Consider the following 230,686-nt stretch of genomic DNA (forward strand, 5'->3'; position numbering starts at 1 on the left):
ACTTCATCAAGGCGTCGGCGGCGTAGATACCGGCCGGTCCTGCGCCCACGATCGCAATGCGCAGTGCACGATTCGGAGCACTCATTTCTCGTACTCCGCGACGAACGGCGTATCGACGCCGAGATCACCGACCTTGGCGGCGCTGCCCGGCGACCCGAGCGCCGCGTCCCGGCCTGGTAGCGGAAGGTCGAAGAACGCCGCGTTGGCGGTGATGAAACCTTCTTGCCCGGCAGGGATGTCGTCGTCGAGGTAGATCGCCTCGACCGGGCAGACCGGTTCGCACGCACCGCAATCCACGCACTCGATGGGATGGATGTAGGCCATCCGGTCACCGGTGTAGATGCAGTCGACCGGGCATTCCTCCACGCAGGCGCGGTCCATCACATCCACGCAGGCGGCTCCGATGACGAAGGTCATGGCTGTAGGTCCTTCTCGTTCGGCTCGCCGAGCGCGGCGAGGATTTCATAACGCAGCCGGGCGAATTCGGGCTCGAATCGGGCGCCCGGCGCGCGCGGGCAGTCGATCTCGATGACCCGCTGGATGCGCGCAGGCCGCGGGGTGAGCAGCACGATCCGGTCGGCCAGCAGCAGCGCCTCGTCGACATCGTGGGTCACGAACAACACCGTTGTCCGCCGCTGCTGCCACACCGAGATGAGCAGGCGCTGCATATCGGCGCGGGTCTGCGCGTCGAGCGCACCGAAGGGCTCGTCCATCAGCAGCACCCGCGGCTGTGCAGCCAGTGTCCGCGCCAGCTGCACGCGCTGACGCATGCCGCCCGACAGTGCGCCGGGAAGATGGTCACCGAAGTCGTCGAGTCCCACCAGGTTCAGCAGCTCCTGCGCCCCGGCACGGCGGTCCCTGCGCGGCACGCCACGCAACTTCAGCGCGAATTCGACATTGCGGCGAGCGGTCCGCCACGGCAGCAGCGCGTCCTCCTGGAACACCATCGAGCAGTGCTGCGCCGCCGCGCCGCCGTCGACCGAGACAGTGCCTCCGAGGGGAGGCAGCAAACCCGCCATGGCCCGCAGCACCGTGGACTTGCCGCAGCCGGAGGGGCCAAGCAGCACCACGATCTGTCCGGCCTCGATATCGAGATCGACCTCGGCGGCGAGGCTTTCGCCGTAGGCGATGCGCAATCCATCCAGCCGCACCGCGGCGCCGGCGCTCATCGCTGCGCCCTGGGCAGCCACCGGTTCACCCGGCGCCCCGCCAGTTCGACCAGCCAGGCGGTGAACCAGCCGAGCAGCCCGATGGTGAGCATGCCGACGATCACCCCCGGATAATCCAGCAGGCCGTAGGACTGCCAGGTGAAGTAGCCGATGCCGAACTGGCCGGAGATCATCTCGGCGCTGATCACGCAGATCCAGGCGACACCCATCGCGACCGACAGCCCGGAGAAGATGCCAGGCAGCGCGCCGGGCAGGGCGATCTGGAACAGGATGTCGCGCCGGCGCGCGCCGAGGGTGTGCGCCGCCTCCTCCCACACGCGGGGCAGCGCGTGCATGGCGTGGATGGTGCTGACCGCGACCGGAAAGAATGCCGCGAAGAAGGTGATGAATACGATGCCCTGTTCGCCTGTCGGGAACAACAGGATCGCCAGCGGCACCAAGGCGATCGCCGGGATCGGCCGGAACACCTCGAGCACCGGCCGGACGAGTGCGCTGACCACCGCGGAGCGACCGACCGCCATCCCGATCAGCACGCCGGACACGGTGGCCAGGCCGAAGCCGACCAGGATGCGCCGGGTGCTGGAGACGATGTCGCGGTAGTAGCTCGCGGTGCCAAGCTGAGTCCGGAAGGATTCGAATACCGCAGTGGGCGTGGGGATCTTGTCGAAACGCAGCCAGAGCACCACCTGGTAGGTGGTGAGCAGGTGCCAGGCGAGCAGTAATGCCACGAGTGGAATGGCGGTCAATGTCGCCTTACGCGCCTTCGGCGGCATCGTGACGCGGGTGGACCGACTCGTCGGCGGTGTGCTGATCTCGGGTGCCACGACGGGCGCGGCAATGGTGTCGGCGGAAACGGTCATGGTGAGCCTCCTGGTCTCACGTGACGGATCTAGCGGGCTTTCAGCGCTGCCTGGTAGTCGATGACCGCACTGCCCGGATGGGCTGCGGCGTACTGCTGCGCGTCGGCCCTGATCGCGAAGGGCAGCAGCCGATCGTCGGGCCCGGCGGCGGGATCGCTGACCCAGGTCGCGGTCGCGGCGAACAGCCGCGTGCCGGTGGCATGGTCGGGGACATAGGCGGCGCGCACCGCGCCGCCCTTCGCCTCGATCTGCCGCAGCAGGCAGGTCGGGGTCCTGGCGACCGCGGTCGCTGTCGTGTCGGCAAACCACACCTCCGAGGCGCCGGCGAGACCGTCCACTGCTCCCCCGCACACGCTGTCGGTGCCCGCGAGCGGCGCAGGTGCGGCTGTCGAGGCACGGGCGGTCTCGTAGCCTGCGCCGTAGACGGCACGCACGTACCGGTCGTCGACGAACTCGCCGAGGTTCAGATCCGAGAGCGCGCCGAGGCTCTTCAGGAACGGCAGCAGTGTTCCGAGGGCGTCGACCTGCTGCGGCTTGATGGTGGGGTCGAAGCTGACCAGACCGTTCGGGCCGTTGTAGAGGTACACGACCTCGGCGGGCAGTCCGGTGATCTCGGCGACCCGCAGCGCGGCAGCGAGGGGATGCTGATTGAGGTAGTCGGTGGTCTCGCGCTGCGCGGTCAGGAACGCGGTGACGACATCGGGGTTTTGCGCACCGAACCGCTCGTTGGCGACGACCGCGTGGAAGGTCGGAATGCCCGCGCTGCCACCGTCGTAGAGCAATCTGGCCTTGCCGTCGTGCACCAGTTTCTGTGGCCACGGCACGAATTGGGCAAGGGCCCCGACTTGGTCGCCCTGCAGCGCCGAAGCGCCGACTGCCGGGTCCTGGCCGAGCAACTTCACGTCGTCGAGGGTCATCCCCGCCGCCGAGAGACCGGTGGCCAGCATGCCGTGGGCGGCCGACCCGACGCTGGTCGACACGATCTGCCCGCGCAGATCGGCCAGGGTAGACGCGGGCGAATCGAGCGGCACCACGATCTGATTCAGCGATCCGCGCAGGTTGTAGCCGGTGACGGCGATCAGTTCGGACTTCACGTCGGCGTGGTCGCGGGTCTTGGAGCCGTTGACCAGAATCGGCGCGTCGCCCATCGAACCGATGTCGACCTGGCCCGCCAGCATCTGCGCGGTCAACGGCGGGCCCGCGGCGAAGTCCTTCCACTCCACCTTGTAGGTCAGGCCCTTGGCCTTGCCGAGCTCGGCGAGTTCGGCTTCGAAAGTGCCGCGGTCTCGCAGCAGTGTGCCCGCGGTGACGGTGTTGATCGTCTTGGACTGGTAGCCGATGTTCACGGTGACGGTCTTGCCGTCGTCACCGGCGCCGCAGCCGGTGGCCAGGGTGGCGACCGCGGCGATGCCGAGCAGCAGCGCGGTCAGGCGTAAGCAGGTGGAGCTCATGGTCGTCGATCCGTCTTCTTCTAGCGCAACAGGAACGGGATGTTGACGGTGACGGCGCCGACCGGGCAGCGCGCGGCGCACGGCCCGCAATACCAGCACTCGTCGACGTGCATATAGGCCTTGCCCGAATCCGGGTGGATGGCAAGGGAATCGAGCGGACACATGTCGACGCACAGCGTGCAGCCGTCGATACAGGTGGCCTCGTCGACCGAGACGGGGACGTCGAGACGGGCATTGACCTGGGCCATCAGAGTTCCTTTCCAGAGTTGGCGATGCCGATGCGGGCGAAGGCACGGACGTCGGCGTCCGGGTCGTCGAGTGCCTGCTGCAGCGCCGTGGTGATGTCACGTCGCTCGGCGATCCGCTCGGCCAGTGCGCGCACTGCCGCCTTGCGAACGTCGAGGTTGGGATCGGCGACGGCCGACAGCAGTGGCGCCGCCGCGAGTTCGGGATCGGCCGCGGCGAGGGCGATCGCGGCAGCTTGCCTGACCTGCCAGGTGGGATCGGTCATGGCCGCGGCGGCGACGGCGGCGGCATGCTCGTCGCACCCGGTGCCGGCCAGGCTTGCCAGCGCGGCGGCGCGGACCAGCGGTTCCGGATCATCGGCCAGCACGAGCAAGGTGACCGCGCCGCGCGGATCACCCACGGCCGCAATGCCTTTCGCGACGCCGATGCGCACGTTCTGGTCCTCGTCGGCCGCCGCGGTGGCAAGTCCGTCGATCGCGTCGACCGAGGTGAGCCCGCCGACGACGGTGCGGCGGACCGCCACGTTCGGGTCGGCCAGCCACCCGATCAACTCGGTGGCGGTCACCCTGCGGTGCCGCCACAGCGCCTCGATCGCCGCGGCGCGCACGGCCGGTTCGGGCGCTGTCACGCAAGCTCGCAGTGCCGCATCGAATTCCGGACCGGCCACCAGCACTTCGAGCAGTTCGGTGAGCAGCCCGATCGCGGTGTGCCGCACGTCGACATCGACATCGACGAGGGCGCCCGCAATGATCGGCGCCGCCTCAGCCCACGCATCGGTGGTCTCACTCAGTACCGACAGCGCCGTGCGGCGCACCTCCGGATCGGTGTCGGTGAGGAACGGGGTGAGCTCGTCGAGTTCCGGGCACTCGTCGGCCAGGTCGAGCAGCGTCAGCAGACGGGCGCTCATCGGGCACCCCACGCGCCGACGAGTTCCGGCGCGGCGACGTCGGCGACGCCGTCGGGGCGGACGAAGCCGCGTACCGGCACGATGTAGGGCGCAACCGGCCTGGTGCGGAACTCCATCGCACCGGCGGCACCACGGTAGAGGTTGAGGTGGCAGAACCAGTCCGCGTCGTCGCGGGCGGGCCAGTCGGCGCGCTGATGGTAGAGACCCCACCGGCTCTCGGTCCGGCGCAGCGAGGCGCGGGCCGCCATCTCGGCGCAGTCACGGATGAAGGTGACCTCGGCGCAGCGCATGAGTTCGTGCGGAGTCTGCCCGCCCATGGCGGCGATGTCGGCCTTCATCCGGTCGAATGCCTCCACGCCGAGCGTGAGGTAGGACTGCGCTTTCGGCGGCTGCAGATAGTCGTTGACGAAGCGGCGCAGCTTGTATTCCACTTGCGGTTGCGGCGGGCCGTCGAGGTTGCGCAGCGGACGGTAGATCAGCTCGTGGGCGGCTTCGATCTGGTCGGCGGGCAACTCCGGATGTGTCGCGCCACGGGCGAAGACACTCGCGTGTTCGCCGGCGATGTCGCCGTAGACGAAGGCGCCGATCATGTAGTTGTGCGGTACCAGCGCCATGTCGCCGGCCGCGTACAGGCCGGGCACCGTGGTCGCGGCATGCTCGTCGACCCACACGCCGGACGCGGAATGTCCACTGCACAAACCGATCTCGGAGATGTGCATCTCGATGTCGCCGGTGCGGTAGTCGGTGCCGCGGCCCTCGTGGAAGGTGCCGCGGGTGGGGCGCTCGGTGGTGTGCAGGATGCCTTCGATCTCGCGGATCGTGGCATCGGGCAGGTGGCTGAGTTTGAGGTAGATCGGGCCGCGGGCACTGTCGAGTTCGCGTTTGACCTCGGCCATCATCTGCCCGGACCAGTAGTCGCAGTCGACGAAGCGGTTGCCCTCGGAATTGACCTGATAGCCGCCGAACGGGTTGGCGACATAGGCGCACGCCGGCCCGTTGTAGTCCTTGATCAGCGGATTGATCTGGAAACACTCGATGCCGGACAGTTCCGCACCGGCGTGATAGGCCATGGCGTAGCCGTCGCCGGCGTTGGTCGGGTTCTCGTAGGTGCCGTAGAGATAGCCCGAGGCGGGCAGGCCGAGCCGACCGCACGCGCCTGCGGCGAGAACAACCGCGCCCGCCGAGATGGTGACGAATTCGCCGGTGCGCGTGTCGAATCCGACCGCACCGACCGCGCGCCCGTCGACGGTGAGTACCCGCACCGGCATCACCCGGTTACTGATGGTCACCTTGGAGCGCACGTCCCTGGCCCGCAAGGTCCGGTACAGCACCTTCTTCACGTCGCGGCCCTCTGGCATGGGCAGCACATAGGACCCGGAGCGGTGGACCTTGCGGACCGCGTAGTCACCGTGCTCGTCCTTCTCGAACTTGACGCCGTAGCCTTCGAGCCGCTGCACCATCTCGAAACCACGGGTCGCCGTCTCGTAGACGGTGCGCTGGTTGACGATGCCGTCGTTGGCGACGGTGATGTCGGCGACGTAATCTTCCGGGCTGGCCTTGCCTGGCACCACGGCGTTGTTGACGCCGTCCATGCCCATGGCGAGCGCGCCGGAGTGGCGCACGTGCGCCTTCTCCAGCAGCAGCACGTTCGCACCGTGGCGGGCCGCGGTGAGCGCGGCCATGGTGCCCGCGGTGCCGCCGCCGACGATCAATACGTCGCACACGAGCTCTCGCCGGTCGGTGAGCGGTGGAATCTGCATCGGGATCAACCCCTTTCGTTGGTGTCGCGGGCAACAGTGCGCCGCGGGGTCACCGGGACGCGGTCCAGCCGCCCGGAGAGGGAGAACCGGTCACCGCGATAGCGGATGTATTCGAGATCGACGGGTCGCCCGGAATCGGTGTAGGTGAGCCGTTCCAGGAACAGCAACGGCGAACCCGCGCGGACCTCGAGCAGGCCCGCGACCGTCGGATCGGTGGCGACCGCTTCGATCGCGACAGCGGCCGAGCCGAGCGGCAACCCCAGTTCGGCTTCGAGCAGACCGAAGACGTCGCACCCGGTGAGGTCCTTGTCGAGCAGCGGAATGCCGACATCGGCGGTGAGATAGCTGGCGTCCAGCGACAGCGGAGCGCCGTCGAGGTAGCGCACCCGTTCCAGGGCGACGACCGGGTCGCCGGGTTCGAGCTCGAGCCGCTCGGCGACCAACGGCGTGGCCGGTACAACCTCGGCGAGCAGGACCCGGTTCACCACCCTGTCGCTGCGGGTCTCGAAGGTTTCGGCAAGGCCGCGCAGCCGGTCGAGGCCCTGCACCGCCTTGTCGGCGACCACGAAGGTGCCCGCACCGGGTACCCGGTCGATCAGGCCCTCGTCGCGAAGCAGCGTCAGCGCGTCACGGACGATATTGCGGCTGGTGGCGAAGTCGGCGGCGAGCTGGGCCTCGGCGGGCAGCGGCCGGTTGCCGTAGACGCCGCTGCGGATGCGGGCACGCAGGATGTCGCGGATGCGGCGGGCCGGCGCGCTGCGTCTGCCCGTACCCGGATCGGGTGGCCGTGGCCGCGCCGAGGAGGAGGGAGTGGCTGTCATGCGGCAAATGCTGCGAACGCCTCGTTACGACGGACGTTTCGGGCAATTACCGGTTGGTTACGCCAGTTCCTGATCCGTCGCCGGACGCTCTACCTGCGACGATGCCCGCTCACCCGGCAGTCCCACCACTGTCGTGCGAGCGATCTCGAGTTGTGCAGCGCGGTCGACGAGCAGTTCACCCGGGCCGGACGGCGGCGTGTTGCGGCGCCAGATCGCCCGGAACTTGCGGGTCAGGCGGGCAGCGTCGGCGCAGGGCACGGCCACCAAGGCCCCGGTGGCCAGGTCCGGCGCGGCGATCAGACGGCTCAGGACGGCCGGAGCCATGCCGGTTCTGGCGGCGGCGACGATCGCCGCGGCCGATCCCAGTTCCGCGGCCGGTCCGGTGGGTGTCGCGGCGGTGCTGAGCAGGTCCCAGACGGTGTCGCGGGTGCCGGAGCCGGGTTCGCGCCACAGCAGTGCGGTGCCTGCCAGTTCGGCCAGGGCGACCGGGGTCGTGCGGCGGGCCCACGGGTGGTCCGGCGCCACGACGACGACCAGGTCGTCGGTGCCGAGCACCCGGCTGCCGAGGCCGGCGGGCGGATGCGGGCCCTCGACGAATCCGAGGTCGGCGACACCGTCGCGCACGAGGGCCGCGACCTGGGTCGAGTTCTCCACTTCGAGGGAGATCAGGACCTCGGGATGATCGGTGCGCAGTGCGGCCAGCCAGTGCGGAATACGGTGGTCGGCAATCGTTTTCGAGGCGGCGATGCGCAGGCGCGGGGCCTGGGCCGCGCGCAGGCGGTCGACGTCGTCGACGAGGTCGCGCACGGCGGCGAGGACGGTCCGCGCGTGGTCGACGACGGCGCGGCCCGCGTCGGTCAGCGCGGAGCCGGTCGGCCCCCGGTCGAGCAGTTTCACCCGCATCCGGCGTTCCAGCGCGCTGATCCGCATGCTCGCCGCGGGCTGGCTGATGCCGTGCCTGCGGGCGGCGGCGCCGAGGCTGCCCAGTTCGGACACCGACACGAGGAGGTCGAGCACCTCCAGATCGGGGGCTCCGGGTGGCAGCGTCATGCGCCGATTATGGGTGAGGCGTCGCTGTCGCACCGCATCAGGCGTCATCCGAGCGGAGTCGGTGGCGCAGATTCTTCACCACGCCGTAGAGGGCGACGACCGGTTTCAGCGGCATCCATTCGCCGAATCGGTACTCCCGCCCCGGGACGAGGCGCACGGCCAGTTCCGGGCTCTGCTCCGCGAGATAGTCGCGGCCCGTCGCGGCGTGGGTGGGCAGGGAAACGATCTTGATCCGGTCGACATCCTTCAGATATGGAATCGCGAAAGCAATGTTCTCCCAGGTGGATCGGCTCGAATCCTCGAGCGCGAGTTCCCCGCGATACCCGCGCGCTTCCGTCGCGTACTCCGCCATCAGCGCGGCTTCCGGTACCGGCCCGGCGCAGGCTCCCCCGCACAACACGAGGCGGGCCTCGGTCGCGCCCGGATCGATGGAACGCAGACCCGCACGGACCCGCCACCGATTCATGGCATTGGCGCGTTCACCGGTGTTGCGATAGCCGAGGACGACGACAGCCTCGGACCCGGCGCGCGTGGGCCCGACGCCTCGCCGGGACGCGCGCCAGTTCGCCCATTCACCCCACAGCATCAGACCGATACCGGCGGCGATTGTCAGCCGGGTTCGTTTCCGCACCTCTCCAGCAAAGCACACCACCGATCCCGGATCCCATAAGCCAGCTTTATGAGCCCCTCCGAAACCGGCCTCTACCTCGCCTTCTTCGGCGCAGCGAAGGTGGTGGAGTGAACCGAGTACGTACCTTCGCCCCCGGACTGGCCCTCGCTGCCCTCGTGGCCACCGCGGCGGTGCCGGCAGGCAAGGCACTGCCGATGATCGGTGCGCCCGTGCTGGCGCTGGGCGCGGGCGCAGCCGCCGGGATCGTGCTGCGGCAGCGGGAGGCCACGGATGAGCTGTTCGGTCCCGGGCTCGAAGTCGCGCGGCAGCGGTTGCTCGGTCTGGCGATCGTGTTGCTCGGGCTCGGGCTGCCCTTGGGGTCGGTGCTGAGCGTGGGACGGGAGACGGCGGTCGTGCTGATCGGGACGCTCGTCGTCGGCGCGGTGGCGGCGTTCTGTGTCGGCCGGATGCTGGCGGTCGACCGGGAATCGGCGACGCTGGTGGCCGTGGGGACGACGATCTGCGGCGCGTCCGCGATCGCGGCGGCCACCGCGGTGCTGCGCCCGGACAAACAGCGGGTCGCCTACGCGCTCGGCACCATCTTCGTCTTCAATGTCGCTGCCGTGCTGGTGTATCCGCCGCTCGGCCGCGCGCTCGGCCTGTCGCAGGAAGCCTTCGGTCTGTGGGCGGGAACCGCGATCAACGACACCTCCTCGGTGCTGGCGGCGGGCGTCGTCTTCGGCGCTGGTGCGGCGCATTTCGCGGTGATCGTGAAGCTGATGCGCAGTCTGGCCATCATCCCGCTGTGTCTGGGCCTGCACGTCGGCCGACGTCACCTCGTCGAGGAGACCGGCGCACCCGCGGGTTCGCTGCGCCAGGCCTTCCCCCTGTTCGTCGTGCTGTTCCTCGCCGCGTCGATCGTCGCCGGTCTCGGCATCCTGCCCACCGCGCTGACCACGCCGTCGGCCGCGACCAGCAGCTGGCTCATCGCCGCGGTCCTGGCCGCCATCGGCACCTCGCTCAGCATCGAGCGCCTCCGCAGCGCGGGCATCCGCCCGCTGGTCCTCGGTGGCGCGCTCGGCCTGATCCTCGGCGGCGCCAGCCTCGGCCTGATGTACCTCACCGGCTGGTGCTGAACCGCTTCTCGATCGCCGCCGTGATCGCGTCCGGTTCGTGTTCCTGGATGAAGTGCCCCGCGCGCGGCAGCTCGACGACGTCGACGTCGGTGAAGCTGGCACGCATGCGCGGGAGGTAGGCCTTCGGGCGGAACGCCATGTCCCGCATCCCCCACACCAGCAAAGTCGGCTTGCCACCGAGCAGGGCAGGCACGTCCCGGGCGAGCTGGTCCAAGAGCGGGCGGGCGGCGCGAATTTCGTCGGGCGTCGCGGCGAGTCCGATCCGAGCTTCCGGGCTCGGCTGTACGGCGCGGTAGTGGTCGGCCTCGGCCGCGGTGAGTGTGCGTCCCAGTTCCGCGAGCAGGACGCGCTCGACGAGGAAGTTCTGCTGGAGGATCCGCCGCTGCATCGGACCGCTGCTCATGATCCTGCTGAACGCCCGATTGGCCAGCGCTTCGGTCGGCCAGAACAAGGTGTTGCCCAGGACAATCCCCCGCACCCGATCCGCCCGTGCGGTGGCCGCGCCCAGGCCGATGGGTCCGCCCCAATCGTGTCCCATCACGACGAAGTCGTCGAGCCACAGGTGATCGATCAACTCACCGAGGACCGCGGTGTGCTCGGCGATGGTGTAGCCGTAGCCCGCGGGACGTTCGGACAATCCGAAACCCGGATTGTCGACGGCGATACACCGGTACCGGTCCCGCAGGTTCCGCACGATGTGGCGGTAGACAAAGCTCCACGTCGGAGCGCCGTGACAGAACAGGATCGGCGGTCCGGTCCCCTCGTCGATGTAGTGCACCCGGCCTGCGGACGAGTCGAACCACCGGGATTCGAACGGGTACAGATTCCTGTCGGGAACAAAGTCGATCAGCATGGGCCCTCCCTCCCGATGTCAGACTACATGGGGTGCACCCAGGCGGACGGTAGGCCCCACCGAGGCTCGTTTCGGCTGAGTTCTGTTTCGCCCGAAGGTGTTTCGAAGAGACGGACGTGTGGGGCGACGCCACAGTGTCGCCCCACACCCGGCCTACATTCGCGCGTTGACCGCGTTCATCACCGCGTCCAGTGACGCCGCGATCACCGACGTGCTCCGGCCGAAGGCCCAGCCGGTCCGGCCGTCCACCCGGTATTCCAGGTAGCTCACGGCCGCGCTGTCGGCACCCTCGTCGACCGAATGTTGTGTCAGGCCCAGGATCTCGACAGGGTGGCCCGCGGCGGCCAGCGCGGTGGTCACCGCGTCGACCGGGCCGACATCGCGATGGACCGAGCGCAGTTCGCGACCGTCGATGTCCAGCACGATCTCGGTGGCGCCGTCGGTGATGTGCCACCGCGCCAGCACAATGCGCGGTTCGGCCACCGTGTAGGCCTGTTCGAACAGCGTGAACAGCTCCTTGGCGGTGACCTCGGCGCCGGTGTCGTCGGTGCGCTGTTGCACCCGGCTGGCGAGGTCGATCTGCAAGCGCCGCGGCAGGTCCAACCCGTACCCGGTCTGCAGCAGGTAGGCGATGCCGCCCTTGCCGGACTGGGAGTTGACCCGGATCACGGCGTCGTAGGAGCGACCGATGTCGGCCGGGTCGATCGGCAGATACGGGACCTGCCAATCCATGTCGCGCTCGGCGACTCTGGCTTCAGCCGCGCGGGCGCGATGGTGGGCCATCCCCTTGCGGATCGCGTCCTGGTGCGTTCCGGAAAACGCGGAATGTACGAGATCGCCCACGTACGGGTGCCTTTCGTGCACGGGCAGCCGGGTGCAGTACTCGACCGTGCGGCGGATCTCGTCGATGTCGGAGAAGTCGATCATCGGGTCGACGCCCTGCGCGTGCAGATTCAATGCCAGGGTCGCGATGTCGACATTGCCGGTGCGTTCACCGTTGCCGAACACGCAGCCCTCCACCCGCTGGGCACCGGCCAGGACGGCCAGCTCGGCGCAGGCGATGCCGGTCCCCCGGTCGTTGTGCGGGTGCACCGACAGGATCACCCCGTCGCGGCGCGCCAGGTTGCGGTGCATGTATTCGATCTGGTCGGCGTAGATGTTTGGTGTCGCGACCTCCACTGTCGCGGGCAGATTCAGGGTCACCGGCCGCTTCGGTGCGGCCTGCCACAGCTCGGTGACCGCGTCACAGATCTCCAGGGCGAAGTCGGGTTCGGTCAGGTTGAACACCTCGGGCGAGAACTGGAAGCGCACGTTCGGCAGGTCACCGGCCTCGGCGAGGACCGCGCGGGCGCCGTCCAGAATCAGCTCACGCAATTGCCCGCGATCCTTGCCCAGCACCACCTCCCGCCAGACCGGCGCGGTGGCGGTGTAGAGGTGGATGACCACCTCGTTGGCGATGCCGCGCACCGATTCGACAGTGCGCTCGATCAGATCACGCCGGGCCGGGGTGAACACGACGACGGCCACATCAGGCGGCGCGATCGGGGTGTGCGCCAGCAGCCGGACGAAATCGAAATCGGTCTGCGAGGCGGACGGGTAGCCCACCTCGATCTCCTTGTACCCCATGGCGACAAGCAGTTCGAAGAACCGGCGCTTGCGGTCGGGATCCATCGGTTCGGCCAGCGCTTGATTGCCGTCGCGCAGGTCGACCGGCACCCACAGCGGAGCGGTGGTGATCCTGGCGTCCGGCCAGTTCCGCTGTCCGGCAGGGACTTCCACGCGCCGGTGGACATCGCCGTAGCGGTGTGACGGCATGGCCGAATGCCGCTGCCGATTCCAGGCGGGCGCGCCGGTGGCGACGGCGCCCGCGGGGGTTACCAGGGTGGGAAATGCACTCATGACTGTTCTGCTTCCTGGCCACGACGGGCCACGAGATAACGGCGACCGGCCACGACAGAGCCCCACGGCGGGGCGGCCGGTCGGTCAGGCCCCGCCGTGGCGGCCGAGGAGAAGCGCGGTGTGCGTCATGATGGGTACACTTCTACCACAACTCCTCAGACAAGTAGAGAGGTCTTTCGGTGGTATCGCAGGTACGGCGTCAGCCGCTGGCCGCACAAGCGGCTGAACTCCTTCTCACGCGGATCCGTGCCGGTGAGTGGCCGCTTGGCCACCGATTGCCCGGCGAGACCGTGCTCGCCGTCCAGCTGGGCGTCGGCCGGTCGACGTTGCGCGAGGCGATCCGGGAGCTGGCGGGCAAGGGAGTACTCGACAGCAGGCAGGGCGCCGGTGTGTTCGTCACGGCGCTCGATGTCACCGAGGATTGGGATGTCGTCCTGCGCGGCGCCACCATCGCCGCGGTGATCGAGGCGCGCATCGCCATCGAGGCCGAGGCCGCCGCGCTGGCGGCGCGACGGCGCACCCCCGCCGATGTTCGTGCCATCCGCCGCGCGCTGGCGGGGCGTCGCGCCGACGGGCAGACCGTGGCCGAGCATGTCGATGCCGACATGGCCTTCCATCGCGCGGTGATCGTCGCCGCCCACAACGACGTGCTGACCCAGCTGTTCGACAGTTTCCTCCCGCGGCTGCGCCTGGCCATGATCGACATGCTCACGCTGCGACCGGTCGCCTCGGAGCAGGCCGACCACGCCGCGCACGAACAGCTCGCCCAAGCCGTCGCCGATCGGAACCCCACGGCGGCAGCCGAATTCAGCCGCACCCACCTGTCCGCATTGAAGGAGGCTTTCGCATGACCGGCGTCCCGGTGATCGAACTCGACGAGGTGACCTTCCGCCGTGAAGGTAAGAAGATCATCGACGGCATCTCGCTGACCGTGCGGGCAGGCGAGCACTGGGCGTTGCTCGGCCCCAACGGCGCGGGCAAGAGCACCCTGCTCGGTTTCTGCGGCGCCGTCACCTTCCCCACCACCGGCACCGTGCGGGTGCTCGGCGAACAGTTCGGCCGGGTGGAGCTGGCGCGGCTGCGCCGCTCGATCGGGCACGTCAACCCACGGCACCCGCTGCGCTCCGCGCTCACCGTGCGTGAGGTCGTCCTGACCGGCATCACCGCCACGATCGACACCCCGATGCGCTGGTCCCCCACCCCCGGCGACCTGGCACGAGCCGACGCGATCATCGAGACCCTCGGCCTGTCCGGCAAAGCCGAGGAACTCTGGCCGACCCTGTCCCAGGGGGAACGCGGCCGCACCCTGATCGCCCGCGCCCTCATCAGCGGCCCCCGCGTCCTGCTCCTGGACGAACCGTCCACCGGCCTCGACCTGGCAGCCCGCGAGCAACTGCTCACCACCATCGACACCCTCGACCAGACCCACCCCGAAGTGGCATCGATCCTGGTCACCCACCACCTCGAGGAACTCCCGACCACCACCACCCACGCCCTGCTGATCGCCGACGGGCACACCGTCGCCGCAGGCCCCGCCCCGGACGTCATCACCACCGACCACGTCTCCACCGCCTTCGACCACCCCATCGACGTGCGCTACGACGGGGGTCGCTGGAGCGCCAGGGCACGCTGACACCCACCATGGCGGGGGTTACGATCGCGGGGCATCACGTTGTCGGCACGGACAGGAGGATGTCATGAGAATCGTTCACCGGATCGTCGCCACCGCGGGTGTTGCCGTGGCCTTGACGCTGGCCACCACGGGCATCGCCGCCGCTCAGGAGGCCGAACCACCGAAATCGCCACTGGTGGAGTTCATCGAGTCGTGGCCGCCGGCGCCGCAGGGCTGCGATCGCGTCTGGGATCCGATCGAAACCGTCGTCGAGGATTACGTTCCCGAGCCGGCCAAGGCCGCGTTCGACGCCTTCGACGATTGGTGCGAGGGCCAGGAAGACGTCTGACACGCTGGGTCCGGTGTCAGCCGGATTCGAACGGGTCGTCGCCGAAATCCAGGTCGGCGCCGAGTAGTTCGTCCGCGCGGGCCAGGGCGCGGTCGAGTTCGTCGGTGACGGAGTCCATGATCGAGATGCCGTCGAGCATCTCGGACAGTTCGGCGCGCAGGGCGTTCAGTTCGGCGACGGCGGGGTCGACGGTGGTCCAGGCGACGGTGTCGCGCCACCAGCTGTCCCGCTGAATCCAGGACCACACGATGTCGCGAACCAGCAGCGCGTCGGTGGTGAAGAGCTGGCGGTGATCGGCGCCGTCGACGTGCTCGAGTTCGTAGGTGCCCTCGTCGAGGTAGCGGGCCTGGATGTACTCGGTCTCGGTGCGGGTCAGCAGGAGGAACGGGTGGTCGGGGGCCGGATCGGGGGCATCGGCGCCGAGGTCGGCCGGATCGACGGCGCGTGGCGCGCCGGAACCGTCGCCGAGGTGGACGACGACCTCCGGCGAATCGTCACGGTAAGCACCCATCGGGCCAGTGTGCCGGATCGAGGGCAGCTCAGGACAGTGGTACCGATGAATCCGCGCCGGTCGCGACGTCTACATCGACAGGTACAGATCTGTCGACAGGAGGTTCCGGCTGTGAACGACACCGAGGTCAGGGCCGCGATCGCGGCGCAACGCGCCGAGACGGCGGAGTTTCTCGCCGGATTGGACGAAGCGACGTGGGATGCGCCGACCCTGTGCGCCGGCTGGCGGGTCCGCGAGGTCGCTGCGCATCTGAGCATGCCGTTCCGGACATCGCTGCCGCGCTTCCTGGTCGGCATGATCGCCGCTCGCGGCAACTTCGACCGGCTGGCCGACCGCGCCGCCCGCGCCGACGCCGCGCGGATGAGTTCGGAGGAACTCGTCGCCGCCATCCGGGACAACACCGCACACCCGTGGAAGCCACCGGGCGGCAGCGGATACGCGAGCGCGCTCAGCCACGACGTCATCCACGGCCTCGACATCACCGTCGCGCTCGGTCACACCGAACCGGTGCCGCTCGATCGGATGCGCCTGGTTCTCGGCGCCAACACTCAGCGCTCGCTCGACTACTTCGGCGTCGACCTCGACGGAATCGCCCTGCAGGCAACCGATCTCGATTTCCGCCACGGCGCGGGCGAGGTGGTCTCCGGCGCAGCCCAGGACCTGCTGCTCGTGCTGTGTGGACGCACCCTGCCCCCTGGCCGCCTGCACGGCGCGCCTGCGGCCAGGTTCACCAGCGGCTGACGAAAACGACCTGCGGGCCGCCGCGGTGCGGAGTACCGTCGCGCCGGTGACGTGGACAGCACCCGAACTCACGCCGACGCGGACCCTCGTCGGCGCGGCGGAACGCCCGATGCTGCAGTCCTGGTTGGACTTTCACCGCCAGACCTTGCTCGGCAAATGCGGCGGCCTCGACGCCGACCAGCTCGCGACGCGATCGGTGCCACCGTCGACACTCTCCCTGCTCGGGCTGGTCCGCCACCTCACCGAGGTCGAGCGCGGGTGGTTCCGGGTGTCGGCGGCAGGTGAATCCGTCGAGCCGGTCTACGGGTCGGTGACCGAGCCCGACGCCGATTTCGACGACCTCGCCGCGTTGCCCGCCGAGGACGTCTTCGCCGCGTTCCACGCCGAGGTCGCCGCCTGCGACGCGGCCGTCGCCGAGCTGCCGCTCGACCATGTCTTCCATGTCCCGTGGCGCTCCGACGGCTACACCCTGCGCTGGGCGTATCTGCACATGATCGAGGAGTACGCCAGGCACAACGGCCACGCCGATCTGTTGCGGGAGCGGATCGACGGCGTCACCGGCAGCTTCTGACCCCGGTCAGCCGGTGACCACCTCGGGGGTCAGCTGGTCGAGATCGTCGATCACCACAGCGGCCAGCGCCAGCGCGTCGGGCGCCGGCGGGAACTCCGGGCGAGGATCGGCGATCACGCGCATTCCTGCGCGGTGCGCGGAGATCAGTCCGTTGGTCGAATCCTCCACGGCGGTACAGTCCTTCGGATCGACGCCGAGCCGCTGGGCGACGGTGAGATACACATCGGGCTCCGGCTTGCCCCTGCCGATCTCCTCGGTCGACAGGATCGCCGAGAAGTACTCCAGCAGACCGGATTTCGACAGCACCAGGTCGATGAGAGTGCGCGGCGAGGAACTGGCCAGGCCGAGCTTCCACTGACCGGCGCATCGCTGCACCGCCTCGACCGCGCCAGGCAGCAACGGCACGTGATGCGCGTACTTGTCGGCCATCAGGTCGATGACCTTCGTGGCGATGTCGTCGAGCGGCATGGCGACGCCGAGATCGTCACTCATGCAGGCGGCCCACTCGGTGGTGGTCATGCCCATCATCCTGCGCTGCGAATCCGGTTGCCACCGGCCGCCTTTGCGGTCGACGTAGTCGCGCCGGACCTGTTCCCAGATCGGTTCGGAATCGATCAGCACGCCGTCCATGTCGAACACAACCGCCGCGATACCCATGCGCTCAGCCTTTCGCCGTTCCTCCGCCGGGCACCACGCGGGCGCGCCGACTCTTCCGGTACAGACCTGCTCGGTGATCGGCACCCAGCCTAATAGAGGCGGGCCCGCGGCGGTGAGTCATGTCACGAGCGCGCGCCGAAGTGGGACACCGGACGCGAACATCCAGCTCGGCAGCGATAACGTGTTGCATATGGACAATACACAGGTCGGCAACTCGCTGCCGGACGCAGAGCACCACGAAGGCGGTTTCCGGCCGGTCGCCGAGCTGATCCAGCAGCGCAAGGAAGCGAAGCTGGACCAGACGATCGGCGGCCCGCACTACGGGGAACTGATCGAACAGGTGCGCGAGCTGATGGACCGCGTGCGTCTGATCAACCCGTCCGACGAGCTGGCCAAGGACACGATCGCGACGCTCGAGCAGCTCAACGCCCGCCTCGACGCTGCGGTCGTGGACGAGTGGTCGGCGCCGAGCTGGACCCGCACCGACCTGCCCTCGCGCGGCAACATCACGCTGCCGCCGTACACGGTGGACAGCGCCGACGTCGACGGTGTCACCGCCAAGCTGACCTTCCGCACCTTCCACCTGGGCGGCAACAGCGCGGCGCACGGCGGCCAGATCGGCGTCGCCTTCGACGATATTCTCGGCATGACCGCCGCGGTACACACCAAGGCCGTCACCCGCACCGCGTCGCTGACCATCGACTACCGCTCGATCACCCCGCTCAACCGGGAGCTGACGATCCGCGCGTGGGTCGAGCGCACCGACGGCCGCAAGGTATATCTGCGGGCGACGATGCACGATGGCGAGCGCCTGTGCGCGGAGGCCAACGGGCTGTTCATCCTCCTCAAGCCCGGTCAGCCCTGAGCTCCTCCGGTCACCGGGCGACATTGCGATCGACGTGATCCGAATGTCGCCCGGACCGGCCGGGGTGGCGTAATAGCGCCGCGCATCGCGATCGCCGCAGGTCCCGGCGGCGGCCGTCCGGCGTAGAAACATCCCCTGAATTCGAGCCCGTTTCGCACTGGGCTCCGGCCCGCATAAGGGCCGCTATCGTCGCTGTTCATGCAGGTCAGCGAGACAACCGCAGCCGCGGAACCCACTCCGATTCGAGGCCAGCGCGCCGATCGGGCGCGCCGGGTGGCCGACATCCTGCGCCACCAGATCCTGGCGGGCGCGGTCGAGGGCGCGCTGCCCGGCGAGCAGGAACTCGCCGCCGAGCACGACACCTCCCGCAACACCGTCCGCGAGGCGCTGGCGCTGCTGCGCGACGAGGGCCTCATCGATCGCGCGCCGAAGGTCGGCACCCGGGTCGCCGCCCGGAAATACGATCACGGTCTGGACGCGCTGCTCGGCTTGCAGGAGACGCTCAAGGAGCACGGCACCGTCCGCAACGAGGTGCGCGCGGCGACCCACATCACCGCTCCCCCGGCCGTCGCGCGCAGACTCGGTCTCGCGCCCGGCGATCGCGTGGTCTATATCGAGCGGCTGCGTTTCCTCGCCGATCTGCCGCTGAGCCTCGATCTCACCTATCTCGCGCCCGATGTGGGCGCTGCCGTGCTGGCCAACGATCTCGAGACCACGGACGTGTTCGTCCTGCTCGAGCAGGTCACCGGCCAGTCCCTCGGCGCGGCCGAACTCGCCCTCGAAGCGGTGGCGGCCGATCCGCACACCGCGACGACTCTCGACACACCGGGGGGCGCTCCGCTGCTGATGCTCGAGCGCCTGACCCACCTCGACGACGGCCGACCCGTCGATCTCGAGTACATCCGCATGCGCGGTGACCGCATCACCATGCGCGGCAGCCTCACCCGCACCGCACCCGAATGGAAGGTCCTGTAGATGGCACTGGTCCCCCAGCGTGCCGACGTTCCCGTGACGATCGACGAATCGCTGTGCATCACCGGCTGCACCCTGTGCGTCGATATGTGTCCGCTCGATTCCCTTGCCATCCACGAGGATTCGGGCAAGGCCTACATGCACGTCGACGAGTGCTGGTACTGCGGGCCGTGCGCGGCCCGCTGCCCCACCGGCGCCGTCACCGTCAATATGCCCTATCTGCTCCGTTGAACCCGGGAAATCCACGCATGAAGATCACTCGTCTCGTCCCCGCCGTGCTCGCCGTCGCGCTCGCCGCGGCGGGCTGCTCCCTCGAAAACTCCGATGCCGCACCGGCGGGCACCGTCAAGGTCGTCGTCGGCTATCAGTCCAAGACCATCAACACCGTCACCGCCGGGACGCTGCTCAAGGCGCAGGGCTACCTGGAGCAGCGGCTGCAGCAGATCACCGATGCCGGCGGCGCGAAGTACCAGGTGGAGTGGCAGGACTACGACACCGGTGCGCCGATCACCGCGCAGATGGTGGCCGAGAAGATCGATATCGGGTCGATGGGCGATTACCCGTTGCTCATCAACGGCTCCCGGACCCAGGCCAACGAACGCGCGCGCACCGAGCTGGTGTCGATCACCGGCTACAACCCCAAGGGTGCGCTGAACATGGTTGTGGTGCCGAATGATTCACCGGCACGGTCACTCACCGATCTCGCCGGGCAGAAGATCTCGGCCAGTGTGGGTTCTGCGGGCCACGGCACGCTCGTGCAGGCGCTGACCCGGGCGGGCATCGACCCGGCCAAGGGTGTGGAAGTGCTCAATCAGCAGCCGCAGGTGGGAGCGACGGCGCTGGAGTCGCATCAGGTGAGCGCGTTGTCGCAGTTCGTGGCGTGGCCGGGTCTGCTGGTGCAGCAGAACAAGGCCAAGCTGCTCTACGACGGCGCCGAGCTGAACGTGCCGACCTTCCACGGTGTGGTCGCGCGCCGGGCCTACGCGTCCGAGCACCCCGAGGTGCTGCAGGCTTTCCTGGCGGCGCAGTTGGATGCGACCGCGTTCCTCAACGAGAAGCCTTTCGAGGCAGCAGATCTCGTGGCCAAGGGATCGGGTCTGTCCCCGGAGGTCGTGTATCTCTACAACGGACCTGGTGGCACGAGTTTCGACACCACGCTCAAGGCGAACCTGATCGCCGCGTTCAAAGACGATGTGGCCTACCTGAAGTCGATCGGCGACTTCGCCGACCTCGATATCGACGCGTTCGTGCAGGACGGTCCGCTGCGCAAGGCCTTCGCCGAGACCGGTCGTGGCGACTACGACACCGCGCTGGCATCGCGGGTCAATCCGAGCAAGGTCACCGGCACCGATCCGATCTGCGCTGTGCCGGTGAACGATCCGGCGCTGGCCGGTGAGATCTGGGTCGACGGCGCCGACAAGCCGCAGCCCGCCGCGAACCCCGGCTGCCTGCTGCGGGCGGTGCAGGCGGCCGAGGCGCAGGGCAAGACGATTCGCGCGGTGTACGTTCCCGATGCCGAGCTGGGCACCCGCTGGTTCGCCGACAAGGCGATCTGGCTGCGGGACGGCACGCAGTATCTGCCGTTCACCACGCTGGCCGCGGCCGACCGCTACCGTGCCACTCATCCCACCGCCGCCCCGGTCTCCTACGAGCAGGCTGTGACGGAAGTGCGCGGATGAGCGCGGTTACCGGTGCTGCCGTCGGGACGAAAGCCATCCCGTCAGGCGCCACAGCATCCGACGAGACCGGTTTCCGCACCACCGATCTCGCGGTCGAGACACCGGACGCCGACAGCGTGTCCGGGAGGTCGGCGTGGGTGTCCCGGGTGATCCGGGTCGCGTCGGTGGCGGTGGCCATCGGCCTGTGGCAGCTGCTCACCGCGAGTGACGTGCGGGCCGGGCTGCGGTTCGACACCCTGCCCACCGTGACCGAGATCGTCGCCGAGTTCGGCGAGCACCTCGGCACCGGTCAGTACTACCTGGATGTGGCGCAGTCGCTGATCCGGATCGTCACCGGGTTCGGGCTGGCCGCGGTGATCGGTGTCCTGGCGGGCATCGGCCTCGGCCGGTCGCGGCTGCTGGCCGATGTGTTCGGTCCACTCGCCGAGCTCGTCCGCCCGATTCCGGCGATCGCGCTGGTGCCGGTGGCGATCCTGCTGTTCCCCAGCGACGAGTCCGGGATCGTGTTCATCACCTTCACCGCCTCGCTGTTCCCGGTGCTGGTGAGCACCCGGCACGCGACGCGGACGCTGCCGACCATCTGGGAGGACGCCATCCGCACTCTGGGCGCCACCCGGCGCGAAGTTCTGACCAGGGTCGTGGTCCCCGGCATCCTGCCCGGGGTGTTCAGCGGTCTGTCGGTGGGTATGGGCGTGGCCTGGATCTGCCTCATCTCCGCCGAGATGATCTCCGGGCGGCTCGGGATCGGCTACCGCACCTGGCAGTCCTACACCATCGTCGACTACCCGGCCGTGTTCGTCGGCATGATCACCATCGGCGTCCTCGGCTTCCTCACCTCCGGAATCGTCGAACTGGCAGGCCGCAGGGTCACCCGCTGGCTGCCGCGAGAGGTTGCCTCATGACCACGACCACCGCCGCGCCCACCGGCTCGGCAGGCATGCGCTTGAGCCTGGAATCGGTGCGAATCAGCTACGGCGCCAAGACCGTCGTGCGTGACCTCGATCTCGAGATCGCGCCCGGTGAGATCCTGGTCCTGGTCGGCAAGTCCGGCTGCGGCAAGTCGACGCTGCTGCGGGCGATCGCCGGGCTGCGGCACCCCAGCGGCGGTGCCATCCGCGCCGACGACGACACCGTGTCCGGACCGTCGGCCGATCGCGCGCTGGTCTTCCAGGACGACGCGCTGCTGCCGTGGCGCACCGCCCGCGCCAATGTCGAACTCGCGCTGCGCCTTCGGGGCGTTCCGCGCGGTGAGCGGGCCACGCGGTCGCAGCGCTGGCTCGACGAGGTCGGGCTCACCGGGTACGCCGACTATCTGCCGCGTGATCTGTCCGGCGGTATGCGCCAGCGGGTGCAGCTCGCCCGCAGCCTGGCCGGTGCGCCGCGGGCGGTCCTGATGGACGAGCCGTTCGGCGCGCTCGACAGCCAGACCCGTGCGGAGATGCAACGCCTGCTCGTCGACACCTGGCGCGCCCACCCGACCACGATCGTTTTCGTCACCCACGACCTCGACGAAGCGCTGCTGCTCGGTGACCGGATCGCCGTGCTCGGCGACGGTGCGCTGCGCGCGGTCGTCGAGGTGCCCGACCCGCGCGAGCCGGTGGACCGGCACGCGCTACGGGACCGAATCCTGGAGTCATTGTGAACATTCCCGACCTGTCCGACCGCATCCGCCTCGACTGCGATGTGCTCGTCATCGGCGGCGGCACCGCGGGCACGATGGCCGCGCTCACCGCCGCGGAGTCCGGCGCGAACGTGCTGCTGCTGGAGAAGGCGCACGTCCGCCACTCCGGTGCGCTGGCCATGGGCATGGACGGTGTGAACAATGCCGTCATCCCGGGCAAGGCCGAGCCGGAGGAATACGTCGCCGAGATCACCCGCGCCAACGACGGCATCGTCGACCAGCGCACCGTGTACCAAACGGCGACACGGGGTTTCGCGATGGTGCAACGGCTCGAACGCTACGGCGTGAAGTTCGAGAAGGACGAGTACGGCGAGTACGCGGTGCGCCGGGTGCATCGGTCGGGGTCGTATGTGCTGCCGATGCCCGAGGGCAAGGATGTGAAGAAGGCGCTGTATCGCGTGCTGCGCCAGCGCACGATGCGCGAGAAGATCCAGATCGAGAACCGGCTGATGCCGGTGCGAGTGCTCACCGAGAACGGACGCGCCGTCGGTGCGGCCGCATTGAACACGCGCACCGGCGAATTCGTCGCGGTCGGCGCGAAAGCGGTGATCCTGGCGACGGGTCCGTGTGGCCGGCTCGGGCTGCCCGCCTCGGGCTATCTCTACGGCACCTACGAGAACCCGACCAATGCCGGCGACGGGTACGCCATGGCTTACCACGCCGGTGCGGAGCTGTCCGGGATCGAGTGCTTCCAGATCAATCCGCTGATCAAGGACTACAACGGTCCGGCGTGCGCCTATGTCGCGAATCCGTTCGGTGGCTACCAGGTCAATGCCGAGGGTGAGCGGTTCGTCGACTCCGACTATTGGTCGGGACAGATGATGGCGGAGGTGAAGCAGGAGATCGAATCCGCGCGCGGGCCCATCTATCTCAAGGTCTCGCACCTGCCGGACGAGACGCTGTCCACCCTCGAATCGATCCTGCACACCACCGAGCGGCCCACTCGCGGCACGTTCCACGCCAATCGCGGCCACGACTACCGCACCCACGACATCGAGATGCACATCTCCGAGATCGGTTTGTGCAGTGGGCATTCCGCGTCCGGCGTGTGGGTGGACGAGAACGCCCGCACCACGGTGCCCGGACTGTATGCCGCGGGCGATCTGGCGTGCGTGCCACACAACTACATGATCGGCGCGTTCGTGTACGGCGACCTGGCGGGTACGCACGCGGCGTCCACGCTGACCGAGGTGGCGGCGCCCGCCGAGCTGCCCGAGGACCAGCTCGCCGCCGCGCACGAACTGATCTACCGTCCCCTGCGTCGGCCGGAGGGTCCACCGCAGCCGCAGGTCGAATACAAGCTGCGGCGTTTCGTCAACGACTATGTGGCGCCGCCGAAGACCGCGGCCAAGCTGTCGATCGCGGTGGAGACCTTCGAGCGCATGCGCGGCGAGGTGGAAGGGATCGGCGCGCGGACACCCCACGAGTTGATGCGGGCAGCAGAGGTGTCGTTCATCCGCGACTGCGCGGAGATGGCGGCGCGCAGTTCGCTCACGCGCACCGAATCCCGGTGGGGGCTCTATCACGACCGGGCCGATCTGCCCGAGCGTGACGACGAGTCGTGGAACTTCCACCTGAATCTGCGCAAGACCGCCGCGGGTGAGATGGAATTCGTGAAGCGATCGGTGGCGCCGTATCTGGTGCCGGTGCCCGGCCTGGACGACGTGCCCTCGGCCGAGCCGATCGTCGAGGTGATCGCGCAGCCCGAGCTGGTCGGGACCCGGGCGCCGCAGCAGGACGCGCCGGTGCGCAGTCAGCCGGTGGCGGCCTCGCCCTCCTCGCCCCGGCTGGTCACCCTGCTCGCCCTGGATTCGCCTGCCGTCGACGAGGTTTCGAGCTACCTCACCGATCCCGATCCGGTCGTGCGGGTGGCCGCGCTGTCGGTGCTCACCGAGAACACACCCGACGGGTTCGCCGACGAACTGGTACGCGCGCTCGGCGACGAGGCCGCCTCGGTGCGCCGGGCCGCGACCGAGAGCCTGCGGGAGCTGGTGGAGGTGCTGCCGGGCGCGGGTGCGCTGGCCGGGCACCTCGGTTCCCCGGATCCGCTCGTGCGGGCGACCGTCGTCGACCTGCTGCGAGCGCTCCGGGCCGGATCGGCGGCGGAATATCGTGCGGCACTGGGTGATGCCGATCATCGGGTCCGGATCGAGGCGGTGCGTGCGCTCGTGTCACTCGACGACGCCGAGGCGGTGGCCTCCATCGCCGGTGACGTGAATCGGGAGGTGCGGATCGCCGTCGCCCAGGGTCTCGCGTCGATCGGCGCGGATGGGGTCGAGGTGGTGCGGGTACTCACCGGCGATCCCGATCCCCTGGTGCGGGCCGCCGCGCTGACGGCCTACGCCGCGCTGGGTACCGGCGCCGAGGATGTCACGGAATTGATTGCGGCGCTGCGTCATTCGGCCTGGCAGGTGCGCGTCGGCGCCGCACGCGGCTTGGCCGGCGCCCCGCCTGAATCGGCAGTGCCGCCGCTGACCGAGGCCCTGGCCGACCGGCACCTCGACGTCCGCAAGGCCGCTGTTCTGGCGCTGGCGACCTGGCCCGCCGACGACCCCGCCGTAGACGCGTTGGAGACCGCGATTGCCGACCCGGACGCGGATGTTCGCGCGTACGCCAGGCGTGCCGTCATCGCAGCAGGCCGCACACCAGGCGACCCGACCCGGGCCGCCATGCTGACCGAAGCGCACGCGTGACCGGCGCCGCACCAGGGCCGTGCCGTAGCACCGCTGCGGCACGGTCCCCGCTCGGGCGCACGGCCCATACCAGGCGCCGGGCGGGCGACAACGGTCGCTCGGCGGCGGGCGGTCTCGGTCTGTCGACAGTCCGCAATGGCGCATCGGCAGCGCCGGGATCGAGGTCGACCGGTCTGTCGTGCGGTCCACACGCCGGTCCCGTGGATGCGATCTCACCGATGTCTGACCAGGTCACAGCCCTGCTGTGCCCGCGCCACAGCGTCGGTGATCCGCGGCGTCGATAGGCTGGGTCGCATGAGCGCACTCTCCGGCACATTGGTGACGGTCGCCGAGGACCTGGACACGGTGACGACGGTCGGCCACGAGGACGATCCCGCCGAGGCGGGGACGTCGGCCGAGGCGGTCGCGCGGCTGTGGGCCTCGGTGCGCGACTGGTACGCGATGGGGACGACTCCGGCGATCCAGGTGTGTCTGCGCCGCAACGGCAAGATCGTGCTGAACCGGACCATCGGCCACGGGTGGGGCAATGCGCCGAGGGACTCTCCTGACGCCGAGAAGATCCTGGCTACACCGGACACCCCGTTCTGCGGGTTCTCGACCGCGAAGGGTGTCGCCGCCACGGTGATGTCCATGCTCGTCGAGCAGGGCGCGTTCGCACTGAACGACCCTGTGTGCGAATACATTCCGGAGTTCGCCTCGCATCGCAAGGACCGGATCACCATCGGGCACGTGCTGTCGCATTCGGCGGGTGTCCCGTTCATCACGCCGCCGTACAAGGGCAGCGACGTGGTGCCCGACGAGGCGCTGGCCGTGTCGGCGCTCGCCGATCTCGTGCCGAGCTGGCCGCCGGGCCGGTTCCGCGTCTACCACGCACTGACCAGCGGACTGATCCAGCGTCTGCTGGTGCAACGCGCCACCGGCAAACGGATGCGGGAGCACCTTGCCGAGCAGGTGCTGGTTCCGTTCGGGTTCCGCTGGAACAACTTCGGCGTCGACCCGGCTGATCTCGGCAAGGTCGTGCCGAGTGTGAAGACCGGTCCGCCGCCGTCGCGGCTGTCGCTGTTCCTGGCGCGCAAGGCGCTCGGCGGGCGGATGGACAAGGCGTCAAAGTCCGACAACGACGCGTTCCTCACCGCCGAACTCCCCTCCGGCAACCTCGTGACCACCGCCTACGAGCTGTCGCGATTCTACGAAATCCTCACGCGGGGTGGCGAACTCGACGGCATCCGGATCATCGAGCCCACCACGCTGTTCGATGCGATCCGACCGGCCGACCGCATACCGGGTGCGGCGGGCCGGGTCAGCCGCGCGGGATTCGAGCTGGGCGGGCGACGGTCGAAGTTCGGCCGCGACACCCGATTCCACTTCGGCCGCAGCGGATTGACGACACAGTACGGCTGGGCCGACCCCGAACGCGGGCTCGCGGGCGCGATCCTCACCAGCGGCAAAGCGGGCACCGACATCAACCGCCCCTCGCAGCTGGTCGCGCAGGTGTCCGACACCCTGCCGCGGCTCGACCGCGCACCGGAGTGGCTGAGCCTCAGGTGATCGCGGCGATGATCGCGCGCGCGACCCAGTCCGCGTACCGGTCCACAGACCAGCCCCTGGCGAGCACCAGCCGCTCGTAGGTGTCGATGGCGAGGTAGTTCCACAGGACGTCGCGAACCTCGTCGAGGTCGATCCCCGCCCGGAGCTGCCCCGTCTCGAGCAGATGCCGCCCCAGCATGGTCATCCCGACCAGGCCCTCCTCGGCCAGCTTGTCCCACACCGGGGTGAGCGAATCGTCGACGTGGCGACCGTCGCGAATCAGGAACTGCACCTTGGCCGATCGCGCCTGCCGCTGCGCCAGGCCGTGGACGAACATCTCGATCTTGCGGCGCACGTCCGGCTCGGCGAGCATCGCCTGCTGTTCGGGCCGTAGATAGACGGGGACGTCCTCGTCGTCGCCCGCGATCACCACATCGAACACGGCCTTGGCCAGCGCCGCCTTCGTGCCGAACGCCTTGTACACGCTCTCCGCCGACACGCCCGCCCGCTCGGCGACCGCCGCGATCGTCGTCGACCGGAACCCGTCGCGCTCGAACAACTCCTGCGCCGCGACCACCATCGCGTGGCGACGCGCCCTTGCCTGCGCACGCCGCCCCGACGCGTCATACCGCCTCTTGACTTCGGTCATCACCGGTCCAATAATTTTAGATACAGTCCGACTTTACCCAAATTGGAGTTCTATCACAGACGGAGCGTCATCATGAACACCATCAGCCCCAGGGTCGTGGCCGACGACCTGACATCCGTGGCGATCCGCGGCATCCACCTCATGGTCGACGGCAGCGTCGCCGACCTCGCCGAGGTCACCCATCCCGACGGCTTCACCCGGGAACGCAAGGCGGCGCCGCCGTGGGCCCGCGGAAGCGGCCCCGAGGCGATCCACGCGCTGGCCGAGTGGCTGCGCGACGCCTTCACCGACATGTCCTACGACATCCATGCCACGGCCGTCGAGAACGACCTGGTGACCGTCTACGCGACGATGCACGGCCGCCAGATCGGCCCGTTGGTCTTCTACACCGAAGACGGCGCGGTGGACAACGCCTTCCCCGCCACCGGCAAGACCTTCGCGATGACCGAATCGCACTGGTTCCGCATGCGCGACGGCAAGATCTTCGAACACTGGGCCAACCGTGACGACCTCGGCATGGCCAGGCAACTCGGCTGGCTGCCGCCCTCCCCGGTGTTCCTGCTGCGATCCATCCAGCTCGAGCGGCGTGCGGTCCGCGAGGTCCGCTCCGGCCGCTGATCAGTCCATGGCGACCCTCAGAACGGCTTGGTGGGCAGGTACTTCCCGTCGAGGGTGATGACGGCGCGTTCGCCGCCCTCGGGGTCGGCGACCTTGCACACGTCGAGCTTGAAGTTGATCGCGCTGATGATGCCGTCGCCGAACTGCTCGTGCACCAGCGCCTTGAGGGTGGTGCCGTAGACCTGCAGCATCTCGTAGAAGCGGTAGATCGTCGGATCGGTCGGGATGCCGCCGGGGATCGAGCCGCGGGTGGGGATCGTCTGCAGCAGGGTCGCCGCCTCGCTGTCGAGGCCGAGCAGCTCGGCAACGGCCACCGCGGACGGCGCTGGCAGGGCGTGCTGGCCGAGGACAGCGGCAGTCACGAAGGCGACCGACAGGCCAGCGGCGTCGGCGATCTCCTGCCAGGTCAGGTCTTTCGCCGTCTTCGCGGCGACCGCGGTGACGGCCAGGGACTGGCGGGCGGAGGGGTCGAATTGTGCGTGCACCATGATGTGCGTTTCCATTCTTCGGGATTCAGGCGGCTGGGGTGGTCGCGGAGTCCGCACCGTCGACCACGGTCACCGTGCCGGTGCCGATGTCGAACACCCAGCCCTCGGCGACAAGGGCACCGTCGGCCAGCGCGCGGGTAACGGACGGGTGGGTGGCCAGATTCGACAGCTGCGCAACGACATTGGCGCGCACGAGCGTCGACACGGGATCGGCGGCCCCAGCGCCGACGCGGGCGGCAGTGGCATCGGTGTGCCGCAGCCATTGGGCGATCGTCGGAAGCGCGCCGAGATCGTGACGCTCGGCGACCGCGGTCATCGCGCCGCAGCCGGAATGACCACAGACGACGACCCGCGAGACACCGAGCACCGCGACCGCGTATTCGATGCTGGCGGCGATCCCGTCGCCACCGGACGCATAGGCGGGCACGAGGTTGCCCGCGGTACGGATCACGAACAGCTCGCCCGGCTCACTGGTGGTGATCAGCTCCGGGACGACGCGGGCGTCGGAGCAGCTGATGAACAGCGTGTGGGGCGTGTGGGGCGTGTGGTTCGTCGCCAGTTCGGCGAAAAGCGCTGCCTTGCCGGGGTAGACGTCGTGCTGGAAGTGCGTGACGCCGCTCGCGAGGTCGGTCATGGATCGCTCCCTTCGGTGGGTGCCGGCTCGGTGTTGCTGTTCGAGATCCAGCCTGCCCGTCAGGGGTTATAGCGTCCAATACCTGGTTCCAACCGTTTCGATCGGTGTCATCTATGGCGCGAACTCGCCCGCCGTATCCTGGGCGATCGCGGCGAAGGCGCGCGCGGCGGCCGAGTGATAGGCGGTGCCGCGGCGCAGCAGTTCCACCGTGCGGCTCGGCAGCGCGGGCTCTAATGCGACCGGACGCAGGTCGGGGTGCGCGCGGGCGATCGCATCGGGCAGCACGGTGCCGAGCGTGCCGCGGCGGGTGAATTCGACGAGCGCGCTGATCGAGTTCGCTTCGATCGCGATGCGCGGCGCAACACCGCAGTCGGCGAGATAGTCGTCGATGTAGGCGCGCGTCGCGAAGTCGCGGCTGAGCAGCGCCAAGGGCTGGACGGCGAGGTCCCCGATCGGCAGCGCCCCCGCGTGCGTGGCCAGGGCGTGGCCGGCGCCGACCACCAGGCTCAGGTCCTCGGTGAACAGGGCAGTGCAGTCGATGCCCGCGGTGTGGGTGCCACTGAACGCGATACCCAGATCGAGGGTGTCGGCGAGCAAGTCCTCTTCGAGCCGGTCCTGCGTGGTCTCGGTGACCGCGACGGTGACATTCGGATGCGCCCGGTGGAACCGGTCCATCAGCGGGCCGATGAGGTAGGCGGTGATCGTCGGCGTCATCGCCACGCGCAGGTGCCCCCTGGTCAGATCCTGCACATCGTGGACGGCACGTTCGCCCGCCTCGAGGTCGCGCAACGCATTGCGCGCGTGCTCGGCGTACACCTGACCGGCGTCGGTGAGGCGCACCGTCCACCCGGAGCGATCGAGCAACTGCACGCCCAGCAGCCGCTCGAGCTGTTTGATCTGCTGCGACAGCGTCGGCTGGGAGATGTGCAGCGCCTCGGCCGCCCTGGTGAAGTTCCCGTGGTCGGCGACGGCGAGCAGGTACCGGATATGACGCAGCTCCATGGTCACCAGGATAGATAGCGACTATCGAATCGACCGGGACCGCAAGACGGCCGCTATCGCGTGCCGGAAACTACGCGGGATCGACGACGACCACTGTTCCCGTCGGTGCGTCCAGCAGATCTATCGTGCGGGCGGCGGCCGAGTCGACATGGATGCGCGGATGTTCCGGCTGAGTCGACTCGTAATAGGTTCCGGGGCCGTAGAACTGGCCGTAGCGCACCACGACGCCGCCCGCGTCGAGCACCGCGGCCTCGTGCGCGGCGATCACCGCGCCGCGCCCAGCGGGCGGCTGCCAGGCGATGCTCTGGGCGAGAAAGCGTTTCGCGCCTGCCGCGGCCGCGGCGGCGAGCAGATTCGCGGTGCCCTCGGTGCGGATGCGTGCGTTCGCCTCACCGGAGGTCGCCAGATCGGCGACGTCGTCGGGGAGGTCGGTGAGCTGGTGCATGACCAGGTCGGGCGCGAAGTCGGTGACGGCGGCGGCGAGGCCGGGCGCGTCGTAGACGTCGTGCACGATCGGGTGTGCTCCGGTGGCGCGGATCGCTGCCGCCTTGGCCGGGGAGCGCGTCAGGCCTGCTATCTCGTGGCCCGCGCCGATCAGCAGCGGCAGCAATCGCGTTCCGATGACGCCCGTGGCGCCTGCGAGAAAGATACGCACGCCCCGACTTTAACCGGAGCCGCACGCCACGGGCCGGGAGGTCAGGCTCCGATCACCGCGTTCATGATCGTGCCCGCACTCGTCGCCACGGCGCCGCCCGCCATGGCACTGGCGATCATCTTCGGCGACTGCAGACCGCCGCCGTTCCACTTCTCCCAGGCGAATCGTCCGCCGCCGTAGGTGATGGCGGTGACGCCGGACAGCAGGATCATCCAGGTGAAGTACCGGCCCAATTGCAAGACCTTCTCCGCCATCGGCGGGGCTTCCGGCGTGGGATTGCCGACCTGCGCGAGAACGGCGCCGTCCAACACAGCCAGGATCATGCTCACGATCGTGCTCCTTCGTCGGTTGTTCGTGGTGAAGCCGATGTCGAGAACTCGTGACGCGGTAGAGCCCAGATCTATTGAACATTCAATCTCAGGCCGCTTCGATGGCGTGCCCGACACTCCGCGACGAACATGACCGCCGTCACACCTGTCGGGCCGTGTCGTCGTCGCGCCCTGCCCCTACTATCGAAAGCGCGGGGCTTGTCCAGAATCGGCGCGACGAGGCGCTGACCACCACCTTCATCGCTGAGCGCGCGCAGCGCGCCGCATCTACCGTACCGCGAGGAGGGGCAAATGGCTTTCCTGATTTCGTTGATCTTCGCGTTTCTTCTGGTGACCGCAGCTGTAGTAGCGGCCTCTTACGCGACTGTTTTTCTGACCTATTGGTTTGAATCTCGCCGGATCCGTCGCGATCGGTCGGGTCCGCACCCCGCACACTGATCTGTGCCCCGCTATGGCGATGCCCCGCGACCCGACATCGGTCGCGGGGCATCGTCGTCGAGCGGTCAGTACGGTTCGAGACCCACCTGCGTGGCGATCACCGCCGCTTGCACGCGCGACTGCACGCCGAGCTTGGTCAGCACCCGCGAGACGTGCGTCTTCACGGTAGCTTCGCCGATGTGCAGGCGGCTGCCGATCTGCTGGTTCGACAGTCCGGCGCCCAGACCCGCGAGCACCTGCCGTTCGCGGTCGGTGAGGGCGGACAGGTCGGGTGGGGCGAGGGCCGTCGCCCTGGGCAGCGCGGCGATCACCGCGCGGGTCACCTTCGGGTCGAGCACCGCGTCGCCGTCGGCCACGGCGAGGACGGCGCGAACCAGTTCGTCGCCACCGACGGATTTGAGCAGAAAGCCGCTCGCGCCCGCCGCGAGCGCACCGAGGACGTAGTCGTCGATGGCGAAGGTGGTGAGTACCAGCACCTTCGCGGTCGTTTCGGCGACCACCGCCGCGGTGGCCTCGAGCCCGTCGACGCGCGGCATGCGCACGTCCATGAGCACCACGTCGGGACGCAGCGCACGGGCCTGCTGGAGCGCGGCGACGCCGTCGCCCGCCTCGCCGACGACCCGGATCTGCCCGGACGATTCGAGCAGCATGGTGATGCCGGCCCGGATGGTGGCGTGATCGTCGGCCACCACGACTGTCACCGTCATCGGTCCCCCAGCGGAATCCGCGCCCGCACCCACCAGCTGCCGTCTTCGGCACCCGCGGTGAGGGTGCCATCCATGGACTCGGCGCGAAAGCTCATGTTGCGCAGTCCATTTCCCTGTCCTTCGGGCTTCCCTGGCTCGATCGGATTCGAGGCCGTCACCACGACCCGGTTGGCGTCGCGGCGGACGTCGATCGCCAGCGGCGCGCCCGGTGCGTGCTTGGTCGCGTTCGCGATCGTCTCGCCCAGGATGCGGGTGATCACCGCTTCGACGGCGGTGGGCAGTGGCAGGTCGTCCTGCCGTCGCAAGGTCACCGCACCGCCCGCGGCGTGGGCGGCGTCGATCAGCCCGTCGAGGGAGGAGAGCCGGGCCGTGACGGCGGTGTCGTCAGGTGCGGTCAGCAGGTCGATCGTCGCGCGCATCTCGTCGAGCGCGGCCAGGCTGCCCGCGCGAATCGACTGCAGGACGGCGGTATCGCCCGGATTCTTCTGCGCTACCTCCGCGAGGATGGCGACCGCGGACAGGTGGCCGGCCACCGTGTCGTGCAGATCCCTGGCCACCCGTCGGCGTTCGTCGCCGAGGGCGGCGGAGCGTTCGGCGTCGCGCGCCGCGAGTTCGGCGCGGGCGGCGTTGCGTTCCACCCCGACCATGCGGCGGGAGGCGCGCACGGCCCGCGCGTAGCCCAGCGGCGACCAGGTGAGCGCGACGCCGATCAAACCGACGTACAGCGCCGCTCTGAGCCCGAAGACTGCCATCGCCAGCAGGGAACCGCCCGCGGTCACCAACACCGCGAACCAGCCGACCACCGCACTCAGCCGGTCGGAGCCGGTGCTGACGGCCAGGAAGATCACGTCGGTCAGGGCGATCCACAGCGGCAGCGACGGTCCGAACACGAAATCGCCTGCCAGCAGGGCGACCATCAGCCCGAAGGCGAGAGCGGGCCTGCGTTGCGCGGTCAGCTGGATGGCGAATGCCGCGCACAGCAGCGCCACTTTCACCGGCGACGGATACAGATCGCGTTCGATGACGATCGACCAGCCGCCCGCGGCCCACAGCAACAACCCGACCAGGAATACGCCGACGGCGGCCGAGGTCGAGCTGTCGAAGGCGTCCGCGAGCCGGTCCATGGGCGTGCGGGACGGGGGCATGCCCCATTTCAGCACACCGCCGCCACGCCCCGGGTCCCCCGAAAGACGGACCACCCGCGCGCCACCAGCGGGACGACAGCGCACGGGTGTGCCCGGCACAGTAGGGAAATGGACGAACTGAACAACCCCGTACTGCTGACGATCGCCGCGTGCGAGGTCGGTTTCTGGGTGCTGGTGGTGGGCGGGTTGCTGCTGCGCTACGTGGCGCGGCTGCGGCGCGCCGGCCTGGTGACGCTGGCGCTGGTTCCGGTGCTGGATGTGGTCCTGGTGGTCGCGGTGGCCATCGATCTGCACCGGGGCGGCGAGGTGGGTTTCGCGCATCGGCTGGCAGGTATCTACCTGGGCTGCACGGTGATGTTCGGGCATCGGATGATCGAGTGGCTCGACGCGCGGTTCGCCTATCGCTTCGCGGGTGGACCCGCGCCGGTGAAGGTGCCGAAGGACGGTCCGGAACGCGCCCGCAAGGAGTGGGCCGATTTCGCCCGGTGGCTCGGTGCGGCCGCCATCGCCGGCGCGCTCACCCTCGTGCTGAGCTATACGGTGGCCGACGCCGAGCAGCGCGAGCAGCTCATGGGCGTGTTCGGCAGCCTGGGTGTGATCACCGTGATCTGGCTGCTCACCGGGCCGGTGTGGGTCGCCGGGTCGAGCCGGAGCTGAGGACGCGCGGTGTCCCGGGACCGCATTCGGTACCGGGGCTTCGTCGGTTCGGACTCAGACGGTGGCGTTGTCGGTGACGGCCGACCCGATCCACGGCAGGACCGCGGAGCGCACGTCGACGGTGCGCGGCAGCAGGCCGTTGGCGGCGAGCAGGTCGGCGGCGCGCTGCTGTTCGTCGAGGAATTCCTCGCTCACCGGGTGCACGCCGAACGGGCGACCGCGCAGCGCGGCTTCCCAGGCGTCCAGGTCGGCGGGTACGCCACGGGACTGCGCGTCGTCGACGAAGTACTGCGCCGCCGCGCGCGGGTTGGCGGTGATCCAGGCGTCGGATTCCTGCAGCGCCGCCAGCACCGCCGCTACCACCGCTCGGTTGCCTTCGGCCAGGTCGCGGCGGGTGAACCACAGCGACGGGTGGCTGAACACCGAGGCGGTGTCGACCAGCGTGCTCAGCTCGGTCGCGGCCTCGACCTCCCGCAGGCCGGGGTAGGTGCCGACCCAGGCGTCGAGGTCACCCGACAGCAGGGCGGTGCCGCCGCCGCGCACGTCGACGTCGACCGGCTCGATATCGGCCCAGGTCAGCCCCACCTGGTCGAGCGCGAACAGCAGCAGCGTGGTCTGCCACGAGCCGTGCGCGATCCCGACGCGCTTGCCCTTCAGGTCGGCGGCGGAGGTGATGCCGCTCGCGGCCGTGGCCACCAGCCTGCCGTTCTCCACCCGCGGGCCGGAGATGCCGAGGTAGACGATGTCGCGCTGGTTGGCCAGCGCGGTCAGCGGCGGGGTGAAGCCGGTGCCGATGATGTCGTAGCCGCCCTCGGTGAACAGCCAGTCCGAATGCTCGCCGGGCAGATCGGTTTTCGGGTCGACGCGCTCGGCTTGGGGCAGGGCGCGCAGGTCGACCCATTCGACGTCGGGCAGCAGCCGCTCGAGGATGCCGCGGTGGCGCAGCACGAACAGCGAGTTGTTGTGCGGGAAGTATCCGACGCGCGGGCTCATCGCGCGTCTCCGATCAGGCCGAGACGACGGGCCTCGTCGGCAAGGCCGCTGCGGCTCCACTGCACCGCGAGGTTGGACGGATCGAATTCGACCGAGCCGCCGAGGGTTTCGGCGATCGCCTGGTACTGCGCGCCTTCTTCGAGCAGGACGACGAACTTCGCCAGCTCCAGCAGACCGGCCCGGCCGAGCACATTGGCGCCGCCGTTGGCCTCGAAGATCGCGACCAGGTGCGGGTCGGTCTCGAGCTTGCTCAGGATGAAGTCGCCCGCGCCGATGGTGCGGTCGATGTGCGGCGGGATCTCCCGGGACAGGGTCAGTCGCTGCGAGGCGGCGTAGCGGATCGGGAGGGTGCGGTGGGTCTGCGCCCAGCCGCCCAGCCACGGGGTGTGGATGTGCACGACGGAGGTGATCTCCGGATGCGCCCGGAACACCTTGGCATAGCCGGTGACGAACCCGGCGGATCCCGTGCCGGACAGCACTTCTCCGTCGAAGGTGGCGATGACGGGTTCGACGGTGCGCTCGGCCGCCCACGGGCCCGGCTCGTTGAGGGCGACGGCGATCTCCTCGCCCGGCACCCGTTCGACGAAGTTGACGGTGCCGTTGCCGGTGACGGTGCCGGTCTCGCGGAACACCCGGAACGCGGTCTCGGCGTCGCGGGTCGCCGCCTCGACGAAGGCCGTGACGGCCTCCGGCAGACGGGTTTCGGTGGTGGTCATCTTCGAACTCCTGCGGTTATCGGGCCGTCGCGAGGACGGTGTCGGTGGACGGGGTGGTGAGCCGGGAGCGGCCGAGCAGGGGCAGCACTTCCTCGCCGACCCGGTATGCCTCTTCCAGGTGCGGATTGCCTGCGAGGATGAAGGCGTCGACGCCGAGGTCGATCAGCTCGTCGAGCCGCTGCGCGACCTGTTCGTAGCTGCCGACGAGGCCGAAGGCGGGGCCGCCGCGGATCAGGCAACCCGCACCAGACATTGGGCTGGACTTCCAGATCGCGGTAGCCGGTGATGGTTTCGGGCACCCAGCCGGTGATCCTGGCCGCGCCGACCGAGTCGCCCTGCGCGGCGCGGTTGGCGGCGTCGCGGTCGACGAAGGCCCAGCCCTTCTCGATCTCGGCCCAGGCCGCTTCCTCGGTATGGCGGGCGACGATGTCGATGCGCACCGCGAACTTCGGTGTGCGGCCGCGGTTTTCGGCATTGCGACGGACGCCGTCGAACTTGGCGCGCAGATCCGCGAAGGGCTCGAGCCAGGACAGGTAGTAGTCGGCGTGGCGGCCCGCCGCGGCCACCGCGGCGCCGGAGGATCCCGAGAAGTACACCTCGGGGAAGGGCTGACCGGCCAGGCCGGGCGGGAGCGCCGCGCCCTCGGCACGGAAGAAGCGGCCGTCGTGGTCGAACGGTTCGCCATCCCACACGCCGCGCAGGACGTCGAGGAATTCGCTGGTACGGGTGTACCGGTCGTCGTGGGAAACCTTGTCGCCCCACCACAATTGGGCCGGTCCCCCACCGCCGCTGATGATGTTGTAGACCAGCCTGCCGCCGGTGGCGCGTTGCAGGCTCGCCGACATCCTGGCCGCCTGCACCGGGTGCAGGAAGCCGGGCTGGAAGGCGACCATGAAGCGGTAGGTGGTGGTCTCGGCGGCCAGCGCGGCGGCGACGGCCCATGGGTCGTCGGTCACCGGGAACGACGGCAGCAGGCCGCCGAGGAAGCCCGCCGATTCGGAGGCCTTGGCGACCGCGGCGACATGGTCGAGGTAGCTGTACTCGTCCAGTACGCCACCGCGGATGGCCGGGGCGATATTGCCGGGACCGTAGCCGCCCGCATTGCCGCGGTTGTAGCGGCGCGGGGTGCGCAGGGAGGCGTGGTCGCCTTCCATGCCGATGCGCCAGTAGACGTCGATGGTCATGCGGTGAGCTCCTGCGCGGTGGTGAGGGTGTGGCCTGCCGGGTCGGCGAGGAACAGCAGGTGTTCGCCCGCGCGGTGGATCTCCTCGATGTGCGGGTGACCGGAGAGCACGAAGGTCTGCACGCCGGCGATCTCGTAGACCGCGAGCCGGCGGGCCACCTGCTCGTAGCTGCCGACGAGGCCGATGCGCTGGTCGTAGCCGAGCGCGTCGAAGCCCGCCCAGCGGCCGTCACCGAGGGCGTGCTCGGTTGCGGCATCGGGGCGGCCCAGCTCGTCCCATTGGCGGTGGACCCTGGCCCAGGCCTCGTCCTCGGTCTCCCTGGCGATGATCGGCAGGTCGAGCGCGACGCGCACCCGGCGCCCGGCCGCGGCGGCCCGCTCCCCCAGTTCCGCTGCGGCACGGGAGATTCCGTCCGGCTCCTCACCGAAGACGTGGACGTCGCCGTGCGCGGCCGAGAGCTCAAGTGCCGCTTCCGAGGTGCCGCTCAGGTGGACCGACGGGAAGGGCAGACCGGACAGGATGCCGCGGAAGCCGCCATCGATGACGTCGTAGTACTGCCCGGCATACTCGAATCCGGTGCCGGCGAATCCCGCTGCACCGACCTCGGTTTCGTTCCAGACTCCGCGGGCGACGGTGAGGAATTCGGCAGCGCGCCGGTAACGCTCGGCACCGTCGACGAGGTCGCCGCGAGCACGGGCCTCCTGGGCATCGGTGTCTACGGCGAGTCGCCAGTTCAGCCGGCCGGCCGAATGCCGCTGCAAGGTGGCCGAGATCTTCGCCGCGTACACCGGTGTGCCGAACGCGGGCTGGAATTCGACGGTGACCTGCGTGTATCGGGTGGCGCGCAGGGCGGCGGCCGCCACGATCCAGGATTCCTCGCCGAACGGGTCATAGGGCGCGAGCACGCCGTCGAAGCCGTTCAGTTCCGCGGCGTCGACGATCTGGGCGAGATCGTCGAACGGGCCGAATCGGCCGGGCCGCACGTCGGTGGCCTCGGTGCGCGGCGCCTGCGGGCCGAACCCGCCGCGCCCGCGGAGTTCGGGCAGGGCACGCCGACCGTCGCCGCGGCTGGGCAGTTTCCAGACGAACTCGGTCATGCGGGTACCCGCTCGGCGGCGACGAGTTCCCGCGCGCGAGCCAACGGCTCGGGGGCGGCCCAGGATTCGAGATCGAAGTCCGCGGCCAGGAAGCCGTGGGTGTAGAGGAACTGCTTCTGCACGCCGAGCAACTCGACGCGTTCCTCGGTCAGCGACGGGTGCAGACCGCGATGGAACTCCTCGCCGTAGGCGGCGACGACACCTTCGGGGCCGGACAGCGTTTCGCGTTGCAGCACCGCGCGGACACCCTCGAGATCACCGGCGGCCCAGTCGGCGGCGCGCAGGGTTTGCGCGAGGAAGCCGACGACGACCTCGGGTCGCGATTCCAGCAGATCCGCGTGCACGGTGATCGGACGCGGGGTGCCGTTGTTCACGCGCAGACGCTTGGTAGCCGAAGCGTCCAAATCGACCGCGACACGCAGTCCGTTCTCCTTCGCCACCTCCTGGGCGCGCGCGCCCTTGACGTAGATGGCGTCGACCTTGCCCGCCAGCAACTCCTCGACACCCCAGGTGGTGGACCGTCGCGCCGTCTGGATCTCGGTGCGTACCTGCGGATCCCGCTCGACCTCGAGTTCGGTGACCCGCACGTCGGCGAGGGTCAGCCCGGCCGGGCGCAGCGCGTTGGCGAAGCCGTGCAACGCCATCGCCCGCGGGAAGCTGCGGGCCTGATCCTGTGCCCAGGCGGGCACGCCGATCCGCAGCCCGGCCAGACCGGCGGCGTCGGCGACCGGCGAGTCGGGGCCGACCAGAATCGCCTGCGATTCGTCGATCCAGGTGAGGCCGATCAGCCGGGTCGGCGAGCCCTGCGCGCGGGCGGCCAGCGCGGGCACATTGCCGCCCTCGCGGATCAGGCCCGACAGGTCGTGCAGGAAGTGGTGACCTGCGAGTTCGGGGCCAGCGTCTTGCAGGACGCCGAACTCGAGGCCGGCGTTCGCCGCGGTCTCGCCGAGCCAGCCGAGTCTGTGCGCGAGACCGCTCGCGGTCGGCACGGGGCAGCGGGTGTACCACAGGGTTTCGGTCATGACAGGCTCCTGGTGTGTGGTCCGACGCCGAGCTGGGCGAGGAATTGCGTTCGGTAACCGAGGGTTTCGGGTGCCGCGTGATCGCGCGGCCGGGGCAGGTCGATGACCTCGTCGACGGCGAAGCGGCCGTGGTCGAGGATGATCACCCGATCGGCGAGCCGGATCGCCTCGTCGACATCGTGGGTGACCATGAGGACGGCGGGCCGGTGCCGGGCGACGAGATCGCCGACCAGGTCCTGCATCTGGAGCCGGGTCAGCGCGTCCAGTGCGGCGAACGGCTCGTCGAGCAGCAGCAGTTCCGGTTCCCTGATCAGTGCCCTGGCCAGGGCGGCGCGCTGGGCCTCACCGCCGGACAGGGTGGCGGGCCACTGCCCGGACTTGCCGTCGAGGTGCACTTCGCTCAGTGCCCGCAGACCGGCTTCCCGCTGCGCCTTGGTGCGGCGCAGGCCGACGATCACATTGGCCAGCACCCGCTTGGACGGGATCAGCCGGGGCTCCTGGTAGACGGTCGTGCGGCGGGCTGGGACCAGCACTTCCCCGGCATCGGGTACCTCCAGGCCGGTGAGCAGGCGCAGCAGGGTGGTCTTGCCGGTGCCGCTCGGACCGAGCAGCACGACGAACTCGCCGCGACGGATGGTCAGGTCGACACCGTCGAGAACGGTCTTGTCGCCGAAGGCCTTTCGCAGTCCGGTGATCGAGACCGCCACCGGCGCCAGCTGCCGTACCGGCGCGGCTGTTGTCGTGGTCATCGGATCGCCACCTGCTTCCGCCATGGCATCGCGTAGCGTTCCGCGAGCCGCACGAGTGCGTCGAACACCAGACCGAGCAGCGCGTAGAGCACCACGCACAGCACCATGTAGTCGGTGCGGTTGTATTCCTGGGCCAACGTCACCAGGTAGCCGACGCCCTGCTGGGTGCCCACCTGTTCGGCGGCGATCAGGCCGGTGATGCTGATCGACAGGCACACCCGCAGCGCCATCAGGATGCCGGGCAGCGCGGCGGGCACGATCACCTCGGCGACGAGCCGGGTGCCGGTGAGCCCGAAACTGCGGGCCGCCTCGACCATCTTGCGGTCGACATTGCGCACCCCGAGATAGGTGTAGGCGTACATGGGTGCGGTGGTCGCCACCGCGATCAGCAGCACCTTGTACAGCTCGTCGATGCCGAACCAGGAGATGAACAGCGGCACCAGCGCGAGGAACGGCACGGCGCGCACGATCTGCATGGTCGAGTCGACCAGCTCCTCGCCCAGGCTGGACAGGCCCGACAGCAAGCCGAGCACCAGCCCGACGGAGACGCCGATCGCGACGCCGGCGGCGGCCCTGCCGAAGGAGGCGAGCGCGAAATCGACCAGCTGACCGCTGTCGAGCAGTTCCAGGAACGCCGACCAGACCGCGCCGGGACCGGCGATCACGCGCGGCGAGATCACGCCGCTCGCCGACCCCGCCCACCAGGCCAGCACGATGGCGGCGGGCAGCGCGGCCCGCAGGCCCAGCGAGAGCCACCGGGGCCGCTGCCCGGTCACCCGGGCCCGCGGCGGCGCCAATTCGAGGGTGGTCATGTCAGTTTTCCTTCAGCGCGGCCAGCTGCTCCGGGCTGAGCTTGGACCGCAGGTCGTAGAAGATGTCGGCGGCGGTGATCCGGCGCGTGATGACACCGTTGTCGGCGAAGGTGTTCACGACATCGGCCAGGTCGGCGGCATCGGAGTCCGCGGGCAGGCGCGGCACGGTGACCTCGCCACCGACCCGGACGGCGTCGGCGAGGCGATCACCGGTGAGCGCGCGCGGCCCGGTCTTCTCGAAGACGTTCTCGAAATCGGCGGGCGCGGCCTTCTGCTCGGCCGTAAGTCCTTGCAGCACTTCCAGATACTTCGCGGCGACGTCGGGGCGCTGTTCGAGGACCTCGGTGCGGAACACGACCACGGTGTTGTCGTTGGAGCCGATCGACTTCTCGGTGGCGATCTCGCGCGCCCCCGCCGCCTTGGCCTCCTGGTACGGGACGAGGAACGAGGCCCAGGCGTCGACCTTGCCGGTGGCGAACGCCGAGGCGGCGTCCTTCTGCTGCAGCGGCACCCTGGTCACCTTGTCGGCCGGAATCCCGGCCTGCGCCAGGGCTTTCAGGGTGATGTACTCGCCCTTGCCCGCGGGATTCACCGCGATGCGCTTGCCCACCAGCCCCGCCACCGAGGTCACCCCGGACTCGGGACCGACCACGATCCCACTCTGGTCCTGGCCTGCCGGATCGGCCACGGCGACGATCTTCACGCCGACGTCCTTGGACAGCGCGCCGACGACGGGGCTGAAGGCGGCGCCCGAGACGTCGAGTTCCTTGGTGTTGAACAGCTTCAGGTTGGAGCTGAAACCGGGTGTGGTGCTGACCCATTGGATCTTCGCGCCGAGCGGAGCCAGCGCCGTGTCGAAGGTGCCGTCGCGCTTGCCGACCGCGAGCGGTCCGGTATTGCCCGGGTCGGTCACCTTGAGCACGAACGAGGCCTGGGCACCCTGTTCGGGCGTGGAGCCGGAGCCACACGCCGCGACGAGGGCGACGACGGGGGCGATCGCGAGGGCGATCCGCGAGAAGGCCGGCAGCCTGCGGGACATCGGGGCTCCTGTTCGGGGAAGGGCGGGTGATGCCTTCGCAGCGTAGGAGCGGCGATGGCACCGAACGAGGTATGTCTTTCCAGGGATCGGAAAGCTTGACAGGGAGTAACCAGGAGATCTATGGCGAATCCTGGGGCGTGGCGCCGGATTCCATTCCATATATCGGAAAACTCGTGACGATTTCCGTCGAATGCCTGTGTTACCGTCGGCTACGTGGAGACCTCCAGCGTGCAGAGCGTGACCCGGGCCCTGTCGGTACTCGATTGCTTTCGCGGCGGCGAGGAACGGGGCGTCTCGGAGGTCGCGCGGGCCCAGGGTCTGGCGGTCAGCACCACCCACCGCCTCCTGAGCGCTCTCGTCCAAGCCGGATTCCTGGAGAAGGACGCCGAGTCGAGTCGCTACCGGATGGGCGGCGCCCTGGCCGAATACGGGCAGATCGCCTACCGCCAGCACAAGATCTACCTCGCCGAGCCCTACCTCGAACAGCTCGCGGCGACGACCGGAGCCACCGGCTCGGTGGCCACCCGCCACGGCATCCACGCCGTGCTGCTCGGCACCAGCCGGTGGCGCGAGAGCGACGGCCACGAACTGCAGGGCGTGCGACTGCCGCTGCACGCGAGCGCGCTCGGCAAGGCGCTGCTGGCCTGGTCCGACGTCACCGACGACGAATTGCGTTCCCTCCCTTACGAAGAGGGCACGGAGCGGTCGGTGTCGAGCGCTGCGGAGTTGCGCGCGGAACTGGTCGCGACGCGGGCGCGTGGCTACGCGTTCAACGATCGCGAACTCGATCCCGGGTACCGCACCGTCGGCATGCCGATCCTCGACGCGCAGGGCCGCTGCCGTTTCGCGCTCGGTCTGCGCGGTCCGGTCACGCTCATGATCGACGAGCGGGTGCCGTTCTTCGTCGAACTCGCCAAGGTGACCGCCGCCGATATCGCGGCCACCTTCGCCGCCGCCGCGGACTGACCTCGTGAAGGAAGCGACGGTGGCGACCGATACCGCACGCCCCGCGGTCGGGCTGCGCTCCGAGCGCGGCGCGATCCTGGCCTCGCTGATGATGTCGACGAGTCTGGTCGCGCTCGATTCGACGATCATCGCGACCGGCGTGCTGACCATCACCACCGATCTCGGCGGGTTCGCGCTGTTCCCGTGGTTGTTCTCGATCTATCTGCTCACCCAGGCCGTCACGGTGCCGATCTACGGCAAGATCGCCGACACCGTCGGCCGTAAACCGGTGATCCTGTTCGGGATCGCGGTGTTCGCGCTCGGCTCGCTGCTGTGCGGGCTGGCGACGAACATGGTGGCGCTGATCGTGTTCCGGGCGATCCAGGGCATCGGCGCGGGCGCGGTGCAGCCGACGACGATGGTCATCGCCAGTGACCTCTACACCCTGCCCGAGCGCGCGAAGGTGCAGGGCTATCTGGCCGGTGTGTGGGCCGGGTCCGCGGTGCTCGGCCCGCTGCTCGGTGGTGCCTTTGCCGATTTCGCGAGCTGGCGCTGGATCTTCCTGGTCAACCTGCCGTTGGCGGCGATCGCCGGAATCATGCTGCTGCGCAACTTCACCGAGACCGCGCCGCGCGGTCCGCGCCAGTCGGTCGACTATCTCGGCGCGGCACTGCTCACCCTCGGTGCGGGCGCCTTGATCCTCGCACTGCTCGAGGGCGGCCGGTCGTGGGCATGGGACTCCCCTCTGAGCCTGGGGTTGTTCGCGGGCAGCGTGGTCGTGTTGATCGTGTTCGGGTTCGCCGAGCGCCGGACCGCGAATCCGATTCTGCCGCTGTGGATCTTCACCCGGCGCGTGGTCGTCGCGGCGAGCGCGGTGTCGATGCTCATCGGCGCGATCGTGCTCGGCCTCACCTCCTACGTGCCGACCTTCGCCCAGGGTGTCCTCGGCACCAGCGCGACGATCGCCGGGCTGACCGTCGGCGCACTGACGATCGGCTGGCCGATCACCGCCTCCCAGGCAGGGACGCTGTACCTGCGGTTCGGCTTCCGCACGACCGCGCTGATCGGCAGCGCGATCGCCGTTGTCGGCTGTGCCGCCCTGCTGCCGATCGGCGCGCAGGCGAGCCCGTGGCAGATCGCGGGGACCTGCTTCCTCATCGGCGCGGGCATGGGCCTGGTCGCCAATCCCACGCTGATCGCGGCGCAGACCAGTGCGGCGTGGTCGGAGCGCGGCGTGGCGACCTCGGCGACCATGTTCGCCCGATCGATCGGCAGCGCGGTCGGTGTCGCGGCGTTCGGCGCGATCGTCAATGCCCAGGTCGGCGGCGTCGATCGGCCGGATCCCGGCGAGCTCGCCCACGCGATCCACCTGGTGTTCGTCACCCTGCTCGTCATGGCGGTCGCGTTGTTCGCCGCAGCGGTGATGATGCCGGGCGCACGGACGCCGACAGGACCCGAGCACACGATGGACTGACACGGATACCCTTGCCACGCAAGCACATTCGGCAGTTCCCGATGGTCGCGAGGTCGAGGTTCCGGTATCGTCGAGGTGTGTCGGGGACCGGGGATTCCGCTGATCAGGCTGCTCGTAGCGCACGACGAGCGAGTTCGTTCGGTGCGCAGGCCGCCGTCTATGCCGAGCATCGGCCGGACTATGCGGCGGCAGCCATCCGGTGGGCGCTGGAGCCACTCGGCGCGAAAGAATCTTCCGCCGTGCTGGATCTGGGTGCCGGTACCGGCAAGCTCACCGACGGGCTCTTGGCGGTCGGCGCCGATGTGGTCGCCGTCGAACCCGACGAGGCGATGCGTGCCGAGCTCGTCCGCCGGTATCCGTCGGTGACCGCGCTGCCCGGTACGGCAGAAGCGATTCCGCTGCCGGACAGGTCGGTCGACGCCGTGGTCGCGGGGCAGGCGTTCCACTGGTTCGACCAGGCACGCGCGTTCCCCGAGATCGCCCGGGTGCTGCGGCCGGGTGGCGTGTTCGCCGCGTTCTGGAACACCGAGGACAATCGCGTGGCGTGGGTGGCCGGGCTCCAGCGCACAATGCGATCGGATGCGTCCTTCCCACCGCCCACGGCGGACGAGGAGCTCCCCGAGCATCCGCTGTTCGCGGCGTTCGAGCGGGCGGAGTTCCCGCATGCGCATCGGCGGACGGCTGATTCCCTGGTACTCACCCTCGGCACGCATTCGCACACCGTGGTCATTTCCCCGGAGCAGCGCGCCGCCCTGCTCGGCAGGATCCGGGACTACCTGCGCGCGACACCGGAGACCGCCGAGGGCGAGTTCGACTATCCGCTGCGCACCGAGGTGATCCGCGCGGTACTGCGCGGATCACCCCAGCACTGAGCGGTCAGCTGGCGCGTTCCTCCAGTCCGCGCACCACGTCGACCACCTCGCCCGGGGCGAACTCGACGACCCGACGCACCCGCGAATTCGCCACCGGCGCCAGGTCGACGACGATCGGGGCGCCCGCGCCTGCATGAACGATCGCGGTGATCCGGTCTTGCAGGAAACCGCCGTCGGGGACGGCGACCCGGATGACGTCGCCCACCGTGAGCGCCTCGGCGCGGACCGGGCCGCCGAAGGCGGCGGTGGGGTCGAAGGTGCCGCAGCGGGTGTGCCCGGTGGTCGCGCCGAGGCCGCGTTCGGCGATGGTCCACCACACCGGCGATTCCGGTTCGCCCGCACCGACCCGCGCGTGCCAGGCCAGCACCCGGTCGCGTTCGGCCTCGGCGGCCGCGCGGGTCTCGTGCAGCGAGACCTGACGGCGGACCGGGGCATTGCGTGACCGCGTGGTGCCCGCCGCGCCGTCGATCACCAGGATCCAGCGGGCGCCGACCGCGTCGTCACGGCGGGCCGAGACCCGTTTGGCCAACGCCAGTCCCGGTGTCGCGCCCAGCTGATCGGCGGCCTCCTCGATGCTCTCGACCAGCCCGAGCGCACGCAGCAACTCGGCGACCGACAGCTCCGAGGTGCCCAGTTCCTGGGCCAGCGCCGTCATCGGTGTGCGCCTGCGCCAGCCGATCCGGGCGCAGTGCTCGTGCCGGGTGAACCACAATCCGCTGCGGTTGCGGCGGTGATGGTCGACCACCACCGCCCACCAATCCCACTCCGGTTCGGCGACCAGCCGCCCGCGAATCCAGCGTTCGCGCTCGCCCGTCGATACCCGTTCCTCCGGTGGCACGAAATTGCGGAGGGCGGCGCGCACCGCGGATTCGGTGCGCCCCACCGTCCGTGCCGTGCGCGCCAGATCGGCCCCGGCCCGCAAGTCGTCGGCCAGTATCCGGTATTCCGATTCGCGCCAGGTGGTTCCATGCCTGCTCGGTGGCAGCAGATCGCCACGGTCGATGTCACTCATCCCGTGCCCCCGTTCTCGCACCGCCCGGCCACACTCGCGCCGGGCTCGTTTGTGTGACCCTTCGACGATACCGGTGGGGTATGACAGAAAACGCTTGTCTGCCAGCGGCTTTCCAGCAAACGGGGGTGTGGCGGCTAGCCGGTGTGCACGAGCTCGCGGCGGCCGAAGGCGTAGTAGCCCCCGCACACCAGCGCCGCCCACACCGCGCCGACGACCAGCGCCGTGCGGCCACCGTCGGTCCACAGCAGCAGCACGACGACCAGGCCCAGGAATCCCAGTGCGGCCCAGTTCGTCACGGGCGCGCCGGGCAGCCGGTAGTCGCTGGCGGGCAACTCGCCGGCTCGTACCTTGGCGCGGTACTTCAGGTGGCACACCAGGATCACGCCCCAGACGACGATGATGCCGACGGTGCTGACCGAGGTGATGTAGGCGAAGGCCTTGTCCGGCGAGATCACGTTCACCACGACGCCGATCACCATCGCGCCTGCCGAGGCGCAGATGCCGGTGAACGGCACCGACTGCTTGCTCAGCGCCGCGAACCGCGCGGGCGCCTCGTCGCGCAGCGCCAGACTGCGCAGCATCCGCCCGGTGGAGTAGATGCCCGAGTTGCACGACGACAGCGCCGCGGTGAGCAGCACGAAGTTGATGATGCCCGCGGCGGCGGGGATGCCGATCTGCTCGAACACCTCGACGAACGGGCTGCGGCCCGCGTGGAAGCTGCGCCAGCTCGCCACCGACATGATGACGACCAGCGCGCCGACATAGAACAGGCCGATGCGGAACGGCAGGGTGTTGATCGCCTTGCGCAGGGTGGCCTTCGGGTCGCGGGCCTCCCCCGCCGTCACGCCGACCAGCTCGACACCGACATAGGCGAACACGACGATCTGCAGCACCAGCAGGGTCTGGCCGAAGCCGTGCGGGAACACGCCGCCGTCGGCCCACAGGTTGGTCACCGTCGGATCGGCGGCGTGGCCGAAGCCGAAGACGAGCACGCCGATGCCGATCATGATCATCGCCAGGATGGCGGTCACCTTGATGGCCGAGAACCAGAACTCGCCCTCGCCGAAGATCCGCACCGAGATCAGGTTCGCGGCGAACAGCACCGCCAGCACCACCAGCGCGGTCACCCACTGCGGGATGTCGAACCAGTACTGCACGTACTTGCCGGCGACCGTGATCTCGGCCATGCAGGTGGAGACCCACACCGCCCAGTACGACCAGCCGGTCGCGAAACCGGCGAAGCGGCCGAGGAATTCGTGCGCGTACTCGGCGAAGCTGCCGGAGACGGGACGGTAGGTCAGCAGCTCACCGAGCGCGCGCATGATGACGAAGATGGCCAGGCCGGCGGCCAGATAGGCCAGGATCAGCGACGGTCCCGCCTGCTCGATCGCGGCGCCTGCGCCGTAGAACAGGCCGGTGCCGATCGCGCCGCCGATGGCGATCATCTGGATGGTGCGCGGGCTCAGGCCGCGCGAGTACCCCTCCGATTCGGCTGTCGGGGCGGGCGCCGGTACGGCTTCGGTGGATAGGCCGGTGCCGTCAGCTGACATGGATTGTGTCCTTCCGTCGCGTCGATCAGTGCTGCACGCTACCGTCCGGTAATCGTGGCCGGGGTCACCACCTCCGGCAGGCGGAAATACCGGCAGCTCGGCGCGGGTTGGCCCTCACGGGGGTTGTTCACTGTCGAGGAGGCTCATGAGCGCGGTCACGCTGTCGGTTCTGGATCTGGCGCCGGTGCAAGCCGACGCGACCGCGGGCGACGCGCTGCACGCGACGACGCGGCTGGCCAAGCACGCCGAGGAGCTGGGCTTTCGCCGGTTCTGGGTGGCCGAGCACCACAACATGCCCGGCATCGCGAGCGCGGCCCCCGCGGTGGTGCTGGCGCATCTGGCGGCCTCGACCTCGCGGATCCGGGTCGGGTCGGGCGGGGTGATGCTGCCGAATCATCCGCCGCTGGTGGTCGCCGAGCAGTTCGGCACCCTCGAGTCGCTGCATCCGGGGCGGATCGATCTGGGCATCGGGCGCGCGCCCGGCACCGATCCGGTAACCGCGCGGGCGCTGCGGCGCAACGCCGAGGGCCTGGCCGGTGATTCGTTCCCCCGTGAGCTGACCTCGCTGATCGGGTTCTTCCGCGGCGCCGATCCCGACGGCATCGTCGCCAGTCCGGGCCGCGACGCCGAACCGCAGGTGTGGCTGCTCGGTTCGAGCGGCTACAGCGCGCAGGTGGCCGCAGTGCTCGGGCTGCCTTTCGCCTTCGCCCACCACATCGCCCCGGACAACACCGCGGCCGCGCTCGCGCTTTACCGCGACCATTTCCGGCCGTCGGAGACACTCAGCGCGCCGTACACGATCGTGGCCGCCTCGGCGATCTGCGCCGACACCGACGCCGAGGCCGACCGGCTCGCCGCACCGCGCGACCTCGCCTTCGCGCAGCTGCGCGCGGGCCGTCCGCAGGCGCTGGCGACGCCGGAACAGGCCGCCGCCTTCCCCGGCAGCGACGCCGAACGACGCTTCGCCGCGCAGCGCAAGGCCGGTCAGCTGCAGGGCTCCCCGGACACAGTGCGCGCGCAGGCCGCCGACCTGCTCGCCGCCGCCGCGCCCGACGAGCTCATGCTCAACACGCTGGTCTACGACATCGACGCCCGGATCCGTTCGCTCGAGCTGACCCGCGACGCGATCGGCGGCTGACCCTGCTCAGCGCAGCCGGAATCCCCTGGCGGCCAAGGACTCCCGCAACCGGTCACGGCCGTTCAGCGAGGCCCTCGACGCCAGTCTGGCCAGAACCCGCTCGGTCCAGGAGAACGGCAGCCCCTGCTCGGAGTAGATCTCGCCGATCCGCTCCTCGTAGGCCGCGACGGACTCACGCTGACCGGGCAGATCGTAGGTTTCCTGGTGCAGCACGGCCGCCTGCGGCAGTCGCGGCTTCACCCGCGTGCCCTCCGCCGGGTCGGGATGCCCGACGACGAGACCGAAGACGGCGAAGACGTGCTCGGGCAGGTGGAGTTCGGCGGCCACCCGTTCCGGGTCGTTGCGCAGCGCGCCGATGTAGACGGTGCCGAGCCCGAGGGACTCGGCGGCGACCACCGCGTTCTGGGCCGCCAGGGCCGCGTCGACGAAACCGACATAGCTGGACTCGAGATAGTCGGCGCCGTCGAGCGGGGCGCCGTGATCGTCGGCGAGTTGGCGCAGCCGGGCGAAATCGGCCGTCCACACCAGCAGCACCGGCGCCTGCACGATGTGCTCCTGCCCGCCCGCCACCTCGGCCAGCCGGGCCTTGCGCGCCGGATCGCGGACCTCGATCACGCTCCACACCTGCAGATTCGACGAGGACGCCGCGGACTGCGCGGCCGATACCAGCAGCCGGATCGTCTCCGGCGAGACCGGGTCGGGCAGGTAGCGGCGCACCGACTTGTGGTCGTGCAGCACCTGCAACACCGGATTCCACTGCGCGGGGACCTCGGTCGACGGGTCGCCGTAGCGCTGCTGCACGGGGTGGACGGGGCTGGGTGCGGTCTGCGTCATACCGCCATCGTCGGACACCGCCCGGTTCGCGTCTGCGGTAACCCTCAGCGTGAACCGAACACCGGCCGATCGATACAGTAAAGCTGGGTAACCCGCCGACTGGCGGGACGAGGGAGTGCGCAATGGGCAAGGTGTTCGACCGGATCGACGACAAGTTGCGGACCTTCATCGCCGAACAGCCGATGTTCTTCGTCGGCACCGCGCCGTCGGAAGGCGGCCACGTCAACGTCTCCCCGAAGGGGTATCGCGACACCTTCGCCGTGATCGACGACCACACGATCGCCTACCTCGACCTGTTCGGCAGCGGCTCGGAGACGATCGCGCACCTGCGCGACAACGGCCGGATCACCGTGATGTTCTGCTCGTTCACCCGGACCGCCCGCATCCTGCGCCTGTTCGGCACCGGCCGCGTCGTGCGTCCCGACTCGGCCGAATTCGCCACGCTGCGAGAGCATTTCGGCACCGGGCACACCGGCATCCGCGCGGTCGTCGCGGTCTCGGTGGACCGCGTCGCCGACTCGTGCGGCTGGTCTGTCCCCTACCTCGACCTCGTCGAGGAACGCTCGATCCTCGACGAGGCGCACACCCGCCGCACCGACGCCGACTTCGCCCGCCGCATCGCGGGCGACAACTCCGTCAGCATCGACGGCCTGCCCGCCCTGGAACCCGATCATCCGCTGCCGTCCCAGGTTTCGCACGAGCACACGCCCGACGCCGTGGACAGCTAAAGTGCGGCGGTGAACACCGGATCCGCCAGCTCGCTGCTCGACCGTCTCCTCGCCACCCAACCCGCACCCGAATGGTGGCTGGTGCTCGTCACCGCCGCGGTGGCACTTGTCCTGGTCGGCTACCGGCCCCTGTGGCGGCTCACCCGGGCGGCGGTGACCGTGGTCCACGAGGGCGGGCACGCGCTGGTCGCCCTGCTCACCGGGCGCAGGCTGCACGCGATCACCCTGCACACCGACACCTCCGGACTCACCGTGTCCAGCGGCAAGCCGACCGGTCTCGGCATGATCCTCACCGCGGCCGCGGGCTATCCGGCCCCGGCGGCGCTGGGACTCGGGTACGCGGCGCTGCTCGGGACCGGCCGGGTGACGCTGATGCTGTGGGCGACGCTGCTGATGCTGGCCGCGGTGCTGGTCAAGGTCCGCAATATCTACGGCCTGCTCACCGTCGCCGTACTCGGCGCCCTGGTGTTCGGCGTGTCCTGGTTCGGCACCGATCTCCTGCAGGCGGGTTTCGCCTACCTGGCGGCGTGGTTCCTGCTGGCCGCCGCGGTCCGGCCGGTGATCGAACTGCAGCGCAGCCGCCGCAGGCAGCCGGGGCGCACCGATTCCGATGCCGATCAGCTGGCCCGGCTGACCCATCTGCCCGCGCTGCTGTGGGTGCTGTTCTTCACCGCACTGTGCCTGGCGGCGCTGGTCGTCGGCGGCGGGCTGCTGCTGGCGCCGGTCGAGCAGCTGCATCCGCTGCTTCAGCGGTGAGTGGCCCGCCAGGCGTCGACTATCTCGGTCACCAGCACCGTCGGCGGTGCGAGCGCGTTGAGGGTCACGCCCACCTCGTCGGGTTCCAGCGGTTCCAGCGTCTCGAGCTGTGAGTCGAGCAGGATCGTCGGCATGAAGTGGCCGAGCCTGCCGGTCATCCGGCGCAGCAGCTCTGCCCTGGTGGCGGCCAGATGCACGAAGTACGCGTTCGGCGCGCCCCGGCGCAGCCGGTCACGGTAGGAGCGCCGCAACGCCGAGCACGCGGCGACGCCGCCGGACTCCTGGTGCCCGCCGAGCCAATCGGCGACCGTGTCGAGCCATGGCCACCGGTCCTCGTCGGTGAGCGGGATGCCTGCCGCCATCTTCTCGATGTTCTCGATCGGATGGAAGTCGTCGCCTTCGGCATAGGGCACGTCGAGCCGCGCGGCCGTCAGCGCGCCGACCGTCGTCTTGCCGCACCCGGAGACGCCCATCACCACGATGACGGGTTGCACCACATCGACCTCCTCGTCCGAACCACGGGTCTACAGGCTCACATACCGCGCGGGCAGTGAGTCCGGGAAACGCCGTATCGGACCTGGATCCGGTGCCGGTCAGGGAATCGGGCGGTCGGTGGGCAGGTTGACGAAGCTCGGGTCGGCGGGGTCGAGGCGCAGATGCTGGGGCTCGAGTCCCGTCGCGTTCAGCATCGGCCGGAACGGCAGCGCCTTGGGCGCGTTGCCCGCGTAGACATCGATACGCAGCCGGTGTCCGGGCGCCAGCACCGCCTGGGTCGGGATGATGGCGACATCGATACCGGTGGGCGCGCCGGGCACCACGGGCAGCAACTGGTCGAGGGTGAGCGGATTGAACGGGGCGGTGAGGTCGCCGTTGACCGAGCGCGCGCTGCGTCGTTCGTCGATGGCCCGCATGGACGTCGTCAGCTGGCCGGTGGTCAGCACGGTCGAGGTACCGTCGGGCGCGACATCGTTGACGGTGACGTTCCAGAAACCGTCGGTGGAATCGTGGACGGTGTTGAGCCGCACATTGATCGGGCCCGAGATCACCGTCTGCTCGGTCAGCGGTGCGCTGGTGAAGGTGAGCGCGTTGCGCTCGGCGATCCGGGAATCCTTCGCGCAGGTGTCCAGCGCCGCCGCCATCCCGGCCGACCCCTGCGCCGCGTCGCGCGAGCACAGGTTGCTCAGACCCGGTGCGACGGTGAGGTTTTCGGCCTCGGTAGGACCCGCGGCGCTGAGCGAGCCGTCGTGCAGGCTGTCCTCGGTGCTGCCGCTGGGCGCGGCGGACAGGTAGACGCGACGATGGGTGACGCCGGGCATCGGGAACTCCGGCAGCGTGATCCAGCTGCCGCCCTGCTGCTTGACGGTGACGGGACCGAACTCGTCCACGCCGCTGTCGATGTCCTTGAGCCACTTGTCGAACCACGCGCGCTGCAGCACGTCCAGCCGCGGCGGCGCACCCGGAACACCGGTTCCCGCACCGGGATTGGCGTGATAGGTATCGCCGACGACGAGCTGTTTGTGACCGGCGGGCAGGGGGATCTGCTCGTAGAGTTTGGTCGCGCTGTTGGCGAAGATGTCGTGCCAGCCGCCGTAGACGAAGGTCGGCACGGTCACCTTCTCCGGATGCCCCATGATCGCCTCGCGGAAGGCCGAGGTGTCGTCGAGCGCGCCGTCGAGCGCGGGCGGCATGTTCGACAGCGACGGGGTGAGCAGCGCCTGGGCGAGCAGGTCGAAGTTGGTCGTCGGATCGGCGAGCCGGTCGCGGAACCAGGTCCAGTCGAAGGAGCCGTCGGCCATCGAGGCGACATCGGGCACGAACTTGAGCTGGTTCACCGAGTTCAGCCACATCGGCAGGAAGGTGGTGCCGACGCCGCCGCCGGGCGCGACCACATCGCGCATCAGGTCGCTACCCGGCTCCACCGGGAAGATCGCCTGCAGTGCGGCGGGCGCGTCCTCCGCGGCGCGCAACTGGTTGATGCCGGAGTAGGAGCCGCCGCTCATGCCGATGCGCCCGTTCGACCACGGCTGCCGCGCCGCCCAGTCGATGACCTCGCGGGTGTCGAGCTGCTCGCGGGCGCCGAGGGTGTTCCATTTGCCTTGGGACAGACCGGTTCCGCGCACATCGGCGACGACGACGGTGTAGCCGCTGCCGATGAGTTTGCGGTCGACGCCGAGCATGGTCTGGATCATGCCGCCGTCGAGCGCCTGCATCAGATCACCGAAACCGCTGATCGGGGTGGCCGACAGGTTCAGCCTGCGCACGATGTCGACGGCGGTGGTCTGCAGGCCGGGGATCGCGGCGGCCGATTCGATCAGGCCGGTCATCAGTTTCGAGTACGGCGTGAGACTGACGATCGTCGGCAGCGGCTTCTGCTCGATCACCCCCGCCGCGTCCGCGGGCCGGTACACGTCGGCCTTCAGGACGACGCCGTCGCTCATGGCGATCTCGACGCCGCGCTCCACCCGGACCTCCGGGTAGGCGCCCGGCCCGTCGTGTAGTGCCGTCCAGCGTGCGGCGGGCGTGTCGGCGGGTTGTCCCGCCGCCGGACCGCCGCCACATCCGAGCACGACTATCAGCGCGAGGATCGTCACCAGCATCCGGACGAGCCCGCGTTCGGAACCTCTTACCGCCATAGTGTCGCTCCCCGACCGGTTCGTTTCCCGTTGACCTAGCCACCGCACGATCGGCGCGGAAACTGTAACAGCGGTAACGACCTGAATCGTCGAGCCTCGGCCCGCTCGGACTGTCGCAGTGAACACGCATTGTTCCAGTTCAGCGGGTTGCCGGGTTGCGCGCGGAGGCTCGCGGGTGTCGGTAGCTGGTGGTTGACTGGGCAGATGCCGGCGCGGTTCCGGCCGGCTTCCATCCCATTCGCCGAGGAGGACGTTCGACAATGCCGACACGTGACGAAGCTTGGCCGCAGGGCACCCCGTGCTGGATCGACTGTCAGGTCGACGACCCCGCCGCCGCCCGTGACTTCTACAGTTCCCTGTTCGGCTGGGACATCCAGGACAGCCCCGCCGAGGCCGGCGGGTATCTGATGGCCACGATCGACGGCAAGGCTGCCGCCGGCATCGGCCCGAAACCCGAGGGCATGCCGATGCCGTCGGCGTGGACCACCTACTTCGCGGCCGACCGCGCCGACGAGATCGCCGAAAAGGTAGGCAAGGCAGGCGGACAGGTGTTCATGCCGCCGTTCGACGTCCTCGATGTGGGCCGCATGTTCATCGGCTCCGATCCGACCGGCGGCGTGTTCGGTGTGTGGGAAGCCAAGGCGCACACCGGCGCCGGGGTCTACAACCAGCACGGCGCCTACTGCTGGAACGAGCTGCACACCTCCGGCTACGACCAGGCGCACGAGTTCTACAACTCCGTATTCGGCTGGCACTACACCGAAATCGGTGACGGCGAGAGCTTCACCTACTCCACGTTCGCGCTCCCCGGCCAGACCGACGGCGTCGGCGGCATGATGGACGCGTCCGCGCTCGGCACCCCGACCTACTGGCTCACCTGGATCCAGGTCGACGACGCCGACGGCACCCTGGCCAAGGCCACCGAGCTGGGCGCCTCGGTGATCATGGGCCCCGACGACAGCCCGTTCGGCCGGATGGGCATTCTGCAGGCGCCGCAGGGCGAGGTCTTCGGTGTCATCGATCCGGCGAAGGCCGTGGGCGAGGTGCCCACCGGCGGAGCCTGACGACGGACTCGGGGCATGCGCCGCGCCATCGCGCGACACGTGCCCCGAGACTCTTGCTTATGGTCTGCCACCGGCGAACCATTGACTGTGCGGTGGCTGCCGTCGCGGGCCGAGGGCGCTGACGCGCCCCTGGTGGACCACGACACGTCGGCCCCTCCGGACGACCAGGAGAACGTCATGTCTGCCATGATCCGCAAGAATTTCGATGACCCAGAGGAAACCCGGCCCTTCGAGCAGGACAAAGGCAGGCTCGATCTGGTCAATCTCGACAGTGGCCCGGTGGGCCGGGCGGTGTTCGAACCCGGCTGGCGATGGTCCGAGCATGTCAAGCCGATCGCCCAGACCGACAGCTGCCAGGCTCCGCACATGGGCTACTGCCTGTCCGGGAAGCTGGCGGTGGTCATGGACGACGGCGAGCAGCAGGAATTCGGCCCCGGCGATCTCATGGTGGTGCCGCCCGGCCACGACGCCTGGGTGGTCGGCGACGAACCCTGCGTGATGCTCGACTGGCAGGGTGTCGCCGACTACGCCAAGCGGTAGTTCCTACGGCGTCACGATCGCGAAGTTCGGGTCCGGCTTGTCGATCAGGCCGGGCAGCTTCGCGAGCACGGTGGCATCGCCGTCGATGACGATGTCACCATCGAGCACGGCCTTCTTCAGATCGCCCCCGCCGGCCAGGCTGCGGATCAGCACCGGCCGGGCGAGGGTGACGGTCGCCTCTGGTGCGGGCAGTTGGTCACCGGGGAACCGGTCGTAGTGGACGAGCACACCGTTGCGCAGCTCGACGCGGTGAATCCGGTTGCCCTCGTCGCTGATCCGCCAATCGGTGGTCATCCGGACCTCCCAGGCCTTCGGGCCATCGATGCGCAGCGACATCGCGTCGAACACCTGATCCACACTCAACGCCGCGGCCAGCGCGGCGGAGTTCGCCGCGGTCGGGGTGCCGAAGGACCCGTGCCGCAGTTCATGGGCGCCGCTGAGGTAGAAGTTGCGCCAGGTGGCGTTCTCCGAGCCGTAGGCCAGCTGTTCGAACGCACTGGCCTGCAAGGCCTTCGCGGTGTCGTTGCCCGGGTCGGCGAAGATCACGTAGTTCACCAGCTGCACCACCCAGCGGAAGTCGGCGGCGTCGTAGGCCCGCTGCGCGTGCTGGAGCACCGCGGCCGCGCCGCCCATCGCCTCGACGTGACGGCGGGCGTTGTCCACCGGCGGATGCTCCCAGAGATGGGCCGGGTTGCCGTCGAACCAGCCCATGTAGCGCTGATAGACGGCCTTCACGTTGTGGCTGACCGAACCGTAGTAGCCCTGCGTCGACCACGATGCGGTGAGCGCGGGCGGCATCGTGATCATCTCGGCGATCTCGGCGCCGACATAGCCCTGGTTCAGCAGCCGCAGCGTCTGATCGTTGAGGTAGGCGTACATGTCGCGCTGGAGGGAGAGGAATTCGACGATGCGGTCGGTGCCCCAGATCGGCCAGTGGTGGGAGGAGAACACCAAGTCCGACCGGCGGCCGTAGCGAGTGATCGAATCGGTGAGGTACTTGGCCCACACGTGCGGATCGCGGACCAGCGCACCGCGCAGGGTGACGATGTTGTGCATGGTGTGCGTCGCGTTCTCGGCCATGCACAGGATGCGGCGGTCGGGGAAGTAGAAGTTCATCTCCGAGGGCGCTTCGGTGCCCGGGGTCAGCTGGAAGACCATCCGCACACCGTCGACGGTCTCTTCTTGATCGGTGCGGACGACGTCGAGGGTGGGCGGGATGAGGCTGATCGTTCCGGTCGATGTGGTCTGCCCGAGACCGGCTCCCACCTGCCCCTTCGGGCCGCGCGGCAAGGCGGCGCCGTACATGTAGGCGGCACGCCGCGCCATCGCGGTGCCGGTGTAGATGTTCTCGGCGACGGCGTGCTCGAGGAAGCCCGACGGCGCGATCACCGGGCAGCGGCCTGCCGCGACGTCCTGCGGCGTGATCACCCCGTAGCTACCGCCGAAGTGATCGACGTGGGAGTGCGAGTAGATCAGACCGGTGACCGGACGATCTCCGCGATGCTTGCGGTAGAGGGCGAGGCCGGCGGCGGCGGTTTCGGCGGAGACGAGCGGGTCGATGACGATCACGCCGGTGTCGCCTTCGATCAGCGTCATGTTCGACAGGTCGAGGCCGCGGATCTGATAGAAGCCCGGCGCGATCTCGTAGAGGCCCTGCTTCACGGTGAGCTGGGCCTGGCGCCACAGGCTCGGATTCACCGACTGCGGACAGGATCCGGCGAGGAAGTCATAGGACTCGGTGTCCCACACCATCTTTCCGGTCGGATCGGTCACCGTGCCGGGTTCGAGGGAGGCGATCCAGCCGCGGTCGGCGTCGGCGAAATCGGCGGTGTCACCGAAGGGCAAGGTGTCGGCCAGGGCGCGGTTGGCGTCCGCGATCGTCTTCGTGGGATCGGTCTGTGTCCTCGACGGCGCGATTCCGGCCGCTTCGTCACCGCAGCCGCTGACGGTCATGCCGACAGCCAGCGCCGCGGCCGCCCCGGCCCCGACGCCGAGCATGCCGCGTCGCGACACTGCGAACCGGTCCGCGTTCGTACCGTCCACCACTGCTACCTCACTCAGGCGATCACTGTCCCGCCATGGTCGGCGGTGCGACGGGCGCCGCTATTGCAGCATAACTGCAATAGCTGAGTTACGGCTGAGCAATCGGCACAGCGGCCAGCTGGATCTCCAGGAGCAGCCGGTCGGCCGGATCGGCCAGGTCGATGCCGAGGACGGCTTCCGCCCGGCGCAACCGGTACCGCAGCGTGTTCGGGTGCACGCGCAGTGCGGCCGCGGCCGCACTCACCTCGCTGTGCGCCCGCAGGTACGCCCGCACCGAAACGCGCAGTTCGGCGGCGTGCTCGCGGTCGTAGTCGTCGAGCGCGGCCAGGCGCGGATCGTGCAGTGGTGGTCGGTCGCGGACGAGTTCGAGGATCTCGGCCAGCAGGACCGCGGTCCGTGCTTCGGCCAGCGTGCTCACCCGGCTCCCCGACGAGGCGGCGGCCGGGCTGTCCAGGACGCGGTCGACCTCTGCGCGGGCGCCCGCGACCGCGGTCAGCCCGGCCACCGGCGCGGCGACCGCGGCCCGCACCACCAGGCCCCGCGCCTGCTCGAGTTGCGCGACCAGGCGGCGCACCCAGGAGCCGACACTGTGTTCGGAGTGGTACGACGGCAACAGCACATAGACCCGGTCGCCGATCGCTTCGGTCACCGAGTCGTCCCGGAAAGCGCTGGCGTGCAATCGGATCAGGCCGCTCGATGCCGCCAGACCGGCGACGGGACCGATCGCCGCGATCCCGATCACCGCGGCGGGACCGGTGGTCGGCAGGTTCAGCGCGGCCGCCACCGACGGCACGTCGACCCCGTCGCCGTGCGCGCCGAACAGCCTGCGCACCAGCAGCGCCTCGGTCGACGGTGCGTCCAGGCCGCGGGCGATGATCCGCGCGGCGACCGCCGAGGCGCCGCGCAGCACCTGTGCCGCGTCGGGTCGCAGCGGCGCATCGCCCTGTTGCAGCCAGATGGTGCCGAGCATGCGCGCAGGTGTGCCGCGCCGGATGCCGACAACGAGTCGGCGGCGGATATCGAGTTCGGGATGTTCGGGCACGTCGACGACCTCGTCGCTGCGCCGCACCCGGTCGAACACGCCCCACTCGCGCAGAATCCGCAGATAGTCGCTGGGGCCCTCCCTGCCGAGGATGGACCGGATGCGCAACTGGTCGGCGGAGGCATCGGAGGCGGAGTAGGCGAGCACGTGCGACTGCGGGTCCTCGATGGACACCATGCCCCCGGTCTCCTTGGCGACCACCTGTGCCAGCCCGAACAGGTCGGTGTCGGGGGCGAGCAGGTCGTGGTCGTCGGCGGCGGCGCGCTGGCCGGGTGAGCGGGCCAGCATCCGGCGCACCAGCGGGAACACCTGATCCCAGCGGGCCTGCCGGTGCAGGTGCACCAGCGCGACGCCCGCCTCGGCGGCCGCGGCGCGCACCGCGGGAGAGTCGTTGGCGCTCTTGGTCATCAGTACGCGGGGCCGCTGGCCGGGATCGCGGGCGGTGATCTCGCGCAGCCACCGCTCGGTGGCGTCGGCGTCGACTCCGACGAGCAGGTACACCTCCGGCAGCGGGCCCTCGGTCTCGAGGTGCTCGGGGAGATCGGCGGGCTCGGCGAGGGCGACCGAGCGGACCGGCACCGACTCCCCCGCCGGCGCGTCGACGAGGGTGGCGACGGTGTGGTCGAGCGCGGCGAGCAGCTCGCCGAGCGTGGTGGCGCCGTCGGGCATCGCGCACCTCCGATTCTTTGGCCGATCAGACAAAGCTTCGAATGGTTCTTCATCCGATCAGACGATTATGACCGCTGCGCAGCGGTGTTGACTACGTCACATCCCGCACCCACCACGACGCAGGAGCCGCCTTCATGGACGCCATCGCGACCACTCCGCCGCCGGTCAACGAGCCGGTCGGCACCTTCGCCCCGGGAACCCCGGAGCGCGCACGCCTGCAGACCGCCCTCACCGACCTGTCCGCGACACCCACCGAGATCCACCACGTGATCGGCGGCCGCCACCTGCGTGGCGACGGTCCGCGTTTCGACGTGGTCCAGCCGCACCGGCACGCCGCCGTGCTCGGCACCCTGCGCGATGCGGGCGCCGCCGAGGCCACCACCGCGGTCGAGGCCGCCACGGCCGCCGCCCCGGCCTGGCGGTCGATGTCGTTCGACGATCGGGCCGCGATCTTCCTGCGGGCCGCCGATCTGCTCGCCGGTCCCTGGCGGGAGAAACTGTCGGCCGCGACCATGCTCGGTCAGTCCAAATCCGCGTATCAGGCCGAGATCGACGCGCCGTGTGAACTCGTCGACTTCTGGCGGTTCAATGTGTCCTTCGCCCGCCAGATTTTCGCCGAGCAGCCGATTTCGGCGCCCGGAGTGTGGAACCGGATGCAGTACCGGTCGCTGGAGGGGTTCGTCTACGCGGTCACGCCGTTCAACTTCACCGCCATCGCGGGCAATCTGCCCACCGCGCCCGCGCTGATGGGCAACACGGTGGTGTGGAAGCCGGCCAGAACGCAGGCCGTCGCCGCCTACCTGACCATGCAGCTGCTCGAGGCCGCCGGTCTGCCGCCCGGGGTGATCAACCTGGTGCACGGACCCGGACCGGAGATCTCGGACGTGGTGCTCGCCGACCCGCGACTGGCCGGAGTCCACTTCACCGGGTCGACGGCCACCTTCCAGCACCTGTGGCGCGAGGTCGCGCAGCGGCTCGACCGGTACCGCACCTATCCACGCCTCGTCGGCGAGACAGGCGGCAAGGATTTCGTCCTGGCGCACCCCTCGGCCGACCCGGCGGTGCTCACCACCGCGCTGCTGCGCGGCGCGTTCGACTATCAGGGGCAGAAGTGCTCGGCGGCCTCGCGCGCGTTCGTCCCGCGCTCGGTGTGGGCGGCGATGTCGGAGGACCTGATCGAGCGGACCGCGGCGCTGCGCTACGGCGACGTCACCGATTTCACGAATTTCGGTGGGGCACTGATCGATCGGCGCGCGTTCGACCGCAATACCGCGGCGCTGGAGCGGGCGAAGGCGACGCAGGGACTGACCGTGGTCGCGGGCGGGCACGCCGACGACAGCGTCGGCTGGTTCGTCGAACCGACCGTCGTCGTCGGTGACGATCCCACCGACGAGATCTTCCACACCGAGTACTTCGGCCCGATCCTGGCCGTGCACGTCTACGACGACAGCACCCCGGCCGGTTTCACCGACGCCATGGACCTGGTCGACCGTGGCAGTGCCTACGGCCTGACCGGCTCGATCATCGCCGAGGACCGCGCCGCGATCACCGCGGCGACCGAGCGGCTCACCTTCGCCGCGGGCAACTTCTACATCAACGACAAACCGTCCGGCGCGGTCGTCGGCCAGCAGCCGTTCGGCGGCGGACGCGCATCCGGCACCAACGACAAGGCGGGCTCGGCGCAGAACCTGCTGCGCTGGACCTCCGCTCGCACCATCAAGGAAACCTTCACCCCGCCCACCGACCACCGCTATCCGCACCAGGCGCCCGAGACGGAGGCCCGCTGATGTCGGCACTGTTGCGCTCGACCATGCTCGCCGCCGCCCGCTCACCGCGGCTGGAACGGACCATCACCCGGCTGCCGGTCAGCCGGGATGTGGTCGCCCGCTTCGTCGCGGGCACCACCGAGGACGACGCGGTGCGCGCGACCGAAACCCTGCTGCGCTCCGGCCGTTTCGTCAGCATCGATTATCTCGGCGAGGACACCACCGACCTGGCAGGAGCGGAAGCCACCGTCGTGCACTACCGCGCGCTGATCGCCGCGCTCGGCCGACTCCCCCAGGCGGACGTCGCGACGGGAGACGTTCGGCCGCTGGAGGTTTCGGTCAAGCTCTCGGCGCTGGGTCAGGCGCTGCCGCGCGACGGGCACGCGATCGCCCGTGAGCACGCCCACCAGATCTGCACCGCCGCCGAGGCCGCGGGCATCTGGGTCACCGTCGACGCCGAGAACCACACCACCACCGACTCGACCCTGGCGATCGTGCGCGACCTGCGCGCCGAGTTCCCCTGGCTGGGTACGGTGCTGCAGGCCTACCTGCGCCGCACCGAGGACGACTGCCGGGCGCTGGCGGGCCCGGGGTCGCGAATCCGGTTGTGCAAGGGCGCCTACGACGAACCCGAGTCGGTGGCCTTCCTGCACCGGGCCGAGGTCGACGCGTCGTATCTGCGCTGCCTGGCGATCCTGACCGCGGGCTCGGGCTATCCGATGATCGCCTCGCACGACCCGGCGGTGATCGCCGCGGCCGGGGTCGCGGTGCAGTCGGCGCAGCGCAAGACCGAGGAATACGAGTACCAGATGCTGTACGGCATCCGCGCCGACGAACAGCAGCGACTCGCCGACGCGGGCAACCACGTTCGCGTCTACGTCCCCTACGGTGACCAGTGGTACGGGTATTTCATGCGCAGACTGGCCGAACGGCCTGCCAATCTCGGGTTCTTCCTGCGCGCGCTCGTCGGCGGGCGCGGGTAACGACCGGCTGTCCATTCGGGCTCTACGGCTGAACAATATTCACTCTCGGCGCCCACGGTCGCGGCGTGGCGGTGTACTCAGATCCGTGCATCGCGATGTGGCGGTGCGCGCCGACGGAAGGAACGCGAATGTCTTTCGCAGAGTTGCGCGCCCAGATGTTGCGCCGCAAACCCCTCGTCGAGGTCGAGGACGAGATTCCGAGCGACGAACGGCTCGCCAAATCGCTCGGCCTGTGGCAGCTCACCGCCATCGGCGTCGGCGGCATCATCGGTGCGGGCATCTTCACCCTGGCCGGGTCGGTCGCCCATTCGGTGACCGGGCCCGCGGTGCTGATCTCGTTCCTGATCGCCGGTGTGGCCAGCGCGGCGGCGGCGCTGTGTTACGCCGAGTTCGCCGGCATGGTGCCCAAGGCGGGCTCGGCCTACACCTACGGCTATGTCTCGCTCGGTGAGCTGGCGGGCTGGTTCATCGGCTGGGATCTGCTGCTGGAATACATCGCGGTCGCGGCGGTGGTCGCCATCGGTGTGTCCGGATACTTCGGGTTCCTGCTCGACCAGGTCGGGCTGACCCTGCCGGAATGGATGCTCGGCGCGCCCGACACCGGTGACGGACGGGTCGTCGATCTGTTCGCGGTGCTGTTCTGCCTCGGCACCGCGTGGGTGCTCTCGCGCGGAATCGCCAGCGTCGGCCGGTTCGAGACGATCGCGGTCGGGATCAAGGTGGCCCTGGTGGTGCTCATCGTGGTGCTCGGGGTGTTCCACATCGACAGCGCCAACTACGACCCGTACTTCCCGTTCGGCGTCGGCGCCGTGTGGACGGGTGCGGCGACGGTGTTCTTCGCGGTGTTCGGCTACGACGCGATGAGTACCGCGGCCGAGGAATCGGTCGACGGGCGCAAGCATCTGCCCAAGGCGATCATCTATTCGCTGGCCATCGCGATGGTGCTCTACGTGCTGGCCACGCTGGTTCTCACCGGCATGCAGAAATACACCGAGATCAGCCCGACCAGCGGCTTCTCCACCGCGTTCGAGTCGGTCGGGATGCCCGGCGTCGCCAATATCATCGCCGTCGGCGCGATCGTCGGCATCATCACCGTGGTGCTCACCTTCATGCTCGGCGTCACCCGGGTGTGGTTCGCGATGAGCCGCGACGGACTGCTGCCGGAGTGGTTCGCCAAGACCCACCCGACCCGCAAGGTGCCGACCAGGGTGACCTGGATCGTCGGTGTCGGCGCGGCGATCCTGGCCGGCGTACTGCCGATCAACACCGTCGCCGAGCTCACCAACATCGGCATCCTGATGGCCTTCATCGTGGTGTGCGTGGCCGTGATCGTGTTGCGGCGCACCAGGCCCGACGCGCCGCGCTCGTTCCGGCTGCCGTTCATGCCCGTCATCCCGCTGATCGGCATCGGGTTCTCGGCCTACCTGATCTACTCGCTGCCGTGGGAGACATGGGTGCGGTTCCTGGCTTGGCTGGTGGTGGGTCTGGTCGTCTACTTCGGCTACTCACGCACGCATTCGGTGATGAACCGGACGGCGCCGCAGCCGAGCGAGTAGGCAGGCCACGGACGGTCTGTGCTGTGATGGGCCGATGAGGTCAGGGCACGAGGTCGAGGCGGCGGACGAGCCGGGGGCGCGTCCGCCGCGGCGGCGCCGCGATCCGGCGAAGACGCGCGAAGCCATCATCGTCGGACTGCTCGCCGCGATCACCGAGGGCGATTTCGCGCCGACGACCCGCGAGATCGCCGCTCGGGCAGGTACTTCCGAGCGCAGCATCTTCGTGCACTTCCCCGACCGCGATGCCCTGCTCCTCGCCGCGACCGAGTACCAGTCCGCCACGGTGGAGGCCTGCCTGGTGACACCCGATCCCGAACTGGCGCTCGCCGAGCGGATCGCGATCGTGGTGCGGCAGAGCGGTGCGATCTTCGATCTCCAGCGCACCCCACGCCTGCCCGGTCTGCAGGAATCGCGGTCGGTCGCGGCGATCGACGCGCGCATGCGCCGCACCGACGAACGCATCCGCGCCGTCCTCGCCGCGCACTTCGCCCCCGAACTCACCCGGCCCGACGGCACCATCGACGACGAACTGCTCGACCTCATCGATGGCACACTCGCCTGGCCGATGCGCCACCACCTGCAGGACCGGCGCGGGCTGTCGGGAGCCCAGGCCTCGGCGGCGCTCGAGCGGGCGTTGCGGCTGCTACTCGCTCAGCGCTGACTCCGGTCGCACCAGCACCCGCTTGAGGATCTTGCCGGTCTCCCCGCGCGGCAGGGCGTTGAGGAACGTCACATCGCGCGGGACCGAGAAACGGCTGAGCCGGTTGCGGATGTAGGTCCGCACCATGTCCGAATCCAGGCCCGCCCCTTCGCGTTTCACCACGAACGCGGCCAGCCGCTGACCGAACTCCCGGTCGGGGACGCCGACGACGGCCACCTCGGTGATCTGCGGCAGGTTCGCCAGGGCTTCCTCGACGGGTCGCGGGAAGACGTTCTCGCCGCCGGAGATGATCATCTCGTCGTCGCGGCCGGCCACGAACAACCGGCCCGCGGCGTCGAGATAGCCGAGGTCGCCGGTGTCGAGCATGCCGTCGGCCTCCTCCGGCGGCGCCGCGTTGACGTAGCCGTCGAAGAGCATGTGATTGGCGACGAAGATGTGCCCGGTGGCGCCGACCGGCACCGGCCGCAGGTCGGGACCGAGCACGGCCACACGGGTGCCCAGCGGCGGTCGGCCCGCGGTGGTCGGCGAGACCCGCAGGTCGGCGGGGGTGGCGACGCTGGCCCAGGAGACCTCGGTCGAGCCGTACACGTTGTAGAGCACGTCGCCGAAGGTGTCGAGGAAGCGCAGCACGGTGGCCCCGGCCAGGGGGGCGCCGCAGCTGACGACGTGCCGCAGGCTCGACAAGTCGAAGCTCGCGCGCACGTCACCCGGCACGTCGAGCAGGCGCTCGACCATGGTCGGGACCACGATCAAGGTGGTGATCCGGTGCTGGGCGATCGCCCGCAGGCAGTCGAGGGCGTCGAAGCCGTCGGTGAGCACCACGGTGGCGCGCAGTGCGGTGCTCAGCTGCAATCCGGCCAGGCCCCAGGTATGGAACAGCGGCGCCGGGATGAGCATGACCTCTTCGACCCGCAGCGGAATCCGCGACAGCAGCGCGGCGATCGTGCCGAAGCCCTTGGCGTGCGGGCGGCGCGCGCCCTTGGGCGAACCACTGGTGCCCGAGGTGAGCACGATCAGTCTGCCGGGATGCGCCGGCACGGGGAAGTCGGTGTTTCCCGACGCGATCAGGCCGTCGACCGTGGTGCGATCCGGGTCCGGCGGCAGATCGTCGGTGGTGTATCGCGGGACGTCGCTGTGCAGGTAGCGGATCAGCGTTTCCAGCGGCCCGTCGACGAAGACCGCGCTGAGCCGGTGCCGCTGCACGATCTCCTCGATCCGCCGCCCGGACAGTCCGGCATTGAGCAGCGCCACGTCGACGCCGAGTTTGCCCGCGGCGACCATGGTTTCGACCATGCCCGCGTGATTACGGGACAGCAGGCCGATCGCGTCACCCGCGCGCAGACCCAGCGCGTGCATCGCTCCGGCGAGCGCGGTGGACCTGGTGTCGACCTCGGCGAAGGTGCGGGTGCCGCGCGAGTCGATCAGCGCGAGCCGATCCGGCGCGTGCGCCGCGCCCGCGGCGTATCCGCCCGCCAGATTGAAGCCCCACTTCGACAGGGAGCGAAGCTGTTTCACCATCGAGATGGGTTCGGGACGCATCAGCCCGGTCGCCGCGATGCTGCGTGCCACCCCGGCGTTGCGCCGGATCATCGAGCGTTCGGCGTTGACCACCACCGAGGATCGGGTGCCCGCGATGACGTCGGCGGTGCGGCGCAGCCCCGCCTTCACCCAGTCGGTGACCGTGGAGTTGCTGCGTTCGCCGAGCAGCGGGTGCACTCTGGCCGCGGCGAACAGGGTGATGTCGAGGCGCGTGCGCTGCTCGTCGCCGCGCAGCCGGACCGAGGCGAAGCTGCCCAGCGCCGGGCTGCGCAGTTCGAAACTCTCGTACCAGCGCCCGATCACGAGGACGAACTCGTGCGTCTCGATCCCCGCGGCGGCCGACCCGACCCGCACCTGCCACACCACCGACCCGTCGGGTCGCTCGACCCGTTCGCAGCTGCCGATGCCGGTGAACATCCGCGGATAGCTCTGCGGATCCAGCAGGACATCCCACAGTGATTGACGCGCGATCGTGAAATCCGCGGTGACATCGATGACGTCGGTGACCAAACTCCGTGCTCTTCCCGTCGGCCTGTTCGACCAGCTCGGTCGGCGGGCAAATATGGGCGCCGCGATCGATACCGTGGCGCGGGTCGTCACGCTACCCGTCCGTGCCGCTCCTCGATCAAGAATCAGACAAAACCGGTGGTTCGGGACCGCTTCAGCCGGAGTTTGGTTGCCGGACACACCTCACGACGTTGCAGATGTGAAACTCTCCAATTGCTTGCACCCCACCCGAGGATGCCGAAGTATTGCTGGCAGTACCGACCCGATCTGCATGAGTCGCCGCGACGAGCGGCGCGACTAGCGAAGAGGTGTGGACATGACAGCGAGCTGGCCAGGTAGTTCGATGAACTCTTTCGATGACATCTTCCAGCGATTCTTCGGCTCAGGAATGTCGGCGAAGCCACCCGTGCAGCGGATCGACCTGGGCAGACTCATGACCGACAACGCCAAATTGCTGATCGGCTCGGCACGCGAGGCCGCCCAGGAATGGGGCAATCCCGAGATCACGCCAGAGCATCTGCTCTACGCCGCCACCGAATCCGAGCCGGGCCGCAGCATCGTGGCCGAGCTCAGCCTGGATCCCGACCAGGTTGCCGAGCAGATGCAGGAGTACCTCGACACCGGTTCGCCCAGCGAAGACGACCTCGCCGACATCACCCTCAGCCCCGGCACCAAGCTGGCGCTGCGCGCCGCCCAACGGCAGGCCGCGCAGTCCGGCAGCAGCTACATCGGTCCCGAGCACGTCCTGCTCGGCATCGCCTCGCTCCCCGACTCCGTGGCGGCCCAGGCGCTGATGGCAGGCATCGCCGCCACCCAGAGCGGCAATACGTCCGGCCCCGCGACCACCGGCGCCCCCGCCAAGCGACAGCAGCAGACCGACACCCCCACGCTGGACGAATACGGCCGCGATCTCACCGCGGAGGCCCGCGAAGGTCTCGTCGACCCGGTCGTCGGGCGGGCGCAGGAGATCGAGCAGACGATCGAGATCCTGTCGCGGCGGCGCAAGAACAACCCCGTGCTGATCGGTGATCCCGGTGTCGGCAAGACCGCGATCGTGGAGGGGCTGGCGCAGCGGATCGTCAACAACGACGTGCCGTCCACTCTCGCCGACCGTCGCGTCATCGCGCTCGATGTCGGCACGCTGGTCGCGGGCAGCAAGTACCGCGGTGAGTTCGAGGAGCGGCTGACCAAGATCCTCGACGAGGTCCGCGCGCACAAGGACGAACTGATCGTCTTCATCGACGAGCTGCACACCATCGTCGGCGCCGGTGGCGGCGGCGAGGGCTCGATGGACGCGGGCAACCTGCTCAAGCCCGCGCTCGCCCGCGGTGAACTGCATGTCGTCGGCGCGACCACGATCGACGAGTACCGCAAGTACATCGAGAAGGATGCCGCGCTGGAGCGCCGGTTCCAGCCGGTGATGGTGTCGGAGCCCTCGGTGGAGGACACCATCGAGATCCTGCGCGGGCTGGCCGATGTCTACGAGGAGCACCATCAGGTGCGCTACTCCGACGAGGCGCTGATCGCGGCGGCCCAGCTCTCCGATCGCTACATCACCGATCGGTTCATGCCCGACAAGGCGATCGATCTGATCGACCAGGCCGGTGCCAGGGTGCGGCTGCGTTCAGGCACACCCGATCCGGAGGCGAGGGCCAAGGACGAGGAGATCGCGCGGCTGTACCGGGAGAAAGACGCCGCGGTCGACAACGAGGACTACGAGAAGGCCACCGCGATCAAGGCCGATATCGCGGCCAAGGAGCAAGAGCTCGAGGAATCCGGCGTGCGGGCAGGCGAGCCCGAGGTCGGGGTCGTCGACATCGCCGAGGTGATCTCCCGGCAGACCGGTATTCCCGTCGCGGATCTCACCGCCGAGGAGAAGCAGCGCCTGCTCCAGCTCGAGGACGTGCTGCACAAGCGGGTGATCGGGCAGGACGAGGCGATCGTCGCGGTCGCCGAGGCGGTGCGCCGCGCCAGGGCCGGACTCAAGGATCCGAATCGGCCGATCGGGTCGTTCCTGTTCCTCGGGCCGACCGGTGTCGGCAAGACCGAACTCGCGAAAGCGTTGGCCGAGGCCGTCTTCGGCGACGAGGACCGGCTCATCCGCTTCGACATGAGCGAGTTCCAGGAGAAGCACACGGTCTCGCGTCTCGTCGGTGCCCCGCCCGGATATGTCGGCTACGACGACGCGGCGCAGCTCACCGACAAGGTGCGCAGGCAGCCGTACTCGGTGATCCTGTTCGACGAGGTCGAGAAGGCGCACCCGGATGTGTTCAACGTGCTGTTGCAGTTGCTCGACGACGGCCGGGTCACCGATTCCAAGGGCCGCACCGTCGATTTCAAGAACACGATCGTCATCATGACCTCCAACATCGGCTCGGACCTGATCTTGAAGGCCCCGGAGGGCGATCTGGAGGCGATCACGCCGCAGCTGATGGAACGGCTGCAGCAGCATTTCCGGCCGGAGTTCCTCAACCGCATCGACGAGACGGTGGTGTTCCACCGGCTCGACAAGTCGCAGCTGGAACGGATCGTGAACCTGATCCTGGACAAGACCCGGCGCATGCTCGCCGCCCAGGACATCGAGCTCGACATCAGCGAGTCGGCGGTGGACTGGCTGGGCGACCGGGGTTTCCAACCGGAGTTCGGCGCCCGTCCGTTGCGGCGCACGGTGCAGAAGGAACTCGACAACAGGATCTCGCGACTGCTGCTCGACGGCGGGCTGGAACCGGGAGCGACGGTGAATGTCGGCACCGCGGACGACGATCTGGTCGTCACCGCCGTCGCGCCGGCTGGTGGCGCCGATACCGATGGCGCCGAACCGAAGTCGCACTCGAAGAAGAAGTCGGGGAAGAAGGGCGAGGACAAGAAGCTCGCCCCGTCGAAGAAGTAGACCCAGACGGCGGTGACCCGGTCCGCGTGGACCGGGCCACCGCCGTGTTCGGGTCAGCCGCCGGTGACCACGCAGGACTCGCCGAACCGGTAGCCCCTGCCGACGCTCACATCGGCGCCGCGGCCGACGCCGCCCTGCAGTGCCGCCAGGCTGTGCGGTCCGCTGCTCGAGGGCACCCAGTCGATGCTGGCGGTGCCGTCGAGCGGGACGACAACGGCCAGCAGCGTGCCGTTGTCGTAGAAGGAGACAGGTTCCATGTCGACGCTGAGCCGGGCCACCAGATGGTGGGTGCAGCCGGTGCCGTAGTTGGTTGCCATCCCGACGCTGAGTCCGGGGTCGACCGTCAATTGCGAGACCGCCGCGGAGGCGGACGGTGAGCCGATCGTCATGGCCAGCAACGCCGTCCCGGTGGCCGCGAAGGCGAAGGCGAATTTCCTGTCACTCATATCTCACGTCCTTGTGCTGCGGGGCCGGCCGAACGCGAGGCCGGCGAGTCGTGCTCAATCCTCGCCCCATCGTGGGGGCGATGGTGGGAGAACACACGAAACGTTTGCTGCTCGCCAGGCCTCGGTCCGGACGGCTATCCCCGCGACCAGAGTGCGGGCGTGTTCGGCGGTGTCCAGTTCGGGTCGTGGACGGTGTGCGCCTGCCTGCAGCTGTAGGTAACGCCCTGGTAGGTGACCTTGTCACCGATCGCGTAGGTGGAGCCCTGCCGCCACGACGTCGTCGCAGGCGCGGTGGTCGTCAGGTGGTGGGTGGTCGTGGTGGGTGGGGTGGTGGCCTTCCGATGTTTGCCGGATGTTGCCGGGACGCGGCACAGTTGGCAACAGGACCTCTTACCGAGAGTAGGGCTTACGGCTCGGCGACGGGGCTGGCGAACGTTGCGCGACTTCCTCGAAATTCGTCCGTTCCTCGGCTCAGGTGAGGATTGCGCACCCCGTCACGGTGCCGCGGGTCAGCGCGGGGTGACCCGGAGCGGCAGGCTCGCGTGCCGCCGGACGAACAGGCTCGGCACCCAGCGCGGCGGTGCGTCGTCGTCCAGGGTGAACCGTTCGGTGCGCTCGAGCAGCAGGGTGATCGCGGCCGTCGCTTCGAGGCGGGCCAGTGCGGATCCGATGCAGAAGTGCGCGCCCGCGCCGAACGCCGCGTGCGCCCGTCCGCGAGGCCGCTCCAGGTCGACGACATCGGGCGCGCCGAACATCGCCGGATCGCGGTTGGCCGCGCCCCACAGCAACAGCAGGTGACTGCCCGCGGGGAGCGCGACGCCGGCCAGCTCGGTATCGGCGACGACGTGCCGGTGATGGCCGCGGAACGGCGACTCCACCCGCAGCGCTTCGTCCAAGAACGCGGGCACCAGCTCGGGACGATCCCGCAGTCGCGACTGGAGGTCGAGGTCGGTCGCCAGCAGGCGGGTCGCCGAGGCGATCAGACCGGCGGTCGACTCACCGCCGGCACCGACCAGCTGCACCACGATCAGCACCGCCTGCTGCTCGTCGATGCGCCCGGCGGCCAAGGCCGCGGCGAGCACATCGATCAGCGCTTCCGGCGAATCCTGCCCGGCCGCACGCTCTTTCGCCGCAACCACCGCCTGGTAGGCGTAGTTGGCCAGTTCGGCGGCCGAGGTGATCAGCGCCGCCATCCTGCCGTCGGCGACGATGCCGCCCAGCATCTCGGTGGAGTCGTACGCCCACGACAGCAGCTGCGGCACATCGGCGCGCGGGAACCCGACGAGTTCGGCGATCAGCGCGAGCGGTAGCCGGTCGGCGATGCCGGTGGCCCAGTCGATCCGGTCACCGTCGAGCTCCTCGGCCCAGAGCTGCTCGGTGAGCGCGGTGACCACGGGCCCCAGGGTGCGAACCCGTTTGGCCAGCGCCGGGCCGACGATGCCGCGATGCGCGGAGTGCACGGCACCGTCGGCGGTGGCCAGCACGTGCACGGCCTGTCCGGTCGAATCGAGGTCGAAGGTCACCGGCGCCGCTCCCGGTTGGGCGACGAGCACCCCGGTCAGATGCGAGGAGAAGTCCGCCGTCCGCGCGGTGGCCTCGGCGACCGCGGCCCACGACGCGACGAGGAAGAAGTCGGTACCCGGCACCCGATGGACCGGCGCGTGTTCACGCAGCGTCCGATACAGGGGGTAGGGGTCGTCGAGCACCGCCGCATCGAAGAGATCGATCGCCCCGAGATCCGTGGTCATCGCCGCCGCCTTTCCTGGTCAGGTTGTCGGCCCTCACCGTGTCCCGGGGCGAACAGGAGGTCAACCGCCGTCTCACCATGAGACCGCCTGCACACCCGGCGCACCGGCGACCCATATCGCGAAAACACGATCTTCCAGCACTGACTCGGGTAGACAATTTCGAGAGAACGTCTCAGCCTGAGACAGCGAAGGAGCTCCCGATGACCGCCGACTGGCTGGCAGGCGGCGACCGCCGCACCGTCGCGATCGACCGGATCGAACGCGCCGCCCTCGCGCTGTTCCTCGAACGCGGCATCGACGACGTCACCGCCGAGGACATCGCCGCCGCCGCAGGCTGCTCCCGCGCGACGATGTACCGCTACGTCGGCGGGAAACCACGCCTGGTCCGCGCCGTCATGGTCAGGGCCGCGGGCACGGTCGTCGCCCGCGTCGAAGCCGCCGTCGACCAGGTGCCCGCGGGCCGTCGCCCGGTCGAGGCGATTCTGGCCGCGGTCGCCGCCCTCCGCGCCGATCCGGTCCTGCGGCAGTGGCTGATCCGGCACCGCTCCCCCGACACCGACGAATTCCTCGCCGAGGCACCCGAACTCGGCCGCATCGCGACCGCACTGACCCGCATCGCCCCCGACGATGCGGCCGCGGCCTGGATCGTGCGGGTCGTGCTCTCGCTGCTCACCTGGCCACTGCCCGATGCCGCGGCCGAACGTCAGCTGGTCGAACGGTTCGTCGGCCCGGCCCTGCGCGCCCGCTGAGCGCGGATCAGGGCATCGGCAGCGGCGGCGTCTTCGGGAACTCGACCGGCAACGCGGCCAGCGACCGGTGGAACGGCCCGGGCCGCCACACCAATTCCTCGGCGGGCACGGCCAGCGTCAGCTCCGGCAGCGCGTCGAGCAATTGGTCGATCGCGTCCTGCACGATCAGATACGCCACCGACTTGGCCGGGCAGCCGTGCGGGCCCGCGCTCCACGCCAGATGCGCCCGGTTGTCGACCACATCGCGCCCGGCGATGGCCGGATCGTTGTTGCAGGCCGACATGCTGATCACGACCGGTTCGTGCGCGGGCAGCCACATCTCGTCTACCAGGATCGGCTGACGCGGATAGGTCATGCAGAAGTTTGCCAGCGGCGGGTCGGTGAAGAGCACCTCGTCGAGCGCGTCGCGGGTCGACAGGCTGCCACCGAGCACATTGCCCGCGAAACGATCGTCGGTGAGCATCAGCCGCAGCGTGTTGACCACCAGGTTCAGCATCGGCTCGATGCCTGCGCCGTAGAGCACCAGCAGCTGGTGCACCATCTCCTCGTCGGTGAGCGCGGCCGGGTGGTGCAGCAGCCGGGTGGCGACGTCGTCGCCCGGCTCGCGCTGCCGCAGCGCGACCAGGTCGGTCAACGCGGAGGCGAGCAGGTTGTTGCCCGCTTCGGCGTCGTCGCCCTCGAAGATCTGCGCCATGCCGGTGGCGACCTGCGTCCCGATCTCCGGCGTGCAGCCCAGCATCGAGTTCAGCGCCTGGAACACCAGCGGAAACGCGTACTGGCTCAACAGGTCCGCCGAGCCGGTCGCGCAGAAGCTGTTGATCAACGGAATCGCGAACTGCTCGATGGTGGCGTGCATCGCGTACAGGTCCACGCCGGCGATACCGGCGACATTGGCCTGCCGGTACCTGGCGTGCTCGGCGCCGGTGGTGCGCAGCGCGGCCGGCCGGAACTGCAGCATCGGCAGCACCGGGCAGTCCTGCGGGATGGTGCGCTGCCACGTCCGCGGATCGGCCGGGAAGTGCTCGGGATCGTTGAGGATCCGCACCGCCGTGTGATATCCGATCACCAGCGTCGCGCGGATTCCCGGCGACAACTCGACCGGCACCACCGAACCGAACCGGCGCCGCATCTCCCGGTAGGCCGCCTGGGGATCGGCGGCGAACTCGGGCGCGTACATCGGCACCCGCTCGTCGGCCGAGAGGTCCACCGTCATGACGCGTTGGCTTCCTGCCTGCGGAACAGGTACTCCGCCAACGTGATCAGCGCACGCATGCCGTGGTCGCGGCGGCGCGCGTCGACGGCGACCACCGGCGTGTCCGGCGCCAGGTCGAGCGCCTCACGCACTTCCTCGAGCGGGTAGCGCCGGAAGCCCTCGAACTCGTTGACCGCCACCGCATACGGCACACCGCGCTGTTCCAGCGCCGAGAGCACGTCGTCGGCCTTCTCGATGCGCCGGGTGTCGACGAGCACGAGCGCGCCCAGCGCGCCACGGGCCAGCTCCTCCCACAGGGGGGCGAAGCGTTCCTGGCCGGGCGTGCCGAAAAGGTACAGCGCCAGTTGCGGATTCAGGGTGATCCGGCCGAAATCCAGTGCGACGGTGGTCTGCACCTTGGTGCCGAGCCCGGCCATGTCGTCGACGCCGATGCTCGCCTCGGTGATCGTCTCCTCGGTGCGCAGCGGCCTGATCTCCGAGACGCCGCACACGAACGTCGTCTTGCCGACGCCGAAATTGCCTGCGACCAGGATCTTCACCGACCGCGTCACGGTCTCCGCGACGTAGTCGACCTCACCCCGCGATGGCACGGAGACCATGCAGCACCTCCTTGATCAACGCGAGCTCCGGCTTCACTTCGGCCGGAGTCGGGCACTGTAGATGTCCGCTGTCGAGCAGATCGGACACGATGATCTTCACGACCGACGCGGGCAGGTCCAGATACGCCGACAGCTCGGCGATGGACAGCGCGCCGCGGCGACTGGTGAGCGCGAGTACCCGGCGCTCGTCGGGCCGGTGATCGGGCCGCGCGTCGGCGGCGGCGCGGACCAGGGTCACCAGATCCAGTTCATGCGCGGCCCGGACCCGGCCGCCGGTACGCACATACGACCTGACCAGGTCGGGATCGCGCCTGCCGCGACTCATTACCTGCCACCGTGGCGCGGCGCGCTGCCGATCTCGTGGCCGACGCGCGAGGCCAGTTCGTTCATCCGGTGCGCCACCAGCGCGACGTCGACGTCGGCGGTGGTGGCGACGCCTAGGAGCGCACCGACACCGGCCGCGGTGATCATGATCATGCCCTCGTCGTACTCGGTCATGTTCTGGCGCACGGCATTCGACGATCCGCCGCAGAACTCGCCGAGCGCCTTGCCGAGCGAGCGCAGGCCGGAGGCGGCCGCGGCGAAGCGTTCGGCGTCGTCCTTGGCCACGCCACGGGAGTGGGCGATCCGCAGTCCGTCATCGGACAGCAGCACCGCGAAGCGGACGCCGGGGATCTCCAGATCCTCGAGCAGCCACGCAAGGCGGTTCGTGCTATCGGCTACCGGTGTGCTCATCGGCTGTTCCTTCCGTGGTTCGCTCGGCCGCAGCGAGGCGACCGCTGCGGGAACCGCTGTGCCAGGCAGCGGCGAGGTCGGGGCGAGCATGCCCCGATTCGGTGGGCACCCCCGCCGAATCCGGCGCGACCGGCCTGCGGCGGCGCTTGGGCAATCCCCCACTGGTGATCTCGTGCACTTCGGCGCGGGGCCCGTCGGCCTCGACCGGCACCGGTACCGGAACATGCGCAGGCGCGGCCAGTTCCGGCTCCGGCAACCGCGGCGCGGCACCGCTGACCAGCAGTGCCGAGGGCACATAGACCATGGCCCGCATACCGCCGAAGATGTTGGGACCGTCGACGTGGACGGAGAACCCGTAGCGCCGCGCCAGCGCCGCGATGCCGGGGAACCCGACCTTCGGCGCCGGTCCGAGATCGTGGATGTCGACCGCGCGTTCACCGCTGAGCACCTGGCGCGCGTCCTCGAGCTGCTCCGGGCTCATCCGCATGCCCGCGTCATCGATGATGACGGTGACGCCGTGATGCCCCTCCTGGAAGCCGATCTCGACGAACGACGACGGCGGCGAATAGCGCAGCGCGTTGTCGAGCAGCGTGGCCAGGGTGTGCACGAGCGGTTCCACCGCGCGGCTGATCACGACCCGATCGGACTGCCCCGACCGCACGCGCAGGAATTCCCTGACCCGCCCGGTGGCGCCGCCCGCCACATCGGTGAGCGACTGCTGCGGCCAGCGGCGGCCCGGCAGACCACCGGAGACGATCACATAGGACTGCGCCTGCCGGATCATCTGCTGCACGGTGTGGTCGATCCTGGTCAGCGTCTCGTAGATGGCGTCGTCGCGATGCTCACGCAGCGCGGCACTCACGACCTGCCCGAGGTCGGTGCCGAGGCTGACCACCGAGGTGCCGAACGAGCGCACCGCGGCGCTGGTGGCGGCCCGCGAGGACGCCGACAGCTCGGCCTGCGCCTCGTCTTTGGCGGCCATGACCTCGTTGAGCCTGCGCTGCTCGCCGTAGCGTTCGACCATCGCCCTGGTCTCCTCGGAGACCACACGCAGATCCTCGGCGTGACCGGTGGCGATCATCTGCAACACCTGGCCGACCTGCGCATGCTGCAGTTCCACGGGCAGATCGACAGCCACCACGGGGATTTCGTGCCTGCGCACCGCGTCGGTGATCGAGGGCAGCGTCGTCTGCGCCAGCTGGATCAGCCCGTTCTCCAACGCGACACGCTCACGGATGGCGGCGTCGGCGCGCAGTCGCTGCTGGCGCTCGTTGCGCATGGCAAAGACCGTCACGGCCAGCGCGAGCAGCAACAGCGGCGCTCCGATGACGAGTAACAGCACCGCAATTCCTGAGTTCATCAGATCTTTCGTCGTCGTCGACCACACCACGCCCTGGCCGGTGGGCCCTCACCGGCCGGCCCGGGAGGCATTCGCCAGGCAAGCCTCGCTGCCGGCGACCCGCACACAGTAGCAGTACCATGATCGATTGCGATGTGGATCATTGTGTCCGCCTACAGAATTCCCCTCCACGCTCCTGGGCAGGTGATCTATTCTGGTTTGCTATGCCCTGGTCCGGTCGAGGCGGAACCTCGGGTACCGGATACCATCCCCGGGTGGCGAAACTGAAGCTCTCCGTCGATGTCCCCGTCCCGCCGGACCAGGCGTGGGCCCACGCTTCCGACCTGCCGGCGCTCGGCGACTGGCTGACCATTCACGAGGCGTGGCGCGGCACCCTGCCCGAGGACCTCACCTCCGGCACCGTCCTCGTCGGCATCGCCCGTGTGAAGGGCTTTCGCAACAAGGTCACCTGGACCGTGCGCACCGCCGAACCGCCGCGGCGCCTTGCGCTGACCGGTACGGGCATCGGCGGCACCAAGTTCGGTCTCGGCCTGCTGGTCGAACCGGCGGGCAGCGGGTCCAAGGTCGGTGTCGACATCGATCTGGGCGGTGCGCCGCTGTTCGGCCCGATCGGTTCGGCGGTCGCGAAGGCGCTGCGCGGCGATATCGAACGGTCGCTCGAAGCCTTCGTCAAGCTCTACGGCTGAGTCGCGACCCGAAAGCCCGGGCGGAACACCAGGTTCCGTCCGGGCTTTCGCTGCGGGAGGGGTCAGACCAGCGCGACGGCTTCGGCGTCGACCGGCGCCTCGGGCTTGCTCCGCGGCAGGAAGAACGCCGGGATCAGTGTCAGCGCCGCGAGAATCACGGTGACCCAATAGGTATTGCTGAACGCCTCGGCGGCCAGTTCCAGACCCTGCTCGATCACCGACGGCGGCACCTGCGCGGCGATGTCCGGTTGGGCGTTCGAGGCGATGCCGATCTTGGCCTCGGGGTGGTCGTTGAGCTGGGCGGCCAGCACGACCGACATCGTCGCCGTGCCGATCGAGGCCGCGGTCTGGTTGATGATGTTCATCAAGGTCGAACCGCGCGCGACCTGGGCGTGCGAGAGCGTCTGGATGGCGGCGGTCATCACCGGCATCATGGTGCAGCCCATGCCCAGACCCATCACGAACAGCGCGGCGCCGATCATCAGGTAGGACGTGTCGGCGTGCAGCTGGGTGAACCCGGCCAGGCCGATGGTGATGAAGGTGATGCCGAACATGACGATCTTGCCCGGCCCGATCTTGTCGACCAGGAAGCCCGCGATCGGCATCGTCAGCATGGCGCCGATACCCTGTGGCGCCATGAGCAGGCCGGAATCGAAGGCCGTCTCACCGCGCACCTGCTGCAGGTAGTTCGGCAGCAGGAAGCCCGCGCCGAAGAACGCCGTCGCGAACAGCGACATGGTCAGCACCGAGAAGCGCAGCGACGGATTGCGGAACAGGCGCAGGTCGATCAGCGGATGCTCGGTGCGCAGCGCGTGGAACACGAACGCCACCAGCAGCACAGCTCCGATGATCGCCGGGATGAGCACGCGCGCGGCGAGCACCGTGCCCTTCTCCGGAATGGAGGAGACACCGAACAGGAACAGCGCCAGGCCGGGTGAAGCCAGCAGCATGCCGAGGAAGTCGAACGACTCCGAGGGCTTGGGCTTGTCGGGCGCGAACACGATGTAGGCCAGGATCAGGGCGACCACACCCAGCGGCAGGTTGATCAGGAAGATCCAGTGCCAGCTGAACGAGTCGATGAGCCAGCCGCCGAGGATGGGGCCGCAGATCGGGCCGAGCAGCATCGGCACACCGAGCACCGCCATCACGCGGCCGATCCGCTGCGGGCCCGCGGCGTGGGTCATGATCGTCATGCCCAGCGGCATGAGCATGCCGCCGCCGATGCCCTGGATGACGCGGAACGCCACCAGCGATTCGATACTCCACGCCATCGAACACAGCACCGACCCGATGATGAAGAAGGTCAGCGCCGCCATATAGAGGCGTTTGGTGCCGAAGCGGTCGGCCGCCCACCCCGTCATCGGGATGACCGAGGCCAGCGCGAGGGTGTAGCCGGTCATGGTCCAGGCGACGACCTCGACGGAGGCCTGGAAGTCCGCCATGAATGTCGGAATCGCGACGGTGACCACGGTGATGTCGAGGATCGACATCACGGCACCGAGGACGACTACGCCTGCCACTTTGAGTACGGCGGCATCCAGCTTGTCGGAGGTGGGATCGGCGGCGGCGCCGATATCCGGAGGTTTCGTCACCGCTTGAGCCTGGCATCTTTCGCGGGCGAAGACCAGCGAAATTTATTGTTCGTAATCGGCGGCCCGCAGTGCCGCCGCCGTCGAATCGGGCGAAGCGGGCAGAAGCGGCAACCGGACCGCCGCACTGGGGATCTGCCCGCGTTCGGCCAGCACCGCTTTGATCACCGTCGGGTTGGGTTCGGCGAACAGCGCGGCGCCGAGCGCGTCGAGGCGATGACCGATCTCGCGGCCCCGCGCCGCGTCACCGGCGAGCCAGGCGGTAACCAGCTCGGCATACTCCGCGGGCGCGACATTGGCCGCCGCGAGAATGCCGCCCCGCGCGCCGAGCGCGAGCAGGGCCGAGGCGAAGCGGTCGTCGCCGCACAGCACCGTCGTGCTGGATCCGGCGCGTGCCAGCAGTTCGACACTGGCCGCGTCGACACCGCCTACCGAGTGTTTGAAACCGGCGATGTTCGGAATGTTCGCGAGCCGCACCAGCGTCTCGCCGCTGAGCGGGCGCGCGGTGCGGTAGGGCACGTCGTAGACGTAGAGCGGGGCCCGGCTGGCCGCCGCCAGCGCGGTAAAGTGCGCGACGACGCCCTCCTCACTCGGGCGCACGTAGTACGGCACCACGGCGAGCACACCCGCGACCTGGTGCCGCAATTCGCCGACAGCCCTGACCGATTCCGCGGTCGCATTGCCGCCCGCGCAGACGATCAGCGGCGCGTTCCGTTCGGCGCACACGGCGGCGCAGAGGTCCAGGACGCGGTCCCGTTCATCGGCGGTCAGCGCCGAGGGCTCGGCGGTGGTGCCCAACGCGACGAGTCCGGTCGCGCCCGCGTCGAGGACGCTGTGCGCGTGCCGCTCCAGGGCAGCGGGCGCGACGGCGCCGTCGTGGGTGAACGGCGTGATCATGGGGACGAACAAACCCTGCAGCGCTGTCATGGTTCCTATGGTCGAGCCGCCGACACATCAGGTCCAGTTCACATTCATGATGTCGAACGTAAGCTGAACTGATGCTGGATGTTCGCAAGCTCCGCCTCCTGCGCGAACTCGCTCACCGCGGCACCATCGCCGCGGTCGCCGACGCGCTCAGCTACACGCCGTCGGCCGTGTCGCAACAGCTCACCGCGCTCGAACGCGAGGCGGGCGTGCCCCTGCTGGAACGCACGGGTCGCCGCGTCGCTCTCACGCCGGCCGCGCACCTGCTCGTCGGCCACACCGAAACGATCCTCGCGGCCCTCGAACGCGCCGATGCCGAATTGGCAGTCGCCCGAGACGAACTCGTCGGAACCCTGCGCATCGGCGCCTTCCCCACCGCCGCCCGCGCGCTCCTGTCCCCCGCCCTGGTCGCCCTGAGCACCGACCACTCCCGCCTCGAACTCACGGTCACCGAGATCGACCCGGCCGAGGTCCCCGACGCCCTGCGCGCGGGCGCCCTCGACATCGCCCTCACCCACGACTACGACCTGGTCCCCGCCACCCCCGATCCCGCCATCCACACCGAGCGCCTGCACACCGAAACCGTCTACCTCGCCACCCGAAACCCGCTGCCGGACACCGAACCTCTCCGCGCCCAGCGCGAATCCCCGTGGATCGCAGGCACACCCGGCACCCTTTGCCACACCGTCGCCCTCCGCGCCTGCCAGGCAGCGGGTTTCACGCCCCGCATCCGCCACCACGCCGACGACTTCGACACGGTCCTTGCCTTGGTCGCCGCAGGCGCGGGCACTGCGATAGTCCCCGCTCTCGCCCTGCACACCCCACCCGACGATGTCGCCCTGACACCTCTGTCGACCCGCCGCCACACCCACCTCGCCTACCGCAGCGGCACGGCCGCCCACCCCGCCATCGCCGCCGCACGCACCGCTCTACGCTCGGCAGCCCGAGCAGCGGAACACAATTCGTGGAGCGACACGAATTCGGACCATTAGATCCGCCCGGCCCGAAGCCACCTGCGGCCGGCCGCGCGAGGACAGCTCAGGCGGTCTTGTCGCGCTGGGAGGTGCGCTGGCGGGTGCGGGTGGCCGAGACCGGGTCGATGTCGGGCATCGACCACTGGGCCGAGAGGGCGAGGCTGGGTTCGCGGCCGGACGCCACGTGCCGGTAGGCGATCTCGGCGGCGGCGTCGGGGTCGCCCGCTGCGATGGCCGCGTAGAGGGCTTCGTGTTCCGCGCACTGGGTGCCGGGGTCGCGTTCCTTGGTGAGGTGGAACAGCCAGCGGACGCGGGATTCCAAGGGGCGCAACAGGGATTGCAGGAGTGGGTTGCCGGAGACCTCCACGATGCGGGCGTGGAAGCCGGCATTCGCGGCGGCGATCGCGGCCTGGTCGCCCGCGGCGGTGGCCTGGCGGGCGGCGTCGAGTTGGTCGCGCAGGGCGGCTAAGTCGGTGGGTTCGGCGCGTTCGGCGGCCAGGCGGGCGGCGAGGACTTCCAGACTCTCGCGCACATCGAACAGGTCGCGCACGTCGGCGGCGGTGAACGGGGCGACGATCGCGCCCTGACGCGGCACGATGACGACCAACCCCTCGCGCTCGAGCATCTGCAGCGCCTCGCGCAGCGGGATCCGGGAGATCGCCAATTCGGTCGCGAGATCGCGTTCGACCAGCCGCTGCCCCGGACTCAGCCGCAGGTCGACGATCCGGTCGCGGAGCTCCTCGTAGGCCCGGTCCCGCAGCGACTTCTTCGCCGGTTCCGCCGACACCGCACCACCCTTCCGCGCTTGCACTCCCACCACGGTAGTACCGCCCGCCGCGAGCGAGCGTTTCTTACGTTTCGGTAATCCGCCCGTCATCCGGGGGCCCCAGGCTGACACTTAACGGTATACCGCTAAGTGGCGGTTCGTTCGATCAAGGAGTACCCCGTGCACAAGTCCACTCGGCGCGCGATCGCCTTCGGCTCGGCCGCCCTGGCCGCCGCTGCCCTGCTGTCGGCCTGCGGAACCTCCGACACCGCCGCGTCGGGCGGCAAGCTGAAGGTCGGCGTCTTCTTCCCCGGCTCGCTCTCGGACACCGGCTTCATGCAGTCGGGGTATCTCGGCTACCAGCGCGTCGCCGACAAGCTCGGCGACAAGGTGGAACTGAGCAAGGTCGAACAGGTCGCCGCCAGCGACTACCAGCAGGCCCTGGTCCGGTTCGCCTCGACCAACGATCTGGTGATCTCGCTCGGCGGCCAGACCGACGCCGACGTGCGCAAGGTAGCCCCGCAGTTCCCGAACGTGAAGTTCGTCGAGATCGGCGGCCCCGCCGATGCCAAGCCCATGGCCAACCTCGCCTACTACGACCCGGAGCAGGCCGAGGCCGAGTTCCTCAGCGGCGCGGTGTCGGCGGCGGGCGCGAAGACCGGCGCGGTGGCCTTCGTCGGCGGCGTCGAGCTGCCCGCGATCGTCAACGCCGCCAATGCCTTCGGCAACGGCGCGCGCTTCGCCAAGCCGGACGTGAAGGTACTGACCCCGCAGTACGTCGGCGACTTCAACGACCCGGCCAAAGCCAAGCAGGCCGCCCTGGCCGACTACGGCGCGGGCGCGGGCGCGCTCGGCCAGATCGTGAACCTGGGCAAGGCGGGCATGGAGCAGGCCGCGACCCAGGCCGGCGCCACCCTGGTCGGCGGACCGATCCCCGGCGACTGCACCAACCCCGTCTACCTGGGATACGTGCACACCGACATCGGCGCCGAGGTCGAGTACGCCGTGAACGCCGCGCTCGACAACTCGTGGAAGGCCGAGAACGTGCGCTTCGGTCTCACCTCGCCCAACCACGGCACCGACTTCGTGCTGTGCAGCAAGGACGCCGCGGTCGCCGACGCGCTCGCCAAGGCGAAGACGGCCCTGTCCACCGGCGCGGTCGAGCCGTACTGACCGCCATGAACACTCCCGCATTGACCCTGCAGGGATTGGGTAAGAGCTTCGGTGACGTGCGGGCCCTGCACGATGTGGACGTCACCGTCGAATCCGGCACCGTCCATTGCGTTCTCGGCGAGAACGGCGCGGGCAAGTCGACGCTGTGCAATCTGGTCTTCGGCGGCTACCGGCCCGACACCGGCCGGATGACGCTGGGCGGCACCGAGTTCCGGCCCGACTCCCCCGCCGCCGCGATGGCGGCGGGCGTGGCCATGGTGCACCAGCACTTCAGCCTGGTCACCACGATGACCGTCGCGGAGAATCTGCTGCTCACCCAGCGGGGTGTGCGGATGCGCCGCGCCGAGCTGACCGACCGGCTCGACCAGATCGCCCAGCGCTACCGGCTGCGGATCGACCTGGATCAGCAGGTGGCGACGATGCCGGTCGGCGCACGGCAGAAGGTCGAGATCGTCAAGGCGCTGCTGCGCGATCCGTCGCTGATCCTGCTCGACGAGCCGACCGGGGTACTCGATCCCGCCGAGATCGACGCGCTGATCGACACCTGCCGCGCCGTCGCCGCCGACGGCAAAGCGGTGGTGCTGGTGACGCACAAGCTCGGCGAGGTCGCCCGGGTCGCCGACGCCGCGACCGTGCTGCGGCGCGGCACGGTCGCCGGTGGCGGGCGGATGTCGAACACCGGCATCGCGCAGCTGCTCACCGCCATGGTCGGCCGCACCGCCGCCGACCTCGATCCGACGGTGGCCGCGACCCTCGGCTTCGATACCGCAAGGTCGGCAACGAAAGTCACACCCGCGCCGGAGACGGCGACGCCGGTGCTGTCCGTCGACGGCCTCACCGCGCATCGGGCCGACGGCAGCACCGCACTGGACGAGGTGCGGCTGCGTGTGCGGCCCGGCGAGATCGTCGGCATCGCCGGTGTCGAAGGCAACGGTCAGAGCGAACTCGTCGCCGTCCTGGCCGGGAGCGCACCGGCCGTGGCGGGCACCGTCACCCTCGACGGCACCGACATCACCGCCGCGCGCCCCGCCACGCGCACCGGCCTGGGCCTCGGTGTCGTGCCCGAGGATCGCCATCGCGACGCGATGGTCGCCGACATGACCATCGCCGAGAACCTCTTCCTCGGGCAGCTCGGCAGGTTCCGCCGCTTCGGGCTGCTCGACAAACGCGCCATGGGTCGCGCCGCGCAGGCCGAGCTGGAGCGGTTCGACGTGCGCGCCGCTGGTCCGTGGGCGCGCATGGGCGCGCTCTCGGGCGGCAATCAGCAGAAGGTGGTGCTCGCCCGCGAGCTGTCCACCGAGAACCTGCGCTGCCTGGTCGCCGCGCAGCCGACGCGCGGATTGGATATCGGCGCGGTCGATTTCGTGCTGACCCAGCTGCGCCGCGCCGCCGCCGACGGCTGCGGTGTGCTGGTGGTGTCCAGCGAGGTGCCCGAACTGCTTGCCCTGTGCGATCGGGTGCTGGTCGCCTATCGCGGCACGCTCACCTGCCCTGTCGAGACAGCGGATCCCGCTGCGGCACAACAGATCAGCGAACTGATGATGGGAGTGTCGGCATGAGCGCTGTCACCTCGAGCAGAACGACAGGCCCGCACCGGGTCTCGCTGCGCCGCTGGGCACATCAGCCCGTCGTCGTCGCGGCCGTGGCGATGATCGCCGCCGGCGCGGTCGGGCTGATCCTGGCCGCCTTCGCGGGCGCGGCGCCCGGCGCGACGATGACCGCGCTGTGGGAAGGCATGTTCGGCAGCGGTTATGCCGTGGGCGCTTCGCTCAATGTCGCCGCCACCTTGATGCTGGTGGCCGTCGGCTTCACCATCGCGCACCGGGCGGGCCTGGTGAATGTGGGCGGTGAGGGCCAGATCTGCGCGGGCGGGATCGCCGCCACCGCCATCGGCACCACGCTGACCGGCGCTCCTGCCGCGATCACCCTCCCCGCGGTACTGATCGGTGCGGCGGCCGCGGGCTGGCTCTGGGCCGCGATCGCCGCCTATCTGCGGGTCCGGCGTGGCACCAGCGAGATCATCACCACGCTGCTGCTCAATTTCGTCGGCCTCGCCATGGTGCTGCTCGTCGTGCACGAGCCCGCGCTGCTGCGGCAGCCGGTGACCTCCTCGGAAACCCTGCCGCAGTCCGAACAGCTCACTCCCGCCGCGCAGCTGCCGCTGCTCGGCATCGAACGCTCCCCCGCGACCATCGCGCTGTGGATCGCGGTCGTGGCCGCGCTCGGCACCGCGATCCTGGTCCGCCACACCGCGCTCGGCACCCGGTTGCGCGCGGTCGGCCTCAATCCCGACGCGGCGGCCAGACTCGGCCTGCCCGTGCAGCGGCTGCGATTCCTCAGCCTGTCGGCTGCGGGCGCGTTCTCCGGCATCGCGGGCGGATTGCTCGTCGCCACCGCGCCTTTCGTCCTCGCGGAGGGCTTCTCCTCCGGATACGGGTTCTCCGGGCTGGTCGTCGGGCTGCTCGCCCGCGGCTCGCTGGCCGCCGTCGTCGCGGTCTCGCTGCTGCTCGGATTCCTCGTCTCCGGCGGGATCAACCTGCAGTTGGCCGCGAATGTGCCCGCGTCGACCATCAGCGTCGTCGAGTCGCTGATGATCGTGTTCATCGCGGGCGCGGCCCTGTGGACCCGATCGGTGCGCAAGTCCGAACCGGCTGCCCCGCAGGCTGTTTCCCCGATCGATACCGCCGACCTGGCAGGAGCGCCGCGATGAGCCTCGACACGGTCACCGACATCGCCACCAGCGGTATCGGTTTCACCCTGCCCATTCTCGTCGCCGCGAGCGGCGAACTGGTCAGCGAACGCGCGGGAGTGCTCAATCTGAGCCTCGAGGCGATGATGCTGACCGGCGCGTTCGCCGGCGTGCTCGGCGCTGTCACCACCGGGTCACCGGTTCTCGGCGCGGTCGCCGCCGTGGCCGCCGCGCTGATCTTCGGTGCGCTGCAAGCGATCTGGAGTGTCAACTTGCGGGCCGACCAGATCGTCGTCGGTATCGCGAGCAATGCGCTGGCGCTCGGTGCCACCACCTACGGCGCGCGGCTGCTGCTGGCCGACGGCAAGGGCCACGGCGTCCCGGGTTTCGACGCGCTGCGCATTCCCCTGCTGCACCGCGTCCCGGTCATCGGGCCCGCCCTGTTCGGGCAGACCGCGCTCGGCTACCTGTGCATCGCGGTCGTGGCCGCGCTGGCGTTCGTGTTCTCCCGGCGCACCAAGCTGGGCCTGGTGATCGACGCGATCGGCGAGGACGCCGTCGCCGCCGACCGCACCGGGCTGTCCGTGCGGGTCGTCCGCTACGGCTGTGTGCTGCTCGCCGCGTTCGCCGCGGGCTTGGGCGGCGCGCAACTGGCCCTGTCGGAGGTGCATTCGTTCAGCGACAACATGACCGGCGGCATCGGCTATCTCGCCGTGGTCGCGGTGATCGCGGGCCGCTGGCGCGCGCTCGGCGTGATCTGGGCGTCGGTGTTCTTCGGCATCGCTCAAGCACTGCAGTTCGCGCTGCCCGCGCTCGGTGTCGACGTGCCGTTCGCGCTGCTGGTGATGCTGCCCTATCTGATCGCGATCTTCGCCGTCAGCGGTCTGGTCGGCAACAGCCGCTCACCGCGCGACCTGACCGTCGCCTTCGCCCGAACGTCCTGACCCGCGCTTTTCGAGGAGCTCCTGCGTTGACTCTGATCCTGTCGCATTCCGAGGTGACCGCCGTGCTCGACCGCGGCGAAGTACTGGCCGCGGTCGAGCGGGCCCACGCCGACCTCGCGCTCGGCACCGCGCTCGTCCCGGCGCCGCCGGCGATCACGCTCGGTGGAGCGGCCTTCGTGCCGATGGTCGCCGCCGCCGAATCCGCCGGGGCGGCCGCGGTGAAACTGCTCGCCGACCTGCCAGCCAACCGCGATCGCGGGCTCCCGGTACAGCGGTCGGTGATCGTGGTGACCTCCGCGGCCGACGGCAGCTGTGAGGCGCTGATCGATGGACGGCTCGTCACCGCGGTGCGCACGGCCGCCGCCAGCGCGGTGGCGACGAAACACCTCGCACGGCAGAACAGTTCGGTCCTCGGACTGGTCGGGGCGGGCGGCCTTGCCGTCGAACACACCCGCGCGATCGCCCTGGTCCGAGAGCTGAGTGCGGTACTGGTCTGGTCGCGCTCGGCGGAGACGATCGCACGGTTCCGCGCCGCCGTCGCCGATCTCGGTCTCGAGGTGCGGGCGATGGCCGGACCGGAGGCGGTGACCCGCGCGGCCGACATCCTGTGCACGCTCACCCCGTCACGGGAACCGATCGTGCGGGGCGCGTGGTTCGGCGACGGCCTGCACGTCAACGCGGTCGGCGCACCACCGCGCGCCGACCACCGCGAGGTCGACGGCGAAGCGATGCGCCGCGCGAGCGTGGTCGTAGACTCGGTCGGTACCACGCTCACCAAGTCCGGTGACACGCTGCTCGCCCTCGCCGAGGGTGCGATCACCGAGGCGGCGGTGCGCACCGAACTGGGTGAGGTCATCGCGGGCCGGGCGCCCGGTCGTGTCGGCGACGGCGACATCACCCTGTTCAACTCGGTCGGCATCGGCCTGCAGGATCTGGCCGCCGCCCGCCTGATCATCGACAGGGCTCGCGCCAACGGCATCGGAACGGAAGTGGACCTCGCGACATGACCGCACTCACCGAGATCGACATCACCCACCTGCGTCGCGCCATCGACCTCGCCGGTGAGGCGTCGGCGCGCGGTGACCGCCCCTTCGGGGCGGTCGCCGTCGACCGTGCCGGCCGCGTGCTCGCCGAGGGCGCGAACGCGGTGAGCACCAGCGGCGATGTGACCACCCACGCCGAGCTGGTCGCGATCACCACCGCCACCGCGGCGGGTCAGGCCGAGGCGTTGCGCGGCTCGACCGTCTACGCGAGCGGCGAGCCGTGCCCGATGTGCGCCGCCGCCATGGTGTGGGCGCAGGTCGGGCGGATCGTCTTCGCCGCGGCGGCCGCCGAGTTCGGGCAGATCCTTCCCGGTAAGCCGACTTTCGCGCTGACCTGCGCCGACCTGGTCGCCACCTCGAACGTCCCGGTCGAGGTCAGCGGCCCGCATCTGGGCGAGGAAGCCCTAGAGGTCTTCCGCGCCGCCGTCGCGGGCTGATCCACCGATCACCGGACCGGAACGGACTCCCCGCCCAGGTCGCGCTGTTCCTCGATCGCTTCCGGGGTGCCTGGCACCTGGGTGCCGCGCAGCGAGACGCCCTTGGTCTCGATGAGGAAGTAGGCGGCGATCAGGCCGACCAGGCAGGCGCCGAACATGTAGTACGCCGGGAACAGGTGATCGCCGGTGGCCTCGATGAGCGCCTGGTTGACCACCGGTGCGGTGCCACCGAACAGCGAGGTCGCCACGTTGTAGCCGATCGCCACGCCGGCGAAGCGCACGATCGTGGGGAACATGGCCGGGAAGGTCGCCGAGATGGTGGCCAGCTGCGGCGCGTAGAGCAGGCCGAGGATCGCGAAGCCGACGATGGCACCGGTCAGCGAGCTGCCGATCAGCTTGTACACCGGGATGACCATGATCATCAGCGCCGCGCACGAGAACATCCACATCGGCCTGCGGCCCACCCGGTCGGAGAGCGCGCCGAGGAACGGCAAGGTCACCAGCATGGCGATCTGGCCGATCAGCGGGACGAGCAGCGCGTCGGATTCCTCCATGCCCAGCGTCGTTCCGAGGTAGGTCGGCGTGTAGCTGAGCAGCGAATAATTCACCACATTCAGCGCGATCACCAGGCCGAACAGGGTCAGGATGCAACGCAGGTATTTCGTCACCAGATCGCGGTAGACGCCGGTCACCTCCTCGGTTTCGTCCTTGCTCTCGACCTCGCGGAATACCGGCGTGTCCTCCACCCGGTTCCGCAGGTACATACCGATCAGGCCGAGCGGCGCCGCGATGAGGAACGGCAACCGCCAGCCCCACGATTCCATCGACGAAGCGTCGAGAATATTCACCAGCAACAGGGCGACAAGATTGCCCAGCGTGAATCCCGCCAGCGTGCCGACTTCGAGAAAACTGCCATAGAAGCCGCGTTTGCGGTCGGGCGCGTATTCGGCCATGAATGTCGCGGCGCCGCCGTATTCGCCGCCCGCGGACAATCCCTGGATCATGCGCAACAGGTAGAGCAGGATCGGCGCGGCGATGCCGATGGCCTCGTAGCTGGGGATCAAGCCGACCGCCAGGGTCGAGGCCGCCATCAGCACGATGGTGGTGGCGAGCACGCGTTTTCGGCCGATCCGGTCACCCAGCGGCCCCCAGATCATGCCGCCGATCGGCCTGATCAGAAACGACACCGCGAATCCGAGCAGCGTGTAGACCACGCTCGATCCCGTCCCGTCGCCGGGAAACAACGACGCGGCGATATAGGTCGCCAAGTAGGCGTAGACACCGTAGTCGAACCATTCGACCGCATTTCCGATCGCCGATGCACCGATGGCACGGTGCAGCACCGATTTCGATTCCTGTGACATCCACAAACCTCTCGTCGTCGCCCCCTCGGGCTACCCGGCTATTTCGCCGGGCAAACGTTGCGACTGTGCGAAGAAGGCCCGCGCAAGCCTCTACACTGCGGAAATGGCGCTGCAATTCGGGGTATATCTCCCGCCGTTCGGCGAGCTCGCCGATCCGCGCGTGCTGGCCGAGATCGCGGCCGAAGCGGAGTCGGCCGGCTTCGACGGCGTCTTCGTCTGGGATCACGTGGCCCGCCCGCACCAGCCGGGGCTCGCCGTATGCGACGCCTGGATCGGGCTTGCCGCGATCGCCGCCGCGACCAGCACGGTGGCGTTCGGCCCGCGGATCACTCCGCTGTCGCGCAGGCGGCCGCAGGACGTGGCCCGCGAGACGGTCGCCCTCGATCTGCTCAGCGGTGGTCGCCTCGCCCTCGGTGTCGGCCTCGGCTCCGAGGCGACGGGCGAGTTCGCCCGCCTCGGCGAGGTCGCCGTGCCGCGCGAGCGCGCGCAGCGTCTCGACGAGGCACTGAGCCTGCTCACCGCGCTGTGGTCGGGCGAGGTGGTGCACCACGACGGCCCCGCCTACCGGGTGGACGGACTGCAGTTCCTGCCCCGCCCGGTGCAGCGCCCCCGGATCCCGATCTGGGTGGCGGCCCAGTCCGTCCGGCAGGCGCCGCTGCGACGGGCCGCTCGCTACGACAGGCTGTGCCCCGAGGCGAGTCCGGAACAGCTCGTCGAGATGCTGGCGATCATCGCCGAGCACCGGGGCGATCTGACCGGATTCGAGGTGGTGCTCGCCGCGGCTTCCGACCGCGAGCGTGATGCCTACGCTCGCGCGGGCGCCACCTGGTGGCTGACCGAGCTGCCCGTGATCTGTTCACGCGCCGAGGCGCTGGCCCTGGTCCGCCGCGGCCCCGGCTGACAGCTCAGGCGAGGGCGGCGAGTTTGCCTGCGAGAACCGACTTTTCCCGTTCGTTGCCGCAGAGCCGCACCGCCTCGGTCAGCGCGTCACGCGCCTCGTCGGTGCGGCCGAGCCGGGTGAGCAGCTCGCCCCGAACACTCGGCAGCAGATGCGAGTTCGCCAGCGACCCGTCGACGGCCAGGCCGTCGACGATGGGCAGCGCGGCGGCTGGCCCGTCGGCCATCGACACCGCCACCGCCCGGTTCAGCTCGACCACCGGTGACGGGGCGAGCCTGCCCAGCGCTTCGTAGAGCAGCACCACCCGCTCCCAGTTCGTCGCCTCGACCGACGGTGCGACAGCATGACATTCGGCGATCGCGGCCTGCAGTCCGTACGCGCCGAGCCCCTTCCCCACCTCGGCGGCCTTGGCCAGCGCGGCCCGGCCACGCCGGATCGCCGAACGATCCCAGCGGCGCCGATCCTGCTGTTCGAGCAGCACCGGCTGCCCGTCGGGACCGGTGCGGGCGGGGAACCGCGCCGCGGTCAGCTCGAGCAGCGCCAGCAGTCCGTATACCTCGGCTTCGTCCGGCATCAGGCGAGCAAGTACCCGCGCGAGCCGCAATGCCTCACCGGCGAGGTCGAACCGGATCAGATCGCCGCCCGTGCTGGCCGACGACCCTTCGGTGAAGATCAGGTAGATCACCCCCAGTACCGAGCCGAGCCGAACGCGGCGTTCGGCCGCGGGCGGCACCTCGAACGCGACCTCGGCCGCGCCGAGCGTCTTCTTCGCCCTGGTGATCCTGGCCTGCACGGTCGCGGTCGGCACCAGACAGGCCTTGGCGATCTCGTCGCTGGTCAGACCGCCGACCACGCGTAATGTCAATGCCAGCCGGGCTTCCCGCGACAGGACCGGGTGACACGAGATGAATATCAGTGCGAGCACGTCGTCGTCGATCTGGTCGGGATCCCACAGCACGTCCCCGTCGCCGCGGACCGGGTCGGCGACCTCACCCCCGGTCAGCACGCCACCCTCGCCGAGCGTCCCGGCGAGGGTGGCGTAGCGGTCGTCGAGGGCGGCGCGGCGGCGGAAGGCATCGATCGCGCGGCGCCGCCCGCAGGTGAGCAGCCACCCGGCCGGTTGCCGTGGCACGCCGTCGCGCGGCCAGGTCACCAGGGCCTCGGCCAGCGCCTCCTGCGCGAGATCCTCCGCGAGCGCGAAATCGCCGGTGTAGCGCGCGAGCGCACCGACGATCCGCGCCGACTCGATCCGCCAGACAGCGGCCACAGCCTCCCTGCCGGAATGCGGCATCGCCGACGTCAGAGCTGGCCGGTGGCCTCGCGCCAGGCCCGCTCCCTCTTGATCCACTCGTTGTCCTGCGGGAACTCCTCGATCGATGGCACCCGGCGGATCTCGATCTTGGAGCCGGACCCGCCCATCGGGGCCCGCTTGGCCCATTCGATCGCCTCCTCCTTGGAGGCCACGTTCAGGATGTAGTAGCCGCCGAACAGCTCTTTCGTCTCGCCGTACGGGCCGTCGGTGACCACCGGTGGATCGGAGCTGTAGTCCACGACCACGGTGTCGGCCGCGTCGTCGAGGCCCTCGGCGGCGACGAGGACACCGGCATTGATCAGTTCGTCGTTGTAGCGGCCCATCATCTCGAGCATCTGGTCGAAGTCGACGTTCTGCCACTCGGCGGCGGCCTCGTCGGTGGAACGCATGATCAGCATGTACTTCATGGTGTGTCTCCTCGGGTTGGTGTGTTCGTTCATCCCTAGGTCGAACGGCGAGGCCACCGATCGACACCGATCGACAATTTGTTTCCCACGAGTACTCCGCAGCCTACGACGCGGACGACGAGACGTGATACATCTCGAACAGACCTGTCACGCGACGCTGCGGACGGGCACGGAAACAAGGAGTCAATCGTGAGCGCAGTCCTCGTCGAACAACGCGAGCATGTGCTGGTCGTCGTCATCAACCGGCCGCAGGCCATGAACGCGGTCGATGCCGAGGTGAGTACCGGGGTGGGCGAAGCGCTCGAGCGGGCCGAGGCCGACGCGGGGATCAGGGCCGTGGTGCTCACCGGCGCGGGTGAGCGCGCGTTCTGCGCCGGAGCCGACCTGAAGGCGATCGGCCGCGGCCAGGGGATTCTCGCTCCCGGACACGAGGATTGGGGCCTGGCCGGATACGTGCGCCACCCCATCAGCAAGCCGACGATCGCGGCGGTGAACGGCTTCGCCCTCGGCGGCGGCACCGAGCTCGTCCTCGCCAGCGACCTCGCCGTCGCCGCCGAGACCGCCACGTTCGGCCTGCCCGAGGTGGCCCGCGGCCTGTTCGCGGCCGCGGGCGGCGCCTTCCGGCTGCCCGAGCAGCTGCCGCGCAAGGTCGCCATGGAGATGATCCTGACCGGCGAGCCGATCACCGCGGCGCGGGCGCTCGAGCTCGGTCTGGTGAACCGGGTCGTCGCGGCCGAGCAGGTGCTCGACGCCGCCCTCGAGCTCGCGGACCGGATCGCGGCCAACGCGCCGCTGGCGGTGCAGGCGAGCAAGCGGGTCGCGCTCGGTCTGGTCGACGGCAAGATCGCCGACGACGCGGCCTGGGACCTCACCAACCGCGAGATCATGGGTGTCGCGCGCACCGAGGACGTCCGCGAGGGCACCCTCGCCTTCGCCGAGAAGCGCAAGCCCAACTGGCAGGCCCGCTGACCGCGATGCGAATTCTGATTCTCGGCGCCTCGGGTTTCGTCGGCGGCGCGCTGCACGCGCAGCTGGGTGCACGCCATGACGTCGTCGGGACGAGCAGGTCCGGGAACGGCCTGGTCCCGCTGGATCTCGCCGATGCCGATGCGGTCCGCGCGCTCGTCGCGGACCGCGTCGACGTGGTGATCCACGCCGCCGGGATCGTGGATCTGGCTACCGCCCAACGGGATCCGGAGGCGGCCTACGCGGCGAACGTCGCGCCGATGGCCGCACTGCTCGACGCGATCGACGACGCGGGCGCGAAACTGGTGTACCTGTCGACCGACAACGTGTTCGACGGCACGCGGGAGTACTACGACGAAATCGCGCTGCGCACACCGATCAACGTCTACGGCTGCACCAAGGCCGCCGCCGAGCAGCTGGTCCTCGCCCGCGCCGGACACCTCGTCGCCCGGCTCCCGCTGGTCTACGGCCGCAGCCCGCGCTCGGACAAATTCCTCGCCCGCTTCACCGCCCCGACCATCGAGGCGCGCACCGATATCGTGTGCAATCCGCTGTATCTGCCCAGCCTGGCGCCCATGCTCGAGCACCTCGCGGACGAGACCGGCGTGGTCCACCTGGCCGGTGCGGAGACGGTGAGCCGCTACGAACTGACGACCCGCGTGCGCGACCGGCTCGGCGCGCCTGCCCGAATTGTGCCCACCGACAACGATTCCGCACCACCGGACTGCCCGCGACCACGGCGCCTGGTCCTGCGCAGCGTCCGGCACACCCTCACCGGACCCGGGATCGACGCCGCCCTCGACGACCTCATCGGCCCTGCGCCGACTCCTCCGCCTGCGCGCTGATCGCCGTCCCCATCCACCGGCGCAGATAGCGCCGCAGTTCCTCGTCGCCGCGCGGCGGATTGCCGGGCGAGAGGAAGAACGACTGCATGGTGCGCAGGGCGTATTCGACGAGTCCGCGCAGCGCCGGTTCGTCGTATCCGTAAGCCTCCCAGTCGACATCGAAGCGCCGGATCATCGTCATGCCGAAGGCCTGCGCCTCGTCGGAGGTGAGGCTGTCGGTGTGCAGGTTCGAGTACGAACTCGACAGCAGGATGCCCAGGTGCGGGGTCTGACGGACCTCGGTGAGGGTGTAGACGACGGCTTCGATCATCGCGTCGGCCGGGTCGGCGAGCCCGCGAACATGCGCGGTCAGCCGGTCGAGGAAGCCGTCGACCGAGGCGATGGCCGCGGCCGTCATCAGGGCGTCGGCGCTGGGGAAATACCGGTAGACGGTCTGACGGATGACCCCGAGCGATTCCGCGACGTCGGCGATGCTGATCTCCGCCCCCGTCCGGCCGATGAGATCTACTGCCGCGGCGATGATCCGGCGCGCGGCTTCCGCATCGTCCGCCGGCGGACTGCCACCCCATCCACGTCTGCGCGCCACCGGGTGGACGCTAGCACAGCCCCAGGTCACGGCGAATTCCGCGAAAGTTATCATACACTCGAAGGCTCGTGCGTATGATTGCCTCATCACCCGAGCGGCAGGCACACGCCCGAACAACGAGGTACTCCACCGTGACCGACCTTCATGTCCGCAAAATGGACTTCGCCTTCTCCGACTACGACGTGCCGTTCCTGTGGAATCCACAGAACCCGGCGTTCTCCTCGATGGCCAATGCCGTCTCGTTCCTGGCGATCGGCTTCGAGAAGATGATCGTGCAGCTGATCACGCAGGCGAAACCGCAGATCACCGACCCCGAAGTGGCCGAGGAAGCCGACGCATTCATGCGTCAGGAGGGCCAGCATTCGACGGCCCATCGCCAGCACGTCAAGGCGCTGATCCGGCGCTATCCGGGTCTGCAGCAGACCCTGGACGCGGTGATCGCCGAGTTCGACAAGCTCACCGCGAGCACCCCGATCAAGTACCGCCTCGCCTACACCGCCGATCTCGAGGCGACGTTCACGCCGGTGTTCAAGCTGATGCTCGACAATGACTCGACCCTGTTCGCCCCCGGTGACGACCGGGTCGCCTCGCTGTTCATCTGGCATTTCGTCGAGGAGGTCGAGCACCGCAGTTCGGCGCTGATCATCTTCAACTCGGTGGTCGACAGCGAGCTGTACCGGATGCGGGTGGCGCCCTCGATCTTCCGGCACGTCCTGCAGGTGATCCGCGTGGCCTGCGAAGGCTTCAACGAGCATGTGCCGCTGGCGGATCGGCAGGTCGACGCGTTGTCGATGTTCGCGAACTACCGTCGCGGGCAGACCCTGCGCCGGCTGTTGCCCGGTCTGAAGCCCGCCGACAACGGCACCATGCCGCGCGCGTTCGACGATCTGGGCCTGGGTGAACAGCTCGTCGCCCTTGGCGGCATCATCCGCAGCCAGATGCCCCGGCACAATCCCGCGCACGAGAACCTGCCCGCGCTGGCCGACGAGTGGTTCCGCCGCTACGACGAGGGCTACGACGTCACCCGTTGGTACACCGCCGATTCCGTCAGCTCGTAGGAGGCAGCCCGATGGCCGAACACTGTTCACCCACCTTCGCCGAGCTCGCCACCCAGCTCGGTTTCTCCTGCGAGGAAGCCGGCGGTCTCGTCGAGTTCCGCAGTCCCTTCGCGCTGGAGAACTGGACGCTGCCGGTTCTCGAGATCACCATCGTGCTCGGTGCGGTGCTCGCGCTCTGGTACGCGATCGTGCGCCTGCGCCGCCACGGCGACCCCACCGATCTGGTGCTGTGGTTCGGCGCGACCGCCTATCTGTTCGTCATCGAGCCGCCACTGTATTTCCCGGCCGCGTTCGGCATCGAGGACCACGTCGACACGATGTTCGCGCACAACGTGTTCACCGTCGACTTCCTGTGGGGCCGATTGCCGATCTACATCGTGGCGATCTATCCGCTGATGGCCACGCTGGCGTTCGGGATCGTCCGGATGCTCGGCATCTTCCGGCAGTACGGTGTGCTCGTCGGCGCGATCTGCGTCGGCTTCGTGCACCACGCGTTCTACGAGATCTTCGACCATCTCGGTCCGCAGCTGCGGTGGTGGGAATGGTCGGTCGACAATCCCATCAACCAGCCGATGTTCGACGCGGTGCCGATGGGCAGCGTGGTCGTGTTCGCCGCGCTGTGGCCGATGTCGCTGGCGTTCTGCGTGCAGTACTTCGTCGGCCGCCAGGTCGATCAGGGCCGGAACTTCTCCGGCGTCGAATTGGTCTGGCGCACAGTGGTGATCGGCCTGCTCGCCTCGGTCGGCACCTTCCTGCTCCCGCTGCCCGCGACCGTGCTCGGCATGAGCAGTACGACGGTGCGAGGCGTGGTCTACGCGCTGGAACTGGTCGTGCTCTCCGTCGTCGCCGCGGTCGTCATGGTTCGCCAGTGGAGGCGGCTGCGCCAGGATGGCGCGACGGGTCCGCGCTATCTGAACCCGTTCGTCCAGCGCTACGCCATCGTCTATCTGGTGGTGATGGCCGTCCTCTGGATCACGGCCCTGCCGGCGTTCTTCGACGCCGTCGACGGTGAGACGAGCAACGGCGATCCCATCGGAAATCTCTGGTACACGCTGGCCTGCTTCGCCATCGCCGTGCTGTCGGTGCTGGCCACCTTCACGCTGCCCCGCGCAGGCGACGACGCCGCCGCGCCGGAGTCGGCGAACGCGGCGGTCACCGGCTGAGCCCACGCCGCCCGCCCCGGGAGTTCCAGGGCGGGCGGCGGATCTCCAATGCCCCTGCGGGCCATGGCCTTCGGTGGGATCATGGCCTCGTGACAGGCATGGCGGAAGGTGCTGCTGTCGTCCGGGTCGGCGCGAAAGCCGCAGGCCCGCTGCGGCGCAGACTGTTCCCGGAGACCTCCGACCCGGCGCTGGCTCGACACGCCGACGAACTGGCGGGCAAGGTTCGGCGCCGGGAACGAGAACTGCGGGCTCAGCTGAGCGCGGCACCGTCCGATGTCATCGCCGTCGAGATCACCGTGGACGCGAAGGCCGTCGACGGCGCCGTGCAGGTCACCGGCCTCACCGAGCATGTGCGGTCGCTCCCGGAGCCGCGGCGGGTGCTGATCCACGGCGAAGCGGGCAGCGGCAAGACTGTCGCGGCCACCTACCTGACCCTGGGGCTGCTCGATCACCGCGACGAGGTGGCCGACTTTCCGCGCGCGAACGTCGCCGTTCCGGTGCGGGTGAACGCCGCGGGCTGGAATGGCAGGCAACACTTCTCGCGGTGGTTGATCGAACGGCTCGGCTCCGACTACGGACTGCATCCCCGGGTGGCGAAAGCCCTGGTCGAATCGGAGCGCATTCTCCCGCTGATCGACGGGCTCGACGAAATGGACTCCGTCGAGGCCGCATACGAAGCGCTGCGCAAGCTCAGCCGTGAGCCATGGAAAGGCAGGCAACTGGTAGTCCTGTGTCGCACAGAGGACTTCGAGGACCTTCGCCGGCACGCCGCCGACGCACGCCTCGCTTCCGCGGCCACGATGGAAATGCGGCCGTTGACCCATCGACAGACCATCGGCTACCTGGCGAGTCAGCAGGCCAAGGACCACGTGCCCGACGATGCCTGGACCGACGTGATCGACCGGATCGAGCACGCGCCGACCGGTCCGTTGGCGACCGCGCTGCGCACGCCATGGATGCTCGCCCTCGCCGTCGTCGCCGAGCAACACGACGCAGGTATCGGCACCAAGCTCACCCGGTTCGACGACGCCGACGCCATTCGCAACCAGTTGCTCGCCACACAGGTTCGCGCGGCGGTGGCAGGCACGAACCCGGAGGGAGAATTCGAGGACTACACCGAAGCGAACGTCACGCAGTGGCTGGCGACGCTGGCCCATCGACTCGACGACCGGGCGACCGCCGGTCAGGACGGCACCACGATGCAGCTCGACGAGGTCTGGGAGCTGGCCGGACCGATCCGCTGCCGCGTTCTCTACAGTCTGGTGTGCGGACTGATCGCGCTGCTCGGCCTCGTACTGTCGTTCCTCGCACCGGCGCCGGAGGGGCCGACGTGGCTCGACGCGGCGGTATGGACATGGCTGCCGCTCCTCGCCTTTCCACTCGCAGTGATGGTTGTGACCAGTGGTCCCGCGGACGTCCAGGCACGTCGTCTCGCCTGGCGCAGACCGGGGCGCGCATGGCGGCACGTGGTCGCGAGACTGACGGAGCCGATCGCCATCGCGCTCTGCGTCGCGGTGATCTGTGCTGTGGCGGTGGTATTCGGCGGCATGACCGGCCGCGACGCTCTGACGATCGCGGCGCTGGCGGCCCCCGGATGCCTGGCCTACGGGTTGGTGAATGTGCTGTCGGTCGACAGCGACGAGATGTACGAACTGGTCATGCACGAAACTCGCCTCCTCCGCGACGACGCGACGGCCGCCGTGGTCATCGGTGGACTCACCGCGGCCTCGATCTGGGGTGGCGTCGTCGGTGCGGACCGACTCGGAGGCGAGCCCGACGGCAGCCTTCTCACACCGCTGTACACGGCCGGGTACCTCGGGCTGATCGTCACCCTGCTCTACGGCGTCGCCACCGGCCGCTACCTCACCGCCATGGCGCTCTTCGCGATGACCGGTTCCTTTCCCGATCGCCCGGCCCGCTTCCTCGACTGGGCTCGCCGGGGTGGCCTGCTGGGTGTCTCGTACGCGGCCTATCAGTTCCGGCACGAGACCTTCCGCGAGTGGGTGAAGGCCAACGCCCCGAGGCCGCCGGACACCCGGCCCGCGCCGAACGCCGTCCGCGCGCGGGCCGAGCGGTGGATGTCGGCGATCCGGGATCGAGTGCGGCGGGCGGCCTGACCTACGCGCCGGAGTAGTCACCGCCCGGCACCACAGGTCCGGGGGACATACACGGCTCCGTACCATCGACCTATGAGCGTCACCGACCACACCGAGCGCACGGCCGACACCAGCTCGTCCGAGACCGGGACGCAGACGGCCACGCCGGAGAAGGTCGTGCGGCGGCGGCCCAAGAACCGGCGGGCCCAGATCGCCGCGGAGGCCGCGTCCGCGTTCGGCGCGCACGGGTATCACGGTGTGAGCATGGAGGACATCGCAGGCAAGCTCGGGATCAGCTCGGCCGCGCTCTACCGGCACTACCGCAGCAAGTACGCGCTGTTCCGGGAGGAGCTGTTCCGGCTCGCCGATGTCACGGTGGCGGCGGTGACGCTGCCCGAGGACGCGACGCAGTGGTCACCGCAGGAACGCCTCGACCATGTCATCGACGCCGTCATCGCCAAAACCATCGGCAATCGGTCGACGACCGCGCTGGTCCGCTGGGAACGCCGGTATCTCGACGAGAGTGACCGGCAGGCCCTCGACGACAAGTTCGCCGAGGCGGTTCGCCTGCTCGGCGGCGTGGTCCGTGAGCTGCGTCCCGAACTCCCCCGCGACGACGTCGCCGTCCGATCCGTGGCGGTGTTCAGCGTGGTCAGCAGCATCGGCGACCACCACGCGACCCTGCCGACCAGACTGCTCACCCCCCTGCTCGCTTCGACCTGCCGGGCGCTGATCGATGTCGACCTGCCCGCGCCGGAGCCCGCGCGCCCGCCGGCCGAGCCCGACACCGGATCGCCGTTCATGCACGAAGTGCTGCTGTCGAAGTCGGTGGAACTCTTCCATGAGCGCGGCTACCAGAATGTCAGCGTCGAGGACATCGCCACCGCGGCCGATCTGGCCACCGCCTCGGCCGTCTACCGCTACTACCGCAGCAAGAGCGACCTGCTCGCCGCGGCATTCCGCCGCGCCGCCGATATCGTCTCCGGCGCGATCGGCCCGGCGGTCGCCGCCTCGACCTCCCCCGCCGAAGCCCTGTCGTCGCTGATCGACATGTACGTCCAGGGCTCCTTCGCCGAGCGCGCCCTCACCTACGTCTATTACGCCGAATTCGGCAATGTCGCCGCCGAGGACCGGGTGACGCTGCAGCACATCCAGCAACTGGTCATCGCCGAATGGACCAAACTCCTGGTACAAGTCCGCCCCGAGCTGACGGAAGCCGAAGCCCGCATCCTCGTCCACGCCGGCTTCGCCCTGGTCGTCGACCTCGGCCGCGCCTTCGGCAACGAGGGCGTCGCCCCCCAGAACCGCGTCGTCACCCTCCACCGCACCACCCTGTTCGGCCACGCCTGACGACAACTCGCTGCCGCTCCGGCGTGGAGCGGCAGCGAGTGCCGGTGCGAGACAGGGGGTTACAGGCCCAGGGTGCGGCCGATGATGTCGCGCTGGATTTCGCTGGTGCCGCCGAAGATGGTGGAGACCAGGGCGCCGCGGACATGCTTTTCCATGTCGAACTCGCGGGCGTAGCCGTAGCCGCCCATCATCTGCATGCCCTCCAGTGCCACCCGCTTGCTGGTCTCGGTGGCCTTGAGCTTGGCCATCGAGGCCTCCCTGGCGAGCACCTTGTTCGGGTTGGCGTCGGCTTCCCTCGCCACGCTGTAGATCAGCAGCTTGGTGCACTCGATCTCGGTGGCCAGGTCGGCCAGGCGGTGGCGCAGCGACTGGAACGAGCCGACCGGCCTGCCGAACTGCTTGCGCTGGGTGACGAAGGCGATGGTGTCCTCGAACGCACGCTCGGCGGCGCCCAGGCTCATGGCGGCCAGGATGAGGCGCTCGAAGTTGAGCCCGGTCATCAGCTGACGCCAGCCGTTGCCCTCCTCGCCGACCACCGCGTCCTCGGGCAGCACACAGTCGGTGATGTACAGGTCGTTGGTCTCGGTCTGGTTGCCCATCAGCTCGATCGGGGTGATCTGCAGGCCGGGGGTGTCGGCGGGCACGTGGAACATGGTGAGCCCCTCGTGCTTTCCGCCCTCCTTCGAGGTGCGGGCCACGAGCAGGATGTTCTCGGAGATGTGGGCGTTGGAACACCAGGTCTTCTGCCCGTTGATCAGCCAGCCGTCGGCGGTCTTGACCGCCTTGGTCGACAGGTTGCCCACGTCCGAGCCCGCCTCGGGCTCCGACATCGAGATCGACTGGGAGGCACCGCGAACGATGCCGCGCAGCACGTTGTCCTTCTGCGCCTCGGTGCCGAACTTGGCGTAGGCGCCACCGGTGATCAGCGTCGGACCGATCGCCCCGATCGGCAGCATGCCGCGCAGGCTCTCCTCGAGCAGGATGCACATGTCGACCATCGAGGCCGCCGACCCGCCGTACTCCTCGGGAATCGTCAGACCGAGCCAGCCGAGCTCGGCCATCTTCGCGTACACGCCGGGGTTGTGCTGTTCCTTGTCGTGCTCGGTCAGCGCGTCACGCTGCTCCCGAGTCCCCGCCTCACGCTTGGCGAACGCGGCCACCGCCGCGGCGAAATCCTTTTGTTCCGGGCTGAATTCGACGCCCATACTGTCCCTCTTCTTCCGTGCTGATCGATGGTTGGGTCTACTTGGCTCGCCCGAAACGGAACGCGGTGAGCTTGCGCACCGTCGACAGTGTCGACTCGGTGCGGGCGAACGACAGCAAGGCCATGCCGGGAATCTCGAAGCGCTGTCGCGCGATCGAGTGCGGCCGGGTGAACCCGAGCAGGCCCGCGGCGCCGTGGATGCGGCCGATGCCGGACTCGCCGACGCCACCGAAGGGCAGCGCCGGGATCGCCGCGTAGGCGGCCGGGCTGTTCACCGAGGTCGCGCCCGCACGCAGCTTGCGGGCGATCTCCATGCCGCGCTTGCGCGAGAACACCGACGATGCGAGCCCGTATTCGGAGGCGTTGGCCAGCTCGATCGCCTCCTCGACATTGCGCACCGCGCGCACGGTGAGCGTGGGACCGAAGGTCTCCTCGCGGACCGCCGCGGAGCCCTCGGGCACGTCGAGCAGCACGATCGGGCGAACGAACGGCGCCTTGATCGACTCGGGACCGCCCACCAGCGCGGTGCCGCCCTTGGCCAGCGCGTCCTCGAGGTGGCCTGCGATCACGTCGACCTGGCTCGGCAGCGTCATCGGGCCGTAGGAGGCATCCGGACCCGAGCCCGGCGTCAGGCCTTCGACCCGCCGGGTGAGCTCGGCCAGGAACTCGTCGAGCACCGACGCCACGACGTAGCAGCGCTCGGTGCCCACGCAGGTCTGGCCGGAGTTCGCCATGGCCGACCAGGCGATCGCGTCGGCGGCCGCGGCCACATCGGCGTCCTCGGCCACGATCGCCGCGTCCTTGCCGCCGCACTCGAGCACCACCGGGGTGAGCCGCTGCGCCGCGGCGGCCATGATCCGCTTGCCGGTGGCGGTCGAGCCGGTGAAGGCCACCATGTCCACACCGGACTCCACCAGGGCCCGGCCGGTGTCGCCCGGGCCGGTCACCACGGTGAGGATGCCGTCGGGCAGGTCGGGGTTCGCCTTGGCGAAGGCGGCGGCGAACCAGTGGCCGACACCGGTGGTCAGCTCACTGGGCTTGAACACGACGGTGTTGCCCGCGGCCAGCGCGTACGCGATCGAGCCGTTGGGCGTGTAGACCGGGTAGTTCCACGGGCCGATCACGCCGACCACGCCGTGCGGACGCTGCTCGATCACGGCCTCGTGATTGGCCATCATCAGGCCCGGCCACACCTTCTTCGGCCCGAGCACCTTCTGCGCGTTCTCGGCCGCCCACGCGAGGTGTTCGACGGCGGTGATCACCTCGAGGTAGGCGTCGTCGGCCGTCTTGCCGTTCTCGGCGCTGATCAGCGCGCAGAACTCCTCGGCGTGGTTGACCAGGTGCGCGCCCCACCGCAGCAGCGCGCGTTTGCGATCCTTGAATCCGAGTTCCCGCCAGGTGTCCGCAGCCCGTCGCGCCAGGGCGACGGCGGCGCCGACGCTGTCGGCGTCGTCGATCGGCCAGCTGCCGACCTGCTCACCGGTCGCCGGGTTGGTCGTCACCAACATCGGCACGGAAACAGTTGCGGTAGTGGGGGTTTCGGTCATCCTCGACCATCCTTCAAGTAGCCCGGTGGCGGTATTGCGACACTCCGGCCGCACAGGTCGTCCGGAGATCCGGCGGCCCGCGCGACCTATTGACACGGTATGTCAGCGGCCGCTAAGTTAATCGTGATTCTCATTAAGTTAATCACGATTCTCGCCGGTTGCAAAGAGCCGTTCAGGTTTTCATCGCTACCGGCGAGAATCGTCGAATCCGGAGGGAGAGCGCGATGCTGCGCACCCGATTCACCGAGGCATTCGGTGTCGAGCACCCCATCGTGCAGGGCGGGATGATGTGGGTCGGCCGAGCCGAACTCGCCGCCGCCGTCTCGGAGGCGGGTGGCCTCGGCATCATCACGGGTCTGACCCAGCCGACGCCGCAGGCGCTGCGGGAGGAGATCGCCAGGACCAGGGATCTCACCGACAAGCCGTTCGGGGTGAATCTGACGATCCTGCCGTCCATCACTCCCCCGCCATACGAGGAGTACCGGCAGGCGATCATCGACGGCGGGGTCCCGATCGTGGAGATCGCGGGCGGCAATCCGGCCACCCACCTGCCCTTCCTCAAGGATGCCGGGATCAAGGTGCTGCACAAGTGCACCAGCGTCAAGCACGCGCTCAAGGCGCAGCAGGTCGGCGTCGACGGCGTGAGCATCGACGGTTTCGAATGCGCCGGTCACCCCGGCGAGAACGACACGCCCGGGCTGGTGCTGATCCCCGCCGCGGCGCGTGAGCTCGAGATCCCGATGATCGCCTCGGGCGGCATCGCCGACGCCCGCGGCCTGGTCGCCGCGATGGCGCTGGGGGCGGACGGGGTGAACATGGGCACGCGGTTCCTGTGCACCGTCGAGTCGCCGATCGCGCACTCGGTCAAGGAGAAGATCGTCGCCAATACCGAGCTCGACACCAAGCTGATCTTCCGGACCATGAACAACACCGCCCGGGTCGCCGACAATGCCGTCAGCCGCCAGGTCGTCGAGATCGAGCGCGGCGGCGGCACCTTCGCCGATGTGCGTGATCTCGTCGCGGGTGCGCGCGGGCGCAAGGTCTACGAGGACGGCGACGTCGACGCGGGAATCTGGAGCGTCGGCCAATGTCAGGGCCTGATCCACGACATCCCCACCTGCGGCGACCTCGTCGCGCGGATCGTGCGCGAGGCCGAGGCCCTCATCGCGGGCCGGCTGGCGGGCACGATCGTCGAGGCGGTGGCGCGATGAGTGAGAGCCTGCACGTCGACTCCGAACACGGCGTCGTGCGCATCACGATCGATCGCCAGGCCAGGATGAACGCGATCGACCTCGCGACCATGGCCGAACTGTCCGCGGCGATCACGGCGGCCGCCGACGAGCCGAGCACGCGGGTGATCGTGCTGACCGGCGCGGGCAAGGCCTTCTGCACCGGCGCCGACCTCGCCGCCGCGGCCGCCTCGGGCGGCAACGAGGCGACGCCGGAGGTGGTGATGGACACCGCCAACGGCGTGATCCGCGCGATCGTCGACTCCCCGTTGCCGGTGATCGCCCAGATCAACGGGCCCGCCGCTGGTGTCGGCACCTCGATCGCCCTGGCCGCCGACCTGATCTATGCCGCCGACAGCACCTACCTGTTGCTGCCGTTCACCTCCATCGGCCTGATGCCCGACGGTGGCGCGACCGCGTTGGTTGCGGCCGCGATGGGACGGGCGCGGGCCGCGGAGATGGCGCTTCTCGGTGGCCGCCTGCCCGCGGGAGAGGCCGCCGCGGCGGGCCTGATCACCGCGAGCGTGCCCGCCGAGGAACTCACCGACCACGTCGACACCATCGCCGCCAAGCTCGCGATCGGGCCGCGGCGCGCGCTGCAGCTGACCAAGGCCGCGATCAACGCGGCGACCCTGTCCGAACTCGACAGCGCGCTCACACGGGAGAAGGACGGGCAGGTCGAACTGCTGACCTCCGCCGACTTCCTGGAGGGGATGACCGCGATGTTGACCCGCCGCGCCCCGCATTTCGCCGGCGCTCCCCGCCCGATCGCCGACCCGGCCTAGTTCCCCTCGAGGAGACGACGATGTCCACCGCCGCAGAACCGATGCGCTCGCGACGCAATCACTGGATGAACCAGATCGCGATCCACGCCACCACCATCCCCGACGCGCCCGCGCTGCGCTACCTCGGCAAGACCACCACCTGGCGGGAACTGCACGAGCGGGTCGGCAAGCTCGCCGACGCGCTCGCCCGGCGCGGTGTCGGCCCCGGTGATCGCGTGCTGATCCTGATGCTGAACAACACCGAGTACATCGAATCGGTGTTCGCCATCAATACTCTCGGCGCGATCGCGGTGCCGGTGAACTTCCGGCTCACCCCGCCCGAGATCGCCTATCTGGTCACCGACAGCGGCGCGACCGCCATCATCACCGAGGCGATGTTCGCACCGCTGGTCACCGCGGTGGCGGACCAGACCGGTGGCCTGGACACCCGCATCGTGGTCGGCGTCGGCACGTGCGAGGGCCTGCTCGGCTACGACGACCTGCTGGCCGAGGAGGGCGAGCCGCACGAGCCGCTCGACGTCGCCGAGGACACCGCCGCCCTGATCATGTACACCTCCGGCACGACCGGAAACCCCAAGGGCGCGGTGCTGACCCACCTCAACATGAATTCCCAGGCGCTGACCTGCATCCGGGCCATGCGCTACAGCGCCGACGACATCGCCTTCTGCGCCTCGCCGCTGTTCCACATCGCCGGATTGGGTTCCATCGCATCCTGTTTCGTGCTCGGCGCGCTGACGGTGATCCATCCGCTCAAGGCCTTCGACGCCACCGAGGTCCTCGACGCGTGGGAACGCGAACGCGCCACCTCGGTGTTCCTGGTTCCGGCCCAGTGGCAGATCGTCTGCGCCGATCCCTCGGTGCCGCAACGTGATCTGCGTCTGCGGGTGATCAGCTGGGGCGCCGCGCCCGCCTCGGACACGGTGCTGCGCGCCATGGCCGAGACCTTTCCCGACGCCCTCAACGTGGCGGTCTTCGGCCAGACCGAGATGTCGCCGATCACCTGCGTGCTCGACGGCGAGGACGCGATCCGCAAGCTGGGTTCGGTCGGCAAGCCGATCCCGACCATCGCCACCCGGATCGTCGACGACGAGATGAACGATGTCGCCCCCGGCGAGATCGGCGAAATCGTCTATCGCGGACCGACCTTGATGCGCGAGTACTGGAACAACCCGCGCGCCACCGCCGACGCGTTCGCCGGCGGCTGGTTCCACTCCGGAGATCTGGTCCGCCGGGACGACGAGGGGTTCGTCTACGTCGTCGACCGGAAGAAGGACATGATCATCTCCGGCGGCGAGAACATCTACTGCGCCGAGGTCGAGAACGTCCTGTTCGCCCACCCCCGCATCCGCGAGGCCGCGGTGATCGGCCGCGCCGACGACAAGTGGGGCGAGGTGCCGGTCGCGATCATCGCCGTGGAGGACGACGCCGAGATCGACCTGGCCGAGCTGGAACCGCACCTCAACGCCCATCTCGCCCGCTACAAGCACCCGAAGGCACTCGTCGTGGTCGACACCCTGCCGCGCAACGCGGGCGGCAAGGTGGTCAAGCACGAACTGCGCAAGCTGCACGGCTCCGCGCCCGCGGTCAGCGGCTGAGGAACTCCTCGATCGCGGGCCAGGTGGTCTCGGCGGCGGCCGCGCTCGCGACCAGGCCGAGGTGGCCGCCCGTCACCTCCACGAACCGTGCTTCGGCGGCATTCGGCAGGACGTCGATGCCGCGTCGCACGGCGGTGGCGGGCACCACCATGTCGGTGCGGCTGCCTACCAGCAGCACCCGGCAGGTCACCTTGGCCAGCTCGATCACCAGGTCCGAACGCAACCGGATCGAGCCGCTCGCGAGTTCGTTGCGCACGACCAGGCTGCGGTAGATCTGCCAGTACGAGCGGCCGGGGTAGCCGGGCATGCTGGACATGAAGCGGTCCGTCGCCTCCATCCGGGCCAGCGCCTCGGTGTCCAAGGCGTTGCGGGCCAGGAACATCGGCCGGGCGAGTTCCCGGTCGAAGGCCTGCAACCGGAAGCCCAGCTGGACGAATTCCTGCGGGATGCCACCCATGAGCCGGGTGGCCAGCGCCATCTCGCGGCCGCCGGTGATCCGGCCCGCCAGGCGCAGCGGCTGCAACAGCGGGGTGCGGGCCTGGTCGATCGGGGTGGCCAGGCCGGTGATCGAGGCGATCGGCAGGTCGGGGTGGGCGGCCGAGGTGAGCAGTGCCATCGCGCCGCCGAGGGACCAGCCGATGATGTCGATCGGGCCGTCGTGCTCGTGGGCGATCCGCAGGATGGCCTCGGGCAGGATGTCGTGCGTCCAGTCCTCGAGCCCGAGATCGCGGTCGGCGTAACCGAATCGGCCGTAGTCGATGACATACGGCTGCCTGCCCTGGTCGAGCAGAAAACGCACCAGGCTCTGTCCAGGCCGCAGGTCGAAGCACGACGGTGTCACCGCCAGCGGCGGCACGAGCAGGACCGGATTGCCGGTCGCCGGAGTCGTGCGGTCATACCGCTTCAGGTGCCGGTGCTCGCCCTCGTAGACGGTCGTCGATGGCGCGGGCCGATACGGCTCGAGCCCACCCCCGAACGACACTGACCACACATTGCGCACCGCGCGCCGCGCGTCGGCAACGATCGCCACCACCACATTCCCCTTCACTTCACCACGGCTGCCAGAAGGCAGTTGTCACCAGTTCGAGTCGTCAGGCCGCACGGCGGGCGGCGTCGGCCTGCCCGCTGCGATGGGGCCGGGTCGCGGAGCCGGTCAGCGGCCGCGCGAAGAGCACCTGTGCGGCGGCGCGAGCGAGACCGGCCAGGCCGCGGCGGCCCGCGGGCAGGCCGAGCACGCTCCACACGGTCTGCGTCTGTGACGGCGTGACGGTCTCCCCGGCGAACCGGTCGGCCAGCCAGTTCAGGCTCAGCGGCGTCGACAACGCGAGCAGCGTGATGTGTTCGCTGAGCCGGTCACGCAGGTAGGTGACGTGCGCTCCGTGCCCGCGATAGCGGTCGACCAGCGCGTCGATATCGGCGGTCGCGATGATCTGGTCGTGCACGGCCTGCACGACCAGCAGTGGCACGGCCGGTGCCCTGGTACCCAGTTCGGCGTCGGCGAAGACGGCGGCCATGTCCGCGAGGGCGAGCAGCTCGGCGATCGGGACGGAGGTGTGCCGGTCGACGTCGTAGCGCGCCAGACGCAGGACCGTGCCACCGGTGGTCGAGCGCGCGGCCTTGTCGAGCACGGCCTTGCCCGCTTCGTCGACAACACTGTCGATGACGGCGTCGAACGCCGGATACACCCGGCGCAGCGCGGCGACGACCAGGGTCGGCAGCCCGGCGTGCAGGCTGCCGTTGAGCCGGTGGAACGTGGACACCAGATCACCGACGGGCGAGCCGAGCACCGCACCGGCGATGTCGAGTTCGGGGGCGTAGGAGGGCGCCATCTCGGCGGCCCACGAGGTCGCGAGGCCACCACCGGAGTAGCCCCACAGCCCGACCTGAGCCCGCGGATCGAGGCCGAGCGGTTCGAACGACAGCGCCGCGCGGACGCCGTCGAGCGTGCGGTAGCCGGGTTCACGCGGGGCGCCCCACGCGCCCAGCATGCCCTCGTGATCCGGGACGGAGATGGCCCAGCCCCTGGTCAGCGCGTCGACGGAGCACAGGAGTTCGACGTGGGCGAAGGTGCCGATGGCGCGCGAGCCCTTCTGCAGCGCATAGGACGGGAACCCGCGCGAGGACACCGCGTCGATGGCGCATTGGAACGACAGCAGCGGCGTCTGCGAGCCTGCGCCCGCGGGCGCGATCACGGTCGTCACCGAGGCGTCGGGTTTGCCGTTGAGGTCGTTCGTGCGGTACAGCAACTGCCACGCGGTCACCTTCAGCGGGATCACCCCGAAGGCGGCCAGCTCGACCGGACGCCACCGCAGGACCGTGCCCTCGGCGAGCTGCTCGAACCCGGCCCGTGGCTGATAGAACGGGTCGTTGTCGGGCAGCGTCGCGAAGGCGGGCGCCGGCCAGCTCTCGGTACGCGAGCGGGCGGGATCGGCAGTCAACGTGTCACTCCAGGGGACAGCGCGCGGGCGCGCGGGACAGGGAAAACGGGCCGGTCGCGGTGACCGGCCCGTCGGGGCGGATCGTGGCCGGTCAGGCGGCTCTGCGCGCGGGCTCGCTGCGGTAGCGCGAGGCCGGGCCGTCGATGCCGAGCAGGCGCCAGGTGAGCTTGGCGAGCGGGTTCATCATCCCGGTGCCCTCCACCAGCGCCCGCACATCGGCGAACACGTCACGCTTCGTCGCCTGCGATTCCGGGCTGCCCCAGTAGGCCTCCCGCATCACCTCGTCCGGAATGCCGAACTTGTCCACGAACTGCTTCGGCGGCGTCGCGATCATGTCGAGCATCACGCGCATGGCGATCGGGAACGCCACCGAGAGCACGGTTTTCGTGATCGGGTTCATCGAGGGCACGTTCTTGCGCAGATACTCGTGCGCGAAGGAGATATGCCGCGCTTCCTCGGCCACATGGATCTGCATGACCCGGTGCACCATCGGATGCATGTCCACCCCGCCGCGCAGCAGCGACTTCTGCAGGTGGTCGATCGGCTCCTCGCCGCCGAGGATCATCGTGAAGAACAGCTCGGGGAAGTACTTCACCGCAGGCCAGATGGCCATCGTCAGCTTGCGGTCGATCGAGCCCATGCCGATCACATCGCGGTAGCCGATCCGGTTGATCATCTCCTGGAACATCATCGTGTGGTTGCACTCTTCGGCAGCCTCATGGGTGACGTACCGGAACTCCGGATCGCCGTTGGGCACCGAGACCAGATACTGCATCAGCCCACGGATCAGCAGCTGCTCGAAATCCAGGCCGACCTTGGCGATCCCGGCCTGACGCCACATGCCCATGGCGATCTGCTTGTCGACCGGCTGCGCCTTGTACCAGGGGTGACGACCCAGCGGGTCCTCCTCGGGCATGATCCAGCGCGGATCGTCGGAATACACGGCGAATTCCGGCGAATCCCAGTCGATGTCGACATACGGATCGAAGTGTTTGGTCACGGACCCTTCGGACAGGTTCCGCAGGATCTCGTGGTATCCGGGTTCCCCCGGACGCTTGGCGGCAGTGGACAGCGTCATCGATGTCTCCTCAGTACGGTGCTCCACCCAGTTTAGTGGTACCTGCGGTACCACACAAGAGTTGGCGCTACTAAGTGTTACACCTATCTCGCCATCGGCCTAAACGAGCGACTTGCCCTTCGCCCTGCGCGCCCGCATATCGGCGAGCAGCCGCGGGAACGGCTGCGCGCGCCACTCGGCGGGCAGCACCGCGAGCACCCCGCCGATACCCCGCATGACCAGCTCGAACACCCGCTGCCGACGCGGGCTCCAGGCCAGCCCGAGGGCGTCGCGGAACTGCTGCGGGAGGTATCCCGTGACGAAGAACCGGTTGATCCGCCGTCCGGTGATGCGGATGGGCCACGGCTGCGGCCCGAGGTCCACGATGTGCTCGAGCAGGTAGCCGCGGACCTCGTCGTCGAGGGACAGCTCACCGAGCATCGAGTCCCAGTAGCGGGCGAAGGCGGCGCGATCGGCGGGCCACATCTCGGCCGGCACCTGCAGCGTCGTACCGAATCGCGCCGAATCCCGGTACAACTCGTCGGCGAACGTCTCGTCCAGTTCGCCGAACAGGAACTGCAGCGAATCGAGCGTGCCGCGGTAGATGCAGGCGGCCACCCACAGCTGCAGCCTCGGGTCGAACGCGTTGTATTTCACCGGGCCACCGGGCCGGTTGCGCACCTGCCGATGCGAGGTGCCGACCGCCTCCTTGAAGGCCGCCCTGTCCTCGTCGGTGCCGAGCATCGCGACCGCGAGATAGGTCAGCGTGGTCCGGCCGCGTTTGCCGGGATTCGTTGCATAGCTACCGGATTCGACCGTGCTCTCCACCACGCCCCGGCCGACCGGAAGCAGGCTCAGCTGCATGACCACATTGGCCGGTCCGCCCAGGATCGCACCGGCCCCGGTGAGGTAGCGACGCCTGCGCGCAGGGTCGTCGTCGACGGGGTTCTGCGGGTGCGATGTCGCGGCAGGCTGAGACATGGCGGACCTCCGAGAGAGTGAGAGACTATCTAATTCAGACTCTCACCCCGTCGGCGTCGAATGCAAGCCCATGCCGCCATCCAACCAGCAGAACCAGACTTCACATAAGCCATCGGGTTCATGAGATTTACCTAATCACATGCGAGAATATACAGTAACTTACTGCTTGCGCGAGGCGGCCCGGCTATGCCAACATCACCACGATGAGCACGGCATCGAGTCTGCGAGCGGGCCCGCTCCTGCGGCGTCACCTCGGCGATCGGCGATTCCTGCTGATGCTGCCGCGGGCGGTCGGCCTGCAGGTGCTGCACCCGGTCATCGCGCCGGCGCTGCTCGAGCACGCGCCCAACCGCCTCTGGCTGCACAAGAAGCGCAGCGTCTCGCAGATGATCTACCTGGCCTACACCGGGCGTCCGGCGGATTCGGTGATCCGCTTCGCCCACGAACACGTGAAGGGCGTCGACGACCGGGCACAGCGCTATCACGCGCTGCACCCCGAGGTGTTCCTGTTCCAGCACGCCACCTATGTCGAGACGCTGATGACCGCGGCCGACGTGTTCGGCCCACCGCTCACAACCGACGGACGCGAGCAGCTCTATCAGGAGTGCTGCGCCTGGTACCGGACCTACGGGGTCAGCGATCGACTGCTCCCGCCGACCTGGCCCGCGTTCACCGAGTACTTCGCCGATGCCTGCGCGACACAGCTGCGGCACGGTCCCGCCGCGACCGAGCTACGGCACCAGGTCCTGCGACCGGACGAATGGATCGTGCGGCGCCTGCCCGCGGGCGCCGCACGCGCGATGCAGCACCCCCGCGCCGTCGAGTTGTTCGGCATCCGGTCACGCCCGGCCGACGCCGCAGCGCTGCGCGCCGTCGCGGTCACCGCCCGCGCCGGATACTCGCTGGCGCCCCGGCGAATTCGCTACGTATCGCAGGCAAGGCTCGGACCGGTGAGATGAGGCGTGGCCGCCGGCTCGGTGAGCCGGCGGCCACGTCCCCTGTTCCCCCGGGGTCAGATGATCGCCTTGTGCTTGCGGATCCGGCGACGCACGTCGGCCATCATCGCGTTCGTTCCGGCGAACCGGATGAACCTCGGGATGAACCGGTTGACGAATCCGACGAACAGGAACAGATTCTCGAAGCGCCGCTGATCGGATTCGCTCCACTCCACGCCCATCTCCTCGCGGAAATGCGGCGGCAGGAAGCCCGAGGTCAGGAACCGGAGCAGGCCACCCAACAGCACCCGCAGGTACCACTGGATCATCCGCAGGTGCAGCAGGTCGTCGATGTAGGCGCGAAAATCGTCGTCGCACACCACCTGTCGGCACGCCTCGACCCAGTACGCGTCGAAGTCGGCGTGCGTCTTGGGCCACATGTCGGGATGCACCTGCAAGGTGGTGCCGAAGGTGTCGGCGCCCTGGTAGAAGTGCTCGAGCTCCTCCGGCGTCATCTTGCCCCACAGCAGCTGATGGGTGTCCTCGTAGCCGATGTAGATCGCCGCCGCCACATACAACTGCAGGTTGCGGTCGAAGGCGTTGTACTTGACCTTCGAATCCGGCCCCGACCTGACCTGCCGATGGGCGACGTTCACCGCTTCGCGCATCGCCCGCTTCTCCTCCTCGGAGCCGAGCACCGCGACCGCCAGATAGGACGCGGTGGTACGCAACCGCTTCCACGGATGCACCATCAGCGCACCCGATTCGACCTTGCTCTCCATCACCCCCGCCGCGACCCCGCGGTGCGCGAACTGCATCGCGACATTCGCCGCGGCACCGGCGAATGCCCAGAAGTCGAGCGCGTCGGCGATGTGCGCGGGCCGTTTGCGCGGCGAGCGGCGACGGTCCGGGATGTGGATACGCACCCGCTCGAGCGTCAGCGGCGGGTGGATCGTCGCCTCCGGACGAGGGGCGTGACCAGATTCCTCGGCCACATACATCTCGCTGGTCGGGTCGCCGTAGTCGGGTTCTCCAGGCTTCGCTGCCGTGGTCATCCGGTCTTCCTCTCCTGACACGTCCGCACGGACGTCACAGCCGTTCGATGATCGTCGCGTTGGCCATGCCACCTGCCTCGCACATGGTCTGCAGGCCGTAGCGGCCACCGGTCTGTTCGAGGTGGTTGACCATCGTGGCGAGCAGTCGCGTGCCCGACCCACCCAGCGGGTGACCCAGGGCGATCGCGCCGCCGCGCGGGTTCACCCGGTCCGGATCGGCGCCGAGTTCGTGCTGCCAGACCAGCGGTACGGGCGCGAACGCCTCGTTCACCTCGAAGGTGTCGATGTCGTCGACCGTCAGCGAGACCCGTTCCAGCGCTTTGCGGGTCGCCGGGACGACCGCGGTCAGCATGAGTGTCGGGTCGTCGCCCGCGACGGCGAACGAGTGGAATCGAGCGCGCGGGGTCAGCCCCAGCTTCGCCGCCATACGCTCGCTCATGATGAGTGCCGCCGAGGCGCCGTCGGTCAGTGGCGAGGAGTTGCCTGCGGTCACCGACCAGTTGATCTCCGGGAACCGTTCCAGGAAGGCGGGATCGGTGAAGGCGGGACGCAGGTTCGCCAGTCCCTCGACGGTGGTTCCCGGCCGGATCGTCTCGTCCTTGTCGAGCTCCCCCGCGGCCGTCAGCTCGGCGTCGAAACCACCGGCCGCCGCGGTGGCCGCTGCCAGCCGGTGCGAGCGGGCCGCGAACTCGTCGAGCGTGGTGCGGTCCAATTTCCATCGGGCAGCGATGATTTCGGCGGCGATGCCCTGGCCGATCAGCCCGGCCGGGTACCGCGCCGCGAGCGGGCCACGCAGCGCGTCCTTGCCCTGGGCGTTGGAGAACATCGGCGCCCGGCTCATCGACTCGACACCGCAGGCGATCGCCACGTCGTAGGCGCCGGCGAGCACACCCTGCGCCGCGAAGTGCACGGCCTGCTGACTCGAGCCGCACTGCCGGTCGACCGTGGTGGCGGGCACCGACTCCGGGAAACCAGCCGCAAGCACGGCCGTGCGGGTGATGTTGCTCGACTGCTCACCGCTCTGCGTGACGCACCCGCCGATCACATCGTCGACCAGCGCCGGGTCGATCCCGGTGCGCTCGACCAGATCGGCCAGCACGCCTGCCAGCAGGGTGGCCGGATGCACCGACGACAACCCTCCGCCTGCTTTACCCCGCCCCGACGGCGTACGGACAACATCGACGATGACCGCGGACATCATGATCCTCCTGCACAACCGCCGACCCTCGGCGGCTCAACGCATTAAGTTAATCACTATTCCGGCAGATTTCATCGATGTTTCCACTACTAGATGCGTGGTAGACCACGTTCAGCACCGCATGTTACCGTCAATTCCGCATCAAGCCGGTGGGTCGGGACGTGATGCGCATGCCGCGTCGGCGCCGGGCAACGCAGCCGGGCGCCGACGCGGACATCATCGAGACCCCCGCCGAACACCGCAGGACGATACTCGCGCGATTTTGCTCACACCAGAGAGAATCCGTAGTAACTTAGCGATGTCGATCACCGCGGTTGCTTGCGAACCATCCAGAATTGCAGCGCATTCACTGGCCGATCGATCGCCGAACACCGAGCCATAGCCAGAATGCTTGGAAACATCATCGGAAGGAACATCGGTACCCCATGTTGCGACGGCTGGACAGACTACTCAGCTACGAGATGAAGGTCTCCGAGTTCCTCGGCACCCTGATCATCATCGGCATCCCGTACGGACTCGTCGGAGTCGTCTGGACCCTCACGCACACCGCTCATCTGCGCAATCTCCACGGCGTCGACCTGGTCATCTCGTTCCTCGGGTCGATCGTGTGCTGGCCGGTGCTCACCTTCGCGAATGTGACGATGACCTGATGATGGCGCTGGTCTGGGTCATCGACATCGTGGTGACCGTCGTCAAGATTCTGGGCGGCCGGACACAGGTCAATCCGGTTCTCCGCGTGGGCATGTGGGTCGCGCTGCTGTGCGTCGTCGCCGTCGGCATCGCCGGCGTCGCCGGATTCGTCATCCTCCTCGAACGCTGGCTGAGCACGCTGTAGAGCAGCCGCGAACCCCACGCGCAGCAAGAAAGGACCGGTGCAGCGTGAGCTCCACCCAGCATCCACCGGCGGGCACAGCGCCGCCGGGACCGGCCACCGCACCGTCCGAGGTCGGCCGGATCGCCGACAGCGTCTCCGGGCTCTGGCAACGCCACCCCCAGCAATCAGTCGAAACCCTGGGCAGGCAGGTCCTGCTCGGCAGGGCCGCGATCGTGCAGCTGTTCCTGTCGATCGTGCAGCGACGCTTCCCGTTCCAGGAGTTCGTCCGCCAGTGCGCCTTCATGGCCAACGTCTCGGCCGTGCCGACCGCGTTCGTAGCGATTCCGGTCGCGGTCGTCGTGTCCATCCAGGTCGGCGCGCTGGTCAACCAGGTCGGCGCCACCACTTTCATCGGTGCCGTGGCCGGGCTCGGCATCATCCGCCAGGGCGCGCCGCTGGTGACCTCGCTGATGATCGCGGGCGCGGTCGGCTCGGCCATCTGCGCCGACCTCGGCTCACGCACGATCCGGGAGGAGATCGACGCCATGAAGGTGATGGGCGTCGATCCGGTACGCAGGCTGGTCGCCCCGCGACTGGCCGCGGCGGTCCTGGTGAGCATGCTGCTGTGCGGGTTCATCGTGTTCGTCGGTTTCGCGACCGCGTACATGTTCAACGTCTACGCCCAGCGCGGCACCCCCGGCTCGTTCATCAGCTCCTTCGCCTCCTTCGCCGTCGCCAACGATCTGCTCGTCGCGCTGGTGAAGGCGGCGATCTTCGGTGTACTCACCGCGATCATCGCCTGCGACACCGGGTTGCACACCAAGGGCGGCCCGGGCGGGGTCGCGAACGCAGTCAACTCGGCGGTCGTCACCTCGGCGCTGATGTTGTTCGCCACCAACATCATCATCACCCAGCTCTACAACACGCTGTTTCCCGCGAAGGTGGTCTGACGTGGCTGCCGAATACATTCCGCCCGCGCTGCGTCCGGTCCATGCCGTCAGCGCGGCCGCCAAGATCCCAGTCCAGGCGAACCAGCGCATCGGCCACCAGGCCATCGTCTTCTTCCAGGCCCTGATCGCCATCCCGTTCACCCTGCGCCACTATCGCAAGGAGGTCGCGCGCCTGGTCGCCGACGTCGGCTGGGGCAACGGCTCGGTGATCGTCGGCGGCGGCACCGTCGGTGTCGTCGTCGTGCTGTGTGCCTTCGGCGGCATCACGGTCGGCATGGAGTCCTACTCCGCGCTCAACCTGCTGACGATGGGCCCGCTCACCGGCGCGATCTCGGGATTCGCCACCACCCGCGAGATCGCGCCGATCCTGGCGACGCTCGCCTTCGCGATCCAGTCCGGCTGCCGGTTCACCGCGCAGCTCGGTTCGATGCGGATCTCCGAGGAGATCGACGCGCTGGAATCGATCGCCATCCGGCCGCTGCCCTACCTGGTGACCACCCGGATGATCGCGGCCACCGTCACCATCGTGCCGCTCTACACGATGGGCCTCGCGGTGTCCTACCTCGCCACCAAGCTGTCGGTGCTGGTCCTGGGCGGAACCACCGCGGGCACCTACGACCACTACTTCTTCCAGTTCCTGGTCGGCGGGGACCTGTTCTTCTCGCTGTTCAAGGTGGTGGTGTTCGTCCTGCTCGCCGCCTTCATCCAGTGCTACTACGGTTTCGTCGCCTCCGGCGGACCCGAAGGTGTCGGGGTCGCGGCCGGCCGGGCCATCAAAATGGTCATCGTCGTGATGGTCTTCACCAATCTGTTTCTCACCCTTGCTATCTGGGGCATCGACCCCGGATTCCGGATTTCGGGATAGGTCGCATGATTCTCGATCCCAGTGGGCGCGGCCCCAGACCCGTCCAGCTCACGCTCGCGGGGCTGGCGGTGATCACCGCGTTCGCGGTCGCGCTGTATCTGCTCGCACTGCGCTACAACGGCGAGTTCGAGGACACCGTGGTGGTCGGTGCCGACCTCACCAGCACCGGCGACGGGCTACCCCAGCGCGCCGACGTCAAATTCCGCGGCATGGTCGTCGGCGCCGTCGCCTCCGTGGAGATGGTCGCCAAAGGCGAACGCCAGCACGCCACCCTCGAATTGAAACCCGGACTGGCCGAGACGATCCCGGACACAGTGACCGCGCGCGTTGTCCCCGACAACATCTTCGGCGTCTCCTCCATCCAGCTCGTCGACAACGGCGGCACCGCCACCGGCCTGCGTGCGGGCGCCATCATCGCGGAGGACACCAGCGAGGCGACGATCCAGCTGCAGTCCACCCTCAACACCTTGCGCGATGTGCTCGACAACATCCAGCCCGAGAAGCTCGGCCGGGTACTGGCCACCCTCTCGGCGGCACTGGACCCGAATTCCCGGGTACCCGGTTCCACCATCGAGCGCCTCGACCAGTGGCTCACCGCGGTGCATCAGATTCCCGAGATCGGCGACCTGCTGGGCAACCTCGGCCGCGCCACCACGGCACTGAGCCAGTCGGCGCCGGAACTGGTCGGCGTGCTGGCGGACTCGGTCACCTCGGCCCGCACCCTCAACGAACACCGGGCCCAGTTGGTGGAGCTGCTGGTGCAGGGCAACACCGCGATCGACTCGGTGAACGCGCTCTTCGCCGCGAACCCCGATTCCGGCAAGGAGCTCGTCGCTGGTCTGGACGGGCTCTTCGGCGGCATCGCCAAGGATCCCGGCGCACTGCAGTCGACGGCGGCCAACCTCAACGCCTCGATCCAGAAACTGCAGCAGACATTCACTTTCGGCCCGCGCAGGCAGATGGCCTGGCGCCTGAATGTCTCGTTCACGCCGTTCCAGCAGTACACCGCGCAGGACTGCCCGCGCTACGGCGAGATGACCGGTCCCCGCTGCGGCGGTCCGACGGTGCCGGAGGTGGCGCCGCCGCAGGAATACCCGGACAGCATGATTCCGCGGCGGCTGGAGTCGGCCGGGCCCGCCCCGGTGGTGCCCACGCTGCCGATCCCGGGTCTGCCCACGCTGCCCGAGGTCACCGGGCCGACGCTGCCCGGGCTTCCCATGATCCCCGGCCTGCCCGCCATTCCGGGCATCACCGCGCCCGCGGCGGCCGTCGATCCGGCCCCCGCCGGCACGCCCGCGGCGCAGTCGCGCTCACTCACCGGGATCGCCGCGGTGTCCGCGATCGTCGGCGGCGCGCCGAACTTCACCCAGCTGCTGCTGCTCGGGTCGATCCTGGGCAACCTGCCACTCGTCCCCGCTACCGAAGGTGGTGTCCAACAATGAAATACACCAAGGCAGCAGTCGGTTTCAGCTTGTTCGTCGTGCTCGCCACGGTGCTCACCTACACGATCTGGTCCACCCTGCAGCGCACCGTCCCCGGCGACACCGACAACTACTCCGCCGTGTTCACCGATGTGCTCGGCCTGCGGGTGGGCGATGACGTCCGGATGGCCGGTGTCCGGGTGGGACGGGTCGAGGCGATCGACTTCGACGACAACTACACAGCCAGGGTCGATTTCCGGATCCAGTCCCGCCAGCACCTCACCGACACCACCAAAGCGCTGGTGCGGTATCAGAATCTGATCGGCCAGCGCTACATCGCGCTGGCGCCCGGCGCCGAAGCGGGCGCGACGGTGCCGGCCGGCCACCAGATTCCGCTGGCGAACACCGAACCGTCCTTCGACGTCTCGGCCCTGCTGTCGGGCTTCGAACCGCTGTTCAGTGTGTTGCAGCCCGATCAGATCAATTCGCTGTCCGAGACGCTGATCCAGGCGTTGCAGGGCAACGAGGTGTCGCTGTCGGCGCTGATCACCCAGGCCGCCGAGCTGGCCGGTACCTTCGGGGCGCGCGATCAGATCCTCGGCGACGTGCTCACCAATCTCAGCAGTGTGCTGGCCGGTCTGGCCAACCGCAGCGGCGAGCTGGAAACCCTGATCACCCAGACCCGCAGCCTCATGGACGGCTTCTACGCCGAAGGCAAGTCGCTCGCGAGCTCGGTCGAACGGGTGTCCGGGGCGACGAACTCGCTGGTCTCGCTCATCGGGCAGGTTCAGCCCGGCGTGGCCGAGGCCCAGCGCAACGCGACCACCGGGGTGATGATGCTGCTCTACAACGGCGCCGCCCTCGATCGCGGCGCGGTCGAACTTCCCGACTTCCTCAACGGTGTCGCCCGATTCACCGGCTATGGCGCCTACGGCAACGCCTACTTCTGTGGTCTCGACGTCTCCCTGTGGGGCGTCCTGCTCCCCGAAGGCCTGTTCTCGCAGGTCGGCGGCAATTCACATTCGGGGGTGTGCCGATGAACCGGCCACGTGTACCAGAATTCCTGCGTGGCAACCGCCAGCTACGGCTCGGACTGATCGCCGCGTTCACCGTGGTGCTGTTGCTGGGCGGGTCGAGCGTGCTGTCCCGGGTCCAGCTGGGCGACACGACCGTTCACGCCGAATTCGCCCAGGCGGCCGGTCTGCGCCCCGGCGCGACCGTGGACATCTCCGGGATCGAGGTGGGCGAGGTTCAGGAGGTGAAGCTGGTCGACGACAAGGTCGACGTGGCCCTGCGTATCCGCGACGACATCCGCCTCGGCCCCAACGCGCAGGCATCGATCGAGATGTCGACCATTCTCGGCAGATTGCACATCGACCTGCATCCCGGCGACGGAAAGGGACTGCCGGACAACCGTATTCGGATCGAGAACACCACGGTCCCCTACAACCTGAGCAAGGTCATCCGGGACCCGCAGTACAGTTCCTCGTTCGAGCGGATCGAACGCATCGACCCCCAGAAACTGCGCACCGCTCTCGACGTCCTCACCCAGCAGCTGGGCGACTCCCCCGCCATGGCGGTCCAGGCGCTCGACAGCATCGGGGCGCTGGCCCAGGTTGTCAACAGCAGGCGCGACGAGGTCGACACCTTGTTGAAGAGCATGGATCAGGTCTCGCAACTGGTTTCCGACAACCGCAACAGCGTGCTCGTGCTGCTGACCAGGGGCGAGGCGATCGGCACCGCGGTGCAGCAACGGCAGACCCTGCTCACCCAATTGCTCGACAACGTCGCGGCGATGTCGCGGTTGCTGCAGGAGATGGGCATCGAGAACAACGGTGAGCTCGCCCCGCTGATCCAGAACCTGAACACCATGGCCGACGGCCTGACCAAGAACAAGGAGAACCTGGACCGGATCTATGAGATCGCCCCGGTGACCTTGCGCCAGTTCAACAACGTGCTGGGCAACGGACCCTATGGCGATATCTGGGCGCCGTGGCTCTTTCCGGACAACTGGCTGTGCTTCGCGCAGGCCGTGCAGGGGTGCAACTGATGACATTCACTCGCAGAAACAAGCTCGCGGCGGTGTGCCTGGCCGCCGCGCTGGTATCGGGCTGCTCACTGCTGCCCGACAGTGTGACCCGATTCGGCGATCAGGTGCTGAGCGAGCGCAAGCGGATCAGCGCCGACTTCGAGAACGTGGCAGGCCTGTACGCGGGAAACGAGGTCGCGGTGCTCGGGGTGCCGGTCGGCGTGGTCGATTCGGTGACCCCGCGCGGCAGCTACGTCGAGGTGGTGATGTCAGTCGACCGCGAGGTGCGAATTCCCGCGGATGCGATGGCGGCGCTGGTGTCACCGCAGTTGATCACCAATCGGCACGTCGAGCTGGCACCGGCCTACACCGGGTCGGGTCCCGAACTCGCCGACGGCGCGCATCTGCCGCTGACCCGCACCAGGACACCGGTCGAACTCGACCGGATCCTGGCGAATTTCGATCAGCTGGGCGAGGCGCTGAAGGGCGACAACCAGTCCGGTCCGATGGCCAGCCGGGTGCTGTACCCGCTGCTCGACGGCAACGGTGACCGGCTGCGTAAGACGCTCGACGAACTCTCGGCGGCCTTCGAGCTCACCTTCGCCAACAAGGATCAGATCTCCAACACCATCGTGAAGCTCGGCGAGATCACCCAGATCATCGCCGAGAACGATCAGACCGTCCGCGATTTCAGCGGCCGCCTCACCGAGCTGATCGCCCTGTTCGGTCAGCAGTCCCCCGGCCTGCAAGCGGTGCTGGCCCAGCTCGACGACTTCATCACCAATACCTCCTCGGTGGTCGGTCAGAACGAGGACCAGCTGGCGGGCGCGGTGACCAAGTTCGTCGCGATCGCGGCCCAGATGCGCGCCAACGCACGCAATCTCACCGAGGTCATCGACGTCGGTCCGCTGATGTTCCAGAACTTCGACAATGCCATCAGCCGCGAACACCAGGCCCTGCGCCTGCACGGTCTGCTCGACAAGGTGATCCTCGACGGCGAGGCGCTGTCGCTGTTCTGTGAGCGGGTCCAGATGCGTCTGGACGGTTGCCGGACCGGCAAGATCTCCGACATGGGCCCCGACTTCGGGTTGACCGCCGCGCTGCTGGGACTGACGAAATGAACCTGCGCTCCACCACCGCCGCGGTCCTGTGCACGGTCGCCGTGGCCTCCACCAGTTCCTGCGGTCTGACCGTGGCCGAGCTGCCGATGCCCGAGCCCGGCATCGGCGGTCCCGGCTACACCGTGCACGCCACCTTCCGTGACGCGCTCAATCTGCCCGACCGAGCGCATGTGAAGATCGGCGGCACCGATATCGGTGTGGTCACCGGCATTTCGACCACCTCGTTCCTGGCCGATGTCGAGATGCTGATCCGCGAGGACATCCAGTTGCCCGCGGGTACCACCGTCGAACTGCGCCAGGCGACCCCGCTGGGCGACATCTTCGTCGCCATGACACTGCCCAGCGCCGACCAGGCCGGACCGCCGTTGCGCGAGGGCGCGACCATCGGCACCGAGCACACTGCCTCGGCAGCCTCGGTCGAGCAGCTGATGATGTCGATCTCGATGCTCATCAACGGCGGCGGGCTCAACCAGGCGGCAAGGGCCACCGCCGAACTCAACTCCATCTTCGCCGGCAAGGCCCCGCAGTTGCAGCATCTGATCGGCGAGATGACCGCGGTCGTCGCCGCGCTCAACGCGCGCACCGGCGATCTGGACGCCACCCTGTCCGGGCTGTCGGTGCTGACCGGCGAACTGGCCAGGCGCAAAACCGAACTCGGCGCTGCCGCCGACAGCTTCCCGCAGTTGATCGGGTTGTTCGCCGAGAACAATCGGGCCATCGTCGACCTGATCAACAAGCTGGCGGTGACCACCGACGCGCTCGGCGATTTCAGCACCTCCAACGGCCCGCAATTCGTGAGCCTATTCCAGAGCGTGCAGAACCTGATGTCGGGGTTCTCGCAGATGGGCGACGATCTCACCGGCGCGCTCGAGGGATTCCATCAGATGTATCCGCACGTGATGGACAGCCTGCGCGGCCCGAACCTGGCCGTCGGCGGAACCCTGTCCTACCTCGACATCGGCGCGCTGAGCGATCCGACGGGCAGCCGCTGGCCGGAGACGGGTGACGTGCCGATGTTCCTCGGCAGCATCGTCGAGGTGATCGCCAAGGTCACCGGTCGCCTCAACAGCACGCCACAACCCCCGGCGCAGAAGGGACCCCGATGAATTCACCGTTGTGGCAATGGCTGGTACGCCGCCGCGTCGCGGTCGCCAATCTCGGTCTGATCGTGGTGCTCGTGCTGGGCAGCCTGTATCTGGGCGGTGCGGTCCTGCGGATCGACCCGACCAGGTCCGACTTCGCGGTCACCGTGCACCTGGCGACCTCCGGCGGGCTCACCGTGGGCAGCGATGTGACCTTCCGCGGCGTCCGGGTCGGCCGGGTCGACGACGTGCGGGTCGCCGGCGACGGGATCGCCGCGGTCGCGCAGATCTCCGACGATGTCCAGATTCCGGTCGGCGGCACGGTGGCGGTCGCCCGGTTGTCCGCGGCAGGCGAGCAGTACCTGGATTTTCGGCCCGTGTCGGAATCCGGCCCCTTCCTGCGCGACGGCGCGGTGATCGACCGTGCCTCGACGGCGGTGCCGGTGCAGATGCAGTCGGTGCTCGGCAATCTGGGCGGTCTGGTCGGCGGCATGAATCCCGAACGGCTCACCGTGATCGTCGACGAACTCGACAAGGCGCTGGCAGGCGGGCCCGACGGCTTGCGCAACATGATCTCCGGGATCAGCAGGGCGATGGCCGGACTCACCGACCTGCTCCCCCAGACCGAGCACCTGCTGCGCAACCTCGAGGTCATCGCCGCAACGACCGCGCACGCGCAACCGGACCTGGGCACCGTCACCCAGGCGGGTAGCGCCCTGTTCCAGCAGTTCACCGCCGCCGACGCCGAACTGCGCCACCTGCTCGAGCAGGGTCCGGGACAGCTCGCCACCCTTGGCGGTTTCATCTCTCGCACCCAGAACCCGATCACCGATCTGGTGACCAACTTCGTGGCCATCACCCGGGCGGCCAAGCTACGCCAGCCCGCCATCGAGGTGCTGTTCCCCTCGCTGAGCCGTTTCGCGGAAGCAGTCGGCGTCCCCGCTCATCACAACGCCTACTACACCCTCGTCGATCCGTGGCCGCGCCCGACGTGTGACTACGAGACCATCCCGACCGTGCCGACCACCCCCACTACCGACACCAGGGTGCGGCTCTACAACTACTGCGTCACCGACAATCCCGCCCTGCAGATCCGCGGTTCGGCCAACGCGCCGCGACCGGCGGGCCCTGACAACGGAGCGGGCCCGCCGCCCGGCGTGACCGGCAACGAACTGTCCCAGCCCGCAGTGCCAGCACCCCGTTGAGGAGTCCCGATGAGCAACGACGAGAACATTTCGACCACAACAGCATCCGATGTCGACGAGCCCGCCGCGGTGGTGCCCACGGTCGAGCAGAAGACCGCCGAACCCGGCAGGTGGTGGGAGATCGACCGGAAAACGCTCGGCCTGCGCGGCGCCGCGGCCGTCGTGCTCGGCGCATCGGTGGCGACCTCGCTGTTGCTGTTCGTGGAGAACAAGGACAGCAAAGATCTCCTTGCCGCTCAACAGCGGGCCCGCGAGGCCGCCTGCCACTATGGCCCGATTCTGGCCGACTACGACAGCAAGAGCCTCGACACCTATTTCAAGGCCGTTCTCGATGGAGCGACCGGTGACTGGAAGAAGCAGTTCGAGTCGACCAGCACCGAATTGCGCGATGCCCTCACGCAGGGAGAAGTCGTCTCGAAGACCACCGACACCCAGTGCGCACTGCGCACCGGCGACGAGACCTCCGCCGAGGCGATCGTGGTGATCGGAACGACCATCTCGAGCCTCGGCACCGAGCACAAGGCCAAGCCCGGCCAGTTGTCGATGGTGCTCAGCCTGCACAACGACGACGGCCGGTGGCTGGTCGAGAAAGTGAACTCCCCGCTGACGACGGCGCCCGCGCAGTGACCGAACCCGGCGCGCTATCCCCCCGGCACACCGGCCGCTCCCCGCGCGCGGCCAAGGCCAGGACGTCGGGCAAGCACGCCGACGAACCGACCGCGGAGTCCGCGGCGCGGGCGGTCCGGCGCCGGCCGAAGAACCGGCGGGCGCAGATCGCCGCCGAATCGGCGGCCGCGTTCGGCGCGCACGGCTATCACGGCGTGAGCATGGACGATATCGCCCGGCGCCTCGACATCAGTTCGACCGCCCTGTACCGGCACTTTCCGAGCAAGTACGCGCTGTTTCGCGCCGAACTGCTGCGCCTGTCCGGCCTGGCGCTGCGAGCCGTCGAACTACCCGAGGACGCGGCGAGCCGGTCACCGCGGCAGCGCCTCGATCACGTGCTCGGCGCCATCGTCGCCGCGACCATCGCCAACCGGCCCACCGCCGCCCTGGCCCGCTGGGAACGCCGCTATCTGGAACCCGACGACCACCAGGAGTTCAGCGATCAGTTCGCCGCGGCGATCGCGAGCCTGCGGGCACGCATCGGCGAGGTCAGGCCCGAACTGGACGGCCACGATCGCGCGGCGCGGGCGGTGTCGATCTTCGCGGTGATCAGCAGCATCGGCGATCACCACGCGACCGTGCCCGCGAAAACTCTTGCCGTGCTGCTCCGTTCGACGAGCTGGGCACTGGTCGACGCCGATCTGACCGATCGGCACGCCACCGCGACGGCTCATCGCAGCCCGGGACGGCCGCGGCCGTTCAAGCACGAACTGGTGCTGCACAGGGCGGTCGAACTGTTCCACGAGCGCGGGTATCCGAACGTCAGCGTGGAGGACATCGCCGCGGCCGCCGAGCTGTCCTCCGCGTCGGCGGTGTACCGATACCACCGCAGCAAGAGCGACCTGCTGGTGGCCGCCTTCCGGCGCGCGGCGGATCGGGTGTCCGCGGCGATCAGGCCCGCGACAGCCGCCGCCGACACGCCCGCCGCGGCACTGGGCACGCTGATCGAGCTGTATGTGTCCGGGTCGTTCGCCGAACGCGCGCTGACCTTCGTCTACTACGCGGAGTTCCGCCATGTGGAGCAGACCGACCAGGTGACCCTGCGACACCTCCAGCAGTTGATCGTCACCGAGTGGGCGCGGCTGGTGGTCGGGGCCAGGCCGGAACTGTCGATGGGCGAGGCACGCACCCTGGTGCACGCCGCGTTCAGCCTGGTCGTCGATCTGGGACGCACCTTCGGCGACGACGGAATCTGCCCGCAGGACACCGTGATCCAACTGCTGGAAACCATCATCCTCGGCCGTCCGCTGTCCCGATAGGCGCCACCGGGGTGCCCGGTGCGCGTACCGCTACAGCATGCGTTGCCTGCCGTACGCGGCGAATTCCGACTCCAGCGACTGTTTGTCCGCTTCGGTCATGCGGCGGTAGTGCGGTACGCCTCGGCTTGCCCACCGGTGGACCGGTTCGTCGGTGCGCCAGGCCTGCTCCTGTAGTTCGCGCTTGAGCACCTTGTTCGACCCGGTCACCGGGAGGTTTGCCGAGACGCGCAGGAACCGGGGTGTGCCTTTGCTACCGAGATCGTCCTGAGTACAGAGGAATTCGGTGAACTCGGCGACATCGAAGCCGACCGGATCAGCGACTTCGACGGCGGCCATGACCTGATCGCCCGAGCGTGGGTCGGGCACCCCGAACACCGCGGCGGCGATGACCGCGGGGTGGCGGCGCAGGACCTGTTCGATCATGAGTGCCGAGGTGTTCTCGCCGTCGACCCGGATCCAGTCGCCCTTGCGGCCTGCGAAATACAGGTATCCGTCGGTGTCGAGGTAGCCCAGATCCCCCGTCCAGTACCAGCCGTTGCGAATACGGTCGGCGTCGGCGACCTCGTTCTTGTAGTAGCCCTCGAAGGCGAGCGCGCCTGCTTTGTCGATCATCTCCCCGATGGCCTCGTCGGGATTGCGGACCCGGCCGTGCTCGTCGAGTTCGGCCCGCGCGCACTCCTGCAGGGTGTCCGGATCCACCACCGCCACACCGGGATGCGCGGGCCTGCCGAGGGCGGCGGGCGGTGCGACCGGATCAAGGGCCGCCAGGCTCGGGCCCTCACTGGAGCCGTACCCCTCGAACAGTTCCGCGCCGAAGCGGCGGCGGAACTCGTCCTGATCGGCCACCGACGCCTCGGTGCCGAACCCCCGCACCAGCGTGTTGTCCGAATCCGTCGCAGCTTCGGGCGTGGCGAGCAGGTAGCCCAGCGCTTTGCCGACGTAGGTGAAGTAGGTCGCGCCGAAGTGCCGCACGTCCGGAAGGAACTGCGACGCAGAGAATTTCGGGGTCAGGCAGATCGTCGCGCCGACCGACAAGGCCGGCGCCCACAGCGCCATGATGGCATTGCCGTGGAACAGCGGCATACAGCAGTAGTCCACGTCCTCGCGTACGTGCCCGAACTTCGCCGCCGCGGCGTTCGCGACCACGGCGAGGCGGCGCTGGGTGCAGCGCACCGCCTTCGACGTGCCGGTGGTGCCCGAGGTGAACAACAGCAGCAGCAATTCCTCCGGCCCGCCCACCGCCGTCGGTGGCACGCGGTGGGCATCGATCCGGGTGGCGTAGCCGGGATCGTCGACCAGCAGGAACCGATCTGCGGTGAGGCCGAGATCCAGCTGCCGCAGACGAGCCATCCCCGCGGCGTCGGTGACGATCAGCTGGCAGTCGACATACCGCACATCGGCGGCCAGCTGGGTGGTGCCCCTGGTCGGGTTGAGACCAGCCACCGTCGCGCCCGCCAGCGCCGCCGCGCCCAGCCAGAAGACGAAATCCGGCACATTGTCCAGCAGCACGCCGATGTGGAACGGGCCGTCGCGGCGCAGGGTGCGGGCGAGTTCCGCGCGCGCGGCCGACTCGTGCACGACCGCGTCCCAGGTCCAGCCGGTGTCGCGGGTGCGCAGGCCGAGCCGCTGGTCGCCGAGCCGGTCGAGCAGCATGCTCGCGATATCCGCCCGGGGCGCGCCCGGAATTCCGCCCGTTCGTTCCGTCATCTCCTGATCACCTTCCCTGCGCCGGATCCGGCCTCGCTCATGCGCCCGAGTGCACCGGTTCGGGGACCAGGGTCCGCATGAGCCCGTCGAGATCGGGTGCGGCCTCGGCCCGCCGCGTCGTACCGAATGGTGGTGCCCGACGGCCGGGACCGCGGTCGCGCGGATCACCTGTCGGCGTTGGCGTCGGATTCGGCGAAGCGTTCGAAGTACTCGACGACCCGCATCAGGTCGGCGGTCGGCTCGCGCCCATCCATTCGGCACCTCCACTGTGGTGGACTGTCGATCAGAGTGCCAGGAGCATGCCGGATCGCCGCGAGATTTCCCGCGAATCATCCCGCTGGATGGCACAGCGATCCGCTGGACCACCCGGCTGAGCGCGCGCGGGTCTAGGAGAACCGTCCCCTCTGCGCGTGTTCCATCAAGCGCAGAAACTGTTCGGTGCGCATGTGGATGAGCGTCTCGTGATCACCGGCCTCGAAATAGATGTCGGGTTGAGCGCTCAGGCTTTCGTCCAACAGTGTTGTCATGCCGTAAGCGGTGCACACAGCGGGGATCGCGCCGACTTCGCAGTCCTTGAAGACTTCGCGGATCTCCGACTCCTGGGCGAAGGACAGTCGTCGTCCGGTGTGGTCCCACAGCTTCGGCATTCGCAGGTGATGAGTGGATGGCAGTACGGCGCCGACGTAGCCCTGGTCGTCTTCGAGGAGGACCGTCTTGGCGAGCCGGTCGCCGGGGATGGCCGCTGTCCGGGCCGTCTCGGGACTGCTATGACTGTGCGGATGCCGCACAGTCTCGTACTCCACACCCGCATCCTGTAGGCACGTGTGCACAGTGGGTGACATGGCCATGGCGGAACCTCCATCGGCTGGTTGGCACCACCGCCGAGCTCGGCGGCCTTGAATTCAGCATAGGCTCCCTGCCTCCATTCGGAGCTTGCGGAATTCGGCGGCCAGCGCGTCGAGCGTGTAGTGGGCGTTGAGCCCACTCGGGTTCGGCAGGACCCAGACCGCGGTATCGCCGATCGCATCGGACTGCGGTCCGGCGATGGTCCGCGGACGGCCGAACGCGGTGCGGTAGGCGCCGAGGCCGAGGACGGCGAGTATCCGCGGCCGATACCGCTGCACCCGTTCGACGAGGGCCGCGCCGCCGTCACGCAACTCCGGCGCCGTCAGTTCGGCCGCCTTCGCCGTGGTACGCGCAACCACATTCGTGATGCCCAAGCCGAGGGTGAGCAGTTCGTCCTGCTCGTCGGGGCGCAGCAGCCGCGAGGTGAATCCCGATCGGAACAGGGCAGGCCAGAAGCGGTTTCCGGGCCGGGCGAAATGGTGGCCGGTCGCCCCCGACCACAGTCCCGGATTGATCCCGCAGAACAGCACGCGCAGATCCGGCGCCAGCACATCGGGGATGATCTCGCCCTCCGCGGCCGCCAGATCGGCCGGCGTGGGACGGTACACAGCGGAACGGGCCATCCGTCCAGTCTGCCCGACCCTGCCGGGAACTGGCTTGATCGCTAGACCACCCGGCTGAGCGCGCGCAGATCCGCGTCCAGCTTCCGGTACAACCAGTACACGGCGACGAAGGCGAGCCCGCCGGCCGCGCACAGGCCAAGCACCGAATCGCGCACGAGCCACAGCTCCTCGGGTTCGAGAAAGCTGAATCCGGCCAGCACCCCGACCACCGGCACCGACGCCGTCACTGCGAGGTAGACCGTGGTTCTCCGGCGCAGCCAGCGCAGGTCGTCGGCATCGCGCTCCGTCGTGCGTCCGTGGCGCAGGTAGCGGGGATAGACGCAGCGGACGAGGTAGAACGTGGAAAGGAAGAAGGTGTAGGCGACCGAGATGGTGCCCGCCACCAGAACTGTCATCGCCGCATGGACCTGCAGCCGCACCGGAAGGTCGGTGAACCAGCGCAGCAGCAGCACGGCCGTCACGGTGGCGATGAGCGCGGACAGCAGGGTGTTGAGCGCACACAGGTCGCCCCACACCAGTGTCCGCGACCGCATCCGGGCGAGCCTTGCCTCGCCGTAGCGTCTGCCTTTGCGCAAGCCGCGAAGAACCTCGAGCTGATCGCGGGAGATGTAGACGTAGATGACGATCGCCAACAGCAAGCCACCGAAGACGCACACCAGGATGCCCCTGTCTATCTGCGCGTTCGTGGCATCGGGCAGGCGCTTTCTGATCAGTTCCTGGGCGTGCACAGCCAAGTAGATCGTCGCGAGGCCGACACCGACCATCGACGACAACCAGAGGATGGGGGTGGGCCACCGCGACAGTCGCGTTCGCCAGCTGTCCGGCGGCGGATAGACGAGGTCGCGGGCCCGCTTCTCGAGGCACAGGTCGAATTGCTGGGCCAGTTCCGAACCGGACGAATAGCGGTCCTCGCGATCGGGCGACAGACATTTCAGGAGCACGCGGCGCAGCGCCATGGGGCAATCCGGCGGAAGCTCCGACAAGAATGCCGCCTCGACCGGTCTGCGCCGCAGTTCGAGCATGCGGGCCAGCGACGTCTCCGACTCGCCCGCCGACGTCTCGTCCGGGAAGGGACGCCGCCCCGTGAGCAATTCCCACAGCATGACGGCCAGCGCGAAGATGTCGCTTCGCGTATCGAGGTCGAGGGCGGTCGCGGGCAGGTCGGGATGGCAGGCTTCGAGCTGTTCGGGCGACATGTACGCCAGGGATCCGCCGAAGTAGGCCAGGGGGCTGGTGCCCTTGATCCGTTTGCTGAAGCTGACGTTGAAGTCGGCCAGTTTCGGCACTCCCTCGGCGCTCAGCAGCACGTTCGCGGGTTTGATATCCCGATGCAACACCCCGCGTTCGGACGCGTGCTGCAGCGCGTCGGCGAGCCGGCGGCCCAGCCAGGCGACGGTCTCCGGCCAGGTCAGTGCCGCGGTCCTGGTCCGGATCGCCGATTCGGTTGGCCGGACCTCACCCTTCTCGGCGAGTACCGCGTCGACGGCGTCGAGCAGCAGCTGCCCACCGTGGCGTTCCGGCGGCGTCGAGCGCCGCAACCGCAGCACGTCGAGCAGCGTCCCGCCCGGTAGGTACTGCATGTAGAGCAGCTTCAGCTGGCCGTCGGCGATGAGCCGCTGGTCGAAGATGCGCACGATGTATTCGTGGTCCAGCTGGGCGAGCGTCTGCGGCTCGGTGCCGTGGTTGTGGGAGATCTTGACCGCGACGAGTCGCTGCATCGATTGTTGCCGGGCGAGATAGACCTGAGCGAAGGCGCCCGCGCCGATCCGCATCAGGAGGTCGAAGTCGTCGACGTGGTCGCCGACATCGATGGTGTCGAGCAGAACCTGCGCGCCGGGACGAGCGATGATCGTGCTGTGGTAGTCGCCGGTGGGCTCGGGGTCGGTCGCCGCGGCGGTCACCGTACCGGCGGTGGGAGCCGCATCGGCTGTCCACGTTCCGCGTCGCACAGCATGGAATTCCTCGTATACGAGCTCGGCGGGTAGCGGACCATCGCGCAGCTCGGCGAATTCCGCGCGGTAATCGATCAGTCGTTTGGGAAAGTGATACCGCAGCCAGCGGTATTCGAGGTCGATCTTGATCAGTTCGATCAGGATCGTGCGCCGCGCCGCCGGTTCCTCGGGCAGGAACGCCGAGAGATCGGGTGGTGAACCGGACGCCCAAGCCTGCGAGAGCAGCGCCACGGCACTGGCGAGCGCGGTGCGGGTTCGTTCGGCTGAATCGACCAGGTCGATCGGCTCGGACATCGGTAGCTCGAGATCAGCCTCGGGCGATCACGCGGCGGCTACACGCGATGCGGACTGGTTGCCCCACGTCAGCTCCTTCCATCAAGACTCTCTTGCTCAAGGGTATCGCTCGCCGGCGCCACAAGATCAGCCATCGGCGTCAGAGGATTGAGCATGACGCCGACCTGGCGCAGGCTGCTGTCCACGATCGCCCAGATCGCCCCCTGCAGGTAGGACGACAGCTCGGCCGCGTCCATCGGCTGCATCGAGCGGCTCAGCCACCGGTTCACGCTGCCGTCGACGAACCCGACCAGGCCGAAGGCCATCGGCTCGGCGATGGTCACCGGGGCCGACTGGGCGCGCAGTGCGTTCTCGAACACCTCGCGCACGGTGCCGGCGATCGCGATCTTGGTGCCGGAGACGATCGGCGAATTGTGCCGCTGCTTGCCCTCGGACCCGGCGCCGAGAAAGTAGTGCAGCCGCGGATTGGCGGCGATCCACCCCACATAGGTGTCGACCGACCGCGCGATGGCCTCGGCCACCGTGCCTTCGGGATTCAGGGTGGGCGCGAGCACCGCCATCAGGTCGTCGACGATGCGGGCACGCAGCTGTTCGTCGAGATCCTGGCGATCCTTGAACAACCGGTACAGCACCGACCTCGGCACCTGCGCCAGATCGGCGATCTCCTGCACGCCGACCGAGGCGCCCTGTGCCTGCACAGCCGCGAGCGCCGCGGCGAGAATCCGGTCCCGGCGCTCGGCGCGATGCCGGTCCCATCGGCTGGCCCGTCCATCGGCGCGCTGTGCGGTCACATTCCTCCCATCCGGCGCCGGATCGGCGCGAGCCGGCGAGGACAGTATCCCAGCCGGGTCCGGCGGTCGGCCGACGCGGACTCGGGACAGATCACGATCCATCGGCGATCCTGTTCTGGTCGGGTCCGGACACCGACGGAGAGGACCTGATCGACATGACCACCGCGTGGGCTGTGATCGCCGCGGCGACGTTCTGCTGGCTCGGCATGGTGCTGGCCATCTCGTTCCTGGAGGCGCCGCTGAAATTCCGGGCACCCGGGGTGACCGTGCCGATCGGGCTCGGTATCGGCCGGCTGGTCTTCCGCGCGCTCAACATCGCCGAACTCGTCCTCGCCGCAACGATTCTCGTCGCGATCCTCGTCGACTCCCCCGGCACCGCCGCCACGCGGGCGCTCACCGTGGCCATGGTGGCCTTCGCCGTCCAGGTCGTCGCCGTGCGCCCGCGATTGACCCGTCGCAGCGATGCCGTGCTCGCCGGGATCGACGCGCCGCGGTCGCACAGTCATCACGCGTACATCGCGCTCGAGGTGGGGAAGGTCGTCGCCCTGCTGGTCGGCGGCGTTCTGGTCTTCGCCCACAGCGTGCCCTGAACCAGGTGCGCAGGTGGTCGCGGGTGAGTGCCGCGACCACCTGTCGATCGCCGCGGCACCGACCCGCCTGGACGCCCTCGGCGGGTGGGCGGCCGTGAACACCCTCAGGCGGTCACCGACGCGTCCCGGGGCAGCCCCAGCATCCGTTCGCCGATGACATTGAGCTGCACCTCGGTGGTGCCACCGTAGATGGTGGTGGCACGCCCGGCGATCAGCTGTTCCATCGCGTGATCGCTGCGCTCCCCCGGCACCGAGACGACGCCGGCGATACCGAGTTCGGCGACGACGAACTCCGAAATCGCCTGTCCCAGTGCCATACCCAGTAGCTTGCCGACGCTGGAGGTGGTCGAGACATCGATGCCGGACAGCTGCTTGAGCACCACCCGGGAACCGATCACGTCCACCGCCCGGCTCTCGGCCATGAGCTCGCCGACGTGGTAGCGCGCCACCGGTGACAGGTCCCGCCCGATCGCGAACTTCAGCAGGTCGGCGTCGGTGGCGTAGGCCTCCATCTTCTGGCTCAGCGCCACCCGCTCACCGGCCAGCGTCGTGCGTGCCACGTGCCAGCCGTCGTCGACCGCGCCGACCACGTTCTCGTCGGGGATGAACACGTCGTCGAGGAACACCTCGTTGAACAGTGCCGATCCGGTCATCTCCCGCAGCGGCCGCACCGTGATGCCGGGGCTGGACATGTCGAGCACGAAGTAGGTGATGCCCCCGTGCTTGGGTTTGTCCGGGCTGGTGCGCGCGATCAGCATCGCCCATTCCGCGAACTGCGCGACGGTGGTCCAGATCTTCTGGCCGGTGACCCGCCAGCCACCCTCGACCTTGGTCGCCTTGGTGGTCAAGCTCGCCAGGTCCGAGCCCGCGCCCGGCTCGCTGAACAGCTGGCACCACACGACTTCGCCGCGCAACGTCGGGACGACCAGTTCGCGCTTCTGCCGTTCGTCGCCGTGCGGGACGATCGCGCCGACCGCCCAGGTACCCATCAGCAGCTGCGGCATCGGGATACCGGAGGCCTTGATCTCCTGCGAGATCACGACCTGCTCGAGCGGCGAGGCCGAGCGACCGTACGGGCGGGGCAGATGCGGCAGGTTCCAGCCGCCGTCGCCGAGCGCGACGAGCTGGTCGTCCTCGTCGTCGAGCTGCGCGATCTCGGCGAGCTCGGCCCGGATACCGGCCCGGATCTGCTCGGCCTCGGCGGGCAATTCGAGTTCGCTGGACAGCGTCAGACCCGACAGCGCGTACCCGGCGACCGCCTCGGCGCGTTCGTCGCGCGCACCCAGCTGACCGCGCAGCGCGAGCGCGCGGCGGTAGTACAGGTGCGCGTCGTGCTCCCAGGTGAAGCCGATCCCACCGTGGACCTGGATGCAATCCTGGGCGACCTGCACCGCGGCGTCGGGAATGATCAGCGCGGCGACGGCGGCCGCGTAGTCGGCGGTCTCGTCGTCGCGATCCAAGGCGTAGGCGGCATCCCACAGCACCGCGCGCGCCTTCTCCAGCGCGATACCCATGTGCGCGCACTTGTGCTTGACGCCCTGGAACTGCCCGATCGGCCGACCGAACTGCACACGGGTCTTGGCGTATTCGGACGCGGTCGAGACGCACCACGACATCACGCCGACCGCCTCGGCCCCCAGCACGACCGCCGCGACCGAGCGCACCCGCACCGAGGTGACCGTGAGCACCCGTGCCGCGGACACCTCGACCGAATCCGCGTGCAGCCGAGCCGCTCCGCGCAGCACATCGACGTTGTCCTGCGCGGCGACGGTCAGATCGGCGTTCTCGAACGCGACCCACCGCTGCTCGCCGCCGACGGTGACCGGCGCGATGATCACATCCGCCGACACCGCCCCGACCACACCGTCGGCGATACCGTCCACGACCAGCGCACCGTCGCGCAGCACACCGGTCAGGTTCGCCGACAGCGCGACCGCACCGGTGCGCGACCCGTCGGCCAGTCCGGGCAGTTGCGCCTGCGCCCATGACCCGCCGTCCTGGGCGAGGACCGCGCTCGCCAGCGCCGTCGGCACGAACGGACCGGTGTGCAGGCCACGGCCGAGCGGCTCGAGCGCGACGGCCAGGGTCAGCAGTCCCGCTCCTTGCCCACCGAGGTCCTCGGCGACGTGCAGGCTCAGCAGATCCTGCGCCACGAGCGCGTCCCAGTAGGGCAGCTGCTTGCCCGCCTCGCTGGATTCGACTGCCGCGCGGACGATCTCGGCGGTGATGGTGCGTTCGACGAACCCGTGTACCGCGTCGGCGAGGGCCAGGTGGTCCTCGCTGACGCCGACGCCGAGCTCATAGCTGTTGCGTGCCATGACTAGCTGGTCTCCTTCAGCTGGGCGGCGACCTCGTCGATGGTCCACGGGCCGTCGGTCTCGACCGTGCGCACGTCGTGCCAGCCGGCCAGTTCCACGATCGCGCCACCCTGCACCGCGAACACCTTGCCGGTGAGCGGGCAGTCGGCCTCGGCCAGGTGCGCGACCAGTGGCGAGATATTGGCCGGGGCGAACGCGTCGAACTCGCCCTCGGGCACCTCGGCGGCGAACAGCGCGCCCATGCCGGGGGTGGCCAGGGTCAGGCGAGTGCGCGCGATCGGGGCGATCGCGTTGACCCGCACGCCGTAGCGCTCGAGCTCGTCGGCGGCGACCAGGGTCAGCGCGGCGATGCCCGCCTTGGCGGCGCCGTAATTGCCCTGTCCCGCATTGGGCATGAAGGTGCCAGAGGCCGACGCGGTGTTGATCACCGCCGCGTTGACGGGCACACCCGCCTTGGTCTGGGCCTTCCAGTACGCCGCGGCGTGGTGCAGGGTGGCGGCGTGGCCCTTGAGGTGCACGGCGATGACGGCGTCCCACTGGGATTCCTCCATGCCCGCGATGAACGCGTCGCGCAGGATGCCCGCGTTGTTCACCAGCACATCGAGCGTGCCGTACTCGCTGATCGCTTGGTCGACAAGGGCTTTCGCGCCTTCCCAGGTGGCGATGTTGTCGGTGTTGGCGACTGCCTGGCCTCCGGCGGCGACGATCTCGTCGACCACCTGCTGAGCCGGTCCGGCATCGCTGCCGGAGCCGTCGTTGGCGCCGCCGAGATCGTTGACCACGACCTTCGCGCCCTCGCGGGCGAACAGCAGCGCGTGTTCGCGGCCGATACCGCGCCCGGCGCCGGTGACGACTGCGACGCGACCGTCAAGCTTTCCCATGAGTTCAGTTCTCCTCGTTGATTTCGACGCGGCCGTCGGTGATCGCGATCTGACCCGCCGCTTCGGTCTCGAAGGCGTAGGCGGCGACACCCGGAGCGGCGGCGGTGCGCCACAGGGTCGTGGTGATGTCCTGGCCCGGCAGCACCGGCTTGGCGAAGCGCACGGCGAGGCGGCGCAGGCGCGCGGTGTCACCGTCGGCGAGTTCGGTCAGCGCGGCCCAGGACGTGAACGCCATGGTGCACAGACCGTGGTTGATGATGCCGGGAAGCCCTGCCATCCTGGCGATTTCGTCGTCGAGATGGATCGGCATCGGATCGCCGGAGGCGGGCGAGTAGCGGAAGGTCTGGTCACTGTCTATGTGCGCGGTGACCTTCGCGACCGGCTCGCTCGCCCGGTCGGCGTCGGTGATCCGGTGCTCGGGCGCCTGCTCGCCTTCGCCTGGACCGGCGTCGACCTTGCGGAAGAACGCCGTCATCCACTGCTCGTTGACGAGTTCGCCTGCGGCGTCCCGGGTTTCGGCGTAGACGACCACCGTCGAACCGTTCGGCTTGCCCACGTAGCCGATCGGCTTGGCGCGCACGGCCAGTTCGTCGCCGGCCCGGATCGGCCGATGGAACAGGAAGTCCTGCTCACCGTGCACGAGCTTCATCAGCAGTTCCACCGGCGCCACCGACAGCGCGGCAGGCGCCATCGAGGTGAACACCGGGACGACCGCGAACACCGGCGGCGCGATCTCGCCACTGCGATGGGCGTCGATCGGGTCATTGGTCGCCGCAGCGTATTCCGCGATCCGTTCGGCGGTGACCGAGAACCGCTCCTCGTCCGTCCACTCCCCCAGGCCGGAGCCGTCGAAGACGACCCCGGCCGATTCCGAAGTGGTCATGCGGCCGATCCGACGAGCTCGGTGAACTTGGCCATCGAAGCCTTCAGGTCGGCTTCGGCGTGCTTGGCCACGGCTTTGCCGATCGGTCCGACGATCATGGTGCCCTTGAAGCTTGCGTCGAACGCGGCACTCGAGCCGGACTCTGTCGGCTGCACCTTCAAAGCGAATTCGACGGTGACACCGGCCATTCCGGTGCCGGTGATGCGCAGGTACGTGTTCGGATCGACCTCGGCGACGGTCCACTCGATCTTGTTGGCCATGTTCATCACCGACACGACCTCGATGAAGCGCGAGCCCGCGGTCAGCTCGGTGGGGAGCTCGCTGCGCCAGCCCTGGTGGATGGTCAGCCAGTCCTCCCAGTTCGCGAGGTCGCTCAGGCGCGCCCACGCCTGCTCGGGGGTGACGGGAAGATCGGTGGAAACGGACACAGATGCCATGGGGTTACTCCTCGGGTTTCGTGGGGAAAGATCAGCGGTTGGCTGGGCGGTAGGCGGTCACCACGACCGCGCCGCCGAGACCGATGTTGTGCTGCAAGGCGATTCGCGCGTTGTCGACCTGGCGGGCGTCGGCATCGCCGCGCAGCTGCCAGGTGAGTTCGCTGCACTGGGCCAGACCGGTGGCACCGAGCGGATGACCCTTGGAGATCAGGCCGCCGGACGGGTTGACGACCCACTTGCCGCCGTAGGTGGTGGCGTTGTCGTCGACGAGGCGGCCACCCTCACCGGGCGCGCACAGGCCGAGCGCCTCGTAGGTCAGCAGCTCGTTGGTGGAAAAGCAATCGTGCAGCTCGATGACGTCGACATCCTCGGGGCCGATACCCGCCTGCTCGTAGACCTTCAGCGCCGCGGTGTGCGACATGTCGGCGCCGACGAGGTTGATCGCGCTCTGGGTCGAGAAGGTGGACTCGAGGTCGGTGACCATCGCCTGGCCGACCATCTCGACCGCGCGATCGGCCAGGTTGTGCCGGTCGACGAAGGCCTCACCGGCGAGGATGACCGCGCCGGACCCGTCGGAGGTCGGCGAGCACTGCAGCTTGGTGAGCGGGCCGTAGATCTGCTTGGCCGCGAGGACTTCCTCGAGGCTGTATTCCTTCTGGAACTGCGCGTACGGGTTGTTCACCGAGTGCTTGTGGTTCTTCACGCCGATCTTGGCGAACTGCTCGGCGGTGGTGCCATAGCGCTCCATATGCTCCTTGCCCGCGGCGCCGAACATGTACGGCGCGGGCGGCATCGCGAACTCCTGCAGTTCGGCCAGCGCGAGCAGGTGGCGCATCATCGGCTGCTCACGGTCGTCGAATGTCGAACCGAGCGAACCCTTCTGCATCTTCTCGAAGCCCAGCGCCAGCGTGCACTCGGCCAGCCCGCCGCGGATCGCCTGCGCCGCGAGGTAGAGCGCGGTCGATCCGGTGGAGCAGTTGTTGTTGACGTTGACCACCGGAATGCCGGTCAGCCCGAGCTCGTAGACCGCGCGCTGACCCGAGGTGGACTCGCCGTACACGTAGCCGACGTAGGCCTGTTCGACGCGGTCGTAGTCGATGCCCGCGTCCGCGAGCGCCTTGGTGCCCGCCTCCCTGGCCATGTCGGGGTAGTCCCATTCCAGTTCGCCCGGTTTCTCGAACTTCGTCATCCCGACGCCGACGACGAACACCTTCTGTGTCATGTACGCACTCCTGTGTGCCGTGCGTCCCAGTTATGTGGGACACGGTGTCCCTGAAACTTAGGTTGGACACCGAGTCCAGGTCAATACCTCGGCAAAGACCGGTTTCGGACAGGCTGGACCGAGCCCGGCCGCTTTCGACTCGCTGACCAGCACAGATTTAGTGAGGCATACGTCCCAGATAATTGGGCAGAAGGGGGTAAGCCCCCGAGAGAAGATCCGATCGGGGCTAGTCGACCAGCGAGTCGCCAGGCATTCGCTCGACGGCACGCAGCCGCTCGGCGAACCCGGTCAGAATCTCGTGCGACTCGACGGAAAGTCCATCGACCAGCGCCATGAAGCGCTCGAATCGTGGATCGGAGAACGGCCTGCGCCGGTCAACGACGGAACGAGCCCCGGCCAGGCCACTCGATACCATCCGACACTCCCTAGACCCAGCAGCCGACCCATACGCGACCGCCCGCTGCCCAGCGATCTCGCCGAAGGAAAAGTAACATAGCTGAACATTTGCACATCCGCTGGAGGCGCGCGGGAATCTAGCCGCGCGGCTCGTGCTTCGGCCGCTCGCGAGACCCGCATTGGGCGCAGGCCCGCGGTCCCCGATGGTCAGTGGCCTCGGGCTACCGCGCGGGCCGCCGCGCGGGCGGCGACCAGCACCGGGTCCCAGACCGGGGAGAACGGGGGTGCGTAGCCGAGGTCGAGCGAGATCACCTGCTCCACCGTCATTCTCGCGGTGAGGGCGACCGCAGCGGTGTCGATGCGTTTGGCGGCGCCGTCGCGGCCGACGATCTGTACGCCGAGTAGCCGGCCGGTGCGGCGTTCGGCGAGCATCTTCACCGTCATGGGCTCCGCGCCGGGGAAATAGCCTGCCCGGCCGGTGGATTCGATGGTGACGGAGTGGAACTGCAGTCCGGCGCGCCGGGCGTCCTTCTCCCCCAGGCCGGTGCGCGCCACCTCGAGGTCACACACTTTGCTGACCGCGGTGCCGACCACGCCGGGGAAGGTGGCGTATCCGCCGCCGACGCCCGATCCGATGACCTGGCCGTGCTTGTTGGCGTGGGTGCCGAGCGCAATGTGGCGCAGCGTGCCGGACACCAGGTCCAGCACCTCCACGCAGTCACCGCCCGCCCAGATGTCGTCGTATCCGCGCACCCGCTGGGCGAGATCGGTGAGCAGACCACCCTCCTCGCCCAGTGGCAGCCCGGCGCGACGCGCGAGGTCGGTGGCCGGGCGCACGCCGATTCCCAGGATCACCACGTCCGCCGGATACTCTTCGTCGGCGGTCGTCACCGCCTGGACACGTCCGCCCGAACCGGTCCGCATGCCGGTGACTTCGGTGTCCGTCACGACGCGAATTCCCATTCCCACCATGGCTTCCCGGACCAGCGCGCCCATATCGGGGTCCAGCGTCGACATGGGTTCGGCGCCCCGGGTGACCATGGTGACCCGGAATCCGCGCCGCACCAGCGCCTCGGCCATCTCGACGCCGATGTACCCCGCGCCGACGACGACCGCGTCCCGCCCGGTCGCCGCCGCGATCCCGTCGATGACCTCCTGCCCGTCGTCGAGGGTCTGCACGCCGTACACACCCTCGGCATCGATGCCGGGCAGCGGCGGACGGACCGGCGTCGCGCCGGTGGCCAGTACGAGCTTGTCGTAGCTCGTCCACGATTGCGCACCGGTGCCGAGGTCGCGCGAGAGCACCTGTCGCCCCGCCGGATCGATCTCGGTCACCTCGGTCCGCAGCCGCAGGTCGATGTCACGCTCGCGGTGCTCGGCGGGCGAGCGCGCGATCAGGTCGTCGGCGGCCGCGACGTCCCCGCTCACCCAGTACGGAATCCCGCACGCCGAGTACGAGGCGTGGTTTCCCTTCTCGAACACCACGATCTCGAGCTCGTCGGAGCCGCGCAGCCTGCGCGCCTGCGACGCCGCGGCCATCCCCGTCGCGTCCCCACCGATGACCACCATGCGTTCGCCCATGTCGTCCACGGTACGAGAGTCGGCCTGGCCGATATCGACGCGGTGGAGCGGTACATGTATGACCCGGTTCATCTCTGCGGCGATCCGCAGATCATCCCCACCTCGACACGCTCGTCATCGGACCGGACGCGTCCGATGACCCGGACCCCGAACTCGCCGGGAAACTGCAGGCGCTGGACACAATCCCGCAGGTGCGGATCGCCTAGCCTGACGCCACGGGCGCGGTCAGGCGGGCGGGATCTTCTGCGAGATCGCGGCCAGTGTTTCGACGACCGGCTGGTCCGGGTCGACGACGACGCCCTTGCCGCGGAGGAAACCGTCGAGCAGTTGGCAGACGGAATCGGTACTGCGCTCGATGAATTCCTCGGTGGCAGCCGGTTCCGGTTTGCCCGGCACATCGAGCCAGAGGTCGGTGACCGCGACGAGGAAGCCGACGATGCCGCGGGCGAGGTGGTCCACGCCGCCGGTGTCGAGGCCGACCGCGGCGAACAGTGTTCTCGTCCGCTCGGCGAGGTCGTCCGACAAGCGCCTGCCCACGTCGAGGGGGCGCGCCGAACTGTCACCGGTCGCAACGCTTTGGGTGATCGCCACGTACCGGAAGACGTTCGGGTACGTCAGCACGACCTCCGTGGCCGCGGTCATGAACTGGTGGACGGTGGCGCGGCGGGTCTGCATCATCAACGACAGATCCGGCGCCACCGCGCGATAGATCTGGTCGACCAGCCAGTCCGCGACGGCCCGATCCAGGTCGGACTTGTCCGCGAACATGCGGTACAGCCGCGGTTTCGCGACGCCGACCTCGGCCGCGATCGCGCCCATCGTCACCTGCGCGCCGTCGCGCCCGATGGCGCGGATCGCACCCCGGACGACATCGTCGCGCGAGAGGATCCGCGCGGCCGAACGCCCCGATGTCATCGACATTTCCTGTTCTTCCGCGTCGCCGTAGCCGTCTCGGCAGCATACCGGCAGTTCCGGCCGCGAATCCCCGGTTGCGGACGCGTCTGCCCTTGACAGGAGCGGCGGCGTACCGGGAAACTCGACAACCGGTACCGGCGGTACTACAGATCGAACCCGGAGTACAACGTGCAGTGGCGCACGCGTCCAGAAGGAATTCCCATGGCGGTTCACCTCGACAATCAGCCCAGCGTCCGGCCAGTGCCGAGGCAACAACACCGGGTCGGAAATGGTGAGATCGAGCTCGCTGTTTTCGAGTACGGGCAGCCCGATGGCGTACCCGTGGTACTGGTGCACGGCTGGCCCGACACCCACCACCTGTGGGACGGCGTGATCGCGCTGCTGTCGGACAAATACCGGGTCCTGGCCTACGACACCCGCGGGTATGGCGAGTCCAGCGCTCCGCGCGCGGTCTCGGCCTACCGCCTCGATCGCCTGGCTACCGACTTCTTCGCCGTCGTCGACCAACTCAGCCCGGAGCAGCCGGTGCACGTCGTCGCGCACGACTGGGGATCGGTCCAGGTCTGGGAGGCGGTCTGCGAGCACGGCGCCGAGGAATTCGTCGCGTCCTTCACCTCGATCTCGGGCCCCAACCTCGACCATCTCGGCACGTTCCTGCGGGCGCCGCTGCGCAGGCCGACCCCGCGCGCGATCTGGAACACCCTCGCCCAGGGCCTGTCCTCGGCCTACACCGGGTTCTTCATGCTGCCGGTGTTGCCCGGCCTTTTCTTCCGGGTGGCCGGTTCGGCGCGGATGTGGCGGCTGTTCCTGCGCCTGGTCGAGGGCATCCGGCCCGACCAGGTCACCGTGGCCGACTCCCTGCGCCGCGACATGATCTCCGGCCTGCGCTTCTACAAGGCCAACATCCTTCCCCGCATGGTCGGCCCGCGAGACCGGCGCACCGCGGTGCCCGTCCAGTTGCTCGTCAACACCCGCGACATCGCCGTGCGCCCGGCCGGCTACGACGACTACAGCCGGTGGGCGGACAACCTGATCCGCCATGACCTGCCGCGCGGCCACTGGCTGCCGTTCTCCGATCCGGGCGCGATCGCCGGCTACGCGGAGAAGTTCATCGCAGCGCACCCGACCGACAGCGGAAAGTAGTTCCCTCATGACCGATTTCGATCTCGTCATCACCGGCGGCACCTGGTTCGACGGCACCGACGCGCCTGCCGCGCGGCGCCATCTCGGCATCATCGACGGTGTCGTGCACCGGGTTTCGGCCGAACCGCTGCCTGTCGGACCGAACACCGAGGTGATCGACGCCGACGGCAAGTGGGTCGTGCCCGGCTTCGTCGACGTGCACACCCACTACGACGCCGAAGTGCTGATCAAGCCGGAACTGTCGGAGTCGTTGCGCCACGGCGTCACCACCGTCGTCATCGGCAACTGCTCGCTGTCGACGGTCCTGGCATCCAACACCGATTGCGCCGACCTGTTCAGCCGGGTCGAAGCCGTGCCGCGTGACGCGGTGTACGAGACGCTCGACCGCACCCGCACCTGGTCGGGTCCGGCCGAATACGCGAAGGCGATCGACGAGCTGCCGCTGGGGCCGAATATCGCCGCATTCCTGGGTCATTCGGATCTGCGCACCCATGTGCTCGGCCTCGGTCGCGCGGTCACCCAGGACACCAAGCCGACCGCCGCCGAGATCGAGCGGATGCAGGAGCTGCTCGGCGAGGCGATCACCGCGGGCTTCCTCGGCCTGTCGTCGATGTCGAACCCGCTCGACAAGATCGACGGCGACGAATACCGGTCTCGCTCGCTGCCCTCGACCTACGCGCGCGGCAAGGAGGTGCGGGCGCTGAACCGGGTGCTGCGCCGCCACCGCCGCATCCTGCAGAGCGCGCCGACGGTGAGCCTGCGCCCGAACATCGCCAAGTTCTTCCTGGCCAGCGCGGGGATCGGCCGCCGTCCGCTGCGCACCTCGCTGCTCTCGGCGGCCGACTCCAAGGCCTACCCGCCGCTGGTGTGGTTCATGCTGACGGTGGCGCCCCTGCTGAACCGTCTCGCGCGCACCGACTTCCGCTGGCAGCACGTGCCGGTGCCGTTCACCGTGTATGCCGACGGCATCGATCTGGTCGTCTTCGAAGAGTTCGGCGCCGGTGCGGCCGCGCTGCATCTGAAGGATCAGGTCGACCGCAACGAACTGCTACAGGACGAGTCCTATCGGCGCTGGTTCCGCAAGCAGTACGACAACAAGTTCACCCCGCGCATCTGGCACCGCGACTTCTTCGACGCCGAGATCGTGGCCTGTCCCGACCCGTCGGTGGTCGGCAAGACGATCGGTCAGGTCGGCAAGGACCGGGGTCTGCATCCGGTGGACGCCTACCTCGACATGGTCGTCGAGCACGGTGCCGCGCTGCGCTGGCGCACCACCATCGCCAACGACCGGCCCGACTACCTGAACAAGCTGGCCGCCAGCAGCGGCGTGCAGATGGGCTTCGGCGACGCCGGTGCGCACCTGCGCAACATGGCCTTCTACAACTACCCATTGCGCCTGCTGGAACGCGTGCTGCGCGCGCAGGAAGCGGGCAAGCCCTTCCTGAGCGTCGAACGCGCCGTCCACCGGCTCACCGGTGAGCTCGCCGACTGGTTCCAGATCGATGCCGGTCATCTGCGCGAAGGCGATCGCGCCGACCTGCTCGTCCTGGATCCGGCCGGGCTCGACGCCAGGGTGCACGAACTGCACGAGGCGCCGCTGCCGGAGTTCGGGCTCGACCGGATGGTCAACCGCAACGACGACGCCGTGGTCGCCACCGTCGTCGGCGGCAAGCGGGTGTTCGAGCGTGGCACGCTCGCCGACGGGCTCGGCACCGACTGGGGCACCGGCAGTTTCCTGCGCGCCGGTGCTGCCGCTGTCACCACACCGGCGGAGGGGTCCCGATGAAGTTGCGTCGGCGTCGTACCCAGCACGCCCACGTCGCGCTGCACGCGCGCAATGTTCAGTTCGACTGGACCGACACCGCCCTGCGGTGGATGCCGGACGAGCCGGTGGCCTCACATGTCGTCAACTCGCTGAATCTGCTGCTCCCCGAAGGGGAACGGATGTTCTGCGCGGCCTACAGCGAAGCGCTGCCGTACGTCGAGGATGCGAAACTGCGCGAGGACATGCTCGGCTTCATCGGCCAGGAGGCGATGCACGCCGAGACCCACCAGAAGGTGCTGGCCGGGGTGCTCGCCGCGCACGGCATCGACACCGCGCCGTATGTGCGGCAGATGGAATTCGTCTTCCGCAACACCCTCGGACCCCGCGAGGGCAGCACCGCGGCCACCGAGGCCCGCATGGTGGAGCGGCTGACCTTCATCGCCAGCCTCGAGCACTTCTTCGCCTGGCTCGGGGACTGGATCCTCAACGCCGACTTGGAGAAACACCACGCCGACCCGCGCATGCTGGACCTTTTCCGCTGGCACGGCGCCGAAGAGGTCGAACACCGCAATGTCGCCCACGACGTGGCGATCTACTTCGGCGCGGGCTATCTGCGGCGCGCGGTCATGATGATGATCGTCATCCCGATCCTGCTCGTCCTGGTCCTGCGCGGCACCCGCTACCTGATCAATCAGGATCCCGGCATGCCGAACATCGGCTACCCGATGCTGCTGTGGCGGATCCTGGGCGCGATGCGGCGCGGGGCGCTGCCGCGACTGCGCGCACTCGCGATCAGCGCCCTGTCGACGTTCAACCCACGCTATTCGCCGAACAGTGTCGGGTCGACCGAGCAGGCGATCGCGTACCTCGCCAAGTCTCCCGCGGCCAGGGCGGCGAACCAGTGACCCGCCCCGTCCCCACCGTGCTGCCGCCGGACCTGTACGGCAAGCACGTCCACGATCCGACCACCCGGGTTCTCGACCGGATCGCCACCGCGAAAGTGACGCTGTCGACGCTGATCAACCGGGGCAGGCTCCCATCCGGCGTGAACGACCATCGTTTTCCGGTCGTCGTCACCGACCGGGTCCTCGTCGCGGCCGACGCCGATGTGGTGAGTCTGCGCCTCGAGTCGCCGTCGGGGCGCAGCCTGCCGCGCTGGCAGCCCGGCGCGCACATCGACCTGGAACTACCGTCGGGCCGGATCCGCCAGTACTCCCTGTGCGGCGACCCCGCCGACCGCGGCGCCTACCGGATCGCGGTGCGCCGCATCCCCGACGGTGGCGGCGGATCGATCGAGGTGCACGACGAGCTGGCGGTCGGCACGGAACTGATGGTGCGCGGCCCGCGCAACGCCTTCCTGTTCGCTCCGCCCGGCCGCGGATCCACCGCGCGCCGACTGCATTTCGTGGCGGGCGGCATCGGCATCACCCCGATCCTGGCGATGGCCAGGGCCGCCGATCGGCTCGGCGTGCCGTGGACGATGGTCTACTGCGGCCGCACCCTCGACACCATCCCGTTCCTCGACGAGATCGCGGAGTTCGGTGACCGCGTCACGGTGCGCACCGACGCCGACCACGGCATCCCCACCGCCGCGGATCTGCTCGCCGGCGTCGACGGCGATACCGCGGTGTACTGTTGCGGACCGACCGTCATGACGGCCGCGCTCCTGAGCGCGATCAGGGACATGGACGGCGTCGAATTCCATTCGGAACGCTTCTCACCCGCCCCGGTCGTCGACGGCGCCCCCTTCGCCGTGCGACTCGCCGCCACCGGCGAAATCGTCGAGGTAGGCGCCGACGAAACCATGCTCGCCGCCATCCTGCGAGCCCGCCCGAACCAGCCCTACTCCTGCCGGCAGGGCTTCTGCGGCACCTGCGTCGTCCGAGTCGTCGCCGGCTCCCCCGACCACCGCGACACCGTTCTCACCGACTCCGACCATGCCGAGGGAAAGACACTCGCCTGTGTATCCCGTGGCCACGGAGACACTCTCGTTCTGGACCTGTGAGGGCAGAGGTTGATGCGGCGCGCGAATGTCGGAGGCTGTTTCTACAATCCGGGACGTGACGCTCACCCTCGCCGATCTCGCCGGCTACACCGATCGCGGCCTCGACGCCGATCTCGCCCGCTGGTTCCCTGACGCCGAACCGGTCGTCCTCCCCGCCGAAACCCGTTCGGTGGCCTCGTTTCTCGAGAAGCTGGCGCCTCTCGACGCCGCCGCACTGGCGGCCTTCGACCACCGGGTCCGCTCCGGCCGGCTACCACAATTCCTCGACATCTTCGACTGGTCCTACGCGTTCGACTTCGCCGGCAACGACTGCACCATTCTCGATGCCGACTACGCCACCGAACTCACCGACGAGGATGTGTTCTCCCTCGGCGCCGACGGCGGCGGCAACCTCTACGTCGTGCTCACCAACGGCCAGGTCGCGGTGTGGTTCCACGAGGAGGGTGTGCTCGAGGGCGGGACCCGTTTCGACAACCTCGACGTCTTCCTCTGGTCATATGTGCGCTACCGCGCGGTGCGAGCGGGCAAGCTCGCCCGCGCCGAGGTCGAGGCCGACTTCATCGCGCTCGGCCAGGACGGCGCGCTGGCCGAGAACCTGGGGCTGCTGAGCATGATGGCCTGAGTACCTTGCCCATCGTGGCCGCGACCTCCTAACCCGTACCGCGCAGCGACCGGGCCGCTGCGTCAGCGAGCTTGACGTCCTTGCGGCCCGGAAGTTCTGCGATATCCTGGCTCCAGGCAGCAGCGCCTTCTGACAGGCCTGTGCCGCGGTGTCGACGTCGTCCACCGCGCCATGCTCCCCGCGCACGCCGCGCGAATCGAAGGCCCTTGTTCTTTCCGGCCGATCCCTGACACCGGACCTCTGGTCCCGCTCCCGAGATCGATCGCCGCATTGCCTTGCCTCGACCACATCACAGAATGGAATGAAAGCCCATGAGTACCAACGGAATCACCGACGGCGCCGAGCGCGCGATCATCGAGAACATGCTCGACCGCAACCGCGCCGCACTCGTCGAGACCGCGCGCGGCCTGTCCGAGGCCGACGCCCGCCGACGACTCGTCGCGTCGCTGACGACACCGATCTCCTTGCTCAAACATGCCGCCGCCGCGGAACGGATCTGGTTTCAGCGGTTCTGGGCCGGCCTGGACGAATCCGAATGCGATGGCTACTCCCGCCGCGACGAGGGCACCTTCACCGTCACCGACGACGAATCCCTGGCCGATGTCATCGCCGAGTTCGAACGCGCCGGCAGGCGCTCACGGGAGATCGCGTCCCGCTTCGACCTCGACGACACCGTGGATATTCCCCGCGAGGGAAAGGTCAGCATGCGCTGGACACTGCTCGCCATGATCCAAGAGTTCGCCAGGCACGCAGGTCACGGCGATATTCTCCGCGAACAGATCGACCACCCCGCACCGCGATAAACCCGCTCCTGCTATCTGGCGTATCCAGCGCTGAATCCTGGCGATTCCGACAGGAAGTCGTCGGAGCCGCTAGACGACCTTTGCATCGATCAGCAGGCTCCAGATCTCGCCCTGGTCGACGACCTCGACCCCGAGCTTCTCCGCCTTGGTCAGCTTGCTGTCACCGACTCCCGCGCCGGTGATGAGCAGGTCGGTATTCGCCGAGACAGAGGACGCCGCCGTCGCGCCCGCCTGCTCACACAGGCGTTGAAATGTCGGTCGGGCGACCTTCTCCCCCGACCGCGGGTCGCTGATGGCGCCGGTGATCACCACCGTCTTGCCTTCCAGGGGCGCGCCGGCCGCGACGACCGGGGCGAGGTCCTCCGCGCGCACGTCCAGGTCGACACCCGCCGCCCGCAACCGCTCCAGCTCCGGACGCAGGCGGGTGAGGTGGGCGACCAGCGAGGCGGCGACCTTCGGTCCGATGTCCTCCACCGCGACGAGCCGTTCCTCACCCGCGTCGGCGACCTCCTCCAGTGAGCCGAATCCCGCGCGAGCCAAACGAGCCGCGGTGCCGTCGGAGGCCATCGGAATCGCCAGGCCGATCAGCGCCCGGCGCAGGCCGACCTGGCGACTGGCATCGATCGACTCGATCATCCGCGCGGCCGAGACCTCGCCGATGCGGTCGAATTCGAGCAGGCGCTCCTGGGTGAGGGTGTAGAAGTCCGACGGGCGCTCCAGGATTCCGGCCTCGGCGAGGCGCTCGATCCACACCTGCCCGATGGCGTCGATGTCGGCGGCGGCCCGCGAGGCCCAGTGGATCAGCCGCCGCACCGTCTGGGCGGAGCAGGAAACGTTGGTGCAGAACAGCTCTCGGCTGTTGCCCTGCTCGGTCACCGGCTGTCCGCACGAGGGGCAGACGGTCGGCGGCACGATCTCGCGCTCCTGGCCCGTCCGCTTCGCCGCGTCGAGCACGCCCGCCACGAACGGGATCACGTCGCCCGCGCGGCGCACCAGCACGGTGTCACCGATCTTGATGTCGCGGGCGCGGATGACCTCCTGGTTGGCCAGCGTCGCTTTCGTGACCGTCGTGCCACCGACGAAAACCGGCTCCAGCCACGCGACCGGGACGATCTTGCCGGTCTTGCCGACGTCCCAGACCACATCGGCCAGCACCGTGGTCTTCTCCTCCGCGGCGAACTTGAACGCCAGCGCGCCACGCGGCGAGTTCGACCGTGTTCCGGCCGCCGCGTAGGCATTTCGGTCGGCCAGCCGCAGCACGGCGCCGTCGAGGTCGTAGTCCAGTTCGTTGCGGCCCTGCTCGACCGCGGTGATCGCCGCCTGTGCCTGTTCGGCGTCGGTGCACAAGCGCATCTGGGCACCCTCGACGCCGAGCGCCCGCAACCCCTCCGCGAGGTCGACCGCGGCGCCGCCCGCGGAGGTGTCGAGATCGAAGCCGAAGAACTGCAGTCGACGCTCGGCGACCGTCGCGGGGTCCTTCGCCCGCAGTGTGCCTGCCGCGGCGTTGCGTGGATTGATCAGCGGCTTGTCCGGATGTGCCGTGTTGTAGGCGGCGAAGGTCGACCGCAGCATCACCGCCTCGCCACGCACCTCCACCCGTCCCGGGACATCGATCCGTTCGGGAACACCGTCGACCAGGGCGCGGACCAACATGGTGACGTCGTCGCCGGTGGTGCCGTCGCCGCGGGTCACGGCACGCACGAAGCGCCCGTCCTCGAAGACCAGGGCCAGCGAGAGGCCGTCGAGCTTGGGCATCACCACCACCGGCTGACCGGGGAAGCGGTTGAACAGCGCCTCGACCTGTTCGGGTTTGGTCGCCTTCTCGAGCGACAGCATGGGACGCGAGTGCCGGACCGGAGCGTGCAGCACCGCGGGCGCGCCGACCTGCTCGAGCGGATTCGGGTCGGGCGTGAGGTCGGGGTGTGCCGCGATCAGGGCACGAAGCTCGTCTTCGATCGTGTCGTACTCGGCGTCGGCGACCAGCGGCGCGCCTTGGTAGTAGGCGTCGCGCAGCGCCACGATACGGTCGGCGAGTTCTCGAATGCGTTCCCCAGTTTCCACAGCACGCGACGCTACCGATCCCCACCGACAACTCTGCCGCCGAGTGGGCGGAATCCGGGTCAGGACAGCGCGGCCCGCCGCGCCGCGACACGCGCCCACACCTGGGGATCGGTGCGCGGGCCGCCCGGAGTATCCGCGCCGTACCGCTGGATCTGGGCGTCGAGGTCCAGGGGCGCGGTCATCGAAGTGCCCGGGGCCAGCGCGTCCTCGACGTGTTCGTCGGGCACCAGCCAGCACACCTCGAACTCGATGCCGTCGGGGTCGCGGGCGTAGAGCGCCTTGGTCGACCCATGATCACTCGCCCCGGTCAGCGCGTGCGCCGCCACCAGCCGGTCCCGGACCGCCGCGAGCTCGGACAAAGTGTCCACCTCCCACGCCACGTGATAGAGCCCGACCGACCCCGCCGGTCCGGCCGCCGTCCTGGCCTGGAAGAGCCCGAGGTCGTGATCGTTGGCCGAGCCGGGGTGGCGCAGGAACGCACCGCCGGGGAACCCTTCGGCGAGCCGCTCGAATCCGAGCACGTCCTCGTAGAACGCGATACTGCGCGGCAGATCCGCGACGAACAGCACGATGTGGTTGATTCCCCGCATCTCCGATGACCTCCTGGATCGAATGTTCCCGACCCCTCACAGTCCCACGGATTCACCCCTCGGCAACACCGCATGACCGGGGAGCGGGACACCGACACCACCTGGGTGTGCAGGCGCCGCCTCGCCTGAGCAAGCGGGCACCTGCACCCCACCCGGTCGCCTAGTTAGGCGACGGACTTGCCGCGCAGGTCCCTTCTTCTCCCCCACTCGGTTCGGTTTCACCGGCCGACCGACCCCACGCCGGAGGGTCGACAACGGTCAGTGGTGTCTCGGCCGGCGGCCAGGTCGTCCATGCGGCAGCGGCGGCGTGTTCTGCGACAGATTTTCCCCAGTTCCACATTGTTTCGCTCCTCCCCAGAGCTCATTCGTGGTGTCACCAGGCTATCCGGCAGGGTTGCCAGTGCGCGAACGATTTTCGGCGTCGCGGGAGGAGCTGCGCCCCCTTGGGAAGGCTCTTCCGGGGCGCCGACACGCTGCTGTCGACGATTGCTACCCGGTTTCCACGATCGGCGGCGCACCATTGTGGTGCGCCGCCGACGTCGGCGCTCGCGGCGGCGAGAGTCCTTATCGCACAGCGGGACTCGCCTAGCTCAGCGTCTTCAATGCCGCCGCGTCGTACGGCTTCAGGTCGTCGGTTCGGCCGCCGAGGACCTTGGATGCCCATTCCGGGTCCTGGAGCAGGGCGCGGCCCACGGCGACCAAGTCGAATTCGTCGCGCTCGAGGCGGTCGAGGAGGTTGTCGAGGTTGCCGAGTTCGGCGCCCTCGCCGGTGAACGCGCGCAGGAAATCGCCGTCGAGGCCGACCGAACCGACGGTGATGGTCGGCTTGCCGGTGAGCTTCTTGGTCCAGCCGGCCAGGTTCAGGTCCGAGCCGTCGAACTCCGGGAGCCAGTAGCGGCGGGTGGAGGCGTGGAAGGCGTCGACACCGGCCGCGGCGAGCGGGGCCAGGATCGCCTCGAGCTCCTGCGGGGTCTCGGCCAGGCGCGCGCGGTAGTCCTGCTGCTTCCACTGCGAGTAGCGGAAGATCACCGGGAAATCGGGCGAGACGACCGCCCGGACCGCCGCCACGATCTCGGCCGCGAACTTCGTGCGGGCCACCGGGTCGCCGCCGTAGGCATCGTCACGGCGGTTCGTCTGTGCCCACAGGAACTGGTCGAGCAGATAGCCGTGGGCACCGTGCAGCTCGACGCCGTCGAAACCGATGCGCTCGGCGGCCTCGGCGGCCTCGGCGAAGGCGCCGACGACATCGTCGAGGTCACCCTGGGTCATCGTCTTACCCGCGCCCTCGGTGCCGTCGGCGCCGATCCCGGAGGGACCCATGGCCGGGGCGTCGGGGTAGGGTTGCTCGCCCTGGTTGCGGACCATGCCGATGTGCCACAGCTGCGGCACGATCGTGCCGCCCGCCGCGTGCACGTCCTCGGCGACCTTCGCCCAGCCCGCCAGCTGCTCCTCGCCGTGGAAGCGCGGCACCCGATCACTCTGCCCGGCGGAATCGTGGCCGACGTAGGTCCCCTCGGTGACGATCAGGCCGACGCCGGCGGCGGCGCGGCGGGCGTAGTAGGACCGCACGTCGTCACCGGGAACGCCGCCCGGGGAGAACATGCGCGTCATCGGCGCCATCACGATGCGGTTCGGGACGGTCAGGCCGTTCAACGTGACGGGCCGTGACAGGACCTCGGCGGTGCGGGAGGCGTCGGACGCGGTGACGATCACTGGATGCTCCTCAAAGCTACTTGACAATGTCGATGGTTGAGAACTTCAAGCAATACCGACACCGTAGAGGTAGATATTTGAGATGGTCAAGTTTCTGCGGATAGAGTGGTCTCATGACAGAAGCTCCTCGCGTCGACACGACCCAGCTCATGGAGCTGCTCGCGGTGTCGCTCGGCGCCTACTACGGGGACTTCACGGCCGCGGCGGCGAGCGAGAACCTCACCGCGAGCCAGGGCAAGACACTGACGGTGCTCCGCCGCGGGCCTGTCGCGATGCGCACCCTGGCCAGGGTCTTGTCCTGCGATGCCTCCAATGTCACCGGGATCATCAACCGGCTGGAGAAACGCAACCTCGTGCGCCGCGAGGCCAGCCCCTCCGATCGGCGCGTCACACGTCTGGTCATCACCCCCGAGGGCGAGCGGGTCACCGACGCGATCCGGGCGAAGATGCGTACCACCCAAGACGGCCTGAACAGCCTCAGCGACCAGGACCGCGACCACCTGCGCGCCCTGCTGGAACGGGTATTCGCCTCCCGGCCTTCCTGATCCACGGCACCTGACCCGCGGGCACCCGAACCGCGAACCCCTATGGCCGACCGGCCCGGGTGCACCTGGTCATGATCTAGCTCGGCCGGTCCAGGAGCGCCGCGACGGCGCGTTCGGCGCTCTGGGCGGCACTTTCCATCGTCGCCGACCAGTCGGTGCGGGTCCAGTCGCCTGCCAGCATCAGGTTCGGGACCGACGTGCGCTGGCCGGGGCGCAGGTCGTCGGTGCCGAGAACCTGGGAGAACGTCGCTTTGGGCATTTTCACCACGTGGCCGGTCACGACCTCGGCCTCGGCGGCTTCCGGATAGTAGCGGCGGATGAGCTCCATCTGCTCGGCGACGATCTCCTCGTTGCTCTTGTGGATCTGCTCGTAGGCGCCGCTGGTGGTCAAGCAGTACAGCCAGGTGCCGTCGGGTGTGCGACCGTGCATGCGCTGCCGGTCGAAGACCTGATCGATTACGCCGGTGCCGCCGATCAGCGCCTCCATGGCCGACTTGGTCTTCAGCGGCCGGTCCAGATACAGGTTCGTGCTCACGATCGGGGTGACGCCCAACTTGTCTGCGGCAGCGTATATTTCGGCATGCTCGGGCAGGTCGTCGAGGAGCCCGCCGATATTGGAGTTCGGGACCGCGCAGATCACCGCGTCGGCCTCGATCACCGAGCCATCCGCCAGCTGCACGCCGGTCGCCCTCCCGTCGGTGATGATGATCTTGCGAGCCACCGCCCGGTAGCGCACGTCGACCCCGTGGCGGTCGAAGACCTTCTCGGCACCGGAGATGTAGAGGGTGTCCAGGTCCACGGTGGGATACCCGATCGTGACACCCGTCCGGTCCTGCACCCCGATCCGGACCCCGGTGGCCAACACATCGGCGAACACCTTCGCCGACTCCCTGTCCACCGGCTCCGCCGCGATACCGAGCGCGAGCCAATCCCACAGGGCTTCCCGCGCTTTCGCGGGCATGCCGACGCGCTGGAACCACTGGTCGGTGGTGATGTCGGCGAGATCCTTCGGCTGCCACAGTGCCTGCCGAACCAGCTGCAGCGAGGACCGCAGCGCGCGCAGCCGCTCCAGCGGGCCCGCGTCGGGATGCGCACCCATCAGCGTGCGCCATGCTCCGAAACCCTTGGTATACAACATGACCGCGCGCCCGCCCGGCCAGCGCAGACTTCCGGCGCCCGGAAACTCGACGTACTGCCGGGTGCCGACGCTGTCCAGATACCGCCACAGACTGCGGTATCCGCTGGCCACCACATGCTGGCCGTTGTCGGGAAGGTCGTTCACCTCGGCGACGCGCATCGCCTGCGTGCGGCCACCCAGCCGAGCTCGCCGCTCCAGCAGCGTCACCTGTTTACCAGCCTCCGCCAGCCACACCGCGGCAGCCAGACCGGCCAGCCCACCTCCGATGACGACGAACCGGCGCGAATCGCTTGTGCCCACCATTGAGACAATGTAGCTCGAACTCTCTCTTTATATCGGCAGATGCCGTAAGGCGGGGCAACATCCATGTCCTGATCTGTGGGGACCATGGCCTGGACGCCATAGCAGCCGTCGCCAACACTGAATTCGTGAAGACAGTCCTCATCCTCGGATATCCGGGCCTCCAGGCGCTCGACCTGGTCGGTCCGTTCGAGGTGTTCACCTCCGCCACTCTCTACCTGACCGGCCAGGGTCGCGCAGATGACGGCTATTCGGTCGGCGTCGTCACTCGCACCGGCGAACCGGCCACCACACAGACGGGCCTCGCCCTGCTCGCCGGCCCTTGCCCGATCCTCGCGATCCGCTCGACACGCTGATCCTGCCCGGCGGTCTCGGGGTCGACGATGCCCGGCTCGATCCGGAGCTCGTCGCGTGGATACAGACCGCGGCCGAGCACACCCGCCGCATCGTCAGCGTCTGTACCGGCGCGTTCCTCGCGGCCCAAGCCGGCCTGATCGACGGCTGCGTGGCCACCACGCACTGGGCCTTCGCCGGGCCGGATGACCGGCGAATTCCCTTCGGTCACTGTCGATCCCGAGCCGATCTTCGTCCGCAGCTCCGAGCGCGGCTGGACCGCGGCGGGTGTCACTGCGGGAATCGACCTGGCATTGGCGCTCGTCGAGGACGACTACGGCACCGAGGCCGCGCAGATGGTGGCTCGCTATCTCGTCATGTATCTGCGCAGGCCCGGCGGACAGACGCAGTTCGCCGCGCCGGTATGGACGCCACGCGCCAACCGCGCACCCATCCGCGAGGTGCAGGAAGCGATCGAGTCCGAACCCTCTGGTGCACACAGCATTCCCGCGCTCGCGCGCCGGGCCGCGATGAGCCCGCGACACTTCACCCGGGTGTTCACCCAGGAGGTCGGCGAGGCCCTGCCCGACGCCGAAGTGCGCTTCGTCTGGCACGAGCCGGGTCCGATCCCGGCCGACTCGGGAGTGCTGCTGATCGGCGCGACACACTCTTTCGACGAGACCCCCTCCCCCGACATCATTCTGGTACCCGGGGGCATGACGTCGATGGAGCACGCCCGCGACGGGAAGCTGCCCGACTGGCTCCGTCGCGCCCACGAGTCGTCGACCTGGACGACGTCGGTGTGCTCGGGCTCGGCGATCCTGGCGGCCGCCGGCCTGCTGCGCGGCCGACGTGCTACGTCACACTGGCTCATGCTGCCCGTCCTCCGGACATTCGGCGTCGAACCCGTCGGCGAGAGCGACGGCCCAGTTCACCAAGGAGTCCATCCAGCTGCATCAGGTGCTTCCGGCGGTGCAGTTGCTGTGGAGCGCGGCGATCCACCGTGCTCGTCGGACGCGGAACTACCTAGCCGCGAGCCGAATTGCGTTCGGGCTGAGCGCAATCCTGTTCGTCGGCCGCGGCGTCGGATTACATCGATACATGGCAACACAGGTAACGCCGGCCGCCGAGGTGGACACTTTCACCGCCGAATGGCAGGAATGGCATCGGCTGCAGGAGGCGCAGCTTTCCGATCGGCACGGGTTCCTCGCCATCACGAGTCTGCACTGGCTCACCGAGAGCCCGGAGCGCTTCGACGATGCGCCCGGCGCCTGGTCGACCGGGGCCGATGGTGTGGTGGAAGGGCTCGAGCACGTCTACGACGCGCCGGGACTGGTGGAATTCGAGGTCGACGGTCAGCTGTTGCGCCTGACCGCGTTCCCCGGCAAGAATCCCGAGGACCTGTTGGCGCTGTTCACCGACGCGACCTCCGGCGTCACCACCTACGCGGCGAATCGCGCGGTGCGGGTGCCGACGCCGGATGCCGACGCGACGGTGGTGCTCGACGTCAACCGTGCGGTGAACCTGCCGTGTGCCTACACCGATCTGGCGACCTGCCCGCTGCCACCTGCCGAGAACCGGCTCCCGATCGCCGTGGAAGCGGGAGAGAAAATCCCCCACGAGCGCCAGGGATGAGCGCACCACAGATCAGCACGCTGGCGTTCCTGACCCCGGGCAACTACCTCGACGACGATCCGTACACCGGTCTCGAAGACACCCTGCAGCTGTTCGAGTTCGGCGAGCGCCTCGGGTTCGACGGTGCGTGGGTCCGGCAGCGGCATCTCGAGCACGGTGTGGGTTCGGCGGCGGTCTTCCTGGCCGCCGCCGCCCAGCGCACGAGCCGGGTGGAGTTGGGCACGGCCGTCATCCCGATCGGCTACGAGAGCCCGTTCCGGCTGGCCGAGGACCTGTCGCTGGCCGATGTGCTGTCGAAGGGCCGCTTGCAGCCGGGTTTCAGCGCGGGGACGCCTCCGCATGCCGACCTGATCGGCGATCTGGTCTTCGACGGCGACTGGCGTAGTTTCGACCTGTCCTACGGCCGGGTGGCCCGGCTGGTCGAGAACCTGCGCGGCCACTACCTCGGCGACGCCGTCATCCATTCGCCGGGCGGCACCCAGCGCCCTCGGCTCCAGCCGCACAGTCCCGGTCTGGCCGACCGTGTCTGGTACGGCGGTGGGAGCACCCGGTCGGTGCGCTGGGCCGCGGGGAGCGGGCTGAATCTGCTCAGCGGCAACATCGTCTTCGGTGACAGCAGTGACGATTTCGCGACGGCTCAGCTGGGCTTGATCAGCGACTATCGCGAGCGGATCGAGCCGTCGCGACCGGCGCGCGTCGCGGTCGGCCGAGTGATCGTTCCGTTCGACAGCGCCGATCGCGCGACCCGCGAGCGGTACCGCGCCTATGCCGCGAGCCGTCACGAACGCACCCTCGGCCCGCAGGGCGAGCGGCGGGTGCTCTACGCCCCGGATGTCGTCGGGACCGCCGAGCAGATCCTCGACCAGCTGCGGGCCGATCCGGTCCTCGCACAGACCAGCGAACTTCGTCTGGAGCTGCCCTACGAGTTCCACCGTGCGGACTACGAGCAGGTCCTGCACGACACGGTGGAGCTGATCGCTCCAGAGCTGGGGTGGAAACCCGCGCTCGGCTAGGTCGCGGCGAGGTGCCTGCCCTCGGCGAACTCCTCGACGATCTTGGCGCAGAACGCGGGGAGATCACCGGGGTTGCGGCTGGAGACCAAGCCGTTGTCGACGACGACCTCCTCGTCGACGACGATGCCCCCCGCGTTGCGGATGTCGGTGCGCACGCTCGGGTAGGAGGTGAGTGTGCGGCCGCGGACCGCGTCGGCTTCGACGAGGGTCCACGGTCCGTGGCAGATCACTCCGATCGGTTTGCCGGTGGCGGCGAAGTCCTTGACGAAGCGCACCGCCGCGGGATCCTGGCGGAGTTTGTCGGGATTGGTGGTGCCGCCGGGCAGGATCAGGGCGTCGAAATCGTCGGGGCTCTTCGCGGCGACGCGCCCCTCGACGGCGAAGGTGTCGCCCTTCTCGACGTCGTGGTTCATGGCTTGGATGCTGCCGGATTTCAGCGAAAGCAGTGTGGTCGTCGCGCCCGCCTCCTCGACCGCCGCGCGGGGCCGGACCAGCTCGATCTGTTCGACCCCGTCGGTCGCGAGAATGGCGACCCGCCTTCCTGTGAGCGTCTGCTCGGTCATCGTGCGTTCCTTCCGGGTCGGGCGTTGGCCTTCGTCTTCTGGTGGCGGTACCGCGGATTCCGGGTCCTAAACAGGATGTGGACCGTTCGTGTGCTCTGATGGAGAGACGCCCGCACGGGAGGTACCAGCGTTGGCCGACAATCGTGGGAGGGACGAGCAGGCTTTCCGGCAGGCCGCGATCTACGGCCTGTCGGTGATCGCGGTAGCCGCTGTGGTCTGCGTGCTCGCGACCGTGTGGGCCGCGAACCGCGACGCGTGCGCGGCGGCGGACACCCGACTGTGTGACGACGCGGCCAAGACCGCGGTGCTGTTCGGTCCCGCCGTGATCCTGCTGGCCGGCGGCATCGGCGCGTTCGTGCACACTTTTCAGCGATTCCGCGCGGGCCGCAGTTGGCGGGCCTGGCAGGGCGCGGGCTGGTTTCTGTTCGTCTTGATGACGGCCTATCTGGCGATCGGTGCCAGTTCGTGACGGCACACGGTGACGCCAACCGCCGTCGGCCCCGCAGGTGCGGGGCCGACGGCGCGAAGCGGCGAGCGTTGTCAGCGGCCGGTGCTGCCTGCGGTCAGGTCAAGGAGCGCTTGGCACAGGGGATTGTGCGTCTGGCTGTCGCCGTCGGCGAAGCAGGCGCCGAAAAGCACGAAGCCGAGTGGCCAGGCCAGCAGCATCTCGGCGGATCCTGACGCAGATCCGGTCTCTGTGTCGGCCGCGGGCGTGACGGTGGCCGGAGCGGCCTGCGCTGAGGCCTGACCCAGGGTTGCACCGACTAGGGCGCTCGAAAGAGCAATGGCGGCAAGGGTTTTGGTGAGTAGAGAAATCATGACTACCTCCTATGAACGTGTTCGCCGACAGTAGTCGAGTGACAACATTGTGAAATACCCAAGTTTTACTGTCTGTCGCGCCGTGGTCGATCCGTGGGAACCTACGGAAACCCGGTCTGTCGCCCATTCGGCCCATACAGTGGACGGATGCGTGGACGATCTCGAATCCTGCTGTCTTCGACCGCAACAGCCGCAGCAGCGCTGGCGCTGACCACCTTCCCGGCTGCGGCCGCCGAGCCATCCACCGCCCCCACCGGCTGCGCGGAGGTCCGGGTCGTCACCGTCCGGGGCACCCTCGAACCGCAGGTCGGCAGCCTGCTCCTCACTCCCCTGGGAAAGCGGATCGGTGACGAATCCGGCCGCCGCACCACGGTGACCGAACTCGAATATCCGGCCTCGATGGCCCCGGACAGCGCCATCCGCGGCGTCGAGAACCTGACCACTCTGCTGAACGAATCCGCCGCCACCTGCCCGGACCAGCAGCTCGTCCTGCTCGGCTACTCGCAGGGCGCCCGCGTCATCGGCAACACCCTCAGCGCAAGAAACGCGTTGACGGACCAGGCGGCCGCGCGGATCGACGCCGTCGCCCTGTTCGGCAGCCCGCTGTTCAACGGCGCCGAACCCTACAACCGCGGGAACTTCGACCCCGCCCTGTCCGGCACCGGCGCACTCCGCGCAGGCGCGCTCGCCGAATTCGCCGACCGCCTGCGCGACTACTGCAATGCCGGCGACCGCGTCTGCCAGGGTGGCGACCCGGCCGCCGGGTTCGCAAATGCCTTGAGCTACGGCCACTTCGCGTACTTCGTCAACGGCAACCGTGACCAGGCCGCGGCGTTCGTCGGCGAACAGCTCGGCTCATAGCCGTCGAAAGGCCGAGACCCGCGACATCCACGACCGGCTGTAAGCGGCCGGGACAGATCGATCGCCGCGTCAACCGTGTCGGCGGTCGTTGCCGTGGCATCGAGCATCCGGGCTCGGCGGCCTCGAGTCTCGCGAGGGCAGGCTTCTCAGGGGCGGTCGACGTCGGGGAGGATGGTCTCGGGCTTGAAGATCACCTTGTAGTGATAGCGGCTCACCTCAGCGGATTCGAGCTGTTCCACGAAGTAGCTCACGTTGTCCGACAGTCCGAGGAAGTGCTTCTTGTACTCGTCGTCACCGGTCTTGCACGTGACCTCGAGCTGGTTGTTCTCGTCCTTGATCGAGCACTTGCCTTCGATGGACAGCAGGTACTTGTCGGTGATTCCGTTGAAGAACACCACCCGACGGTCGATCTTGAACTGGTCCGATTCTTTGGACAGGTTCTTGGACACCACGTCGGCGTCACTCGAGCACCCGGTCGATGCGATGACACCCGCGGACAGCGCCACAGCAACGGCGACGAGCTTCGGCTTCATTTCCTACCCCCTACCTCAGTGATGGCGCAGTCACGATCGAGAAGCCCGGAAAGCCCGAGCCTGAACTCCCCCGTCTCGAACGTGCACGCCCGCACTACTTTAGACGTTCTCGCCTGTGGTAGATCGGGCCTTCGCGAGTTTTCTGTATCCGATCGGGGTTGCTGATCCCTCAGCCCTCGACGTCGGCGAGCCGGCGGGTCACGCACCCGTGGCGAAGTTTGTGCGGTGTCTACCGCGCGCGTGGCCGTACCCTGTTGAGTGCCTGCATGATTGGTGGCCGTAGCCCGTAGGATGGAGCCTGATGGACCACACGGACCCTTTCCCCCGCCCTGTTCCGTTCACGGTACCGAAGCTGCTTGTGGGCTTAGGGTCGCTATTGGTTGTCGCCGCGGCGATTGCGTCGTTCACCTTCACCTCCACCCTGGCGCGAGCGGCCGGAGTTCCTGAGCACCTGACCTGGTTGTGGCCGGTGGTGGTCGGCCTGACCGTCGCGCTGGTCGCCTGCACCTTCATCACGTTGGTCGGTATCCGCGACGAGAAGGCCACGTCCATGGTGCGGGTCTACGAGCTGTTGCTCATCGCCGCAGTGCTGGCCAGCATCTTCGGGAACGTGCTTGCCGTCTCCCGCGATCCGATCGAGATGGGCACCCTCGAGATCGCGACCGTGGTCTCCGTTCCCCCGATCTGCCTGATGATCTGTGTGGGCAACTACCTGCTGCTCACGGCAGTCGTTCCGGTCCGCATCGTGGCCGCGATCCCCGAGGACGACTGGCGGCTGAGGGTCCTCGGCATACCGGCCGCGCCGTCGCCGAAAGACTCGAACCCCGCCCACCCCGACGGTGCCGCGTGGTGGGATCAGCACCGCAGCGAGGCCCGAACTCCGACGACACCGAAGACCCGGACATAAGGGGCGAACCCACCGGGTCGAGGTCGGATACTGCGTCGCTGCCCTGGCAGCGGCGCGACGCGGGCCATAGTGGTGGCATGGGTAACCAGACCACGGTCGCTGCCGCGTTCGAATCTCTGCTAGGAGCCACCTTGGGCCCGCACCCTGCGGTGGGGTTCGAATTCTGGGATGGCAGCACGATCCAACCCGAAGGCGCGAGCCCCGGCACGATGCGCGTGCGATCCGAGGATGCGCTGCGCCACCTGGTCTGGGCGCCCGGCGAACTCGGCGTGGCGCGTGCCTTCGTCTCCGGCACAGTGGATCTCGACGGCGACATCTTCACGATGCTTCGAGCCCTCCAGTCGACCGCGCCGAACGACGCCCGTCTCGGCCTCGGTGCGGCCTGGCGGGCCATCGGCGCGGCACGGCGACTCGGGGCGCTCGGTCGCCGCCCGGACATACCGCCGGAGGAGGCGCGACCGCGGCGCGGACCGTTGCACACCAAGCGTCGCGATGCCGCGGCGGTCAGTCATCACTACGACGTCGGCAACGACTTCTACCGGCTGGTGCTCGGACCGAGCATGACCTACTCCTGTGCGCGCTTCGTGCCGGAGGATGACGGCTCGTTGGAGGACGCGCAGCGCGCCAAACACGACCTGGTCTGCCGCAAACTGGGCTTGTCAGAGCACTCGGGCATGCGCCTGCTCGACGTGGGATGCGGCTGGGGGTCGATGGCGATGCACGCGGCGTCGACCTATGGGGCGCAGGTCGTCGGCGTCACCATCAGCAGTGCTCAGGTCGAGCTCGCGCGCCGGCGAGTCGCCGACGCTGGACTGTCGGACCGTGTCGAGATCAGGCTCGCCGACTATCGGGACCTGCGGGGCGAGGAGTTCGACGCCATCTCCTCGATCGGCATGTTCGAACACGTCGGCACCAAGAACGCCGCCGAGTACTTCGACACCCTGCGCGCACTGCTGCGCCCACGCGGACGGCTGCTCAACCACGCCATCTCCTCGCCGGGCGGCTCCGTCATGCAGAATCGCTCCTTCATCGGGCGCTATGTCTTCCCGGACGGCGAACTCGTCGACGTGGGCGAAGTCGTCCTGGCCATGGAACGCGCCGGATTCGAAGTTCGTGACGTCGAAGCCCTGCGCGAGCACTACGCGCGCACCCTTCGCCAGTGGGTCGCGAATCTGGAAAACGCTTGGGAACAGGCGGTTTCATCTGCCGGCGAAGGGCGCGCACGAGTCTGGCGGCTCTATATGGCCGCCTCCGCGCTGGGCTTCGAGGACGGCGGACTCGGGATCCACCAGGTCCTCGGCGTGGTGCCGGAAGCAACGGGGGACGCCGATATGCCCACGACACGGCGCGCCTGGGGCTAGGCACTGCCGCGCTCACCCGCGAAGGAATCGCAACAGCTCTGCGGTGACGAACTGCGGGTTCTCTTCGACGAGCCAGTGTCCCGCGTTCGGAACGTCCACCGCGTGCACGATATTGGCCAATCGGGCCGCTGTACTCGCCCGGACCGGGTCGAGCTGTCCCTGCGCGGTCATGAGCAGAGTCGGGACATTCGTCGGCGCCGCCGCCACCGAATCGCGGACATCTTGGTCCAGGGCACGGTACAGCTCGAAACCGTCGGCCAGGTTCTCGGGCCGACTGTAAGTCCTTGCGTACTCGTCGATTTCGGCATCGGTGAACGGAGAACGTCGCGAGGTGCCACCGAAAGCCGTTCCACCGAAAGCGACTTGGGGATAGAACAAGGTCAGGTAGTCACGGACATTGTCGCCGACCACCGCCTCGGGGACCTGTTGCTGGGCGTGGAAGGCGATGTGCCAGCTCATCGAGCGGTAGGTCGGAGCGTCTACCGCTGGCCCGGGGAGCGGCAGGTCGAGGTATCCGAGACGTGCGGTGTCAGCGGGGAACTGGGTGGCGTACTGGAAGGCCACCGCGGCGCCGAAGTCGTGCCCGACGATCTGCGCGTCGCGCACCCCGAGCCGGTCCGCGATGAGGGTGTGGACGTAGCGGGCCAGGGTGGCCTTGCTGTAGCCGCTCGGCGAGCCGGTGCTGTCCCCCAGCCCCGGAAGGTCGACGGCGTAGACGGTGTGGTGCTCGGCGAGCGCGGGCATGATCTGCCACCAGCCGTACCAGGTCTGCGGCCATCCGTGGATGAGCACCACCGGCGAGCCGCTCCCTCCGGTCACGTAATGCATACGAACACCGTCGACTTCGGCGAACTCGTGCCGAAAGGTCTTGTCGAATTCCCGGTCGCCGTGCGTGGCGACCGCATAGGAGGGAACCTCTGCCGCGGTCGTCGTGCTGCACGCCGCGGAGCCGACCGTGAGCAGCGCGGAGATCGCGGTGACAGCCACCGCGCGGGCGTATCGATGCAGTCGGCCTGTCGGCCGTTGAGCTGCGATAGTCATCGTGTCTTCCTGGGGGGTCGGGAGTTTCGGTCCGTCCCGCCAGTTTTGGCCGACGCGGTGAGGTCCTGCAAGGAACCTTGCCGATTCGGCAACTTGCGCCCGTCCCGACGCAGGCCGCTACCGGCTTGCCCGGATCTCTTCGGTCGCCGCACGAAAGGCGGGTGCGGCGTGGGCGAAGTAGTCGAAGAGCACCGCGCGCTGCTCCGGTGTGTAGCGGTCGAGGATCTGGGCGATCCTGCGGCGGGCCGGTGCGACCAGCTCGCTGATTCCCGCGAGAGCCTCGGTCACCGGCTCGACGACGACCTTGCGGCGGTCGGTCGGGTCGCTGATTCGGCGGACGTAACCGGCCCGTTCCAGACGGTCGATGAGGCGGGTGGTCGCGCCGGTCGTCAGGCCTGTTCGCTCCGCCAACTGCCCCGAGGTCAAAGCGCCTGCCAAGGCGAGCTGGCTGAGCGCGTACCACTCGGAGGCATGCAGTCCTGCTGCTGCCGCCCCGGCCATGCCGTGTAAACCCACGGCATCGAGGTAGGCGCGGAAGACCTCCTCTTCGGCATTCTGCCGTGCACTGGTTGCCATGATGCTCGAAGCCTCCTACGCTGATAGTTGCACACGTGCAGATACTGACTGCGCGCAGATAATGTGCAGATTACCCACACGGAGGAAATCATGGCTCCCACTACCCAGGATGATCAGCAGGCCGTCACCGAGGTGATCGCCGGATTGGTAGATGCCTGGCGCCGTCACGATGCCGACGCCTACGGGGCGGCATTCACCCAGGACGCCACGTACATCACTTTCGTCGGTACCTACTACCGCGGGCGGAGCGACATCATCGAAAGCCACCGCACGCTGTTCGCCAAGTACCTCGCGGGCACCCAGCTGGCCGACGAAATCCTCGACATCCGATTCCTGGGGCCTGACACGGCCGTGGTCACCGGGCGCGGCGACACGTACAAGGGAGACCGCCCCGAGAAGCTGACCAAGATTCAGACCTACACGCTGGTCCGCGAGCCCTCCGGGCAGTGGCGCGTCGCGGCGTTTCAGAACACGAAGCGCAAGCCGGTGATGGAGGCGATCTCGTTCAGAACCGCTCCCGGCCTGATCCCGGCAGCCCAGCGGTGAGAGCACTGGACTGTGTCGGCGTAGGAGCGGCCGGACCAGGCCCGGCGACGACAATGGCGGTATGGCCACCAGCGTGGAACTACGCGCCTACGCCGAGCTGAACGACTTCCTGCGCCCGGCCGCTCGGTACGCGGCGCAGCAGCGACCGGTCCGGCCGCATCAGACCGTCAAAGACATCGTCGAGGCCGCGGGTATCCCTCACACCGAGGTCGATCTGATACTGGTCAACGGTGCGTCCGTCGACTTCGGCCACCACCCGCAACCGGGTGATCGGATCGCCGCGTACCCGATGTTCGAAACTCTGGATGTCGGGCCGCTGACGAGGGTGCGGGCGCGCCCGCTGCGCGATCCGAGGTTCATCGTCGACGTCAATCTCGGCGGCCTGGCCCGGCTGATGCGCCTGATGGGACTCGACACCCGCTGCGACTGGGCCGCCACCGACGCCGCACTGGCCGAGACAGCCGCCGCCGAACATCGCATCCTGCTCACCCGCGACCGCGGACTCCTCGCCCGGCGCACCGTCACCCACGGCGTCTTCGTGCACGCGGACCGGCCCTTCGAGCAGATCATCGAGCTGATCCGCAGGCTCGACCTCACCGATCGCCTCGCCCCCTTCACCCGCTGCCTACGCTGCGGCGGCATCGTCACCGACGTGGCGAAGGACGACATCATCGAGCACCTCGAACCGCTCACCCGCCGCTACTACGACACCTTTCGCCGGTGCTCGGAGTGCGGGCGCATCTACTGGGCGGGCTCACATCATCGCCGTCTCGACAACACCGTCACCCGAATCCGCGCAGCGACGAGAGTCCGAAAGGTCGTCGACTAGAGGCGTCACCGCCCGCAGCCGACAAGCCATCGATGGAAGGAATGTGCGTATCAGCCGACCAGACCGCCACCGCACGCGAGCACTTCACCGGTGACGTAATCCGACTCCGGCAAGCACAGCGGCCCCATTCTTTGGCGACGGCCTTGGCGAGACCGAGGATTCCGGCCTTGCCCGCGGAATAGTTGCCCTGCCCCGCATTGCCGTAGAGCCCGGCCGGGGACGCATCCATGGCATCACCGACGGAGGTCGGCGTCGTAGCGGCACCGACCGCAAGCAGTCGAACAGCGAACGCATCCCGCAAGCCGCGGTCGACTCCCTGAGCCGCCGTGTCCGTCGGTTTACGGTGCGTTCAATCCTCGGTGAGCGCGCTGATCGCCGCGCGCAGTCGGGTGGTCGCGTCGGCGACGACGGGGTCGAGCGCGGGTTCGCCGGTGACGCTGGCCATCAGCTCAGGGTTCATGGCCTCGACGATGATGGAGTCTGTCGCCGTGCGGTCGCGGCGCACGACCACGTTGCAGGGCAGCAATATGCCGATTTGCCGATCGATCTCGACAGCGCGGTGGGCCAGGGACGGATTACAGGCACCGAGAATGCGGTAATCCTCCATCTCCTCATCCAATTTGGCTTTCAAGGTCGCGCGCATATCGATTTCGGTGAGAATGCCGAATCCCTGGGCGGCCAGGGCCGTTGTGGTGCGTTCGATCGCGTCGTCGAAGGTGGTGTGCAGGGTCGTCGACAGAGCCAGGTCCATGACAGATTCCTTTCGATCAGGCCATCTCCCTCATCATGCATTCGCGCAGGCCGCTGGCGACGATCGTGAATCCCGCCCGATCCAGCGCGGGAGACCGCAGCCAGTTGGGTGACGACGTTCTTGCCATCGCGACCCGCCTCGATCATTATCCCCCTGCGCAGACCACGCACCCCGGCGCAGACCCGACTCAGCGCGCCGAGGCGATCTCCGTCGCGGGGACCGCACTGCGCAGGACCTCGACGACGGTGTCGATCAGCGCGTCGGCGCGTTCGGGCGAGAACAGGCCATCGATGTAGCCGAGATTCAACGACAACTCGCCGGTGCCGAGGCCCACGGTCAGCATCATGAGACCGCTGATCGACATGCCGGAGACGAATTCGGCGCCCGAGATCTCCCAGTCACCGATGCGGGCGGGGAAATCGCGGGTGTCGAGCGAGGTCAGGCACAGGTTGCCCGGACCGCGGGCGTCCAGTAGCCCGACCACCTTGTCCGGGTGTGCCGGTGTCGTGGGCAGCATGAAGCCGATTCCGCCCAGATTGGCCAGGTGCTGGCGCTGTTCGATACGGCGCGCGAAGTCGGCGGCGAACGCGATGGCCGTCGGCCACAGTGGTTGGCCTGCCGGCGTCGGCAGGGCGATCATCGCCTGGTAGGCGCCGGTGTGGGCGGGGGTCAGCGACCGGTCGAGCTGCTCGCGGAACAGTACCGAGACGCCGACCGGGAAATGGGCTTCCGGCGCACCGGCATCGCTACCGGCGGCCCGCGCCAGCGCGGCGGCGACCAGACTCGCCACGGGCACCGCACGCTCGTCGCAGGCGGCCAGGAGCGCCTGGTACTCGGCCCCGTCCACCACTCGCCGCGTCAGCTTGGTGAAACGCTGCGTCGGCGCCACATCGGCACCGGCGCCGAGCCGTACCGGCTTGACCCGGAGATCACGCACCCCGTCGGCCGCGAGGCGGGCGATGGCCTTGCGCTTGCCGCGCCAGCCGTGGAAAGGCTTGGGGAACAAAGCTTCCGGTGCGGGCGGTGCAGGCACCTCGGCGACCCAGTCACCCGCACCGGCGGCGAGCTCGAGCACCTGCCGGGCGAACGACAGCACGGTCACCGCGTCGGCGATGGTGTAGGTGGAGGTCAGCACGAGATCGTGGACGCCCGGGCCGGCGGTGATCAGGGTGGCCCGCAGCAGCGGCGCCTCCGCGTCGAATCGGGTCCGCAACTCGGTGTCGGCCTCGGCGACCCAATCGCCGGAGGTGACCTCACGCAACGGAATCGGCCGCATCGCGACCGGAACAAAGCGTGGATCGCGGCCTTCGTCGCTGCGCACCACGGCGTGCAGCATCGGGTGCCGCCGGACCAGCGCGGCCAGACCGGCGCGCACCGCGTCCGCGTCGAGATCGCCGGTGACGCGCACTCGCGACACGATGTGCAGCGGCGCCACCTGGTCCACGGTCCAGTGCCAGCGTTCCAGCGTGGACAACGGCCGCGGCAGCGCGGCCACCGGGGTGGGATCGCCCAGGCCCGGCCAGGTCATCGGCTCGGCCAGACTCGCCTGCAGCTTGGCCTCGTTGCCCTTGGCGATGAAGCTGTCGCGAATCGCGATCACCGCGCGATTGCGGGTCTGCTCGAGCCGGCCGAGCTTGCGGGAACCGTCGACGAGCATGGTGGTGCGCGGAATCCGGCGCTGCTCGTAGACCCGCAGCGCGGTCTCGGCGGCGTCGTGGGTGGCCAGCGCGTGCGCGAGCACCACCGCGTCCTCGATCGCCGAGTTCGCGCCCTGGCCCAGGCTGGGGAGCATCGGGTGGGCGGCATCGCCGAGCAGGGTCACCCGGCCGCGACCCCAGGCGGTCAGCGGTGGCCGGTCCTGCGCGGGCAGCGCGAGAATGTCCGATTCCGGGGTGGCGGTGATGATGTCGGTGATCTCCGGTGCCCAGCTCGCGAATCTGCGCAGCAGGTCGTCTTTGCCGTGCCGCCAGTCGGCGGCCTGCTCGGCGGTCGTGGTCATGGTGGCCCACCAGTAGACATTGCCGTGCCCGATGTCGTGGATGCCGAAGCGCATGCCCCGGCCCCAGTAGTGGATCGAAGCACCCGGTTCGATCGCCGGATGGGCGAACGGCACCAGTGCCAGCCAGCACACGAACTTGCCCGGTCGAGGAGGCTGCGATCCGTGCAGCTGAGCACGGATCGCGGAGTTGATGCCGTCCGCGCCGACGAGCACATCGGCGGAAAGCGAACGGCCGTCGGCGAATTCGACCTGCACCGCGTCGGCGGTCTCGGTGAAGCCGACCGCGTCGGCACCCAGCTCGACCCGCAGGTCCTCACCGCACGCCGCCAGCAACACATCGTGCAAACTCTTGCGGCTGACCGCGACCGCGGGCGCGCCCAGTTCGGCATCGATGGCCGCCACGTCGACGCGCCGCAGGTCCGAGCCGTCGGGTCGGCGGAAGGTGAACGATCGGGCCTGTCCGCCGACCCGGAGCAGCTCCTCGTCGATGCCCAGATCCAGGGTGCGCAGCGCGTTCATCGCGTTCGACTGCACCGACAACCCGAAGCCGGCCGCGCGCAGTTCGGGACCGCGCTCGCACAGCACGACATCGATTCCGGCCCGGCGCAGGGCCGCGGCGGCGGTGAGCCCGCCGATTCCGGCGCCGACCACTAGTGCCGACTTGGCGGGAGAAATCACTGGATATCCTTGCTGGGTAGTGGGATTCGTCGTCATGCGGTCGCCGCCGCCTGGCCGAGCAGTCGGGCGAGGCGGGCCGCCACTGCGGCGACCTGCGGGGACTGGATCAAGGTCAGGTGGTCACCTGGTACCTCGATCACCTCGAGATGCCCTGCCGCGTAGGCGTCCCAGCCGTTGGTGGGATCTCGATGCAGGGTGCCCGCCCGATCATGGGCGGGGCGGAGCACCTGCGGCAACGGCTCCGCGGCCCGCAGCAGGGTGATGTCACCGTCGTAGGCCTGCGGCCGGTAGGCGTCGATCGCCCGCCACCCGGCCACGAACACTTCGAACAACCGCCGGACCAGTGCACGGGATCCGGTGGGCGGCAGCACGCCCGCGTCGACCGCGGTGGCGAGGATGAAGTCGAAGACCTCCTCCTCGGTGGTGAATTCGACCGGGATCTCGATCACCGCGGTGTCGGCGCCGCGCGCCAGCCACAGCAGCTCCCAGAGGAAGAACTCGTAGAGCGCGTGCTCCGGCACCGGCATGCCGTCGCCGTGGCGCACCGTCATGGTGTCGATCAGGACCAGGGTGCCGATCTCGTGACCGGCCTCGGCCAGCTGGCGGGCCATCTCGAAGGCGACCATGCCGCCCAGCGACCAGCCGCCCAGGTGGTAGGGCCCGGTCGGCTGGACGCGGCGGATCGCGGCGATGTAGTTGCCCGCCATCTCGGCGATGGACTCGGCCGGGGTGCTGCCGGTCTCCAGACCGGCCGCCTGCAAGCCGTAGAGCGGTTGGCCGTCGGGCAGATGCTTGCTCAATTCGACATAGCAGAGCACATTTCCGCCGATCGGGTGCACCAGGAACAGCGGGGTTCCGGAACCAGGACGCAACGGCACCAGTGGATCGAACCCCGTCTCGGCCCGTTCGTCGAGCTGTCCGGCCAGCGCGGCGACCGTGGGACCGGTGGCCAGGGTCGAGACCGGCAGTGACACCCCGTAGCGCTGTTCGATGGACACGATCAGCCGCATCGCGGTCAGCGAGGTACCGCCGAGGGCGAAGAAGTCGTCGTGCACACCGACCTCGGGCAGGCCGAGCGCTTCGGCCATCAGAGCCGCCAGTCCGGATTCGGCGGGCGTGCGCGGGCGGACCCGGTTCGCCGAGGTGGCGGCGGGCAGTGCCATCCCGGCCAGGACCGCGTCGGCCCGTTTGCCGCTCGGTGTCAGCGGCAGCTCGTCGAGCCAGACCAGGCGGCTGGGAATCATGTAGTCCGGCAACCATTCCCGCAGCGCCGCGACGATCCCCGGCTCGTCGACCTCGGCGCGGGAGCCGACCAGGAACGCCACCAGCAGCGTCTGCGCGCTGGAACCCCCTGCGGCGGTGTGCGCCACCACCGCGACCTCGCTGACGCCGGGCAGGTCCGCGGTGACGCGGTGCAGCGCGAGCTCGACCTCCATCGGTTCCACCCGGTGGCCGCGGATCTTGACCTGGCCACCGCGGCGGCCGTCGCTGACCACCTCGCCGCCGGGCAGCCCGCGACCGATGTCGCCGGTCCGGTACAGCCGCCGCCCCGGTGCGAACGGGTGCGGGACGAAAGCCGCCTCGGTGAGGTCGGGCCGGTGCTCGTAGCCGTGCGCGAGTGCGGCGCCACCGAGGTAGATCTCGCCGGGCGCGCCGTCGGGAACCGGGCGCAGCCGGTCGTCGAGGACGAGGATCTCCACGCCATCGATGGCGGTGCCGATCGGTGGCAGCGCCGGGAACAGCGCCGGGTCGCCGGTCATGGTGTAGCGGGTGGCGACGTGGGTTTCGGTGGGGCCGTACTGGTTCTCCAGCACGACATCGGTTCCGGCCGCGCACAGCGCCCTGATCTCCTCGGTGACGCGCAACTGCTCGCCGGAGGAGATGATCACCCGCAGCCCGGCCGGTGCGGTCCCGAGCCGGACCGCGGCCTCGGCCAGCTGCTGCAAGGCCACGTACGGCAGGAAGATCCGTTCCGTGCCCGTGCTCGCGAGCACCCGGGCCAGCGCGGGCAGGTCGCGGCGCTGCTCCTCGTCGAGCAGGACGAGGCGGCCGCCACCGCACAGCGTCGAGTAGATCTCCTGGAACGACACGTCGAACGACAGCGGTGCGAACTGTGTGGTGACCGGCGCGGTGTCCCGGCCGGGAAGCGAGCCGCTCGCCGTCGAGAGTTGCCAGCGGATCAGATTGGCCAGTGCGCGATGGGGCATGGCCACGCCCTTCGGTGTCCCGGTGGAGCCCGAGGTGAACAACACGTAGGCGGTGGCATCGGGATCGCCGGCGGGCAGCGGAACCGGCGCGCCGGGAGCGACGAGTTCGTCGAGGGACAGACGCGCATGCTCCGGTGGCACCAGGGCTTCGTGGTCCGTGCCGGTGATCACCGCGAACGGCCGTGCCTGCGCGAGCATCGCGTGCAGCCGTGGGAGCGGATAGGTCACGTCGAGCGGCACGCAGGCGGCGCCGGCCTTGGCGATTCCGAGCACCGTCGCGATCTGCTCGGGCGACCGGTCCACCGCCAGCGCGATGCGGTCGCCCTGGCGTGCGCCACGCGCAGCCAGGGTCGCCGCGATGCGGTCGGCCAGGGCGCGCAGTTCCGCGTAAGTCAGTGTCCGGGAGCCGAATTCGATCGCCACGGCGTCCGGGGTGCGGGCAGCGCGGGCGTCGAACAGGTCGATCACCGTGCCCGGCGACGTCGCGGCGGGCAGGGTCTCCGGCACCCTACCCAGGGAGCCGAAGTCCGCCGTTGCCGTGGGGTCGCCGGTGAGGAGGTCGAGGACTCGCAGGTAGGTCGCGCCGATGGCTGCCAGCTGGTCGCGGGTGTACGCGGCGGGGTCACCGTCGATGCGCAGCCCCAGCGTCCCGTCGAGCGGGTTGCGGATGGCGTTGATCAGCAGGGCGAAGTTGGTGTCCTCGCGAATATCGATCCCGAGCAGGGTGACATCGAGCGCGTCCATGGCCGCGCCCGCCGCGTGGAAGTGCACGTAGTTGAACGCGGTGTCGAGGACGACGCCGAACTCGCGCTGCACGTCGGTGAGCGGAAACCGCTTGTGCGGTGCGCTGTTGCGTTCCCGCTCGAAGACACCCGTCAGCACCTCGCGCCGGCTGCGACCGGCGAAGTCCAGCCGCAGCGGCATCGTGTTCAGGAACAGTCCGGCCATCCGCTCGGCATCGATGCGCTCGGGCCGTCCGTGGGTGACGACGCCGGTGGTGACATCCGTACGTCCCGACAGCAGGCCGACGGTGCACAGGTGCGCGGCCAGCAGGACGGCCTTCACCGGGATGTGCGCGGCGGCGGCGACCTCGTCGGCGCGGGACAGGAGCTCGGCGCCGACCGGGACCGACACCGATACCCGCGCATCCGACGGCCCGGCGACAGGTGCCGCATCGAGGGGAAGATGGGGTCGCAGTCCGGGGATCCGGATCGTTTCGGCGCCGTCGAGCTCCCTGGCCCAGTGGTCCCGATCGGCGGGATCGGTCAGCGAGTCACGCTCGGCACGAACGTATTCCGCGAACGACGGGAGCTCCGCGGGGAAGGTGGCGACGCCCCGATAGTCCGCCAGCAGTTCGGAGATCAGCGTCGCGACACTCCAGCCGTCGAGGATGGCGTGGTGGAACGACAGCACCAGCTCGATCCGGTCGGCGAGCCGGAACACCGCGAGATCGAACAGACCGGGCTGTTCGAAGACGTATCCGCGCCGTCGTCGTTGCTCGACATGCTCGCGAACCAGCGCCTCGGCCTCGTCGGTGCCGGTCGTGCGCAGGTCGACGATCGTCAACGGCGGTGCGAGGTGGGCGTGCACGAGTTGCAGCGGCTCGGAGTAGCCGGCCAGTTCGAAGGAGGTGCGCAGCATGGGGTGCCGGGCGATCGAGCGCGCCAGCGCGGCCCGCAGGGCGTCCTCGTCCCACGGCATCCGCAGCGAGTACCGGAAAACATCGTGATAGAGCGATGATTCGGCGCGCTCGCGGCTGTGGAACAGCATGCCGAGCTGCAGCCTGGTCAACGGGTACGCGTCCACCACATGCCGCAGACTCGCGCGGTCGATCCCGGCCACCAGTTCGAACGGCGCGAGCGCGACGGCGGCGACGGCGCCGGTGCCTGCCCGTTCGGCCAGTTCGGCGATGGTGGGGCATTCGGCGATGTCGCGAGCGCTGATCACCAGTCCCCTCGCCTCGGCCCTGGCCCGGACGCGCAGCAGCAGGATCGAGTCACCGCCGAGGTCGTAGAAGTTGTCGAACACCGACACCGACTCGCGGTCGAGGACCTCGCGCCAGATCAGTGCCAGCTGTTCTTCGACGGGCGTTCGGGGCGCCGTGTGCCCGACGGCACGGTCTTCCGTGGTGATCGCGGCCAGGGCGGCACGGTCGGTCTTTCCGCTCGGCGTCAGCGGGATCGCGTGGACCCGGACGAACTGCGACGGCATCATGTACTCCGGCAGCATCGTCGCCAACGCCTTGCGCAGCGCGCCGGGATCCGGAGCGGATTCGGTTACGCAGTAGGCGGCCAGATACGCGCCGCGGTCCGGCGCCTGCTTGTCGATGACCGCCGCGGCGGTGATGCCGGGCAGCGCGGCCAGCGCGTTCTCGACCTCGCCCAACTCGACCCGGTTGCCGCGAATCTTCACCTGCCGGTCGATCCGGCCCAGGTACTCCAGTTCACCGTCGGCGAGGCGGCGGGCAAGATCGCCGGTGCGGTACATCCGCTCGCCCGGATGGAAGGGGTCGGCGACGAACTTCTCCGTCGTCAGTTCCGGGCGATCGCGGTAGCCGCGCGCCAGTCCGACCCCGGCGATGCACAATTCGCCCGCGACGCCGACCGGTTGCGGTTGGTCCGACGGTCCGAGCACGTAGAGGCGCGTGTTGTCGATCGGCCGGCCGATGGGCACCCGGGTCACTGTCTCGGCCGGGTCCGTCGGGCAGTCGTGGAAGGACACGTCCACGGTGGCTTCGGTCGGGCCGTACAGGTTGACCAGCCGGGGCGCGTCGGCCCCGAGGCCGGCGAAAGCCCGGTTCCACCGGTTGACCTGATGCGGGAGCAGCGCTTCACCGCTGCAGAACACCGTGCGCAGACCCGCGGCCTCGGTCACCGCGGTCGGGTCGGACTCCAGCAGGTCGAGGAAGGGCGTCAGCATCGACGGGACGAAATGCATAACGGTGACGCCGAAGTCGGCGACAGCGGCGAGCAGCTCGCGCGGATCCTTCTCGCCACCCGGCCGCAGCAGCGCCACCCGAGCACCCTCGACGGCCCACCAGAACAGCTCCCACACCGACACGTCGAACGAGGACGGCGTCTTCTGCAGGATCACATCGGCGGGACGCAGCGGGTACCGCCGCTGCATCCAGCCGATCCGGTTGATCACCGAATGATGCTCTACGACAACCCCTTTGGGTCTTCCGGTGGAGCCAGAAGTGTAGATCACGTAGGCGGGGTCGGAGCCGACGGGTACCGGAGTCCGCGCCGGGGTGCCCGTCGACCAGCTCTCCGGCGACAGCACGATCGCGTCGCCGGACACCTCGGCGGCGGTCAGCACCACCTTGGCGGCGCTGTCGGCCAGGAGGTAGGCGACCCGATCGGCCGGATAGCCGGGATCGATCGGGACATAGGCCGCGCCGGCGTGCAGGGCGGCCAGGATCGCCACGAGCATGTCCGGCCCACGCTCGAGCAGCACCGCGACCAGGTCGCCCGCCCCGACCCCGGATCCGCGGAGCAACCCGGACAGGGCGGCGGTGCGGTCGACGAGGTCGCGGTAGGTGATCGTGTCCCCGGTGGCGGTGTGCACCGCGACCGCGTCCGGCGTGCGCTCGGCCCTGGCCAGGATTTCGGCGATGACGGTGCTCTGGTGCGCATAGGGCCGCGATGTCACGCGATCGCGGTCGACGAGCAGGTCGTGCTCGGTCGCCGACAGCATCGGCAGCTGCGCGGGATCGCTGTCGACGGCGTCGATGCCTGCGCGCAACAAGGCGACCAGGTGGTCGGCGACGGATTCGATCGGGTAGTCGGTGTCGAAGATGTCGGTGGCGTGATCGAGGCGGATCAGCAGTGGACCGTCGTCGTCGATCTCGGAGATCGTCCAGGCCATGGCCAGCGGGCTGTAGCCCTGCGAGGGCTGTTGTACCTCCTCCAGTCCCTCGATCAGGCCGGCGGCCGAGGGCAGGCGGGGATAGGCGACGGTCACGTCGAACAGCTGTTTCGCCGGATTGCCGAGGCGGCGCAGCTCGCCCATGAGGTCGCCGAGCGGGTAGCGCTCGTGCCGCTTCATCCGGCGCACATCGGCTTTCACCGCCGCGACCAGCTCGCGCACCGTGACGCGGCCGCCGGTGTGGATCGGCAGCGGGAGGGTGTTGGCGAAGTGGCCGATGGTGGCCTGTTCGGTGGGATTGTTGCGGTTGCCGAAGGGGATGCCGATCACGACGTCCTCGGCGCGCAGCACGCGCGAGAGGTAGAGGCCGAGCATCGCGCAGAAGTACGGGTACAGCGACAGACCGGAGGCACGAATCCGGTTGACCAGCAGCCGATCCAGGGTGAACTCGTAGGCGGCGACCGGTGCCAGCCCCTCGGTAGCGCGCGGTCGGTCGAACAGCGCGGGGGTCGCCCCGGCGAGCTGGGACACCACCGCGTCACGGTCGATGCCGTACTGATCGCTCGCCCGGTAGTCCCGTTCGAAGTCCAGGCACCGCAGGAACGACGATCCCGGCAACTCGATCGGGTTCCCCGACACCGTCGTCGCGTAGTCGGTGAGGACCTGGGCGCCGATGTGGAACAGTCCCGTCGCGTCGGCGGCGACATGGTGCGTGGTCAGGACGAGGTACGACGAGCCGGCTCCGGCGTGGATGATGTGCGCCCGGAACGGCACCGCGCCGAGTAGGTCGACCGCGGAGCCGGCGAGCTGCCCGATCCGGCGCTGCGCCTCGGCATGCGGATCTGGGGCGTCGCCGACGTCGATCACCTGGACCGGCGGCATCGGCTCGGTCGACAGCTCCTGGGCCGGGACGCCGTCGACGACGCGGTAGCGCAGCCGCAGCCCGTCGTTGCGCGCCCAGGTCCGCTCGATCGCGGCGATCATCGCGGCGTCATCGACGGCGAGGGAGAAGCGCCCGACCACGCTGGAGAGATAGCTGGGCAGACCGGGAAAGTGTTCCACGACGGTCCAGATGTCGCGCTGGTAGGCGGTGAGTGGATAGCGCATGGAAACGGACATGGATATACCCCTGAGGTGAAGCGCTGAAGTGTGCTCGACCGCGCGGCACTGCTGCGATCGGAGTTCCGTCCGGTGGTGTATTCGCCCGACTGATCGGGCGATGTCACAGATGATCCGTGTGCTCGACTGGCACTACGGCCACTGTGTCACGCACGCCACGTGATAGCCAATGTTGTTGTGCGGTAACAGAAGTCACTCAGAGGGGAAAATCAGCCGGATCGGTGGGGATTTGTCCGGATCAGTGGTCGTGCGCGACGAGGCGGCGGCCGGAACATTGCCTCGGAAGCCAAACCGCCACCCAGTAGCTGGATCAGTCCTCGCGGACGGCGATGTGACGATGGACTCGTCGCAGGAATCCCGGCGCCCACCAGTTGGCGGCGCCGAGCAGGCGCATGAAGGCGGGCACCAACACGCCACGTACCACGGTGGCATCCATCAGCACCGCCAACGTCAAGCCGACGCCCATCAGCTTGGTGAAGGCGACCTGAGAGAACGCCAGCCCGATGCAGACGATCGCCATCAGGGCGGCAGCGGCGGTCACGATGCGGCCGGTCCGTTCCAGTCCGTAGGCGACCGCGTCGGCGGTCACCCCGCGCATCCGGTACTCCTCGGCGATCCGAGACAGCAGGAACACCTCGTAGTCCATCGACAACCCGAAAGCCAGGCAGAAGACGAGGACCGGCACCGGCGCGGCGAGATAGCCCGTCTCGGTGAAGTCACCGACCAGCCATTTCAGGTGCCCGTCCTGGAAGATGTAGACCATCGCGCCGAAGGTCGCCGACAAGCTCACTGTGTTGAGCAGCACCGCCTTCAGCGGGATCACCACACTGCCGGTGAACGCGAACAACAGCACGAGCATCGCGACCACGATGAGCGCGACGACCAGGGGCAGGCGCCCCGCCAACCCGGATTCGGTGTCGGCGTTCTCGGCCGTGGCGCCACCGACCAGCAGCGGCGCGGGCGAGGCCGTGCGGCGGATGTCGTCGAGCAGGACCGCGGCTTCCTGCGAATACGGATCGAGGTCGGGGATGACCGTCAGATGCGCGCCGTCGGGCCCAGGCAGACCGCGCACCTGCCGCACGTGCGGCAGGTTCTGGAGCCGCTGGGTCAGATCGGACAGCTCGGCAGTGGAGATCGGCCCGTCGACCACCACATCGAAGCGGGCCGCCGCGGTCGCCGGGAATTCGGCGCGCAGGACGTCACCGACCTGTCTGCTCTCCACCGTCGGGGGCAGGGCCCGATCGTCGGTCAGGCCGAGCCGCAGTCCGGTGAACGGCAGCCCGAGCAGGATCACCACCAGCAACGCGGCGCCCCCGAAGAGCCAGGGACGCATCGTGACTCGCCGTGCGGTGCGGTACCAGAAACCCTGCTCGGGCGGCGTGGGGGCCGGTTCGGGACGCCCGCGCAGCCGTCGCAGCCCGCGACGCAGATCGAGCGCATCGATGCGGTGACCGAACAGCATCAGCAAGGCCGGGAGCAACGTCACCGTGGCGAGTGCGGCCAGCAGTGTCACCGAGAGACAGGCCATGGCCAGCGAGCGCAGGAACGGCATCGGGAACACCAGCATCGCCAGCATCGCGATGACGATCGTGGCGGCCGAGAACAGGACGGTGCGACCGGCGGTCGCCACGGTCGCCCGCACCGCGCTGGGCACGTCGCGGCCCGCGCCCCGTTCCTCGCGGAACCGGCTGACGACGAACAGGCTGTAGTCGATACCGAGGCCGAGACCGAGCACCGTGGTGAGATTCAGCGCGTAGCTGGAGACCTGGGTGAACTCGGTGAGCACGCGCAGGATTCCGAAGGTGCCGATGATCGACACCAGCCCGAGCACCAGCGGCAGTCCGGCAGCGACCAGGCTGCCGAAGACCAGCACCAACAGGACGAGCAGAATCGGGATCGATACCGCCTCACCGACTTTCAAGTCATGCGAGAGCTGTTCGGTGACATCGTGATAGGTCACCGCCGCGCCACCCAGGCGCAGGTGCAGGGCGCCGTAGTCCCGATCCCGATAGCTGTCGACCAGCCGCGAGACCACCGTGGCCACCACGATCTCGTCACCGGGAATGTCGACGGCGACCAGTGCCTTGCCGCGATCGGCGTTGCGGAGGAACTCGGGTGATCCGGTGGACCAGTACGAGCTCACCGAACGCACACCCGGCAACGCGGCCAGCTCGGCGGTCAGTTGCAGACCGGTGGTGGCGACCGTCGGCGTGTCCACCGTGCCCACCTCGGCGGGAACCTCCACCAGCACCAGGACATTCGGTGTCCCGGTGGTGTACTTCTCGGCCAGGATCCGGGCGGCGCGCGCGGATTCGGCATCCGCGTTCCAGAACCCGCCGCCGGAGAGTCGCTGCTGCACCGACGCGCCGCCAGCGCCGGCAAGGAGAAGCAGCAACACCACCACCGCGACCACGGTTTTCGGTCGCCCCACAGTCAGCCGCGCGAGTACTCGCACTGTCCCTCATCTCATCGCGGGCACCGCACGTGCACTCCGGCGCCGGTCTCGGCGCGACGACCATCTCCACCGCCGCGACTCGGGCGTGTCAGGGTCGGCGCCGGTGCCTCCCGCAACCCGGGTCGGAGCCAGTATCGATGCGCGAATGAGCTGTGTCACTGCATCATTCGATGAACTTTTCGCTCTTGAATGGGCTTCGGCGACAGGTGCCGGCCCCGGATGTGCGCCTCAGCCAGCCCTGCTCGCCTGCCCCATGCTCCGGCGACGATGGTCAGCCCACGGCTCTACAGGCCGTTGCCCGTTTGCCGGGTGAGTAGTCGGCGCAGCACGGTAGGGGTGTGGCCGAGGTGCTCCCTGATGGTCCGAGTCAGGTGGGGCTGGTCTGCGAAGCCGAGGTCCGCGGCGAGATCGGCGAGACCGGTTTCGCCGCCGGTGAGCCGGTCGATGGCGTGGCCGACGCGCACCCGGTTGCGATATTGGGTCAGCGACACGCCCATGTGTTGTGAGAACACCCGGCTCAGCCGGTACGGCGAAACCCTCAGCAGTCCAGCCAGCGACCGCAACCCCGCGGCTTCCGGTGCACCGGTGAGGATCGCCTCCCTGGCCGCGGCGACCAGCGCCTGGTCGGCAGGGCGGGGAAGCGGGGTCGGCCAGGCGGCGGTGGCCGCGACGAGTCGGAGCAGTTCCTCGGTCAGCGCATAGTCGATATCGCCGGCGACAGCGGCATGGAGCAGCCTGCGGTGTGCCAGGTCGACGCGCGCATCGATATACACCGATCGTGCGGCCGTCGGACCTTCCCAGAAGTCGGGCGCGACGCTCACCGAGGTGCAGACGTCACCGCCGGCGGGGTGGGCGAACCGTTCTTCCTCCCCGGGTGCGCCCAGATAACCGAGAGTGGGATCCAAGTCGGCGTCGACCCCGTCGGCTCGACGCCGGAACCTGCCGCGCCGCACCAGAACAAGGCGGTGATCACCGCAAGCCTCCGGCGCCGACCAGCGGGTGTGGTCGGCGTGGCACGTCACTGTGGTCACGGTGAAGTCCGGCCGGACGGCAAGGGGTAGGGCGCACAGCATGCGCTGACCGTACGCCGAGGCTCCGACACAACGACCCCGCAAGGATCTTCAAGACTGGCGGCGGGTCCGGGCTGAATGCTGAGTGGGCAGACCCCACACCGAGGAGAAACTGACATGACCGCCCACGCGGAACTCACCGCGATCATTCTGGACTGCGCCGCACCCAAAACGTTGGCGCAGTTCTACCATCACCTCACCGGCTGGAAGATCACCCACAGCGACGACGATTCCGCCTATCTGGGTGAAGGCACGATCCAGTTGGCGTTCCAGCGGATCGACGACTACAAGGGCCCGGGCTGGCCCGATCCTGGTAAGCACGCCCACCTCGACTTCACCGTCGCCGATGTGGAGAGTGCGACCGAACAACTGCTCGCGCTCGGTGCGACCAAGCCGGACTTTCAGCCCGGAGCGGGCCAGTGGACGGTCTTGGCCGATCCCGAGGGCCATCTGTTCTGTATCGCCGCGGCCTGAAGGAGGACATCATGGCATCTGTTCACAAAGAATTTCTCGTCGACGCCACACCCGACCAGGTCTGGGATGTGCTGTGCGACTTCGGTGCTGTGCACGAACGCCTCGTTCCAGGCTTCGTCACCGCGACCCGGCTCGACGCCGACACCCGCACAGTCACCTTCGCCGACGGCACCATCGTCGCCGAACGGCTCGTCGACCTCGACCCGGTGAGCAGGCGCGTCGCCTACACCGTGGTCGGGGGCAGCCTGCACCCCTCCCATCACCACGCCTGGATGCAAGCCCTACCGGAAGCAGAGGGCACCCGGTTCGTCTGGCACATCGACGTTCTCCCTGAAACTCTCGCCGCACCGATCGCCGAGTTCGTCGAACACGGCGCCACTGTCATGCGCGCGACGCTGGCTGCGCAGGCAACGCCTCGGACGTGACGGCCGCATTGACACAGCGAGCGGCCGAGCCGATCCAGGGACCCGGCTCGGCAGTACTCGAGGTGGCCGAGTACAGCCTCGAGGCCGACGGCGCGGCCGGTCACTGTGACACCGCATGCCCGCTGGGCCGGGATCTTCCGGAGTGGGGAGGGCACGGCCGACAATGACCCGGCGCGGCGAGCGGAACTCGCTGCGCCGGGTCACCCCGGGACGGCTATTTGGTGGTGTCGATGATGTCGCCGACGAGACTCCACCGATGACCGGTCAGACGCTGGATCTGCAGCGCCTCGATCGGGAACGCGTCGCCCGCGACCGTTTTCAGCGTCACGCCCGCCAGCAGGAGATCGACCAGGATGTTGTTCAGGTTGCGCATGGAATCGCGCAGCCCCTCCCCGGTCGGGCAGTCCGCCGCCGCCAGGGTCTTGGCGAAACTGTCCGCACTCGCCCAGCCGATGATGACAAAGTCGCTGTACCCAGGGTCGGGAGAAGGGCTACGCGGGCAAATACGGCTGAGCGCGCTTTTCGCCGTCGAACACGCGCAAGGTTTGTGTGGCGGCGAGTGGCTCGTAGTGGTCGGTGAACAGTTTGGCGATGAGCTCGCCTCGGCTGGTGACGCCGACTTTGTCGAAGATCGCTTTGACGTGGTCGCGCACGGTGTGTGCGGACAGGAACAGGGTGGCCGCGATGTCGCCGGTGGACCGGCCACGCGCGATCAGTTCGGTGACGTCGAGCTCGCGGCGGGTGAGCTCGTAGGCGGCCACCACCAGCGAGGCCACCTCTGACGGTGTGGCGGGCTCGATGACCAGCGCTGTCATTCCCGGTGTCCCGGCGAGGTCGCGTAGGCAGGAGGCGTGGCACACCAGCCATCGCCCGGTCGTGGTGCGGATGCGGATCCGGGAGTTCTCGCCGGTGATCCGGGCCCGGCCCGCGGTGCTGAGAATCCATACGGGCAGCGGTAATTCGATGCCTTGCGCGGTCGTGGTGGCAGGGCCTGGCGGCATCTGAGCGAGCAGATGCCGGGCTTCGTCGTTGATCGAGACCAGGCCACCGCGCGGGTCGAACAGCAACATGCCGGGAGCTTCCGCGCGCCCTGCTGCAGCGGGGGCGAGCGGTTGGGCAAAGCTGCGCAGCCGCCGGGCTATCGGCGTGGACAACCCGCTCAATAGCGCAATATCGTTGTCCTGGAATGGCTTTCGCCCGCGCTCGCGGAACAGGCTCAGCTGGCCCCACGGCTGTCCGTCGACACGGAGCACGGCGCGCAATTCGTCGTCGAAACCGCGCGGGCACATGAAATTTCGATACAACGAGCTCAGTCCCGGGTCATCGCCGGTCACCGCGCGCAAACCCGCGACCGGGACCGGCGCGCGCGCCAGATCCCGGAACAGGTTCACATGTTCGGAGAAGAGCTCCGATTCCCAATAGGTGCCGCACCCACCTTCGTGGAGGTTCTCCACCCGGACGGGCGCGGTGGTAAGACCATTGATCGGATCGGTCGCCACCCATACCGCGGCGTCGAACGGCGTGGTGCGGCGCAACCGCGTCGAGGTCTCTGCGAACAGCGCGTGCGCGTCCGCGGCCTGCTCGATCCCGGCCAGCAGTCGACGCATTTCGAGTGGAGTCACACCCATGCCCGCAACCTTGCCGTCCCGGACCGGCGACCACCATCCCACATATGAGGGGTAATCGACTGACCACGTGCGAAATTCCCGCGACGGTGCGAACCCCACGATCGGGGGATGTTCGAGGTGGCGGCGGGCGGGCGACGCTGGTCCGGTCTCAGTGATCGGAAGGAAACACGATGGATCTCGGCATTATCGGTGCGGGCACGGCGGCGGTCGGACTGCTCGACGCACTCGCAGCCACCGAGGGCACGCCCGGCAGCATCACAGTGTTCGACGGCTCGTCCGCGGTATGGCGGGGGCGGCCGTACCAGCCGGACGTCGAGGCGGTCCGGGTCAACGCGCCGCCCGCGCTCATGTCGGTGCGCGCCACCGACCGCGCGCACTACGCACGGTGGCTGCAGGACCGGCACGAGGTGGCCCGATATCTCGACGAGGGCCTAGGTCAGCCGCTGGTCCCCCGCAGCGTGTACGGCGAATACCTGGAGCAGACCGCCCAGACCGCGATCGGCCGACTGCGACGGAACGGCTGGCAGGTCAGCATGGTGAACTCGCGGGTGGTCGATTTCTCCCGCCCTGGCGCGAGCGACGGCAGGGCGGTCCTGCACACCGCGAACGGCGGCAGTCATCCGGTCGATCGCGCGGTGCTGAGCGTCGGGAGTGGGCGTCCACGTGACCATTACGGGCTCACCGGTGCGCCCGGGTACGTCAACGAGCCGTACCCACTGGCCGATACGATTGCCGGGATACCAGCCGACGCGCGCGTCGCAGTTATCGGCAGCGGTCTGACGGCGGTCGATATCGCCGTGGCGCTGACGACCGACAACCACACCGGGCCGATCAGCCTTCTCTCGCGCAGCGGAGTGCTCCCGTTCGTGCAACAGCGCCCCCTTCCGCTCGCACCACAACACCTCACTCCGGCCAACGGGCTGCGGCTGGCCGCCGCCGGCGTGGTGCACTTCCACCAGTTGGTCGAGCTCATGCGCGCCGAACTCGCTGAGCTGGGACAGGATTTCGAGTCGTTTGCCGCAGAGATCCGCGCCACCGAGCAGCCTGTGACCCGGCTGCGCCGCCAGTTGACCGAGCTGGACAACCCGCATCAGGGACGCCGCCTGCTCACCATGGCGATCCGAGTGCTCGGCCCGATCGTGTGGCCGCTGCTGGCCGAGCAGGACCGGAGCATGCTGCGCTCCGAGTACTTCCGTACGATCAGCAGCCTGAGTTCACCGATGGTGCCACGCAACGCGAAAATCGTATTGCGGCTGCTGGATTCGGGCCAGCTCCGGCTCCGTCCCAGCCTCGGCAAGATCGAGGCAAGGCCGGGCGGCGGTTTCACCGTCCACGACGACGCCGAATGGCACGCCGATGTGGTTTTCAACGCCGTCAACCCGCCCGCGTACACCACGCCCCAGGAGACCGAACCCCTCGTCAGCGCGCTACTCGCCAGCGGCGCAGCCGAATCGGCAGCCACCGGCGGCCTGTGCGTCGAACCCCGTACCCGCCGCCTGCTCGTCGCGGACCGGCCCGACCCCACCTGGCACGCCCTGGGCAATCTGGCCGCCGACTCCCTGTTCATCGCCACGAACCCGCCCGGTCTGGCCATGGAAGCCGCCGCCCTCGCCCACCACCTCATGGCCTAGATCGGGTCGCCCTGGCCGCCTGCCAATACCTACAAGCTGCGCCACCTCAACTGACAACGGACAGCCGGACCGAAGCCTGAGCATGCTGCTCGAGCTCAGCATCGCGTCGATTGCCTGCGGAGTCGATTCGGTCCGCAGCCGTGGACCGGCTGGGAGCCGATCCCATGATGACGCGAGCCTGGATGGCTGATTCCACGGGGTTTGGTGGACCTGAACGCCATGTCCGAATCCAGCCAGACATCGGATGGGCATGTCCGTTGAATAGCTTTCATGAGTGAAACCCCGACAACCAAAACAGCTCTGGTAACCGGCGCGAGCCGGGGCATCGGCCGTGCCATCGCTGAACGATTGGCCCGAGACGGTGCACTGGTAGCAGTACATTTCGGTCAGAACGACGCGGCAGCCAAGGACGTAGTCGCCGGGATCGAAGCCGACGGTGGCCGAGCTTTCGCGGTTCGCGGCGACCTCGGCTCCACCGACTTTGCCACCCTCCTGGATGACGTGGACGCAGGCTTCGTCGGCCTCGGCGCCCACGCCGGCCTGGACATCCTGGTCAACAACGCGGGCATGACCATCATGAAAGGCGTCGACACCATGACGCCCGCGGAATTCGACACCATCTTCGCCACCAATGTCCGCGCCCCGTTCTTCCTGGTGCAAGGCGGCCTCGACCGGCTCCGTGACGGCGGCCGCGTCGTGAATCTGTCCTCCGCCGTCACTCGGTTGGCGATCCCCGACATCCTGGCCTACACCATGACCAAAGGCGCGATCGACAGCTTCACCCGCGTACTCGCCCAGGCTCTCGGCCCGCGCGGCATTACAGTCAACGCCGTCGCCCCCGGCTATGTATTGACGGATATGAACGCCTGGCTCATCGATAACCCCGACGGTCAGCGCGAAGCCTCCTCGAACGTCGCCCTCGGTCGCGTCGGCCGCCCCGCCGACATTGCCGACATCGTCTCCTACCTCGTCAGCGACGACGCCCGGTGGATCACCGGCCAAACCCTCGACGCCAGCGGTGGTACCGCCCTCTAGTCGGGTAAGACCTATTGTGTCGCAGTCGATTTCGACGACCTTTTCTCGGAGAGCGTGATGATATTGGTGGGCCTGTACGGCTCGCTAGGGCTCGCGACGATGCATTCGCCACACTGACAGGTCGCCGTCGAGCGCGATGTGTTCGACCACCGTGAACCCGAACCGCTGATACAGCGGAAGGTTTCGTTCGGTCGAGGTATCGAGCCAACAGGCGTGCCCTGCTCGGTCCAGTTCGGTCAGGCCATGTTTCATCAGCGCCGTGCCGAGTCCGGTTCCCCTGGAGCGCGGTGTGGTGCCGATGGTCGCCAGCACCCATGCGCCGTCGGGCACCGGCAACGTCGACATCCGTTCTTCAGCCGCCATCAGACGATCGAGTCGGTCGCCGTGCAATTCCACGATTCTGGCCGACACCTCCGCGGTCGGCGCTGGGGTCTCGGGAGGAAGGAAGGCGATCACGCCGTTGCCGGTGGTGTCGATGTAGGCGCTCCCATGCGGCAGTGCCATGTGCTCGAGGTAGACGCGCTGCAGCGATGAGATGCGGTCCAGGTGAGCGTCTTCCGCGACACACCAATTCGTCCAGGGGTAGTCGGTGAAGGCCTCGCCGAGTATCTGTGAGGCGCGGTCGAGGTCTGCGGTGGACAGGGTGCGGATCGATGTGGGCATGACCAATTTGTACCTATGTACAATTTTGATGTCCAGTCCATTTCCGGCCGCGTACGACCACACTTTGGCGTTCGGTGTCCGAGGCCGAGTGCACGTGCAACGGAGAGATCGATGGCTTACCTGGCCCGCGCCGCGCGCCGTGACTCGATGGTCGAGGCGGCCGCCACGGTGGTGGCACGAGAGGGACTGAGCGCAGTGACGGCGCGCGCCGTCGCGAGCGAGTTCGGCGGCTCGCAAGGACAGATACATCATCATTTCGCCTCGACCGATGATCTTGCCGCCGATGCGTGGCGGCGGTACGCGGACCGCGAGGTCGAGGCCTACCAGCGCGCGGTTGCCGACCTCGACCCGTACACCGCGCTGACACTGTTCTTCGCCGACCTGATCGGCGAGAGCGGCGACGAGGGGCACGCGCTGGCTCGTTGGGCCGAGGCCGGTGCGCACGCCCAAATACGCGGCCCGGTAGCGATCAGCTATGTCGAAACCCTCACACAATTGACCGACGTCCTCACAGCCGTACTGTCCGGCGTGCTCTCCGACGCGACGGAGGCGCGAGCGTCCGCCGCTCGCCTCCTGATGCTCGGCGTCGGACTCGCCGGAATCACCCGGATCACCGACGACCCGCCACTGCCGGTACGGACGGTCATGCTCTCCGCGATTCGAGCCGAAATCAATTGACAGAAGCCTCAAGGCGCCCGCGCGTCAGGGGCTTCGCATTGGCCTTTTCGTCGCTGTCGGCCGCATGGCTCACTGCCATCTACGGCCAGATCGCCGCGCGATACCTCGGCTCGACGATTCTGATCGGCGCCGACAGCTCGCCCGAATCTACCGCGCTTCGATTCATCGACCTCCGAGCTGAATGTGCTTTATGAGTGCCCACTTCGGTCCCGAGGTACAGCTGCCCTGACGGATCCGCGTCAGCCGGGGTGAATCCACGATCCGACCGGAGTCGGCGGGAGCGCGCGCACGACGCCCATCAGCGGTGGGCACCAGAAGGCCGACGACATGCAGACGAACGCACCGGTCTTGTCGTAATTCCAGGCGTCTCCATGCCAGCCCCATGTCAAGCCGTCCTCCGACGGGCTCATAGGACACTCCTGCGCCGCTTTGCCTGCACACGGGCCCTGCACGCCCCACGGTCCGACCGGGTAGGCGGCGGCGCCCGGCGCGAGCAGCACCCCGCCGGCGACAATTCCCGATACGGCGACAATCGAAGCCAGAACTCGGCGATTCATGCTGGGCTCCCTCCAGGCCGACGCGGCATCTCCGAGTCAGGCGGACAATTCCAGATGCGGCCCAATATACGGAGAACGACATGCACCCCTGGACAGGAATCGCTATCCGGTCACCAGAGATTCGACAATGCGTTCTGCGATTTCGGCATCCAACGGTGTCCGAGCAACCGCGGGCCGCCACCAGCGCACGCTCGACAGCGCGGCGGCTTTCCGCGCGAGATGCGTTCCCGCCCAATGTGTCCCGGCCGACGCGGTGGCCGGCCGGGACTCGGGTCGCGGTTCAGCGTAGATCGAAACGATCGTTGTCGACCACCTTGACCCATGCGGCAAGGAAGTCGTTCACGAACCTCTCACCCGCGTCCTTCTGGCCATACACCTCGGCGACCGCGCGCAACACCGAGTGTGAGCCGAAGACGAGGTCATTGGCCGTAGCGGTCCACCGCTTCTCACCGGAGCGCCGGTCGATGCCCTCGAAGACGTTCTCCTGTGTCTCCGACGCCTTCCACTCCGTGCTCTGATCGAGAAGATTGACGAAGAAGTCGTTGGTCAGCACGCCCGGCCGATCGGTGAAGACGCCGTGTGAGCTGCCGCCGTGATTGGCGCCCAGCACGCGCAGCCCACCGATCAGCACCGTCAGCTGCGGCGCCGTCACGTCGAGCATGTAGGCGCGGTCGAGCAGCAGCCGCTCGAGCGGTGCCTTCTCCCCGGGACGCGCATAGTTGCGGAAACCGTCGGCGCGCGGTTCGAGCACCGCGAACGACTCCACATCGGTGCTCTCCTGCGAGGCGTCGGTCCGGCCGGGCGCGAACGGCACAGTCACGTCGTAACCGGCGTCCGCGGCGGCCTTCTCCACCGCCGCGGAGCCGGCCAGGATGATCAGGTCGGCCAGCGATACCTTCTTTCCGTCGGTGGCCGAGGCATTGAAGTCCTGCTGGATCCGCTCGAGCGCGGACAGCACCTGCGCCAGGTCGCCCGGTTCGTTGATCTCCCAGTCACGCTGGGGTTGGAGCCGGATACGGGCGCCGTTGGCGCCACCGCGCTTATCGGTACTGCGGAAGCTCGCCGCCGACGCCCGTGCGGTCTTGACCAGCTGAGCGACAGACAATCCGGAGTCCAGGGCGGTTGACTTCAGCGCGGCGATCTCCTGCTCGTCGATCAAGGGATGGTCGACCGCGGGAACCGGGTCCTGCCACAGCTGCGGCTCGGCAACCCAGGGGCCGAGGTAGCGGCTCACGGGCCCCATATCGCGGTGCAGCAGCTTGTACCAGGCCTTGGCGAACGCTTCGGCCAGTTCTTCGGGGTGGTCGAGCCAGCGCCGGGTGATCTCGCGATAGGTCGGGTCTTCACGCAGCGAGAGGTCGGTGGTCAGCATCGTCGGTGTCCGGCCGGGCCCACCGAACGGGTCCGGGATGAGGCCTTCGCCCGCACCGTCTTTCGGCTTCCACTGCCATGCGCCTGCGGGGCTCTTGGTGAGCTCCCATTCGAAGCCGTACAGGTTCTGCAGGAACCCGTTGCTCCACTGAGTGGGGGTGGCGTCCAGACGACCTCCAGGCCGCTGGTGATGGCGTCCTTGCCCTTGCCCGTGCCGAAAGTGCTCTTCCAGCCCAGGCCTTGCTGCTGGATCGGGGCGGCTTCGGGCTCGGCGCCGACCGAATCCGCGTCGCCCGCGCCGTGGGTCTTGCCGAAGCTGTGACCACCGACGATCAGGGCGGCTGTCTCCTCGTCGTTCATCGCCATGCGGCGGAACGTCTCGCGGATGTCCCGCGCCGCGGCCACGGGATCGGGCGTGCTGTTGGGCCCTTCCGGATTGACATAGAAGTAGTCGGCTGAACCCTGCCCACGGAGTTACTGCATCTCGTAGATCCGTTCTCTCGCGGGTATGCGACATATCGAGTCTCTTTTCGCGAAAGGAGATGAGCAGCGATGATGGTGGACCAGAACATCGCCATGCCGTGAGCTGGTGAACAGCATGTTCCCGGGCGCGCCGATGATGAGGCATCACGCACCGCTGAAAGCCCGATGCCGTCGACTGCACTGCTTTCGGCGGCATCGGCTTGCGGCGGGATCCCACCGCCTGGGCCGGTGAAGCTGACTTGACTCGACGGGCATCAATCGGGCCGGTTTCACAATGATCGCTGTCTTGCTCGTTGAAATCACCTCGGCTGATGGCGGTCGCGGCGAGAATTCAGGCCCGATCCTCATCGGAATACGGCAGGGTGCCCAAGCCTTCGTCCTGGTCGATGACTCGGTGCTGCGCGGCCGAATCGGACGATTGCTTGCCTTTCTGGTCGGTGTGAGTGTGATTGTGTTCGCGCTCACCGCTGCCATCGACCCCTATCGTCAGACAAGGCAGTTCCACCATGCTCTGCGATGTGAGCAGACCGGAGGCACCTGTTTCACCGAGGAGTCTGTCTCGATCAGTGAGCGGCGTACTTACGAAACGACTTCCAACGACGACCGGCAGCGACGGCACAACAAGCACCACCAGAACAACCCATTACGAGCTCACATGGCAGCGCGGCGATGGTTCCCGCCAATCCCACGAGGTGAGCTGGGATCTCTACGACAGGTCTCGAGAGGGCGTGCAAGCGAGTCTGCAGCTGTGGCGCGGGCAAGTCGTCGGCATCACGGTCGACGGGCGGACGGATACATTCTCACCGAGTGAAGCTGACCTGCTCGGCCTCTGGTTGTGGCCGGCCTTCATCGGTCTCGGAATTGCATTGTGGGGTCTGCTCCGCTGGTGGGACGGCTGGCTGTCGTCTTTACCGGCTTCTTCACCGTTGTCGGGGCATTACTGCTGGCCACTTCACCGTCGAAATCGGTCAATACCGCGCGGTGGCAACGAGCTCGTACTCGGCCCCGATCGCTATTTGGGACAGCCTCGTCAGATGCCGAGCCCGGTACGGAGAGTGGGCCACGAGTCGTGTAGCGCCTGTTGCCAGTACGGCCAGGAATGGGTGCCGAACACTGCGTACCGCACAGTGGGTCGCAGGCCCGCAACCCGCATCAATCCTTCTACGGTCCGGGTACAGGCCAGTGCGCCTTCCTCCAGGCTGATTGCCCCGGCGAGGTCGAGCGGGTAGGAGAAGCTGGGATCGAAGTCGACATCGGCCGGGCCCTGCGAGCCATTGCCGACAGACATGTACAACGCAGTGTTGCGAAGGGCGCCCAAGTGTTTCGTGGGATCGTGGGCTGCCCAGCCGGGCGCCAGCGAGCCGCCCCACATCTTGTCCGGGTTCCCGCCACGGTGATGCACCGCAGCACGGACCATGGGCTGGCCGACGCCGCCCGTGAGCAGACAACCACTGAAGACGCCGACGGCCCGGTAGAGGCCAGGGCTACGGAAGGCAAGCGTTGCCGCGGCATGCCCGCCCATCGACAACCCCGCGACCGCGTTCACACCGTTTCCCGAGAGCTCCCGATTCACCAACGGCGGCAGTTCCCGAGTCAGGAACTGTTCCCACCGGTTGTGACCGAGCGCGTCGTCGTCTTCGAGCCAATCGGTGTAGAACGTGCCGCCACCGCCGATCGGCATCACCACGTTGACGTTCTTGTCCGCGAAGAAGGCCGGCGCATCGGTGCGCATCGTCCAGGTGCTCTGCGCCTGATCATCGCGCGCGCCCGTGCCATCGAGCAGATACAGGGTGGGACGTCGTGCGGATCCCCGCGGATGCAGAACGTCCAGGCCGACCACGCGGCCCATCGACGGTGAGTAGACGTAGATCTGCTCCCAGGTGTCGTTGCGCGCGACGCGATGGTCGATCGTCGCAGTGACAGCATGCGCAGGGCCCGGCGCCAGCAGCGAGGCGAAGATGCCAAGGGCCGCTACCGCGCCTAGGATCTGGCGGTGCATCGCGGTGAACCGAGAAGGTGCTGCTGTCATCAGATCCTCCCGGACCCGGACGGTCGCCGGATCCGAAGAGGATACCGTTCCTGTCTCGAATCTTGTTACCCCACAATGGATTCGCGCCTGGCCAGCGCGTTCTCTGGCACCATCGCCCTCGGGCGCCGATGGCGTCGATCTCGGCGATCAAGGCTGCGTAGTCGGGATCGAGCGCCACCAACTCGGTGTCACACCACCACGCCCGCCCCAGGCCGGTGTCGTAGCCGTTGTTGATGACCGAGACCGACATCGTCGACCTCCATCACAGGCTCAGGCGTTGATGGCCGCCGGTTCGCGGTCGTGGTCGCGGGCGATTTCGATCTTGCGTGGTTTGGCCTTCTCCGCGACCGGGATCGACAGGCGAAGTACCCCGTTGCGGTAGTCGGCGCGGATCTGGTCGGTATCGAGGCTCTCGCCCAGGAACAGCTGGCGGCTGAACACCCCGCGCGGGCGCTCCGCGGCGATCATCGACCGGTTCGCGTCCAGGCCCGGCCGCGACGCGCGCACGGTCACCACATTGCGTTCGACGTCCAGATCCAGCGAGTCCGGGTCGATACCGGGCAGGTCGAACTCGACGACGAACTCGTCACCGTCGCGCCAGGCATCCATCGGCATGGCCGCCGGCTGTACCGCTGTGCCGAACACCTGCTGGGTCCACCGGTCCAGATCACGGAAAGGATCGGTGCGCATCAACATGGTCGCCACCTCCAACTCACTCCATTCGCGGTAGTATTTTGATCAGATAACCTATGTCATCCGACATAGCTATCATTTAGCATTCGACCCAGATGAGTGCAAGTACCAGAACCAAGTAATCTGGTGGAGAACCACAAAATCGAGGTGAGGACGCAGGTGGTCTCCCCACACGACCCGATACCGGCAGCGCAGGCGGTGTACGCGATCTCCGTGGCCGCGGAGCTGGCCGGCATCGGGGTACAGACCCTGTGCCTGTACGAACCACACGGCCTGGTCACCCCCGCTCGCAGCGCGGGCGGCACCCGCTTAGGGATCCACTCTCACGAACCGTGTCGGCAGGCGGAGCTCCGGTGTGGGCCTTCTGGCCGCGCCTGTGGCTGGAGCCCGCCGTCTGGATGACGTGGTCGCCCAATCTGTTGGCACTGGTCAGGGTAGCGGCGCGCTCCACCGCAGTACGATGCCGCCTCGCGGGCCGGGCTGGATGGTGAAAGCGCCGCCCATCTCGGTCGCGCGGGCCGCGAGATTGCCCAATCCGCTTCGGCGCGTGTTCGCCGGGTCGAGGCCGATACCGTCGTCGGAGATCTCGATCGTCACCTCATCACCCACCACGACTTCCACTGCCACAGCGCTGGCTCGCGCGTGGCGAACGACATTGCTGATCGCCTCCCGCAGCACGGCTTCGACATGCGTCGACAGCGGCGGCTCGAGCACGGTGACCGGCCCGGCGAGTCGCACGGTGGTACGCAACCCGGCATCAGCGGTCATCTCCGTGATGATGCTGTGGAGCCGCTTGCGATAGGTCGCGGAGTGGCTCGCGGTGTCGGACTGCAGGTCGAATATCGAATGCCGGATGTCCTGCACGATAGCCTGGATATCGTCGATGGTCTCGTCCAGGCGCGCCCGTACTTCCACCGCCCTGGTCCGCTGCATCGTGCTCTGCAACGACAAGCCGACGGCGAACAATCGCTGGATGACGTGATCATGCAAACCACGGGCGATTCGGTCACGATCGGCGTAGACGTCGAGTTCGCGCATGCGGCGCTGACTGTCGGCCAGCCGCAACGCCACTGCCGCTTGTTCGGCATAAGTGGCCATCAGCGATTGGTCCACCTCACCGAGTTGGCTGGTACCCACCGGGAATACCGACGTCAAGACGCCGGTGACCGTTCCGTTCGCGCGCAGCGGGAGGGTGAGAACCGGCCCGAAATCCTCGATCGAGTCGAAGATCGGATTGCTGGCCGGGAAGTCCGCGGCGACCGCCTGCCCGGAACGGAACGCTTCGGCCGAATGCGAATCGTTCAGCGGCATACGCTTGCCCACCAAGGATTCGGCATCGATGCCTGCGGCCGCGACCACCAGGAGCTCGGTCACCTCCTCGCGGGGCAGATCCGGGTCTTCCGGAAGTGCCAGAAACGTACAGGCCGAGCCGGTGAGGGAACGGCCGCGTTCGGCGACCAACCCGAGTACATCCTCCGGCACACCACCGGCGAGAAGTTCGGTGGATATGTCCCGGATCGCCTCGAGCCACTGCTGGCGCACCCGGGACTGCTCGTAGAGCCGGGCGTTCTCGATCGCGATTCCTGCCGCAGCGGCCAATGCCTGCACGACCACTTCGTCATCCTCGGTGAATTCGAGCCCGCCGGCCTTCTCGGTGAGATAGAGATTCCCGAAGACCTCGCCACGCACCTGTACCGGAACACCGAGGAAGGTCCGCATCGGCGGGTGATTCTCGGGGAAACCGACCGAGGACGGGTGGTCGGACAAATTCGAGAGCCGAATCGGCTTCGGCTCGGCGATCAGCACTCCCAGCACGCCTCGTCCACGAGGCAGATCCCCGATCAGCAGGCGGGTTCGATCGTCGATCCCCTCGTTGACGAACGCGGCGAGCTGGCTGCTGGTCTTGTCGGTTTCCCGCACACCCAACGCGCCGTAGCCGGCGTCGACGAGTTCTATCGCGGTGTGCACGATCGTGCGCAGCGTGTTGTCCAGTTCCAGACCCGCTGTCACCGCGAGCATGGCCTCCATCAACCGGTCCATCCGGTCTCGGACATCGACGATCTGAGCGATCCGATCCTGGACCTCGCCGAGCAGCTCACGCAAACGCAGCTGCGACAGGGTTTCGGTCACCGGAGGCCTACCGACCGCCGACGCGTCGTCCATGTTCCGGATTCTTCCACGGAACAGCCACCCCCTATCGACCTCGTCGGGAGATCACAGGCGAACTGTGACCTACACGTTCAAGCCCGGGTCGCGAGAAATTCGACGCACGTGTGGATGGTCGCCAGATTCGGATAGTCGCTTTCGTCGATGCGGATTCCCGTGGCTGTGGTGAGCCGCTCGACGAAGGTCAGAAAATCCAGGGAATCGAGGTCGAGAGTGGCGCGCAGAGGCGCGTCCGCGGCCAGGTCTGCCAGATCGGCGGCTGGCGCGAAGCCGCGGAGCGCGCTTCGAACGGTTGCCTCCGCGTCGTCACGAGACAGCGAATCGGACATGTCGTTCACACCTCTCTGATTCACAACTGCTCCGGGTGTTGCAGCAGGTCGCCGATCGTATTGAGAAAGCGCGCGCCCACCGCGCCATCGCTCGCACGATGGTCGGCGGACAGGGTGATCGTCACCTGTGGGCGGACTCCGAGCAGCCCGTTCACCGCGCACGGTCGCTGACTGACGGCTCCGAGGCCGACGATCGCGACCTGTGGCGGGGGGATCACCCCGAACACCGTGTCGACACCGAGGTCGCCGAGATTCGTAACGGTGATGCTCGCCGGCGCGGCATCCGAGGACAGCAGCCGTGCCGAACGCGCCCGGTCGACCGCACCGCGGAGCCGAACCATCAGCTCACGAAGCGGGATCGTGTCGGCGCCGACGATGGTGGGAGCGATCAGGCCACCTCCGCGCAGGGAGACGATGACACCGAGATCGACAGACCCGGACGGATGGAACACATCATCGAACCAGTGGCCGTTGAGCTCGGGCACGGCGAGCGCGGCCAGCGCCACCGCCCGCATTTGCACCGCGGCCATGATCATCCGATCCTGCACCGGCGCGGCCTCGTTCACCGCGTGCAACCACGCGGTCGCGGCATCGAGATCAATGGTGGCAGACAGATAGTAGTGCGGGATGGTCTGCTTGGACCGTGTCATCGCTGTGACCACGGCTCGGCGTATCGCGGCCCGGTCCCGCGGCCCACCGCTCGACGGCGGGGGCGTAGCGACCTCGATGGGCGGCCCCTGTTCACTTGCCTGCTCGACATCGCCGGATCTGATCGCGCCGTCGGGTCCGGTGCCGTGGAGAGCGGAGAGGTCGACACCGCGGCGGGTCGCCAAGTCACGGGCACGTCCGGACGCTCGGATATGGGGTGACGGATGCGTCGCACCGTCGGTCCTGGGGGAATCGGGCGCGATGTCGCGAGCGGCGACGGCGTTGTCGATGTCACCGCGCAGAACGCGTCCATCGGGCCCGGAACCGTGAACAGTCGACAGATCGATACCCGCTTCCTGCGCCAAACGCCGGATCAGCGGGGTGGCCCGCACCTGGTCGATCGGAGTCGGGCCGGTGACCTCTCGCGGCGCGGAGTCACTTGCAGGCTGCTCGAGTGACGAAGGGTGCTCGGTGGCGGGGTGATCGACCGGTCGAATGGTCGCCAGTACGGTGCCCACCGGCACGGTGGTTCCTTCCGGCACGAGCAGTTCCCCGATGGTTCCGTCTTCGAAGCATTCCACTTCGATCGCGGCCTTGGTGGTGTCGACCTCTGCGACGATATCGCCCTTGTGCACGACATCGCCGGGACCGACTCGCCATTGCAGCAAGGTGCCCTGCTCCATGTCCGCCCCCAACGACGGCATGCGGAACTCGGCCATCACCCCACCACCTCGCGCACCGCAGCGACGACGTCGGCGGCCTGGGGCAGCGCGGCCTGCTCCAGGTGTGAGGCGTACGGGATCGGAACCTCGGCCGTGCACACACGGCGCACGGGGGCGTCGAGCTCGTAGTAGGCGTCCTCGGCGGCGCGCGCGGCGATCTCGGCGGCGATCCCCACACTCCGCCAGCCCTCATCGACGACGACGAGTCGATGAGTTCGGCCCAGCGATTCCAGCACTGTTGCCTCGTCCAATGGTCGCAGGACTCGCAGATCGATGACCTCGGCAACGATCCCGTCGGCAGCCACTTCTTCCGCGGCTGCCTCCGCCACCCGCAGCGCGCCACCGTAAGCCACGACGGTTACGTCCGAGCCGCGCCGCCTGATCCGCGCCTGGGTGATATCGGTTGCGCCTGCGCTCTCGTCGAGATCCTCCTCGGAGTTGTACAGGGCGATCGGCTCGAAGATCAGCACCGGGTCAGGGTCTTGCAGAGCGGTCCACAGCATGCCGCGGGCGTCGGCGACCGTCGCGGCCGAGACCACACGGAGCCCGGGAATATGGGCGTAGAAGGACTCCAGACTGTGCGAATGCTGGGCTGCCAGCTGCCGTCCCGCGCCGGTGGCCATCCGGATCACCAGCGGGACCGACAGCTGTCCACCGGACATGTGGCGCAGCGTAGCCGCGTTGTTGAGGATCTGGTCCAGAGCCAGGAGGCTGAAGTTCACGGTCATGATCTCGACGATGGGCCGCAATCCCCCGAGCGCCGCGCCGATGCCGGCACCGACGAAGCCCGACTCGCTCAACGGGGTGTCTCTGATCCGGCCCGGGCCGAATTCGTCGAGCAGACCCCGGCTGACGCCGAAGCAACCGCCGTAGGCGCCGACGTCCTCCCCCATCAGGAAGACTCGTTCGTCTCGGATGATCGCCTCGCGCAGCGCTTCACGTACCGCGTCACGGTATGTCGTCGTCATGGCAACTCCGTGTACACGTAGCGTGTGAGATCTTCGGCCGGTTCGACGGGGGCGGCGTCGGCCACGGCGACAGCGGCGTCGATTTCGTCGTCGGCGGCTCGCTCGAGCGCTTCGAGATCGTCGTCGCCGAGATCACCCGCGTCGCGCAGGTGGGCGAACAGTGCGGGAATCGGATCTCGCCGGACCCATTGTGCGATCTCGGCCTTGTCGCGATAGCGGTCTGCGTCGTACAGCGAATGCGCCCGGAAGCGATAGGTTCGCAGCTCGAGGAAGCACGGTCCGCCGCCTCCCCGGATAGTTGCCACGGCCCGGTCGGTCGCTGCGGCCACCGCACAGGCATCCATGCCGTCGACCGGCCAGGAGGGCAAGCCGTAGGAGGCGGCGCGCAGGGCCAGGTCGGTCACAGCGTGTTCGCGGGCGAGGGCAGTGCCCATCGCGTATCGGTTGTTCTCACACGCGAACAGCACGGGAAGCCGCCACAGCGCCGCCAGATTCAGCGATTCGTGGAACTCTCCCTCGGCCATCGCGCCGTCGCCGAACAGGCAGACCGTCACCGCGTGTCGTTCCCGGGCGGCGTCCGCCAGGGCCAGCCCCACCGCGATCGGCAGGCCGCCGGCGACGATGGCATTGCCGCCGTAGAAGCGACGTTCGGCATCGAACAGGTGCATCGATCCGCCGTGCCCACGGCTACAGCCGCTCACGCGGCCGTACATCTCGGCCATGATCGCGCTCATGGGAACACCGCGCGCGAGCGCGTGCCCGTGTTCGCGATAGGTCGACACCACCGCGTCCTCGGGTGCGAGAGCGCTGAGCACGCCCGCTGCGACCGCCTCCTCACCGATGTACAGATGGAGAAATCCGCGAATGGTTCCCTCGCTGTAGAGCTGGACGCAGCGTTCCTCGAATCGGCGGATGCGGACCATCTGACGCAGCAGATCGATGCGCTGCGCGCTGTCCGGCGGGTGGTCGGGGCGGGTCACGGTGCCCCCTCCAATGTCGAGACATCACCCTCGGGAAGGCCGAGTTCGCGCGCCTTCAGCAGCCGGCGCATGACCTTTCCGCTGCGGGTGTGTGGAAGGCTCGATACGAATTCGACCTGCTTGGGCGCCACCGCACCGAGTGCGCGCCTGCCGAAGGCAGTCAGTTCGGATCGCAACTCCTCCGACGGACGAACACCGGACCGCAACAACACGAATGCCTTGACGACTTCTCCGGCGACAGGATCAGGCGTGCCGATGACACCGGCCTCGGCGACCGCTGGATGCCGCATCAGGGCGCTCTCGACCTCGAACGGCCCGACCAGGTGTCCGGCCGACTTGATCACATCGTCGGCGCGTCCGACGAACCAGTAGTAGCCGTCACCGTCGCGGCGAGCCAGATCGCCGCTGAGATACCACCCATCGACAAAACACCGCTGATACCGCTCGGGTTGGTCCCAGTAGGCGCGGAACATCGACGGCCAGCCGGCACGCAACGCGAGCTCGCCGATCTCTCCCACTCCGGCGAAATCGATCGTGCCGTCACGGACCAGCGCACGTCCATTCGCACCACGGCGCACCACGGCCGCCTCGATACCGGGCAGAGGTCGGCCCATCGATCCAGGTCTCACCTGTGTGGCGGCGAAGTTGGCGATCATGATCGCGCCGGTCTCGGTCTGCCACCAGTTGTCGTGCACGGGATGACCCAGGACGCGCTCGCCCCACACCACCACCTCTGGGTTGAGCGGCTCCCCCACACTGGCGATGAACCGCAGACACCCCAAGTCGGTGCCTTCGGGCAACGTGTCGCCGCTACGCATGAGCATGCGCAGAGCGGTAGGCGCGGTATACCACACCGATACTCGATGGGCCGTCAGAATTCGATACCACCGCCGGGCGTCGAACTCGCTCTCGTCGCTGATCAAGGTGACTCCCAGGCACAGCGGCGCGATGACACCATAGGACATCCCGGTGACCCAGCCGGGATCCGCCGTGCACCAGAAGATGTCCCCGTCCTGCAGATCCAGGGCGAAACGTGCGGTCACGATATGCGCGAGTACCGCACCGTGGACGTGAAGTGCCCCTTTGGGTCGTCCGGTCGTACCGCTGGTGAAATGCAGCAGGGCAGGGTCGTCGGCAGTCGTAGGCGTGAGCTCGTAGTCCGGGTCGGCCGCGGCCATGGCAGCGGGCAGGTCGACTCCCCCTGACCCGCCGTCGGTGAGCAGCACCGTCCGCAGAGCGGGCAGCGCGTCCCGGATCGGCGCCACCTTGCGCCGATAGAGCGGCTCGGAGGTGATCAACGCGGCAGCGCCGGCGATGTCGAGCCGCTGTCGGACAGGCTCCGGACCGAACGCGGAGAACATCGGCGCCACCACGCATCCAGCCTTCAAGATGCCCAGGACCGCGATATACAGTTCGGGACAACGGCCCAGCAATACCCCGATCCGTTCGCCTCGCTTGATCCCTTGTGCCCGAAGCACATTCGCAAACCTGCTGCTCGCCTCGGCCAGATCGGCGTAGCTCGATTCCACCACGCCGCCGTCGGCCCGTAGCCACCGCAACGCGATGGAGTGCGCTCCGGGACCCGCGGCATGTCTGTCGACAGCCTCGTAGGCGATGTTGAGACCGCCACCCGGCAACCCGGCAAGCTGCGAGCGCGCCGCGTCCCACGAGAACTCGCGACACGTCGAGACGTAGTCACGCAGATTCGCCCGACCACGTCGCGAGCTCTGTGTGCCCGTCGACCCGACGGTGATCGTGTCGTTGCGCGGGGTGCCGGGTTCGGTCATTTCCGTCCTTTCATCCTCGTCTCGAAACGGGGGTCGAGGTCGCGCCCGCGCTCAGACCGGACGACTCGGCTGATGCTGCATCGAGGAGAACCGCGCGGCCGCCGACGACATGTCCCTCGATGACGAGCCAGTCACCTGGTTTCGCATGCATGACGTGCCTCCTTGCTGGTTTCCTTGTCACCGCCCATGCTCCGATCCGCTCGCTCGCCGTGATAGTGCCGTTGGTCCCGCTACGAACGGGCGATCGGACATTTCTCACCTGGAGCTCGAGGCGACGCGTAGTGCTCCACCGGCACTCGGTGATCTGCTGTTACCCGCCCGATTCGACGGCGATATGACGTTCCTGCGCCTTCTCGGGCTCGGTCACCGGGATCGAGACGGTGAGGATGGGGCAGGCAGATTACTCATGATCAACTCCTCGGCTGTTGTTTCGGACTCCTCGATCCGATCAAGATCCGGACGTTCGGGCCTAGGGCCGGCCGTCCCATGGGTTGGCGACCTGTGGCACTTTTCGCCACCACGTGCGCGGATCGAGACTGACTGGTATCGAACTCAGGAGGAAACGGTGACGCTCGCTCACAACGTCGATCCTGTTCTCGCCTACGACCTCGAAGTGACGATCGACGCGGCGGGGATCGACCTGCTCGGACGGCTACGTGTGCCACCGGAGGCACTCGGAGTGGTCGTCATTGCGCACGGCAGCGGAAGTACGCGAAGCGACCGACGCAATGTGGTTCTTGCCCAGGCCCTGGCGAGCCACTTCCTCGCCTCGGTGAGCGTCGACCTGCTGTTGCCCACCGAACAACACGACGCCGACAGAATCTTCGACGTCCGCCTTCTGGGCAGCAGATTGACCGCAGCACGGCGCTGGCTGTGGACGACGGTATGTCGCGATCTCCCCGTCGGCTACTTCGGTCTCGGCTCCGACGCCCCTGTGGCCCTGTGGGCTGCCGCCGAACCGCACAGCAGGATCGACGCCGTTGTCATCCGGGGCGGCCGCCCGGACCTGGCGGGTGCTCGGCTGGCCCGAATCACCGCTCCGACGCTGTTCCTGATCGGCGGCGGAGATCGACAAGTACTGGCACACAACCGTTCCGCGGCCGCGAGCATGCGGTGCGAACACCGCGTCACCGACATGTCCGCTCCCGGGCGCCGCCCGACCGGCAGCCAACTCGCCCAATGGGAGTCCTATTTGTCGGCGATGTGGTTCACCGAGCACCTGCGCCGACCAGATCCTGCCGAGCCGAAGACACCGCGAACCGGCGGCAAGGGTGCCTGACGCATCCGGTCCGCCGCAATACCAGCTGACCCCGCGAAAGGAAGGAAGCCATGAACACCGAAGACACCGCGAGCCCCTCCGAACGCCACCGGGTCGCCCGCCGCGCGGTCGACGAACTCGGCACCGAACGCGACAGCCACGTACTTCTGCGGGTACGCTGCGGTCGCAGCCACCACGTCGCCGCCGTGTACGACACCGCCGCAGGCGCCGTGTACGAATCAGTCGTCGGTCCGCATGCGCACGGACGGCGAGATTTCGTCGACGAACCACATCACCGTGCCACGCACGGGACCCGCTACATCGATCTGCTGAACGGCGGACCGCTCACCGACGACCAACTCCCGGCCTCCTGTGAGTGTGGCAGCTTCCACGTGTCCCGAACCGAGGTGCGCCGCGCGATGGACGAAGGCAAACACACCCTGCAGCTGCACTGACGGCTGAGGAGGGCGTCGTAGTCACCGTCTTCCCGGAACTGGGCCTGTCCAGTTACACGGCCGACGATCTTTTCCACCAGGACGCGTTGGACACCGCGGTGCAAGCGGTACCGGCGACGGTTGACGCACATATGCCGGAGAGAAACTGGGTGCGCCCACAGAGAACATCCTCGACACGCCGACGGTGTGGGAAGGAGGCTCGACATGTCTGTGGTCCCGGATGCGGCAACGTGTCGGGATGCGTCGGAGATCACGATACGCGCACCGTCGGTCCACAACACCCAGCCGTTTCACAGCGATAGAGATCTATGGCGACGTCGTGCGGGTCGAGGCGCCCGATAGCGAAGAGATCATTGTGCGGCGAGCACCGCGCCCACCGCCGTGCATCGGATCAGAAGACAAGCTCGCATCATTCACTGAAGAACCCACTGGAACCCTCCGAGTCGGTACGCCTGCTTGGCTTGTGCGAAGTCCGATCCCAGCACCGCAACAGCACAGCTAACAGAGGAAAAGGTCCCTCCAGGAGGTAACTCAGTACTCTCGGCAGACATCGGCGTGGAACGGCACCGACTTCGCGAGTGAGTCTCCCGCATATCGGCGATCGCTCTGCGGCTCGATCACCGCGACGACGTCGGCCGGTTCGCTCGACGCAACCGAGACAGGTCGGAAGTGGAGACCGACGATGACGAAAGCCTTCCATGTCAGAGACTTTTCGATCCTGTGCAGGTCGTCACACTCCGACAGAATCAACCGTATGAATACCATCTGCCCCGCCGAGGAAATCGAGCATCGACTACTCCGTATCAGCTGGGATGTGTGCTGGTCGCCGCAACACCGCGCCTTTGTCGCGTCCTGCGTCGACTATCCGAATCTGTCGTGCGCGCACGCGACCTCGTCCGGTGCGGCGCTGGACGGATTGGAGAACATGATCCGGATCGCGTTGCGGAAGTGCTCCTGATCGCGACCGCCACTATCGATCAACGGCTGGTCATCCCACACCACCGGCTGATGTCGTACAACTCGAGTACCCCGGTGAAGATCGCACCGGTCCGGCGGGGTCAGGAGACGATCCGGTCTCGCGGTGGGGCGTCGCCGATCGATCGTCTCCCTTCTCAGAACCGAGTCCGGTGTTCGCCGTTCGAGTCGTCCGGCCTTGCGGGCATGGTCATGCTCAGCCGCTCGACGAACCAGTCGCGGGCGAGCTCGGCGACTCGCTCCAGCGCGCCGGGTTCGGCGAACAGGTGGGTGGCGCCCGGCACCACGGTGAGCTCAACATCGCACGACATCGCCTGCAGAGCCTCGCGATTCAGCGCCAGGACAGCGGAATCGGCTCCCCCGACGATGAGCAGGGTCGGCGCAACAACCTCGGCGAGGCGGGAGCCGGTGAGGTCGGGCCGTCCACCGCGCGAGACGACCGCGGCGACCTGTGTGCGGAGATCCGCGGCTGCCCGCAACGCTGCCGCAGCACCGGTGCTCGCGCCGAAGTAGCCGATGGGCAGCTCCGAGATCGGGCCGAGGCCCGCCAGCCAGGAGGTCGCGGCGACCAGCCGCCGCGACAGCAACGCGATGTCGAAGACCCGGGCGCGGTCGCCCTCCTCGTCCGGCGTGAGCAAGTCGAGAAGCAGTGTGCCTACTCCTGCCCGGTTCAGCACCTCGGCGACGAAGCGGTTGCGGGCACTGTGCCGGCTGCTGCCGCTGCCGTGCGCGAACAGCACGATCCCGATCGGATGCTCCGGAACGGCGAGGTGCCCGTTCAGCATCGCGTCGCCCGCCGGAATCCGGACCATTTCGTCCCACGGCGGCGGGGTCTGCGCGAAGTGCGCCGGATTCGACGACCGCCCGGCGGCTCGGCGAAGCAGCTCCGCGACGTCGGCGTCGGACACCTGGTCGAACCTTCGGTAGCTTCGCGCGGCCGCCGCGTACGACGAGGTCGGCGCAAGACAGATCGTGTCGTCCGCGTCTCCGGACACCTCGGCCACGACCGATCGCGGCGCCACCGGAAGGGCCACGACGACCCATCGCGCACCACGAGCTCGCGCATCCCGGCAGGCAGCGCGCATCGCCGCTGCTGTCGCGCTCCCGTCGGCGACCACGACGACCGTGCGTCCGCCGAGCGGCACCCGCGGCTGGATCTGCCGCAGGAACACCGAGCTCCGATCGATCTCGTGGCGTGCGTCGCGCTGCACCTGCGCCATCTCGTGGCGGGTGAGACGCGCGCGCGTCACCTCCCTGTTGTCGATCACTGTGGTGCCGTCCTCGCTCAGCGCACCGAACGCGTGCACGGGCTGATGCGGCACACGCAGCGTGCGCACCACGACGACCTCCAGCGGCGCGCCGATATCGCACGCGATCTCGTAGGCGACGGCAACGCCGCCCCCGTGGAGTCCGACCACCACGACATCGCCGTCGTATCGAGTCCGCAACCGCGCCGCGAGTCGGCGGCCGGCGTCACGCCTGTCTTCGAACTGCATCACGATCCTCCTTGCCGTCGACTTCAGCGTCGGCTTCCGCGCCGATCGTCGCCAGGCCCGATCGTCGCCAGGGACGGTGACGTTGGTCCCCGATCGACGCCCCAGAGGCGCTGCGACCAAAGTCCTGCCCCGACAGGTCCGTAGTCCCTGGTTCTCGCCTGGAGCACCTATTCGAATGAAGGGACAGCCCGGTTGCGATTCCGCTGTCGCGGTCGGTCTTCGGACCGTTCGACCTGTTCATTCCTCCGGGCACCGCAGCAATGCGGCAGCGGGGCACCGCCTTCCTCGACTCGGCGCGCCGTATCGCCTGCGAAGTGGACCCACGGTTGCGTATCGAGACCGAGCTGACTCACGAGGTTGCCGCCCCAGCCCTGATTGATCGCCGTGCACTGCCGGACGGATCTGCGATTCGTTCGGCTCACCGGGATGCCCGACCTCCTCACCGACCCCGACGCCCACGACGCCGCGTCGGCGGTGCTGTCCGCGCAGCCCGCCGGCTGGGCGAAGACCATCCCCGATGTGCAGGTGGCCCAGCAGTTCACCGGTACGGCCCCGCGCACCATCTGCTCGAGTGGTCGCGGACCGCACGTCTACTGGTGGTGGGCAACCGCGGTCGGGGCGAATTCCGGGGACTGCTGCGCGGATCGACAAGCAATACCCCTGTCCACCATGCCCGCTGCCCGGTGATGGTCGTCCCCCGCGCTGAGTGGCCCCTCACACCGCCCATTGTCGGGCGGGTCCGATGAGCCCTCCCGCAAGCAGCAGATCATGTGCGTGCCGGGCCGCCGGGCAGGCGCACCTCGCCCGCGATGTCCGACGCGGCGCCGTAGTAGAGCCGGTACAGATTCGATGGCATGGCGGCGAAGGTCCGGCTGAGCAGGCCCGGCGAGAACAACTCCTCCATCGCGAAGGTCACCGGGACGTGGGAACGATCATGGACGGCAGATCGTGGTCGGTCACGACGACCACGACGCTGTCGTCGATATGGTGATCGCTGCCCGACGGGCCCGCAACGCGCTCAGCGCACGGCTGCACACGAGCTGCGGACCCGATCCGCGCGGCTACACGCCGCGGTGGACGTGCTGCGACCCCTCGGCGCACGCGTTGTGTGTGGAGATCGCCACGGCCCACTCACCGGTCGTCTTGGGTCGGTCGGCGCATCGCCGACCACTCCCGATCCCATCCGACGCCGCGCCGGTAGTCCACGAAAAGATCGCCGAGAACAACCAGAAACCACATCGACAACCCGGAGCCGACCAGGACCACCACAGCCACCCCGATGCCGTTCATGACGGCCACGAAAGGCGGCCTGGGCGCCTCGGTGGCGTGGCCGGCGCCGTCGAGCCACACCGTGATCCGGTCGCCCTGCGAAGCGGTCCGGGGCACCGCGACGATGTCTTGGACCTGTCCGGCGCTTCCTTCCCACCGAGCCTTCGCCCGCCACCCCTGGCTCTGCGTGAACTCGGGTCGGTCCGATATCACCGCCTCGGCGGAGACGGCTTCCGCGTTGTCGGCCCGGATTCGCGCGGCATCGTCGGTGTAGGTGCCGGTGCCTAGAGCCAAGGCGATCGGGATCGAGGACACCACCACCACGGCAGCCACGAGCCGCACCGCCGACAGGAGTCGATCCGGCCATCGCATCAGCGGGCTGACACTCCAGGGCCGGCATCGCCACCAGCGCAGAATCCGGGCGGACACGGCGTCGGCTCGAAACGTCGACGACGTCATCGTGATCACCTCTTTCGGCCGGGCCACTGTTCCACATCGAGCGTCGCCGGATTCGCGACGGCGAATCAGGGGCGAAAGTCATCGCCCGGCTGAGCAGATCGTCCTGTCTTGCGACGAGACCACGATCCGAAGACCCTGCCGACGACCACGGGATCTCGACGAGACGCCTCCGCTGCGCACGGTCCAACGCCTCCTCAGGAGGGGACCAAGTGCTGTATCGACGACGCAGGCCGACATCGAGAATCGGAGGCAGACCACCGGTTATCCGTCGACAAGGAGCCGTCATGAGCTGGACAGTTGCCGCGGTGATCATCGCCGCGATCTTCGCAGTGATGGTTATCGTCACCACCTATCTCTCCGTGAGGAAGCCCTGACCCGAACCAGCCCGCGATCGACGAACAACCCCTACCTGTCCCGCGGCGTGGGAAGTGAGGGTCGGCCCGAATAGAGGCAACCAATGAATCCGATCATCTTGCGCGAGGATTCCTCCCGACGGATCTTCCGCGATCGCGCGGAAGCCGGGCGGGTCATCGCGGAATTGCTAGAGCACTATCGGGGCAACCCGGACGTAGTCGTGCTGGGGCTCCCCCGTGGCGGCATCCCGGTGGCTTGGGAGGTCGCCACCAGCCTCGGCGCGCCCCTGGACGCGCTGATGGTGCGCAAGCTGGGCGCTCCGGGGAACCCGGAGTTCGCCTTCGGCGCGCTGTCGGCAGGCGGACGTATCGTCCTCGTCGACGACGTTGTGCGTGCATTGCACCTGACTTCTGAGCAAGTGCGCGCGGTCGCCGCCTCCGAAGCGACCGAGCTGGCGCGGCGAGAGGCCGCATACCGCGGTGGCCGCGGTCCGATCGAGGTCACCGGACGCACGGTGATACTCGTAGACGACGGCCTCGCCACCGGCGCGAGCATGTTCGCGGCGGTCGATGCGATCCGAGCCGAGGAACCTCGGCGGATCGTCGTCGCGGTCCCGGCGGCGCCGGAATCGACCTGCCGGGAACTCGGCGCGATGGTCGACGAAGTCGTGTGCGCGACAATACCCTCGCCGTTCCGGGCCGTCGGCGCGTCTTTCTGGGACTTCACCCAAGTCACCGACGAGCAGGTGCGGACTCTGCTCGCCACCCCGACCACCGCACCGGAGCAGGCACCCGCCGACCCGGTGCAGGCGATCCGGTCGTGCGCGATCGCCGCTCCCGCCGGCCTGCCACCGATCAACGAGCTCGACGCCCTCATCGGCGACGCGAGCATCGTGCTGATCGGCGAAAGCACACACGGGACACACGAGTTCTATTCCGCACGGGCCGAGATGACGAAGTGGCTGATCGAGAGCAAAGGGTTCGGCGCGGTCGCGGTGGAGGCGGACTGGCCTGATACGGCGCGCGTCAATCGCTATGTCCACGCTCGCGGAAGCGACACCACCGCCGAAGAGGCGCTGCGCGGATTCCAGCGATTCCCGGCCTGGATGTGGCGGAACACCGTGGTGCGCGATTTCGTCGGCTGGCTGCGCGAGCACAACGACGGCCAGGTGCGCAACGACGAACCCACCGCCGGCTTCTACGGACTCGACCTCTACAGCCTGCACCGCTCGATGAACGAGGTCATCCGATACCTCGACCGGACGGATCGGCCGGCCGCACAACGCGCCAGGGCTCGCTACGACTGCTTCGATCATGCCAACGGCGACGATGCCCGCACCTACGGATACGGTGCGGCTTTCGGCGCGGGCAGATCGTGCGAGGATCAGGTCGTCGCGCAGCTGGTGGACCTCCAGCGTCGGGCGCTCGCCGACGCGGGTTCCGACCCGGTCGCCGCCGACGATCTCTTCGACGCCGTTCGCAACGCGTGGTCGGTCCGCAACGCCGAGAGCTACTACCGCACCATGTTCGGCGACCACACCACGTCGTGGAACCTGCGTGACCAGCACATGGCCGACACCATCGACGCCCTGCGCGAACACCTGCGTTCCATCTACCCGGCCCACTCGCTCGGCTCCGACCGGCCATCGAAAGTCGTTGTCTGGGCACATAATTCACATGTCGGGGACGCACGGTCCACCGAAATGGGAGCTGAGGGACAGGTGACGGTCGGTCAGCTCATGCGACAGCGCCACGGCCCGCAGTGCCGGACGATCGGCTGGAGCACCTACTGCGGATCGGTCACCGCGGCGCAGGAGTGGGGCGGTGCCGCCGTCCACGAAACCATCCGCCCCGCATTGCCTTCCAGCGTGGAGACCGTGCTGCACGATGTCGGTGTCGGCGAGTTCATGATCCGCCTGGACACCGGCAACGCCGCAGCGCGCGCACTCGAACAGCCGCGGCTGCAACGTGCCATCGGCGTGGTGTACCGCCCGGGCACCGAACGACAGAGTCACTATTTCCATACCCGCGCCGTCGACCAGTTCGACGCGCTGATCCATCTCGACCACACCACCGCACTTCGGCCACTCGAGCCCACCAGCCGATGGCACGCGGGCCGAACACCGGAGACCTATCCGACGGGTCTCTAGTCCGGGCCGCCGATAGTTCGCGGTGGGCAGCCAGTCCAGCGAGATGGAGAGCCGAGGCCATGGACAGCGAAGCAGCGACATCGACTGGAGGGGCTACTGCTGCCCGGCACGATGAACCGCGCCCCGCGGACCCGATCGGTGTCGGACCTGCGGTCGGCACCCTCATCTCTTCGAAATCCCGGCGTTGGCCGGGCTGCTGGCCGCGATGAAAATCATGTTCTCGGAGAACGTGTTTGGTCGACGAACCGCGCCGCCATCTGCGCTCGCGATGTAAATCCGAGTTTGGTCGGTATGTGCTCCATGTGGCCTTCAGCTGTACGCGGAGCAACTACCAGTTCCGCCAGCGACGACCTCTCCACGAGACGGCTCCCACCGGCCGGCACCGAGCAACGACTGCAGCGCGTCCTCGATCGCGGGCACCGTGGACTGCGCGATCGCGACCACCTGGGAACCCCGGGTAGTCGGCACCAAGCGTTTGCGCGAGGACCTGCGCACTGTCGTCGACGCCGCCGGCGACGTCGACGAGCGCATCACCGCCGGGACTTCACCCACCCGCCATGCCTGATTCCCGGCATGGTTCCACCCGGACGAACGGCGCCGCCGGTCATATCGGCCGCTCAATCCGCTGACGGTGCACCCATGGGTTCGTGACCGGTATGACGGCGCAGCGCCCAGCGGCGGATTTCGTCGGCTCCCCAGACGATCACCGGATAGGGGGCGGCGAAGGCAAGCATGTCGGGAGTCAGTGCCGCGGTGCTGAGGACGGCTTGTAGCGGTGGCAGATAGATGATGGCCGCGGCGAGAGCGAGTTCGAAGGCGATGCCCCACAGCAGCAGGGGGTTGGACAACACACCGATCGATCGCAGGGACACTCGCTCGGTGCGGGCAGCGAAGGCCGTGCCGATCTGCCCGGCGACGAGTCCGAGGAAGGTCATGGTGGTCGCCTGCTGGTAGGCGTGATGCAGCGGCTCGCCGGGACCGGTGGGCTCACCGGGCTGCCACCCGGCACGTACAAGCACATAGAAGAACCCGGCCATGGCCAGTACCGCGCAAATGACACCGACGAACAGCCAAGCACGCAGCAGCATGGGGCCGCTGATCACCGACTCGGCGCGTGAGCGCGGGGGTTTGCGCATGAGGCCTGGTTCGGACGGCTCGCGACCGAGTGCCAGCGCGGGCAGAGTTTCGGTCCCGACGTCGAAGGCCAGCAACTGCAGCACAGTCAGTGGTAGTGGGATCGCGCCGCCGGACAGCGCGAACACCATGAAGGGTGTGATCTCCGGGGTAGCGTGGGCGAAAATGTAGAAGATGAACTTGCGGATGTTGTCATAGACCCGCCGACCGGCCCGTACCGCGGCGATGATGGTGGCGAAGTTGTCGTCGGTGAGCACCATGGTGGAGGCTTCCCGCGCGACGTCGGTACCGCTGCGGCCCATGGCGATCCCGACATCGGCGCGACGCAGGGCGGGTGCGTCGTTGACGCCGTCTCCGGTCATTGCCACGACGTGCCCGGTCTCGCGGAGCGCATCGGCGATGCGGAGTTTCGCTTCCGGAGACGAGCGGGCGAAGATCAGATCGTCGTCGCCGTCGAGAAGTGCATCGAGGTCGTCCTCGCTCATCCGATCCAGTTGACTGCCGGTGACGACAGTGGGTTCGGTGCGGGTGATCCCGACCTGCGCGGCCACGGCTGCGGCCGTGAGGCCGTGGTCGCCAGTGATGATGATGACGCGGATGCCGGCGGTGTGACAGGCGGTGACCGCCGCGACCACCTCGGGTCGCGGTGGATCGAGCATCGCGACCAGACCCAGCAAAGTCAGTTCCCGTTCGGCCTGGTCGCTGCTCTGGGGCGGCGTTGCGGAGTCGTCGATGCCGCGTTCGGCGACCGCCAGCACACGCAACCCGCGCCGGGCCAGACTATCGACTTGGTCGGCTAGTGCATGCCTGCGCGCCGCTGTGAGTGGCTGTCGTGCGCCGTCGGCGTCGAGTTCGCTGCTACAGCGAGGCAACAGCGATTCCGGCGCGCCTTTGGCGTGCACGCGCACGCAACCACCGCTGCCTTGGTCCAGGGTCGACATCCGTTTGCGGGCAGAGTCGAAATGGAACTGGCGTAACCGCCGCCATCCGAGCGCCTCCGAATCCCCTGGGACGCCTAGCGCGGCGGCGGTGGCGAGCATCGCGATCTCGGTCGGGTCGCCGACCGCGTCGCCCTCGCCGGAGCCGAGGTGTGCGTTGTTGCATGCGGTCATCGCTATAGCCAGTCGAGTGAGTGTCGTGTCCGATCTCGGCTGTTCGATGGTGAGATCAACGATTCCGGTGCTGGTAGCGGCCACCGTGCACCGCATACGATTCTCGGTCAGTGTGCCGGTCTTATCGGTGCAGATCACATCTGTGGCCCCGAGGGTCTCCACCGCGCTCAGCCGTTTGACCACCGCACCGCGACGTGCCAATTCCCGAACCCCGATTGCGAGCGCCAAGGTGATGACCGGCAACAAGCCTTCGGGGACGTTGCCGACCAACAGTCCGACGGCGAAAACGACCGCGTTCAGAAACGAAAGACCCGCGGCCAAGGTCGCGAGCGGAATGAACGCCACACCGAGCAGAACCGACACCAACGCGATCAACCACGCCACTCGCCGGACCTGGTGCTCGAGCGGGCTCTCTTCTCGCTCCACCCGCTCCGACAAGGCCGCGATTCGGCCGAGTTCGGTCTGCATGCCGGTGGCAAACACGACAGCACGGGCTTCACCCTCGGTACAGACCGTGCCGCTGAACACCAGGTCCCTCGCGTGCAGCAGCGGGACCTGATGGTCGACCAGATCCGCCGCGCGGAACACCGGCATCGATTCCCCGGTCAGCGCCGATGCATCAACCTCGATTCCACCATCGAGTAGGCGAGCGTCCGCCGAGATCCGATCGCCTTCGCTGATGAACAGCACATCGCCGGGCACCAGTTGCGCTACATCGACATCACAGACCGAACCGTCGCGCAGCACTGATGCACGCATCGGCAGATAGGCCGCCAGCGCCTCCACGGCCTTCTCCGCTTGCTGCTCCTGTACAAACGCGAACGCCGCGTTGATCACGATCACCACAACGATCGCGATCGCGATCGGCACGATGCCGACCGCCCAGGCCAGCCCCGTCGCCGCCCACAACAGCAACGCCAGCGGATGAGTGAACTGCCGAATCAGCTCTCGCGGCCACTGGCGACGACCTCGTCGATGCAGCTGGTTCGGCCCGACGTGCTCCAATCGCCGACGCGCTTCCCGCGCGGTCAAGCCTGATCGCGCGCTCCGCAGGTCACGCAACAGCAGGTCGACTTGCTCGGTCGGATCCAGCCGAACACCGGACTCAGCCTCGACACTTTCGACGCCCACAGCGCCGTTGCCGATATCGTCAGACATCCGAGCACCTCGCTGTCATCGCTTCAGCGACCCCGCCGCCCGATGTGACACCGCCTCGCGTGCGGAATCTCCTGTTCAGCACGACCGGGATCACCGCCGCCGATCGGCGGGTACAGGCGTCGTTCAGGCCCGAGGATCGTGTCCGAACACAATGCCGACGCGGCGCCTACACCGACACCGACAGCAACGAGCGGAACCACCACTTCAACCGCATGCATCGACCGCTCCTTTCTGCTCCCAGTGCAGCTGATGCGCTCGACCCGCGACCAGGACCAAAGGTCACACAACGCGACGCCCTCGGACTCCTGTGCCAACCCGAGCGTGCCCCATGCCGCCTTCGCGCGGTCCCGCGCTCTTTCGATCCCGATCTGCCCCAGGTGGTCGTAGCCGACCGCTGTTGTGAACGCATCGAGCAACGCCCGCTGCGCGTTCGGCCAGTCCCCACCCCCACGCAGTCTCGACTCGGTCCGAGCAGCCGGTCGCAGGCCACCGGACGAAGGAAACCTGCCGTGATGGCCCGCGACCAACGGCCACACTCAATTGCGTTGCGCTGCCGACCATCCCACCTGATCAATAAGCTAATTGTCCTCGGGCTGCCCCACCAGCAATCTAGCCGCGCCACCTCGGACAAGATTCGCGACCGTACCGCGGGTAGTCGTTGAATTCGCGAAGGCTCGCACAGCCGTATTGCATCTTCCGCGACTGAATACATGTCCTTAACTGACCGCCCGCGCCAAGGTGACACAATTCTGTTTGAGTGGCTGGCCTCGTTGTCGACGCCAGCCACTCACCACATGGTGAGCGCGGCCCAGCGCCCTGCGGCCGGGCGCCCAAAGCTTGCGTCGGCCACGATCAGCGTCACTCCGGTGCGGCTCTTCAGCGGCGCGGTTGGAGGGTGGGGTCAGTAGTCGGTGCAGGGCGGTGGGGGTGTGACCCAGGTGTTCGCGGACGGTGCGGGTCAGGTGTGCCTGGTCGGCGAAGCCGAGGTGTGCGGCGAGGTCGGCGAGGCTGGTTTCTCCGTCGGTGATCCGGTCGAGGGCCTGCCCGACTCGTATCCGCGGCTCCCTGGACGACCGGCGCCGGGCTGGTGCGCATCAGCCACAGCACAGCGGCGAGCGTCAGCACCCAGCCGATCACTTCGATAAGCAGATGATCTGTCGCATTGGGGACCGATTGCAGCAGGTACACCCGGACGCTGTTGATCGCTCCGTGCGTCATGACTGCCGGCCAGACACTCCCCGACCGCCAACGAAGTGCGAGCAGCAACGGCGCCCACGGCAGCATGCCAACGAAATAGATGACGATATCCCACGGTGGGCGGTCTCCGATGACGGCAATCACCGGCAGGTGCCAGACGATCCAGACCACACCGCTGACAAGGGCCAGCGGCCAGAAACCCCATGCCGCGGCGCGGGTCGCCAGCCAGCCGCGCCAGCCGAACTCCTCTCCGATAGCGAAGACCGACTGCATGAGGAAGACCGGGATGACCCATACTGTCGCCGCCAAGATCTGGTCGAGCGGGTTGAGCGGCCAGATCCCCAATGCCAGTGCGATGCAGGCCTGGACGGCGGCGATCGCGGTGATGAGGCCGATGCCGATGCCGGCCCACGTGGGTGTGCCGCGCCACCCGGTGGCGAATGTCTCTCGGAACGTTCCGGGTCGTCGGGCGAGCCACATGATGATCGCAGCGAGCAGCGGGGTCAGTTGCAGGATCGGAACGATCAGGTTGTTGAAGTCCGTGGAGACGAGCCGAAAGACCATCGGAACAGACAGCGCGTAGCACAGCACGATGGCGATCGCGAAGAACCACGCGACATCGGTGACAGCCGATCCGGGAGAACTGCAGCGCGCACGGACTGTGGTCATGGCTGCCCACCACCTCTGACAACAGAATCCCTGCCTACCCGCCTTCGCTTCGATCGCGACGTCGACAACCGGCCACGCACACCAGAATTCGTTGTTGGAGAGCAGGAATCTCGGTTCATGCACGGACCGTAGCAAGAGGTTTCGGTCTCCGAATCCCGGAAAGACCCGGAAATTCACCCTGAAAAGGCCCCTACCCGACATCCTGCGCCGATGAATCAGCCGCCGAAAGCAGAAAACTGGCACGCGGTTGACAACCGGACGACTGACTCGCCCGGGTATTGGGCGAGGTTCCATGCATCGGCGACTGGAAGGAGCAGTACGCCCACGACCGGCCACACTCATCGCTTCGCGACCGGACCCCACGGGCCCACGCTGCAATCTGCACCCGCTAATCGGCTCGCACGCGTCTGGTGTCGTATGCCCACATCGCGATCTCGACGCGGTTGCGGGCGCCGAGCTTGCTCATCAACGATGCGACGTGGGTCTTGACCGTGCTCAGGCCGACGAAGAGCTCGATGGCGATCTCGGCGTTGGTCCGGCCGCGTGCCACCAGCGCGAGCACCTCCTCCTCGCGCCCGGTGAGCGGGTCGACGGGCTGGACCGGTACCACCGGCGCCTGGTCGGCGAAGGTCGCCAGCAGCCGGCGGGTGACGTTGGGGGCGATCAGCGCGTCCCCGTTGGCCGCCGCGTGGATGGCCTGCACGAGGAGCTCCGGCCCGGCACCTTTGAGCAGGAAGCCGCGGGCGCCGGCGCGTAGGGCGCCGAGGACGTACTCATCGAGGTCGAAGGTGGTGATCACGACGACCGCCATCGGGCCCGTGACGCCTGGCCCGGCAAGGCGTCGCGTCACCTCGACGCCGTCGAGCCCGGGCATCCGGATGTCGACCAGGAGGACATCGGGACGCAGCCGGGTCGCCAGGTCGAGCGCTGCGAGCCCGTCTGCCGCCTCCCCCACGACCTCGAGGTCTGGTTGCGCGCCGAGGATCATCACCAGCCCGGTCCGGACCAAGTCCTGGTCGTCGGCTACTACCACACGAATGCTCATGCCAGCCCATCCACGGGCAGCACCGCCTCGACCACCCAACCACCGCCGGGCCCCGGCCCCGCGGAGAGCGACCCGCCGAGGAGCTGGGCGCGTTCGGCCATGCCCAGCAGTCCGAATCCAGGCTCCGGGACCGGCCCCGGCTCGGTCTGTCCATCGTCGCTGACCCGCAGCCTGACGGCGTCGCCGTCCCGGCGTACGTCGATCCCGACGCGGGTCGCGCTCCGGGCGTGCCGTACGGCGTTGGTCAGTGACTCCTGCGCGAGCCGGTAGAGCGCGGCGTCTACGGGTCGTGCCAACCGGGTCGACGAACCGTCCAGCGAGACCTCGACGGTGGGCGTCGCGTCGGCGCGCGCCAGAGCAGGCAGGTCCGCGACACCCAGTTGCGGTGAGTAGGCGACGGCTTCCTCCGCACGCAGCACCCGCACCATGGATCTCATCTCTGCCAGGGTTCGCGACGCTTCGGACTCTATCGCGGCCAGGACCTCGGCAGCCTTCTCAGGCTGGATGGCGGCGACCACGCCACCGGCCTGCGCCTGCACCGCGATGGCCGAGACGTGGTGGGCCACGGTGTCGTGGAGCTCGCGCGCCAGCGCCATCCGTTCCTGATTGCGGATCTCGCGCTGTTGGCGATGCCAGAGGTCCGCGCGGTAGCGGAACACCGCCGCCAGGGCGACGAACAACAGCAAGAGGACGCTTCCGCCGAAAACGTCGGCCCAGCCCGCGGAGGAGGCGTACATCCCCAGTGCGACGACGACTGCCACGAACGCCGTCCCCGAGACGATCTCCCGTCCCGAACCCCACCGCACCAGGGAGTAGAGCAGGATCAAGTCGGCCATCATGGAGTAGAGGCCGAGGTCCCCGGCATGCGCAGTCAGCTGCAGGACCGAGAGCATCCCGGCGACGCCCCACCCGACCAGGGCGGCCGTCAGGGGGCGGCTTCGCCGCCAGAGCAGGGCAGGCATCAGCGCCAGGGCGAGCACCACCACAAGGGGTCGCCAGGCCAAGTCCGTCGCAACGACGCCTTCGACCAAGGTGGCGGCCGCGAACACCCCCACCAGCAGCCAGTCGAGACGACCGATGGGCGGAGCGTCCCCAGGCCGCGGCTCATGCCAGAGGGAGCGCCGGACAGTGACCACGGCTTCAGCATAAGGATCGGCGCGCCTCGGCGTATCCGCTGAAAGTACGAGACAGAGACCATGCCATCGGCCAGGTGAACTCCAGCCTCCGGGCCGGTGTGCCCGGCGCCGGGCTCAGCGATCGTGGACCTACCGATCCGCCCGACAACGGAGCCCATGATGAAAACACCTCAACCCACCACCACCCTGGAAGACCAGCCGATGCCGGTGCGAGCCAAGCTCGCCGCAGCGTGGACGAGCTTCATGTTCCTGTACGCCTACGTGGACATTCTCAACTTCTTCACGCCCGGCGTCGTCGAGGACATCCTCGACGGCAGGGTCTTCGAATTCGCTCTCTCCCAGACCTTTTCGACCACGGCGCTGATCCTCATGGCGGTCCCGATCTTCATGGTCCTGCTGTCGATGACGCTGCCCGCCGGAGTGAACCGCATCGCGAACCTCATCGTGGCTTCGCTCTACGTCCCCGTCACGGTATTCAACGTGGTGGGCGCATCCTGGTTGTACTTCTACGGCCTCGGCATCGTCTTGGAAGTGATCCTTCTCGCCCTCATCCTGCGGTACGCCTGGACCTGGCCCCGCACCGCACCTTCGGCGACCATGGCGACCAGCCCGGATCCCGAAACCGTTCGCGCGCAGCAGCAAGCGTGAACCAAGAGCAGTGGTTACCCCGGACTCCCCTTGGTGTCGGGCTTCTCGCCGCGAAGCGTCCGGTCGATCCATGCGATGACCTCGCCCAGGATGACCGGCCCCTCGGCTTCATCCTCCAACCCGTGGTAAACGCCCGGACAGGTCCGTAGTGTCGCCGACGGCACGAGGTCGACCACCCGGCGGCTGGCGGAGAGCGGATTGATCAGATCGGCGTCACCGTGAACCACGAGCAGTGGTACGGCGACTCGGGTGGCAGCCGATGCCACGCGATCCATCTGTGCCAAGACGTCGATCGCGAAGCGTGCGGTCGCTCGCCCATGGACCAAGGGATCGGCGTACCGTTCGGCGACGACGTCGGGGTCGCGATTGACACGCTCGAAGCGCAGCCCGTTCGGCAATGTCAGGGTGGCGAAGGCGCGGCCGAGGCTCCTGACCACGGCCACCTTGAGCCGCTGGTTCCGCAGCTCCGAGTCGAAAGCGGGTCCGGTCACCACCACCGCGGCCACGTCCGTCCCCGGCCGGTCCGCTGCGTAGAGGAACGCGTAGAGCCCGCCCAGGCTGTGGCCGTACAGCGCGACCGGTGCGCCGCCCGTTCGCGCACGCTCGTGTGCGATGAGATGGTCCACGGCCCGCGCCGTCGACTGGTATCGGACGTCGCCGCGGCGTCCTTCGGATCGCCCGAATCCTTCGTAGTCCATGGCAACCACGGAAAAACCAGCCGCGGTGAACAACCGAGCCGTGCTGTCGTAGCGGGCGGCGTGCTCGCCGAGACCGTGCATGATGACGACACTGGCCCGCGGTGGCCCGCTCGGGACCCAGCGAAGTGAGGTGAGTCGGGGGCCGCCGCCGTCCGGTGTGAAGGAGTCGACGATGGGTGAGTTGTTCACGAGCAGTTCCTTTCTGGTCTGCTCGAGCCTCGCCGCTTCCCCTCGGTCCAGGATTGGACCAACCTGCTAGGTCGGCAGGATCTCCCAACGGATCGTGCTGAACGCGGTGGGAGGGCCGCCGAAGGTTCGGCGACACGTCCTCGTGAGATGGGAGCTGTCGGTGAACCCCGCCAGGTGAGCCGCATCGGTGAGCGTCCGTCCCTGCGCGACCGCTGCGGTCGCCCGGAGCAGCCGGAGCCATCTCACGTAAGCCCGGAAGGTGATTCCGAGGTCCTGGGCGAAGAGATGGGACAGCCGGCTCTCCGACAGATGAACGCTCGCGGCGAGGTCGCGAAGCCGGATGGGTCGTGAGTCCAGCTCGGTCTGAAGGCGGGTGCGCGCGGCGGCGACTCCCGGATGAAGCGGGTGCGAGGTGTTTCCGGGAGAGCGCAGGCGTCCTTCCACGTACGCGCTGTGACCCTTGGTCAAAGTCTGTCCCGCGTGATCCCAGGCGCGAGCGTGGGACGGATCATCGACCAGCTCGATCAGCTCGGCACCCAGGGAAGACTCGGGCTCGACGTGCGCCACGACGCCCCAGGCCCCGGCGGCGCTGAACGCGTGCGACTGATCGGCGGGAACGATCGCCGCGTTCGTACGTCGCTGACGACCCTGGAGATCCTCGATGACGAACGTCCCCTGGTGGGCGACGGCCACCTGCACGGAGTGGTGAGAATGTCCCGGCAGACTTCCCAGCGGACCCTCGATCTCGAGCACACCGGGACGCAAGCGCCCTATGCCAGACCACCGCGAGATCAATGGCTGTCGCTCGTCCGACGCGTGCATCGGCTGAAATATACGCGGCACGGGAGCGCTGCGACACCGCCGCGAAACGGCGGCCCCCGAATCGTCACCGTGGATGGACATTACACGGCCGGTGACACACCCGATACCAGCGAGAGTCCACCATGCCGACACCGTTCGATGACAGCGGCTACGCCTCAGCGCCGGCTCGACGTGACGTCATCGAGAGGTTCCGTCTGAGAAGCGGTCACGGCCGATCGGTCTTCCCAGGACCGCGCCGTCGAGGTTACGAAACAGAAGAGGACACCGCCCGGATGACCTCACAACAACACCATTTCAGGAATCCGATCCGCCTGCGCGCTGGCGGTATCTCCCTGCGGCGCTACGAGGTTTCTCGACTCGATCGGGGTCCCGATATCAGTGCGATCGACGGGTGATGGGGAACAAACGACGAGCGTAGGCGATGGCCGCACCGGTGTCGGGGAACACCGCGTCCTCACCGCCCGCTGGTAGCGCGCCCATCGTGGCGAGGCGGGCGCGGTGGTCGTCGCGCAGACCGGACATCAGGACGGTGATGTGGCGGTGCTGGAGTTTGGTGACGGCGTCGGCGAGGACAAGGGCGCCGGTGGTGTCGAGGGCAGTGACGCGCGACATGCGCAGGATTACCACATGCACGTCGGCGACCTCGGACAGCTCCAGCAGGAAGCGGTGGGCGGCGGCGAAGAACAGCGGGCCGTCGATGCGATAGGCGACGATGTGGTCACGCAGCAGGTCGTGTTCCTCGCCGAGATGATCGCTCTCGTCGAGCGGGACCTGGTGCAGGCTCGCCTCGCGGGCGACCGCGCGCACCGCGAGCACGAGCGCGAAACCGATGCCGATTGCCACCGCCGTGACCAGGTCGAACGCGACGGTGACAAAGAAGGTCACCGCCATGACGATCGCGTCTCCCCGCGAGGCGCGCGCGATCGCGGCCAAGGAGGCGGCCTCGACCATCCGCACCGTCGTCGCCAGGAGCACACCGGCCAGCGCCGCGATCGGGATATCGGCGACGAGACCGGCCGCCAGGTAGACGATGCCCGCCAGGATCGCCGCGTGCGTCAGCGCCGCCAGCCGGGTGCGCGCACCCGAGCGCACATTGACCGCGGTGCGGGCGATCGCGCCGGTCGCGGGCACGCCGCCGAACAGCGGCGCAGCGATGTTGGCCAGCCCCTGGCCGAACAGTTCCCGGTCCGGATCGTGGCGGGTGCCGACGGCCATGGCGTCGGCCGCGGTGGCCGACAGCAGCGATTCCAGCGCGGCGAGCGCAGCGACCGCGAGCGCGGGCAACAGCAGCGTGGTCAGGTCGTCGAGGTGCAGGAAGCCGAACGAGGGTGCGGGCAGCCCGGCCGGGATCGTCCCGATGCGGGCGAGATCCAGGTCGAAGACGCTGCCGACGACCGTCGTCACCGCGACGGCGACCAGCGCGAACGGCAGTTTGGGCAGATAGCGCCCGCCGATCAGGATCACGACCGCCACCACCAGCGCCGTCACCGGCGCGGTCGCGTGCGGGTCGTCGATGAACCGCCGCACGGCATCGAAGGCCGACTGCCAGACCTTCTCGCCCTCGGCTCCGGACACCCCCAGCGCGCCCGGAACCTGTTGCAGCGCGATCACGACCGCGATGCCCGCGGTGAACCCCTCGATCACCGGGGCTGGCATGAAGCGCACCGCCCGGCCGACACCGGCGAAGGCCAGCGCCACCAGCAGCACGCCCGCCATCAGGCCGACGGTCAGCACGCCGGACGCGCCGTGCTCGTGCACGATCGGCACCAGCACCACGGTCATCGCGCCGGTCGGCCCGGACACCTGGAAGCGCGAGCCGCCGAACGCCGCGCCCAGCGCGCCGGCCACGATCGCCGTCGCCAGGCCCGCGGCGGCGCCGAGCCCGGAACTGATGCCGAATCCCAGCGCCAGCGGCAATGCCACCAGCGCCACGATCAGCCCCGCCATCAGATCCGTGCCCGGCGCCAGGAAGGCGGGCTTCCACTCCGACCAGGTCGGCAGCAGTGCCCGCATGGTCAGCGGTTGCCGAGCAGGCGCAACTTCAGTGCGGCCAGCTGCTCGCGCAGTTCGTCCGGTAGCCGGTTGCCGCCGATGCCGGCGAACCATTCGTCGATGGACCGGGTCTCGGTGACCCATTCGGCGGCATCGACGGCCAGCGCCTGCTCGACCAGCGCGCGGTCGGCCTCGTCGAGCCCGGCCAGGTCGAGGGCGTCGGCGGTGGGGACGTAGCCGATCGGCGTCCACTCGGCGTCGGCGGTGCCGTCGAGTCGTTCCAGCGCCCACTTCAGCACGCGCACGTTGTCGCCGAAGCCGGGCCACAGGAAGGTGCCGTCGGCGTCGCGACGGAACCAGTTGACCTGGAAGATCTTCGGCAGCTTCGCCGGATCGGCCTGGGCCCCGAGCTGCAGCCAGTGCGCGAAGTAGTCGCCCACGTGGTAGCCGAGGAACGGCAGCATCGCCATCGGATCGCGCCGGACCACGCCGACCGCGCCGGTCGCCGCGGCAGTGGTCTCCGAGGACAGCACCGAGGCGGTGAACACGCCGTGCGCCCAGTCGAAGGTCTCGGCGATCAGCGGCACGGTGCTCGCGCGGCGTCCGCCGAAGAAGATCGCCGAGATCGGCACGCCGGTCGGGTCGTTCCATTCCGGCGCCACCGAGGGGCACTGCTCGATCGGCGTGCAGTATCGCGAATTCGGGTGCGCGGCAGGGGTTCCGGTTCTCGGGGTCCAGTTGTTGCCGCGCCAGTCGGTGAGATGGGTGGGCGGCTCTTTCGTCAGCCCCTCCCACCACACATCGCCCTGATCGGTGAGCGCGGTGTTGGTGAAGATGGAGTTGCCGCGGTCGATGGTGGCGATCGCGTTGGGATTGGTGCGCGCGCCGGTGCCGGGCGCGACGCCGAAGAACCCGGCCTCTGGATTCACCGCATACAGCCTGCCGTCGGCGCCGAAGCGCATCCAGGCGATATCGTCACCGATGGTCTCGGCCCGCCAGCCTGGCAGCGCGGGCTCCAGCATCGCCAGATTGGTCTTGCCGCACGAGGACGGGAACGCCGCGGCCACATAGTGCGTCCGGCCCTGCGGCGAGGTGAGCTTGAGGATGAGCATGTGCTCGGCCAGCCAGCCCTCGTCGCGCCCGATGACCGAGGCGATCCGCAGCGCGAAGCACTTCTTGCCCAGCAGCGCGTTGCCGCCGTAGCCGGAGCCGTAGCTCCAGATGGTGCGCGACTCGGGGAAGTGCGCGATGTACTTGGTGTGATCGCACGGCCACGGCACGTCCGCCTGGCCTTCGCTCAGCGGCGCGCCCACCGAGTGCAGGCACTGCACGAATTCGGTGTCGCCGGTGAGCTTTTCCCAGACCGGCGCCCCCGAGCGGGTCATGATCTGCATCGACACCGCCACATACGGTGAATCGGTGATCTGCACACCGAACTTCGGTTCGGCGGCGTCGAGCGGGCCCATGCAGAAGGCGATGACGTACATCGTGCGGCCCGTCATCGCGCCGCGGTAGTGCTCGGTCATCACGGTGCGCATGTCCACCGGGTCGACCCAGTTGTTGGTCGGGCCCGCGTCGGTGGCGTCCTCGGAGCAGATGAAGGTGCGGTCCTCGACGCGGGCGACGTCGTCGGGGTCGGAGACGCACCAGAAGGAGTTGGGTTTGCCGGTGAGCCGGACGAAGGTGCCTTTCTCGACGAGTTCGCAGGTCAGGCGATCCCATTCGTCGGCGGAGCCGTCGCACCAGACGATGCGTTCGGGCGCGGTCAGTTCGGCGGTCTCGTCGACCCAGCGCAGGATGGCCGGGTGGTCGGTCGGAACCGTCGTCGGCGCGGAGCTCGCGGTCACGGGTGTTCTCCTTGTCAACTTGCTAGGTGGCTAGTTTAGAAAGTATGCAATCAGTGGGCGTGGGTCGAGCGGTGGCGGGTAAGGGTCAGGCGACCGTGGACTCGGTGGGGTTCTCGAGCAGTTCGGCCTGTCCGGCGACGACGCCGGTGAGGATCGCGCGAGCCACGATCAGCAGCTCCTTCACTCGCGGCGAGGTGAGTTCGTAGGTCACCGACAGTCCCTCGCGTCGCGCGGTCACCAGACCGGCCCGGCGCAGGATGGCCAGCTGCTGAGACAGGTTCGCCGCCTCCACGCCGACCTCGGGCAGCATCTCCGAGACCGCGTGTTCGCGCTCGCTGAGCAGCTCCAGTACCCGGATGCGGACCGGGTGGCCGAGGGTTTTGAAGAAGTCGGCCTTCATCTGGTACAGCGGCCTGCTCAGTCCTGGCACCGTGGCGAACCCCGTCCTGCTGTGGCGGTATGGTGTTTTCTAACTTTAGCAAACAGGCTAACAGGAGAGATATGTCCCTCGTCTCACTCAACGGCATCCAGCTCAACTACGACGTCACCGGGTCGGGACCGCTGGTCCTGCTCGTGATGGGCAGTGGCAGTCCTGGCCGCGTCTGGCGCACCTATCAGGTGCCCGCGCTGGTCAAGGCCGGGTTCCGGGTTGTCACGGTCGACAATCGGGGGATCGCGCCGTCGTCGGAATCGGCGGCGGGGATCACCATGGCCGACCTGGTCGGTGACACCGCGGCGCTGATCGAGCACCTGGGGGCGCCCGCCCATGTGGTCGGTACGTCGATGGGGTCGCGGGTGGTGGCCGAGCTCGCGCTGGCGCGGCCCGAGCTGCTGGGCAAGGCGGTCATGTTCGCCGCCACCGCTCGTCCGCACCCGGTGTCGAGCATGCTCAACCGGGGTGAGCAGGCGTTGTTCGACAAGGGGATTCAGCTGCCGCCCGAGTATGCGGCCGCGGTCAAGGCGATGCTCAATCTGTCCCCGCACACCCTGGCCGATCCGGCCAAGGCGCAGGAATGGCTCGACATCTTCGAATTCACCTCGGGCAAGGGCACTCCAGGCACTCGCGCGCAGCTGGGGATGGATCGGTCGCAGGACCGGCGCGAGGCGTATCGGCGGATCACCGTGCCCAGCCTGGTCGTCGGGTTCGCCGACGACCAGATGGTGCCGCCGCGGTTCTGCCGTGAAGTCGCCGAGGCGATCCCGGGCGCTCGCTACGCCGAGATCGAACGCTGCGGGCACTACGGCTATCTCGAACGGCCCGACGAGATCAACCGCGTACTCGTCGAATTCCTCTCCGCCGCTTGATCACCCACCAACTCGAAGGATCCTCATGAGCGACTCGATCCCGCCCTGTCCCACGTGCTCCTGCGAATACACCTACGAGCTCGGCGCCCTGCTGGTGTGCCCCGAGTGCGCCAACGAATGGGCACCCGCCGCCGCGGCCGATACGGCGGACGACGTGATCCGCGACGCCGTCGGCAATGTGCTCGCCGACGGCGACACCGTGACCGTGGTAAAGACGCTCAAAGTCAAAGGCAGCCCGACTGGCATCAAGGCGGGCACCAAGGTGCGCAATATCCGCCTGGTGCAGGGCGTCGGCGATCACGACATCGACTGCAAGGTGGACGGCATCGGTCCGATGCAGTTGAAGTCCAGCGTGGTGAAGAAAGTCTGAACCGACCCGTGGCTGTCGTCGATCGGGCATGACCGGAGCGCCCTGGGTCGATCTCGTTATGCTCACACCAGCCATCGCCGACAGCCGAGACACCGATCCAGCCTTCATCAACGCATTGCTCTGCGGTCTCACCGGCTACTGGGCAAGCGCAGCCGTCAACCGCCGCCTCCCACCTCGAGGGTGTGGTTGTGGCATACCCATCAGCGGAGGCGGTGCTGTTGGACATCAGACTCCGATCGCGGACTGAGGAGCGGTCAAGGTGGTCATACCGCCCGCGCTGACGATCGTGACACGGCCACGGGTCGGTCGGTTCCCGCTCCCACAGCCAGGTGTGATCCAGCAGAGTCGAGGGCAACAGTCCGGCTCCATCCGCCGGCGGCGGGTACGACCGCCAATAGTTCGCCGTGGCCGTTCCACAGGCGAGCTGTGCCATCCCCACACTCCGCGGCAAGAATCGACCCGTCTTCGTCGAATGACAGTGAACGGATTCGCCCTGCGTAGGTGCAGGTCTCCCAAGTCGGGCTGACCGGATTTGAACCTGCGACCACCTGGCGAGCGTTCCAGTTAATGTGTGGGATTCCTGTGGGGCGCTGACCATGCTTTCCAGCTTTCAGCCGGTCGCCTTCGACACTTCGGCGCGCCGACGCTGCAGCGCTCGGACGAACTGACCGGTCCCCGTGACCGTTTCCCCGATCCCCACCGGTCCAGTGACGATGCATGGGGTGTTCCCTGGATTCCATCACCAAGAACACCGAATCCAGCGGTGACATCAACGTAGCCATCGACCCTCCGGAACCGCCCGTACCATCGATCTGCGACAAAACGAAAGAGTAGTTGGCTGCGGGATCTACACTACCGCGCCATCATCGCCGCTGAGCCGCGCAGCGCGGTCGGCGCGGGCTCATTCGGAGAACGCCACCACACCGTCGTCGATCCGGCTGTTCCGCAGCGCCTTCTTGTCGAAGTACCAGTTGTGTTTCAGCCGCCACGGGTCGCGGTCACCGGCGACGGGTAGTTTGCCGGCCGCGCGCTGCAGGTAGCCGGAGGTGAGGTCGAGCAACGGCTTCGGCTCGAGACCCTCCGCCAGTCGCGGGACGACAACCTTCAGGTTGTGCTGGTCCATGTAGTCGAGTAATCGCGTGACGTACTCGCAGACCAGATCCGCCTTCAGAGTCCAGGAAGCATTGGAATAGCCGATGACAAAGGCGAAGTTCGGGACGTCGCTGAGCATCATCGCCTTGTAGGTGAACGTATTGCCCAGTTCGATCTGCTCACCGTCGACGTAGAACTCGGCCTTACCCATCGGGACCACCTCGAGACCGGTGGCGGTCACTACGATGTCGGCCTCGAGCTCGCGGCCCGAAGTGAGCGCGACGCCATTGGTGGTGAACCGCTCGATGATGTCGGTGACGATGTCGACCTTGTGGCTGTGGATCGCTTTGAACAGGTCGGCTCCGGGCACCACACACAGCCGCTGATCCCACGGATCATACGGTGGGCGCAAGTGTTTGGCGTAGTCGAAACCGTCAGGTAGGTGGACCTTCGCCCACCGTTCCAACAAGGCTCTGGCCGTCTTGGGGTTGCGGCGACAGAACTCGTAGAAACCGATTGTCACGGCGGCATAGCGTGCGTGGATCACCTTGGCAGCCAGCTTGCCGGGCAGGATCTTGTTCAGTACCTTGGCAAATGGGTCCTTTCGAGGCTGGCTCACAATATAGGTGGGCGTCCGCTGCAACATGGTGATATGTGCAGTCTCGCGGGCCATCGATGGGATGAGCGTGACCGCGGTGGCGCCCGAACCGATCACGACCACCCGCTTACCGGTGTAGTCCAGATCCTTCGGCCAGTGTTGCGGATGGACCAGTGTGCCGCGGTAGGCGTCCAGGCCTGGCCAGTCGGGTGTGTAGCCATGGTCGTAGTCGTAATAGCCACTCGTGGAGAACAGAAAGTCGCAGGTGAGCGTCGACGTTTCACCGGTATCGACGTGTTCGATCGCCACCGTCCAGCACTTCTCGTCTGTGGACCAGGAGAATCTGGTAGCTCGGTGGTGGTATCGGATCCGCTGATCCACACCGTACTTCGCTGCCGTCTCACGCAGATAGCACAGGATGTCGGCGCCGTCCGCGATGGCGTTTTCCCCATCCCACGGCCTGAATCCGAAACCGAGGGTGTACATGTCGGAGTCCGACCTGATACCCGGATATTGGAACAGACTCCAGGTCCCACCCAATTCTCCTCGCTGTTCCAGCACCGCATAGCTCTTCGCCGGAAAGGCACGGCTGACGTGGACAGCAGCATCTATTCCCGACAGTCCAGCGCCCACGATCAAAACATTCAGGTGGGTGGCCTCGCTCATACGTGCTCCTTGATGCCGTCGCGAAATGCACAGTATTCACCAGACGCGCAGCGACGGAAGGTTCTCGAAAGGCGATTTCGAGCAGCCGCCGGAGCTCACACACACAATTAGAGTTGCCTCTATCCTAGCCGTATGAGGCCATGACGTTGGTGTTGCCGGTGCGGAGGCGGCTGGATGCGTCCTCGACAGTAGCCGCGTGTCAACAGCACGCCCATCCGACCATTTGACGGCCGTGGGGACGCCGAACCCGGCGACCGCTTCCTGCTGTGCTCCGATGGGCTCTCCGACGTCGTCACCGAGGAACGGATTGGCCGGTACCCATGGTGCGTTCTGGGACGGAAAGTGTGCCCAGCCTCCGACCTGTCGACCATCGCGACGCGTATTCTCACCTCGTGCCGACTGGCGGTAGCAAACAGGTTCGCGCCGCGCGCAAACGCAAGAAGCGGATGGCGCGCGTCACCCATGACCTCACCGACACGCAATGGGACGCACTCAAGAGGTCCTGGGGCGGCTGCGCCTACTGCGGCTCCCCCGCCACCTCGCTGCAGAAGGACTGCGTGCAGGCCATCTCGCGCGGCGGCCGCTACACACTCGGCAACGTCGTACCCGCGTGTGGGTCGTGCAACGCCAGCAAGTGCAACGCCGAAGTGACAGGCTGGCTGCGGCGCAAGAAGCTCGACGAACGCTCATTCCTCCTGCGCCACTACGAGATCGCGGCCGAGCTCACTACCCGGTTCGCCTAGCGGCCTAAAGCGATGGTGGAAGTTCTCCAGCGGCCTCGGGGCGACAGACCCTATGACTGGTCAACACGGCCGGTCTTGCTCGTGTGCAGCCGGGGCGGCGAGGAAGGTAGGCAGCTGGTTACCGGGGACCCTGTCGACAGTTGACGGGGTTGCGTCACAGTGAGGTTGGGTGCTGAACAGCGGCAGCCGCGCGGGGCCGAGGGTCTTCGGGTGCAGGTCGGTCATGGTGGTTCCCCTTGTATCGACGGACTGAGCTGTAGATTTCATCGAGCGTAGCGGTGACCGCCGACAGTCGGCCTACGTCGCGACGTCGCCGCCGATGACGCAGTGCCTCGAAAACTTGGAGATTCCAAGCGGCGTACTTTGCTGCGTGCATCTGAAGACCGTTTGCCGGACCAGCGGCGCACTCGTGATCTGCCCGGCCGAATGCCTGATCACCGCAGACCCGATGTCCTAGCCACTCATCGAGCACACCCGTTCCGGCGGGTTCGCGGCTTGGGACAGTGCGGTAGCCGCTGCGTGGCTCCACGGGTCGGCTGACGTCGTCCGGTTGCCGTGGGCGGACCGGTCTTCGATCGTGCAGGGCCATTCCGGCGTGTACTCGAGCTTCTTGTTGCATGCCTAGGCCGCGGTGCAGCGGTAAGGCGTACCCGCGCACGAAATCCTGCGAGCCACCACGGCAGGATCGACGACGTCGGGCTACGACACGACACTGGGGCTGGAACTCCTGTGACCTGGTGGCCGGTGCCAGCGGTCGATGTCGTCGAGGATCCCCGCCGCTGCGGGGCCGACGCGACGTCGGTGGTTGGTCCGACGATTCCGGCCCGAGCCGTCGAGCCCTGCCCGTCGGCCCCGCACTCGCGGGGATGGTCCACACCATGGCCCAGAGTGTTGTCTGGGATCGGAGTCGGCCCCGCCTCGGTGTGATGTTGCGTATGGCAGGGCTCGCCGGCAAGGTCGTGATCCTCGATGAGGTGCACGCTGCTGATGTGTACATGTCGACGTTCCTCGTCGAGGGGCCGCGGCGGCTCGGGCAGGCCGGTGTGCCGATGATCCAATTGCCGGGGTGGTCGATATTGTGATTTCTGACACAATTATGACCCAGTATGCCAAAAATGACCCGCTTCCGGTGGACTACGGGGCGTTCCAGCGAGCGGGTCAGCTCAGTCGGACCGTACCAGCGAATGCCCAAAGATGCTGGTACAGAATCTGTTTCGCCAGTCAGAAACCCCCGAAACTTCCCATCGATTCCGATCAATTCCGGTCAAAAGTGTGTGGCATTTGTGTGTCGAGCTCGGGATGTCGGAGGCTCGCGGCACCAGCCCTTCCAGCGGTGACCGACGAAGTCCGCGGGAAGCCGGTCGGCCGTGACGAGGGCGCGGCGCCGCAGGGCGCAGTAGCCATCCGTCCCCTGAACTGGGATTGCTACTGCCCCGCCTCACTGGTGACCGGCGGCACCGACCCCAGCTTCAGGCAGCGCTGTGTTGTATGCGGCAAAGTAACCGAGGTCGATCAGGCGCGCGCGCAGGTTGTGCGCTGATGTCGTTGCTGCCGTCGGCCAGGAACGCAACATCTCGATTGCTTTTCCGCGATGTACTGGCGGTCCCATGGGTTCCCGGGGTGGTCGAGCATTGCGAGGCTGATGGTGCAGCTGTCGTCGGTCCCGGGGATTCGCGCGATCCTCTCCGCGATCCACATCTGGTTACCGATCCGCCTGACGAAGGAGCGGCGATGATGGCGAAGTACCTGGGCAGCGCACCGAAACGCCGCTGGGCACGCGCGCCGACAAACGCACGTAAATGCCGAATCGAGGGCGTTCGCGTCGGAGCATCGTTCGTGGTCAGTGGTGAGTCCGTCGCGAGCACATGACAGCTGCAAAGGTGGACATGCCTGCGGTGGTGCACCGCTGCTGGACTGAGTCCGGGGTGCGTTGGGGCAAGCTACTGCTGTGCCTGGTGTGTGCGCCTAGCTCTTGGTTGTGCCCGCCTGAGCTCCGCCCAGTTTGACCGTATAGTGGACGATCGAGACGTAACCGAACGTACGAGATGCGATAGTTGCAGCTCGTCCGGATCAGAGCAGAGGCGAATGTGGGCGAGGGCCAGTTCCAGGACACCGACATCTCCACCCGCACTCTGGTGGAGAGTCTGGTCCGCGAGGACGCGACGATCGATGCTGGCGAGCTCTACGATGTCGCCAATGCGCTCAGTATGAGCGATCAACAGGTCCGGCTCTGCATCAAGCGGCTGGTGGCGGAGGGCCGGTTCGTTCAGGAGGGTCGCGGCCGTAAGGCTGTGCTGCGCGCGACGGAGCTGACACGCAACAGTCTCGAACCCGATCTCGACTTCGTGCGCTACATGTATGCCCAGGATCGTGGCGAGGTTTCCTGGGACGGGCGTTGGCACCTGGTGGCGTTCGGTGTTCCTGAATCCGCGCGGCATGCACGTGATTCCATGCGCGATACCATCCTGCGGCTCGGTGGCGCGCCGATTCAGGGTGGCCTCTACGTTTCGGCGAATCCGTGGGCGGAACGAATCCGTTCCGCCGCAACAACGCTGGGCGTTTCCGACCACATCACCACACTCACAAGCGCCGATCTGACCATCGGCCGGCATATCGCCCCACGCGATATTGCCGAGCAGTTATGGCCGCTCGACCGGATCGCCGAGGGCCACCGGCGGCTGCTGAGGGTCGCCGAGCAGTATTTGCAGGAGCTGCGGGAATCCTCCGGTGTTCGGCATCTGACGATCGCCGTCGCGTTGGCCGCGGAGTTCACCCACGCTATGGAGCCGGATCCGCTGCTGCCACCTCAGCTGCTTCCTCAGCCGTGGGTCGGCACGGCCGCGCGCGCGGCGGCGGCGGCCTGCTGGGCGGAACTTCTCAAATCCGAACCGGCGCAACCTGTTCGACTGTTCCGCTGGTACTCGAAGGTCACCGGCGGGGCCACCAACGCTGCTCGCACGTGGTAGGCCGGGATTCACCGAGGCCGCACACCTCGACGCACCACATCCGGCGCAGCAACACGGCGGTCAACGCTGTGGCCAGCAGGGTGAAGAGAAACCAAAACCATCGCCATGAGGGCGGCAGCGGCACCAGGGCACAGATCGCGGCCGCGTATCCGATGGTCGCGATCCGGAGCCGGCGCTCGTCCAGGATGAATTCGCGCAGTTGCTGTTCAGCGGAGACCGCCGCCGGGTGAGAACGCAATCCCACACCCGCGGCGACAATCCGCTGCCACAGGTACAGGTTCGCGCACAGGGCCGTCAGCAGGAATGACAAGCCGAGCAGTTGTGCCCACATCGGCGATTCTCCGGCTGGTGGGTAGGACTGCGGCAACGTCACTGCCCCCAGAACCAGCCCGAGAGCGGACTCGACAAAGACGAGACGCCTAGTGGGGCGCAAGTGATGGAGTCCGCGCGAGCACGTAAGCGCAGTGTTGTGGTTTGCCATCGGCACCCCTGGTTCAGATCGAAGCGAGCTCGGCGCTACCGGTGATGTGGTGCAGTGCCCGGCAAGCAGCGGCAGGTGCCAGGGTGATTCCTGGATGCATACACGCGACCAGGACCTGGGGCGCTGCGAAGGGGGGCTAGGCAAGGTCGACCAGCAGCGGGTATCGGCCGGAAGCCGACGCGAAAGTCCAGCATTTGCAGGGGATTTCGCACGCCGAAATCAACTCGGACGGCGTCGAGTGCCTGGTGTACGCGCATCACGGGGCGGTGCGGGTCTTCCGATGCCACATAGTCCTCGGCACCCAGATAGGTTCCTCGGCGCCAGGGCCGGATCTCGAAATCCGGGCCGGACAGGATTCGCCGCGACAGTGGCGTGCTGGTTCGGAAGGTGTATCGGATCGCCGGTGCGGACTCGACCGCGAGAGCGGTTCCCACCTGCGCGGCCAGACGGGGGCGCCGAGCACGTTCGCCAACACCGCGTACCGCGCGTGGAAGACGCCGGCATCGGAGAAAACCTGTGCTCGGCCGTCGCTCCCGACCGCGATTTCGGAGACGGCAGCCTCCACTATCCGAGCACCGAGGTCGCGGGCGGCGGCCAGCAGGGTTCGTCGCATTCGTCCTGGGGCAACAGCGCCTTCGTGGGGGTGCGTACGCCGCGATTTCCGGTCGGGTACCCAAGGCGGGTTCCAGACGAGTGAAGCTTTCGGCATCGACGGCCTCGGTCGGGAAACCCAGCCCTTGTTGTGTTCTCACGAACGATTCGGTGTCTTCCGGGGTTCGGAGCCAGGTCAGTGGCCCTGCCCAGGAGACCGCTAACACACCTTGGAGGTCCGCGTCCAGCGCGCGGAAGTCAGCGATGGCGTCGCGGTGCAGCTCCGGGCCGCTGTCGGTGTGAGTTGTGCCGATCCACCCGAACGCGCTGCTGGTCACTCCCGCGCCGCGCACGTCGAGGTCGATACAGGTTACGCGGATTTTGTTGCGCGCCAAGGCGTAAGCGATGGCGGCTCCCACCGCACCCGATCCGATGACGATGACGATGACGTCGGTCGCTGTCTGCTCGAGAGCTCGCGGGCGGGGGAGCTCACGCCTGCGCGGCCGAACGTCGCCGATCTTGCAGGGGCAGTCGATGCCCACATGCCGCATCGGCGTAGATGGGATGGCGATCCCAGAAGAAGGCACGACCACCTCGCTCACGCTCCATTCGCCTGTCTATTCAACTATCGTACCTGATACGATCGTATCTACTATGAACGAAGGTATGGCGATGAACTCTCTGATGGGCAGGGCAGCGTTGCTGCTCGTTGCGGCAGCGATCACAACTGGAACGGTCCTGGCGCCCCCAGCTGCGGCCGCGGAGCACCGCCCGCGCGGCGTGCTGTCGGGCAGTACCGCGCACGATCACCGCAGCGAGGCCCTGCGGCCGGACCTGTCGCGTCGTTACCCGGGCACCGGGGATCAGCGGTGTGGCGGCAGGTTCCAACGCCCTCTCTCGCGGGTCCCGCGCCCAGACGGCGATGGAAGGGCGCTTTGCCGGCCACAAGCGAAGTGGTGCACGGCGCCGTGCGCTTGAAGGAACAACCCCCCAGACTTGGAAGTTAGGAGCATCCGATGAAGGTTCTTGCATTGGGCGGGCCGGGTGCGATGGGCACCGTGGCCGTGCAAACCGCGGTGAATATCCCAGGCGTGACGGAAATCGTTGTCGCAGACAGAGATCTGGTTGCCGCCCAAGGTTTGGCACGCCGCTTGGTCGACGCGCCTGTGCCCGTCGGGGCGATCGAGGTGGACGTCACCGACGATGTTCAGTTGCGTGCGGCGCTCGCACCGGTCGACGTGGTGCTCAATACCGTGGGGCCCTACTACCGTTTCGGGCTGGCGGTGCTGCAAGCGGCGATCGACACGCGGACGCACTACCTCGATATCTGCGACGACTGGGAACCCACGCTGCAGATGCTCGAACTCGACGCGGCGGCGCGGGCTCGGGAAGTGTGCGCGATCATCGGCATGGGCGCCAGCCCGGGCATCAGCAATTTGCTGGCGGCACTCGCTGCCGCGGAACTCGATTCGGTTCGCGACGCCTACACCGCGTGGCCAGTCGACGGCGACGGTGCCGGTGATACGACCCGAGACGACGCGCAACTACTCGGGCCCGACGGTCGTCCCTCTGCCGCGGCGGTGCATTGGATGCAGCAGAGCAGCGGCACGATCAAAGGTGTGACCGCCGGTCGGCTCAGCGTGCAACGCCCCCTTCGCCCGGTCACACTGGAGCTTCCCGGCGGACGACGTGGCACCGCGTACTCCATCGGCCACCCGGAGCCGATCACTTTGCAGCGCACCCTGAAACCCAGCGGCGATGCGATCAATCTGATGGTGATGAGTACCTGGGCAATGGCCTACCTCGATACCCTTCGCCGCGATATCGACAAGGGAAGACTCACCAACGAAGCCGCGGCAGGCGCCTTCGCCGACCCGAATCTGCTGCGGATCCTCCGCTCGGCACCGACCGCGCTGAGCGCGAAGGGGCCTGGCACTCTGCCGCCATTCTTCGCAGCGGTGTCTGGCACCAAGCAGGGCCGCCCGCACATGGTCCTGGCCCACCTCAACCTGACCGGCCCCCCGGATGACCCGGTCCATACGTTGCTCGGCGATATGGCGCGTGTCACCGGAATCCCGTTGGCGATCGGTATGGCGCAGGTCATCGACGGCTCAGCCTGTCGGCCGGGCGTGCACCCGCCCGAAGCCGTTATCGACCCCGCGCGGTTCTTCGAGGTTCTGGATGTCGCGTTAGGTCGTCGGTCAGGCAGCGCCCCTGTGTATCGGGTCGAGCAGGAACCAATCGCATAAACGACACCAGGGGCCGGTCCAGATCTCGGACCGGCCCCTCTCGATTCGCTGGAGCGAACTCAGTTCAACGAACCGGTTGGTTTTCGGCGTACTCACGCAAGGAATTCAGGTAGCCGGGTGCGTACAGCGTGCGTGGCGCCAACAGCGCCACCACAGCCGCCCGCCAGTCCTGATCGTTGTCGAAGCGGGCCTTGACGATATTGTGCGAGGCGTTCGGATAGCGCTGCACCGTGAGCTGCTCCGGCGGAAGGATCTCGCGATAGACGCGTTCGGTCTCATTGACGTCGACATTGAGATCGTCGTCGCCCAGCACCAGCAGCACCGGCACCTTGACCTGCGGTAAAACCGTGGTCACGTCGGAGCGATAGTTCCGCTGAACGAAATTCCAGCGGTCTTCCGACATCGGGTCCGAGTCTTGTTGGGCCGCAAGATATTGCTCATAGGTAGCGTTCTCGCGGAGCGCCTGCAAACCGGCGTTGCGGCGATCGAGAGCAGCGGCGATCTCTGACTGAGAAGCGCCTCGGTGCCGCATCTCGGCGAGCAGGTTGTACTCACCTTGTCGCAACCAATTCACCGCCGTGCCAACAAGAACCACGAACTGCAGATCGGGAAGATTCGCCGCCACTTCAGGCACGACCCAACCGCCCTGGCTGATCCCCCACATGCCGATCCGACGCGGATCGATGTCATCGCGCTGGCG

General features: G+C 68.4%; 211 protein-coding genes and 9 pseudogenes (1 of these 220 cut by a window edge). 101 read left to right on the plus strand and 119 right to left on the minus strand.

All coding sequences use genetic code 11. From position 1 onward, the window contains the following. Positions 1–81: 81 nt before the first annotated feature. The 9 genes and pseudogenes from fdxA to IEY60_RS27015 all read right to left on the minus strand — a co-directional run bounded on the left by fdxA (position 82) and on the right by IEY60_RS27015 (position 8,895). Complete coding sequence (gene fdxA / locus IEY60_RS26975; RefSeq protein WP_189033313.1) at positions 82–417, minus strand: ferredoxin; 336 nt, start codon at positions 415–417, stop codon at positions 82–84. Beyond that, on the minus strand, positions 414–1,169 hold the full coding sequence (locus tag IEY60_RS26980; RefSeq protein ID WP_189033314.1) for an ABC transporter ATP-binding protein: 756 nt from the start codon (positions 1,167–1,169) through the stop codon (positions 414–416). Before IEY60_RS26980 ends, fdxA begins: the two co-directional genes overlap by 4 nt. Next, positions 1,166–2,029 carry an ABC transporter permease gene (locus IEY60_RS26985; RefSeq protein WP_189033315.1) on the minus strand — a complete coding sequence of 288 codons (864 nt, stop codon included), beginning with the start codon at positions 2,027–2,029 and terminating at the stop codon, positions 1,166–1,168. The genes IEY60_RS26980 and IEY60_RS26985 overlap by 4 nt, the downstream gene beginning before the upstream one ends. Positions 2,030–2,058: 29 nt before the next feature. Further along, the gene (locus IEY60_RS26990; protein WP_189033316.1) at positions 2,059–3,480 is read right to left on the minus strand and encodes an ABC transporter substrate-binding protein; all 1,422 of its coding nucleotides are present in this window, start codon (positions 3,478–3,480) and stop codon (positions 2,059–2,061) included. A gap of 20 nt (positions 3,481–3,500) precedes the next feature. Next, positions 3,501–3,728, minus strand: coding sequence for a 4Fe-4S dicluster domain-containing protein (locus tag IEY60_RS26995; protein ID WP_110038620.1), 228 nt, complete (start codon positions 3,726–3,728; stop codon positions 3,501–3,503). After that, positions 3,728–6,393: pseudogene (locus IEY60_RS27000) on the minus strand (fumarate reductase/succinate dehydrogenase flavoprotein subunit). Before IEY60_RS27000 ends, IEY60_RS26995 begins: the two are co-directional and overlap by 1 nt. A gap of 5 nt (positions 6,394–6,398) precedes the next feature. Beyond that, positions 6,399–7,214 carry a GntR family transcriptional regulator gene (locus IEY60_RS27005; protein ID WP_189033317.1) on the minus strand — a complete coding sequence of 272 codons (816 nt, stop codon included), beginning with the start codon at positions 7,212–7,214 and terminating at the stop codon, positions 6,399–6,401. 57 nt (positions 7,215–7,271) lie between these two features. After that, entirely contained in the window at positions 7,272–8,264 is a 993-nt protein-coding gene (locus IEY60_RS27010) for a LysR substrate-binding domain-containing protein (protein ID WP_229740168.1), read from the minus strand. Between the two features lie 37 nt (positions 8,265–8,301). Then, positions 8,302–8,895 (minus strand): YdcF family protein, encoded by a 594-nt coding sequence (locus tag IEY60_RS27015; protein WP_189033318.1) that lies wholly within the window; start codon positions 8,893–8,895, stop codon positions 8,302–8,304. Between the two features lie 107 nt (positions 8,896–9,002). On the opposite strand from IEY60_RS27015, the gene IEY60_RS27020 reads away from it, so the two are divergent. Then, entirely contained in the window at positions 9,003–10,010 is a 1,008-nt protein-coding gene (locus IEY60_RS27020) for a YeiH family protein (RefSeq protein WP_189033319.1), read from the plus strand. On the opposite strand, the gene IEY60_RS27025 is transcribed toward IEY60_RS27020, so the two are convergent. After that, positions 9,994–10,863 carry a haloalkane dehalogenase gene (locus tag IEY60_RS27025; protein WP_189033320.1) on the minus strand — a complete coding sequence of 290 codons (870 nt, stop codon included), beginning with the start codon at positions 10,861–10,863 and terminating at the stop codon, positions 9,994–9,996. The genes IEY60_RS27020 and IEY60_RS27025 overlap by 17 nt on opposite strands. A 153-nt stretch (positions 10,864–11,016) precedes the next feature. Next, entirely contained in the window at positions 11,017–12,678 is a 1,662-nt protein-coding gene (locus tag IEY60_RS27030) for a 2-isopropylmalate synthase (protein WP_229740193.1), read from the minus strand. Between the two features lie 263 nt (positions 12,679–12,941). On the opposite strand from IEY60_RS27030, the gene IEY60_RS27035 reads away from it, so the two are divergent. From IEY60_RS27035 to IEY60_RS27045, 3 genes are all read left to right on the plus strand, one after another. Continuing rightward, positions 12,942–13,613 carry a FadR/GntR family transcriptional regulator gene (locus IEY60_RS27035; RefSeq protein ID WP_189033322.1) on the plus strand — a complete coding sequence of 224 codons (672 nt, stop codon included), beginning with the start codon at positions 12,942–12,944 and terminating at the stop codon, positions 13,611–13,613. Continuing rightward, positions 13,610–14,395: an ABC transporter ATP-binding protein gene (locus IEY60_RS27040; protein ID WP_189033323.1), complete on the plus strand. Its 786-nt coding sequence runs from the start codon at positions 13,610–13,612 to the stop codon at positions 14,393–14,395. Before IEY60_RS27035 ends, IEY60_RS27040 begins: the two co-directional genes overlap by 4 nt. A 64-nt stretch (positions 14,396–14,459) precedes the next feature. Then, positions 14,460–14,723, plus strand: coding sequence for a hypothetical protein (locus IEY60_RS27045; protein ID WP_189033324.1), 264 nt, complete (start codon positions 14,460–14,462; stop codon positions 14,721–14,723). 16 nt (positions 14,724–14,739) lie between these two features. On the opposite strand, the gene IEY60_RS27050 is transcribed toward IEY60_RS27045, so the two are convergent. Then, entirely contained in the window at positions 14,740–15,234 is a 495-nt protein-coding gene (locus IEY60_RS27050) for a hypothetical protein (protein WP_189033325.1), read from the minus strand. Between the two features lie 111 nt (positions 15,235–15,345). Here IEY60_RS27050 and IEY60_RS27055 point away from each other — a divergent pair, with 111 nt between their 5' ends. Further along, entirely contained in the window at positions 15,346–15,975 is a 630-nt protein-coding gene (locus IEY60_RS27055; protein ID WP_229740169.1) for a maleylpyruvate isomerase family mycothiol-dependent enzyme, read from the plus strand. Between the two features lie 46 nt (positions 15,976–16,021). Then, on the plus strand, positions 16,022–16,546 hold the full coding sequence (locus IEY60_RS27060; RefSeq protein ID WP_189033327.1) for a DinB family protein: 525 nt from the start codon (positions 16,022–16,024) through the stop codon (positions 16,544–16,546). Between the two features lie 6 nt (positions 16,547–16,552). On the opposite strand, the gene IEY60_RS27065 is transcribed toward IEY60_RS27060, so the two are convergent. Beyond that, the gene (locus IEY60_RS27065; RefSeq protein ID WP_189033328.1) at positions 16,553–17,203 is read right to left on the minus strand and encodes an HAD family hydrolase; all 651 of its coding nucleotides are present in this window, start codon (positions 17,201–17,203) and stop codon (positions 16,553–16,555) included. Positions 17,204–17,393: 190 nt separating this feature from the next. Between IEY60_RS27065 and IEY60_RS27070 the strand changes: the two genes are divergently transcribed. The 8 genes from IEY60_RS27070 (at position 17,394) to IEY60_RS27105 (ending at position 26,641) form a co-directional block, all read left to right on the plus strand. Continuing rightward, positions 17,394–18,068, plus strand: a complete 675-nt coding sequence (locus tag IEY60_RS27070; protein WP_189033523.1) for a PaaI family thioesterase — start codon at positions 17,394–17,396, stop codon at positions 18,066–18,068. Between the two features lie 198 nt (positions 18,069–18,266). Continuing rightward, on the plus strand, positions 18,267–19,043 hold the full coding sequence (locus IEY60_RS27075) for a GntR family transcriptional regulator (RefSeq protein WP_189033329.1): 777 nt from the start codon (positions 18,267–18,269) through the stop codon (positions 19,041–19,043). Beyond that, positions 19,044–19,271, plus strand: a complete 228-nt coding sequence (locus IEY60_RS27080) for a 4Fe-4S dicluster domain-containing protein (protein ID WP_019046727.1) — start codon at positions 19,044–19,046, stop codon at positions 19,269–19,271. 17 nt (positions 19,272–19,288) lie between these two features. Further along, the gene (locus tag IEY60_RS27085) at positions 19,289–20,719 is read left to right on the plus strand and encodes an ABC transporter substrate-binding protein (protein WP_189033330.1); all 1,431 of its coding nucleotides are present in this window, start codon (positions 19,289–19,291) and stop codon (positions 20,717–20,719) included. Continuing rightward, positions 20,716–21,621: an ABC transporter permease gene (locus IEY60_RS27090; RefSeq protein ID WP_229740170.1), complete on the plus strand. Its 906-nt coding sequence runs from the start codon at positions 20,716–20,718 to the stop codon at positions 21,619–21,621. The genes IEY60_RS27085 and IEY60_RS27090 overlap by 4 nt, the downstream gene beginning before the upstream one ends. Next, complete coding sequence (locus IEY60_RS27095) at positions 21,618–22,361, plus strand: ABC transporter ATP-binding protein (RefSeq protein WP_189033331.1); 744 nt, start codon at positions 21,618–21,620, stop codon at positions 22,359–22,361. Before IEY60_RS27090 ends, IEY60_RS27095 begins: the two co-directional genes overlap by 4 nt. Next, positions 22,358–25,093: a fumarate reductase/succinate dehydrogenase flavoprotein subunit gene (locus IEY60_RS27100; RefSeq protein WP_189033332.1), complete on the plus strand. Its 2,736-nt coding sequence runs from the start codon at positions 22,358–22,360 to the stop codon at positions 25,091–25,093. The genes IEY60_RS27095 and IEY60_RS27100 overlap by 4 nt, the downstream gene beginning before the upstream one ends. A gap of 294 nt (positions 25,094–25,387) precedes the next feature. Beyond that, the gene (locus IEY60_RS27105; protein WP_189033333.1) at positions 25,388–26,641 is read left to right on the plus strand and encodes a serine hydrolase; all 1,254 of its coding nucleotides are present in this window, start codon (positions 25,388–25,390) and stop codon (positions 26,639–26,641) included. Here the strand turns inward: IEY60_RS27105 and IEY60_RS27110 are convergent. Then, on the minus strand, positions 26,634–27,269 hold the full coding sequence (locus tag IEY60_RS27110) for a TetR/AcrR family transcriptional regulator (RefSeq protein ID WP_189033334.1): 636 nt from the start codon (positions 27,267–27,269) through the stop codon (positions 26,634–26,636). The genes IEY60_RS27105 and IEY60_RS27110 overlap by 8 nt on opposite strands. Positions 27,270–27,341: 72 nt before the next feature. On the opposite strand from IEY60_RS27110, the gene IEY60_RS27115 reads away from it, so the two are divergent. Continuing rightward, positions 27,342–27,887 (plus strand): ester cyclase, encoded by a 546-nt coding sequence (locus IEY60_RS27115; RefSeq protein ID WP_229740171.1) that lies wholly within the window; start codon positions 27,342–27,344, stop codon positions 27,885–27,887. A 17-nt stretch (positions 27,888–27,904) separates the two neighbouring features. On the opposite strand, the gene cynS is transcribed toward IEY60_RS27115, so the two are convergent. From cynS to IEY60_RS27150, 7 genes are all read right to left on the minus strand, one after another. Next, positions 27,905–28,375, minus strand: a complete 471-nt coding sequence (gene cynS, locus IEY60_RS27120) for a cyanase (RefSeq protein WP_189033336.1) — start codon at positions 28,373–28,375, stop codon at positions 27,905–27,907. Between the two features lie 25 nt (positions 28,376–28,400). After that, entirely contained in the window at positions 28,401–29,009 is a 609-nt protein-coding gene (locus IEY60_RS27125; protein WP_189033337.1) for a carbonic anhydrase, read from the minus strand. A gap of 111 nt (positions 29,010–29,120) precedes the next feature. Next, positions 29,121–30,011 (minus strand): transcriptional regulator CynR, encoded by an 891-nt coding sequence (gene cynR / locus IEY60_RS27130; protein ID WP_189033338.1) that lies wholly within the window; start codon positions 30,009–30,011, stop codon positions 29,121–29,123. A gap of 70 nt (positions 30,012–30,081) precedes the next feature. Further along, positions 30,082–30,666 carry an NAD-dependent epimerase/dehydratase family protein gene (locus IEY60_RS27135; RefSeq protein ID WP_189033339.1) on the minus strand — a complete coding sequence of 195 codons (585 nt, stop codon included), beginning with the start codon at positions 30,664–30,666 and terminating at the stop codon, positions 30,082–30,084. Between the two features lie 41 nt (positions 30,667–30,707). After that, complete coding sequence (locus IEY60_RS27140) at positions 30,708–30,989, minus strand: hypothetical protein (RefSeq protein ID WP_189033525.1); 282 nt, start codon at positions 30,987–30,989, stop codon at positions 30,708–30,710. A 509-nt stretch (positions 30,990–31,498) separates the two neighbouring features. Further along, a complete protein-coding gene (locus tag IEY60_RS27145) occupies positions 31,499–32,140 on the minus strand; it encodes a response regulator (protein ID WP_189033340.1) in 642 nt (213 codons plus the stop codon). Then, complete coding sequence (locus IEY60_RS27150) at positions 32,137–33,369, minus strand: sensor histidine kinase (protein ID WP_229740172.1); 1,233 nt, start codon at positions 33,367–33,369, stop codon at positions 32,137–32,139. Before IEY60_RS27150 ends, IEY60_RS27145 begins: the two co-directional genes overlap by 4 nt. A gap of 24 nt (positions 33,370–33,393) precedes the next feature. Here IEY60_RS27150 and IEY60_RS27155 point away from each other — a divergent pair, with 24 nt between their 5' ends. Then, positions 33,394–33,942: a hypothetical protein gene (locus IEY60_RS27155; RefSeq protein ID WP_189033341.1), complete on the plus strand. Its 549-nt coding sequence runs from the start codon at positions 33,394–33,396 to the stop codon at positions 33,940–33,942. 54 nt (positions 33,943–33,996) lie between these two features. Here the strand turns inward: IEY60_RS27155 and IEY60_RS27160 are convergent, their stop codons facing one another. The 8 genes and pseudogenes from IEY60_RS27160 to IEY60_RS27195 form a co-directional block, all read right to left on the minus strand. Next, on the minus strand, positions 33,997–34,935 hold the full coding sequence (locus IEY60_RS27160; protein ID WP_189033342.1) for an ABC transporter substrate-binding protein: 939 nt from the start codon (positions 34,933–34,935) through the stop codon (positions 33,997–33,999). Further along, complete coding sequence (locus IEY60_RS27165) at positions 34,932–35,651, minus strand: class II aldolase/adducin family protein (RefSeq protein ID WP_189033343.1); 720 nt, start codon at positions 35,649–35,651, stop codon at positions 34,932–34,934. The genes IEY60_RS27160 and IEY60_RS27165 overlap by 4 nt, the downstream gene beginning before the upstream one ends. A gap of 16 nt (positions 35,652–35,667) precedes the next feature. Continuing rightward, positions 35,668–36,835, minus strand: a pseudogene (locus tag IEY60_RS27170) (LLM class flavin-dependent oxidoreductase). Then, complete coding sequence (locus IEY60_RS27175) at positions 36,832–37,932, minus strand: LLM class flavin-dependent oxidoreductase (RefSeq protein ID WP_189033344.1); 1,101 nt, start codon at positions 37,930–37,932, stop codon at positions 36,832–36,834. The pseudogene IEY60_RS27170 and the gene IEY60_RS27175 overlap by 4 nt, the downstream one beginning before the upstream one ends. Then, on the minus strand, positions 37,929–38,954 hold the full coding sequence (locus IEY60_RS27180; protein WP_189033345.1) for an ABC transporter substrate-binding protein: 1,026 nt from the start codon (positions 38,952–38,954) through the stop codon (positions 37,929–37,931). Before IEY60_RS27180 ends, IEY60_RS27175 begins: the two co-directional genes overlap by 4 nt. Continuing rightward, entirely contained in the window at positions 38,951–39,703 is a 753-nt protein-coding gene (locus IEY60_RS27185; protein ID WP_189033346.1) for an ABC transporter ATP-binding protein, read from the minus strand. The genes IEY60_RS27180 and IEY60_RS27185 overlap by 4 nt, the downstream gene beginning before the upstream one ends. Next, positions 39,700–40,515, minus strand: a complete 816-nt coding sequence (locus tag IEY60_RS27190; RefSeq protein WP_189033347.1) for an ABC transporter permease — start codon at positions 40,513–40,515, stop codon at positions 39,700–39,702. The genes IEY60_RS27185 and IEY60_RS27190 overlap by 4 nt, the downstream gene beginning before the upstream one ends. Position 40,516: 1 nt before the next feature. Then, positions 40,517–41,554, minus strand: a complete 1,038-nt coding sequence (locus IEY60_RS27195; protein ID WP_189033348.1) for an NrtA/SsuA/CpmA family ABC transporter substrate-binding protein — start codon at positions 41,552–41,554, stop codon at positions 40,517–40,519. 213 nt (positions 41,555–41,767) lie between these two features. On the opposite strand from IEY60_RS27195, the gene IEY60_RS27200 reads away from it, so the two are divergent. The 3 genes from IEY60_RS27200 (at position 41,768) to IEY60_RS27210 (ending at position 44,845) form a co-directional block, all read left to right on the plus strand. Beyond that, positions 41,768–42,520 (plus strand): IclR family transcriptional regulator, encoded by a 753-nt coding sequence (locus tag IEY60_RS27200; RefSeq protein ID WP_189033349.1) that lies wholly within the window; start codon positions 41,768–41,770, stop codon positions 42,518–42,520. 19 nt (positions 42,521–42,539) lie between these two features. Next, on the plus strand, positions 42,540–43,973 hold the full coding sequence (locus tag IEY60_RS27205; RefSeq protein WP_189033350.1) for an MDR family MFS transporter: 1,434 nt from the start codon (positions 42,540–42,542) through the stop codon (positions 43,971–43,973). Positions 43,974–44,050: 77 nt separating this feature from the next. Further along, positions 44,051–44,845 (plus strand): class I SAM-dependent methyltransferase, encoded by a 795-nt coding sequence (locus tag IEY60_RS27210; protein WP_229740173.1) that lies wholly within the window; start codon positions 44,051–44,053, stop codon positions 44,843–44,845. Between the two features lie 4 nt (positions 44,846–44,849). Here the strand turns inward: IEY60_RS27210 and IEY60_RS27215 are convergent, their stop codons facing one another. Together IEY60_RS27215 and IEY60_RS27220 are read right to left on the minus strand one after the other, a co-directional pair. Continuing rightward, complete coding sequence (locus IEY60_RS27215) at positions 44,850–45,857, minus strand: hypothetical protein (protein ID WP_189033352.1); 1,008 nt, start codon at positions 45,855–45,857, stop codon at positions 44,850–44,852. A gap of 134 nt (positions 45,858–45,991) precedes the next feature. Then, entirely contained in the window at positions 45,992–47,407 is a 1,416-nt protein-coding gene (locus tag IEY60_RS27220) for an amino acid permease (RefSeq protein WP_189033353.1), read from the minus strand. 145 nt (positions 47,408–47,552) lie between these two features. On the opposite strand from IEY60_RS27220, the gene IEY60_RS27225 reads away from it, so the two are divergent. Beyond that, a complete protein-coding gene (locus tag IEY60_RS27225; protein WP_189033354.1) occupies positions 47,553–48,545 on the plus strand; it encodes an LLM class flavin-dependent oxidoreductase in 993 nt (330 codons plus the stop codon). Between the two features lie 6 nt (positions 48,546–48,551). Here IEY60_RS27225 and IEY60_RS27230 read toward each other — a convergent pair whose 3' ends face one another. Further along, positions 48,552–49,379 (minus strand): NADPH-dependent oxidoreductase, encoded by an 828-nt coding sequence (locus IEY60_RS27230; protein ID WP_189033355.1) that lies wholly within the window; start codon positions 49,377–49,379, stop codon positions 48,552–48,554. 122 nt (positions 49,380–49,501) lie between these two features. Between IEY60_RS27230 and IEY60_RS27235 the strand changes: the two genes are divergently transcribed. Beyond that, positions 49,502–50,107 (plus strand): pyridoxamine 5'-phosphate oxidase family protein, encoded by a 606-nt coding sequence (locus IEY60_RS27235; RefSeq protein WP_189033356.1) that lies wholly within the window; start codon positions 49,502–49,504, stop codon positions 50,105–50,107. 9 nt (positions 50,108–50,116) lie between these two features. Then, the gene (locus IEY60_RS27240) at positions 50,117–50,863 is read left to right on the plus strand and encodes a M50 family metallopeptidase (RefSeq protein WP_189033357.1); all 747 of its coding nucleotides are present in this window, start codon (positions 50,117–50,119) and stop codon (positions 50,861–50,863) included. Here the strand turns inward: IEY60_RS27240 and IEY60_RS27245 are convergent. Beyond that, the gene (locus IEY60_RS27245) at positions 50,854–51,336 is read right to left on the minus strand and encodes a gluconokinase (protein ID WP_189033527.1); all 483 of its coding nucleotides are present in this window, start codon (positions 51,334–51,336) and stop codon (positions 50,854–50,856) included. The two genes, IEY60_RS27240 and IEY60_RS27245, sit on opposite strands and share 10 nt — an antisense overlap. Positions 51,337–51,456: 120 nt before the next feature. Next, the gene (locus IEY60_RS27250; protein WP_229740174.1) at positions 51,457–53,496 is read right to left on the minus strand and encodes a CocE/NonD family hydrolase; all 2,040 of its coding nucleotides are present in this window, start codon (positions 53,494–53,496) and stop codon (positions 51,457–51,459) included. Between the two features lie 260 nt (positions 53,497–53,756). Between IEY60_RS27250 and IEY60_RS27255 the strand changes: the two genes are divergently transcribed. Both IEY60_RS27255 and IEY60_RS27260 read left to right on the plus strand, forming a co-directional pair. Then, positions 53,757–54,560 carry a VOC family protein gene (locus IEY60_RS27255; protein WP_189033358.1) on the plus strand — a complete coding sequence of 268 codons (804 nt, stop codon included), beginning with the start codon at positions 53,757–53,759 and terminating at the stop codon, positions 54,558–54,560. Positions 54,561–54,737: 177 nt separating this feature from the next. Continuing rightward, the gene (locus IEY60_RS27260) at positions 54,738–55,100 is read left to right on the plus strand and encodes a cupin domain-containing protein (protein WP_189033359.1); all 363 of its coding nucleotides are present in this window, start codon (positions 54,738–54,740) and stop codon (positions 55,098–55,100) included. A gap of 3 nt (positions 55,101–55,103) precedes the next feature. On the opposite strand, the gene IEY60_RS27265 is transcribed toward IEY60_RS27260, so the two are convergent. Together IEY60_RS27265 and IEY60_RS27270 are read right to left on the minus strand one after the other, a co-directional pair. Beyond that, on the minus strand, positions 55,104–57,053 hold the full coding sequence (locus IEY60_RS27265) for an alkyl/aryl-sulfatase (protein WP_189033529.1): 1,950 nt from the start codon (positions 57,051–57,053) through the stop codon (positions 55,104–55,106). A gap of 178 nt (positions 57,054–57,231) precedes the next feature. Further along, the gene (locus tag IEY60_RS27270; protein WP_189033360.1) at positions 57,232–58,854 is read right to left on the minus strand and encodes a PucR family transcriptional regulator; all 1,623 of its coding nucleotides are present in this window, start codon (positions 58,852–58,854) and stop codon (positions 57,232–57,234) included. Between the two features lie 134 nt (positions 58,855–58,988). On the opposite strand from IEY60_RS27270, the gene pruA reads away from it, so the two are divergent. The 4 genes from pruA to IEY60_RS27290 all read left to right on the plus strand — a co-directional run bounded on the left by pruA (position 58,989) and on the right by IEY60_RS27290 (position 63,820). Continuing rightward, on the plus strand, positions 58,989–60,641 hold the full coding sequence (gene pruA / locus IEY60_RS27275) for an L-glutamate gamma-semialdehyde dehydrogenase (RefSeq protein ID WP_189033361.1): 1,653 nt from the start codon (positions 58,989–58,991) through the stop codon (positions 60,639–60,641). Next, on the plus strand, positions 60,641–61,603 hold the full coding sequence (locus IEY60_RS27280; protein ID WP_189033362.1) for a proline dehydrogenase family protein: 963 nt from the start codon (positions 60,641–60,643) through the stop codon (positions 61,601–61,603). Before pruA ends, IEY60_RS27280 begins: the two co-directional genes overlap by 1 nt. 128 nt (positions 61,604–61,731) lie before the next feature. Further along, positions 61,732–63,159: an amino acid permease gene (locus tag IEY60_RS27285; protein ID WP_189033363.1), complete on the plus strand. Its 1,428-nt coding sequence runs from the start codon at positions 61,732–61,734 to the stop codon at positions 63,157–63,159. 34 nt (positions 63,160–63,193) lie between these two features. Beyond that, complete coding sequence (locus IEY60_RS27290; protein WP_189033364.1) at positions 63,194–63,820, plus strand: TetR/AcrR family transcriptional regulator; 627 nt, start codon at positions 63,194–63,196, stop codon at positions 63,818–63,820. Here the strand turns inward: IEY60_RS27290 and IEY60_RS27295 are convergent. Next, positions 63,803–65,869, minus strand: coding sequence for an AMP-binding protein (locus IEY60_RS27295; protein ID WP_189033365.1), 2,067 nt, complete (start codon positions 65,867–65,869; stop codon positions 63,803–63,805). The two genes, IEY60_RS27290 and IEY60_RS27295, sit on opposite strands and share 18 nt — an antisense overlap. Before the next feature lie 313 nt (positions 65,870–66,182). Between IEY60_RS27295 and IEY60_RS27300 the strand changes: the two genes are divergently transcribed. Next, positions 66,183–68,756, plus strand: a complete 2,574-nt coding sequence (locus IEY60_RS27300; RefSeq protein ID WP_189033366.1) for an ATP-dependent Clp protease ATP-binding subunit — start codon at positions 66,183–66,185, stop codon at positions 68,754–68,756. Positions 68,757–68,809: 53 nt separating this feature from the next. Here IEY60_RS27300 and IEY60_RS27305 read toward each other — a convergent pair whose 3' ends face one another. The 3 genes from IEY60_RS27305 to IEY60_RS27310 all read right to left on the minus strand — a co-directional run bounded on the left by IEY60_RS27305 (position 68,810) and on the right by IEY60_RS27310 (position 70,950). Continuing rightward, positions 68,810–69,202, minus strand: coding sequence for an Ig-like domain repeat protein (locus IEY60_RS27305; RefSeq protein ID WP_189033367.1), 393 nt, complete (start codon positions 69,200–69,202; stop codon positions 68,810–68,812). A gap of 134 nt (positions 69,203–69,336) precedes the next feature. Then, the gene (locus tag IEY60_RS36580; RefSeq protein ID WP_373291774.1) at positions 69,337–69,657 is read right to left on the minus strand and encodes a carbohydrate-binding protein; all 321 of its coding nucleotides are present in this window, start codon (positions 69,655–69,657) and stop codon (positions 69,337–69,339) included. 54 nt (positions 69,658–69,711) lie between these two features. Further along, positions 69,712–70,950, minus strand: a complete 1,239-nt coding sequence (locus tag IEY60_RS27310) for a cytochrome P450 (protein ID WP_189033368.1) — start codon at positions 70,948–70,950, stop codon at positions 69,712–69,714. Positions 70,951–71,150: 200 nt separating this feature from the next. On the opposite strand from IEY60_RS27310, the gene IEY60_RS27315 reads away from it, so the two are divergent. Continuing rightward, complete coding sequence (locus IEY60_RS27315; RefSeq protein WP_189033369.1) at positions 71,151–71,699, plus strand: TetR/AcrR family transcriptional regulator; 549 nt, start codon at positions 71,151–71,153, stop codon at positions 71,697–71,699. A 7-nt stretch (positions 71,700–71,706) separates the two neighbouring features. Here the strand turns inward: IEY60_RS27315 and IEY60_RS27320 are convergent, their stop codons facing one another. Genes IEY60_RS27320 through IEY60_RS27340 form a run of 5 tightly spaced genes read right to left on the minus strand, consistent with a single transcriptional unit; the run spans position 71,707 to position 75,606 of the window. Beyond that, entirely contained in the window at positions 71,707–72,912 is a 1,206-nt protein-coding gene (locus IEY60_RS27320) for a cytochrome P450 family protein (protein ID WP_189033370.1), read from the minus strand. Further along, entirely contained in the window at positions 72,909–73,511 is a 603-nt protein-coding gene (locus IEY60_RS27325; protein ID WP_189033371.1) for a GTP-binding protein, read from the minus strand. Before IEY60_RS27325 ends, IEY60_RS27320 begins: the two co-directional genes overlap by 4 nt. Next, complete coding sequence (locus IEY60_RS27330) at positions 73,486–73,836, minus strand: DUF742 domain-containing protein (RefSeq protein ID WP_189033372.1); 351 nt, start codon at positions 73,834–73,836, stop codon at positions 73,486–73,488. The genes IEY60_RS27325 and IEY60_RS27330 overlap by 26 nt, the downstream gene beginning before the upstream one ends. Next, entirely contained in the window at positions 73,836–74,246 is a 411-nt protein-coding gene (locus tag IEY60_RS27335) for a roadblock/LC7 domain-containing protein (protein WP_189033373.1), read from the minus strand. Before IEY60_RS27335 ends, IEY60_RS27330 begins: the two co-directional genes overlap by 1 nt. Next, positions 74,224–75,606: an ATP-binding protein gene (locus tag IEY60_RS27340; protein ID WP_189033374.1), complete on the minus strand. Its 1,383-nt coding sequence runs from the start codon at positions 75,604–75,606 to the stop codon at positions 74,224–74,226. The genes IEY60_RS27335 and IEY60_RS27340 overlap by 23 nt, the downstream gene beginning before the upstream one ends. Before the next feature lie 254 nt (positions 75,607–75,860). Between IEY60_RS27340 and IEY60_RS27345 the strand changes: the two genes are divergently transcribed. Further along, complete coding sequence (locus IEY60_RS27345; RefSeq protein WP_189033375.1) at positions 75,861–76,292, plus strand: type II toxin-antitoxin system Rv0910 family toxin; 432 nt, start codon at positions 75,861–75,863, stop codon at positions 76,290–76,292. 62 nt (positions 76,293–76,354) lie between these two features. Here the strand turns inward: IEY60_RS27345 and IEY60_RS27350 are convergent, their stop codons facing one another. Both IEY60_RS27350 and dapA read right to left on the minus strand, forming a co-directional pair. After that, positions 76,355–77,884: a DHA2 family efflux MFS transporter permease subunit gene (locus tag IEY60_RS27350; RefSeq protein ID WP_189033376.1), complete on the minus strand. Its 1,530-nt coding sequence runs from the start codon at positions 77,882–77,884 to the stop codon at positions 76,355–76,357. A gap of 42 nt (positions 77,885–77,926) precedes the next feature. Continuing rightward, positions 77,927–78,808 (minus strand): 4-hydroxy-tetrahydrodipicolinate synthase, encoded by an 882-nt coding sequence (dapA, locus tag IEY60_RS27355; protein ID WP_189033377.1) that lies wholly within the window; start codon positions 78,806–78,808, stop codon positions 77,927–77,929. A gap of 71 nt (positions 78,809–78,879) precedes the next feature. Between dapA and IEY60_RS27360 the strand changes: the two genes are divergently transcribed. Next, the gene (locus tag IEY60_RS27360) at positions 78,880–79,797 is read left to right on the plus strand and encodes a LysR family transcriptional regulator (protein WP_189033378.1); all 918 of its coding nucleotides are present in this window, start codon (positions 78,880–78,882) and stop codon (positions 79,795–79,797) included. A gap of 46 nt (positions 79,798–79,843) precedes the next feature. Here the strand turns inward: IEY60_RS27360 and IEY60_RS27365 are convergent, their stop codons facing one another. Beyond that, positions 79,844–80,590: a GntR family transcriptional regulator gene (locus IEY60_RS27365; RefSeq protein WP_229740175.1), complete on the minus strand. Its 747-nt coding sequence runs from the start codon at positions 80,588–80,590 to the stop codon at positions 79,844–79,846. 135 nt (positions 80,591–80,725) lie between these two features. On the opposite strand from IEY60_RS27365, the gene IEY60_RS27370 reads away from it, so the two are divergent. The 6 genes from IEY60_RS27370 to IEY60_RS27395 are packed head-to-tail and all read left to right on the plus strand — an operon-like array spanning position 80,726 to position 86,831. Beyond that, on the plus strand, positions 80,726–81,718 hold the full coding sequence (locus IEY60_RS27370) for a BMP family protein (protein ID WP_189033380.1): 993 nt from the start codon (positions 80,726–80,728) through the stop codon (positions 81,716–81,718). A gap of 5 nt (positions 81,719–81,723) precedes the next feature. After that, the gene (locus tag IEY60_RS27375) at positions 81,724–83,277 is read left to right on the plus strand and encodes an ABC transporter ATP-binding protein (protein WP_189033381.1); all 1,554 of its coding nucleotides are present in this window, start codon (positions 81,724–81,726) and stop codon (positions 83,275–83,277) included. Further along, positions 83,274–84,428, plus strand: a complete 1,155-nt coding sequence (locus IEY60_RS27380) for an ABC transporter permease (RefSeq protein ID WP_373291771.1) — start codon at positions 83,274–83,276, stop codon at positions 84,426–84,428. The genes IEY60_RS27375 and IEY60_RS27380 overlap by 4 nt, the downstream gene beginning before the upstream one ends. Beyond that, positions 84,425–85,351 carry an ABC transporter permease gene (locus tag IEY60_RS27385; RefSeq protein WP_189033382.1) on the plus strand — a complete coding sequence of 309 codons (927 nt, stop codon included), beginning with the start codon at positions 84,425–84,427 and terminating at the stop codon, positions 85,349–85,351. The genes IEY60_RS27380 and IEY60_RS27385 overlap by 4 nt, the downstream gene beginning before the upstream one ends. Positions 85,352–85,377: 26 nt before the next feature. Then, entirely contained in the window at positions 85,378–86,358 is a 981-nt protein-coding gene (locus IEY60_RS27390) for an ornithine cyclodeaminase family protein (protein ID WP_189033383.1), read from the plus strand. Continuing rightward, the gene (locus IEY60_RS27395; RefSeq protein ID WP_189033384.1) at positions 86,355–86,831 is read left to right on the plus strand and encodes a nucleoside deaminase; all 477 of its coding nucleotides are present in this window, start codon (positions 86,355–86,357) and stop codon (positions 86,829–86,831) included. Before IEY60_RS27390 ends, IEY60_RS27395 begins: the two co-directional genes overlap by 4 nt. A gap of 8 nt (positions 86,832–86,839) precedes the next feature. Here IEY60_RS27395 and IEY60_RS27400 read toward each other — a convergent pair whose 3' ends face one another. Next, entirely contained in the window at positions 86,840–88,195 is a 1,356-nt protein-coding gene (locus IEY60_RS27400; protein WP_189033385.1) for an MFS transporter, read from the minus strand. 103 nt (positions 88,196–88,298) lie between these two features. On the opposite strand from IEY60_RS27400, the gene IEY60_RS27405 reads away from it, so the two are divergent. After that, a complete protein-coding gene (locus tag IEY60_RS27405) occupies positions 88,299–89,096 on the plus strand; it encodes an LLM class flavin-dependent oxidoreductase (protein ID WP_189033386.1) in 798 nt (265 codons plus the stop codon). A 4-nt stretch (positions 89,097–89,100) separates the two neighbouring features. On the opposite strand, the gene IEY60_RS27410 is transcribed toward IEY60_RS27405, so the two are convergent. Continuing rightward, positions 89,101–90,420, minus strand: coding sequence for an RNA polymerase sigma factor (locus IEY60_RS27410; protein WP_373291775.1), 1,320 nt, complete (start codon positions 90,418–90,420; stop codon positions 89,101–89,103). Then, positions 90,393–90,812, minus strand: coding sequence for a YciI family protein (locus IEY60_RS27415; RefSeq protein WP_189033387.1), 420 nt, complete (start codon positions 90,810–90,812; stop codon positions 90,393–90,395). Before IEY60_RS27415 ends, IEY60_RS27410 begins: the two co-directional genes overlap by 28 nt. Before the next feature lie 186 nt (positions 90,813–90,998). On the opposite strand from IEY60_RS27415, the gene IEY60_RS27420 reads away from it, so the two are divergent. Then, positions 90,999–91,781, plus strand: a complete 783-nt coding sequence (locus tag IEY60_RS27420; RefSeq protein ID WP_189033531.1) for a crotonase/enoyl-CoA hydratase family protein — start codon at positions 90,999–91,001, stop codon at positions 91,779–91,781. Between the two features lie 5 nt (positions 91,782–91,786). Next, positions 91,787–92,623 (plus strand): SDR family oxidoreductase, encoded by an 837-nt coding sequence (locus IEY60_RS27425; protein ID WP_189033388.1) that lies wholly within the window; start codon positions 91,787–91,789, stop codon positions 92,621–92,623. On the opposite strand, the gene IEY60_RS27430 is transcribed toward IEY60_RS27425, so the two are convergent. Continuing rightward, positions 92,586–93,209 carry a TetR/AcrR family transcriptional regulator gene (locus IEY60_RS27430; RefSeq protein WP_189033389.1) on the minus strand — a complete coding sequence of 208 codons (624 nt, stop codon included), beginning with the start codon at positions 93,207–93,209 and terminating at the stop codon, positions 92,586–92,588. The genes IEY60_RS27425 and IEY60_RS27430 overlap by 38 nt on opposite strands. A 131-nt stretch (positions 93,210–93,340) precedes the next feature. Here IEY60_RS27430 and IEY60_RS27435 point away from each other — a divergent pair, with 131 nt between their 5' ends. The 4 genes from IEY60_RS27435 to IEY60_RS27450 all read left to right on the plus strand — a co-directional run bounded on the left by IEY60_RS27435 (position 93,341) and on the right by IEY60_RS27450 (position 98,876). Beyond that, positions 93,341–94,267, plus strand: a complete 927-nt coding sequence (locus tag IEY60_RS27435) for a metal-dependent hydrolase (protein WP_189033390.1) — start codon at positions 93,341–93,343, stop codon at positions 94,265–94,267. A gap of 11 nt (positions 94,268–94,278) precedes the next feature. After that, positions 94,279–95,430, plus strand: a complete 1,152-nt coding sequence (locus IEY60_RS27440) for a hypothetical protein (protein WP_189033391.1) — start codon at positions 94,279–94,281, stop codon at positions 95,428–95,430. 98 nt (positions 95,431–95,528) lie between these two features. After that, a complete protein-coding gene (locus IEY60_RS27445; protein WP_229740195.1) occupies positions 95,529–97,547 on the plus strand; it encodes an NACHT domain-containing protein in 2,019 nt (672 codons plus the stop codon). A gap of 72 nt (positions 97,548–97,619) precedes the next feature. Next, positions 97,620–98,876 carry a TetR/AcrR family transcriptional regulator gene (locus IEY60_RS27450; RefSeq protein ID WP_189033393.1) on the plus strand — a complete coding sequence of 419 codons (1,257 nt, stop codon included), beginning with the start codon at positions 97,620–97,622 and terminating at the stop codon, positions 98,874–98,876. Between the two features lie 59 nt (positions 98,877–98,935). Here the strand turns inward: IEY60_RS27450 and IEY60_RS27455 are convergent, their stop codons facing one another. Beyond that, positions 98,936–100,081, minus strand: a complete 1,146-nt coding sequence (locus IEY60_RS27455; RefSeq protein WP_189033394.1) for an acyl-CoA dehydrogenase family protein — start codon at positions 100,079–100,081, stop codon at positions 98,936–98,938. A gap of 37 nt (positions 100,082–100,118) precedes the next feature. Further along, on the minus strand, positions 100,119–101,627 hold the full coding sequence (locus IEY60_RS27460) for an aldehyde dehydrogenase family protein (protein WP_229740176.1): 1,509 nt from the start codon (positions 101,625–101,627) through the stop codon (positions 100,119–100,121). A 206-nt stretch (positions 101,628–101,833) separates the two neighbouring features. Between IEY60_RS27460 and IEY60_RS27465 the strand changes: the two genes are divergently transcribed. From IEY60_RS27465 to fadD5, 3 genes are read left to right on the plus strand one after another with little or no spacing between them, the layout of a single operon-like run. After that, positions 101,834–102,838, plus strand: coding sequence for an NAD(P)H-dependent flavin oxidoreductase (locus IEY60_RS27465; RefSeq protein WP_505828948.1), 1,005 nt, complete (start codon positions 101,834–101,836; stop codon positions 102,836–102,838). Continuing rightward, positions 102,835–103,641, plus strand: coding sequence for an enoyl-CoA hydratase-related protein (locus IEY60_RS27470; RefSeq protein WP_189033396.1), 807 nt, complete (start codon positions 102,835–102,837; stop codon positions 103,639–103,641). The genes IEY60_RS27465 and IEY60_RS27470 overlap by 4 nt, the downstream gene beginning before the upstream one ends. A 20-nt stretch (positions 103,642–103,661) precedes the next feature. Further along, positions 103,662–105,236, plus strand: a complete 1,575-nt coding sequence (fadD5, locus tag IEY60_RS27475) for a fatty-acid--CoA ligase FadD5 (RefSeq protein ID WP_189033397.1) — start codon at positions 103,662–103,664, stop codon at positions 105,234–105,236. Here fadD5 and IEY60_RS27480 read toward each other — a convergent pair. From IEY60_RS27480 to IEY60_RS27495, 4 genes are all read right to left on the minus strand, one after another. After that, positions 105,226–106,269, minus strand: coding sequence for an alpha/beta fold hydrolase (locus tag IEY60_RS27480; protein ID WP_308426134.1), 1,044 nt, complete (start codon positions 106,267–106,269; stop codon positions 105,226–105,228). The genes fadD5 and IEY60_RS27480 overlap by 11 nt on opposite strands. Positions 106,270–106,327: 58 nt before the next feature. Next, complete coding sequence (locus IEY60_RS27485) at positions 106,328–107,674, minus strand: lipase family protein (RefSeq protein ID WP_189033398.1); 1,347 nt, start codon at positions 107,672–107,674, stop codon at positions 106,328–106,330. Positions 107,675–107,765: 91 nt separating this feature from the next. Beyond that, on the minus strand, positions 107,766–108,752 hold the full coding sequence (locus IEY60_RS27490) for an AurF N-oxygenase family protein (RefSeq protein WP_189033399.1): 987 nt from the start codon (positions 108,750–108,752) through the stop codon (positions 107,766–107,768). A gap of 99 nt (positions 108,753–108,851) precedes the next feature. Next, positions 108,852–109,712: an oxygenase MpaB family protein gene (locus tag IEY60_RS27495; RefSeq protein WP_189033400.1), complete on the minus strand. Its 861-nt coding sequence runs from the start codon at positions 109,710–109,712 to the stop codon at positions 108,852–108,854. A gap of 203 nt (positions 109,713–109,915) precedes the next feature. Between IEY60_RS27495 and IEY60_RS27500 the strand changes: the two genes are divergently transcribed. After that, positions 109,916–110,671 carry an oxygenase MpaB family protein gene (locus IEY60_RS27500; RefSeq protein WP_189033401.1) on the plus strand — a complete coding sequence of 252 codons (756 nt, stop codon included), beginning with the start codon at positions 109,916–109,918 and terminating at the stop codon, positions 110,669–110,671. Between the two features lie 53 nt (positions 110,672–110,724). On the opposite strand, the gene IEY60_RS27505 is transcribed toward IEY60_RS27500, so the two are convergent. Together IEY60_RS27505 and IEY60_RS27510 are read right to left on the minus strand one after the other, a co-directional pair. Continuing rightward, positions 110,725–111,648: an oxygenase MpaB family protein gene (locus tag IEY60_RS27505; RefSeq protein ID WP_373291776.1), complete on the minus strand. Its 924-nt coding sequence runs from the start codon at positions 111,646–111,648 to the stop codon at positions 110,725–110,727. A gap of 88 nt (positions 111,649–111,736) precedes the next feature. Continuing rightward, on the minus strand, positions 111,737–112,903 hold the full coding sequence (locus tag IEY60_RS27510; RefSeq protein ID WP_189033403.1) for a thiolase family protein: 1,167 nt from the start codon (positions 112,901–112,903) through the stop codon (positions 111,737–111,739). Positions 112,904–113,325: 422 nt separating this feature from the next. Between IEY60_RS27510 and IEY60_RS27515 the strand changes: the two genes are divergently transcribed. The 12 genes from IEY60_RS27515 to IEY60_RS27570 all read left to right on the plus strand — a co-directional run bounded on the left by IEY60_RS27515 (position 113,326) and on the right by IEY60_RS27570 (position 124,312). Further along, the gene (locus tag IEY60_RS27515) at positions 113,326–113,550 is read left to right on the plus strand and encodes a hypothetical protein (RefSeq protein WP_189033404.1); all 225 of its coding nucleotides are present in this window, start codon (positions 113,326–113,328) and stop codon (positions 113,548–113,550) included. After that, entirely contained in the window at positions 113,550–113,735 is a 186-nt protein-coding gene (locus IEY60_RS27520) for a hypothetical protein (protein WP_189033405.1), read from the plus strand. Before IEY60_RS27515 ends, IEY60_RS27520 begins: the two co-directional genes overlap by 1 nt. A gap of 119 nt (positions 113,736–113,854) precedes the next feature. Next, entirely contained in the window at positions 113,855–114,664 is an 810-nt protein-coding gene (locus tag IEY60_RS27525) for an MlaE family ABC transporter permease (protein ID WP_229740196.1), read from the plus strand. A 1-nt stretch (position 114,665) separates the two neighbouring features. Further along, the gene (locus IEY60_RS27530) at positions 114,666–115,529 is read left to right on the plus strand and encodes an ABC transporter permease (protein ID WP_189033407.1); all 864 of its coding nucleotides are present in this window, start codon (positions 114,666–114,668) and stop codon (positions 115,527–115,529) included. 5 nt (positions 115,530–115,534) lie between these two features. Next, entirely contained in the window at positions 115,535–116,971 is a 1,437-nt protein-coding gene (locus tag IEY60_RS27535; protein WP_189033408.1) for an MCE family protein, read from the plus strand. Continuing rightward, on the plus strand, positions 116,968–117,990 hold the full coding sequence (locus IEY60_RS27540; protein ID WP_189033409.1) for an MCE family protein: 1,023 nt from the start codon (positions 116,968–116,970) through the stop codon (positions 117,988–117,990). The genes IEY60_RS27535 and IEY60_RS27540 overlap by 4 nt, the downstream gene beginning before the upstream one ends. After that, the gene (locus tag IEY60_RS27545) at positions 117,987–119,000 is read left to right on the plus strand and encodes an MlaD family protein (protein WP_189033410.1); all 1,014 of its coding nucleotides are present in this window, start codon (positions 117,987–117,989) and stop codon (positions 118,998–119,000) included. Before IEY60_RS27540 ends, IEY60_RS27545 begins: the two co-directional genes overlap by 4 nt. Next, positions 119,000–120,100 (plus strand): MCE family protein, encoded by a 1,101-nt coding sequence (locus tag IEY60_RS27550; protein ID WP_189033411.1) that lies wholly within the window; start codon positions 119,000–119,002, stop codon positions 120,098–120,100. Before IEY60_RS27545 ends, IEY60_RS27550 begins: the two co-directional genes overlap by 1 nt. Then, positions 120,097–121,206, plus strand: coding sequence for an MCE family protein (locus IEY60_RS27555; protein ID WP_189033412.1), 1,110 nt, complete (start codon positions 120,097–120,099; stop codon positions 121,204–121,206). The genes IEY60_RS27550 and IEY60_RS27555 overlap by 4 nt, the downstream gene beginning before the upstream one ends. Then, the gene (locus IEY60_RS27560; protein ID WP_189033413.1) at positions 121,203–122,387 is read left to right on the plus strand and encodes an MCE family protein; all 1,185 of its coding nucleotides are present in this window, start codon (positions 121,203–121,205) and stop codon (positions 122,385–122,387) included. Before IEY60_RS27555 ends, IEY60_RS27560 begins: the two co-directional genes overlap by 4 nt. Positions 122,388–122,396: 9 nt before the next feature. Beyond that, positions 122,397–123,014 (plus strand): hypothetical protein, encoded by a 618-nt coding sequence (locus tag IEY60_RS27565; RefSeq protein ID WP_189033414.1) that lies wholly within the window; start codon positions 122,397–122,399, stop codon positions 123,012–123,014. Next, the gene (locus IEY60_RS27570; RefSeq protein WP_189033415.1) at positions 123,011–124,312 is read left to right on the plus strand and encodes a TetR/AcrR family transcriptional regulator; all 1,302 of its coding nucleotides are present in this window, start codon (positions 123,011–123,013) and stop codon (positions 124,310–124,312) included. The genes IEY60_RS27565 and IEY60_RS27570 overlap by 4 nt, the downstream gene beginning before the upstream one ends. Positions 124,313–124,342: 30 nt before the next feature. Here IEY60_RS27570 and casI read toward each other — a convergent pair whose 3' ends face one another. From casI to IEY60_RS27595, 5 genes are all read right to left on the minus strand, one after another. Next, positions 124,343–126,019, minus strand: coding sequence for a steroid-22-oyl-CoA synthetase (gene casI / locus IEY60_RS27575; protein WP_189033416.1), 1,677 nt, complete (start codon positions 126,017–126,019; stop codon positions 124,343–124,345). A 386-nt stretch (positions 126,020–126,405) separates the two neighbouring features. Then, positions 126,406–126,822 (minus strand): aminoacyl-tRNA deacylase, encoded by a 417-nt coding sequence (locus tag IEY60_RS27580; RefSeq protein WP_229740177.1) that lies wholly within the window; start codon positions 126,820–126,822, stop codon positions 126,406–126,408. Positions 126,823–126,921: 99 nt separating this feature from the next. Then, positions 126,922–127,488, minus strand: coding sequence for a G/U mismatch-specific DNA glycosylase (gene mug, locus IEY60_RS27585; protein WP_189033418.1), 567 nt, complete (start codon positions 127,486–127,488; stop codon positions 126,922–126,924). A 41-nt stretch (positions 127,489–127,529) separates the two neighbouring features. After that, positions 127,530–129,734, minus strand: coding sequence for a serine/threonine-protein kinase (locus tag IEY60_RS27590; protein WP_189033419.1), 2,205 nt, complete (start codon positions 129,732–129,734; stop codon positions 127,530–127,532). Positions 129,735–129,802: 68 nt separating this feature from the next. Next, positions 129,803–130,525, minus strand: coding sequence for a TetR/AcrR family transcriptional regulator (locus IEY60_RS27595; RefSeq protein WP_189033420.1), 723 nt, complete (start codon positions 130,523–130,525; stop codon positions 129,803–129,805). 155 nt (positions 130,526–130,680) lie between these two features. Between IEY60_RS27595 and IEY60_RS27600 the strand changes: the two genes are divergently transcribed. Continuing rightward, on the plus strand, positions 130,681–131,115 hold the full coding sequence (locus tag IEY60_RS27600; protein ID WP_189033421.1) for a hypothetical protein: 435 nt from the start codon (positions 130,681–130,683) through the stop codon (positions 131,113–131,115). A gap of 104 nt (positions 131,116–131,219) precedes the next feature. Here IEY60_RS27600 and IEY60_RS27605 read toward each other — a convergent pair whose 3' ends face one another. The 8 genes from IEY60_RS27605 to IEY60_RS27640 all read right to left on the minus strand — a co-directional run bounded on the left by IEY60_RS27605 (position 131,220) and on the right by IEY60_RS27640 (position 139,748). Then, the gene (locus IEY60_RS27605) at positions 131,220–133,433 is read right to left on the minus strand and encodes an acyl-CoA dehydrogenase family protein (protein ID WP_189033422.1); all 2,214 of its coding nucleotides are present in this window, start codon (positions 133,431–133,433) and stop codon (positions 131,220–131,222) included. Positions 133,434–133,435: 2 nt separating this feature from the next. Further along, positions 133,436–134,314, minus strand: coding sequence for an SDR family oxidoreductase (locus IEY60_RS27610; RefSeq protein WP_189033423.1), 879 nt, complete (start codon positions 134,312–134,314; stop codon positions 133,436–133,438). A gap of 4 nt (positions 134,315–134,318) precedes the next feature. Then, positions 134,319–135,197, minus strand: a complete 879-nt coding sequence (locus IEY60_RS27615; protein WP_189033424.1) for a MaoC/PaaZ C-terminal domain-containing protein — start codon at positions 135,195–135,197, stop codon at positions 134,319–134,321. Next, the gene (locus IEY60_RS27620) at positions 135,194–135,634 is read right to left on the minus strand and encodes a type II toxin-antitoxin system Rv0910 family toxin (RefSeq protein ID WP_189033425.1); all 441 of its coding nucleotides are present in this window, start codon (positions 135,632–135,634) and stop codon (positions 135,194–135,196) included. Before IEY60_RS27620 ends, IEY60_RS27615 begins: the two co-directional genes overlap by 4 nt. Positions 135,635–135,665: 31 nt before the next feature. Continuing rightward, on the minus strand, positions 135,666–136,856 hold the full coding sequence (locus IEY60_RS27625; protein ID WP_189033426.1) for a lipid-transfer protein: 1,191 nt from the start codon (positions 136,854–136,856) through the stop codon (positions 135,666–135,668). 226 nt (positions 136,857–137,082) lie between these two features. Next, positions 137,083–137,271 (minus strand): hypothetical protein, encoded by a 189-nt coding sequence (locus IEY60_RS27630; RefSeq protein WP_189033427.1) that lies wholly within the window; start codon positions 137,269–137,271, stop codon positions 137,083–137,085. A gap of 188 nt (positions 137,272–137,459) precedes the next feature. After that, a complete protein-coding gene (locus IEY60_RS27635; protein ID WP_189033428.1) occupies positions 137,460–138,833 on the minus strand; it encodes an FAD-dependent oxidoreductase in 1,374 nt (457 codons plus the stop codon). 225 nt (positions 138,834–139,058) lie between these two features. Then, complete coding sequence (locus IEY60_RS27640; protein ID WP_189033429.1) at positions 139,059–139,748, minus strand: TetR/AcrR family transcriptional regulator; 690 nt, start codon at positions 139,746–139,748, stop codon at positions 139,059–139,061. A 201-nt stretch (positions 139,749–139,949) separates the two neighbouring features. Here IEY60_RS27640 and IEY60_RS27645 point away from each other — a divergent pair, with 201 nt between their 5' ends. The 6 genes from IEY60_RS27645 (at position 139,950) to IEY60_RS27670 (ending at position 146,086) form a co-directional block, all read left to right on the plus strand. Beyond that, the gene (locus IEY60_RS27645) at positions 139,950–140,891 is read left to right on the plus strand and encodes an alpha/beta fold hydrolase (protein WP_189033430.1); all 942 of its coding nucleotides are present in this window, start codon (positions 139,950–139,952) and stop codon (positions 140,889–140,891) included. A gap of 7 nt (positions 140,892–140,898) precedes the next feature. Next, the gene (locus tag IEY60_RS27650) at positions 140,899–142,677 is read left to right on the plus strand and encodes an N-acyl-D-amino-acid deacylase family protein (RefSeq protein ID WP_189033431.1); all 1,779 of its coding nucleotides are present in this window, start codon (positions 140,899–140,901) and stop codon (positions 142,675–142,677) included. Continuing rightward, positions 142,674–143,561, plus strand: coding sequence for a metal-dependent hydrolase (locus tag IEY60_RS27655; protein WP_189033432.1), 888 nt, complete (start codon positions 142,674–142,676; stop codon positions 143,559–143,561). Before IEY60_RS27650 ends, IEY60_RS27655 begins: the two co-directional genes overlap by 4 nt. Continuing rightward, on the plus strand, positions 143,558–144,661 hold the full coding sequence (locus tag IEY60_RS27660) for a PDR/VanB family oxidoreductase (protein ID WP_189033433.1): 1,104 nt from the start codon (positions 143,558–143,560) through the stop codon (positions 144,659–144,661). The genes IEY60_RS27655 and IEY60_RS27660 overlap by 4 nt, the downstream gene beginning before the upstream one ends. Before the next feature lie 55 nt (positions 144,662–144,716). Beyond that, entirely contained in the window at positions 144,717–145,283 is a 567-nt protein-coding gene (locus tag IEY60_RS27665) for a hypothetical protein (protein WP_189033434.1), read from the plus strand. A gap of 311 nt (positions 145,284–145,594) precedes the next feature. Next, on the plus strand, positions 145,595–146,086 hold the full coding sequence (locus tag IEY60_RS27670) for a DinB family protein (protein WP_189033435.1): 492 nt from the start codon (positions 145,595–145,597) through the stop codon (positions 146,084–146,086). 69 nt (positions 146,087–146,155) lie between these two features. Here IEY60_RS27670 and ligA read toward each other — a convergent pair whose 3' ends face one another. The 3 genes from ligA to IEY60_RS27685 all read right to left on the minus strand — a co-directional run bounded on the left by ligA (position 146,156) and on the right by IEY60_RS27685 (position 150,450). Then, on the minus strand, positions 146,156–148,147 hold the full coding sequence (gene ligA, locus IEY60_RS27675) for an NAD-dependent DNA ligase LigA (RefSeq protein ID WP_189033436.1): 1,992 nt from the start codon (positions 148,145–148,147) through the stop codon (positions 146,156–146,158). Positions 148,148–148,206: 59 nt separating this feature from the next. Beyond that, a complete protein-coding gene (locus IEY60_RS27680; protein WP_189033437.1) occupies positions 148,207–148,737 on the minus strand; it encodes a VOC family protein in 531 nt (176 codons plus the stop codon). 585 nt (positions 148,738–149,322) lie between these two features. Then, the gene (locus tag IEY60_RS27685; RefSeq protein ID WP_189033438.1) at positions 149,323–150,450 is read right to left on the minus strand and encodes an NADH:flavin oxidoreductase; all 1,128 of its coding nucleotides are present in this window, start codon (positions 150,448–150,450) and stop codon (positions 149,323–149,325) included. 113 nt (positions 150,451–150,563) lie between these two features. On the opposite strand from IEY60_RS27685, the gene IEY60_RS27690 reads away from it, so the two are divergent. Continuing rightward, on the plus strand, positions 150,564–150,995 hold the full coding sequence (locus IEY60_RS27690; protein ID WP_229740179.1) for a MarR family winged helix-turn-helix transcriptional regulator: 432 nt from the start codon (positions 150,564–150,566) through the stop codon (positions 150,993–150,995). Between the two features lie 76 nt (positions 150,996–151,071). Here IEY60_RS27690 and hpnE read toward each other — a convergent pair whose 3' ends face one another. Next, positions 151,072–152,436, minus strand: a complete 1,365-nt coding sequence (gene hpnE, locus IEY60_RS27695; RefSeq protein WP_189033439.1) for a hydroxysqualene dehydroxylase HpnE — start codon at positions 152,434–152,436, stop codon at positions 151,072–151,074. 125 nt (positions 152,437–152,561) lie between these two features. Between hpnE and IEY60_RS36685 the strand changes: the two genes are divergently transcribed. The 5 genes and pseudogenes from IEY60_RS36685 to IEY60_RS27710 form a co-directional block, all read left to right on the plus strand. Further along, a complete protein-coding gene (locus IEY60_RS36685; RefSeq protein WP_444543808.1) occupies positions 152,562–152,789 on the plus strand; it encodes a type 1 glutamine amidotransferase family protein in 228 nt (75 codons plus the stop codon). Further along, positions 152,756–152,902, plus strand: a pseudogene (locus tag IEY60_RS36690) (DJ-1/PfpI family protein); the annotation flags it as partial. The gene IEY60_RS36685 and the pseudogene IEY60_RS36690, both read left to right, overlap by 34 nt. Before the next feature lie 394 nt (positions 152,903–153,296). Beyond that, positions 153,297–153,740 (plus strand): annotated as a pseudogene (locus tag IEY60_RS36695) (DJ-1/PfpI family protein); the annotation flags it as partial. A 127-nt stretch (positions 153,741–153,867) separates the two neighbouring features. Next, positions 153,868–154,401 carry a DUF1684 domain-containing protein gene (locus IEY60_RS27705; protein ID WP_189033535.1) on the plus strand — a complete coding sequence of 178 codons (534 nt, stop codon included), beginning with the start codon at positions 153,868–153,870 and terminating at the stop codon, positions 154,399–154,401. Positions 154,402–154,460: 59 nt separating this feature from the next. After that, positions 154,461–155,414 (plus strand): annotated as a pseudogene (locus IEY60_RS27710) (LLM class flavin-dependent oxidoreductase); the annotation flags it as partial. Here IEY60_RS27710 and IEY60_RS27715 read toward each other — a convergent pair. Further along, positions 155,411–155,977: a type 1 glutamine amidotransferase domain-containing protein gene (locus IEY60_RS27715; RefSeq protein WP_189033440.1), complete on the minus strand. Its 567-nt coding sequence runs from the start codon at positions 155,975–155,977 to the stop codon at positions 155,411–155,413. The pseudogene IEY60_RS27710 and the gene IEY60_RS27715 overlap by 4 nt on opposite strands. A gap of 130 nt (positions 155,978–156,107) precedes the next feature. Between IEY60_RS27715 and IEY60_RS27720 the strand changes: the two genes are divergently transcribed. After that, complete coding sequence (locus tag IEY60_RS27720) at positions 156,108–156,446, plus strand: hypothetical protein (protein ID WP_189033441.1); 339 nt, start codon at positions 156,108–156,110, stop codon at positions 156,444–156,446. Between the two features lie 71 nt (positions 156,447–156,517). Here the strand turns inward: IEY60_RS27720 and IEY60_RS27725 are convergent, their stop codons facing one another. Continuing rightward, positions 156,518–156,796, minus strand: coding sequence for a hypothetical protein (locus IEY60_RS27725; protein ID WP_189033442.1), 279 nt, complete (start codon positions 156,794–156,796; stop codon positions 156,518–156,520). A 147-nt stretch (positions 156,797–156,943) separates the two neighbouring features. Between IEY60_RS27725 and IEY60_RS27730 the strand changes: the two genes are divergently transcribed. Next, a complete protein-coding gene (locus tag IEY60_RS27730; protein ID WP_189033443.1) occupies positions 156,944–157,657 on the plus strand; it encodes a cutinase family protein in 714 nt (237 codons plus the stop codon). A 146-nt stretch (positions 157,658–157,803) separates the two neighbouring features. On the opposite strand, the gene IEY60_RS27735 is transcribed toward IEY60_RS27730, so the two are convergent. Next, entirely contained in the window at positions 157,804–158,190 is a 387-nt protein-coding gene (locus tag IEY60_RS27735) for a beta-sandwich lipoprotein (RefSeq protein WP_189033444.1), read from the minus strand. Between the two features lie 358 nt (positions 158,191–158,548). On the opposite strand from IEY60_RS27735, the gene IEY60_RS27740 reads away from it, so the two are divergent. Together IEY60_RS27740 and IEY60_RS27745 are read left to right on the plus strand one after the other, a co-directional pair. Next, positions 158,549–159,097 (plus strand): DUF2637 domain-containing protein, encoded by a 549-nt coding sequence (locus tag IEY60_RS27740; RefSeq protein WP_189033445.1) that lies wholly within the window; start codon positions 158,549–158,551, stop codon positions 159,095–159,097. Positions 159,098–159,174: 77 nt separating this feature from the next. Then, complete coding sequence (locus IEY60_RS27745) at positions 159,175–160,458, plus strand: class I SAM-dependent methyltransferase (protein WP_189033537.1); 1,284 nt, start codon at positions 159,175–159,177, stop codon at positions 160,456–160,458. 12 nt (positions 160,459–160,470) lie between these two features. On the opposite strand, the gene IEY60_RS27750 is transcribed toward IEY60_RS27745, so the two are convergent. Both IEY60_RS27750 and IEY60_RS27755 read right to left on the minus strand, forming a co-directional pair. Continuing rightward, positions 160,471–161,499 (minus strand): alpha/beta fold hydrolase, encoded by a 1,029-nt coding sequence (locus IEY60_RS27750; protein ID WP_189033446.1) that lies wholly within the window; start codon positions 161,497–161,499, stop codon positions 160,471–160,473. A 117-nt stretch (positions 161,500–161,616) separates the two neighbouring features. After that, positions 161,617–162,075, minus strand: coding sequence for a MarR family transcriptional regulator (locus IEY60_RS27755; RefSeq protein ID WP_189033447.1), 459 nt, complete (start codon positions 162,073–162,075; stop codon positions 161,617–161,619). A gap of 63 nt (positions 162,076–162,138) precedes the next feature. Here IEY60_RS27755 and IEY60_RS27760 point away from each other — a divergent pair, with 63 nt between their 5' ends. Together IEY60_RS27760 and IEY60_RS27765 are read left to right on the plus strand one after the other, a co-directional pair. Beyond that, a complete protein-coding gene (locus IEY60_RS27760) occupies positions 162,139–162,621 on the plus strand; it encodes an SgcJ/EcaC family oxidoreductase (protein ID WP_229740181.1) in 483 nt (160 codons plus the stop codon). Positions 162,622–162,682: 61 nt separating this feature from the next. Further along, positions 162,683–163,450: a Mut7-C RNAse domain-containing protein gene (locus IEY60_RS27765; RefSeq protein ID WP_189033448.1), complete on the plus strand. Its 768-nt coding sequence runs from the start codon at positions 162,683–162,685 to the stop codon at positions 163,448–163,450. 349 nt (positions 163,451–163,799) lie between these two features. Here the strand turns inward: IEY60_RS27765 and IEY60_RS27770 are convergent, their stop codons facing one another. The 6 genes and pseudogenes from IEY60_RS27770 to IEY60_RS27795 form a co-directional block, all read right to left on the minus strand. Beyond that, positions 163,800–164,201 (minus strand): DUF302 domain-containing protein, encoded by a 402-nt coding sequence (locus IEY60_RS27770; protein WP_189033449.1) that lies wholly within the window; start codon positions 164,199–164,201, stop codon positions 163,800–163,802. A gap of 16 nt (positions 164,202–164,217) precedes the next feature. After that, positions 164,218–164,347, minus strand: a pseudogene (locus tag IEY60_RS27775) (metal-sensing transcriptional repressor). Positions 164,348–164,388: 41 nt separating this feature from the next. After that, positions 164,389–166,878, minus strand: coding sequence for an FAD-dependent monooxygenase (locus IEY60_RS27780; protein ID WP_189033450.1), 2,490 nt, complete (start codon positions 166,876–166,878; stop codon positions 164,389–164,391). Positions 166,879–166,910: 32 nt separating this feature from the next. Next, positions 166,911–174,071: a non-ribosomal peptide synthetase gene (locus IEY60_RS27785; RefSeq protein WP_189033451.1), complete on the minus strand. Its 7,161-nt coding sequence runs from the start codon at positions 174,069–174,071 to the stop codon at positions 166,911–166,913. A 310-nt stretch (positions 174,072–174,381) separates the two neighbouring features. Next, positions 174,382–176,526, minus strand: a complete 2,145-nt coding sequence (locus IEY60_RS27790; protein WP_189033452.1) for an MMPL family transporter — start codon at positions 176,524–176,526, stop codon at positions 174,382–174,384. 284 nt (positions 176,527–176,810) lie between these two features. Further along, positions 176,811–177,599, minus strand: a complete 789-nt coding sequence (locus IEY60_RS27795; protein ID WP_189033453.1) for a helix-turn-helix domain-containing protein — start codon at positions 177,597–177,599, stop codon at positions 176,811–176,813. 114 nt (positions 177,600–177,713) lie between these two features. Between IEY60_RS27795 and IEY60_RS27800 the strand changes: the two genes are divergently transcribed. Further along, complete coding sequence (locus IEY60_RS27800) at positions 177,714–178,070, plus strand: VOC family protein (protein WP_189033454.1); 357 nt, start codon at positions 177,714–177,716, stop codon at positions 178,068–178,070. Positions 178,071–178,081: 11 nt separating this feature from the next. Further along, entirely contained in the window at positions 178,082–178,495 is a 414-nt protein-coding gene (locus IEY60_RS27805) for an SRPBCC family protein (RefSeq protein WP_189033455.1), read from the plus strand. 214 nt (positions 178,496–178,709) lie between these two features. Here the strand turns inward: IEY60_RS27805 and IEY60_RS27810 are convergent, their stop codons facing one another. Together IEY60_RS27810 and IEY60_RS27815 are read right to left on the minus strand one after the other, a co-directional pair. Then, the gene (locus tag IEY60_RS27810) at positions 178,710–178,868 is read right to left on the minus strand and encodes a hypothetical protein (RefSeq protein ID WP_189033456.1); all 159 of its coding nucleotides are present in this window, start codon (positions 178,866–178,868) and stop codon (positions 178,710–178,712) included. Between the two features lie 118 nt (positions 178,869–178,986). Continuing rightward, positions 178,987–180,123, minus strand: a complete 1,137-nt coding sequence (locus IEY60_RS27815; RefSeq protein WP_189033457.1) for a LuxR C-terminal-related transcriptional regulator — start codon at positions 180,121–180,123, stop codon at positions 178,987–178,989. Positions 180,124–180,293: 170 nt separating this feature from the next. Here IEY60_RS27815 and IEY60_RS27820 point away from each other — a divergent pair, with 170 nt between their 5' ends. Beyond that, complete coding sequence (locus IEY60_RS27820; protein WP_189033458.1) at positions 180,294–181,754, plus strand: FAD/NAD(P)-binding protein; 1,461 nt, start codon at positions 180,294–180,296, stop codon at positions 181,752–181,754. A gap of 270 nt (positions 181,755–182,024) precedes the next feature. Continuing rightward, positions 182,025–182,789, plus strand: coding sequence for an SDR family oxidoreductase (locus IEY60_RS27825; protein ID WP_189033459.1), 765 nt, complete (start codon positions 182,025–182,027; stop codon positions 182,787–182,789). Positions 182,790–182,873: 84 nt separating this feature from the next. Here IEY60_RS27825 and IEY60_RS27830 read toward each other — a convergent pair whose 3' ends face one another. Continuing rightward, entirely contained in the window at positions 182,874–183,515 is a 642-nt protein-coding gene (locus tag IEY60_RS27830; protein WP_229740182.1) for a GNAT family N-acetyltransferase, read from the minus strand. A gap of 48 nt (positions 183,516–183,563) precedes the next feature. On the opposite strand from IEY60_RS27830, the gene IEY60_RS27835 reads away from it, so the two are divergent. Next, on the plus strand, positions 183,564–184,130 hold the full coding sequence (locus IEY60_RS27835; protein WP_189033460.1) for a TetR/AcrR family transcriptional regulator: 567 nt from the start codon (positions 183,564–183,566) through the stop codon (positions 184,128–184,130). 239 nt (positions 184,131–184,369) lie between these two features. Here the strand turns inward: IEY60_RS27835 and IEY60_RS27840 are convergent, their stop codons facing one another. From IEY60_RS27840 to IEY60_RS27860, 5 genes and pseudogenes are all read right to left on the minus strand, one after another. Next, positions 184,370–184,687 (minus strand): hypothetical protein, encoded by a 318-nt coding sequence (locus tag IEY60_RS27840; protein WP_189033461.1) that lies wholly within the window; start codon positions 184,685–184,687, stop codon positions 184,370–184,372. A gap of 280 nt (positions 184,688–184,967) precedes the next feature. After that, a pseudogene (locus IEY60_RS27845) lies at positions 184,968–186,505 on the minus strand (peroxidase family protein); the annotation flags it as partial. Between the two features lie 367 nt (positions 186,506–186,872). Then, entirely contained in the window at positions 186,873–187,172 is a 300-nt protein-coding gene (locus IEY60_RS27850) for a hypothetical protein (protein WP_189033462.1), read from the minus strand. Between the two features lie 399 nt (positions 187,173–187,571). After that, positions 187,572–188,570, minus strand: a complete 999-nt coding sequence (locus IEY60_RS27855) for an alpha/beta hydrolase (protein ID WP_189033463.1) — start codon at positions 188,568–188,570, stop codon at positions 187,572–187,574. 270 nt (positions 188,571–188,840) lie between these two features. Beyond that, positions 188,841–189,266 carry an Hsp20/alpha crystallin family protein gene (locus IEY60_RS27860; RefSeq protein WP_189033464.1) on the minus strand — a complete coding sequence of 142 codons (426 nt, stop codon included), beginning with the start codon at positions 189,264–189,266 and terminating at the stop codon, positions 188,841–188,843. A 156-nt stretch (positions 189,267–189,422) separates the two neighbouring features. On the opposite strand from IEY60_RS27860, the pseudogene IEY60_RS35980 reads away from it, so the two are divergent. Next, positions 189,423–189,572, plus strand: a pseudogene (locus IEY60_RS35980) (MerR family transcriptional regulator); the annotation flags it as partial. A gap of 120 nt (positions 189,573–189,692) precedes the next feature. On the opposite strand, the gene IEY60_RS27865 reads toward IEY60_RS35980, so the two are convergent. The 6 genes from IEY60_RS27865 to acsA all read right to left on the minus strand — a co-directional run bounded on the left by IEY60_RS27865 (position 189,693) and on the right by acsA (position 196,863). Continuing rightward, positions 189,693–191,426 (minus strand): GAF domain-containing sensor histidine kinase, encoded by a 1,734-nt coding sequence (locus IEY60_RS27865; protein ID WP_189033465.1) that lies wholly within the window; start codon positions 191,424–191,426, stop codon positions 189,693–189,695. 77 nt (positions 191,427–191,503) lie between these two features. Beyond that, positions 191,504–191,758 carry a phosphopantetheine-binding protein gene (locus tag IEY60_RS27870; protein ID WP_189033466.1) on the minus strand — a complete coding sequence of 85 codons (255 nt, stop codon included), beginning with the start codon at positions 191,756–191,758 and terminating at the stop codon, positions 191,504–191,506. Positions 191,759–191,778: 20 nt separating this feature from the next. Continuing rightward, positions 191,779–193,125, minus strand: coding sequence for a dihydrolipoamide acetyltransferase family protein (locus IEY60_RS27875; protein WP_189033467.1), 1,347 nt, complete (start codon positions 193,123–193,125; stop codon positions 191,779–191,781). After that, positions 193,125–194,096, minus strand: a complete 972-nt coding sequence (locus IEY60_RS27880) for an alpha-ketoacid dehydrogenase subunit beta (RefSeq protein ID WP_189033468.1) — start codon at positions 194,094–194,096, stop codon at positions 193,125–193,127. Before IEY60_RS27880 ends, IEY60_RS27875 begins: the two co-directional genes overlap by 1 nt. After that, entirely contained in the window at positions 194,093–195,076 is a 984-nt protein-coding gene (pdhA, locus tag IEY60_RS27885; RefSeq protein ID WP_373291773.1) for a pyruvate dehydrogenase (acetyl-transferring) E1 component subunit alpha, read from the minus strand. The genes IEY60_RS27880 and pdhA overlap by 4 nt, the downstream gene beginning before the upstream one ends. Beyond that, positions 195,073–196,863 carry an acetate--CoA ligase gene (gene acsA, locus IEY60_RS27890; RefSeq protein ID WP_189033469.1) on the minus strand — a complete coding sequence of 597 codons (1,791 nt, stop codon included), beginning with the start codon at positions 196,861–196,863 and terminating at the stop codon, positions 195,073–195,075. Before acsA ends, pdhA begins: the two co-directional genes overlap by 4 nt. Before the next feature lie 565 nt (positions 196,864–197,428). On the opposite strand from acsA, the gene IEY60_RS27895 reads away from it, so the two are divergent. From IEY60_RS27895 to IEY60_RS27905, 3 genes are all read left to right on the plus strand, one after another. Then, on the plus strand, positions 197,429–198,142 hold the full coding sequence (locus IEY60_RS27895; RefSeq protein WP_189033470.1) for a dienelactone hydrolase family protein: 714 nt from the start codon (positions 197,429–197,431) through the stop codon (positions 198,140–198,142). Between the two features lie 50 nt (positions 198,143–198,192). Then, positions 198,193–198,576, plus strand: a complete 384-nt coding sequence (locus tag IEY60_RS27900; protein ID WP_189033471.1) for a hypothetical protein — start codon at positions 198,193–198,195, stop codon at positions 198,574–198,576. A 754-nt stretch (positions 198,577–199,330) separates the two neighbouring features. Next, the gene (locus tag IEY60_RS27905) at positions 199,331–199,534 is read left to right on the plus strand and encodes a hypothetical protein (RefSeq protein ID WP_189033472.1); all 204 of its coding nucleotides are present in this window, start codon (positions 199,331–199,333) and stop codon (positions 199,532–199,534) included. A 154-nt stretch (positions 199,535–199,688) separates the two neighbouring features. Here the strand turns inward: IEY60_RS27905 and IEY60_RS27910 are convergent, their stop codons facing one another. After that, a complete protein-coding gene (locus IEY60_RS27910) occupies positions 199,689–201,050 on the minus strand; it encodes a dienelactone hydrolase family protein (protein ID WP_229740183.1) in 1,362 nt (453 codons plus the stop codon). Positions 201,051–201,307: 257 nt separating this feature from the next. Between IEY60_RS27910 and IEY60_RS27915 the strand changes: the two genes are divergently transcribed. Continuing rightward, the gene (locus IEY60_RS27915; RefSeq protein WP_189033474.1) at positions 201,308–201,793 is read left to right on the plus strand and encodes a universal stress protein; all 486 of its coding nucleotides are present in this window, start codon (positions 201,308–201,310) and stop codon (positions 201,791–201,793) included. A gap of 20 nt (positions 201,794–201,813) precedes the next feature. Here IEY60_RS27915 and IEY60_RS27920 read toward each other — a convergent pair whose 3' ends face one another. Both IEY60_RS27920 and IEY60_RS27925 read right to left on the minus strand, forming a co-directional pair. Continuing rightward, a complete protein-coding gene (locus IEY60_RS27920; RefSeq protein ID WP_189033475.1) occupies positions 201,814–201,963 on the minus strand; it encodes a hypothetical protein in 150 nt (49 codons plus the stop codon). Positions 201,964–202,178: 215 nt separating this feature from the next. Then, positions 202,179–202,775: an Rv1733c family protein gene (locus IEY60_RS27925; protein WP_189033476.1), complete on the minus strand. Its 597-nt coding sequence runs from the start codon at positions 202,773–202,775 to the stop codon at positions 202,179–202,181. Between the two features lie 457 nt (positions 202,776–203,232). Between IEY60_RS27925 and IEY60_RS27930 the strand changes: the two genes are divergently transcribed. Then, positions 203,233–205,278: an erythromycin esterase family protein gene (locus IEY60_RS27930; protein ID WP_189033477.1), complete on the plus strand. Its 2,046-nt coding sequence runs from the start codon at positions 203,233–203,235 to the stop codon at positions 205,276–205,278. Positions 205,279–205,699: 421 nt separating this feature from the next. After that, positions 205,700–205,843: a hypothetical protein gene (locus IEY60_RS27935; protein WP_189033478.1), complete on the plus strand. Its 144-nt coding sequence runs from the start codon at positions 205,700–205,702 to the stop codon at positions 205,841–205,843. 52 nt (positions 205,844–205,895) lie between these two features. On the opposite strand, the gene IEY60_RS27940 is transcribed toward IEY60_RS27935, so the two are convergent. From IEY60_RS27940 to IEY60_RS27955, 5 genes and pseudogenes are all read right to left on the minus strand, one after another. Beyond that, entirely contained in the window at positions 205,896–208,682 is a 2,787-nt protein-coding gene (locus IEY60_RS27940) for a cation-translocating P-type ATPase (protein ID WP_189033479.1), read from the minus strand. A 716-nt stretch (positions 208,683–209,398) separates the two neighbouring features. Beyond that, positions 209,399–209,737: a helix-turn-helix domain-containing protein gene (locus tag IEY60_RS27945; RefSeq protein WP_189033541.1), complete on the minus strand. Its 339-nt coding sequence runs from the start codon at positions 209,735–209,737 to the stop codon at positions 209,399–209,401. Positions 209,738–209,888: 151 nt separating this feature from the next. Continuing rightward, positions 209,889–210,890 (minus strand): annotated as a pseudogene (locus IEY60_RS36415) (CPBP family glutamic-type intramembrane protease); the annotation flags it as partial. Positions 210,891–210,936: 46 nt separating this feature from the next. Next, a complete protein-coding gene (locus IEY60_RS27950) occupies positions 210,937–211,593 on the minus strand; it encodes a response regulator (RefSeq protein WP_189033480.1) in 657 nt (218 codons plus the stop codon). Beyond that, positions 211,590–212,729 carry a sensor histidine kinase gene (locus IEY60_RS27955; RefSeq protein ID WP_189033481.1) on the minus strand — a complete coding sequence of 380 codons (1,140 nt, stop codon included), beginning with the start codon at positions 212,727–212,729 and terminating at the stop codon, positions 211,590–211,592. Before IEY60_RS27955 ends, IEY60_RS27950 begins: the two co-directional genes overlap by 4 nt. Positions 212,730–212,888: 159 nt before the next feature. On the opposite strand from IEY60_RS27955, the gene IEY60_RS27960 reads away from it, so the two are divergent. Beyond that, positions 212,889–213,377: a DUF6326 family protein gene (locus IEY60_RS27960; protein WP_189033482.1), complete on the plus strand. Its 489-nt coding sequence runs from the start codon at positions 212,889–212,891 to the stop codon at positions 213,375–213,377. A 14-nt stretch (positions 213,378–213,391) separates the two neighbouring features. On the opposite strand, the gene IEY60_RS27965 is transcribed toward IEY60_RS27960, so the two are convergent. The 5 genes from IEY60_RS27965 to IEY60_RS27985 all read right to left on the minus strand — a co-directional run bounded on the left by IEY60_RS27965 (position 213,392) and on the right by IEY60_RS27985 (position 219,325). Next, complete coding sequence (locus IEY60_RS27965) at positions 213,392–214,264, minus strand: alpha/beta hydrolase (RefSeq protein ID WP_268241494.1); 873 nt, start codon at positions 214,262–214,264, stop codon at positions 213,392–213,394. Positions 214,265–214,330: 66 nt separating this feature from the next. Beyond that, on the minus strand, positions 214,331–215,017 hold the full coding sequence (locus tag IEY60_RS27970) for a helix-turn-helix transcriptional regulator (RefSeq protein ID WP_189033484.1): 687 nt from the start codon (positions 215,015–215,017) through the stop codon (positions 214,331–214,333). A gap of 444 nt (positions 215,018–215,461) precedes the next feature. Next, positions 215,462–217,099 (minus strand): SulP family inorganic anion transporter, encoded by a 1,638-nt coding sequence (locus tag IEY60_RS27975; protein ID WP_189033485.1) that lies wholly within the window; start codon positions 217,097–217,099, stop codon positions 215,462–215,464. A gap of 2 nt (positions 217,100–217,101) precedes the next feature. Beyond that, the gene (locus IEY60_RS27980; protein ID WP_189033486.1) at positions 217,102–218,925 is read right to left on the minus strand and encodes a phosphoenolpyruvate carboxykinase (GTP); all 1,824 of its coding nucleotides are present in this window, start codon (positions 218,923–218,925) and stop codon (positions 217,102–217,104) included. A gap of 85 nt (positions 218,926–219,010) precedes the next feature. Further along, a complete protein-coding gene (locus IEY60_RS27985; RefSeq protein ID WP_189033542.1) occupies positions 219,011–219,325 on the minus strand; it encodes an ArsR/SmtB family transcription factor in 315 nt (104 codons plus the stop codon). 101 nt (positions 219,326–219,426) lie between these two features. Here IEY60_RS27985 and IEY60_RS27990 point away from each other — a divergent pair, with 101 nt between their 5' ends. Together IEY60_RS27990 and IEY60_RS27995 are read left to right on the plus strand one after the other, a co-directional pair. Next, complete coding sequence (locus tag IEY60_RS27990) at positions 219,427–220,230, plus strand: alpha/beta fold hydrolase (protein ID WP_189033487.1); 804 nt, start codon at positions 219,427–219,429, stop codon at positions 220,228–220,230. Positions 220,231–220,255: 25 nt separating this feature from the next. Beyond that, positions 220,256–220,600: a zinc ribbon domain-containing protein YjdM gene (locus tag IEY60_RS27995; RefSeq protein WP_189033488.1), complete on the plus strand. Its 345-nt coding sequence runs from the start codon at positions 220,256–220,258 to the stop codon at positions 220,598–220,600. Positions 220,601–221,501: 901 nt separating this feature from the next. On the opposite strand, the gene IEY60_RS28000 is transcribed toward IEY60_RS27995, so the two are convergent. Next, entirely contained in the window at positions 221,502–222,956 is a 1,455-nt protein-coding gene (locus IEY60_RS28000; RefSeq protein ID WP_189033489.1) for a flavin-containing monooxygenase, read from the minus strand. A 392-nt stretch (positions 222,957–223,348) separates the two neighbouring features. Here IEY60_RS28000 and IEY60_RS28005 point away from each other — a divergent pair, with 392 nt between their 5' ends. The 5 genes from IEY60_RS28005 to IEY60_RS28025 all read left to right on the plus strand — a co-directional run bounded on the left by IEY60_RS28005 (position 223,349) and on the right by IEY60_RS28025 (position 226,665). Beyond that, positions 223,349–223,699, plus strand: a complete 351-nt coding sequence (locus tag IEY60_RS28005) for an HNH endonuclease (RefSeq protein WP_229740184.1) — start codon at positions 223,349–223,351, stop codon at positions 223,697–223,699. Between the two features lie 550 nt (positions 223,700–224,249). Continuing rightward, positions 224,250–224,324: a 4-hydroxy-2-oxovalerate aldolase family protein gene (locus IEY60_RS36285; protein ID WP_268241495.1), complete on the plus strand. Its 75-nt coding sequence runs from the start codon at positions 224,250–224,252 to the stop codon at positions 224,322–224,324. Between the two features lie 310 nt (positions 224,325–224,634). After that, on the plus strand, positions 224,635–224,781 hold the full coding sequence (locus tag IEY60_RS28015) for a hypothetical protein (RefSeq protein ID WP_189033491.1): 147 nt from the start codon (positions 224,635–224,637) through the stop codon (positions 224,779–224,781). A gap of 251 nt (positions 224,782–225,032) precedes the next feature. Continuing rightward, positions 225,033–225,239, plus strand: a complete 207-nt coding sequence (locus tag IEY60_RS28020; RefSeq protein ID WP_189033492.1) for a hypothetical protein — start codon at positions 225,033–225,035, stop codon at positions 225,237–225,239. 547 nt (positions 225,240–225,786) lie between these two features. Next, positions 225,787–226,665: a PaaX family transcriptional regulator C-terminal domain-containing protein gene (locus IEY60_RS28025; RefSeq protein WP_189033493.1), complete on the plus strand. Its 879-nt coding sequence runs from the start codon at positions 225,787–225,789 to the stop codon at positions 226,663–226,665. Here the strand turns inward: IEY60_RS28025 and IEY60_RS35995 are convergent. Continuing rightward, the gene (locus tag IEY60_RS35995; RefSeq protein WP_229740185.1) at positions 226,628–226,996 is read right to left on the minus strand and encodes a hypothetical protein; all 369 of its coding nucleotides are present in this window, start codon (positions 226,994–226,996) and stop codon (positions 226,628–226,630) included. The two genes, IEY60_RS28025 and IEY60_RS35995, sit on opposite strands and share 38 nt — an antisense overlap. Positions 226,997–227,181: 185 nt before the next feature. Further along, positions 227,182–228,288 carry an FAD-dependent oxidoreductase gene (locus IEY60_RS36585; protein WP_373291777.1) on the minus strand — a complete coding sequence of 369 codons (1,107 nt, stop codon included), beginning with the start codon at positions 228,286–228,288 and terminating at the stop codon, positions 227,182–227,184. A 465-nt stretch (positions 228,289–228,753) separates the two neighbouring features. Between IEY60_RS36585 and IEY60_RS28040 the strand changes: the two genes are divergently transcribed. Further along, the gene (locus IEY60_RS28040) at positions 228,754–229,986 is read left to right on the plus strand and encodes a saccharopine dehydrogenase family protein (protein WP_189033495.1); all 1,233 of its coding nucleotides are present in this window, start codon (positions 228,754–228,756) and stop codon (positions 229,984–229,986) included. Positions 229,987–230,050: 64 nt separating this feature from the next. On the opposite strand, the gene IEY60_RS28045 is transcribed toward IEY60_RS28040, so the two are convergent. Then, on the minus strand, positions 230,051–230,686 hold the 3' portion of the coding sequence (locus tag IEY60_RS28045; RefSeq protein WP_229740186.1) for an alpha/beta hydrolase family protein. The gene runs 366 nt beyond the window's last position; the window shows 636 of its 1,002 coding nt (coding positions 367–1,002); the start codon falls outside the window, past its right edge; it ends in the stop codon at positions 230,051–230,053.

It is taken from the genome of Nocardia rhizosphaerihabitans (assembly GCF_014646295.1).
GTDB classification, from domain to species: Bacteria; Actinomycetota; Actinomycetes; order Mycobacteriales; family Mycobacteriaceae; genus Nocardia; species Nocardia rhizosphaerihabitans.

Coding starts and splice junctions, on each gene's coding strand:
- fdxA (WP_189033313.1), bottom strand. CDS start 417: ATGACCTTCGTCATCGGAGCCGCCTGCGTGGATGTGATGGACCGCGCC.
- IEY60_RS26980 (WP_189033314.1), bottom strand. CDS start 1,169: ATGAGCGCCGGCGCCGCGGTGCGGCTGGATGGATTGCGCATCGCCTAC.
- IEY60_RS26985 (WP_189033315.1), bottom strand. CDS start 2,029: ATGACCGTTTCCGCCGACACCATTGCCGCGCCCGTCGTGGCACCCGAG.
- IEY60_RS26990 (WP_189033316.1), bottom strand. CDS start 3,480: ATGAGCTCCACCTGCTTACGCCTGACCGCGCTGCTGCTCGGCATCGCC.
- IEY60_RS26995 (WP_110038620.1), bottom strand. CDS start 3,728: ATGGCCCAGGTCAATGCCCGTCTCGACGTCCCCGTCTCGGTCGACGAG.
- IEY60_RS27005 (WP_189033317.1), bottom strand. CDS start 7,214: ATGACAGCCACTCCCTCCTCCTCGGCGCGGCCACGGCCACCCGATCCG.
- IEY60_RS27010 (WP_229740168.1), bottom strand. CDS start 8,264: ATGACGCTGCCACCCGGAGCCCCCGATCTGGAGGTGCTCGACCTCCTC.
- IEY60_RS27025 (WP_189033320.1), bottom strand. CDS start 10,863: ATGCTGATCGACTTTGTTCCCGACAGGAATCTGTACCCGTTCGAATCC.
- IEY60_RS27030 (WP_229740193.1), bottom strand. CDS start 12,678: ATGCCGTCACACCGCTACGGCGATGTCCACCGGCGCGTGGAAGTCCCT.
- IEY60_RS27040 (WP_189033323.1), top strand. CDS start 13,610: ATGACCGGCGTCCCGGTGATCGAACTCGACGAGGTGACCTTCCGCCGT.
- IEY60_RS27045 (WP_189033324.1), top strand. CDS start 14,460: ATGAGAATCGTTCACCGGATCGTCGCCACCGCGGGTGTTGCCGTGGCC.
- IEY60_RS27050 (WP_189033325.1), bottom strand. CDS start 15,234: ATGGGTGCTTACCGTGACGATTCGCCGGAGGTCGTCGTCCACCTCGGC.
- IEY60_RS27065 (WP_189033328.1), bottom strand. CDS start 17,203: ATGGGTATCGCGGCGGTTGTGTTCGACATGGACGGCGTGCTGATCGAT.
- IEY60_RS27070 (WP_189033523.1), top strand. CDS start 17,394: ATGGACAATACACAGGTCGGCAACTCGCTGCCGGACGCAGAGCACCAC.
- IEY60_RS27075 (WP_189033329.1), top strand. CDS start 18,267: ATGCAGGTCAGCGAGACAACCGCAGCCGCGGAACCCACTCCGATTCGA.
- IEY60_RS27080 (WP_019046727.1), top strand. CDS start 19,044: ATGGCACTGGTCCCCCAGCGTGCCGACGTTCCCGTGACGATCGACGAA.
- IEY60_RS27085 (WP_189033330.1), top strand. CDS start 19,289: ATGAAGATCACTCGTCTCGTCCCCGCCGTGCTCGCCGTCGCGCTCGCC.
- IEY60_RS27090 (WP_229740170.1), top strand. CDS start 20,716: ATGAGCGCGGTTACCGGTGCTGCCGTCGGGACGAAAGCCATCCCGTCA.
- IEY60_RS27095 (WP_189033331.1), top strand. CDS start 21,618: ATGACCACGACCACCGCCGCGCCCACCGGCTCGGCAGGCATGCGCTTG.
- IEY60_RS27105 (WP_189033333.1), top strand. CDS start 25,388: ATGAGCGCACTCTCCGGCACATTGGTGACGGTCGCCGAGGACCTGGAC.
- IEY60_RS27110 (WP_189033334.1), bottom strand. CDS start 27,269: ATGACCGAAGTCAAGAGGCGGTATGACGCGTCGGGGCGGCGTGCGCAG.
- IEY60_RS27115 (WP_229740171.1), top strand. CDS start 27,342: ATGAACACCATCAGCCCCAGGGTCGTGGCCGACGACCTGACATCCGTG.
- cynS (WP_189033336.1), bottom strand. CDS start 28,375: ATGGTGCACGCACAATTCGACCCCTCCGCCCGCCAGTCCCTGGCCGTC.
- IEY60_RS27125 (WP_189033337.1), bottom strand. CDS start 29,009: ATGACCGACCTCGCGAGCGGCGTCACGCACTTCCAGCACGACGTCTAC.
- cynR (WP_189033338.1), bottom strand. CDS start 30,011: ATGGAGCTGCGTCATATCCGGTACCTGCTCGCCGTCGCCGACCACGGG.
- IEY60_RS27140 (WP_189033525.1), bottom strand. CDS start 30,989: ATGATCCTGGCTGTGTTGGACGGCGCCGTTCTCGCGCAGGTCGGCAAT.
- IEY60_RS27145 (WP_189033340.1), bottom strand. CDS start 32,140: ATGACGGTGACAGTCGTGGTGGCCGACGATCACGCCACCATCCGGGCC.
- IEY60_RS27155 (WP_189033341.1), top strand. CDS start 33,394: ATGGACGAACTGAACAACCCCGTACTGCTGACGATCGCCGCGTGCGAG.
- IEY60_RS27160 (WP_189033342.1), bottom strand. CDS start 34,935: ATGAGCCCGCGCGTCGGATACTTCCCGCACAACAACTCGCTGTTCGTG.
- IEY60_RS27165 (WP_189033343.1), bottom strand. CDS start 35,651: ATGACCACCACCGAAACCCGTCTGCCGGAGGCCGTCACGGCCTTCGTC.
- IEY60_RS27175 (WP_189033344.1), bottom strand. CDS start 37,932: ATGACCGAGTTCGTCTGGAAACTGCCCAGCCGCGGCGACGGTCGGCGT.
- IEY60_RS27180 (WP_189033345.1), bottom strand. CDS start 38,954: ATGACCGAAACCCTGTGGTACACCCGCTGCCCCGTGCCGACCGCGAGC.
- IEY60_RS27185 (WP_189033346.1), bottom strand. CDS start 39,703: ATGACCACGACAACAGCCGCGCCGGTACGGCAGCTGGCGCCGGTGGCG.
- IEY60_RS27190 (WP_189033347.1), bottom strand. CDS start 40,515: ATGACCACCCTCGAATTGGCGCCGCCGCGGGCCCGGGTGACCGGGCAG.
- IEY60_RS27195 (WP_189033348.1), bottom strand. CDS start 41,554: ATGTCCCGCAGGCTGCCGGCCTTCTCGCGGATCGCCCTCGCGATCGCC.
- IEY60_RS27215 (WP_189033352.1), bottom strand. CDS start 45,857: ATGAGTGACATCGACCGTGGCGATCTGCTGCCACCGAGCAGGCATGGA.
- IEY60_RS27220 (WP_189033353.1), bottom strand. CDS start 47,407: ATGTCAGCTGACGGCACCGGCCTATCCACCGAAGCCGTACCGGCGCCC.
- IEY60_RS27225 (WP_189033354.1), top strand. CDS start 47,553: ATGAGCGCGGTCACGCTGTCGGTTCTGGATCTGGCGCCGGTGCAAGCC.
- IEY60_RS27230 (WP_189033355.1), bottom strand. CDS start 49,379: ATGACGCAGACCGCACCCAGCCCCGTCCACCCCGTGCAGCAGCGCTAC.
- IEY60_RS27235 (WP_189033356.1), top strand. CDS start 49,502: ATGGGCAAGGTGTTCGACCGGATCGACGACAAGTTGCGGACCTTCATC.
- IEY60_RS27245 (WP_189033527.1), bottom strand. CDS start 51,336: ATGGGCGTCTCCGGGTGCGGCAAGACGACGGTCGGCGCGCTGACGGCC.
- IEY60_RS27250 (WP_229740174.1), bottom strand. CDS start 53,496: ATGGCGGTAAGAGGTTCCGAACGCGGGCTCGTCCGGATGCTGGTGACG.
- IEY60_RS27255 (WP_189033358.1), top strand. CDS start 53,757: ATGCCGACACGTGACGAAGCTTGGCCGCAGGGCACCCCGTGCTGGATC.
- IEY60_RS27260 (WP_189033359.1), top strand. CDS start 54,738: ATGTCTGCCATGATCCGCAAGAATTTCGATGACCCAGAGGAAACCCGG.
- IEY60_RS27265 (WP_189033529.1), bottom strand. CDS start 57,053: ATGACCGTCAGCGGCTGCGGTGACGAAGCGGCCGGAATCGCGCCGTCG.
- IEY60_RS27270 (WP_189033360.1), bottom strand. CDS start 58,854: ATGCCCGACGGCGCCACCACGCTCGGCGAGCTGCTCGCCGCGCTCGAC.
- pruA (WP_189033361.1), top strand. CDS start 58,989: ATGGACGCCATCGCGACCACTCCGCCGCCGGTCAACGAGCCGGTCGGC.
- IEY60_RS27280 (WP_189033362.1), top strand. CDS start 60,641: ATGTCGGCACTGTTGCGCTCGACCATGCTCGCCGCCGCCCGCTCACCG.
- IEY60_RS27285 (WP_189033363.1), top strand. CDS start 61,732: ATGTCTTTCGCAGAGTTGCGCGCCCAGATGTTGCGCCGCAAACCCCTC.
- IEY60_RS27290 (WP_189033364.1), top strand. CDS start 63,194: ATGAGGTCAGGGCACGAGGTCGAGGCGGCGGACGAGCCGGGGGCGCGT.
- IEY60_RS27300 (WP_189033366.1), top strand. CDS start 66,183: ATGACAGCGAGCTGGCCAGGTAGTTCGATGAACTCTTTCGATGACATC.
- IEY60_RS27305 (WP_189033367.1), bottom strand. CDS start 69,202: ATGAGTGACAGGAAATTCGCCTTCGCCTTCGCGGCCACCGGGACGGCG.
- IEY60_RS27310 (WP_189033368.1), bottom strand. CDS start 70,950: ATGACCACGGATCTCGGGGCGATCGATCTCTTCGATGCGGCGGTGCTC.
- IEY60_RS27315 (WP_189033369.1), top strand. CDS start 71,151: ATGACCGCCGACTGGCTGGCAGGCGGCGACCGCCGCACCGTCGCGATC.
- IEY60_RS27320 (WP_189033370.1), bottom strand. CDS start 72,912: ATGACGGTGGACCTCTCGGCCGACGAGCGGGTGCCGATGTACGCGCCC.
- IEY60_RS27325 (WP_189033371.1), bottom strand. CDS start 73,511: ATGGTCTCCGTGCCATCGCGGGGTGAGGTCGACTACGTCGCGGAGACC.
- IEY60_RS27330 (WP_189033372.1), bottom strand. CDS start 73,836: ATGAGTCGCGGCAGGCGCGATCCCGACCTGGTCAGGTCGTATGTGCGT.
- IEY60_RS27335 (WP_189033373.1), bottom strand. CDS start 74,246: ATGAGCACACCGGTAGCCGATAGCACGAACCGCCTTGCGTGGCTGCTC.
- IEY60_RS27340 (WP_189033374.1), bottom strand. CDS start 75,606: ATGAACTCAGGAATTGCGGTGCTGTTACTCGTCATCGGAGCGCCGCTG.
- dapA (WP_189033377.1), bottom strand. CDS start 78,808: ATGACAGCGCTGCAGGGTTTGTTCGTCCCCATGATCACGCCGTTCACC.
- IEY60_RS27360 (WP_189033378.1), top strand. CDS start 78,880: ATGCTGGATGTTCGCAAGCTCCGCCTCCTGCGCGAACTCGCTCACCGC.
- IEY60_RS27375 (WP_189033381.1), top strand. CDS start 81,724: ATGAACACTCCCGCATTGACCCTGCAGGGATTGGGTAAGAGCTTCGGT.
- IEY60_RS27380 (WP_373291771.1), top strand. CDS start 83,274: ATGAGCGCTGTCACCTCGAGCAGAACGACAGGCCCGCACCGGGTCTCG.
- IEY60_RS27385 (WP_189033382.1), top strand. CDS start 84,425: ATGAGCCTCGACACGGTCACCGACATCGCCACCAGCGGTATCGGTTTC.
- IEY60_RS27395 (WP_189033384.1), top strand. CDS start 86,355: ATGACCGCACTCACCGAGATCGACATCACCCACCTGCGTCGCGCCATC.
- IEY60_RS27400 (WP_189033385.1), bottom strand. CDS start 88,195: ATGTCACAGGAATCGAAATCGGTGCTGCACCGTGCCATCGGTGCATCG.
- IEY60_RS27405 (WP_189033386.1), top strand. CDS start 88,299: ATGGCGCTGCAATTCGGGGTATATCTCCCGCCGTTCGGCGAGCTCGCC.
- IEY60_RS27415 (WP_189033387.1), bottom strand. CDS start 90,812: ATGAAGTACATGCTGATCATGCGTTCCACCGACGAGGCCGCCGCCGAG.
- IEY60_RS27425 (WP_189033388.1), top strand. CDS start 91,787: ATGCGAATTCTGATTCTCGGCGCCTCGGGTTTCGTCGGCGGCGCGCTG.
- IEY60_RS27440 (WP_189033391.1), top strand. CDS start 94,279: ATGGCCGAACACTGTTCACCCACCTTCGCCGAGCTCGCCACCCAGCTC.
- IEY60_RS27445 (WP_229740195.1), top strand. CDS start 95,529: ATGGCGGAAGGTGCTGCTGTCGTCCGGGTCGGCGCGAAAGCCGCAGGC.
- IEY60_RS27450 (WP_189033393.1), top strand. CDS start 97,620: ATGAGCGTCACCGACCACACCGAGCGCACGGCCGACACCAGCTCGTCC.
- IEY60_RS27455 (WP_189033394.1), bottom strand. CDS start 100,081: ATGGGCGTCGAATTCAGCCCGGAACAAAAGGATTTCGCCGCGGCGGTG.
- IEY60_RS27460 (WP_229740176.1), bottom strand. CDS start 101,627: ATGACCGAAACCCCCACTACCGCAACTGTTTCCGTGCCGATGTTGGTG.
- IEY60_RS27470 (WP_189033396.1), top strand. CDS start 102,835: ATGAGTGAGAGCCTGCACGTCGACTCCGAACACGGCGTCGTGCGCATC.
- fadD5 (WP_189033397.1), top strand. CDS start 103,662: ATGTCCACCGCCGCAGAACCGATGCGCTCGCGACGCAATCACTGGATG.
- IEY60_RS27490 (WP_189033399.1), bottom strand. CDS start 108,752: ATGACGCTGTCCACTGCCGCCAAGCGTCCGGGGGAACCCGGATACCAC.
- IEY60_RS27495 (WP_189033400.1), bottom strand. CDS start 109,712: ATGTCTCAGCCTGCCGCGACATCGCACCCGCAGAACCCCGTCGACGAC.
- IEY60_RS27500 (WP_189033401.1), top strand. CDS start 109,916: ATGAGCACGGCATCGAGTCTGCGAGCGGGCCCGCTCCTGCGGCGTCAC.
- IEY60_RS27505 (WP_373291776.1), bottom strand. CDS start 111,648: ATGTATGTGGCCGAGGAATCTGGTCACGCCCCTCGTCCGGAGGCGACG.
- IEY60_RS27510 (WP_189033403.1), bottom strand. CDS start 112,903: ATGATGTCCGCGGTCATCGTCGATGTTGTCCGTACGCCGTCGGGGCGG.
- IEY60_RS27515 (WP_189033404.1), top strand. CDS start 113,326: ATGTTGCGACGGCTGGACAGACTACTCAGCTACGAGATGAAGGTCTCC.
- IEY60_RS27520 (WP_189033405.1), top strand. CDS start 113,550: ATGATGGCGCTGGTCTGGGTCATCGACATCGTGGTGACCGTCGTCAAG.
- IEY60_RS27535 (WP_189033408.1), top strand. CDS start 115,535: ATGATTCTCGATCCCAGTGGGCGCGGCCCCAGACCCGTCCAGCTCACG.
- IEY60_RS27540 (WP_189033409.1), top strand. CDS start 116,968: ATGAAATACACCAAGGCAGCAGTCGGTTTCAGCTTGTTCGTCGTGCTC.
- IEY60_RS27545 (WP_189033410.1), top strand. CDS start 117,987: ATGAACCGGCCACGTGTACCAGAATTCCTGCGTGGCAACCGCCAGCTA.
- IEY60_RS27550 (WP_189033411.1), top strand. CDS start 119,000: ATGACATTCACTCGCAGAAACAAGCTCGCGGCGGTGTGCCTGGCCGCC.
- IEY60_RS27555 (WP_189033412.1), top strand. CDS start 120,097: ATGAACCTGCGCTCCACCACCGCCGCGGTCCTGTGCACGGTCGCCGTG.
- IEY60_RS27560 (WP_189033413.1), top strand. CDS start 121,203: ATGAATTCACCGTTGTGGCAATGGCTGGTACGCCGCCGCGTCGCGGTC.
- IEY60_RS27565 (WP_189033414.1), top strand. CDS start 122,397: ATGAGCAACGACGAGAACATTTCGACCACAACAGCATCCGATGTCGAC.
- casI (WP_189033416.1), bottom strand. CDS start 126,019: ATGACGGAACGAACGGGCGGAATTCCGGGCGCGCCCCGGGCGGATATC.
- mug (WP_189033418.1), bottom strand. CDS start 127,488: ATGGCCCGTTCCGCTGTGTACCGTCCCACGCCGGCCGATCTGGCGGCC.
- IEY60_RS27590 (WP_189033419.1), bottom strand. CDS start 129,734: ATGTCCGAGCCGATCGACCTGGTCGATTCAGCCGAACGAACCCGCACC.
- IEY60_RS27600 (WP_189033421.1), top strand. CDS start 130,681: ATGACCACCGCGTGGGCTGTGATCGCCGCGGCGACGTTCTGCTGGCTC.
- IEY60_RS27605 (WP_189033422.1), bottom strand. CDS start 133,433: ATGGCACGCAACAGCTATGAGCTCGGCGTCGGCGTCAGCGAGGACCAC.
- IEY60_RS27610 (WP_189033423.1), bottom strand. CDS start 134,314: ATGGGAAAGCTTGACGGTCGCGTCGCAGTCGTCACCGGCGCCGGGCGC.
- IEY60_RS27615 (WP_189033424.1), bottom strand. CDS start 135,197: ATGACCACTTCGGAATCGGCCGGGGTCGTCTTCGACGGCTCCGGCCTG.
- IEY60_RS27620 (WP_189033425.1), bottom strand. CDS start 135,634: ATGGCATCTGTGTCCGTTTCCACCGATCTTCCCGTCACCCCCGAGCAG.
- IEY60_RS27625 (WP_189033426.1), bottom strand. CDS start 136,856: ATGACACAGAAGGTGTTCGTCGTCGGCGTCGGGATGACGAAGTTCGAG.
- IEY60_RS27630 (WP_189033427.1), bottom strand. CDS start 137,271: ATGGTATCGAGTGGCCTGGCCGGGGCTCGTTCCGTCGTTGACCGGCGC.
- IEY60_RS27635 (WP_189033428.1), bottom strand. CDS start 138,833: ATGGGCGAACGCATGGTGGTCATCGGTGGGGACGCGACGGGGATGGCC.
- IEY60_RS27640 (WP_189033429.1), bottom strand. CDS start 139,748: ATGACATCGGGGCGTTCGGCCGCGCGGATCCTCTCGCGCGACGATGTC.
- IEY60_RS27645 (WP_189033430.1), top strand. CDS start 139,950: ATGGCGGTTCACCTCGACAATCAGCCCAGCGTCCGGCCAGTGCCGAGG.
- IEY60_RS27650 (WP_189033431.1), top strand. CDS start 140,899: ATGACCGATTTCGATCTCGTCATCACCGGCGGCACCTGGTTCGACGGC.
- IEY60_RS27655 (WP_189033432.1), top strand. CDS start 142,674: ATGAAGTTGCGTCGGCGTCGTACCCAGCACGCCCACGTCGCGCTGCAC.
- IEY60_RS27670 (WP_189033435.1), top strand. CDS start 145,595: ATGAGTACCAACGGAATCACCGACGGCGCCGAGCGCGCGATCATCGAG.
- IEY60_RS27680 (WP_189033437.1), bottom strand. CDS start 148,737: ATGCGGGGAATCAACCACATCGTGCTGTTCGTCGCGGATCTGCCGCGC.
- IEY60_RS27690 (WP_229740179.1), top strand. CDS start 150,564: ATGACAGAAGCTCCTCGCGTCGACACGACCCAGCTCATGGAGCTGCTC.
- hpnE (WP_189033439.1), bottom strand. CDS start 152,436: ATGGTGGGCACAAGCGATTCGCGCCGGTTCGTCGTCATCGGAGGTGGG.
- IEY60_RS27705 (WP_189033535.1), top strand. CDS start 153,868: ATGGCAACACAGGTAACGCCGGCCGCCGAGGTGGACACTTTCACCGCC.
- IEY60_RS27715 (WP_189033440.1), bottom strand. CDS start 155,977: ATGACCGAGCAGACGCTCACAGGAAGGCGGGTCGCCATTCTCGCGACC.
- IEY60_RS27725 (WP_189033442.1), bottom strand. CDS start 156,796: ATGATTTCTCTACTCACCAAAACCCTTGCCGCCATTGCTCTTTCGAGC.
- IEY60_RS27730 (WP_189033443.1), top strand. CDS start 156,944: ATGCGTGGACGATCTCGAATCCTGCTGTCTTCGACCGCAACAGCCGCA.
- IEY60_RS27735 (WP_189033444.1), bottom strand. CDS start 158,190: ATGAAGCCGAAGCTCGTCGCCGTTGCTGTGGCGCTGTCCGCGGGTGTC.
- IEY60_RS27745 (WP_189033537.1), top strand. CDS start 159,175: ATGGGTAACCAGACCACGGTCGCTGCCGCGTTCGAATCTCTGCTAGGA.
- IEY60_RS27750 (WP_189033446.1), bottom strand. CDS start 161,499: ATGACTATCGCAGCTCAACGGCCGACAGGCCGACTGCATCGATACGCC.
- IEY60_RS27755 (WP_189033447.1), bottom strand. CDS start 162,075: ATGGCAACCAGTGCACGGCAGAATGCCGAAGAGGAGGTCTTCCGCGCC.
- IEY60_RS27765 (WP_189033448.1), top strand. CDS start 162,683: ATGGCCACCAGCGTGGAACTACGCGCCTACGCCGAGCTGAACGACTTC.
- IEY60_RS27770 (WP_189033449.1), bottom strand. CDS start 164,201: ATGGACCTGGCTCTGTCGACGACCCTGCACACCACCTTCGACGACGCG.
- IEY60_RS27785 (WP_189033451.1), bottom strand. CDS start 174,071: ATGTCCGTTTCCATGCGCTATCCACTCACCGCCTACCAGCGCGACATC.
- IEY60_RS27795 (WP_189033453.1), bottom strand. CDS start 177,599: ATGCTGTGCGCCCTACCCCTTGCCGTCCGGCCGGACTTCACCGTGACC.
- IEY60_RS27800 (WP_189033454.1), top strand. CDS start 177,714: ATGACCGCCCACGCGGAACTCACCGCGATCATTCTGGACTGCGCCGCA.
- IEY60_RS27805 (WP_189033455.1), top strand. CDS start 178,082: ATGGCATCTGTTCACAAAGAATTTCTCGTCGACGCCACACCCGACCAG.
- IEY60_RS27810 (WP_189033456.1), bottom strand. CDS start 178,868: ATGCGCAACCTGAACAACATCCTGGTCGATCTCCTGCTGGCGGGCGTG.
- IEY60_RS27815 (WP_189033457.1), bottom strand. CDS start 180,123: ATGGGTGTGACTCCACTCGAAATGCGTCGACTGCTGGCCGGGATCGAG.
- IEY60_RS27820 (WP_189033458.1), top strand. CDS start 180,294: ATGGATCTCGGCATTATCGGTGCGGGCACGGCGGCGGTCGGACTGCTC.
- IEY60_RS27825 (WP_189033459.1), top strand. CDS start 182,025: ATGAGTGAAACCCCGACAACCAAAACAGCTCTGGTAACCGGCGCGAGC.
- IEY60_RS27835 (WP_189033460.1), top strand. CDS start 183,564: ATGGCTTACCTGGCCCGCGCCGCGCGCCGTGACTCGATGGTCGAGGCG.
- IEY60_RS27840 (WP_189033461.1), bottom strand. CDS start 184,687: ATGAATCGCCGAGTTCTGGCTTCGATTGTCGCCGTATCGGGAATTGTC.
- IEY60_RS27855 (WP_189033463.1), bottom strand. CDS start 188,570: ATGACAGCAGCACCTTCTCGGTTCACCGCGATGCACCGCCAGATCCTA.
- IEY60_RS27860 (WP_189033464.1), bottom strand. CDS start 189,266: ATGTTGATGCGCACCGATCCTTTCCGTGATCTGGACCGGTGGACCCAG.
- IEY60_RS27865 (WP_189033465.1), bottom strand. CDS start 191,426: ATGGACGACGCGTCGGCGGTCGGTAGGCCTCCGGTGACCGAAACCCTG.
- IEY60_RS27870 (WP_189033466.1), bottom strand. CDS start 191,758: ATGTCCGATTCGCTGTCTCGTGACGACGCGGAGGCAACCGTTCGAAGC.
- IEY60_RS27875 (WP_189033467.1), bottom strand. CDS start 193,125: ATGGCCGAGTTCCGCATGCCGTCGTTGGGGGCGGACATGGAGCAGGGC.
- IEY60_RS27880 (WP_189033468.1), bottom strand. CDS start 194,096: ATGACGACGACATACCGTGACGCGGTACGTGAAGCGCTGCGCGAGGCG.
- acsA (WP_189033469.1), bottom strand. CDS start 196,863: ATGACCGAACCCGGCACCCCGCGCAACGACACGATCACCGTCGGGTCG.
- IEY60_RS27900 (WP_189033471.1), top strand. CDS start 198,193: ATGAACACCGAAGACACCGCGAGCCCCTCCGAACGCCACCGGGTCGCC.
- IEY60_RS27905 (WP_189033472.1), top strand. CDS start 199,331: ATGAATACCATCTGCCCCGCCGAGGAAATCGAGCATCGACTACTCCGT.
- IEY60_RS27915 (WP_189033474.1), top strand. CDS start 201,308: ATGCGGCAGCGGGGCACCGCCTTCCTCGACTCGGCGCGCCGTATCGCC.
- IEY60_RS27925 (WP_189033476.1), bottom strand. CDS start 202,775: ATGACGTCGTCGACGTTTCGAGCCGACGCCGTGTCCGCCCGGATTCTG.
- IEY60_RS27930 (WP_189033477.1), top strand. CDS start 203,233: ATGAATCCGATCATCTTGCGCGAGGATTCCTCCCGACGGATCTTCCGC.
- IEY60_RS27940 (WP_189033479.1), bottom strand. CDS start 208,682: ATGTCTGACGATATCGGCAACGGCGCTGTGGGCGTCGAAAGTGTCGAG.
- IEY60_RS27950 (WP_189033480.1), bottom strand. CDS start 211,593: ATGAGCATTCGTGTGGTAGTAGCCGACGACCAGGACTTGGTCCGGACC.
- IEY60_RS27960 (WP_189033482.1), top strand. CDS start 212,889: ATGAAAACACCTCAACCCACCACCACCCTGGAAGACCAGCCGATGCCG.
- IEY60_RS27975 (WP_189033485.1), bottom strand. CDS start 217,099: ATGCGGGCACTGCTGCCGACCTGGTCGGAGTGGAAGCCCGCCTTCCTG.
- IEY60_RS27985 (WP_189033542.1), bottom strand. CDS start 219,325: ATGAAGGCCGACTTCTTCAAAACCCTCGGCCACCCGGTCCGCATCCGG.
- IEY60_RS27990 (WP_189033487.1), top strand. CDS start 219,427: ATGTCCCTCGTCTCACTCAACGGCATCCAGCTCAACTACGACGTCACC.
- IEY60_RS27995 (WP_189033488.1), top strand. CDS start 220,256: ATGAGCGACTCGATCCCGCCCTGTCCCACGTGCTCCTGCGAATACACC.
- IEY60_RS28000 (WP_189033489.1), bottom strand. CDS start 222,956: ATGAGCGAGGCCACCCACCTGAATGTTTTGATCGTGGGCGCTGGACTG.
- IEY60_RS28015 (WP_189033491.1), top strand. CDS start 224,635: ATGGCAGGGCTCGCCGGCAAGGTCGTGATCCTCGATGAGGTGCACGCT.
- IEY60_RS35995 (WP_229740185.1), bottom strand. CDS start 226,996: ATGTGGGCACAACTGCTCGGCTTGTCATTCCTGCTGACGGCCCTGTGC.
- IEY60_RS36585 (WP_373291777.1), bottom strand. CDS start 228,288: ATGCGGCATGTGGGCATCGACTGCCCCTGCAAGATCGGCGACGTTCGG.
- IEY60_RS28040 (WP_189033495.1), top strand. CDS start 228,754: ATGAAGGTTCTTGCATTGGGCGGGCCGGGTGCGATGGGCACCGTGGCC.